Annotated in this window: 199 protein-coding genes, 1 tRNA gene and 2 riboswitches (1 of these 202 only partly in view); of the genes, 97 read left to right on the top strand and 103 right to left on the bottom strand. The window is 30.5% G+C overall.

Going from position 1 to position 210,779, the window contains the following annotated elements:
- The 7 genes from BUB65_RS05320 to BUB65_RS05290 form a co-directional block, all read right to left on the bottom strand.
- A partial coding sequence (locus BUB65_RS05320; RefSeq protein ID WP_200773535.1) for a COG1470 family protein occupies positions 1–995 on the bottom strand: 995 nt, incomplete at its 3' end.
- Between the two features lie 160 nt (positions 996–1,155).
- Positions 1,156–2,010 carry a DMT family transporter gene (locus BUB65_RS05315; RefSeq protein ID WP_073072982.1) on the bottom strand — a complete coding sequence of 285 codons (855 nt, stop codon included), beginning with the start codon at positions 2,008–2,010 and terminating at the stop codon, positions 1,156–1,158.
- A gap of 105 nt (positions 2,011–2,115) precedes the next feature.
- Positions 2,116–3,417 carry a mannosylglucosylglycerate synthase gene (gene mggS / locus BUB65_RS05310; protein WP_073072980.1) on the bottom strand — a complete coding sequence of 434 codons (1,302 nt, stop codon included), beginning with the start codon at positions 3,415–3,417 and terminating at the stop codon, positions 2,116–2,118.
- Positions 3,417–4,514 (bottom strand): ABC transporter ATP-binding protein, encoded by a 1,098-nt coding sequence (locus BUB65_RS05305; RefSeq protein WP_073072978.1) that lies wholly within the window; start codon positions 4,512–4,514, stop codon positions 3,417–3,419. Before BUB65_RS05305 ends, mggS begins: the two co-directional genes overlap by 1 nt.
- Positions 4,515–4,547: 33 nt before the next feature.
- Positions 4,548–5,828 (bottom strand): carbohydrate ABC transporter permease, encoded by a 1,281-nt coding sequence (locus BUB65_RS05300; RefSeq protein WP_073072976.1) that lies wholly within the window; start codon positions 5,826–5,828, stop codon positions 4,548–4,550.
- A gap of 1 nt (position 5,829) precedes the next feature.
- Positions 5,830–6,702 (bottom strand): carbohydrate ABC transporter permease, encoded by an 873-nt coding sequence (locus BUB65_RS05295; protein ID WP_073072972.1) that lies wholly within the window; start codon positions 6,700–6,702, stop codon positions 5,830–5,832.
- A gap of 49 nt (positions 6,703–6,751) precedes the next feature.
- Entirely contained in the window at positions 6,752–7,960 is a 1,209-nt protein-coding gene (locus BUB65_RS05290; RefSeq protein WP_073072970.1) for an ABC transporter substrate-binding protein, read from the bottom strand.
- Between the two features lie 155 nt (positions 7,961–8,115).
- On the opposite strand from BUB65_RS05290, the gene BUB65_RS05285 reads away from it, so the two are divergent.
- Positions 8,116–8,799 (top strand): hypothetical protein, encoded by a 684-nt coding sequence (locus BUB65_RS05285; protein WP_073072968.1) that lies wholly within the window; start codon positions 8,116–8,118, stop codon positions 8,797–8,799.
- Here the strand turns inward: BUB65_RS05285 and BUB65_RS05280 are convergent.
- From BUB65_RS05280 to BUB65_RS05270, 3 genes are read right to left on the bottom strand one after another with little or no spacing between them, the layout of a single operon-like run.
- Entirely contained in the window at positions 8,784–9,404 is a 621-nt protein-coding gene (locus tag BUB65_RS05280) for a hypothetical protein (protein WP_073072965.1), read from the bottom strand. The two genes, BUB65_RS05285 and BUB65_RS05280, sit on opposite strands and share 16 nt — an antisense overlap.
- Positions 9,405–9,428: 24 nt before the next feature.
- On the bottom strand, positions 9,429–10,541 hold the full coding sequence (locus tag BUB65_RS05275) for a hypothetical protein (protein ID WP_073072963.1): 1,113 nt from the start codon (positions 10,539–10,541) through the stop codon (positions 9,429–9,431).
- Positions 10,538–13,648 (bottom strand): hypothetical protein, encoded by a 3,111-nt coding sequence (locus BUB65_RS05270; protein ID WP_073072961.1) that lies wholly within the window; start codon positions 13,646–13,648, stop codon positions 10,538–10,540. The genes BUB65_RS05275 and BUB65_RS05270 overlap by 4 nt, the downstream gene beginning before the upstream one ends.
- A 131-nt stretch (positions 13,649–13,779) precedes the next feature.
- Here BUB65_RS05270 and BUB65_RS05265 point away from each other — a divergent pair, with 131 nt between their 5' ends.
- On the top strand, positions 13,780–14,241 hold the full coding sequence (locus BUB65_RS05265) for a hypothetical protein (protein WP_073072959.1): 462 nt from the start codon (positions 13,780–13,782) through the stop codon (positions 14,239–14,241).
- Between the two features lie 24 nt (positions 14,242–14,265).
- Here the strand turns inward: BUB65_RS05265 and BUB65_RS05260 are convergent, their stop codons facing one another.
- Positions 14,266–14,874, bottom strand: a complete 609-nt coding sequence (locus tag BUB65_RS05260) for an HD domain-containing protein (protein ID WP_159429135.1) — start codon at positions 14,872–14,874, stop codon at positions 14,266–14,268.
- 375 nt (positions 14,875–15,249) lie between these two features.
- Here BUB65_RS05260 and BUB65_RS05255 point away from each other — a divergent pair, with 375 nt between their 5' ends.
- The 16 genes from BUB65_RS05255 to BUB65_RS05180 all read left to right on the top strand — a co-directional run bounded on the left by BUB65_RS05255 (position 15,250) and on the right by BUB65_RS05180 (position 34,527).
- Positions 15,250–15,678: a FeoA domain-containing protein gene (locus BUB65_RS05255; protein ID WP_073072958.1), complete on the top strand. Its 429-nt coding sequence runs from the start codon at positions 15,250–15,252 to the stop codon at positions 15,676–15,678.
- Position 15,679: 1 nt separating this feature from the next.
- Positions 15,680–17,623 (top strand): ferrous iron transport protein B, encoded by a 1,944-nt coding sequence (feoB, locus tag BUB65_RS05250; protein WP_073072957.1) that lies wholly within the window; start codon positions 15,680–15,682, stop codon positions 17,621–17,623.
- A 76-nt stretch (positions 17,624–17,699) separates the two neighbouring features.
- On the top strand, positions 17,700–18,068 hold the full coding sequence (gene gcvH / locus BUB65_RS05245; RefSeq protein ID WP_073072956.1) for a glycine cleavage system protein GcvH: 369 nt from the start codon (positions 17,700–17,702) through the stop codon (positions 18,066–18,068).
- A 1-nt stretch (position 18,069) separates the two neighbouring features.
- A complete protein-coding gene (locus BUB65_RS05240; RefSeq protein WP_073072955.1) occupies positions 18,070–18,510 on the top strand; it encodes a hypothetical protein in 441 nt (146 codons plus the stop codon).
- Between the two features lie 64 nt (positions 18,511–18,574).
- On the top strand, positions 18,575–20,224 hold the full coding sequence (gene uvrC, locus BUB65_RS05235; RefSeq protein WP_073072954.1) for an excinuclease ABC subunit UvrC: 1,650 nt from the start codon (positions 18,575–18,577) through the stop codon (positions 20,222–20,224).
- A gap of 123 nt (positions 20,225–20,347) precedes the next feature.
- Complete coding sequence (locus BUB65_RS05230) at positions 20,348–21,385, top strand: ABC transporter permease (RefSeq protein WP_073072953.1); 1,038 nt, start codon at positions 20,348–20,350, stop codon at positions 21,383–21,385.
- 13 nt (positions 21,386–21,398) lie between these two features.
- Positions 21,399–22,313, top strand: coding sequence for an ABC transporter permease (locus BUB65_RS05225; RefSeq protein ID WP_073072952.1), 915 nt, complete (start codon positions 21,399–21,401; stop codon positions 22,311–22,313).
- A gap of 13 nt (positions 22,314–22,326) precedes the next feature.
- On the top strand, positions 22,327–23,343 hold the full coding sequence (locus tag BUB65_RS05220) for an ABC transporter ATP-binding protein (RefSeq protein WP_073072951.1): 1,017 nt from the start codon (positions 22,327–22,329) through the stop codon (positions 23,341–23,343).
- Positions 23,340–24,482, top strand: coding sequence for an ABC transporter ATP-binding protein (locus BUB65_RS05215; RefSeq protein ID WP_073072950.1), 1,143 nt, complete (start codon positions 23,340–23,342; stop codon positions 24,480–24,482). The genes BUB65_RS05220 and BUB65_RS05215 overlap by 4 nt, the downstream gene beginning before the upstream one ends.
- Positions 24,483–24,653: 171 nt before the next feature.
- On the top strand, positions 24,654–26,381 hold the full coding sequence (ade, locus tag BUB65_RS05210) for an adenine deaminase (RefSeq protein WP_073072949.1): 1,728 nt from the start codon (positions 24,654–24,656) through the stop codon (positions 26,379–26,381).
- Positions 26,382–26,393: 12 nt separating this feature from the next.
- Positions 26,394–28,682 (top strand): xanthine dehydrogenase family protein molybdopterin-binding subunit, encoded by a 2,289-nt coding sequence (locus tag BUB65_RS05205; protein WP_073072948.1) that lies wholly within the window; start codon positions 26,394–26,396, stop codon positions 28,680–28,682.
- Complete coding sequence (locus BUB65_RS05200; protein WP_073072947.1) at positions 28,675–30,093, top strand: PLP-dependent cysteine synthase family protein; 1,419 nt, start codon at positions 28,675–28,677, stop codon at positions 30,091–30,093. Before BUB65_RS05205 ends, BUB65_RS05200 begins: the two co-directional genes overlap by 8 nt.
- Before the next feature lie 9 nt (positions 30,094–30,102).
- Positions 30,103–31,461 carry an 8-oxoguanine deaminase gene (locus BUB65_RS05195; RefSeq protein ID WP_073072946.1) on the top strand — a complete coding sequence of 453 codons (1,359 nt, stop codon included), beginning with the start codon at positions 30,103–30,105 and terminating at the stop codon, positions 31,459–31,461.
- 170 nt (positions 31,462–31,631) lie between these two features.
- Complete coding sequence (gene rsmH, locus BUB65_RS05190) at positions 31,632–32,507, top strand: 16S rRNA (cytosine(1402)-N(4))-methyltransferase RsmH (RefSeq protein ID WP_073072945.1); 876 nt, start codon at positions 31,632–31,634, stop codon at positions 32,505–32,507.
- A gap of 17 nt (positions 32,508–32,524) precedes the next feature.
- On the top strand, positions 32,525–32,788 hold the full coding sequence (locus BUB65_RS05185; RefSeq protein ID WP_073072944.1) for a hypothetical protein: 264 nt from the start codon (positions 32,525–32,527) through the stop codon (positions 32,786–32,788).
- Complete coding sequence (locus BUB65_RS05180) at positions 32,785–34,527, top strand: peptidoglycan D,D-transpeptidase FtsI family protein (protein ID WP_234946792.1); 1,743 nt, start codon at positions 32,785–32,787, stop codon at positions 34,525–34,527. The genes BUB65_RS05185 and BUB65_RS05180 overlap by 4 nt, the downstream gene beginning before the upstream one ends.
- Here BUB65_RS05180 and BUB65_RS05175 read toward each other — a convergent pair.
- The 13 genes from BUB65_RS05175 to BUB65_RS05115 all read right to left on the bottom strand — a co-directional run bounded on the left by BUB65_RS05175 (position 34,524) and on the right by BUB65_RS05115 (position 45,596).
- The gene (locus tag BUB65_RS05175; protein WP_073072943.1) at positions 34,524–35,093 is read right to left on the bottom strand and encodes a ComEA family DNA-binding protein; all 570 of its coding nucleotides are present in this window, start codon (positions 35,091–35,093) and stop codon (positions 34,524–34,526) included. The two genes, BUB65_RS05180 and BUB65_RS05175, sit on opposite strands and share 4 nt — an antisense overlap.
- A 6-nt stretch (positions 35,094–35,099) precedes the next feature.
- Positions 35,100–35,903, bottom strand: coding sequence for an AmmeMemoRadiSam system protein B (gene amrB, locus BUB65_RS05170; protein ID WP_073072942.1), 804 nt, complete (start codon positions 35,901–35,903; stop codon positions 35,100–35,102).
- A 3-nt stretch (positions 35,904–35,906) separates the two neighbouring features.
- Positions 35,907–39,953 (bottom strand): type II secretion system protein GspD, encoded by a 4,047-nt coding sequence (locus tag BUB65_RS05165; protein WP_073072941.1) that lies wholly within the window; start codon positions 39,951–39,953, stop codon positions 35,907–35,909.
- Complete coding sequence (locus BUB65_RS05160) at positions 39,950–40,408, bottom strand: MDR/zinc-dependent alcohol dehydrogenase-like family protein (RefSeq protein WP_084728040.1); 459 nt, start codon at positions 40,406–40,408, stop codon at positions 39,950–39,952. Before BUB65_RS05160 ends, BUB65_RS05165 begins: the two co-directional genes overlap by 4 nt.
- Entirely contained in the window at positions 40,401–40,832 is a 432-nt protein-coding gene (locus BUB65_RS05155) for a hypothetical protein (RefSeq protein ID WP_073072940.1), read from the bottom strand. Before BUB65_RS05155 ends, BUB65_RS05160 begins: the two co-directional genes overlap by 8 nt.
- Entirely contained in the window at positions 40,829–41,401 is a 573-nt protein-coding gene (locus BUB65_RS05150) for a hypothetical protein (protein ID WP_073072939.1), read from the bottom strand. Before BUB65_RS05150 ends, BUB65_RS05155 begins: the two co-directional genes overlap by 4 nt.
- Entirely contained in the window at positions 41,376–41,612 is a 237-nt protein-coding gene (locus tag BUB65_RS05145; RefSeq protein ID WP_073072938.1) for a hypothetical protein, read from the bottom strand. Before BUB65_RS05145 ends, BUB65_RS05150 begins: the two co-directional genes overlap by 26 nt.
- Positions 41,613–41,684: 72 nt before the next feature.
- Positions 41,685–42,314, bottom strand: coding sequence for a hypothetical protein (locus BUB65_RS05140; protein ID WP_073072937.1), 630 nt, complete (start codon positions 42,312–42,314; stop codon positions 41,685–41,687).
- A 12-nt stretch (positions 42,315–42,326) separates the two neighbouring features.
- On the bottom strand, positions 42,327–42,674 hold the full coding sequence (locus tag BUB65_RS05135; protein WP_073072936.1) for a hypothetical protein: 348 nt from the start codon (positions 42,672–42,674) through the stop codon (positions 42,327–42,329).
- A 1-nt stretch (position 42,675) separates the two neighbouring features.
- Positions 42,676–43,875 carry a type II secretion system F family protein gene (locus tag BUB65_RS05130; RefSeq protein ID WP_084728039.1) on the bottom strand — a complete coding sequence of 400 codons (1,200 nt, stop codon included), beginning with the start codon at positions 43,873–43,875 and terminating at the stop codon, positions 42,676–42,678.
- Positions 43,865–44,542, bottom strand: a complete 678-nt coding sequence (locus tag BUB65_RS05125; protein ID WP_073072935.1) for an ATP-binding cassette domain-containing protein — start codon at positions 44,540–44,542, stop codon at positions 43,865–43,867. Before BUB65_RS05125 ends, BUB65_RS05130 begins: the two co-directional genes overlap by 11 nt.
- Positions 44,539–45,135 carry a class I SAM-dependent methyltransferase gene (locus tag BUB65_RS05120; RefSeq protein WP_073072933.1) on the bottom strand — a complete coding sequence of 199 codons (597 nt, stop codon included), beginning with the start codon at positions 45,133–45,135 and terminating at the stop codon, positions 44,539–44,541. The genes BUB65_RS05125 and BUB65_RS05120 overlap by 4 nt, the downstream gene beginning before the upstream one ends.
- Positions 45,135–45,596, bottom strand: a complete 462-nt coding sequence (locus BUB65_RS05115; protein WP_073072930.1) for a flavin reductase family protein — start codon at positions 45,594–45,596, stop codon at positions 45,135–45,137. Before BUB65_RS05115 ends, BUB65_RS05120 begins: the two co-directional genes overlap by 1 nt.
- A gap of 148 nt (positions 45,597–45,744) precedes the next feature.
- On the opposite strand from BUB65_RS05115, the gene BUB65_RS05110 reads away from it, so the two are divergent.
- Positions 45,745–47,616 (top strand): transketolase, encoded by a 1,872-nt coding sequence (locus BUB65_RS05110; protein WP_200773534.1) that lies wholly within the window; start codon positions 45,745–45,747, stop codon positions 47,614–47,616.
- A 49-nt stretch (positions 47,617–47,665) separates the two neighbouring features.
- On the opposite strand, the gene BUB65_RS05105 is transcribed toward BUB65_RS05110, so the two are convergent.
- Genes BUB65_RS05105 through BUB65_RS05085 form a run of 5 tightly spaced genes read right to left on the bottom strand, consistent with a single transcriptional unit; the run spans position 47,666 to position 51,237 of the window.
- A complete protein-coding gene (locus BUB65_RS05105; RefSeq protein WP_073072926.1) occupies positions 47,666–48,832 on the bottom strand; it encodes an S-layer homology domain-containing protein in 1,167 nt (388 codons plus the stop codon).
- 27 nt (positions 48,833–48,859) lie between these two features.
- On the bottom strand, positions 48,860–49,390 hold the full coding sequence (locus tag BUB65_RS05100) for a diacylglycerol kinase family protein (RefSeq protein ID WP_084728038.1): 531 nt from the start codon (positions 49,388–49,390) through the stop codon (positions 48,860–48,862).
- A complete protein-coding gene (locus BUB65_RS05095) occupies positions 49,314–49,916 on the bottom strand; it encodes a 2-oxoacid:acceptor oxidoreductase family protein (protein WP_073072924.1) in 603 nt (200 codons plus the stop codon). Before BUB65_RS05095 ends, BUB65_RS05100 begins: the two co-directional genes overlap by 77 nt.
- Before the next feature lie 3 nt (positions 49,917–49,919).
- Positions 49,920–50,738, bottom strand: a complete 819-nt coding sequence (locus BUB65_RS05090; RefSeq protein ID WP_073072922.1) for a 2-oxoacid:ferredoxin oxidoreductase subunit beta — start codon at positions 50,736–50,738, stop codon at positions 49,920–49,922.
- Positions 50,725–51,237 carry a deoxycytidylate deaminase gene (locus BUB65_RS05085; RefSeq protein WP_073072920.1) on the bottom strand — a complete coding sequence of 171 codons (513 nt, stop codon included), beginning with the start codon at positions 51,235–51,237 and terminating at the stop codon, positions 50,725–50,727. The genes BUB65_RS05090 and BUB65_RS05085 overlap by 14 nt, the downstream gene beginning before the upstream one ends.
- A 399-nt stretch (positions 51,238–51,636) precedes the next feature.
- On the opposite strand from BUB65_RS05085, the gene BUB65_RS05080 reads away from it, so the two are divergent.
- Genes BUB65_RS05080 through BUB65_RS05030 form a run of 11 tightly spaced genes read left to right on the top strand, consistent with a single transcriptional unit; the run spans position 51,637 to position 60,732 of the window.
- Positions 51,637–53,037, top strand: coding sequence for an Rne/Rng family ribonuclease (locus BUB65_RS05080; RefSeq protein WP_084728037.1), 1,401 nt, complete (start codon positions 51,637–51,639; stop codon positions 53,035–53,037).
- Between the two features lie 14 nt (positions 53,038–53,051).
- A complete protein-coding gene (locus BUB65_RS05075; RefSeq protein ID WP_073072918.1) occupies positions 53,052–54,728 on the top strand; it encodes a nucleoside kinase in 1,677 nt (558 codons plus the stop codon).
- Positions 54,725–55,618, top strand: a complete 894-nt coding sequence (locus tag BUB65_RS05070) for a DUF4941 domain-containing protein (protein ID WP_073072917.1) — start codon at positions 54,725–54,727, stop codon at positions 55,616–55,618. The genes BUB65_RS05075 and BUB65_RS05070 overlap by 4 nt, the downstream gene beginning before the upstream one ends.
- Positions 55,615–56,037: a GerMN domain-containing protein gene (locus BUB65_RS05065; RefSeq protein ID WP_073072916.1), complete on the top strand. Its 423-nt coding sequence runs from the start codon at positions 55,615–55,617 to the stop codon at positions 56,035–56,037. The genes BUB65_RS05070 and BUB65_RS05065 overlap by 4 nt, the downstream gene beginning before the upstream one ends.
- A 13-nt stretch (positions 56,038–56,050) precedes the next feature.
- Entirely contained in the window at positions 56,051–56,329 is a 279-nt protein-coding gene (gene hfq, locus BUB65_RS05060; protein ID WP_073072915.1) for an RNA chaperone Hfq, read from the top strand.
- Positions 56,322–57,554 carry a GTPase HflX gene (gene hflX, locus BUB65_RS05055; protein ID WP_073073009.1) on the top strand — a complete coding sequence of 411 codons (1,233 nt, stop codon included), beginning with the start codon at positions 56,322–56,324 and terminating at the stop codon, positions 57,552–57,554. Before hfq ends, hflX begins: the two co-directional genes overlap by 8 nt.
- Positions 57,551–58,519, top strand: coding sequence for a M23 family metallopeptidase (locus tag BUB65_RS05050; protein ID WP_073072914.1), 969 nt, complete (start codon positions 57,551–57,553; stop codon positions 58,517–58,519). Before hflX ends, BUB65_RS05050 begins: the two co-directional genes overlap by 4 nt.
- Before the next feature lies 1 nt (position 58,520).
- Positions 58,521–58,838, top strand: a complete 318-nt coding sequence (locus tag BUB65_RS05045; RefSeq protein WP_073072913.1) for a hypothetical protein — start codon at positions 58,521–58,523, stop codon at positions 58,836–58,838.
- Positions 58,835–60,022, top strand: a complete 1,188-nt coding sequence (gene metK / locus BUB65_RS05040; RefSeq protein ID WP_073072912.1) for a methionine adenosyltransferase — start codon at positions 58,835–58,837, stop codon at positions 60,020–60,022. Before BUB65_RS05045 ends, metK begins: the two co-directional genes overlap by 4 nt.
- A gap of 15 nt (positions 60,023–60,037) precedes the next feature.
- Positions 60,038–60,331: a 30S ribosomal protein S20 gene (gene rpsT / locus BUB65_RS05035; protein WP_073072911.1), complete on the top strand. Its 294-nt coding sequence runs from the start codon at positions 60,038–60,040 to the stop codon at positions 60,329–60,331.
- Positions 60,331–60,732 carry a hypothetical protein gene (locus BUB65_RS05030; protein ID WP_073072910.1) on the top strand — a complete coding sequence of 134 codons (402 nt, stop codon included), beginning with the start codon at positions 60,331–60,333 and terminating at the stop codon, positions 60,730–60,732. Before rpsT ends, BUB65_RS05030 begins: the two co-directional genes overlap by 1 nt.
- Positions 60,733–60,779: 47 nt before the next feature.
- Here the strand turns inward: BUB65_RS05030 and hutH are convergent, their stop codons facing one another.
- The 17 genes from hutH to BUB65_RS04945 form a co-directional block, all read right to left on the bottom strand.
- Positions 60,780–62,261 carry a histidine ammonia-lyase gene (gene hutH / locus BUB65_RS05025; RefSeq protein ID WP_073072908.1) on the bottom strand — a complete coding sequence of 494 codons (1,482 nt, stop codon included), beginning with the start codon at positions 62,259–62,261 and terminating at the stop codon, positions 60,780–60,782.
- 15 nt (positions 62,262–62,276) lie between these two features.
- Complete coding sequence (locus BUB65_RS05020; RefSeq protein WP_073072906.1) at positions 62,277–62,783, bottom strand: cob(I)yrinic acid a,c-diamide adenosyltransferase; 507 nt, start codon at positions 62,781–62,783, stop codon at positions 62,277–62,279.
- The gene (locus BUB65_RS05015) at positions 62,761–63,408 is read right to left on the bottom strand and encodes a hypothetical protein (protein WP_073072904.1); all 648 of its coding nucleotides are present in this window, start codon (positions 63,406–63,408) and stop codon (positions 62,761–62,763) included. The genes BUB65_RS05020 and BUB65_RS05015 overlap by 23 nt, the downstream gene beginning before the upstream one ends.
- A gap of 23 nt (positions 63,409–63,431) precedes the next feature.
- Positions 63,432–64,277 carry a metallophosphoesterase family protein gene (locus tag BUB65_RS05010; RefSeq protein WP_073072901.1) on the bottom strand — a complete coding sequence of 282 codons (846 nt, stop codon included), beginning with the start codon at positions 64,275–64,277 and terminating at the stop codon, positions 63,432–63,434.
- Positions 64,277–64,507 carry a DUF4911 domain-containing protein gene (locus BUB65_RS05005; protein WP_073072899.1) on the bottom strand — a complete coding sequence of 77 codons (231 nt, stop codon included), beginning with the start codon at positions 64,505–64,507 and terminating at the stop codon, positions 64,277–64,279. Before BUB65_RS05005 ends, BUB65_RS05010 begins: the two co-directional genes overlap by 1 nt.
- A gap of 1 nt (position 64,508) precedes the next feature.
- Positions 64,509–64,991 (bottom strand): metal-dependent transcriptional regulator, encoded by a 483-nt coding sequence (locus BUB65_RS05000; RefSeq protein WP_073072897.1) that lies wholly within the window; start codon positions 64,989–64,991, stop codon positions 64,509–64,511.
- Between the two features lie 72 nt (positions 64,992–65,063).
- The gene (locus BUB65_RS04995) at positions 65,064–66,095 is read right to left on the bottom strand and encodes a M42 family metallopeptidase (RefSeq protein ID WP_073072895.1); all 1,032 of its coding nucleotides are present in this window, start codon (positions 66,093–66,095) and stop codon (positions 65,064–65,066) included.
- A gap of 1 nt (position 66,096) precedes the next feature.
- Positions 66,097–66,759: a hydrogenase subunit MbhD domain-containing protein gene (locus BUB65_RS04990; RefSeq protein ID WP_234946790.1), complete on the bottom strand. Its 663-nt coding sequence runs from the start codon at positions 66,757–66,759 to the stop codon at positions 66,097–66,099.
- The gene (locus BUB65_RS04985; protein WP_073072893.1) at positions 66,746–67,027 is read right to left on the bottom strand and encodes a monovalent cation/H(+) antiporter subunit G; all 282 of its coding nucleotides are present in this window, start codon (positions 67,025–67,027) and stop codon (positions 66,746–66,748) included. Before BUB65_RS04985 ends, BUB65_RS04990 begins: the two co-directional genes overlap by 14 nt.
- Positions 67,024–67,272, bottom strand: coding sequence for a hypothetical protein (locus BUB65_RS08455; protein ID WP_073072891.1), 249 nt, complete (start codon positions 67,270–67,272; stop codon positions 67,024–67,026). Before BUB65_RS08455 ends, BUB65_RS04985 begins: the two co-directional genes overlap by 4 nt.
- Positions 67,273–67,276: 4 nt before the next feature.
- Positions 67,277–67,627: a hypothetical protein gene (locus BUB65_RS04975; RefSeq protein WP_073072889.1), complete on the bottom strand. Its 351-nt coding sequence runs from the start codon at positions 67,625–67,627 to the stop codon at positions 67,277–67,279.
- Positions 67,624–68,598 carry an NAD(P)H-dependent glycerol-3-phosphate dehydrogenase gene (locus tag BUB65_RS04970; protein ID WP_073072887.1) on the bottom strand — a complete coding sequence of 325 codons (975 nt, stop codon included), beginning with the start codon at positions 68,596–68,598 and terminating at the stop codon, positions 67,624–67,626. The genes BUB65_RS04975 and BUB65_RS04970 overlap by 4 nt, the downstream gene beginning before the upstream one ends.
- Positions 68,595–69,524 (bottom strand): tRNA (guanosine(46)-N7)-methyltransferase TrmB, encoded by a 930-nt coding sequence (gene trmB / locus BUB65_RS04965; protein WP_073072885.1) that lies wholly within the window; start codon positions 69,522–69,524, stop codon positions 68,595–68,597. The genes BUB65_RS04970 and trmB overlap by 4 nt, the downstream gene beginning before the upstream one ends.
- Positions 69,502–71,046: a bifunctional ADP-dependent NAD(P)H-hydrate dehydratase/NAD(P)H-hydrate epimerase gene (locus BUB65_RS04960; protein ID WP_073072883.1), complete on the bottom strand. Its 1,545-nt coding sequence runs from the start codon at positions 71,044–71,046 to the stop codon at positions 69,502–69,504. Before BUB65_RS04960 ends, trmB begins: the two co-directional genes overlap by 23 nt.
- On the bottom strand, positions 71,043–71,498 hold the full coding sequence (locus tag BUB65_RS04955; RefSeq protein WP_073073003.1) for a lytic transglycosylase domain-containing protein: 456 nt from the start codon (positions 71,496–71,498) through the stop codon (positions 71,043–71,045). Before BUB65_RS04955 ends, BUB65_RS04960 begins: the two co-directional genes overlap by 4 nt.
- Before the next feature lie 27 nt (positions 71,499–71,525).
- Positions 71,526–72,227 (bottom strand): prepilin peptidase, encoded by a 702-nt coding sequence (locus tag BUB65_RS04950; RefSeq protein ID WP_073072880.1) that lies wholly within the window; start codon positions 72,225–72,227, stop codon positions 71,526–71,528.
- Positions 72,212–73,276 (bottom strand): tetratricopeptide repeat protein, encoded by a 1,065-nt coding sequence (locus tag BUB65_RS04945; RefSeq protein WP_073072878.1) that lies wholly within the window; start codon positions 73,274–73,276, stop codon positions 72,212–72,214. Before BUB65_RS04945 ends, BUB65_RS04950 begins: the two co-directional genes overlap by 16 nt.
- 160 nt (positions 73,277–73,436) lie before the next feature.
- On the opposite strand from BUB65_RS04945, the gene BUB65_RS04940 reads away from it, so the two are divergent.
- From BUB65_RS04940 to BUB65_RS04930, 3 genes are all read left to right on the top strand, one after another.
- On the top strand, positions 73,437–74,795 hold the full coding sequence (locus BUB65_RS04940; RefSeq protein ID WP_073072877.1) for a Do family serine endopeptidase: 1,359 nt from the start codon (positions 73,437–73,439) through the stop codon (positions 74,793–74,795).
- 56 nt (positions 74,796–74,851) lie between these two features.
- Positions 74,852–75,010 carry a rubredoxin gene (rd, locus tag BUB65_RS04935; protein WP_073072876.1) on the top strand — a complete coding sequence of 53 codons (159 nt, stop codon included), beginning with the start codon at positions 74,852–74,854 and terminating at the stop codon, positions 75,008–75,010.
- Positions 75,011–75,219: 209 nt separating this feature from the next.
- Entirely contained in the window at positions 75,220–77,715 is a 2,496-nt protein-coding gene (locus BUB65_RS04930) for a glycogen/starch/alpha-glucan phosphorylase (protein WP_456119723.1), read from the top strand.
- 23 nt (positions 77,716–77,738) lie between these two features.
- Here the strand turns inward: BUB65_RS04930 and BUB65_RS04925 are convergent, their stop codons facing one another.
- A complete protein-coding gene (locus tag BUB65_RS04925; RefSeq protein ID WP_073072875.1) occupies positions 77,739–79,277 on the bottom strand; it encodes an ABC transporter permease in 1,539 nt (512 codons plus the stop codon).
- Positions 79,250–80,224 carry a thiamine ABC transporter substrate-binding protein gene (locus BUB65_RS04920; protein ID WP_073072874.1) on the bottom strand — a complete coding sequence of 325 codons (975 nt, stop codon included), beginning with the start codon at positions 80,222–80,224 and terminating at the stop codon, positions 79,250–79,252. Before BUB65_RS04920 ends, BUB65_RS04925 begins: the two co-directional genes overlap by 28 nt.
- Before the next feature lie 50 nt (positions 80,225–80,274).
- Positions 80,275–80,386, bottom strand: a riboswitch (TPP riboswitch).
- Between the two features lie 7 nt (positions 80,387–80,393).
- Here BUB65_RS04920 and sfsA point away from each other — a divergent pair.
- The 9 genes from sfsA to lepB all read left to right on the top strand — a co-directional run bounded on the left by sfsA (position 80,394) and on the right by lepB (position 86,229).
- Positions 80,394–81,158 carry a DNA/RNA nuclease SfsA gene (sfsA, locus tag BUB65_RS04915; RefSeq protein ID WP_143606684.1) on the top strand — a complete coding sequence of 255 codons (765 nt, stop codon included), beginning with the start codon at positions 80,394–80,396 and terminating at the stop codon, positions 81,156–81,158.
- A gap of 162 nt (positions 81,159–81,320) precedes the next feature.
- The gene (gene ffh / locus BUB65_RS04910; RefSeq protein ID WP_073072873.1) at positions 81,321–82,628 is read left to right on the top strand and encodes a signal recognition particle protein; all 1,308 of its coding nucleotides are present in this window, start codon (positions 81,321–81,323) and stop codon (positions 82,626–82,628) included.
- A 32-nt stretch (positions 82,629–82,660) separates the two neighbouring features.
- Positions 82,661–82,945 carry a 30S ribosomal protein S16 gene (gene rpsP, locus BUB65_RS04905; RefSeq protein ID WP_073072872.1) on the top strand — a complete coding sequence of 95 codons (285 nt, stop codon included), beginning with the start codon at positions 82,661–82,663 and terminating at the stop codon, positions 82,943–82,945.
- Positions 82,942–83,166: a KH domain-containing protein gene (locus BUB65_RS04900; protein ID WP_073072871.1), complete on the top strand. Its 225-nt coding sequence runs from the start codon at positions 82,942–82,944 to the stop codon at positions 83,164–83,166. The genes rpsP and BUB65_RS04900 overlap by 4 nt, the downstream gene beginning before the upstream one ends.
- Positions 83,163–83,699 carry a ribosome maturation factor RimM gene (gene rimM / locus BUB65_RS04895; protein ID WP_073072869.1) on the top strand — a complete coding sequence of 179 codons (537 nt, stop codon included), beginning with the start codon at positions 83,163–83,165 and terminating at the stop codon, positions 83,697–83,699. Before BUB65_RS04900 ends, rimM begins: the two co-directional genes overlap by 4 nt.
- A complete protein-coding gene (gene trmD / locus BUB65_RS04890) occupies positions 83,696–84,433 on the top strand; it encodes a tRNA (guanosine(37)-N1)-methyltransferase TrmD (protein WP_073072867.1) in 738 nt (245 codons plus the stop codon). Before rimM ends, trmD begins: the two co-directional genes overlap by 4 nt.
- Entirely contained in the window at positions 84,426–84,992 is a 567-nt protein-coding gene (locus BUB65_RS04885) for an RNA methyltransferase (RefSeq protein WP_073072865.1), read from the top strand. Before trmD ends, BUB65_RS04885 begins: the two co-directional genes overlap by 8 nt.
- Positions 84,993–85,006: 14 nt before the next feature.
- Complete coding sequence (gene rplS / locus BUB65_RS04880; RefSeq protein WP_073072864.1) at positions 85,007–85,354, top strand: 50S ribosomal protein L19; 348 nt, start codon at positions 85,007–85,009, stop codon at positions 85,352–85,354.
- Between the two features lie 5 nt (positions 85,355–85,359).
- On the top strand, positions 85,360–86,229 hold the full coding sequence (gene lepB, locus BUB65_RS04875) for a signal peptidase I (protein ID WP_073072863.1): 870 nt from the start codon (positions 85,360–85,362) through the stop codon (positions 86,227–86,229).
- Between the two features lie 16 nt (positions 86,230–86,245).
- Here the strand turns inward: lepB and BUB65_RS04870 are convergent, their stop codons facing one another.
- Genes BUB65_RS04870 through BUB65_RS04840 form a run of 7 tightly spaced genes read right to left on the bottom strand, consistent with a single transcriptional unit; the run spans position 86,246 to position 93,245 of the window.
- Positions 86,246–87,025, bottom strand: a complete 780-nt coding sequence (locus tag BUB65_RS04870; RefSeq protein WP_073072862.1) for a Rossmann-like domain-containing protein — start codon at positions 87,023–87,025, stop codon at positions 86,246–86,248.
- Between the two features lie 17 nt (positions 87,026–87,042).
- Positions 87,043–87,675, bottom strand: coding sequence for an N-glycosylase/DNA lyase (locus BUB65_RS04865; protein WP_073072999.1), 633 nt, complete (start codon positions 87,673–87,675; stop codon positions 87,043–87,045).
- 39 nt (positions 87,676–87,714) lie between these two features.
- Positions 87,715–88,362 carry a thioredoxin-dependent thiol peroxidase gene (gene bcp / locus BUB65_RS04860; RefSeq protein ID WP_073072861.1) on the bottom strand — a complete coding sequence of 216 codons (648 nt, stop codon included), beginning with the start codon at positions 88,360–88,362 and terminating at the stop codon, positions 87,715–87,717.
- A complete protein-coding gene (locus BUB65_RS04855; RefSeq protein ID WP_073072860.1) occupies positions 88,355–88,819 on the bottom strand; it encodes a hypothetical protein in 465 nt (154 codons plus the stop codon). Before BUB65_RS04855 ends, bcp begins: the two co-directional genes overlap by 8 nt.
- 12 nt (positions 88,820–88,831) lie before the next feature.
- Positions 88,832–89,890, bottom strand: coding sequence for an NADH:ubiquinone reductase (Na(+)-transporting) subunit F (locus BUB65_RS04850; RefSeq protein ID WP_234946782.1), 1,059 nt, complete (start codon positions 89,888–89,890; stop codon positions 88,832–88,834).
- A gap of 19 nt (positions 89,891–89,909) precedes the next feature.
- The gene (locus BUB65_RS04845) at positions 89,910–92,375 is read right to left on the bottom strand and encodes an alpha-amylase family glycosyl hydrolase (RefSeq protein ID WP_073072858.1); all 2,466 of its coding nucleotides are present in this window, start codon (positions 92,373–92,375) and stop codon (positions 89,910–89,912) included.
- 54 nt (positions 92,376–92,429) lie between these two features.
- Positions 92,430–93,245 (bottom strand): GAF domain-containing protein, encoded by an 816-nt coding sequence (locus BUB65_RS04840; protein ID WP_073072856.1) that lies wholly within the window; start codon positions 93,243–93,245, stop codon positions 92,430–92,432.
- A 111-nt stretch (positions 93,246–93,356) separates the two neighbouring features.
- On the opposite strand from BUB65_RS04840, the gene BUB65_RS04835 reads away from it, so the two are divergent.
- Together BUB65_RS04835 and BUB65_RS04830 are read left to right on the top strand one after the other, a co-directional pair.
- Complete coding sequence (locus tag BUB65_RS04835; protein ID WP_073072854.1) at positions 93,357–93,917, top strand: nitroreductase family protein; 561 nt, start codon at positions 93,357–93,359, stop codon at positions 93,915–93,917.
- Between the two features lie 14 nt (positions 93,918–93,931).
- Positions 93,932–94,552 carry an HAD family hydrolase gene (locus tag BUB65_RS04830; RefSeq protein WP_073072851.1) on the top strand — a complete coding sequence of 207 codons (621 nt, stop codon included), beginning with the start codon at positions 93,932–93,934 and terminating at the stop codon, positions 94,550–94,552.
- A 74-nt stretch (positions 94,553–94,626) separates the two neighbouring features.
- Here the strand turns inward: BUB65_RS04830 and argF are convergent, their stop codons facing one another.
- The 5 genes from argF to rgy all read right to left on the bottom strand — a co-directional run bounded on the left by argF (position 94,627) and on the right by rgy (position 101,380).
- Positions 94,627–95,565, bottom strand: a complete 939-nt coding sequence (gene argF / locus BUB65_RS04825) for an ornithine carbamoyltransferase (RefSeq protein WP_073072849.1) — start codon at positions 95,563–95,565, stop codon at positions 94,627–94,629.
- A gap of 52 nt (positions 95,566–95,617) precedes the next feature.
- Positions 95,618–96,952: a cyclic 2,3-diphosphoglycerate synthase gene (locus tag BUB65_RS04820; RefSeq protein ID WP_073072848.1), complete on the bottom strand. Its 1,335-nt coding sequence runs from the start codon at positions 96,950–96,952 to the stop codon at positions 95,618–95,620.
- Between the two features lie 189 nt (positions 96,953–97,141).
- Positions 97,142–97,570, bottom strand: coding sequence for a transcriptional regulator (locus BUB65_RS04815; RefSeq protein WP_073072847.1), 429 nt, complete (start codon positions 97,568–97,570; stop codon positions 97,142–97,144).
- Entirely contained in the window at positions 97,567–98,289 is a 723-nt protein-coding gene (locus tag BUB65_RS04810) for a KaiC domain-containing protein (RefSeq protein WP_073072846.1), read from the bottom strand. The genes BUB65_RS04815 and BUB65_RS04810 overlap by 4 nt, the downstream gene beginning before the upstream one ends.
- Entirely contained in the window at positions 98,282–101,380 is a 3,099-nt protein-coding gene (rgy, locus tag BUB65_RS04805) for a reverse gyrase (protein WP_073072845.1), read from the bottom strand. Before rgy ends, BUB65_RS04810 begins: the two co-directional genes overlap by 8 nt.
- Positions 101,381–101,652: 272 nt before the next feature.
- Between rgy and BUB65_RS04800 the strand changes: the two genes are divergently transcribed.
- The gene (locus tag BUB65_RS04800; RefSeq protein WP_073072844.1) at positions 101,653–102,993 is read left to right on the top strand and encodes an FAD-dependent oxidoreductase; all 1,341 of its coding nucleotides are present in this window, start codon (positions 101,653–101,655) and stop codon (positions 102,991–102,993) included.
- A gap of 355 nt (positions 102,994–103,348) precedes the next feature.
- Here BUB65_RS04800 and BUB65_RS04795 read toward each other — a convergent pair whose 3' ends face one another.
- The 4 genes from BUB65_RS04795 to BUB65_RS04780 form a co-directional block, all read right to left on the bottom strand.
- Positions 103,349–103,537: a hypothetical protein gene (locus tag BUB65_RS04795; RefSeq protein ID WP_073072843.1), complete on the bottom strand. Its 189-nt coding sequence runs from the start codon at positions 103,535–103,537 to the stop codon at positions 103,349–103,351.
- A 398-nt stretch (positions 103,538–103,935) separates the two neighbouring features.
- Positions 103,936–104,616: a hypothetical protein gene (locus BUB65_RS04790; protein WP_073072841.1), complete on the bottom strand. Its 681-nt coding sequence runs from the start codon at positions 104,614–104,616 to the stop codon at positions 103,936–103,938.
- Positions 104,613–105,434, bottom strand: coding sequence for a patatin-like phospholipase family protein (locus BUB65_RS04785; protein ID WP_073072839.1), 822 nt, complete (start codon positions 105,432–105,434; stop codon positions 104,613–104,615). The genes BUB65_RS04790 and BUB65_RS04785 overlap by 4 nt, the downstream gene beginning before the upstream one ends.
- A gap of 1 nt (position 105,435) precedes the next feature.
- Positions 105,436–106,245 (bottom strand): MBL fold metallo-hydrolase, encoded by an 810-nt coding sequence (locus tag BUB65_RS04780; protein WP_073072837.1) that lies wholly within the window; start codon positions 106,243–106,245, stop codon positions 105,436–105,438.
- Positions 106,246–106,357: 112 nt separating this feature from the next.
- Between BUB65_RS04780 and BUB65_RS04775 the strand changes: the two genes are divergently transcribed.
- On the top strand, positions 106,358–107,500 hold the full coding sequence (locus BUB65_RS04775) for an MFS transporter (protein WP_073072834.1): 1,143 nt from the start codon (positions 106,358–106,360) through the stop codon (positions 107,498–107,500).
- A 161-nt stretch (positions 107,501–107,661) separates the two neighbouring features.
- Complete coding sequence (locus BUB65_RS04770) at positions 107,662–108,279, top strand: 4Fe-4S binding protein (protein WP_073072832.1); 618 nt, start codon at positions 107,662–107,664, stop codon at positions 108,277–108,279.
- A gap of 106 nt (positions 108,280–108,385) precedes the next feature.
- Here the strand turns inward: BUB65_RS04770 and BUB65_RS04765 are convergent, their stop codons facing one another.
- From BUB65_RS04765 to BUB65_RS04750, 4 genes are read right to left on the bottom strand one after another with little or no spacing between them, the layout of a single operon-like run.
- The gene (locus BUB65_RS04765) at positions 108,386–109,765 is read right to left on the bottom strand and encodes an amidase family protein (protein ID WP_073072829.1); all 1,380 of its coding nucleotides are present in this window, start codon (positions 109,763–109,765) and stop codon (positions 108,386–108,388) included.
- Positions 109,766–109,769: 4 nt separating this feature from the next.
- Positions 109,770–110,609 (bottom strand): carbohydrate ABC transporter permease, encoded by an 840-nt coding sequence (locus tag BUB65_RS04760; RefSeq protein WP_073072827.1) that lies wholly within the window; start codon positions 110,607–110,609, stop codon positions 109,770–109,772.
- A 14-nt stretch (positions 110,610–110,623) separates the two neighbouring features.
- Positions 110,624–111,508: a carbohydrate ABC transporter permease gene (locus tag BUB65_RS04755; RefSeq protein ID WP_073072824.1), complete on the bottom strand. Its 885-nt coding sequence runs from the start codon at positions 111,506–111,508 to the stop codon at positions 110,624–110,626.
- 54 nt (positions 111,509–111,562) lie between these two features.
- Positions 111,563–112,807 (bottom strand): ABC transporter substrate-binding protein, encoded by a 1,245-nt coding sequence (locus tag BUB65_RS04750; RefSeq protein WP_073072822.1) that lies wholly within the window; start codon positions 112,805–112,807, stop codon positions 111,563–111,565.
- Between the two features lie 351 nt (positions 112,808–113,158).
- On the opposite strand from BUB65_RS04750, the gene BUB65_RS04745 reads away from it, so the two are divergent.
- Positions 113,159–114,373, top strand: a complete 1,215-nt coding sequence (locus tag BUB65_RS04745) for a glycosyltransferase (protein ID WP_073072819.1) — start codon at positions 113,159–113,161, stop codon at positions 114,371–114,373.
- The gene (locus BUB65_RS04740) at positions 114,370–115,491 is read left to right on the top strand and encodes an ROK family protein (protein ID WP_073072817.1); all 1,122 of its coding nucleotides are present in this window, start codon (positions 114,370–114,372) and stop codon (positions 115,489–115,491) included. The genes BUB65_RS04745 and BUB65_RS04740 overlap by 4 nt, the downstream gene beginning before the upstream one ends.
- Positions 115,492–115,529: 38 nt before the next feature.
- Here BUB65_RS04740 and fabG read toward each other — a convergent pair whose 3' ends face one another.
- The 4 genes from fabG to BUB65_RS04720 form a co-directional block, all read right to left on the bottom strand.
- A complete protein-coding gene (fabG, locus tag BUB65_RS04735; RefSeq protein ID WP_073072814.1) occupies positions 115,530–116,273 on the bottom strand; it encodes a 3-oxoacyl-[acyl-carrier-protein] reductase in 744 nt (247 codons plus the stop codon).
- A gap of 107 nt (positions 116,274–116,380) precedes the next feature.
- Complete coding sequence (locus tag BUB65_RS04730; RefSeq protein ID WP_073072812.1) at positions 116,381–117,319, bottom strand: 1-phosphofructokinase family hexose kinase; 939 nt, start codon at positions 117,317–117,319, stop codon at positions 116,381–116,383.
- Between the two features lie 4 nt (positions 117,320–117,323).
- A complete protein-coding gene (locus BUB65_RS04725) occupies positions 117,324–118,058 on the bottom strand; it encodes an energy-coupling factor transporter transmembrane component T family protein (protein WP_073072811.1) in 735 nt (244 codons plus the stop codon).
- A 17-nt stretch (positions 118,059–118,075) separates the two neighbouring features.
- Positions 118,076–120,217 (bottom strand): sodium-translocating pyrophosphatase, encoded by a 2,142-nt coding sequence (locus BUB65_RS04720; protein WP_073072810.1) that lies wholly within the window; start codon positions 120,215–120,217, stop codon positions 118,076–118,078.
- Positions 120,218–120,378: 161 nt separating this feature from the next.
- Here BUB65_RS04720 and BUB65_RS04715 point away from each other — a divergent pair, with 161 nt between their 5' ends.
- The 8 genes from BUB65_RS04715 to coaE are packed head-to-tail and all read left to right on the top strand — an operon-like array spanning position 120,379 to position 127,943.
- Positions 120,379–121,098 carry a response regulator transcription factor gene (locus BUB65_RS04715; RefSeq protein ID WP_073072809.1) on the top strand — a complete coding sequence of 240 codons (720 nt, stop codon included), beginning with the start codon at positions 120,379–120,381 and terminating at the stop codon, positions 121,096–121,098.
- 3 nt (positions 121,099–121,101) lie between these two features.
- Positions 121,102–122,373 carry a sensor histidine kinase gene (locus tag BUB65_RS04710; protein ID WP_073072808.1) on the top strand — a complete coding sequence of 424 codons (1,272 nt, stop codon included), beginning with the start codon at positions 121,102–121,104 and terminating at the stop codon, positions 122,371–122,373.
- Positions 122,360–123,664 (top strand): thymidine phosphorylase, encoded by a 1,305-nt coding sequence (locus BUB65_RS04705; protein WP_073072807.1) that lies wholly within the window; start codon positions 122,360–122,362, stop codon positions 123,662–123,664. The genes BUB65_RS04710 and BUB65_RS04705 overlap by 14 nt, the downstream gene beginning before the upstream one ends.
- A gap of 9 nt (positions 123,665–123,673) precedes the next feature.
- Positions 123,674–125,284, top strand: a complete 1,611-nt coding sequence (locus tag BUB65_RS04700; RefSeq protein ID WP_073072806.1) for a phosphodiester glycosidase family protein — start codon at positions 123,674–123,676, stop codon at positions 125,282–125,284.
- A 17-nt stretch (positions 125,285–125,301) separates the two neighbouring features.
- Positions 125,302–125,814, top strand: coding sequence for an adenine phosphoribosyltransferase (locus BUB65_RS04695; RefSeq protein ID WP_073072805.1), 513 nt, complete (start codon positions 125,302–125,304; stop codon positions 125,812–125,814).
- 13 nt (positions 125,815–125,827) lie between these two features.
- On the top strand, positions 125,828–127,180 hold the full coding sequence (locus BUB65_RS04690; RefSeq protein ID WP_073072803.1) for a glucose-6-phosphate isomerase: 1,353 nt from the start codon (positions 125,828–125,830) through the stop codon (positions 127,178–127,180).
- A complete protein-coding gene (locus BUB65_RS04685) occupies positions 127,180–127,407 on the top strand; it encodes a hypothetical protein (protein WP_073072801.1) in 228 nt (75 codons plus the stop codon). Before BUB65_RS04690 ends, BUB65_RS04685 begins: the two co-directional genes overlap by 1 nt.
- Positions 127,404–127,943 carry a dephospho-CoA kinase gene (gene coaE / locus BUB65_RS04680; protein ID WP_073072798.1) on the top strand — a complete coding sequence of 180 codons (540 nt, stop codon included), beginning with the start codon at positions 127,404–127,406 and terminating at the stop codon, positions 127,941–127,943. The genes BUB65_RS04685 and coaE overlap by 4 nt, the downstream gene beginning before the upstream one ends.
- A 28-nt stretch (positions 127,944–127,971) precedes the next feature.
- On the opposite strand, the gene uvrB is transcribed toward coaE, so the two are convergent.
- The 4 genes from uvrB to BUB65_RS04660 all read right to left on the bottom strand — a co-directional run bounded on the left by uvrB (position 127,972) and on the right by BUB65_RS04660 (position 134,878).
- On the bottom strand, positions 127,972–129,960 hold the full coding sequence (gene uvrB / locus BUB65_RS04675) for an excinuclease ABC subunit UvrB (RefSeq protein WP_073072796.1): 1,989 nt from the start codon (positions 129,958–129,960) through the stop codon (positions 127,972–127,974).
- Positions 129,953–131,614, bottom strand: coding sequence for an Rqc2 family fibronectin-binding protein (locus tag BUB65_RS04670; RefSeq protein ID WP_073072793.1), 1,662 nt, complete (start codon positions 131,612–131,614; stop codon positions 129,953–129,955). The genes uvrB and BUB65_RS04670 overlap by 8 nt, the downstream gene beginning before the upstream one ends.
- Positions 131,615–131,697: 83 nt before the next feature.
- The gene (locus BUB65_RS04665; RefSeq protein WP_073072791.1) at positions 131,698–133,542 is read right to left on the bottom strand and encodes an ABC transporter substrate-binding protein; all 1,845 of its coding nucleotides are present in this window, start codon (positions 133,540–133,542) and stop codon (positions 131,698–131,700) included.
- Positions 133,543–133,663: 121 nt separating this feature from the next.
- A complete protein-coding gene (locus BUB65_RS04660) occupies positions 133,664–134,878 on the bottom strand; it encodes a hypothetical protein (RefSeq protein ID WP_073072789.1) in 1,215 nt (404 codons plus the stop codon).
- 92 nt (positions 134,879–134,970) lie between these two features.
- Here BUB65_RS04660 and BUB65_RS04655 point away from each other — a divergent pair.
- The 4 genes from BUB65_RS04655 to mfd all read left to right on the top strand — a co-directional run bounded on the left by BUB65_RS04655 (position 134,971) and on the right by mfd (position 139,601).
- Positions 134,971–135,045, top strand: a tRNA-Val gene (locus BUB65_RS04655).
- A gap of 78 nt (positions 135,046–135,123) precedes the next feature.
- Complete coding sequence (locus BUB65_RS04650; protein ID WP_073072787.1) at positions 135,124–135,579, top strand: hypothetical protein; 456 nt, start codon at positions 135,124–135,126, stop codon at positions 135,577–135,579.
- A gap of 7 nt (positions 135,580–135,586) precedes the next feature.
- The gene (locus BUB65_RS04645) at positions 135,587–136,855 is read left to right on the top strand and encodes a nucleotidyltransferase (RefSeq protein ID WP_073072785.1); all 1,269 of its coding nucleotides are present in this window, start codon (positions 135,587–135,589) and stop codon (positions 136,853–136,855) included.
- A gap of 4 nt (positions 136,856–136,859) precedes the next feature.
- Positions 136,860–139,601 (top strand): transcription-repair coupling factor, encoded by a 2,742-nt coding sequence (gene mfd / locus BUB65_RS04640; RefSeq protein ID WP_073072782.1) that lies wholly within the window; start codon positions 136,860–136,862, stop codon positions 139,599–139,601.
- 80 nt (positions 139,602–139,681) lie between these two features.
- Here mfd and BUB65_RS04635 read toward each other — a convergent pair whose 3' ends face one another.
- The 10 genes from BUB65_RS04635 to BUB65_RS04590 all read right to left on the bottom strand — a co-directional run bounded on the left by BUB65_RS04635 (position 139,682) and on the right by BUB65_RS04590 (position 149,819).
- Positions 139,682–140,167 (bottom strand): ferritin, encoded by a 486-nt coding sequence (locus BUB65_RS04635; protein ID WP_073072780.1) that lies wholly within the window; start codon positions 140,165–140,167, stop codon positions 139,682–139,684.
- A gap of 22 nt (positions 140,168–140,189) precedes the next feature.
- Positions 140,190–141,263 (bottom strand): DNA integrity scanning diadenylate cyclase DisA, encoded by a 1,074-nt coding sequence (disA, locus tag BUB65_RS04630; RefSeq protein ID WP_073072997.1) that lies wholly within the window; start codon positions 141,261–141,263, stop codon positions 140,190–140,192.
- Positions 141,264–141,451: 188 nt separating this feature from the next.
- A complete protein-coding gene (pdxT, locus tag BUB65_RS04625) occupies positions 141,452–142,015 on the bottom strand; it encodes a pyridoxal 5'-phosphate synthase glutaminase subunit PdxT (RefSeq protein ID WP_073072777.1) in 564 nt (187 codons plus the stop codon).
- Position 142,016: 1 nt separating this feature from the next.
- Positions 142,017–142,895: a pyridoxal 5'-phosphate synthase lyase subunit PdxS gene (gene pdxS, locus BUB65_RS04620; RefSeq protein WP_073072775.1), complete on the bottom strand. Its 879-nt coding sequence runs from the start codon at positions 142,893–142,895 to the stop codon at positions 142,017–142,019.
- Positions 142,896–142,908: 13 nt separating this feature from the next.
- The gene (locus BUB65_RS04615; protein WP_073072773.1) at positions 142,909–144,588 is read right to left on the bottom strand and encodes an acyl-CoA mutase large subunit family protein; all 1,680 of its coding nucleotides are present in this window, start codon (positions 144,586–144,588) and stop codon (positions 142,909–142,911) included.
- Positions 144,589–144,619: 31 nt separating this feature from the next.
- Positions 144,620–145,258 (bottom strand): class II aldolase/adducin family protein, encoded by a 639-nt coding sequence (locus BUB65_RS04610; RefSeq protein WP_073072994.1) that lies wholly within the window; start codon positions 145,256–145,258, stop codon positions 144,620–144,622.
- Positions 145,259–145,273: 15 nt separating this feature from the next.
- Entirely contained in the window at positions 145,274–146,092 is an 819-nt protein-coding gene (gene folK / locus BUB65_RS04605) for a 2-amino-4-hydroxy-6-hydroxymethyldihydropteridine diphosphokinase (RefSeq protein WP_073072771.1), read from the bottom strand.
- A complete protein-coding gene (locus BUB65_RS04600; RefSeq protein WP_073072768.1) occupies positions 146,089–147,465 on the bottom strand; it encodes a pyruvate carboxylase subunit B in 1,377 nt (458 codons plus the stop codon). Before BUB65_RS04600 ends, folK begins: the two co-directional genes overlap by 4 nt.
- A 15-nt stretch (positions 147,466–147,480) precedes the next feature.
- Positions 147,481–149,571, bottom strand: coding sequence for a translation initiation factor IF-2 (gene infB / locus BUB65_RS04595; RefSeq protein WP_073072766.1), 2,091 nt, complete (start codon positions 149,569–149,571; stop codon positions 147,481–147,483).
- Positions 149,572–149,609: 38 nt separating this feature from the next.
- Entirely contained in the window at positions 149,610–149,819 is a 210-nt protein-coding gene (locus BUB65_RS04590; RefSeq protein WP_073072764.1) for a DUF3783 domain-containing protein, read from the bottom strand.
- 225 nt (positions 149,820–150,044) lie between these two features.
- On the opposite strand from BUB65_RS04590, the gene BUB65_RS04585 reads away from it, so the two are divergent.
- The 22 genes from BUB65_RS04585 to hutU all read left to right on the top strand — a co-directional run bounded on the left by BUB65_RS04585 (position 150,045) and on the right by hutU (position 175,295).
- Positions 150,045–150,674, top strand: coding sequence for a queuosine precursor transporter (locus BUB65_RS04585; RefSeq protein WP_073072762.1), 630 nt, complete (start codon positions 150,045–150,047; stop codon positions 150,672–150,674).
- A 39-nt stretch (positions 150,675–150,713) separates the two neighbouring features.
- Positions 150,714–151,859, top strand: a complete 1,146-nt coding sequence (locus tag BUB65_RS04580) for an aspartate-alanine antiporter-like transporter (protein ID WP_073072759.1) — start codon at positions 150,714–150,716, stop codon at positions 151,857–151,859.
- Positions 151,860–151,969: 110 nt separating this feature from the next.
- A riboswitch (Lysine riboswitch) is annotated at positions 151,970–152,146 on the top strand.
- 71 nt (positions 152,147–152,217) lie between these two features.
- A complete protein-coding gene (locus BUB65_RS04575) occupies positions 152,218–153,186 on the top strand; it encodes an aspartate-semialdehyde dehydrogenase (RefSeq protein ID WP_073072757.1) in 969 nt (322 codons plus the stop codon).
- Positions 153,183–153,896: a diaminopimelate epimerase gene (gene dapF / locus BUB65_RS04570; RefSeq protein ID WP_073072755.1), complete on the top strand. Its 714-nt coding sequence runs from the start codon at positions 153,183–153,185 to the stop codon at positions 153,894–153,896. The genes BUB65_RS04575 and dapF overlap by 4 nt, the downstream gene beginning before the upstream one ends.
- Entirely contained in the window at positions 153,889–154,770 is an 882-nt protein-coding gene (gene dapA / locus BUB65_RS04565; RefSeq protein ID WP_073072753.1) for a 4-hydroxy-tetrahydrodipicolinate synthase, read from the top strand. Before dapF ends, dapA begins: the two co-directional genes overlap by 8 nt.
- Complete coding sequence (locus BUB65_RS04560) at positions 154,767–155,417, top strand: 4-hydroxy-tetrahydrodipicolinate reductase (RefSeq protein WP_073072751.1); 651 nt, start codon at positions 154,767–154,769, stop codon at positions 155,415–155,417. The genes dapA and BUB65_RS04560 overlap by 4 nt, the downstream gene beginning before the upstream one ends.
- Complete coding sequence (gene dapD, locus BUB65_RS04555; protein ID WP_073072749.1) at positions 155,417–156,118, top strand: 2,3,4,5-tetrahydropyridine-2,6-dicarboxylate N-acetyltransferase; 702 nt, start codon at positions 155,417–155,419, stop codon at positions 156,116–156,118. Before BUB65_RS04560 ends, dapD begins: the two co-directional genes overlap by 1 nt.
- Before the next feature lie 4 nt (positions 156,119–156,122).
- Positions 156,123–157,322 carry an aspartate kinase gene (locus BUB65_RS04550; RefSeq protein ID WP_073072747.1) on the top strand — a complete coding sequence of 400 codons (1,200 nt, stop codon included), beginning with the start codon at positions 156,123–156,125 and terminating at the stop codon, positions 157,320–157,322.
- Between the two features lie 5 nt (positions 157,323–157,327).
- Positions 157,328–158,476, top strand: a complete 1,149-nt coding sequence (locus BUB65_RS04545) for an aspartate aminotransferase family protein (protein WP_073072745.1) — start codon at positions 157,328–157,330, stop codon at positions 158,474–158,476.
- 508 nt (positions 158,477–158,984) lie between these two features.
- Positions 158,985–159,677, top strand: coding sequence for a bifunctional demethylmenaquinone methyltransferase/2-methoxy-6-polyprenyl-1,4-benzoquinol methylase UbiE (gene ubiE / locus BUB65_RS04540; RefSeq protein WP_073072743.1), 693 nt, complete (start codon positions 158,985–158,987; stop codon positions 159,675–159,677).
- A gap of 68 nt (positions 159,678–159,745) precedes the next feature.
- Positions 159,746–160,879 (top strand): DegT/DnrJ/EryC1/StrS family aminotransferase, encoded by a 1,134-nt coding sequence (locus BUB65_RS04535; protein ID WP_073072740.1) that lies wholly within the window; start codon positions 159,746–159,748, stop codon positions 160,877–160,879.
- Between the two features lie 15 nt (positions 160,880–160,894).
- Complete coding sequence (gene lnt, locus BUB65_RS04530; RefSeq protein WP_073072737.1) at positions 160,895–162,373, top strand: apolipoprotein N-acyltransferase; 1,479 nt, start codon at positions 160,895–160,897, stop codon at positions 162,371–162,373.
- A gap of 26 nt (positions 162,374–162,399) precedes the next feature.
- The gene (locus tag BUB65_RS04525; RefSeq protein ID WP_073072734.1) at positions 162,400–163,695 is read left to right on the top strand and encodes a nicotinate phosphoribosyltransferase; all 1,296 of its coding nucleotides are present in this window, start codon (positions 162,400–162,402) and stop codon (positions 163,693–163,695) included.
- Positions 163,696–163,807: 112 nt separating this feature from the next.
- Positions 163,808–165,121 (top strand): glycine cleavage system aminomethyltransferase GcvT, encoded by a 1,314-nt coding sequence (gcvT, locus tag BUB65_RS04520; RefSeq protein ID WP_073072731.1) that lies wholly within the window; start codon positions 163,808–163,810, stop codon positions 165,119–165,121.
- Positions 165,122–165,139: 18 nt separating this feature from the next.
- On the top strand, positions 165,140–166,459 hold the full coding sequence (gene gcvPA / locus BUB65_RS04515; protein ID WP_073072729.1) for an aminomethyl-transferring glycine dehydrogenase subunit GcvPA: 1,320 nt from the start codon (positions 165,140–165,142) through the stop codon (positions 166,457–166,459).
- 12 nt (positions 166,460–166,471) lie between these two features.
- Positions 166,472–167,914, top strand: a complete 1,443-nt coding sequence (gcvPB, locus tag BUB65_RS04510; RefSeq protein WP_073072727.1) for an aminomethyl-transferring glycine dehydrogenase subunit GcvPB — start codon at positions 166,472–166,474, stop codon at positions 167,912–167,914.
- Positions 167,915–167,919: 5 nt separating this feature from the next.
- Entirely contained in the window at positions 167,920–168,993 is a 1,074-nt protein-coding gene (locus tag BUB65_RS04505) for an iron-containing alcohol dehydrogenase family protein (protein ID WP_073072725.1), read from the top strand.
- A 1-nt stretch (position 168,994) separates the two neighbouring features.
- Entirely contained in the window at positions 168,995–170,158 is a 1,164-nt protein-coding gene (locus tag BUB65_RS04500) for a class I SAM-dependent rRNA methyltransferase (RefSeq protein ID WP_073072722.1), read from the top strand.
- Between the two features lie 12 nt (positions 170,159–170,170).
- A complete protein-coding gene (locus tag BUB65_RS04495; RefSeq protein ID WP_073072720.1) occupies positions 170,171–171,826 on the top strand; it encodes an outer membrane protein assembly factor BamB family protein in 1,656 nt (551 codons plus the stop codon).
- 8 nt (positions 171,827–171,834) lie between these two features.
- Positions 171,835–172,401: an NUDIX hydrolase gene (locus BUB65_RS04490; protein WP_073072718.1), complete on the top strand. Its 567-nt coding sequence runs from the start codon at positions 171,835–171,837 to the stop codon at positions 172,399–172,401.
- Positions 172,402–172,403: 2 nt separating this feature from the next.
- Entirely contained in the window at positions 172,404–173,633 is a 1,230-nt protein-coding gene (locus tag BUB65_RS04485) for a M20 family metallo-hydrolase (RefSeq protein WP_073072715.1), read from the top strand.
- Positions 173,634–173,645: 12 nt separating this feature from the next.
- Complete coding sequence (hutU, locus tag BUB65_RS04480; protein WP_073072713.1) at positions 173,646–175,295, top strand: urocanate hydratase; 1,650 nt, start codon at positions 173,646–173,648, stop codon at positions 175,293–175,295.
- A gap of 261 nt (positions 175,296–175,556) precedes the next feature.
- On the opposite strand, the gene BUB65_RS04475 is transcribed toward hutU, so the two are convergent.
- The 15 genes from BUB65_RS04475 to BUB65_RS04405 form a co-directional block, all read right to left on the bottom strand.
- Complete coding sequence (locus BUB65_RS04475) at positions 175,557–176,279, bottom strand: N-acetyltransferase (protein ID WP_073072711.1); 723 nt, start codon at positions 176,277–176,279, stop codon at positions 175,557–175,559.
- 42 nt (positions 176,280–176,321) lie between these two features.
- Positions 176,322–177,113 carry a cyclase family protein gene (locus BUB65_RS04470; RefSeq protein WP_073072709.1) on the bottom strand — a complete coding sequence of 264 codons (792 nt, stop codon included), beginning with the start codon at positions 177,111–177,113 and terminating at the stop codon, positions 176,322–176,324.
- An 18-nt stretch (positions 177,114–177,131) separates the two neighbouring features.
- A complete protein-coding gene (locus BUB65_RS04465; protein ID WP_073072707.1) occupies positions 177,132–178,532 on the bottom strand; it encodes a YlbE family protein in 1,401 nt (466 codons plus the stop codon).
- The gene (fdrA, locus tag BUB65_RS04460; RefSeq protein WP_073072705.1) at positions 178,529–180,067 is read right to left on the bottom strand and encodes an acyl-CoA synthetase FdrA; all 1,539 of its coding nucleotides are present in this window, start codon (positions 180,065–180,067) and stop codon (positions 178,529–178,531) included. The genes BUB65_RS04465 and fdrA overlap by 4 nt, the downstream gene beginning before the upstream one ends.
- A gap of 1 nt (position 180,068) precedes the next feature.
- Positions 180,069–180,743 carry an oxamate carbamoyltransferase subunit AllH family protein gene (locus tag BUB65_RS04455; protein ID WP_073072703.1) on the bottom strand — a complete coding sequence of 225 codons (675 nt, stop codon included), beginning with the start codon at positions 180,741–180,743 and terminating at the stop codon, positions 180,069–180,071.
- Positions 180,736–182,037 carry a uracil-xanthine permease family protein gene (locus BUB65_RS04450; protein WP_073072701.1) on the bottom strand — a complete coding sequence of 434 codons (1,302 nt, stop codon included), beginning with the start codon at positions 182,035–182,037 and terminating at the stop codon, positions 180,736–180,738. The genes BUB65_RS04455 and BUB65_RS04450 overlap by 8 nt, the downstream gene beginning before the upstream one ends.
- A 33-nt stretch (positions 182,038–182,070) precedes the next feature.
- Positions 182,071–184,422: a xanthine dehydrogenase family protein molybdopterin-binding subunit gene (locus BUB65_RS04445; RefSeq protein ID WP_073072699.1), complete on the bottom strand. Its 2,352-nt coding sequence runs from the start codon at positions 184,420–184,422 to the stop codon at positions 182,071–182,073.
- Entirely contained in the window at positions 184,422–184,892 is a 471-nt protein-coding gene (locus tag BUB65_RS04440) for a (2Fe-2S)-binding protein (RefSeq protein WP_073072696.1), read from the bottom strand. Before BUB65_RS04440 ends, BUB65_RS04445 begins: the two co-directional genes overlap by 1 nt.
- Positions 184,892–185,761, bottom strand: a complete 870-nt coding sequence (locus tag BUB65_RS04435) for an FAD binding domain-containing protein (protein ID WP_073072694.1) — start codon at positions 185,759–185,761, stop codon at positions 184,892–184,894. The genes BUB65_RS04440 and BUB65_RS04435 overlap by 1 nt, the downstream gene beginning before the upstream one ends.
- Positions 185,762–186,444: 683 nt before the next feature.
- The gene (locus BUB65_RS04430) at positions 186,445–186,717 is read right to left on the bottom strand and encodes a CPF_0552 family protein (protein ID WP_073072692.1); all 273 of its coding nucleotides are present in this window, start codon (positions 186,715–186,717) and stop codon (positions 186,445–186,447) included.
- Positions 186,718–186,742: 25 nt separating this feature from the next.
- The gene (locus BUB65_RS04425) at positions 186,743–187,702 is read right to left on the bottom strand and encodes an ABC transporter permease (RefSeq protein ID WP_073072689.1); all 960 of its coding nucleotides are present in this window, start codon (positions 187,700–187,702) and stop codon (positions 186,743–186,745) included.
- Positions 187,699–188,733 (bottom strand): ABC transporter permease, encoded by a 1,035-nt coding sequence (locus BUB65_RS04420; RefSeq protein WP_073072687.1) that lies wholly within the window; start codon positions 188,731–188,733, stop codon positions 187,699–187,701. The genes BUB65_RS04425 and BUB65_RS04420 overlap by 4 nt, the downstream gene beginning before the upstream one ends.
- A gap of 2 nt (positions 188,734–188,735) precedes the next feature.
- Positions 188,736–190,244 (bottom strand): ABC transporter ATP-binding protein, encoded by a 1,509-nt coding sequence (locus BUB65_RS04415; protein ID WP_327192017.1) that lies wholly within the window; start codon positions 190,242–190,244, stop codon positions 188,736–188,738.
- A 116-nt stretch (positions 190,245–190,360) separates the two neighbouring features.
- Positions 190,361–191,458 carry a BMP family lipoprotein gene (locus BUB65_RS04410; RefSeq protein ID WP_073072683.1) on the bottom strand — a complete coding sequence of 366 codons (1,098 nt, stop codon included), beginning with the start codon at positions 191,456–191,458 and terminating at the stop codon, positions 190,361–190,363.
- Positions 191,459–191,486: 28 nt separating this feature from the next.
- Positions 191,487–193,301, bottom strand: a complete 1,815-nt coding sequence (locus tag BUB65_RS04405) for a hypothetical protein (RefSeq protein ID WP_073072681.1) — start codon at positions 193,299–193,301, stop codon at positions 191,487–191,489.
- 220 nt (positions 193,302–193,521) lie between these two features.
- Between BUB65_RS04405 and pruA the strand changes: the two genes are divergently transcribed.
- Positions 193,522–195,096, top strand: a complete 1,575-nt coding sequence (pruA, locus tag BUB65_RS04400; RefSeq protein ID WP_073072679.1) for an L-glutamate gamma-semialdehyde dehydrogenase — start codon at positions 193,522–193,524, stop codon at positions 195,094–195,096.
- 53 nt (positions 195,097–195,149) lie between these two features.
- On the opposite strand, the gene BUB65_RS04395 is transcribed toward pruA, so the two are convergent.
- Together BUB65_RS04395 and dnaA are read right to left on the bottom strand one after the other, a co-directional pair.
- The gene (locus BUB65_RS04395; RefSeq protein WP_073072677.1) at positions 195,150–195,332 is read right to left on the bottom strand and encodes a ferredoxin; all 183 of its coding nucleotides are present in this window, start codon (positions 195,330–195,332) and stop codon (positions 195,150–195,152) included.
- Positions 195,333–195,380: 48 nt separating this feature from the next.
- On the bottom strand, positions 195,381–196,703 hold the full coding sequence (gene dnaA / locus BUB65_RS04390; RefSeq protein ID WP_073072675.1) for a chromosomal replication initiator protein DnaA: 1,323 nt from the start codon (positions 196,701–196,703) through the stop codon (positions 195,381–195,383).
- 287 nt (positions 196,704–196,990) lie between these two features.
- Between dnaA and BUB65_RS04385 the strand changes: the two genes are divergently transcribed.
- The 13 genes from BUB65_RS04385 to xseA all read left to right on the top strand — a co-directional run.
- Positions 196,991–197,812 (top strand): M55 family metallopeptidase, encoded by an 822-nt coding sequence (locus tag BUB65_RS04385; RefSeq protein ID WP_073072673.1) that lies wholly within the window; start codon positions 196,991–196,993, stop codon positions 197,810–197,812.
- Between the two features lie 4 nt (positions 197,813–197,816).
- The gene (locus BUB65_RS04380) at positions 197,817–198,701 is read left to right on the top strand and encodes a bifunctional enoyl-CoA hydratase/phosphate acetyltransferase (protein ID WP_073072671.1); all 885 of its coding nucleotides are present in this window, start codon (positions 197,817–197,819) and stop codon (positions 198,699–198,701) included.
- Positions 198,702–198,714: 13 nt separating this feature from the next.
- A complete protein-coding gene (gene arcC, locus BUB65_RS04375) occupies positions 198,715–199,653 on the top strand; it encodes a carbamate kinase (RefSeq protein ID WP_073072669.1) in 939 nt (312 codons plus the stop codon).
- A 4-nt stretch (positions 199,654–199,657) separates the two neighbouring features.
- A complete protein-coding gene (locus BUB65_RS04370; RefSeq protein WP_073072667.1) occupies positions 199,658–200,518 on the top strand; it encodes an AAA-type ATPase lid domain-containing protein in 861 nt (286 codons plus the stop codon).
- Position 200,519: 1 nt separating this feature from the next.
- The gene (ispD, locus tag BUB65_RS04365; protein WP_073072665.1) at positions 200,520–201,221 is read left to right on the top strand and encodes a 2-C-methyl-D-erythritol 4-phosphate cytidylyltransferase; all 702 of its coding nucleotides are present in this window, start codon (positions 200,520–200,522) and stop codon (positions 201,219–201,221) included.
- A complete protein-coding gene (locus BUB65_RS04360; protein ID WP_073072663.1) occupies positions 201,205–202,209 on the top strand; it encodes a lysylphosphatidylglycerol synthase transmembrane domain-containing protein in 1,005 nt (334 codons plus the stop codon). Before ispD ends, BUB65_RS04360 begins: the two co-directional genes overlap by 17 nt.
- A 1-nt stretch (position 202,210) precedes the next feature.
- Complete coding sequence (locus BUB65_RS04355) at positions 202,211–202,444, top strand: hypothetical protein (RefSeq protein WP_234946778.1); 234 nt, start codon at positions 202,211–202,213, stop codon at positions 202,442–202,444.
- Positions 202,445–202,455: 11 nt separating this feature from the next.
- Positions 202,456–203,127 carry a DUF47 domain-containing protein gene (locus BUB65_RS04350; protein ID WP_073072659.1) on the top strand — a complete coding sequence of 224 codons (672 nt, stop codon included), beginning with the start codon at positions 202,456–202,458 and terminating at the stop codon, positions 203,125–203,127.
- A gap of 14 nt (positions 203,128–203,141) precedes the next feature.
- Positions 203,142–204,335, top strand: coding sequence for an inorganic phosphate transporter (locus BUB65_RS04345; RefSeq protein ID WP_073072657.1), 1,194 nt, complete (start codon positions 203,142–203,144; stop codon positions 204,333–204,335).
- A 49-nt stretch (positions 204,336–204,384) separates the two neighbouring features.
- Positions 204,385–206,673 carry an endonuclease MutS2 gene (locus BUB65_RS04340; RefSeq protein ID WP_073072655.1) on the top strand — a complete coding sequence of 763 codons (2,289 nt, stop codon included), beginning with the start codon at positions 204,385–204,387 and terminating at the stop codon, positions 206,671–206,673.
- Positions 206,674–206,753: 80 nt separating this feature from the next.
- On the top strand, positions 206,754–207,119 hold the full coding sequence (locus BUB65_RS04335; RefSeq protein WP_073072653.1) for a carboxymuconolactone decarboxylase family protein: 366 nt from the start codon (positions 206,754–206,756) through the stop codon (positions 207,117–207,119).
- Positions 207,097–209,778: a DNA polymerase I gene (gene polA, locus BUB65_RS04330; protein ID WP_073072647.1), complete on the top strand. Its 2,682-nt coding sequence runs from the start codon at positions 207,097–207,099 to the stop codon at positions 209,776–209,778. The genes BUB65_RS04335 and polA overlap by 23 nt, the downstream gene beginning before the upstream one ends.
- Positions 209,778–210,779: the 5' portion of an exodeoxyribonuclease VII large subunit gene (gene xseA, locus BUB65_RS04325; RefSeq protein WP_073072645.1), read on the top strand. It continues 456 nt past the right edge of the window; 1,002 of the gene's 1,458 nt are visible here — the first part of the coding sequence; its start codon is at positions 209,778–209,780; its stop codon lies beyond the right edge, outside the window. The genes polA and xseA overlap by 1 nt, the downstream gene beginning before the upstream one ends.

The raw sequence follows: 210,779 nt of genomic DNA, 5'->3' as shown, positions 1-210,779 counted from the left end.
ATTCTTAAGTTGTAAGTTCCTGGTGTAACGGATGAATCAACAAAGATAGTTAATGTAAATGGTACAGATTGATTATCAGGTACGTCAATTACAGACGGAGAAATTGATATACCAGTTGGAGCAGTACTGCCTGCTATGGTTTGAAGTTCGAAATTGACTGTACCAGTAAAGCCATTTGCTGGAGTAATGGTCATACCAACTGATTGGGAACCACCTTGTTCAATAGTGAAATTATTTGTGTCACTGATTACTTCGAATGAAGGTGTGGCTTCTTGACTTTCCGTACCAATAACATTTAGTGTAAAATTGTATTTTCTAACTAAATTGTATTTTTTACTTTTAGCACTTAATACTAAATTATATTGTCCTGGGGATAAAGTGTCTGAAACTTTCACCTTAAATATTGTTTCGATTCTTTCCATATTTAACGTAAGAGTTGATGGTTCTAAAGTTATGAAACTAAAATAAGGATTCCCTTGTTCATCTTCTATTTTTAATTCTAAATCATCGCTAAATTTATTTAAGGATTCAATTATAACAGGAAAATCACTTTGAACATTTTGATATACTTCAATGGGGGAATTGTTTGGGTTGACAATTTTGATTTCAAAATCTCTAACATTTATAATTAGTGGAACGTATTTTACCGATGAGTCAGTTTTAATTTTTAAGCTTATGTTATAACTACCTGGAGGGGTATTATCTGGTTTAATTAGTTGCACACTTACGTATCTTTCATTTTGAATGTTTAAGGAAAGGTTGTTAATATTAAACAAGCTAGAATCATTTAAGGAAATTTCCACATTTCCTGTAAACCCATTGATGGGAGTAATTAAAAGTTTGATTTCTTTTTGTGACTCGCCAATGAACTCTAAAGAAGTAGTATCAGTTCTGACCAAAATGTCTGGACTGATTTTTAAACATCCTACCAAAAAGATTGAAATTAAAACAATTAAAGAAAGAAGTAATAAAAAATAGTTTTTATTAGTTTTCATAACCCCCACTCCTTTAATAATAATTGTCATTACAAAAATTATTATATCATAAAAATTATTATGAAAGATAAAAGATGATAAAAACATGAACCTTATTTTAAAAACACCTTATTTCAAAAAAACATCATTGGAGAATAAGGTTATAAACTTTATTAAACATTTATTTAAAGTTTTCTAGAATAGGAGCAGTACTTATGAGAATAAATCCAAGAATTTTAAGTAAATTGAAAGTTTCTCCAAATATTAATAGTGACAAAACACTGGCAAAAACTATTTCTAGAGGCATTATAATTGCAACTGTTTGTGATTTAAGTTTTTTTAATGAGAAAAAACTAAGAGTTAATGGTATGAAAGTGGAAAAAATGGAGAGTAACAGACCATAACTAACGTATTCAAACTTAATAGTTGATAATTCTTTCGTAAACGATGTAATCAACAAATAGTACAAAGTTACTCCAAAAAAAGTGTAAAAGACATTTTCAAAAACATTTGAAGTTAAATTTTTTAATTTTTTTCCAGTTACTGTTATGAAAAGTGCATTTATTATAGCTGCTGCGATTATAATCAAAGTTCCAATTATGATCTCGTCGTCCTTTTCCAAACTTTGTTCGCCGAGATTGGCAAAAAATACTCCTAATATAGAAGTTACTATAGCTATCCAATTAAAAGTACCAATTTTATCCTTATAAAAAATTTTTTGAAACAGTAATACAAAGACAGGATTAGTAAAAAATAAAACAGTTGCATATGCAGGATTTAAAAATTGAAGTCCAAAAAAGAACAAATAAGCGGCAATGCCGTAATTTAATATTCCAAGTATTCCAAAAATAACAAAATTCCTAAAATTAAACTTCTTTTTAATAAATATGAAAACTAAAAATGAGATTAAGAAAGAAATAAAGAAACGTATAAACAAAATTTGGGATACTGATGCTCCGATTGTAAATAGTAATTTACCGAAAATAGAAGTGACTGAAGAGGAGAAAGAAGATAAAACAGCTGCTAAATAATGCATAATAATCTCCTTTATTTTTTTGTATTCTAAATTATATCATACAAAAATTTGATATAAATAAAAAATCCAGGGGAACTCCCTGGAAATTTAACATATTATTTTGATTTAATTCAAAATATGGTTTTCTATGATCTTTCTAAGAGTTTCTAAACTAAAAAATTTCTTTCCAATTTCAAAGTTTTCATTAACTGTTTTTTCATATAGTTCTTTGTTGAATAAAATTTCAAACAATTTTTGTGCAGCTTCTATTTCTATGTTTTCATTTACATTAACTAGTCCATTTTCTAATTTATAAGTGTTTCCTAGACTAATGAATTTTAAGCCAGATTTTTTAATATCTTTTTCAAAAACTTTATATTCGAATATAACAATTGGTTTTTTAACGATTATAGCTTCTAATAATTGGTTTCCCCAACCTTCTAGAATTGAAGGATATGTAATTGCATCTGCAATGCTATATAAATTCCAGAATGACCAAACATTATTTTCAACATTTGGATAAAGATCAACGGTTCTAATCCCATATTTGAAGGCTTTGTCTAGTAATTTGTATTTATAATTTTCACTTTCACACATTCCAGAAAATGCTAAAACAATTTCGCCATCGAAAATTTTCCCATTATACAATTGTTTTCCTTTATATTTTTTTGCTAGTTTTGACATTTGTCTAACAAGTTCAATGGCAAGTTCGATTGCTTTTCTTTCAGTAATTCTTGTTGCTTGTAAAAGAACAATTGAATTTTCGGAGATATTATATACTTCTCTAATTTGTTTGTTTATTTCCTCACTAATGAAAGGTGGTTCATCAAAATCCATTACATTTGGTACAATTATGGAATTAACACCTTTTTTTGAATATAACGCTTCTTTAGCTAATGAGTTAATTACTACATGTTTAATATTCCGATTAACTGGAGGACAATATTTGTCTAGTAGCTCTTTTATTTTTTTGTCTTGATAGTTTAAAAAATACTCTCTTTCCCACCAAAAATCATGATGATGACCAACAAAAAGTTTTTCCGGATGATTTTCAGCGTATTTTGTGAGTGCTATTGCACTTGGAAGGAAAGCTCCTAACGACCATATATTATTTGGTATAATCACGTCGTATTTACTAAGCTTTTCTTCAATATTGGAATAAATGTTCTCGGACTCATTGAATATTGTTTCAGTTAGTTCAGTTATTGAAAAATCTTCTAATTTTTCAAAAGCGTTCTTATTAATAATTCTATATTTTGGATTTTCAAAACCTATAGAAGGAATTAATACGTCCACCCCACTTTTGTTATTACCAGCTACAATATCCACGTCATGTCCCATTCTAAGTAAGACTTTCTTCCATTTTTCCATTTCTAAGGATACACCGTCCATCAAACCAGCTCTGTAATGAACTAGTGCAATTTTCATTAAATACCCTCCAATCTTTCTTCAGTATCAATATCAAAAAGCATTAATCTTTCATGATCAAGTGAAACATTTATAATTTCATCTGCAGAATATTTTGGGAATGCAGGAGCAACTATTTTAACGATTTGTTCGCCAAGTTCAACGGCAATTATTTGATGTGATCCTTGAGGTTCAACTACAAGAATTTTTTCTTTAAAGATAGCTTCATTTTCATTGTTTGTAATCAAAAGGTTTTCAGGTCTTATACCAACAATTATTTCATCTTTGTTATATCTCTCAAGAGCTTTTTTGACTTTTTCAGAAACTTTTATGTCAATGTATTCATTTTTTAAATGAATCTCATCATTGCTTCTTATAACATTCATTTTAAAAAAGTTTGTTGGTGGAGTTCCAATAAATCCAGCGACAAAAGTATTTGCACAGTTGAAATATACTTCATCAGGAGTACCTACTTGTACAATTTTTCCATCTTTCATAATTACGATTCTATCTGCCATGGACATGGCCTCAGATTGGTCATGGGTGACAAAAATTGTTGTAGCACCTGTTCTGTGATGTATAGCTTTTAATTCGGTTCTCATTTTAACTCTTAATTTGGCATCGAGGTTTGATAATGGTTCATCCATTAAAAAGATTTTGGGTTTGACAGCCAAAGCCCTTGCTAATGCTACACGTTGCCTTTGTCCTCCTGAAAGTTGAGAAGGAAATCTTTTTAAAAGTTCTTCAATTTTTACCATTTTTGCGACTTCCATTACAACTTCATCAATTTCCGATTCTTGCATTTTTCTAAGTTTTAAAGGAAATGCAATATTGTCATATACGGTCATATGTGGCCATACAGCATAACTTTGAAAAACCATACTTACTTCTCTTTTTCTTGGTTCTAAGTAAGTTACATCTTTTCCGTCAATTAATATTTTTCCTTCTGTAACTTCTTCAAGCCCTGCAATCATTCTTAAAGTTGTTGTTTTACCACAACCAGAAGGGCCAAGAAAGACTATGAATTCACCATCATTAACTTTTAGATTTACTCCTTTGGCACCCCATACCTTTTTTCCATACCTTTTTGAAAGATTTATAAGTTCTAAAGTTGCCATATATCACCGCTCCTTTTATTATTATTTTATCAATTAAACTTTTATTCCACCCCACATTTGGAGTATATATTTCCTTATTATTAGTGTAAAAACAACGGCAGGAAGTGCTAACGAGACTCCTCCAGCAGCAGTTAGATTAATTAAACCTTTAGCGCCAACAAGAGTTTGATATACTACAACTGGGAATGTAGGATTAAATTGTGTCAAAACAATTGCCTGAGCAGTTTCAGACCAACTACCAATAAAAGCATACATTGCACTTGCAGCAAGACCTGGGAATGCAAGAGGTAAAGTGATTTTAAAGAAGGCTCCCATTCTCGTTGTTCCAAATACCATAGCAGCTTCTTCAAGTTCGGTAGAAATCCCCATAAATATACTTGCTGTGATCCAAATTGTCATTCCAATTTGTCCTACAGAGTATACAAGTGATAAACCGATTGGTCTATCGTAGAATCCCATATTTATAAGTATGATCACCATCGGCATTGCAATTGAAATCCCGGGAAACATTCTTACAAACAGAACACTTAATTTTAAAAGATTTTTACCTTTAAAATTGTACCTAGCAAATGCATAGCCAGCCATTCCACCAATTGTTAGTGAGATCAAAACGGTTAATACTGCAACTTGAATACTCCTAAACAAGGCGGGTAAAGCATTGCTGGTTACTCTAAAAAAGTTTACATAGTTATCAAATAGATGTTTGGGAACTATGAATTTTACGCTTCCAATTTCTTCAAGTCTTGCATTTAAATTAACCAGTTGTGTATTATATTCATTCTTTTCTTTTTCCAGCTTAGTTATATTTTCATTGATAATAGGTATTAGATTTTCCATATTTGCTTCTTTAGCTTTCTTAAGTTGAGATTTTAATTTAACAAGGTTGACCGTTACTCTATTAAGTTTTGCTTCGAAAGTTTTAATTTGTGTTCTAAGTTTATTTATTTCTTCTTCATTTTGTTCAATTAATTTTTTGAGTTTTTTTACTTCATTATCAAAGATTTCTTTTTTAATTGTTGAATTTGTTTTGCTTCTAACAAATTTTTGAAGTTCTTCAAAATTAGAAGTCTGTATTAATGTAGAATACTGTTTTTTTGCATTACTATAAACGCTTATTAAATATTTTCCATCAACAATTTCCAGCTTATATCTATTGAAGAAAGATGGAACGAGTTGAGTTGGCCAATCATATGCTTCTTGGTCTGACATTAAAGAGATAACAATTAGGAAATAAATAGGAGTTAAAATAACTAATATAATTCCAGCAATGACAATATAGAATAATGTTTGTTTAAAAATTTTATTCACTTTCATATTATTGCTCCTCCCTTTCAAAAGCACCAGAGACTTTAAGATATATAACTGAAACAACTGATACAATTGCAGCAACAATTACAGAATAGGCAAGAGCAACTCTATAAAAACCTAATAATTGTTCTTCGTAGAAGACAACCTCTTCCAATAGAACAGGGATTCTTCTATAACCATATATCATTACAATAATTAACCACACTTGAATTGCGGATATTATTCTTAAAATTAACGCAGTTTGGATACTTGGTTTTAGCATAGGCAAAGTGATTTTTCTTAATACGGTAAATTTTGAACCGCCAAAGATATACCCAGCTTCTATAGCTTCTTTTGAAAGACCTTGAAGACCTGCAAGTAAGATCACCATCATAAATGGAATTACTTGCCACGCGTCTATAAGTATTATAAGCATAAGAGATTGAAAATCACTTCCCGCTAGGAAAGCGATTTTTCCGTTTTCAGTAATTAGTCCTAAGTGGTAGAGTAAACTATTTACCCATCCATATGTTGCAAAACCACTTGACCACATAGCGCCAACAGCAACGGCTGGAAGAGCCATTGGTATAAGAGCAATAGATAAAAGAATCTGTGCCCCTTTAAATTTTTTGTTTATAATTAACGCCAAACCTAATGCTACAATAAATTCTAAGGTAACTGAGATAAGAACAAAAATTGCTGTATTGATAACAGCTTGTTTGAAATATTCATCTTTAAAAATTGTAATATAATTATTAAGTGTAAAAATATTATTGTTTTCATCGAAAAAGCTATAATAAATAGCTGAAATTACGGGTCTTAACCAGAAAACTATGTAATAGATCAACGTAGGAGTTATCAAAATGTAAGGAACCCATTTTTTAGATATAGTTTTTGTCAAATTTTATCACCTCGCTACCAAATTAAAGGGGGCAATGAGCCCCCTTAAATTATTTCCTTTGTGCATCAATTTGAAGTTGATACAATTCTAGCATATCAATGTCAAGTTTTCCTTCTTCAAGGATCATCTTTTTGAATATTTCGTCGTAAACAAGTTTTACTTGACCCCAATCTTTCCAAATAGGTGCAATATATGAGAGAACTCCTTCATTCATAACTTTGATCGCATTTTTAATGACTTGGTCTTGTTCGTCATTTCCTAAGAATTTTATTGCTTCATCAACTGGTGGGATAAATCCACCGGTACCTTTGTGTGATTTTACCATGATGTCTGGTCTTGTCATGTATTCGACAAACTTAAGTGCAAGGTCAAAATTCTTTGTACCTTTTACAATTGCAAGACCACTTGTTCCAGCAACTGAACCTATACCAGCTGGACCTTTTGGTGCCGGTGCAATAATAAATTGAGTTGGATTACTTTTGTAAACTTCACCAACACGTGCACAATGTGCTACTGTTATCCATGTTTCTTCCCTTTTCATTGGTGGTCTTGTGTCATCGTATGTTTTAATTGCTGGAGAGAATGCATTTCTCATTTTGTATACTAAGTACCATGCAGCAACCGCTCCAGGATTATCCAAATCAGGCCAATGTGCACCATAGGATAAAGCAATAGCTCCAATTTGATAAATAAGGGATTTCATTGGAACACCGGTAACTGCAAATTTACCTTCACCTTCACCCTGGGCTATAAGGTTTGCCCATTCAGCAAGCTGTTCCCAAGTGAGATTTTGAACATCAACATCTTCAGGTTTATATTGAAGAGCTTTTTTGTTTATAAGGGTGAGATATACATCTGCACCAATAGGTAAGAAGTACCTTTTTCCGTTAAATACTGTCATTGAATCAAAACCTTTAGAAAAATGCCTGTCGGTCCATTGTTTAACATAAGGTGTAAGATCAACTACTAGGTCATTTTTGACCCATTCTGGCATTTTTGTTGCATATGCTATAATAACATCTGTAGTAATTTTTCCGGTTTCTTTTTGAACCTTTACTTGTTTCAACATGGTTTCGTCATCCATTGTTTGGAAAACTACTTTTACTCCATACATTTCTTCGAATGGTTTAATGATTTCATTGATAATGAATTCTTTTTCTGTAGGTGGAGTCCATAGTCTTGAAGTAACAACCAAAGTAGGCACACTAAATGCCATAACAACAGAAATTAATAAAAGAAGAATAAAAACCTTTTTCATAAACCCACCTCCTATTCGAAATGATATAATTGTTGCAGGACAATTTGATAATAGCATATATAAATTCTATATTAAAACTTAGATTAACGCGAAAAAACGGAAATAATATTCATTATAATAGAAAAAATGAAAAAAACTTTCTCAGAGGTGATTTTATGGAATTCAAAAAATATGTAGAGAAACTAAACCAAATCCGTGATGAAACAATAAAAACATTGTTGGACAAATGGAATCCAAAAAACGAGTTGTATTTAAAAGTTGATAAAAATGGAAAATACAAGGATTTTAAAGGTGATACAATTGTGTTTTTTCTAAATGATGCAGATAAGAGGAAAATTACAAAAATTCAAAATGAATTATATAGCAAAATAGGAAAGTATTTAGCTAAACCTTTGAGTGAAAAATATTTTCATTTAACGTTGCACGATCTATGCAATTTTAATATAACAAATGATGTTGAAAAATGTATGAAAAATAATGAAAATAAAGTAATGAAAATATTAAATACATTTAAAAATGAAAAAAATTTAAAAATGAAATCGATAGGATTATATAATGGCGGTTCTGCCATAGGAATAATGTTTAAACCTATTGATGAGGAATCTTTTTTAATTTTAATTAAGGCCAGACAAAAATTTGATCAACTCATTAAACAAGATGACTTTTACATACCGCATGTAACTTTAGGGTACTATCTTCCAATTGATTACAGCGAATCTTTACGAAAAAAAATATTTAATACCTTGATAGATATAGATATTAATTTTGAAATTGAACTCGATTTTCACAATTTAAAATATACGCATTTTACAAATATGGATAATTACATTATAAAATAGGTTAAATCTATACTATTCTGGGCTTTCGAGATAAACGTTATTTCTAAAATTATGTTACCATTATCAGAGATGTCGAAATACAAAGTCATTAAAATATTATCTATATCATAATTTTTAGGTGAATCATCTTCAAATGTATTTTTAATAAGTTCAATTAGAGAGTTATAAATATTTAATGCATCGGTAGATATAACACCGTTTTCATCGAAAGCATGTTCATTAAAAGATTTAGCAATGACCTTTAAGTTATTATCGAACAATAAAATGCAATATAAATAAACATCATCTTGAATTTTAAATTCTTCAATAAAATTTAAAGGTAGAACGTATTCAGAATCAATTTTTTTAAACAAAAAATAATCTAAAAGGGTTAGCACATGTTTTTGAAAATCTTCATGATACGGAGAATATAAATATTCGTAACTTTTTTGATTTAGTCCATAATCTGTAAGTGAAATTTTAGGATTATTTTCTAAAATGAAATTGGATATTTCTTGTATAGTATTAGTTGGAGTTTCAGTTGGTACAATTAATGTGTAGTAAATATTAATTGGAAAGATAATCATAGAAATACTCAATAATAACCAAATAAAAATTTTTATCATACTATTCTCTCCTTTCAAGTTGTTTTAAAATTCTAGTAGATCTACTAAAATTCCTAAACCGTAACCGGCGTTATATTTTATATCTAATATGTATACAGCATATTTTTGTTGACCATTTGTTAATAGAATTTTAATATCTCTTGGAAAAAGCATAATTTTTTTGTCAGCAGTTTTTATAGTAGGAAGATTGTTTTCTATATAAATACCGTGTTTTTCATATTTTTTGATAATTCTTGATGAAATATCAAAAGTATTTAAAATTTTTCCATCTAACCCTATTTCTATTATGTTGATATGTAAAAGGCCATCAGGATTTTGTTTCATTCCGAAAGTAAATAGTGAATTATCTGAATAACCAATTATTTTGTATTCACTTGAAGTATTTGGTATTAAAAAGGGAATTTTTACAATTTTTCTTTTGGATTTTCCATTAGGATTGATTTCATATAATTCAACTTGGTGTGAAATATATCCTGTTAAGGCATAATATTTTCCATTTATATAGACTTGAGGAATAGTAATTATTCCATCGATATCTTTGAATTTAATTTCCTTATTTATTGGATTTAAAGAGTTAGAAAAACTATATTCTTGGCCACTTGCCAAATATTTATGATACTTTTGAGAAAATTCTTGTTTGTATGCTAAAAATTTTAACGAGTTAGATTCTAACCTTGCGCAACAAAAATCTGCAAATGAATTTATTTCATCTTCATATATTATTTCACCATCTTGATTAATTTTGGATATATAAATGAAACTTTCGTTATCAATTGCGACACTTCCTAAAAAAACATAATCCCCATTTAACTTAAAAAGTTTACCATAGTTTAAAGTCACATCCTCATAAGGTAATGACCAAATTTTCTCGCCGTTTTTCTCAGAAGTTATAAAAAAACCATTACCACTTGCTTTTCGATATACTTGAATTGAAATAAGTTTTGAGGAATCAGTTATGGCATCTTCTACATAGTTATAATTATCTCCCTTAAAAATTATCATTGGATAAGTATTCTCTACAAAATTTGCCCTTAATACGGATATTAAGAGTTGATTATCGTCAATTTTTACCCAATCAATACCTGAAAAGGCAAAAATGGAAACAACTAATAGAAAAATTGAAAGTAATTTTTTCATTTTTTATACACCTCCTGAAGATAATTTCTGAGGTTATCGCACGTTTGCGCCCATTTGTCAGCAACTGAAAGATAGTTATAAATATAATTATGAGTGATTATGCCTTTCAAATAGTCTGGTACTTCAATATTTAAAGCCGAAAAAATATCTTTGTTTAATTCATTTTCGATCCTCTTTTTTTCTCTGAGTTTAGTAATTTTACTCATTTTATTTAACTCATCAATTTCCGATTTAATTTTTAAATAAAAAACATCAATTTCATAAATCATGGTAGTGAAAAGATTTTTCATTAAAACATTTAAAGGATTTTGGTAATCTTCAAGGAAGTATTTTTGAATTTTATAGTTTCTTTGGGAAATACTTTTTAAAAATTTTTCTGATGTTACTTTTATCTCTTTAGTGTTTTTACCCGAGTTAATATATAAATGATTGTATAAGGGAATTTTAAAAAATAATTCTGATTCATATTCTTTTACCCATTCAAATATCATTGAATTATATTCTTTGATAGTAGAAAAATGAGCCATTGATATCAACTTTTTGGTTTTTTCTAGCAGTTTTTCACCTTCAGGGTCCTCACCATAGAAATCATCAATATATTTTGTTATTTTTTCTAAATAATAAATCACATTATTCAATTTGTTAGAAAAACCTATACTTTTATAGGTAAATTTTTCGACAAATTGTGAATAATTATAATTAGGAACTTTTAAAATAACAAAATCTTCATTAAGTACCAAATCTTCAGGCTTAATTGTAGTAAGAAAATAATATTTTGAGTAGTATAATAATTGTTCTTTTAATTTTGATAATGAGTTGTTCATTGTTTTTGCTTCTTCATTTAGATTATTCTCTTGTATAACAAAATCAATAACTTTAGAAATGACATCATTCAAATCATCTTTTCTAAAAGAAAATGGAAGCTTTTCTTGGATGCCGTTAATATAATCTTCATAGGTCAAATTTCCATGTCTTAAATAATATAAATTAATGTTGTCAAATGAAACAATTGCTTTTAAAAAGCCTTCAATATCAGGAGGATTATAGCTTTTAACTTTTTCTTCAAGAGAATCTCTTTGTTTAAGAAGTGAGTGCCATTTTCCGAGAAAAATTTTATATATTTCAGCTTTTTCAATAGTGAGTTCTTTTTTAGATTCAAAAAGCTTAACAAGCGTATTAATTTTGTTTTCGTTTTTTTCTAGATTAGCCTCAATTATAAATGTCTTGTTTAACAATTCCTGTATTTTAGATATTAATTTAGAATATGAAGGTACTAGCTTTGTATCAAAAAGTATATCTAATGCTATTTTGTTATTTATCATTTCTCTACTTTGTTCTGCTTCAGATAGAATTGTACTTAATTCATTTTGTAAAGTAGAAACTAATGATTTTCTACTATCAATTTCTGATTGTAGTAATTTTTGTTTTTGTAGTATATATTTATAATATGAGGGAATTACTCCATCATCAATAATAGTTCGTAAGCACATATTTTCTAAATCCTTAAAATAAATTTGTGAATAAAATAATTGATCAATTTTATTCTTCAAATCGTTTACCTTAGATTCGATTTGTTTAAAACTTTTTTCTTCTTCATTTAGTCGTTGATCCTTCCCAATAAGCTGCTGTGGATTTATGAGATTTAGCAATGATGGATCTTCGACAGTAAAAGTTTTAATATCATTATATGCGATATTAATACTCTTTTTCAAAATTTGAGGGGCTTGAGTATCACTAAGATTATTCATAAAATCATTTTTAAGTTTTAGTAGGTAACTTTTACAATCTTTGGCATTTTCAAAATGTGGTTTTTTATTAATTAAAGGTTCATTGAGAGTAACTTTACCATTGGTGGGAATAAAAGAACTATATTGGATTGTTTCAGTTGATGTTTGAGCAATTATTTCTAAAAAGTCATCAAAATACAGAATTAAATTGTCAAACGAGAAAGAAGAAGAAGTTATTACAGTTGAAGTTCCAGCTACAGTTAAAGTAGCTATTTTCGTTTCTTTTGGTAGTTCAACTGTAAGTTTTTGAATAGTGTTTTTTTGATATTTAGGAGTGATAACTATCTTTTTTATATAATGCATAGAATAATCACTAGATAACAATGGATCATAATTTTGTAAGAGCTCTGAAACTTTATATTGTTTTTGAAAAACTATATTTTTTCGTGAATCTAGAAGAATGACAGAGATATAATCTGAAGAGAACTTAATAAGATCAAAATAAGCATGAAGTTCATTGTTTAATGCTCCTTCAAAAGATAACTCTGGAATTTGGACCGAGAACTGCCTCTCATCTTTTTTTTGTTTGTTAATTTTTATATATAATTCAACTGTACTTTGATTTAAGAAACTTTCTATTGATTCTTTTTTTCTTGTTAAAACAATTTCCATACCTTCTTTAAAAACACTTTTTCTCCACATGCTTAACCAAAAATCCTTAACATCTTCATAAGAATAAGCTTTTACATTTAAATTAATGTATAGACTTTTTAATTTTTGATACCAAGGTTTTGATTCAAATTCTTTTTCATTCATAATTTTATTTCCTACATTGTATAAGCCATGTTGCATACTGTCAAAAACGTCAGAAATGAAATCTTGTATTTCAATACTATCGTTTGTTATCCAATTTTTAAAATCTTCCCCGTTAAAAGCAAGGGGATCTTTTTTTAATAATTTTTCAAGCTGTTCAAGTTTTAATTTTCTAAATTCATTAGAATATTTTGAAATTCTTTCATCAAAGACATAGCTAATAACTTTGTTCCAAAAAGGTTGAGCAAAATTTAAAACAGTTACCATTGTATTTACAAATGGTATAAGACCAATAAAATTAGAGACACCAACTTTTGAAAAATATTCAAAAGCTTTGTTATAATTTCCGTCTTTCAAATAGGAAATACCTTCGCTAAAATCGAGAATATCTAAAAAATATGAAGTACCAGTAACAAACTCAGGATAATATTCGGAAGGAACTTCAAGCAAACTTGCAAAATCTTTGGCAGTAGTCAAATTTTTTCGAAAATTATCAAAATTGGATTGAGGGAAAGCAAATATGGAAACTAAAAGTAAAAAAAATAACAAGCTCTTAGAAGAAAGCATGTTCACACCTCAATATTAAAAAAATTGCTAAAAATATTATATCATAAAATAGAAAAAATTCAAGAGTTTAATTGTTTTTTGTTTTGGGATGATATATAATAGTGTTGAACAAACAAAAAAGGAGGGTAAATATGGTTGTCAAATCAAGGTTTGTCATCATTCCAATGCCTGTTCTTCAATTTTCAATGAAAGTTCGACCAGCAAACGCTGGAAGACTTTATATTTATTTGTATAGTATGTCTTTAGCTGCTGGAAGGAAAATTACTCCGTGGGTATCTTTCAGGGAGCTTGCTGATTATTTTCAAGTGAAATATGGAACTATAGAGTTGGCTGCAAAAGCGCTTATGCAAATAAATGCTATTGTTCCTATTGCAAGGAAAAATAGGAAAGGATATGGTCAAAAATACCAGGTTAATGTTCCAAAATATGTTAATGGAGAATTTATTTTTATTGCTCCAGATGAATCCAATATATTTGATGATTTAATTGTTGATGAAAACTCTAAAACATTAGTTTCTGTTATTAAAAGATTAAAATCTAGAAAAGAAAAACTATATAAAGATCAATTAAAATTATTTCACGAAGATGTTTAAATAAAAAATTTAATATATGACTTTCTAAATTATGTCATCCATATTATTAATAAAATTCAATTCATCCTTTAAAAATTGTGCATATTCAACAACTAATTTATGCTTTTCAAATGATAGCTCTTTAGCTGTTTTAGTGTGAAGTTGTGAATACAATTTTAATATCTTATCTTCGAAGTGTTTCAAAATATTTTTAAGATTAGAACCATTATTTACTGCATGAGAAATAACCCTGTATATTCCTATTGCACCTAATGCATCTATTCGATCAGCATCTTGAAGTATTTTCGCTTCAAGGGTTTTTGGGATTAATTTTTTGCGGTATCTGTGATTCTTTATCGCATATACTATACTGTCAATACAAGGATAATCAATACTTTCAAGGAAGTCTTTTGCTATCTTTGCACCTTCCTCGGCATGATCAATTGAAGGATTAACTAATTCTATTGGACGGGCTATATCATGTAAATATGCTGCAGGAATAAGGATAGTTAAGTCAGCGTGCTCTCTAATTCCAATATACCTACAATATTTTACGACTCTTAAAACATGCTCGAAACCATGATCATTGTTATTCCCAAGTGTTTTCATGGCAAATTCTTTAATCATACACCATTTTTCATGTAGATTGCTCATTTTATCTTCCTCCATATATTTGAATGTGTATTTTGTTTTAATTATATCAGTTTTTGAGTGTATGATATACTTACTGTTGAACAAACATCAGAAAAAGATATGTTTTTTTTATGTATTTTTTAATATGCAATATAATAGTTATTATACTGCATAAATTTTCATGCTTCTTCATTTATTATGCTAAGTTATGTTATTAAATTTATTAAATTTACATGTAACTTTTCAATTTTATATTGTTATTTTTAGTTAGATACTTTTGTGTTTTGATTTAGAAAATTTTGATTTTTACAAATATGCCGTTCCGTATTTCATTGACACTACCTTTTTTAATGTTATAATTGTTATTGAGAATGATTTTCAAAAAGGAGGTATAATATGACTCTTGATAAAGTTCCCGTTGGCTCCAAGGTTAAAATAAAAAATATTTTTGAATCTAATATTAAACACAGACTATTAGGAATGGGATTAATTCCTAACACAATAATTGAAGTTGTTCATACTTCGCCAATGGGAGATCCTCGGGCATATAGGGTTTTCAATAAGTTAATTACATTAAGGAATACAGAAGCTTCAAAAATAGAAGTTGAATTTCTTGAAGATTATATTCCGCTTTCTGCAGTTTCTGAAGGTGAGTATATTGTCTCTGGTTTTTTGGGAGGACATAGATTTCTAAGAAAAGTTGCAAATTTAGGTTTGAAAACTGGATTAAAAATCACATTAAAAAATTCTGTTGTTTATATTAATGGTAAAAAAATTGCACTTGGACATGGCATGAAAGAAAAAATATTTCTAAGGAGGCTGTAATATGGTTATAACTGTTGGTCTCATTGGCAATCCAAATGTTGGAAAAACAAGCATATTCAATCGTTTAGTGGGGGCACGACAATATGTAGCTAATTGGCCTGGTGTTACCGTTTCAAAAATTGAAGGTGCTACAACTTGGAAGAATGATACACTTCATGTTATTGATTTACCTGGAACTTATTCATTAACTTCGCAAAGTACTGATGAAAAAATTACAAGAGATTTTTTATTTTTTTCCCCACCAAATGTTACTGTTGTCATCGCCGATTCCATTAATCCTGAACAAAGTTTCTATTTGTTAATCGAAGCCCTTGAACTCAATTCTAATGCAATATTAGCAATGAATTCTATTGATGAGGCAAAAAAATTAGGTATAAAAATAAATAAATTTGAACTTCAAAAACACTTTGGAATTCCTGTTGTTTTCACTTCTGCTAAAACTGGTGAGGGAATCGATGAATTAAAAGATTTAATTGTCGAAGTTGCAAAAGGTAAACATAGCAAAAAAGTTATTTTCAATTATGAAGAATTCGAAAATATTATTCTAGAAATTGAAAAACAAATTCCAAATAATATGTATTCTAATAAACGATTTGCTGCAATAAAATTTCTAGAAAATGATAAAGATATCAGAGAAAAATTACTACCAATAATTAAAATTGAAAAAGATATTCTTGAAAAAGCTCAATCATCCATACCAAGTATCCGTTATTCACACGTTGAAAATATAATTAAAGAGGCGTATTCTGGTAAGTCATTAAATATTCAAAGAAATATTAATGAGAAAATCGATCATATTTTTACCCATAAATATTTAGGTATTCCAATACTTTTATTAATTATGTACCTTGTTTTTAAATTTACTTTTGATACCGTACAACCATTAGCAGACCTATTAGATATAGCGTTTTCTAATCTAAGTACTTTTATAAAATCATTTGGTGAAAACACATTTACCTCTTTAATTGCTGATGGTGTAATCGGAGGAGTTGGTGGAATATTAGTCTTTATCCCAAACATTTTTGCATTATTCTTTGCTTTAGGAATTTTGGAAGAATCTGGTTACTTACCCAGGGCAGCTTTTGTTGTTGATAGAGTAATGTATAAAATGAAATTATCTGGTCGCTCCTTTATGTCACTCTTGCTAGGTTTTGGATGTAATGTCCCTTCAATAATGAGCACAAGGGGACTACCAGATGAAAAAGAAAGATTAGGGACTATTTTAGCCTCACCTTTCATTTCTTGTAGTGCAAGATTGCCTGTTTATATTCTCATTACAAGTATATTCTTTAATAAATACAAAAGTGAAGTTTTGTTTTCAATATACATAATTAGTATTTTAATTACAGCCATTACAGCGTATTTAGTTAACAGATTATTTTTTAAAGGAGAAGATGTTCCATTAGTTATGGAATTACCAAGATATAGAATACCAACTTTTAGAAATATTGTAATTTACATGTGGAACAAAGGTAGTCACTTTATTAAAAAAGCCGGGACAATTATATTTGCTGCAAGTATTGTGGTTTGGTTTCTATCATACTTTCCTTCAAAAGGACAAATTGAAACAAGTTACGCGGCATATTTGGGTAAATTCATTGAGCCAATTTTAAAACCTTTAGGTTTCAACTGGCAAATTGGAACAGCACTGTTTTTTGGAGGAGTTGCCAAGGAAGTAATTGTATCAACATTGTCAATGCTTTATGGATTTGCTGAACAAGATATTATCACTGCAAAGACTGTACTTTCAAATTCATTATCTAGTGTTTCAGCATACGCTTTATTAATTTTCATCCTTTTATACATTCCATGTTTTGCAACTTTAGCTTCCATAAAGTCGGAAACTGGAAGATGGAAATGGGTTATGTTTTCAGTGTTCTATAGTCTAACCATTGCATATGTATTTTCTTTACTTGTCGTAACAGTAGGAAATCTTATCTTTTAAAAATATTACAAAATCTTGAAATAAGGGATTTTTGTGTTAAAATATACTTGATATAAATAATAAGGGAGGGAGCTAAATGAAAAAATATACAAAGTCTCATGAATGGGTAGACACTGAAACTGGACTAGTTGGAATTACCAATCACGCTCAAGAAGAACTGGGGGATATTGTTTATGTAGATTTACCAGAGACAGGCACAGAAGTAAATAAAGGTGATGTTCTTTTATCAATTGAAAGTGTTAAAGCTGCTTCTGATGTTTATGCACCAGTTTCTGGAAAAATAGTTGAAATAAATTCCGAACTTGATTCATCACCAGAATTAGTTAATGAAGATGCCGAAGGAAAAGGTTGGCTTGTCAAAATTGAATTTTCAAATCCTTCAGAATTAGAAGAACTTTTGAGTGAAGAAGAATATAAAAAATTTTTAGAAAGCGAAGGTGAGTAAAATGCTTTCTGTTACGGCATATTCTACTTTGATGTTTATTGTAAATATTGTTTTAGGTGCTGTTCTTGCACTAGGAATCATTCAACAAGGTAAATCTACTTTTGGTATTGCCAGTGTTACTGCGTGGATATTTTTTGTTATTTCACTTTCTTTCTTTATTTCAGGTGGATTTTCACATTTCTTTTCACAACTTGGTATCTCACTTTCACCAATAATTTACGCTCTTATTGGAATTTTTTCAATTATTGAACTTAAACTTTTGGGTAATTTACAAGTTCGCCAGGGTATGAGACTTGCAATATTATTTTCTTTGATTTTTATTGCTTTCTTAATAATCGACTTTTTCGTAGTTAAAAATGCAACACTTATTTCTCTCTTTTCAATTGGTTGGGCTTATATTATAACTTTGATTGTCGGAATTAAAAATAGAAACATTAAATAATTTTTCTAATAAATAGCCTTTGGTGGGGGAAACTCCCCACTTTTTATTTTTTAGGTGATAAATTATGCTTGAAAAAAAATTAATAGAAAAAGTCTCAAATAAACCTGGAGTATATTTATTTAAAAGAAATAAAGAATACATTTATATTGGAAAAGCCAAAAATTTGAAAAAACGTCTGGCTTCTCACTTTAATTTGAAAGAAGAAAAAAGTAAATTAATTATTAATGAGGCAACAAGTTTAGAAACAATCATCGTCACAAATGAAAAGGAAGCACTCTTATTAGAAGCAACATTAATAAATAAATATCAACCAAAATACAATGTAATGTTGAAGGGAAATGAATTTTATCCTTACATTAGAATTTCCAATGATAAATTTCCATATATTGAAGTTGTAAGAAGCAGGAAAAAAGACGGTATTTATTTTGGACCATATACTAACATAAGATTTACAAAAGTTCTTGTAGAAATTCTTCAAAAAATATTAAAATTTAGAACTTGTAAAAAAGAATTATCAAAAATCAAAAAACCATGTATACTCTTTCATTTAAATACATGTACAGCTCCATGTATAGAAAATATTGATAAAAAATCTTATCAAACTAGTATTTCAAAACTTTATTCAATTCTTAAAGGGGACTTCGATTTTGTAAGAAATTTTATAAGAGATAAAATGGAACATCATGCAAAAATGTTAGATTTCGAAAATGCAATTAAATATAGAGACCTACTTTACTCTTTTGAAAAGCTTTTGAATTCTCAGGGGGTTATTTTAAGTGATAAGCGTAATGTTGATTATATTGCTTTTGATCATAATATATTTGTAATTTTGAAAGTTAGAGGTGGTGTTCTAATTTCAAAATTAATTTATGAAGGTGATTTTGATATCGAAGAATTTCTTTATCATTTTTATTATGGAATTTCAAGTGAAAGACCCGATAGAATAGTAATTGACAACAAACTTTCATTTGATTTTGACATTACAATTTCAACACCTATTGATTCAGATGATGAAGGGCTTTTAAAAATTGCTTATGAAAATTTACTTGATAAAATTTACAATAATGCTTTTGATATTGAAACTCTTAAAGAACTAAAAGAATTATTAAAACTAAAAAAAATCCCAAAACTAATTGAAGGAACTGATATTTCACATCGCAGCGGAAAATATACTGTAGCTTCTTTAATAGTCTTTGAAAATGGAAAACCAAGAAAAGATTTATATAGAAAATATAAATTGGGGAATATCTTAGATGATTTTAAAAGTATAAAACTGCTGATCAAAAAAAGATATACCAAACACAAACTACCTGATCTCTTTTTCGTTGATGGTGGACGTGGACAAGTTAACGCTGCTTTAGAAGCCTTCAAAGAATTAGGATTTTCTCCTGTAGTTGTTGGACTTGCAAAAGAAAATGAAATAATTATTACAAAGGAAAAAGAATTTGTTCTACCCTTTGAACATCCGATTTTGAGAATGTTTGTTAAAATCAGAGATGAAACTCACAGAGTCGCAAATGCGTTTAGTAATAATTTATATTTAAAAAATTATCGCACAAAAATTTTAGATGAAATTCCTGGAATAGGACCAAAACGTAAAAAACTCTTATTAAAAAACTACGGTTCTATTGAAAATATTAAAAATGCACCTCTTGAAGAACTGGAAAAATTAATTGGTAAAAAACTTGCCAAACGTTTAAAAGAAGAATTATAGCTAATTAAATTTATTTATTTGTCTTTTGATAAATAATTGATGTAATATACAGTATTGAAACATTTTTTACAACTGTTATAATAGTATTGACATATTGAAAAATATATTTAGGAGGTGTTACAGTTGACGGCTTATATTATTCGTAGACTTCTGTTACTCCCACTAATACTTTTTGGAGTAACACTGATAATTTTTAGCTTTACTGAAGTACTTGGTCCCGAGAAACTTCTGTCAGCATATGTAAATCCAAATGTTTTTGACAAACTTTCAAATGAAGAATTAGACAAATTAATTGAAAAATATGGACTCAATGATCCTATGTGGACAAGATATTTTAAATGGATCAGTGGTGTCTTTAGAGGCGATCTTGGCTGGTCAGTTACTGCAAAAGAACCAGTTGCTAAAGCTATAAAGGAAAGGATACCATATACTATTGAATTGGCGCTTTATGCCATGATTCCTGTTATAGGAGTTGGAATATGGCTCGGAGTAGCTGCCGCAGTTAAAAGAGATAAATTTTTAGATCATTTTATTAGAATTTTTGCTATTGTAGGATGGTCGTTACCTGACTTTGTTTTCGGTTTGATTGTACTAATGATTTTCTACTCAGTTCTTGGTTGGTTTCCACCCGGTACAATGAGTGGTTGGGCAGAAGAAATTGTAAAATCTCCAGAATTCAAACGTATAACTCATATCCTTTCAATTGATGCACTATTAAACGGTAGACTTGATATATTTTGGGATGCTCTCAGACATCTAATCGGACCAATTCTAACAATTTCATGGCTTTGGTGGGCTTATTTGCTTAGAATTACACGTTCAAGCATGTTAGAAGTTTTGGGAAAAGAATATGTTAGAACTGCAAGAGCAAAAGGTGTTCCAGAAAAAGATGTTATAAATAAACATGCAAGGAAAAACGCAATGATCCCAGTAGTTACTGTTGCTGGTGCAATGGTAATTGGACTTCTTTCTGGTACAGTAATTGTTGAAGTTATTTTCAATAGAATTGGTATGGGAAGATTTACTGCACAAGCTGCAACACAATTAGATTATGCTGCTGTTCTTGGAAGTGTTCTTTTCTATTCGACAGTTTTAATATTAGGGAATTTAATTATAGATATTTTATATGCAGCTATAGATCCAAGAATAAGACTCGGTTAAGGAGGTGTAGTGGATGAATACTGAGTTTAAAAGAACATTAAGAAAGTTATTTAAAAACCCATCTGCAATTTTAGGATTTTCGCTATTGTTATTTTTCATTTTAGTCGCAGTATTTGCACCTTTGATTGCTCCACCAATCAACCCTATGTTTCCTGACGAAAATGGTAATCCTATGAAATTGGATAATCCATACATTATGCCTATATTATCTTGGAGTTCTGATCCAGTGCCTCCAAGTAAAGATCATCCGTTTGGAATGATAGCTGGTAGAGATATTTTCTACGGAGTAGTTTGGGGCACTAGGACAGCCTTTAAAATAGGTTTAATTGTTGTTTCTGCGTCAACTTTAATTGGTATAATTATTGGTTCTATTGCTGGATATTTTGGAGGTTGGATCGATGAAGTTTTAATGAGGCTTACTGACGTTTTTCTTTCAATCCCGTTTCTCCTTGCCGCAATGGTTTTAACCACAATTCTTGGAAGTGGACTCGATAAAGTAATGATTGCGATGATTATCTTTGGATGGATGGCTACTGCAAGATTGATCAGAGCAAATATCTTACAAGTTAAAGAAGAACAATTTGTACTTGCAGCTAAAGCACTTGGAATTAGAAACTTTATTATAATTATAAGACACATTTTACCAAACACTATTTTTCCTGTTTTAGTTCAAGCAACTATGAGGCTCGGATCACTTGTTATAACAGCAGCAGCACTATCGTTCCTAGGATTAGGTGCACCTATTGGATATGCCGATTGGGGTTCCATGCTCAACTATACTCGAAATTATATTTTAGGAGCAAGTGGACAGGCACTTGCATATTGGTACACAGTTTTTTATCCAGGTATGGCAATGGTCCTCTTTGTGCTTTCGTGGAATCTTGTCGGCGATGCCCTTAGAGATGTCTTTGATCCGAAATTGAAATAAAGGAGTGATTGAGTTGGAGAAGAAACCATTATTAGAAGTTAAAAATCTAAAGACATATTTTTATACAGAAGATGGAATAGTGAAAGCAGTTGATGGGGTTGATTTTGAAGTTTATCCTGGTGAAACTTTAGGAATCGTTGGTGAATCTGGTAGTGGAAAAAGTGTTACATCACTCTCAATTTTAAGATTATTAGATCCAAATGGTGAAATTTTAAAAGATTCACAAATAATTTTTGAAGGAAAAAATTTATTAGAACTTTCAGAAGATGAAATGAGAAAAATTAGAGGAAATGACATTGCAATGATTTTCCAAGAACCAATGGTGGCACTTAACCCTGTTTTTACAATTGGAGAACAAATAATAGAGGCCATTATGTTACACCAAGATGTTAGTAAAACTGAAGCTAGAAAAATGGCTATTGAAATGCTTAAAAAAGTTGGAATTCCTGAGCCAGAAAAGCGTGTTGATGAATATCCACATGAATTATCCGGTGGTATGCGACAAAGAGCAATGATCGCAATGGCTTTATCATGCCGCCCTAAGCTACTAATCGCCGATGAACCTACAACAGCTTTAGATGTTACAATTCAGGCGCAAATTCTTGAATTGATGAGAGAACTTCAAAAAGAATATGGAATGGCAATTATACTCATCACTCACGATGTAGGTGTAATTGCCGAAAATGCAGATAGAGTTGTTGTTATGTATGGTGGAATGGTAATGGAAACAGCTGATGTTAAAGAATTATTCAAAGAAATGAGACATCCGTATACTTGGGGACTACTAAACTCAATTCCAAGACTTGACATTGAACAAGACAGATTGTATAACATCCCGGGGATTGTACCAGATCCATTACATTTTCCACCAGGTTGTAGATTTAATACAAGATGTGAATTTGCTGACGAAAGATGTAAAAAAGAAATACCACCTTTATACGAGATATCAAAAGGACATTATTCTAGATGTTTCTATTACAAAAAAGTCGAGGAACTCCAGAAACTTAAAAAGGCTGGTGAAAGTGCATGAGCGAAAAAAAAGTACTTGTAAAAGTTGATAATCTTGTTAAACATTTCCCTATTAGAGCCGGAGTCTTTAAGAGAATAGTAGCATGGGTTAGAGCTGTTGACGATATAAGCTTTGAAATTTACGAAGGTGAAACTTTAGGAATGGTTGGAGAATCTGGTTGTGGGAAGACAACCGCAGGTATGACGTTATTAAGACTTTATGAACCAACTTCTGGAAGAATAATTGTTGACAATGAAGATACAACCTTCTACTTTATGCCCCGTTTTAAAGCAAAACAATATCTTAAAAAAACCTATATCAGAAAATTCAAAACTGAAAATCCTGAAACATTCACAGGTATTGATAAAAAATATTACGAAATATATAAAGATTCTGGTGAAAAAGGATTTTATGACGTATTATTATCAAATTTAAATGAAAAAAGATCTGAATTTAGGAAAACAATGCAAATTGTTTTCCAAGATCCTTATAGTTCATTAAATCCAAGAATTAGAATAAAAACAATTGTTTCTGAAGGACCAGTAATGCACAAAGTAATCAAAAAATCAGAAATAATTGAAAAAGTAAAATCTGCTCTTGAAGAAGTTGGAATTCACGGGGATCATATGTACAGATTTCCACATCAATTTTCTGGAGGACAAAGGCAAAGAATCGGAATTGCAAGAGCACTTTTAATGAATCCAAAATTAATAGTTGCAGATGAAGCAGTTGCTGCTTTGGACGTTTCTATCAGATCACAAGTAATAAACTTGATGCTTGATTTGCAAAAGAAACATAATCTAACTTATCTTTTTATATCTCACGACCTTTCAGTTATCAAATATATCTCAGATAGAATTATTGTTATGTATTTGGGAAAAATCGTCGAAGATGCATCTAAGAAAGATTTATTCGATGAACCATTGCATCCATATACTCGCGCATTAATGAGTGCAATACCTGTTCCAAATCCTGAATACAAAAAGAAAAGAATTATACTTAAAGGTGATGTGCCAAGTCCTGTTAATCCACCGTCAGGATGTAGATTCCATCCTAGATGTCCAGTGGCAAAAGAAATCTGTGCAAAAGAAGAACCTCAATTAAGAGAAATTACTCCCGGACATAAGGTGGCTTGTCACTTTCCTGGTTCTCTAAAGTAATTTAAACTCACATTTTAAAGGGCCCATTTGGGCCCTTTATTTTTTTTCTATATCTCCAATTTTCCCGCATTTTGTTCAATATTTTTCCAATAATTGCAAATACATTCAAAAATCTCCTTTTTTTACCAAATGAATTTTCATATATAATCTCTACAAAAGGAGGATGAAAAAATGAAAATTTATGAAATTGTTCCAGTTGCATTGGGGAAGAAATTACCAGACGTATTAATTAAAAATGCAAACTTGGTTAACGTTTTCTCAGGAAAAATTGAAAGAACCAATATTGCACTATTTAAAAAACGAATTGCAGGAATAGGAAATGAATATAACGATGGAAAAGAGGTTATTGATCTGAAAGGTGCATATATCTTACCGGGTTTAATAGACGCTCATGTTCATATTGAAAGTTCAATATTATCACCTGTTGAATTTGCTAAGTCAATTTTACCATTCGGTACAACTACTATAATTGCTGATCCTCACGAAATTGCCAATGTTTTGGGAGTTGAAGGAATAGAATATATGATTAAATCAACTGAAGGAATTCCTTTGAACGTTTATTTTGCTATTCCTTCTGCTGTTCCTGCCACGAAGTTTGAAACATCCGGGTCAACCCTTGGCCCCGAAGATATGGTCAGCCTGGTAGATAAATATCCTTTTCGTATCATTGCACTTGGTGAGGTCATGAATTTTCCAGGTGTCTTAAATTGTGATAGAGAATTAATTGCTAAAATTGAAATTTTAAGGCATAAATATAAAAAGATTGATGGTCATGCTCCTGGACTATCTGGAAAGGAACTTAATGCATACATTGACGCCTTTGTAAGATCAGATCATGAATGTGAAACTGCTAATGAAGCATTAGAAAAACTTTCTAAAGGAATGCAAATTTTTATTCGTGAAGGAACAGCAGCAAGAAATCTAGATTCCTTATTACCTGCGGTCGATATAATTAATCATCATTTCTTTTCTTTCTGTACCGATGACAGAGATCCTTTAGATATTCAAAAAAGAGGTCATATTAATGGTATTGTAAAAACAGCAATAAGTAAAGGAATTGATCCTATTATTGCTATTAGAATGGCGACAATAAATACCGCACGTTACTTTAATTTACGAAGTATGGGAGCAATAGCTCCAGGTTACAAAGCCGACTTTGTTGTAGTTGATGATCTAAAGAATTTTAATGTTTTGTACGTTATAAAAGACTCAAAAATAGTTGCTCAAGATGGTAACCTAGTTGTAAAAATTTCTAGCATTTACAAAAATGTTCCCGAAACAATTGGTGCGATTAATATTGTACCTCCAGAAAAAATCAATTTAAAAGTTAGAGATATGAATAAAAAAATTAGGGTAATCCATTTGAAAAAAGGTACTTTATTAACAGATGAACTTCATATTGAACCAAAAGTAAAAAATGGGTATATTGTATGTGATCCAATAAATGATATTTCTAAAATAGTTGTTATTGATAGACACAAGGCAAGTGGATATAGTATCGGTTTTGTAAAAGGACTAAATATTAAACAAGGCGCAATTGCAACTACAATTGGACATGATTCTCATAATCTTGCAGTTGTTGGAAACAATGATGAAGATATTCTGCTAGCAATTAAAAGAATTCAGGAAATAAAAGGTGGAATAGTTGCTGTGCAAAATGGTAATATTCTTTCTGAAATGCCATTACCAATTGCTGGATTAATGTCTGATAAACCATTAAAAGAAGTAATTAAAGAAGTAAATCATCTTAAAGATGCGATTGAAAAACTTGGAACAAGTGAAGATATTTTAATGCATATCCATTTCTTGCAACTTGCTGTTATTCCAAAGTTGAAAATTACGGATAAAGGTTTGATTGACATTTCACAACAAAAAATTCTTAGCTTATACTTAGAGTAAAGGAGGGACAACGTGAAAGTAATAGGAAAAAAAGTTCAAAGGATAGACGGTCTTCAAAAAGCATACGGAAGTGCAAAATACGCTTCAGATTATTATTTTCACAACATGTTGTATGCAAGTGTAGTATATGCAAATGTTCCTCATGGAATACTGAAAAGCATTGATACATCAAAAGCGTATGAGCTTCCAGGTGTTGTATATGTAGCAACTTACAAAGATGTTCCAGGTTCAAATAAATTTGGACACATCATTAAAGATATGAATTTTTTGGTACCTGTTGGTGACAAAATTCGATTTGAAGGTGATGTAATTGCATTGATTGCGGCAGAATCAAAAGAAATTGCTGAACAAGCTGCAAAACTCGTTGAGTTTGAAATTGAAGAACTTCCACCTGTTTTAACTATTGACGACGCAATTAAAGACCAGGTAATTGTAAATGGAAGCTCTAATATCGGTTTTCATCGAAAAATTAGAAGAGGAGATATCAATGAAGCTTTTAGTAACGCAGATTTAGTTATTGAGATGGAATTTGAAACAGGTTATCAAGAACATGCATACCTTGAACCACAAGGTGCAGTAGCATATTATACTCCAGACAACATTTTAGAAATATATGTCAGTGCTCAATGTCCATTTTATGTTCATGAAGATGTTGCAAATATTTTAAACATTCCATTAAACAAAATAAACGTTATCCAGACAGAAACTGGCGGAGGGTTCGGGGGAAAAGAAGATGTTCCATCATATATTGCATCTAAACCTGCTCTTTTATCCTATCTCACCAGAAGACCTGTAAAATTAATTTATACACGTGAAATGGATATTAAAGAAACAAGTAAAAGACACCCCAGTAAATCGTATTACAAGGTTGCTTTTAAAAAAGATGGAACAATTTTAGGGGTAAAATCTAGTACTTATTTAGACATGGGCGCATATTCAACTCTTTCGCCTATAGTAATGTATCGTACCACAGTACATTCATGCAGTACATACAAAGTTCCCAATGTTCACGTAGATGTATATGGAGTATATACTAATAAAGTACCTTGTGGCGCTTTTCGTGGTTTTGGATCACCCCAAGTCTTATTTGCAATGGAATCAGTAATTGATGAAGCTGCTAAAAAACTGGGAATTGACCCATACGAAATCAGATTAAAAAATACTCTTGACATAGGAGATGAAACAGCAACCGGTCATAAATTAACTCAATCTGTTGGCGCAAAGAAAACTTTACAGAAAGTCTTCACAATGTCAAATTATTCGGAATTAAAGAGAAAAGTTGAAGAATTTAACAAAAACAATAAATATAAAAAGCGTGGACTAGGCTGGTCACATATCTTCTACGGTGTAAGTCTAGGTTCTGGTGGGCAACATTTAGACGGAGCAAGTGCTGAAGTTTTAGTACATCCAGATGGTACAATAAACATTATGATTGGAAATACCGAAATGGGCCAAGGTGCAAAAACTACAATGGCTATCATTGCTTCAGAGATTCTTGGACAACATGTTGATAAAATTACTGTACTACAACCGCAAACCTTAGTAATACAAGATAGTGGTCCAACTGTTGCATCAAGAACAACCTTTTTCAGTGGAAATGCTGTTAAAATCGCAACTGAAAAAATCAGAAATAATATTATTGAATTTTTAACTGACTTTTATGGTGTTGGAAAAACTGAGATAAAATTTGCTGATGGAAAAGTTTACATAAGAGATAAAATAATTTCTTTTGATGAAGTTGCAGAATTATGTAACAAACACAACGTCAAATTATCAGAAGTCGGTTGGTATAAGTCACCAAAATTGCATTTTGATCAAGAAAATGGAGTTGGTGAGGCTTATATTACTTATACTTTCAGTACTCAACTTTCTTTGGTAGAGGTCGATCTTTTAACTGGAAAAATTGACCTTAAAGAAGCGTGGGTATGTCATGACATTGGTAAGGTTATTAACTATGATGGAGCTGTTGGGCAAGTTCACGGCGGAGTCATTCAAGGTATGGGATATGCAATAATGGAAGAAATTAAACAAGAAAACGGAAAAATTTTAACAGATAATTTCAATAATTATATTATTCCTTCAATTAAAGATATTCCAGAAAAAATACATGTTGATTTTGTCGAAGATGAATTTTCTGAAGGTCCATTTGGGGCAAAAGGTCTGGGAGAACCTTCTTTAATGAGTTCTCCACCATCAATTGCAAATGCCGTCTCAAATGCTATAAACAAAAGAATTAATAGAATACCCATTTCTATGGAAGATATAATCAAAATTCAAACGGGAGGGAAAAGTGATGAATAAAAAAGTGCCTGTATTAGGTCCAACTTTTGAGGAAATGCTTCACCCTGAAAAAATTGATCCAAAGATTAGGAAAAGAGCCATTGAAATGAAGAAAAAAGATCCAATGCATCCGGTAAATCTATTTAATATTACTTGGAAGAATGAAAATGATGATTATTACTACTTTGTAATGCCTAAAGAATTAACTGGAGTAAAAGCAAATATAATTGTACTTTATGCAAAAGAATTTCCATCTGGAAGCCACAAAGTTGGAGCAACTTATTCAGTGTTAGCTGAAAAAACTGTTAATGGAGAAGTTGATCCACTTAAGCACACATTAGTCTGGCCGTCAACAGGAAATTACGGAATTGGTGGTGCTTGGGTATCTTCAAGAATGAATTATAAATCAATTGTTTTACTTCCAGAATTAATGAGTAAAGAAAGATTTGAATTAATTAAAAAATATGGTTCTGAAGTAATTGCAACTCCTGGATGTGAGTCAAACGTAAAAGAAATATACGATAAAGCCAAAGAACTATATAGCAAAGATCCTGAACATGTAAGAATTTTGAACCAATTTGAAGAGTTTGGAAACTATAGATTCCATTATTATGTAACTGGAAACACTATGATTGAACTAGTTAAAGAAAAGAAAATTGGAAATCAAAGAATTTCTGCAGTTGTTTTAGGTGTTGGATCTGCTGGTACTATTGCATCCGGAGATAGAGTGAAGCAGGAATTTCCTGAAGCAAAAGTTGTAACTGTTGAACCTTTACAATGTCCAACAATTGCATTAAATGGTTATGGTGGTCATGATATTCAAGGTATTGGTGATAAACACGTAACTTGGATTCATAACGTTATGAACAATGATGCTGTCGTCCTAGTTGATGATATGGATTCAAAGAAAATGTTACAAGTTTTAAGCGATCCTGAAGGTATTAAATTCCTTAAAGAATTTGTTCCAAGTGATGCTGTTGATTTTATTTCAGATAAATTTGGAATTTCCGGTGTTGCAAATTTAATAGGTGCTATTAAAATGGCAAAATTCTATGATTTTGGTAGTGATGATAATATATTCATTGTCGCAACTGACTCAATTGAAAGATATAGATCTGTTATGGAAGAACTAACTAAACAATTTGGAAAGTTAGACAGAAGTGAAGCAAAATCAAGAACTGAAAGAATTCTTTTATATCAAGAACCATCATGGATCTTTGAAGGAGATAAATTTAGCCGAGAAAGATGGCACAACTTAAAATATTATACTTGGGTTGAACAACAAGGAAAAACTGTTGAAGAGTTAAATGCACAAAAGTCTCAAGAATATTGGGAAAAACAACAAGAAAAAGTGAAAGATACAAATCAAAAAATTCTTGATTATCGTAAAAAACATGAAGAAATATTGATGGATATTTACTTCTCTGATTGAGGTGAGAATATGACCAAATTATTCAAAAATATCTCTTTTCTATATACTTTTGATGATGAACTAGGAGATATAGAAAATGGATATATTTTAGTTGAAGACAACGTCATTAAAGAAGTGGGAAAAAATTGGGAAAATATTACTGCAGATGAAGTGTATGATATGGATGGATATATGATAATCCCCGGTTTTGTAAATACCCATCATCATCTTTATCAATCGCTCACTAGAGGATTAGCAGCAAATAAAAAACTTTTTGATTGGCTTGTATATCTTTATGAAATCTGGAAATATATTGATGAAGAAGCTGTATATGTAAGTACAATAATTGCTACATATGAGATGATTAAAACTGGTGTTACAACTACAACTGATCATCTTTATTTATATCCTTTTGGAAATAATAATATATTTTATGCCGAAATCGAAGCCGCAAAAAAAATTGGAATAAGATTTCACCCAACACGCGGAAGTATGTCTCTTAGCAGGAAAGATGGTGGGTTACCACCTGATACCGTAGTTCAAAAGGATGACGAAATTTTGGAAGAAAGCGTAAATGTTATCAAAAAATTTCATGATCCTTCAAAATACTCAATGATTAGAATAGCACTTGCACCATGCTCTCCTTTCTCGGTAACTCCATACTTAATGAAAGAAACCGTTAAAATTGCTGAAAAATATGATGTATTACTCCACACTCATCTTGCCGAAACAAAAGATGAAGAAGAATACTGTTTGGAAAAATTTGGAAAAAGACCAGTTGATTATATGGAAGAACTTGGATGGTTGAATCCTAGAGTATGGTTTGCACATATGGTATGGTTAAATGACAACGATATTGAAAAATTAAAAGAAAATGACGTTGGAATGGCCCATTGTCCTTCATCAAATATGAGATTAGGCTCTGGAATTGCCCCAGTAACAAAATTAAAGGACAAAATAAGAATTGGATTAGCAGTTGATGGAAGTGCTAGTAACGATACCAACAACATGATTTTAGAAGTTAGAAATACTTTGCTTCTTCAAAGAGTAAAATTTGGTTCAGATGCAATTACTGTACGTGAAGCTTTAAACTTTGGTACCATCGGTGGTGCAAAAGTACTAAGAATGGATGATTATATTGGTAAAATTTCACCTAACATGGCTGCAGATTTTATTGGCTTCAAACTTGATAAACCTGAATTTGCTGGAGCATTACATGAGCCAATAAATGCAATAGTATTATGTGATGCAAAACAGGTAGATCTTTCAGTAATTAATGGAAAAATAAAAATATTCGATGGAATATTTACCGACTTTGATATCAAGGAATTTATTCAAAAACATAATGAAATTTCAAAAAGAATAATTAGCAAAGCAATGAACGGATGAAATTGTTTTGTAACAAATTAATATACTTTTGTTTATAATTGCTTAAATGGGATAGAAAGGCTTAAATAAAGGCTTTTCTATCCCTTAATTTTTTATTAGAAAATTTTTTTTGAAATTACCTTATATGATACACTTAGAATGATGAATTTTAAGCGGAGCGGAGAGAAAAAGTGAGAAAATATTCTGATAAGCACATTCCGGTAATGCCTAAGGAAGTTGTTAATTATTTGTTATGGAAAGAAAATGGAATATATGTTGATTGTACAGTGGGTGAGGGTGGTCATGCACGATTATTAGCTGAATCTTCACCTAATGTTTTTGTTATTGGTATTGACATTGATTCAGAAGTACTACAAATAGCCGAGAAAAACTTATCTCATTTTGAGAATATTGCCCTCTTTAAATCCTCTTATACAGACCTTCCTGTTGTTTTAAAATTAATGAATATAAACAAAGTCTCAGGTATATTGATTGATCTAGGAATTTCAACCTTCCAATTAATGGGAGAAGGGAGAGGTTTTACATTTAATAAAGATGAACCTCTTGATATGAGAATGAACCTTGAACAAACTAAAACTGCCCATGAAGTCGTTAATCAATATTCTGAGGAAAAACTTGCAAATATCATCTTTCAATACGGCGAAGAAAGATTCTCAAGAAGAATTGCCAAAAAAATTGTTGAAAATAGACCAATTAATACTACTTTAGAACTTGTAGAAGTTATTAAACGTGCTTTACCATATAATGAAATTAAAAAAAGGAAAAGGCATTTCGCCACAAAAACATTTCAAGCAATAAGGATTGAAGTTAATTCTGAACTTGAAAATATTAAAAAATTTTTGGAAATAGCTCCAGATTTTCTTGAACAAAACGGAAGATTGGCAGTAATAAGTTTTCATTCATTAGAAGATAGATTGGTTAAACACTTTTTTAGGAATGATCCCAGAATAAAGCAAATTGCTGGCCCAATTCGACCAAGCGAAAGTGAGATAAAGTCCAATCCAAGGTCAAGAAGTGCAAAATTGAGAATAGCGGAGCGAATTTAAAAAGGGGGGGAAGTCAAATGGCTGTTAGTGTTCAAGCGAAGCGGAAACGAACATTAAGTTATAAAATAACTCACGTATTAAGTATGACACTCAAACTAACACTACCTGTGGTTTTATTTCTAACAATTTTCTTATTATCTTCTTTCTATTCTCAGCAAAATCTCAAATTATTGAATCAAAAAAAGTTTTTTGAAAATCAAATTATTGAAATTCATCGTAAATTAGTTGATTTAGACAAAAATATTGAAAGTCTAATGATAGGTTCTGAAATTATTAAATGATGAAAAAAAATCCTAGAGTTTATTTTGGAATTTTTATTTTTAGCTTTTTTCTTTTAATTGTAATGCTAAAGTTATTTTCTTTAAATGAATTAAAAAGTGATAAAATTTTTACAAAGGAAATACCTGCATTAAGAGGTAATATTTTTGATTGTAATAATCAAATTTTAGCAACAAGTTATCCTTATTATGTTGCATATCTTGATGTTGAATTCCTAAAAAAATATTTCCAACCTTCTTACGAAATTGATTTAAAAATTCTAGCAAAAAATTTTAATCTAAAAATAAATTTTAAACAAAAATTTATAAAACTTGGTGAAGCATTTGACAAAGAAATATTACAAAATAAAATTCCACCTGATCTTCTTCCGTTTGTTAGTTTTAATATTTTAGAAAAAAGAAATTCGATAAAAAATTTTGGATTTGAAAATATAATAGGTATTTACAGGGACGGAAAGGGTATTTCCGGTGTTGAAAAATATTTTGATAGTTATTTAGATAATAAAAGTAACGGAAAAATCAAAATCAAGTATTCAGGTTTTTTCACATCTAATGCTACTATCTCATCTTACATTCCACCAAAAAATGGAAATTCAATAAAACTCACAATAGATTCTAGATTTCAAACTGCTTTATACGATCTTGCATTGTTTGAAAAAGAGAAATACTCAGCTGACGCTGTTGGAATTATTGTAATGGAAACAAACACAGGAAAAATTAAAAGCTTAATTACAACACGAAATTGGCCAGATTTTATTATGGGTTATATAGAACCTGGTTCAGCAATTAAACCCGTTTTTTACGCAGCTGCATTAGACCTAGGTGTGATCACCGATGACGCTACCTTCATTTGCAATGGTTATATTAAACCTGATCCTTCACTTGATATCAAAATTTCTGATATACATACTCATGGTTTGATTGATTTTTATGATGCAATTGCTAAATCATGCAATGTCGCCGCTGTGAAAACTGCAAAATTATTAGTTGATGATTATGATACAAAAAAACTTTATGAAATATTTAAAACATTTGGGTTTGGTGAAAAAACTGGAATTGAATTACCTGGAGAAATTAAAGGAATCTTAAAAAAAAGCGAAGAGTGGTCTAAAATTGATTGGGCATATCTTCCAATCGGTTATTCCATCGGTGTAACCCCTTTACAATTGATTTCAGCATTTAATTCTGTTGTAAATAATGGAATTTATGTTTCTCCGACAATCATTGAAAATTCTAAACCTAAAACCTATCGTGTTATAACATTAAAAACTTCTCAAATTCTTAAAAAAGCACTTAAAAAAGTTGTAGAAAATGGCACAGGAATTCTTGCAAAAATTCCAAACTTAACAATTTATGGGAAGACTGGAACTGCAGAAAAAAAACCTGGTACCAATGAATACATCATGACCTTTGAAGGTTTTTTTGAATATAAAAAACAAAAATTTACTATTCTAGTATGGGTGGATAATCCAAAAGGATATGAACTCTCAAGCTTTGTTTCTGCACCAATTTTTAAGGATGTTGTAAAAACAATAGTTGATATAATCAACAAAAAGAAAAAAAAGGCTGAAGTTATTACACCTGGTGTTGTTCCTAATTTGTTAGGCTGGAATTTATACCAACTCGGAAAAATTGACAAAGTTTTTGATATAAAAATTAAAGGTGTAGGATTATATGTAATTGATCAAAATCCTACACCTAATACAATTTCAAACGAAATTCAAGTAACGCTAGGATTTTAAAATTCAATTAATAATTTTATTTTTTCTAACGTTTTTGTACCGATACCTTTTACACTTAATAAATCTTCATAAGTATTAAATGGTCCGTGTTGCTCTCTGTATTTTATTATTTCTAGTGCTTTTACTTTTCCTATTCCTGGCAACTCCTCAAGCTGTTCCTTTTCCGCAGTATTAACATTGACTTTTTTAATTTCTTTTGAAGCCTCTTTCTGAAAAGTAGTGTTTTCTACTTTGATTCTTTCCTTTATTTTTTCATAAATTGAATTACCAATTCCTGATACTTTCATAATTTCTTCTTTACTTTTAAATGTTCCATTTTCCTCGCGATAATTAATTATAGCTTTTGCTTTTGCCGGACCAATTCCCGATAACGAAATTAATTCTTCATAACCTGCTTTATTAATATCAATTACTTGGCTTCCATAGTTTCTTTTTACACTAGTATTTTGCTGAATTTCATTTTTAAAAAATTTCTCTTGGAAAATTGTTCCACTTAAAATAATAAAAATTACAATAACCACAACTACTGGTAATTTATCTTTTACTTTCTCTATGAACAGTCTCATATAATCTCACCTTAATAGAAAGCTCGCATAGCCAACAGTATATGAATAATCCCCTGTCGCTTCTGCACTTGTAGTATGTTCAATTAATTGTATCTTTTCGAACATACCAACTAATATCGAAATTGGGCCAATTCCACAAGCAGAAATATTGTGTAATTTCACAATTTCAAAGATCCCTTCTATGTCCCTGTTTAATATTTGTTTAATTAATAATAAGTCCTTTTCTCGAGTAACTTTATCATTTTCAAAATGATTCAAATCTGAAGATGCTACAAATAAAACCTTTTCAACATATATACTCATTAATTTTTCAATAATTTGAATGCTGTTTTCCAGACTTTGAAAATTATAGACCACAGGAACCATTCTAAAATCACCAAAGAAATATTTTAAAATTGGTAAAAGAACTTCTATAGAGTGCTCATAGAAATGTGCTGTATAATCAACCTTAAATAGATTAGAATTATCAACTAATCTACTTGCGAAATCTTCATCTATTTCTATCTCACCCAATGGTGTTTCCCAATATCCATGATCCCATACTGAGCAAATTCCCTCACCATATCCTGTGTGATTTGTCCCAAATATAACTATTGTTTTTGGTTTTCCAATATTTCTTGCCTTTTCAACGGCTTTAATTGCTGTTTTTCCACTAAAAATATATCCAGCATGGGGAAGTATTAATCCCAACCTTTTAAAATATCCTTCACTATATTCAGCATTCCCATTTGTATGTTGTTTTATAAACTTTATCAAATCTTCTTCTTTCTCAGGATAAAATTTCCCCGAAAAAATTGCTTTTCTAACCACTTGCTACTTCACTACCTTTGCCGTTATAAATATTATAAGATTTCTTTTAGTAAATTTCTCCACTTGTCTGCTAAAGAACTTACCAATAATAGGCAAGTCACCCAAAATTGGTAATTTATTTGTTGAAACAATTTTCTCATCTCTTGTAAGTCCGCCTATAATCAAAGTTTGACCATCCTTTAATGTCAAAGTTGAAGTAAATTCCCTTGTTCTTTCAACAGGTAATTTTGAAATTGACGTTGCACCTAATTCCCAATCAAATGTACTAACTTCTATCCTTAACTTTAAATCAATTGTATCGTCAGCATTAATAAACGGTGTGATTTCTAATATAACACCTGACTGTAAATATTGAATTGTTTCATTTCCTTCTGCATCAGTTAAAATTATCGGTAATTTATCACCAATTACTATATTTGCAGTTTCCCCGCTTTTCGCTACAACATTTGGATTAGCCACAACATTTGAATTTGCAAGACTTTTAGAAAGACTACTATTTGTCAAATCTAAAGATGAATTTCCAGAATTCAATATTTTTTCGGCAATTTTTTCAAATGACAAATCACTTAATGCAAGGTTTATATTCAAACCACCACTTGAAATTTCACCTAGACCTGTACTTAATTTACCAAGATCAATTTCTATGTTATCACTCATATCTTCGTCAATTACTCTTACTTCAATCGCTGCTAATTTTACCTCCATTAAGTTATTTATGTAATCTTTTATCTCTGCCGCGTTTTTGGCACTTATTCCCGTGGCAATAACCATGCCACTTTCAGTGTCTACAAATGACTGCCCACCATAAAAACTCACAAGCTCTTTCACCTTTTCTGAACCCCTTGGTACGCTAAAAACAAACATATTAGTATTCTGTGTAGCATCCACTGTAGCTTTTTCAAAGAAATAAATATCTTCTTTTTGATTAACTGAAATATTATAATTGTTCAATATGTTTATAAAGTTATCAAAAGTAATGTTTTTAGCATAAATATTTGATTGGATATCAATATTTTTCGAAATAATTGCTGAATATCCTATTTTTTTCATTACTTCTTTGATTAACTCATCCATTGGCACATCTTCAGCATCAATTGAAAACAATCCATTACTATACTCGACCAACGCTTTGTATTTCGGTGCACCTTCTACCGTTCCTCCTATTACCTTTGGCTTTATAAATACAACCTGGCCTTCTTTAACTATATCAACTTTTTCTTTAATAACATTTTCGAAATCTTCCAATGTGGCATTATCCAACTTCAATGTTAATTTCTCATCAACTCCATCAATAATGATTGAAAACCCTAAATCACTATATACAGTCTTGGCTACATCTGTTAGAGGAGCATCAACAACATCGATAAAAATTTTCCCATCTGAAATATAAATATTTTTAGCATTTTCGTTAGAAACATAGTATATGCCATTTTCTTCCTTTAAAACAATCCCAAATTTTTCTAAAACTTTAACAAATTTTTCAAAAGTAACACCATTTAAATTTAATGAAACTTGTTTATCTAAATATTCTTTAAAAACAATTGCTTTATTTAATTTTTTAAATACCAAATCTATAAGGCTATCAATTTGATAATCTTTAACATCAACATATATCAGGCCATTTTCAACATAGATATCCTTATTTTGTTCCATTTCTGTTTTTTCACTTTCACTTATCATGTTTATTTGATTAATAATATCATCAATATAAATTTTTGGACCTTTAAAATAAACTTTATTTCCTATACTTATTACGCTCACTTCATCTCCATACAAGAAATTAACTAATTCTTTAATTTTTTCAAAATCTAAATTAGTTTCAATTTTCGTCACATATGTTTTTGAAATTAAATTGTCAATTATTTCTTCAGCTTTATTTATTGATTCTTCGGTTCCATAAAGAATCGTCTTATTTTGATAGGTATAAATTTGCAAGTCTGCAACTTCCGATAAAACATTTTTCAACTGTTCAGTTGCACTCAAATTCAAAATTTTTATCTTTGATTTTACCTTCTGTTGTTCAATTGATTGAACAAATTGTATAGCTTTTTCTATTGCCTCACTTTTACCCTTCATATATAAATATCTAATTCCAGGGAAGTAAATTGAATCAATATTATAAATTTCTTTTAAAATCTTAACAATCTCATCTGAATTTTCCAGGGTAATTTCTAATAACTTGGTAACTTCTTTTATTTCATCTTCTCTTCTTGCATAATTTGTAATAAAATTAATTGCTTGGTCAACTTTGATTCCCTTTAATAAATAACCGTTTTGCAAATCAAGTACATCAACATCATATAATTCTTTTACTAAAGTTTTTAATGACTCATCTATCACAAATCCATCAATGAACTGAATTTTCTTACCGAATTCTTGTCTAATGTTATCAACAGCATTTTTAAAACTTTCAAGTTCATCTTTATTTATTTCAAATATCGCGTATTCCTTTGTATAGTAGGTTGGAGTAGCATTTAGTAAAACTTCAAATACTTCTATATTTGGATCAGTCGGCAACAAATTCAATGTATAATTTACTATATTCTCTTTTTCTTTTTGCTTTTGTTCAGCAGAAACTTTTAAATTATATTCTTTAACAAATTTCAGGACTTCATCAATTACTTTTTCCTTTCCTTCTATTAATAATCCATTTTCATCTTCACTTAAAATCTTAATATCAAAATCACTAATCAAATTCCTTTCTACTTTGACCTTTATTGTTTTTGTTGAAGCAATATCAATAAACTGTAAAAATCTGTTATATTTTTCCTCAGTAACAAACAACGTCACAAATACTTTACCGTTATTTTCTGTAACTTTACTGTTTTCGGCAGAAATATTCAAATAATCTAATGCATTTTTTACAGTATCAAAATAAACATCTTCCAAAACCAATCTATACGGGTTTCCAATTACTCTATCTTTATTCATTTCCAGAACTAACGGTGTATACTTTTTAGGAACTTCTACATATTCGCCTATTAAATTATTTTTAATTCCTAAATTATCAAGAATAGTCTTTATCCTCTCAGGATAACCCACTTTTATTTTTTCTAGATTCATTTCATCTACCATTTCTTCAGTTTTTAAAATAGAAATATAGTATCCTACCATATTAGCAACTTCATTATCAGAATAAATAGCAACCTGTTTTAAACTTTTTAAAATTACAAATTTAAATTCGTAAATTTGCATAATATTATTTAAAAATTCTTGAAGTGTATTTTCATCAACTAAATAAGAAAAGTAATGCCAACTTTCGGTTGGAGTAAGAGAAATAGCATCAGCAATCATTCTGTGTTCTCTAACTCCACCATATACAAAAATTTTAGCTTTATCTTTTAGATAATGTATAAAAGTTCCTGAACCTAAGAGAGTTTTTATTTTATCTACATTTACCTTCCCATCATAAACATACCAGTACCTTGCAAAATTTTTACTTATTTCTTCTGGAGTACCTAAAAATAACTTCTTATCAGGTGTAAAAGCATAACTAATATCAGGATTGTTCAAAAGAAACTGTCTAAATGCTTCTTCAATAGTAGCGTTTGATACATCAAGATTCACAGTCATGTTTCTAACACTTTCATAAAGAGAAACATCTACTCCTATTGTACTTGACAGTTCCCTTGCTACAACATCAAGTGGAGCATTAATAAAAGAATAATCAACAGTTTTATCAGAAATGCTAAGAGGCATTTCAATAAAAATTTTATTATTCAAAACATACCAATTAAGTTTTGTAGGTAAAAGCATAAATAAAAATACATTTATTCCTTCAGAAGTATTAATAATTTGTATACCCTCTAATGGTCCTTTCGAAACAGGCAAAAACGAATTTGAAGAAACATAATTTTCTGATAATTCTAAGTAATAAACAGTTTGAGATTCATTCCAACCAAAATTTACTTCTGTAGGTTGCGCTTCATGGTCAAGTTCAACTAAAACAACCAATTTTTCCTCTTCAACGTAATAAGTGATATTTACGACTTTTGAAAAAACAGCCACAACAAATAAAACCAGCATTAAAAAAATTAGGTATTTTTTCATGATTCAAACCCCCCAATAGTGTTTGAAATTATTAACTTTATTGTACCTTCAAACGTATCCAAAACAACTAAATGTGCTTTCGAAATACTTAAAACATAGTAACGTTGAGAAATTAAATCTTTAATATTATATTTGATAATTTTTCCATTCTCAACAATATATACTTCTTTCCTATTATCATAAGAATAAAAACCCAAATATCTAAGCTCATTAACTATTTGATAGTCCCCACTTTTCACATCGTTAAAATTTATATTAAGAAAATACGGTTCAAAAAATGAAACATTTCCCACAGGTTCAAACATATATGTTATATCCTTTATACTAGTTACTCTTACATTTGTTTTCGTACTTGTTATCACTGAATTCGATTTATTTAAAAAAACTAATATTACAAAAATTATTACAAAAATTATTATTACAAAAATCAATATCAGTAATAATTTTTTATTCATTTAAATCACCAACCTTAACAAAAAAGCTTACAAGAACTTTATCAGGCTTTTCAAATACAAAAGGAAATTTTGTCCTAACATTCATCCGAAGGCTATCAATTTTTAATGACCTTGAGTTCAAAATTATCTTGAGTATATTTTCTACCACTGTTTTTTCAAATACACCTTCAATGGTATTTCCATTATTATAATAGTTTTCCAAATCTTTCTTAACTTTTTCATCTTCAATTTCCTGCTTTATAGTTTTTAACTCCTCGTTCAAATAATCACGTTTTAAAATTAAAGCGTTCAGTTCTATAATATCACTTTTTAATTTTTCAATGAAATCTTTTTGAATTATAAATAAATTGTATAATCCAAACAAGATACTTAAGCTAAAAACTAACATAACAATAAAAAAAGCAACTCTCCTATTCAATTTCATAAACTTCCCTCCAAAACGTATTCATATACCTTAAAATCCTTATAAAGATTTTTTGTTGAAACTAGTTCTATTTTAAAATCTTTATATACTGCAGATAATTTCTTTCGAAGATTTTCAAGATCCATATACTGGTTTCTTGAAAATTCATAAAATTTTACAAAAAAACTCTTTGATGTTATTTCAATATTCTCAACGAAAAAGTTAGTTCTATACTTTTTAAAAGTTTCATCAAGCTCATTAAACAAAATTTGCAAAAAATATTTTGATCTCAAAACATCATTAAAATAGTTGCGATATTTATTTATTTCATTTGAAATTTCAAATATTTTGCTATTAAAATTATTCATTTCACTTTTTATAAGTTTCGGAGTATTTTTTAAATCAAAAAATTCAATTACATTCAAAATTTTAGGATATTCCACCGCTATTTTACTAACTTCCCATTGATTCCAGATATATGAATAAAACATCATAGAAATAAATGGTACTAAAGCAATTAACAAATATATTATAAATTTTTTTAAAGATATCACTTGAACCTTATCAGTGTACAAATTTAACTTTTCCAAATTCAATCCCCCCTCTTATAAGCAGCCCTGTACAACCTAAATAAGAAAAATCATCAATGGGGAAGCTTAAAATTGGCCTTAAGTATTTTTTATTCAATATTTCACCCAATGTGTAATTTTCTTCAATTAATTCATTTAATAACACAGAATCAGTTAATATTGTTATTCCATTTAATAAATCTGTTGTAATTTGTCCCTCTGTTGAATTCACTGAAATTAAAATTTCCCTCTCAATCTCAGAAATCAAATCAATTACTAAAGGCTTTAAAAACAGTTTGATTTTTTATTTTAAATTAATATCATCAGATTTTTCTGTTTCATAGATATTAATTCCAAACTCATCTGTAACAACCTTGTTTAAATATTCAAGAGTTAAATACGAAAATCTCATATGTCGTAAATTCTTATCCATTAAAATCAATGTTCCTGAGTAATCATTTGTAACTATGAAATACAAGTTTAAACCCACATACTTTTGCAAAACTAATACTTCTTTCAAAATATCGGGATATGCAACATCTGGTTCGGGAATACCTTGAGATTTAATTTTTTCTAAGTATACTTTTAAATCTGCTTCTTTTACTACAAAAACATTTATTTTGTCAGAAATTGGTTTAACATAATCAAAATATAATTCGGAAGAATCAATACCTAAATTCTGTGATATTTCAATTGATAAATATTCTCTTAATTGTTTTTCATTTACAATTCCAGGAGTTTCTATCGACAAATGAAGAATAAGATCCCAAGGTAAGTTAACAACAATTAAGTCATCTATTTCAAATTTTATATTCGATTTATACTCCCCAAATTTTTTAACCCTAACCCTACCAAATAAGTAATTTCCAATCCCATAATTTATATGATTATTTTTAACATCAAATGATATTATTTTTCTTCCAATAATGCTCAAATTAATCCCCCCTTATTTCGTGTTAACCTCAAATGTTATAGGTTCAATAGTTACCCCACCAAAATTCCCGCCATTTACCCATTTAAAAGGGACAATTCTTAAATCAGTAATTGAAAACAAATTGTTTGTTTCAAGTAGCTTAGATATTGTTAAATCACTTTGAGAATAGTATATAGTAAATCTAAACTTACTATATTTTAAATAATTTCCTTTTGATTTCCAAAGGCCAGAATAAATATAAGTTTCTAGCATTTCCTCTTTAAATAAATTTTTATTCAAAATATTTAAAATTCCAAACATTGAAATAGAAAAAATTAACACTGAAATAATCATGATAATTAAAATCTCTAAATACGTCATATCATACACCAATTGTGGACTGCATTGAGAAAATAGTCGAATACATGGTGTAAGCCAAAAATGCAATAAATAAGCCAACAAAAGCTATCATCAGTGGTTCAATAAGTGATAATAGCTTTTTGGTATCTTGCTGAATTTGATCATCAAAAAAGTCGGCAACTTTTTCCATCACAACATCCAATTGTCCAGTTTCTTCACCAGTACCTACCATTTCATAAATAATCTGAGGAAATACTTTCTCAGATTTTAAAGCATTTTTTAATGTGCTTCCTGACTTAACTTTTTCTTGGACATTTTTTATTTTGTTAATAAATTGTCTATTGTTAGAAGCGTTTGCAGCCATTCCTAGAGATTCAATTATTGATACACCACTACCAACTAAAACACCAAAAGTTCGGCAAAATCTTTCCTGAGTTATTTTCTCTCTTAACTTTCTTACGGGAGGAATTATCTTTCCAATAAATTCCTTAGTAATTACACCATATTTTGTTTTGAGAAAAATAAATATCCCAACAAACGCAGTTATAACAATTAAAATTGCTAAAAGCCAGTTGTTTCTGAGAAATTGATTTAAGTTCATTAAAAAAGCTATCATACCTGTACTTGGAATGTTACTTCCAAATGCACTAAATAATTTGGGTAAAATAAACACACTTATTACCATCACAACAATTACAGCAAAAGTTAAAATAAACGTAGGATATACCATTGCTGATTTTACTTGTTGTTGCATTTTATATACATTTTCATAATACACAGCAAGTTTCTTTAAAGTGACGTCTAATACTCCTCCCTCTTCACCTGCTTTTATCATGTTTATAAAAACTTCATCAAAAACTTCTTGTTTTTCAAATGCTTCGGACAAAGAACTCCCACCATCAATTTCATTTATTACCTTTTTTATTACATTTCTAAATCTTTTCGAAAAAATTTCCTGTTCAGTTAATACCGAAAGTGCATCTCTAATTCTGATTCCCGCACTTATCATCGTTTCAAACTGCCTTGAAAACAAAACAATATCATTCAATGGAATTCCAAATAAATTTTTCAAACTAAAATTAAACACTCTTGCTTCCCTAATTTCTAAAACTGCAAATCCATTAGACCGGAGTCTAAATATTGCTTCTTTTACATTATCAGCCTCAATTGTTCCCGAAACTTTCTTCTTTTCTTTGTTAACAGCCACATATCTATATACCAATGGAATCACTCCTTATTAATTTGCCTTTTTTAAGATAATATACCTTCCCTGGTATTTCTTTAAACTTTTCTATATCATGCGTTACAATTACCAAAGTTTTGTTTTTTATATTACTCCATTCCTTCAAAAACGTTATTATTCTTGCTTCATTAATATAATCCAAACTTACCGTAGGTTCATCAAGAATCAATATTTCTGGATCATGCACAATGGCCGAAGCAATAGCTACTCTTCTTTGTTCACCACCGGATAATTTGAAAGGATTTTTCGTTAACATTTCATCATCAATATCTAAAATTCTTTGAACATACTCTAATCTTTTATCAACATTATCTATGTTAAGATTTTTCAAAGAAAATGTAATTTCATCTTTAACCGTTTCTGAAAAAAACTGCCTTTCAGGAAACTGGAATGCAAATCCTATATTTTTTCTATATTTATCCGGATTATCATATGGACTTTTACCATCAACATATATTATACCAGATGTAGGTTTAATTAAAAAATCAATTAAATACAATAACGTAGTTTTACCAGAGCCTGTCTTTCCGACAATATAAATCACTTCGTTTAAGTTTATTTCTAAATTTACTCTTTTTAATACTTTTTTTTCAATCGGAGTATTTTTGTTGTAAACATATGAGACATTTACTAAACTTATTGTCATAATCTTATAGATTTATATACTCTAATGCCTCCTTTTTTACATAACTCTTCCACATTTCCGAAAATTTCTTTCATAAATTCTTTTATTCTTCTCCCACCCTTATTATGATAAGCAACAAGTTCTAATGAGCCGCTTTTTTTCAGATGTGTATAAGCATTTGTTATCAATTCCATCCACACTTCTTTACCAGCTACTATAGGAGGATTGGAAATTATATGATCAAAAATAAAATTTTCCCAAACGTCATACAAATTTCCTTGTTTTATAATCGCTTCAATATTATTCTCTTTGGCATTGATTTTTGCAAATTCCACAGCTCGTTTATTAATATCACTCATATACAATTCAATCTCGGGATATTCTTTTTTTAATGTAATCCCTATTAATCCATACCCACAACCTATATCTAAAACCTTACCTGTCTTTATTGATGTATACTCAATCAAAATTTTGGAAGCTTTGTCTATTTTCCCAAATGAATATACCCCTGAAGGAGTTTTAAACTTGTATATATGCCCATTTGACAATTTTAGTTCAACTTCTTTTACTCGTAATTGACTTGTAGGATTTTCAGTGTAATAGTGTTCAAACACTAGTCAAGCACCTCCAAAATTTTGTGTTCCCCATATATTAATGGTTTCTCATTGGATAAAACTTTTTCATCAACAACCTCACCGACAAACAAAGTATGATCTCCAACATCAAATTTATCTATAATTTTACATTCCAAGTAAGCGACTGAACCATTTATTATCGGTAATCCCCTTTTTGAAAAAGTATATTCAACATTTTTGAACTTGTCATAATTTCTTCCTGAATATGTTCCAAAAATTTTTGCAATCTCTTTTTGTTTACAGGACAAAACAGAAACACCATAATATTCTACTTTGTTTAATAATTCATGACTATACCTTGTTTTTCCAATAGAAATAACAATCAATTTTGGTTTAATGGAAACACGAACAATCCATGCAACTGTTATTCCATTAATTTTCCCATTTAAATTCATACTTACAACAGCTACTGAAGAATACAATTTACCAAGTGCATCCATACAATCACCTCGCTTAAATTACATTATAGTATTATATCACATTACAAAATTTTTATCCCAAATATAATTATATATTTAACATTTTTCGAATAATAATTTTTAACCAATCGTAATTTTAAGATGATATAATAATTTTGATAAGGAGGTGGTGATTTTGACAATTGAACATCTTAAAGAACTAGCAACAAATTGTAGAGGTGACATTTTAAAAATGACTTCCGTTGCTAACTCCGGACATCCCGGTGGTTCAATGTCATCGATTGATTTACTGGTAACATTATATTCTTTTGCAAATGTCTTTCCAAATGACCCTTGGAATGAAAATCGAGATAGAATTATCATTAGTCATGGACATATCTCGCCTGCAGTTTACAGTACACTAGCAGCTTACGGTTTTGTAGACAGAGAAAAAGTGATTAGTGGTTTTAGGCACCCATCAAGTATATTTGAAGGCCATATTACAAGAGGAATACCTGGTGTAGAGTGGACGACAGGAAATTTAGGTCAGGGCCTATCTGCCGGCGTAGGAATGGCTTTAGCTGCTAAATTTAAAAACAAAGATTATCACGTCTATGTTTTAATGAGCGATGGCGAAAGTGCAAAAGGACAAGTTACTGAAGCAAGACGAACTGCTTCAAAATACAAATTAAATAATCTCACTGTAATTGTCGATTACAATGATATCCAAATAAGTGGAAGGGCAAAAGATATAATGTACGTTGATTTAAAAAAAGAATATGAAGCTGCAGGTTGGAAAACAATAGAAATTGATGGACATGATTACGAACAGATACTTTCAGCATTAAAAATAGCCAAAAAAGACAATTCTCCAACGGTCATAATTGCACATACAATTATTGGAAAAGGTGTTTCATTTATGGAAGATAAACCGGATTACCACGGAAAACCACTTAATAGAGAAGAGCTTGAACATGCTCTTAATGAATTAAATATTGAAAATGATATTGAAAAATTTATTAAAATAAGAGATAGTTTACCAATTGTTGAACACGAAAAGATCAAACTTGAGTATGACGTCAAAATTAACACAGGTAAACCAAGAATTTATACAGAAAAAACAGATAATAGAACAGCATTAGGAAGAGCAATTGCAGATTTGGCAATAAACAACAATAATGTTGTTGCAGTAGACTGCGATTTAAAAGGTTCAGTCAAACTAAATATACTTGATAAAGAAAGACCTGATAGAATCATTGAGATTGGTGTTCAGGAACACAATGCTGCGGCACTTGCTGGTGCTTTGAGCGTTGAAGGTTTTGTAACATTCTTTGCTGATTTCGGCGTTTTTGGTATTGATGAAACTTTTAACCAACATAGACTTAATGCAATTAATCATACCAACTTGAAAGTTGTTGTAACACATTGTGGTATTGATGTGGGTGAAGATGGTAAAACTCATCATGCATTGAATTATATTTCTGCTCCAACTTCATGGTTCGGTTTCAAGGTAATAGTCCCCGTTGATCCTAATCAGACTGATAGAGTTGTAAGATACGTTGCATCAAGGTATGGAAACTTTGTTGTAGCTATGGGAAGAAGCAAGTTAGAACCAATTAAAAAAGAAGATGGAACAATTTTCTTCGATGAAAATTACGAATTCAAATATGGAAAGATTGATGTATTAAGAGAAGGAAACGATGCAGTAATTATTACAATGGGTTCAATAATTCCTCATGCTATTAAGGCCGTAGATGAACTAAAAAGGGAAGGAATTGATGTTGCATTACTTAACGTTTCATGTCCGTTAGATCTTGATGAAGAAACTCTTGCAAGATATTCAAGAACCAAAATACTAGTTCTCGAAGATCATAACGTATTTAATGGTTTAGGAAAAATGATTGAAGCCAAATTATTTGAAATGAGAATTTTACCTGAAAAATTCTTAAAAGTTGGAATTGATAGATTCCCAGTTTCAGGAGATTACAAATACCTGTTTAAATTGTTTGGATTAGATAAAGAAGGAATTATAAAAAATATTAAAATTTTATTTGAAGAATAAAAAAGGGAGCTTTAAAGCTCCCTTTTTTATAAAAATTAAACAAATTCTATTATGGTAAAGAATTAAACAGTACAAAAACAGAAACACCCGTAGCAATTACTGAAAGAATTAATGAAATCATTGATAAACTATCAGGTTTTGATGTTATATCTTCCAAGTTTTGCACCTTGTTATTTATTTCAGTTATACTTGATGCGGTGTTATTTCTAAAAACCTCATAGTCTGATTTAAGTTTTTCAAATTCTGCAATTTTAGTTTCATAAGCGTTCAACTTTGTTTCTAGGTCATTAATTGTTTTTGTCAAACTATTCAACTTATTAGTTGTGTTAACTGAAAATGAATCAAAATCAACCTTCAACTGTGAATAATCGCCTGATATAGTTGCTAATCTCGAATCAATCTTCTTATTATTAGAAGCTACATATTCTTCAAGGGAAGTAATTTTAAGTGTAGTTTTATCCAGAGTTTGTTGAAGAGTTTTTACAGTATCATTCAAATTACCAATTTGAGACTCAAACTTTTTCTCTAAAGAACTAAGATCAGTTTTTAAAACACTAATATCTCCGCTCAAAGCTGCAATCTGATTTGAATTTTTTGTTACTAGATTTTGAATTTCAGTAACCAAAGAGCTATCAGCTTTTAATTGTAATGAAGAATTTAAAGTTTTTATTTCAGTTTTAATGGATTCAATATCCTGATTCATAGCTAAATTATTCATTTTGCCTTCAAGTTCTTTAATTTTCTCTAAATTATCGTTTGATAGTTTTCTTATTTGTGCTATTTCAAACGTCAAATTTTTTAAATCATCCTTAATATTTACCAAGGAAGTTTTCAACTCACTTACATCATTTGAAATAACTTGTACAGAGTTATTTAATGAACTCAAAGCATCAATTTTATTCAATGCAGTGCTTACTAAATCTGAAAGGGTTAAAACTTGCTCTCTGACCTTTTCAACATTTGCTGAACCAGAAATTGCTTTATCAATCCTGTCTTGGATATTCTCCAATAACCTGTACAGTGCAACAGCAACTTGATATCTTGTCATTGCTTGATTACCTTGAAATGTTCCATCTGGCATTCCACTAACTATACCTAGTTTACTTAATTCATTGACCGCATCATATGCCCAATGATTCACAGGTACATCTTTAAATGCTGCAAATATAAAAACCGAAAAAACCAATAATGACAAAATCACCAATAATTTTTTCATGCTTACACCTCCTCAAATTTGTATTTATTATCTTTTATCGTTAATTAAATTTTTCCATTTTTTATAACCCCAAATAATTGTAATAAAAGGAAATATCGAGAGAAAAATAAATCCTAAAATTTTAATAGGTAAAATATTCCATGAAAATAAGTACGTTCCGAATACTGCGACACCTACGATTACAGAAAACATACTTGACCACAAAACAACCCCCGAACTTATATCTTTAATTATTTTCACTATTGGATGATATTCTGGAATAAACAGATCCAAAAAATTTTCAATTAGTGTGTTAATTAATTCAGATAAAATTACAAAGAAAACAGCAAAAAAAATCCAAATAAAATCATTTTTGTCAATTGGCAGAAAGAGTGAAAAGAGTAGTACCAAGAATCCTATTAAAAAGTGGATTCGTAAATTTCTTTCCTGAAGTATTGAAAAAACTATTCCGTCAACAGCATGAGAAAATGATTCTTTTAAATTATTCGAACCCAATTGTTCTTTGATGTTTTCTTTCGATTCTTGGTTTATAGACTTTTTCCGTGAGTGTTGTTCCATACTTCACCGCCTCAATATTGTTTTCTAAATGTTTAAGATTAACATTCTCTTTTAGTGAATTAAATACATAATCCATTTTTACTAATGAAGTTGCCTTAATCATTACACCAAGTAAAATCATATTCGCATAAATCTCAGTGGAAAATTTTTCAAATGAAAACTTTGAGGCTGGTATATGTATAACCCTTTTTGTCATTCGAAACACGTTATATGGTAAATCCTCCAAATAAGAATCATCGATTATAATTATACCATTATTTTTAACGTATTTACATTGCTTAATCATTGAAGGGTGTAAAATCATCAATATATCAAAAATTGTTGCTTTTGGAAAATCAATAGGATTATCCGAAATTAAAAGATCACAATAACTTGGCCCCCCTCTAACTTGTGCAGTATAATTTTGAGTTTGTATAACATATTTACCAGCATTTACTAACGATTTTGCAAGAACTAAACCTGCAATAATATTTCCTTGGCCACCTATACCTGCTATTCTTATGGAAAATGGTCTTGTCAAATTCATTGATTACACCTCCGACGATTTAGGGAAAATATTTTTATAGTTTTGATAAAAATCTGGTTTTTCCTCTTTTTTAAACTCTCCAATTATAATCTTTCCCTTAATTTCATCTTGTTCCATGCTTTCAGCCTTTTCCTTCGATATTGAATTATTTTTAAAAAACTCTAATAACTCCCATGAATTTCTCATCCCATTATATCTTCCATAGTAAGTATGACAATTTGTTAAAACTTCAATTACACTAAACCCTCTGTGTTTAATACCTTCTTTAATGAATTTAATTGTAAGAGGATAATGATATATAGTGGATCTTGCAACATATGTTGCACCCGATGACAAAGCAAGATTGACAATATCAAATGAATTTTCAATATTTCCATACGGCATAGTGCTTGCAATTTTATCATGGGGTGTTGTTGGTGAATGCTGACCACCAGTCATACCATAAATCATATTATTAAACAAAACTACCGTTAAATCTATATTACGTCTTGCAGCATGAATAAAATGATTACCACCAATTGCTGTAAGGTCGCCATCCCCACCTAAAACAATTACCTTAAAATCTGGTCTTGCTAATTTTACCCCAGTCGCAAATGCAATTGCTCTCCCATGCAAAGTGTGCATAGTATTAAAATCTAAATATCCAGTTGCTCTCGATGAACATCCTCTTCCGGATACAACTGCAACTCTGTCTTTTTCCAATTTCAATTGATCGACTGCTTCAATAAATGCTTTCATTATAATCCCATTACCGCATCCTGGACACCAGACAGTTGGCCATCTATCAATTCTCAAATAATTCACTAATTTATCCCTTTTCAATAGATCCACCTCCAAAATATTTAATCTCAACATTTGTAACTTTAAATAAAAAATCGGTTAATGGATCAGGATAATCTTTCAAATATACAACCTTTTTAATTCCGGCATTAATTAAAAGGCGGGCACAAACAGAACATGGTTTGTGAGTTACATATATAGTAGCACCATTTGTAGAAATTCCAAATTTTGCGGCTTGCATCAAAGCATTTTGTTCTGCATGTAAAGCATAACAAATTTCTTGGTTTTTACCAGATTCAATTCCCATATCATCTCTTATACATCCGATAGAGTCACAATGAGGAAAGCCAGATGGAGGTTGATTATATCCAGTCGCTAAAATTCTTTTATCTTTTACAATAACTGCTCCTACTTTTCTATGAAAACATGTTGATCTTGAAGCAATCAATTTTGCGATTTTTGAAAAATATTCATCCCAAGTTTCTCTGTTATCCCTTTTTTGTTGTATTTCTAAATTATCTAAATAATCTTTTATATCCACCTTTTCACCTTCAATTTCCTCTTCCCGTTTTAAGATTTTAATATATAATAAAATAAAAGCAAGTCACTCTACATTTAGTTTACCACAAAAAAAAGGATTATAATTAAAAAAAATCAAAAATACACTTTTATTCTTAATATGTTAAAATTGTTGAAGAAAAAACAATATTTCAACATTAAAAACTAAATTTATAAGTAAAAATGTTATAATTACAGGTTGTAATATTCATATTATATAGAAAAAAACTAAAAAACTGTTGAATTTATTAGAATTAATATTATAATATTACCTACCAGAACAAAAAATTGCTAACTCAAATGATATTAAAATTGATATAATATCAAACTAAATTGAAAGTTATCGTAAAATTAGAAAAATATTTGAAAGGAAAATGATAGTATGGAAAAAACTATTGTTCTAAAAACTTCTGAAAACGATAGTCTCCATTGTGCAATAATCGAAAACAATAAACTTGTAGAAATTTTTTCCGATGAAGATGAAAAACTAACTGGCAACATTTATTTAGGAAGAGTTGATCGAATAGTCAATGCTCTAGATGCAGTGTTTGTGAATATTGGAGAAAGCAAAAATGGATTCCTTAGGAAAAAGGACATTCCAGAAAAATTTATTAAAATGATCAATTATGATATTTTTAAACCCAAATCAAAAATTTTAGTTCAGGTAAAAAAAGACCCTATTGCAAATAAAGGGCCTCAATTAACTGCAAATATAAGTTTAGCAGGGCGATTTCTCGTAATTTTTCCGTTCACTAATATATCTGGTGTTTCTAAAAAAATCGAAAATTTAACTGAAAAACAAAGATTATATGAAATTGCTAATAATATTTCTAAAGAGTATAATATAGGAGTTGTCTTACGAACGGCAGCTGAAGGAATTGACGAAAAATATCTTTATGAAGAAATTGAGAATTTACTAGAAAAATGGAATCAAATTTTTAACAAATTCAAAAGAGGCAAAAAAGCCAAATTGCTTCATTATGAAGAAAGTTCAATTGATTATATATTAAGAGAAAAATTAACAAAAGATGTCACTTTAATTATTACTAATAATACGGAACATGTACATTATATTAGTAAATATTTTAAAAGTTTTCCAAAAAAACCAAAAATAGAAATAATCGATTCTGATCCGTTTGAATATAAAGAGATATACAAACTTTATAAAGAATTATTTAAAAGAAAAATTAATTTACCTTCTGGTGGCGAAATAATCATTGATAAAACCGAAGCCTTAACGGTTATAGACGTTAATTCTAAACACCTTACTTCCACAGAAAACCAACAAGAAACAGCATTAATAACAAATTTAGAAGCTGTTGAAGAAATTTTTAGACAATTAAGACTGAGAAATATTGGCGGAATAATAGTTATTGATTTTATTGACATGAATAATGAATCTGACAAAGCAAAAGTGCTTGAAAAAGTTAACACTGAAATAAAGAAAGATAAAAGTAAAATTGAAATATATGGCTTTACTAAATTAGGGCTATTAGAACTTTCAAGAAAAAGAACTGTTAGATCTTTCTTTGATATATCCACTTCTCGTTGCCCAATTTGCAATGGTACAGGAATTATAACTTCACCTAACACTCTTATAAAAGAAATATACAGTGAATTAAATAATAAACCGGAAGCTGCAAAAGAAGTTATCATTAAAGTTCATCCATATCTCAAGGGAAAAATAAACAAAAATGAAATCAAAAAAACTTTTAAAATAAATGTACACATTCATTACACATATTTTGATCCAAAATCTTACGAAATAACATGGAAAATTTAAAGGGGGTATTAAAATTGGAAAAGATAGAATTAACATTTAAAATTACCAATGAAAAAGTTTATATTGACAAAGGTGCAACTTTATTCCAACTTGTTGAGAAATTTCAAAAGTATTATGATTCACCAATTGTTGCAGCAAAAATAAATAACACGATTGTCGAATTGTTCAGACCAATTTTTAAAGCTGGTACTTTGGAATTTTTAGATATTAACTCTGTTGATGGTTTTAGAATTTTTCAGAGAGGCTTGTTATTTATTTTAAAAATAACATTAAAAAAATTATTCCCAGAATTTACTTTAAAAGTTTCACACAGTGTTGGAAAAGCTATCTATTGTGAATTAAAAAATGAACGTTCCAAGCTGAATCTTTCAGATGAAGATATTAAAAATATCAAAAGTGAAATGGATAAATTGATACTTGAAAATAAGCCATTTAAAAAACATGAACTTTTAAAAACTGAAGCAATGGAACTTTTCAAAAACCTTGGTTACTATGATAAAGTAAAACTTTTAAAATATCGCAAAAAGAAAACTGTAAAAGTATATCAATTAGATGATTTTCATGATTACTTTTATGGGTACATGCCACCAAGTACAGGTATTTTGAAATATTACGATTTAAAAAAATATTCTGAAGGTTTTGTGCTAATATTACCTGAATTCAAAAATAATAACCCTATTTTGGAATTTAAACCTTTACCAAAATTATCAGCTGTTTTTCTTGAATATCAAAAATGGCTAGAAATTATGGATATTGATAGCGTTGGAGATTTAAATGATATAATTGCCAGTGGCGAAAGAAACGTAACTGACTTAATAATCATGTCAGAAGCATTACATGAAAAAAGAATTGCGTTTATAGCTGAGGAAATCAAAAAAAGAAAACATGTAAGATTAATTCTTATAGCTGGGCCATCTTCTAGTGGAAAAACCACTTTTTCAAAACGCTTAATGATACAACTTAGAGCTAGTGGTTTAAGACCTGTTACAATTTCTTTAGATGATTATTTCGTCGACAGAGAAAAAACTCCAAAAAATGAAAAAGGTGAATATGATTTTGAAGCTCTTGAAGCTATTGATATTGAGCTTTTTAATAAAAATTTATTGGAACTTTTTGAAGGGAAAGAAGTAGAAATTCCTAAATTTGATTTTGCAACTGGCAAAAGGAAGTCAACAGGACAACGTTTGAAAATTGAAAAAGATCAACCAATTATTGTGGAAGGAATTCATGGATTAAATCCTAAATTAACAAGTTTAATTCCAGAAGAATTAAAATTTAAGATTTATGCTAGTGCATTAACTCAAATAAATTTGGACAATACAAATAGAATTCATACCACTGACACAAGGTTATTACGAAGAATCGTTAGAGATAGCAAATTTAGAAATCATAATGCTCTTCAGACTTTAAAAATGTGGCCTAATGTAAGAAAAGGAGAAGAAAAAAATATATTCCCATTCCAAGAAAATGCTGATATTATGTTTAACAGTGCATTAGTATATGAAATACCTGTTTTAAAAATTTTTGCTGAACAACTTTTGATCACCGTACCTGATAATCTACCAGAAACTTCTGAAGCAACAAGGCTTTTGAAAATTTTAGATTATTTCTTACCTATAACCAATATCGAAGATATTCCAAGAACATCACTTATAAGAGAATTTATAGGAAGGAGCGTGTTTAAATATTGAAAAAAATAATATTCTTTATTTTGTTTTTGCCATTGATAACTTTTTCAGTTAATATAATTATAGACAACATCACTATTGAGGCGACAGAAATAAATTTTTCTAGCATAAAGCATATTTTAGAAACTTATTCATCATTTTTAAAAGACGAAGAACTAAAATACGGAAATATTGGAACATTTAAATATATTGAATGGAAAGAAAATCTACTTGCATTTTCCAAAGAAGTTATAGTGTTAAACAACGAAGTAAAAAGTAATGTTACATTTGAAGATATCTTTGATTTTTTGGAAATAAAATATTTTAAACAGGATGATAATTACTATTTACCAACTATGATTATAAATAATCTAAAAGATTTTGGAAATTATTTACAAATTGATTTTTTGGGAAAAAATTCAATTTCGCCATTAATTGAAAACAATAAGCTATACATAATTACCACTAATTATGTTGTTTTTGACAGGCTCTATTCTCCAAACGAAGTAATTTTAAGCAAAGAAGTGGATAATACTAAAAATATTGAAGTAAATGAATTGCCCAATAAAATAATTATTCAACTACTTAAAACTTATAAAATTGGAAACATTAAATATTTCACTTTTGATGAAAAAGTCACACAAGACAGCACAAACACATTTATTGTAATCTTTAAAAACTCAAATATGAATTTGATTTTTGTTCAAAATTACTCTCCAGATTTCAATGGAAATGATTGGGAAAGATTTTCAATTTCAAACGATATTGCTCAAAAAGTAGCAAATAAATTGAATCTAAAAATTTACTATATTCCTTTCATACAATTACCACTTGATAGTCCTGGACTTGTAATATTTTCCCCACCAGAAACTTGGAATGAGATTAAAAAAATATTGGAAGGTGAGGTAAAATGAAAAAATTTTTGTTTATAACCTTTATATTTTTAAGTCTATTAAATTTTGGAGAAAAAATTGCATTAATAGAAAATAATGATATAATTTTTAAAGAAGTCGAACTCAAAAATTCATCTGTAGAATATTTATTTGAATTTCTAAGTTCTTTTGAAAATTCTTTAGTTCCAAAAGATGTATTGAATGCTTATTATTTCGTTGACACTTCTTTAATTATAGATCTTAATTCATCATTAATTCAGAATTTTTCTGCCGAAGATGAAGTGTTGTTTTTATTACAAATTCTGTATACTTTATTTGAAAATGTAAAAGGAATAGATAGAATTTATATAATTGTAGATGGAAAACAAACAAATTTATTGGTAAAATACATTAATATTTATTTTTCTTTTCCTAGAGAATTATATAAAATTCCAGATTAAAGGGGGAAACTTTATGGCAGAAAAATTTAACTTACAGGATAGGTTTTTAAATATTTTGAGAACAAATAAAATACCGATTAAAGTCTATCTTGTCAATGGTTTTCAAACAAAAGGGATTATTCGCTCATTTGACAGTTATACAATGCTTCTTGAAAATGGAGATCAACAAAATTTAATCTATAAACATGCAATAAGTACAATTATGCCTGAAAGCTTTGTAAAACTTATCAGAACTCAATCTGACGAAAATCAAGGAAACAACGAGAAGGAAATTGAAAATAACAATGAATAAATGTTTGCTTGTAAGTATTACAGGTTATTTAAATAAATTTTTAGAAACATTCGGTGAGCTAGAGCAATTATGCAAAACTTTAAACTTTTTTGTTGTTGATAAAATTTATCAAAAAAGGACAAAACCAGATTCTGCATATTATATTGGCAAAGGAAAACTCAAAAAAATAAAGGATTTTTGTGATAGAAATAAAATAAATTTTATAGTTATAAATGATAACGTAACAGCCACACAGAGAAAAAATATTGAAAAGTTTCTTAATATTAAACTTTTTGACAGAACTGAGATTATTTTAGAAATTTTTTCTAGACATGCTAAGACACAAGAAGGAAAATTACAAGTAGAAATTGCTAAATTACAATATTTATTACCATATCTTGTGGGAATTGGAAAAGATTTATCGCGTCTTGGTGGAGGAATAGGTACAAGAGGCCCAGGAGAAAAAGAACTTGAATATTCGAAGCGTTATATAAACAACAGGATAAAGTCATTAAAAAATCAATTAGCAGTTATTAAAAAAGAAAGAACACTTAGAAGAAAAAAAAGATTAGAAAGTAAATTAACAAAAATTTCAATAGTTGGATATACTAATGCTGGTAAAAGTAGCTTGTTATCAAAGCTTTCTGGTGAAAGGTTTTTATCAAAAAACGAAATGTTCACTACACTTACTACTTATACAAGAAGAGTAAAATTGCCTTCTAACAGAATTGCAATCTTTAGTGATACGGTTGGATTTATAAAAGATCTGCATCCGAAAATTATTGAAGCTTTTCATTCAACTTTAGAGGAAATCAATTATTCAGACATTGTACTAATCTTAATTGATATCTCTGATCTTGATTACGAAAAAAAATTAAATACTGTTTTTGAAACTCTAGAAAACATTGGAGTTTATAATAAACCATATTTATTAGTTTTTAATAAAATTGATCTTGTTAGTAATGAATATTTAAAAACTGTTCATTCGAAATTTCCAAATGCTTCATATATATCGGTAACAAAAGATTTAAATATTAAAGAATTACTCTTGAAAATCGACAAACTTATTGATAAAATATCAAAAAAGAAAGTTTTATATTTAAAACCTGAAAAATTAAATATTTTATTTAAGTATAAACGTCTGATTCGTTTTTCCATGAAAGAGACTGTAAATAACGACTTCAAAGTTGAAATTTTTGGTCCTGAAGAAATAATATCAAAAATTCTAAAGGAGGCAAATAAATGAAAAAATTAGTTATTGTATTTCTTACCTTCATTTTATCATTGACATTTTTTTCAAATTTTATTCCACCAATTGATAATAGTTATTTAACTTCTGCATTCGCTGAATTTAGAAGTACCGGCGATTCACCACATTTCCATGGTGGAATTGATTTCAGTTCATTCCTTAAAGAAGGGATTCCAATTAAAGCTGTATATGATGGGTATCTTGTCAGAATAGAGATAAACGACAGTATTTACGGAAACGTAGTTGTATTGCAACATCCTAATGGTTACAGATCAGTATATGCTCATTTGAGTTCTTTTTCATACAAAATCCAACCCATTGTTGACGATTTAATAAGTGAATTTGGGACGAATAAAATAATAGTTAATTTTCCAGAAAATGAAATTATCTTCTCGCAAGGTGAAGTCGTAGCATATACCGGTAAAACAGGTGAAGCAATTCAACCACACGTCCACGTAGAAATAAGAAATTCGAAAGAAACTATGATTTTTGATCCTATGGGATTTATTAAACCAAAACCTTTAAATGGTGAGATTGTTCTCAAAGAATTAGTAATTGATGGTCAAAAATATGATTTTGTAGAAGGAAAAACGTATGAATTCAAAGGCAAGTATCCCCGTCTTTCAATTAATGCGTTTCTTCAAGTTAACAAAAATATAATAGGATTGAAAGAAATAAAACTTTATTTTTCAAATAAATTGGTGTATCATATTATGTTCGATGAGATACCAATGGAAGAAATGTACAAGCCATTTACTGTGTACACTAAAGATTCTATAGCCGCTGGGTATATATATAAAGCATATTATAAATTGTATCCAGATACAATTGGTTACTCAGTAAAAGTCAATAATTTTCCAACGTTAAATCAAAATTTGGACTTTTTCCCAGTAACAATTGAATTATATGATCCGTGGGAAAGAAAGAAAACTTTTAATTTTAACCTGAGAAGGAGTAATTAGAATGTTCTTTAGAAAGAAAAAGAAGAATGTTAACCTGAATCCTTTTTACAAAGATGGAAATTGCTTAGTTGTATATTTAAAATGTGAAAAATGTGGAGAAGTTTTCAGAAGCCATTTGAGAAAAGGTTATGATTTTTTAATAAATTATGATAATCCAAATATACCATACAAAATTGAAAAAATATATGTTGGTTCAAAATGTCCAAATAAAATTGAATTAAAAGCTCAATTCACTGGTTCTTACAAACCAGTGAGTATTGAAATAAACGGTGCGAAGTTTATTAGCAAAGAAGACTTCGAAAAGGAGGTTGAGGAATGAAGAGATTATTTACAAGTGAAAGCGTAACAGAAGGACATCCTGACAAGGTGGCAGATCAGATAAGTGATGCCATCTTGGACGCGATTTTAGAACAAGACCCCAAGTCAAGAGTAGCTGTTGAAACCTTAGTTACCACAGGTATAGCTTTTGTTTCTGGTGAGGTAACTACAAGAGCGTATGTTGATATTCAGGATATTGTAAGAAAAACCATACTTGAAATTGGATACACTCGAGCAAAGTATGGATTTGATGGTGAATCCTGTTCCGTAGTTTCATCCATTCACAGCCAATCTCCAGATATTGCGCTTGGCGTTGATAACGCTCTTGAAGCAAAAGAAGGCGAGTTGGAATCCGAAGATGATTTAGAAAAAGTTGGTGCTGGTGACCAAGGTATGATGTTTGGTTATGCTACAAATGAAACAGAAGAATATATGCCTCTTCCAATAATGCTTGCTCATAAGCTGGCATTAAAATTAAGTGAAGTAAGAAAAAATAAAACAGTCCCATTTTTAAGACCAGATGGAAAAACACAAGTAACTATCGAATATGATGAAAATAGAAAACCATTAAGAGTTGACACAGTCTTAATTTCCACTCAACATGAACCTGATGTTACTATTCCAGAAATAAGGGAAGCCTTGGTTAAATACGTAATTGATCCAATAATTCCTGAAAATTTAAGAGATGATAACATGAGAATCTTTGTTAATCCAACTGGAAGATTTGTTTTAGGAGGCCCTTCAGCAGATACAGGTCTTACAGGAAGAAAAATCATTGTGGATACTTACGGTGGAGCAATCCCACATGGTGGTGGAGCTTTCAGTGGAAAAGATCCAACAAAAGTTGATAGATCAGCTCATTATTTTGCACGTTATGTTGCTAAAAATGTTGTTGCCGCAGGACTTGCCGATAAATTTATGGTTCAAGTTGCATATGCAATTGGTGTTGCACATCCAGTTTCAATAATGATTAACACTTTTGGAACTGCAAAAGTTGATGAAGAAAAAATCTTAAAAGCAATAACAGAATTATTTGATTTCAGACCAGGTGCTATTATCAAAAAACTTGATCTTTTAAGACCAATTTACAAAAAAACTGCTGCATATGGTCACTTTGGAAGAAATGAACCTGAATTTACATGGGAAAAATTAGATATGGTTGATGAGCTAAAAAGGATAATATAGGGAGGTTGATGTGATATGCCAAATATAAAATCTGCAAAAAAGCGAGTAAAGGTGTCTGAAAGAAATAGATTAATAAACAAAGCATATAGAACAAGAATGAAAAATTCAATAAAGAAAGTTTTAAAAGCAATTGAAGAAAACAAACCAGTAGATGAAATAAAAGTTCTTTTAAGAGAAGCTCAAAGTTTTATTGACAAAGCTGCCAAAATAGGTGCAATACATAAAAATGAAGCTTCTAGAAGAAAATCAAGATTAATGGACAAAGTTAACAAATATCTTTCAAAGGAGAATAATTCGGAGGTGCAATAATGCCTTTCCACTATACAATCGAAATTTTCGTAAATGAAATAAAAGCAAAAAACATACTACACAACCCTGTTATTAAAGAGCTAGCTAATAAAAATAATACTATTTTAGAATATGAAGACAACAAACTAAGACTTATATGTGCTGAAAATCAAGATTTGGACGAAGAACTAGTAAAGAAAATACTCGCAACTTTAAAAGGTGCTGTTAAAGCCAAAGCATATTTAATTGATGGAAAATCGCGCATCGAAATTTTTAATGGAACTTTAGATCCAAAAAACCCTTTTGGTCGAGCAAAAGATGACATTTCTGAGAGAACAATTGAAAGTTTAGAAGAAGATGAAACTGTCCATATTGATGACGATCTCGAAGATTTTCTGAATTACAATGAAGACGAAGAATAATTGCTCATTATATAAAAAAAATGGCTCCCAACGAAGGGAGCCATTTTTTACTTATTTATCTCTGAATCTAATATTTTCATTATTTTTTCAAAATCATCCCCAAAATATCTATCCCCGGTAAGTTCAACATCAAATTTTGAGAAAAACTCCTCTATTTTTGGTGAACTTCTCAATGGTCTTCTATTTTCCAAAGCTACTTTTGTCAACATTGCTTCAATTGAAACCAACATCAACAAATTTTCATATATTTTCAATAATTTTCTAGCTGAAGTTGCTCCCATACTTACATGATCCTCTTGATATGCCGAGGTTGGTATTGAATCAACCGATGCTGGGTGAGAGAGAACTTTATTTTCGTTACAAAGTGCAGCAGCAGTATACTGCCATATCATGTAACCAGAATTCAATCCTTCTTCTCCAGAAGCTAAAAAAGGAGGAAGTTTTTCGTTTATCATTGGATTAACTAATCTATCAATCCGTCTTTCAATCATATTACCTAAATCTGTTAAAGCAATTGCGACAAAATCAGCAACTAAGGCTACAGGTTCTCCGTGAAAATTTCCACCGCTAATAATATCACTATCAAAAACTAATGGATTATCTGTTGAAGCATTAATCTCATTTAAAGTAACACTTTTTGCATACATTAACGTATCCCACACAGCTCCATAAACCTGTGGAATTGCTCTCAAAGAATATGCATCTTGAACACGATTACAATTTAAATGAGAAGTTCTCACTTTACTTCCTTCAAGATATTTTCTAAGTAAATCAGCTATTATTTTCTGCCCTTTGTGATTTCTTGCAGCTTGTAATCTTGGATCATATGCTTTGGGAGTTCCAAATAAAACATCTACTGAACCTGCAGCTATAATAGTAGCAATTTCTAAAAGTTTAATTGAATCACGTATTACTAATGATAAAATGGACGTTATATACTGTGTCCCATTTAATAAGCTTAATCCCTCTTTTTCTTTCAATATTAAAGGTTTTATTTTCTTTAATTTCAATATTTCGTTTGTTTTTCTCTTTTTTCCATTTTCAAGCACATAGCCTTCACCTATAAGTGCCATAGCGACATGAGCAAGAGGTGTCAAATCACCACTTGCACCCACGCTCCCTTTCTCAGGAACGTAAGGATATACATCTTTATTTAAAAATTCGAGAATTTTCTCTATTACTTCTACTCTTACCCCTGAATAACCTTTAGCTAAAGAATTTGCCCGCAAAAGCATCATAGCACGAACAATATCTTTTCTTAAAGGTTCTCCAACACCCGCTGAATGTGATAAAACAATATTTCTTTGCAGTTTTTCTAATTTATCTTCAGAAATTCTTACTTTTACTAACGCACCAAAACCTGTGTTAATACCATATAAAGGTTTTTCAGATTCTAAAATTTTTTCAATTTCTTTTCTAGAATATTCTATCTTTTTTTTAGCATTTTCATTTAATGAAACTTTTTCACCTTTTCTTGCAACCAGATGTACTTCCTCTAAATTTAAGTTATTGCCATCTATTCTAACCAATTATTACTCACTCCTTTACACATATTTAATATTATCTTTTTCAACGTATCTAGCAATCACAAACAACAAATCGGAAAGTCTATTAATATATGCTAGAATTTCTTTTCTTACATTTTCGTTTTTAGATAAAGATACTATTCTTCTTTCAGCTCTCCTTGCAATTGTTCGACAAATATCTAATATTGCACTTGCAAAATTTGAACCTGGTAATATAAAACCTTTTAAATTTAAAGTTTTTTCATATTTTTCTACTAAAATCGTTAATTTTTCTATTTCATTAATATCAATAAGTTTAACAAATCTTTCACCTTTCGCCAGTTCTGAAGAAAGTCTAAAAATCGTTCTTTGAATGTCTTCTATAACATCTTTTTCCTTCTCATCTAAATATTGCTTTGCTAACCCAAGATAAGAATTTAATTCATCTAATACTCCATAAACTTCCACACGCAAATTATCTTTATCAACTCTTTCTCCATTAGCTAAACTTGTTTTTCCGTTATCACCTGTTTTTGTCGAAATCATTTTTATTCCTCCCTATTTCTTTTTTATCCATTTTGTTAATATATGCAATTTCATACAGTAAAAAAATCCCAAAAGGTATGAAAACAAAATACAAAAGCAAATGGTGAACTGGAACTTTAATATACACAATTGCATTTAACCCGTTTTTATACGAAATTTTTTCGTAATAAATTCTTCTTCCTTTGTAAAAAGTTATATTTTCTTTCACAGATGGGAAAATTTTATATACTGGAATAGAAAAATTATTTTCAGTAATGATCTTTCCATTTAGATCATATATAATGAATTCTGAAGTAATTCTAGGAATTGAAAACAACTTCGAATTACTAACGTAAAATAAATTCGATGCGTCATCCAATTCTAAAATTACATATCCGCCAACTTCTAAACTTTTCTCATAAAGATTTCCCTTGTAATATATCTTATTTCCCTCAATTACATACCCGTCCGGTTCTTTATATTTAATCAATTCCTTAATTAATAAATCATAATTTTTAATTTCGGTATCCAAAATTGACTTCATACTTTTAAATTCATTAATTGTTTGGTATCTATCAATCGAATAAAGAACAAAAGGAAATATAAATAATATAATTGCTATTACAAATAGTAAAATTTTTCTCATTTTCTATCCCTTCCCAAATATATTTAATATGAAATATCAAATCTATCAATTATATTTTTACTTACATCGTAAGCCGTAATTTTCAACACATTTTTTTCAATACTTAAAATTACAAAATTATATCCTTTAAAAAATTCAACTAAAAACTTACTATCGCATTTTTTAGAATATAATGCAGCACCTCCACCACCACTTATTACATAATTAATGCCTTCAACAAAAAATCTTTGATAATTATGTTCATGTGCTGAGAATACTAATTTAATACCTAAACTTTTAAAAACTCCATGTAACGACTCTAGAGATTTCACAAAAGGATTATTACAATAAGCGCCAACAGTAAATATTGGATAATGCATAAATACAATTGTTTTATTTGTTGCATATTCTTTTAAAAAATTAATTGCTGCTTCAAGACCTTGACCTAAATCAATATAAATAAATCTAAAATCATTAAAATCTGAGTAATAATTGTAGACACCAAAATACTGTCTGAAATACTTATCAGGATTCTCATGGTTTCCCTTCACTGGTTGGAAATAAGCTTTTTGTCTTAACGGCTTTGTGATTTTAAAAAAAGAATTCCAATCATCTAGATTATCTCCTTTGTTTACCATATCACCTAAGTGAACCACAACTGCAGGTGAAAATTCCATTATTTTTTTTACAACCTTCTCATGTGTTTTGTTTCCCCATCTACTATCCCCATATATTGCTACTATGAAGTTTTTAGATAATTCAGGAAATGTAAATTCAAAATTCTCAGATATATTCTTAATCATAATAGTTTGACCAATCTTCATATATACTGTACTTGAAAATGATATTAGAGAAAGGAAAATTAAAATTAAAAAAACAACTTTTTTCATTAATCGGCACTCCCTGAATTTTTTCTAATATCATAAATTTCAAATCCAATTTTCTCCTTTAAACTCTCGAGCAATTTTTGAGCATCTTCCTTTAAATCTTCAGGAACAATTATTCTTAAAATTCCATCCTCATATTTTCTTATATTCAGAAAGTTATCCTCTGCTTCCAATATATAACTTAACAAATGCACTTTTTCCTTTTCAATTTTTATCAAAATATCAAATTCCACTTTAATTTCCTCCCTGTCCTTTATTTAAAAATGGACATTCTGTAGAAACATTACCACTGTTAAGAAACTCTTTGAAATGACCAATAAAAACTGGCTTTTCCATAGGGCATTGGTTCATGAATTTGGCAAATAAGACAAACTTTTCCACAACTTCTTCAGCCATTTCAAAATAAATTTTCCACACCGCTTCATCAGCTTTATCCGAAGGTATCAACATTATTTCAGTAAAAAATTTTTTTACAGCCTGAATATTTTCATTTTCTTTAACTGCAATTTTTTTACCTTCCTTTGTTAAGGTAATAGCACCTCTTTTTTCGTAGTAAATAAGACCCTTTTTAGCTAACGAATCAAGTGATTGCTTTGCAGAAGGCATTTTCACTTTGGCATAATCTGATATTTTTTTTAATCTAGTCCATCCCATTTCATTCAATGTTAAAAATACAATTAATAAATATTTCCGCTCTGCGGGAGTTAAATAAAACATTTTAAAAACCTCCTAAAATAAGACTATACTAATTAAATTATACCATATATACTTTAGTCTATAAATTCACTTTTAATCCATCTCAACAAATGTCTGTAATAATTTTAAAGTTGCTTCAATTGCATCAATGTGCGTTCTTTCATATCCATGTGAAGCGTAAACTCCAGGACCAACTAAACCATGTTTTATATCATGGCCTGCAAATAAGCTACTTTCAACATCTGAACCATAAAACGGATAAACATCAACAGTATAACTAACTTGAGATAAGTTTGCCGCTTTTATAAGTTTTGAAACTATTTCATAATCGTAAGGACCTCCTGAATCCTTAGCACAAATAGAAACAGAATACACATTCGAATTCAATCCTTCACCTACGGCGCCCATATCAACAGAAACTATTTCAGTAACTTCTTCAGGAATTGAACTTGCTGCTCCATGACCAACTTCTTCATAGCTAGTAAACATCATATATATTTTTCTTTTTGGTTCAGTAGTATAATCCCTTATTGCTTTTGCTAAACCTAATAATATTCCTACTCCTGCTTTGTCATCTAAATGTCTACTTTTTATAAATCCAGTCTTCGTTAATATAGTTCGTGGATCAAATGAAATATAATCTCCAGGGCTTATTCCTAAATCCTTTACATCTTCCTCACTAAAAACCTTTTGATCTAATACAACTTCAATATTTTCCTCATTTCTTTCTAATTTTCCTACATCTTTGTACACATGTACAGATGGTTTTGTCAAATATATTGTTCCTGTATATTCTTTACCTTCTCTAGTATGAATAATACAATTTTCATTTTCTATAAGATTAAAAGGATATGAACCAATACGTGAGATACTTAATCTTCCATTACTTTTTATTGTTTTTACCATCGCTCCTAGCGTATCGACATGAGCAACTAACATTAAAGCATTTGTTTCACCATGTCCTAAATCAACTAATAAACTATTCTTGTTCGTTACTGTGTAGCTAAATCCCAACTTTTTGAACTCTTCAATTAGGTATTTTAAAGCTTTTTGTGTAAAGCCAGTCGGACTAGGAATTGCACAAAGATCTAAAATTTTTTCAATACTGTATTGGACGTATGACATGCTATAACCTCCCTAAATATTTATTGATTATTTCATCAATTGTTCTTTTCGAATAGAATTGTTCAAATTCCTCATAAATTATTGAATTTTTATCTGAAAAACAAAAGGACAAATTAAAATGTTTTAATTTTTTTAATTCAGAAAGATTATTTTCACTTTTCATTAACTCTAAAACTTCAAAATAATTTTTTTCATCTCCATTATAATCATATACCGGAACTTCTAAAATTTCAAAATCTCCATTATAACAAATACCAATATCTATCCGTGATTCATTCAAATATTCAAGCATTTCATCCATATTTTTCAACTCAATGTATTTTATTTTGTAATTTTGCTGTTTAGCAAAAAGTTCAAGTATTTCAGGAACAATTCCTTTATACATTGATTGGTATTTTTCACAAAAAATTGGTAAGATCAAAATTCCAACTTTCACTTCTGAATGAATTTTAAATGCCAATAGATAAATAAAAGTCGTTAAAAGTGCTCCCAACATTGCTTCAGCCAAAGCAACATCCGGTGCAAGATAAACAACATATAAACCAACAGCCAAAATGCTGAGAATAGTTCTGAATATAAATGAATTAAAAGGTTTACGTGAAAAAATAGCTACCCCAGCTATTAAAACCATTAAAACTAATAAAAAAAATCTAACTATCTCCAATATTTCTACCTCTCTTCGAAAGAGTATTTGCAATGAAATAAGTTATGGAAGGAGAACCTAACAAGAGAATTATTAACGCCAATAAACTTTTTGAAAAATATGTACTAGACATCATTATAGCGATTAATATGAAAATTCCCCCAACCGTATCTCCTGCACTAAGATAGTGAATTTTTTTTAAAATAAATTTTGATTTTAAAGCTATAAAATTTCCTACAATCATAAAGAATACACCTATATATATAAGTATAGTCTGAGATAACGTCATTGAAAATCACTCCGTGAAACAAACGATGTAATTATAAAAGAGCCTCCAATTGATAATAACAAATAGAGTAAACCGACCTCAAAAAAATAAGGTAAATTATAAAAATACGACAATAACATAATCAACAAAGATATTTTAGTTGATATTGATAATAAAGGAATCAACTTTTCATAAATATTTTTACATTTAAACGTCATATAAATTGAAATAATAATAGATAAAATTATTCCAATAACTGCCAACATCTTATCAACCCTTGTCTATTTTATGAATATAAATGTAATCTTCGTCGTGTTCAAAAACTATTGTTTTTGGAGTTAGAGTTATAACAATTATTTTTCTTAACATTTCGAAATCGTCCTTATATTTTTCCATAGATATTTTCTCATTTTTTAAAAATAGGATTGCGACAGCTTCAATAATTACCTTAGGAATATTTTTCAAAATTTCCAGAATTAACAGCAAAAAATTATACTTTCCTGGAAAAATTACTATCCAAGTTAAGAATGAAATTAACAAACTCAATAAAAATTTGTCGTAACCTAATAAAGTACTTAAAAAAAGAGAACCCAACAATAAATTAATAATTTCATTAATCATATATACCACTCATTTTTCAAAGGTCTATTCATCAATTCCAACATTGATAATTTTGGATCTTTACCATTATACAAGATTTCGTATACCTCATTTGAAATTGGCATTTCAATCCCAACTTTTTTCGAGAAATCAACTACAGCTTTGACAGTATACATTCCTTCAGCAACCATTTTTGAATTAGTTAGAATCTTACTTAAATCTTTCTCTTTCACTATTAATTCACCTAATTTTCTATTCCTACTATGTTTACTATTACAAGTAACCATTAAATCACCAACTCCAGCTAAACCAAAAAAAGTTTCCTTTTTAGCTCCAAAATATTGACCAAATTTTATCATTTCATACAAAGCCCTCGTCATTAAAGCAGCTTTTGAATTATCCCATCCCCCTAAACCGTCTAAAATTCCTGCAGCAATTGCCATGACATTTTTAAGGGCTCCAGCTATTTCAACACCTACAACATCGTTAGAAATGTAAACTCTAAAATAATCATTACTAATTATTTTCTGCAAAAACTCGTAGTGTTCTCCCGCAAGAGTAACTGCAGTGGGAATTTTACTTGCAACTTCTTCGGCGTGTGAAGGTCCTGATAAAACAGAATAAGGTACATTAAAAAACTCTGAAACTATTTCTGAAACGCGCTTTTGTGTTTTTATCTCAATCCCTTTTGACAAATTTAAAATCAAAAAAATTTTATGTTCAAATTGTTTTATCTTTTCAAATACTTCCCTAATAAATTGAACAGGAACAGCTATAACTAGAATATCTGTAAAATTTAAAAACTCATTAAGGTCATGAGTAAGAGGTACATTGACTCTTATATTTTTAAGGTAAGGTGTCCTTTTTGTTTGATTCACTTCATTAACATACTCTTTTCTCCTTCCCCATATTAAAACATTTTGAGAATTATCTCTTAACAAATTCCCGAATGCTATCCCCCAACTTCCTGCACCTAATATTCCAAAGTTCAACTCAACACCTCCATAATCTTTTTTACTGACCATTTTACGGCAGGAGTTCTATATGGGTTTGATTCACTATCTAACTTTAATATCCATTCATTATCTTTCCTATATAAACACAAAAAATAATGTTGAACAAAATCCTTATCAGTTGAAATTATTTTGATAACATAACTTTCACTATTTATATCTTTATATATACCTTTTACTATAAAAATTTTATCCGATTCTTTAAATACAGCTTCTTTAAGACTGTTAATTTTAGTTATGTCTATTTTACCCTTCGCATGTGGCATTTCTTGAACACCTCCAATTAATCTTTCAATTCTTCCGCTTTTTATTTTCTTTATTCTTAGTTTAAATATATCCCTACCAAACTTAATCCATTTTTTTTCATATCTAGTATAAAATTCCCTCGGAGGATTCTTTTCAATTTGAAAAACTTCAAAATACCCTGTACTTTGAGCATTTTCTTTTGCTTCTTTTACATACCATTCTTGATCACTAACTAATTCAAAACAACCTCCATTCTTTAATACAACAGACAATATTTCAAAAAATTCTTTCAATATAATTCGTCGATGTGATTGTGAATTTTTATACCACGGAACAGGGAAATTCATAATTACTTTTTCAATAGTTTCCTCATCAAAAAACTCTCTTAATGCAAATTTACCATCAACAAGTATTAATTTAGCGTTTTTTATATTATCTTTTTTTAATTTTTTTTGGGCTTTAATCATGGAGGTTATTGATAGTTCAAAACCGATATAGTTAATTTCAGGATATTGTTTACAGTAATACGCAGCATATTCTCCATTTCCAAAACCTATTTCAACATGAATAGGATTGCTATTTTCGAATATCTTCGACCAATCTATTGGAAAATAGTGGAACTGTTGAGGTTTCAACTCATATTCTGGGAATATTACCATTAATTTCCTCCTTTTCCTTTAAAATTGCTTCGATTACCTTAGGTATTAAATTTACTATTTCAGAAATAAAATTTCTTCCTTCAGGACGATATAATTCTGCTGCCTTTCCTAATACATAAGAAGCAGTTATAGTACTTTCTAATAATGTTAAACCTTGAGCTATAAAACCTGCAATTAAACCAGATAAAATATCCCCACTTCCTCCTTTAGAAAGAGAACTATTACCACAAATATTAAAAAAGATTTTATCTCCATCTGAAATTATAGACGTCGAATCCTTCAAGTTAATTATTACTTTTAATTCTTTAGCAATTTTCTTGACAAGTTCATAATTATATTTAACTTCATCTAGAGGCAATTTAAGAAATTGAGAAAATTCTCCAGGATGAGGTGTGAGTACAATATTTTCCCTACCTTTTATACTTTCTCTGTTTTCCGAAAGAAGAACAATTGCATCTGCATCAACAACAATTGGTTTATCTGTATTATTAACAAAAGTATCAATAAATTCTTTTGTTTCTTTTTTTCTACCGATTCCCGGCCCTAAAACATAAACTGTCTTTTCATCTTCTAACGAAAGTATCTGGAGAACATGTTTTTGAGAAAAATATTCATCATCAATCACACATGGTATTAATCCTGGTTCATAATTTATTGCATTTAAAACTACAGTCTTTGGAGCACAAATTATCGCCTTTCCTACTCCCGATCTTAGTGCTCCAAGAGTGCTTAAAAGAGGGGCTCCAAAAAATTCTTTAGAACCCCCTATTACGATTACCTTCCCATATGTACCTTTATTCGATTCTACTTCTCTTTTAGGAATAGTTATCAAAGATGAAGTTATAACATACTTATTGAAGATATTCTCATTAATTATCTTTTTTGGAATTCCAATTTTTACTACTTCTAATTCTCCACTTAGTTTTTTCCCAGAATTTATGAAATGACCAATTTTTGGAAATTCAAAAGTAACAGTTAAATCTGCTTTTACAGATGTTCCCATTATTTTCCCAGAATTTGATGATAAACCAGAAGCAATATCTACAGCTACAGTGAATTTTGATAATCTATTAATAACTTCAATTACAGTTTTGTAATCTCCAATTACTGGCTTTGTAAGTCCTATTCCAAAAATTGCATCAACTACGATATCGCTTTCCGCAATAACTCTTTCAATTAATTCGATATTATTTTTTTCAAATTTTACATACTTTCCTCCTGAATTTAAATAAACTTTAAAATTTGTTTCGCTCTCTTTGGTTGAAAATTCATCCATTAAGATTACTAGCACATCATTGGTATAATTCATTAATTCTCTTGCAACAACTAGCCCATCACCACCGTTGTTTCCTTTACCACATACTACAACAATCTTCTTTTCTGAAAGATCATCAAAATACTTCTTCAAAATCTGCACCACCATTAATCCTGCACGTTCCATTAAAACCAATGAATCAATCCCTATCTTTTCAATTGTCTTATTATCTAACATTTTCATTTCATTTGATGAAACTATTTTCATAAATCATCACTCCAATATAAAAGTTTATATATAAAGTAACTTTTCATAATCTTATTCAAATACTTGTTTCCCGAAGTTTTTATGGTTTCTTCAGTTGCGTTTGGACCAGTATTGTAAAATATTAAGCTTTTGTCAAAGCTTTTCGTCAATTCATATAAATAATCCAAATATAAAACTCCTAATTTTATATTTTCCACTGGCTTTCTATAATCATATTGAACAAAAAATTTTTTATTTAACCATTCGGCTGTATTAGGCATAAGCTGCATTAAACCGAAAGCGCCTAGGGGAGATTCAGCATTTGGGAAAAAATTACTTTCAACTTTTATAACACTCAAAATCAACAATTTATCAAAGTACTTCGACGATATAATATCAAAATACTTCACAGGATATAACTGTGAAATAAAATATAAAATCATCAAAAATATTATATTAACAATTATCAACATTAACCTCAATTTTTCACCTCAATATATTTATCTCATCAAAAATATTATACTGAACATATACAAAAAGTACCCACTTAATGAAATAAAAGGTCCAAAAGGTATTATTTTTGATTTCTTAAAAATTGCAAATAATATGCCCAAAATTGATGATAAGACCATCATGTAAAATGCAAGTGGTATAGATAAAAGTAACGAAAAAGCTGACATCAAAAAGATATCTCCAGAACCCATTCCATCTTTATATCTAAATTTCAAAATAAGAAGAATTATTAAAACAGTAGAAAAAGCAATAACTCTCAAAAAAAGTTCACCGTGTAAAAAAATATCTAAAATTGCCGCAAATCCTACAATTAGCCAAGCAAAATCAGGAATCATCATGATTTTCAAATCAATATATATAACAGCAATCGTAATAAATAAAAGCGAATTTAATATAAGTGTAACTGGCAATGAAAAAAATAATGAGTGAATTAAAAATCCAAAAGCTGGTACTAATTCAACAATTAGGTATCTCAAAGGTATTTTAGCACCACAATATCTGCACTTCCCGCGCAAAAAGATATAACTTAAAATTGGAATATTATCATACCATTTCAGAGTAGTTTTACAAATCGGGCAAAAAGAACGTGGAGGATTAATTATGCTAATACCCTCCACGCTCCTATAAATTATAACATTAAGAAAACTTCCAAATAACGCTCCAAATACAAAATTTATAATATACCACAAAGCTCTTTCTCCCTTTCTGTTAAAAATTGATCAAATATTTCTTTTTTACTATAAGCGTACCAAAAATCATTTCGTTTAACTTCTTCAAATAACTTTCTGGCTTTCTCGATTTCTCCAAGTTTCATATAAGGAACAATAAGCAAAGTTTTCAAATCAACAGCATTATATTTTGTTTTCAACATCGGCTCAACTACCCTAACTATCTCCTGATATCTACCATATTTCATTTGAATTTTTGCCCAAATTTCTATACCATTAGCATCTATTGGCTCCGAATCTAGAATTTCTTCTTCAACAGTTCTAGCCTCTGCTTCCTTCCCAATTTCTCTATACAATTGAGCCAACTCATACATGGCAATAATATTATTTTTATCAAATTCTAACAATCTATTTAAGATTTCGATTGCACTTTGATAATCTTTCATTCTTGTATATGCATCAGCCAACATAAAATAAGTAAATAAATCATTTGGAGCATATTCAATTTCTTTTTCCCAATACTTTACTGCTAAATTATACTTTCCTAAATTATAATAAACCTCTCCCAAAGTCGAATAACCTTGTACCAACCAAGGATCTATTTCAATAGCCCGTTCGAGATATTTAACAGCTCTTTCTATATCTCCGTTTTCGATTAATAAACTTCCTAAAAATTCGTAAGCTGGGGCATAATTTTTGTCAGCTTTTATTGCAAATTCCAAAATATTTTTCGCATCACCAATTAATGATTTATCAGCATACTCTACGGCTAAATCATATAATCCATCCACCGTTGCATGTTCAAACTTCTCTGGAGTAATAGAGTTTTTGCTCATAAATGAAACCAATTCAGACCAAATAATAGGTTCATAAAAATTTTCATCCAAAATAACAACGTTTTTTTCTAAAAACTCCAAATTTCTTATATGAAACAAAAAATTTTCTTCTTTAAAATCCTTTTTTAATTTTTCCCAGTCACCAGAATAAAATAAATCTCTTAACATTATAAAAAAAGGTGATTCATCTGTAATAACAACAGGTGTATTTTTTACTATCATTTCTACCTTCATAATTATCACCTCCAATACCTTTGTTACTTTTCATTTACATTATAACACATTACGTAAAATTTGAAAACTTTATTTTAGAACTCAATAATTAAATTTATAGTCAAATAATGTGTAGAATCTTGATTTTTATCCACATTTAATATAAAGAGGAGGTGTCTTAATGAAAAAATACGTAGCTTTCACATTAGTTTTTTTAAGCATACTAATTTACGGCTTTGTAAACCCAAATTATGAAAGCCCTGTAGTAAATGTTGTAAAAGAGTGTGCACCAGCAGTAGTAAAAATTGAAGCGGTTGTTTATTCCACAAGTTATGTAGATCCTTTTATTCAAGATTTCTTCAAACGTTGGTTTGGAGACATACCAAAACAATACCAGCAAAAAGCCACAAGCTTAGGTTCAGGATTTATATTTGACAAAAAAGGATATATTCTTACAAATTACCATGTTGTAGAAAAAGCTGAAGAAATAAAAGTTACTCTTCTAGATGGAAGTGAATTTAATGCAGAATATATTGGAGGCGATGAAGAATTAGATATAGCAATAATAAAAATTGATCCTAAAAATAAAGATTTACCAGTTCTTGAATTTGGAGACTCTGATAATTTAAACATAGGAGAATGGGCCATTGCTATTGGCAATCCTCTAGGTTTTCAACATACAGTTACTTTAGGTGTCATTTCCGCCGTTGGAAGAAAAATTCCCAAACCAGATAGAAGCGGCTATTATACAAATCTTATTCAAACAGATGCCGCCATTAATCCTGGAAATAGTGGAGGTCCACTGTTAAATATCCATGGACAAGTAATAGGAATTAACACTGCAATCATTGCACCTTCTGAAGCAATGAATATTGGCTTTGCAATTCCAATTAATACTGCAAAAAGATTTATTGAAAGCATAATCGAAACTGGTAAAGCAGTAAAAGCATTCTTAGGTGTTTACATGCAAACTGTTACACCTGAGCTTCAAAAAGCATTGGGACTTAAGGTTAATAAAGGAGTTTATATTGCTCAGATAATTAAAAACTCTCCTGCTGATAAAGCAGGATTAAAAGAAGGAGATGTAATTTTGGAAGTTGAAGGAATTTCAGTAACTTCTGCAAGTGAACTTGCTTCTGTCATTCATAATTACACCCCCGGTTCAAAAGTTAAAATTAAATTTGATAGAAAAGGAAAAATAAAGGTAATTGAAGTTGTTCTTGGCAAAGCTTCTAAAAGTAATGAAGATAATATTGAAGCAAAAGAATTCATTGGAATTAAAGTTGATGAAATTTCAAACGCTGATCGAGAATCTTACCAAATCCCTGAAAATATAAAAGGAGTCATTGTTACCGAAAGTTCAAATAATTATATTTCAAAAGGATTCGTAATTTTTAGAATAGCTATAAATGGAGAAACATATAATATTGAAAATCTAAAAGATTGGAACGAGATAATTAGCAAGGTTAAAAAAGGAGATTATGTTGCTATTTTCTACTATTATAAAGGTGGTACTGGTATTTTCTCATTTGGCTATTAATAAAAATTTTATGATATAATTGTTGTGGAAATCTATTTTTCGGGGAGGGGACGTTTATGAAGTACAGATGTACAGTCTGCGGATATATTTACGATCCTGAGGAAGGAGAACCAGATAGCGGTATAAAACCTGGAACCCAATTTGAAGATTTACCAGAAGATTGGACTTGTCCAGTTTGTGGAGTAGACAAAAGTATGTTTGAACCAATTGAATAGGATTAAATAAACTGTAAACCCGACCTTGTGTCGGGTTTTTTATTTTTATATCTCTAAATAACAATAACTAAACACAAATAACGAAATTTAACGAGATTTTTCGTTTTATTTTTAGTCCTTTCTTGACATTTTATGTTAAAAAATGTAGAATTAAAAGTGGTTTTTGAAAATACAAAAATGGAAACGCTTCCGAATGGAGGTTATAAAAAATGGATTCAATGCAGTCCAATAATTTGATTAACAATCTTAGAACTTCTCTTGATACTAACGTCATCAAGCAAAACTACCTTGATCATTTAAATTTATCTCTGGGTAAAGATTTTAAAAACTCTACCCCCTGGGATAAATTCTATAGTTTATCTTTAGTAATAAGAGACAGGATTATTAAAAAATGGCATGAAACTCAACAAAAATATTATAAAAATGATAAAACAAAAAGAGTACATTACTTATCTATCGAATTTCTTATTGGAAGATTATTGTATAACAACATATTAAATCTGCAAATTGAAGACGAAATTAAAAATGCGATGAATGAACTCAATATTTCATTAGAAGAATTAGCTGAAATTGAACCAGATGCAGGATTAGGGAATGGTGGACTTGGAAGATTAGCAGCATGTTTTCTAGATTCCATCGCAACTTTAGGAATCCCAGGATATGGATATGGGTTAAGATATGAATATGGCATTTTTAAACAAATCTTTGAGGATGGTTTTCAAAAAGAGCTACCTGATGACTGGCTTAAAAACGGTTATCCCTGGGAAATTGAAAGGAAAGATAGGGCAGTAAAAGTAAAATTCTATGGAAGATCGGAACCATACAAAGATAATAATGGCCATTTAAGATTCAGATGGGTAGATACGTACGACATTTTAGCAGTTCCTTATGACATTCCTATTGTTGGGTATGGTAATAATGTAGTAAATACTTTAAGACTTTGGTCTTCAAAATCCATTAATGATTTTGATTTCGATAATTTCCAAAAAGGGAATTATATAAAAGCATCCGAATCAAAAATAATTTCAGAATCCATTTCAAAAGTGTTGTATCCAAATGATGCATTTTATGCTGGACGTGAATTGAGAATAAAACAAGAATACTTTTTCGTTTCAGCATCCATTCAGGATATTATTCGTCGTTTCAAAGCTCAATTTGGTACCAACTTTAAGCTCTTCCCTGAAAAAAATGTAATTCAGTTAAATGACACCCACCCTGCACTTGCAATTCCCGAACTAATGAGAATATTACTTGATGAAGAGTTATTAAGTTGGGAAGAGGCTTGGGAAATTACAAAAAAGACCTTTGCATATACAAACCACACAGTCATGCCGGAAGCTCTAGAAAAATGGGAAGTACACTTATTTGAAAAACTACTACCCAGACATCTTGAAATTTTATATGAAATAAATTCTAGATTTTTAAACAACGTTTCAAAATTTTATCCCAATGATATAAATAAAATTAGAAATTTATCTATATTCGAAGAAGGAAGTGTAAAGCAAGTAAGAATGGCTAATTTATCTATAATAGGATCATTCTCAGTAAATGGTGTATCTAAATTACATACAGAAATCCTTAAAAACAAAGTTTTCAAAGACTTTTATGATATATGGCCTGAAAAATTTAATAATAAAACTAATGGAATAACCCAAAGAAGATGGCTCCTTCAATGTAATCCCGAACTTTCAAATTTGATTACAAAACACATTGGAAATAAATGGATCATTGATCTTGATGAATTAAAAAAGCTTGAAAAATACGCCGATGATAAGGAATTTTTAAATAATTTTCACAATGTAAAACAAAAAAATAAGATTAGACTTTCAAATTACATTTATAAAACTCTTAATATAAAAGTAGACCCTGAATCAATTTTCGATGTTCAAGTCAAAAGACTTCATGAATACAAAAGACAACTCTTAAACGCAATGCATATTATCTATTTATATTTAAAATTAAAAGATGATCCCAACTATGATATAGTTCCTAGAACATTTATTTTTGGCGCAAAAGCCGCTCCTGGATACAAAATGGCAAAATTGATAATTAAATTAATTAACAGTATTGCTGAAGTAATTAACAATGACACTACAGTTAATAAAAAACTTAAGGTTGTTTTCATTCCTAATTATAATGTATCATTAGCAGAAATAATAATCCCAGCTGCAAATGTAAGCGAACAGATTTCAACCGCTGGAAAAGAAGCATCGGGAACTGGAAATATGAAATTCGCACTTAATGGCGCTTTAACTATAGGTACTTTAGATGGTGCAAACATCGAAATAAAAGAATGTGTTGGTGAAGAAAATATTTTCATATTTGGGTTAACAGCTGAACAAGTTCAAAGATTAAAAGAAAGTAGGTTATACAATCCATATGAAATTTATCTTAAAAATGAAACCATTCGAAAAATTTTAGATTTAATAAATTCTGACTATTTTAGTAAAGGTAATTCTGAACTATTCAGTGATATTTTTCAATCTCTGCTATTTGGTATTAACGGTGGATATCCTGATGAATATATGCTTCTTGCTGATTTCGATAGTTATAAAACAAAGCATAAAGAAATTGATAAATTATATAGACAAACCTTCAAATGGAACAAAAAAGCACTGCTTAATGTTGCAAGAGTTGGAATGTTCTCCAGTGACAGAACTATTAAAGAATACGCTGAAGATATCTGGAAAGTCGAAAAAATTTAAACTTTACGGAGCGTTTGCTCCGTTTATTTTTCTTTATTTCTTAAATATTCAAGCGTTGAAAACAGGATAATAACGATAAATCCATATATTGAATTAAGTGCCCTTGCTTCAGGTATTCTTCTTGAACTTAACAATCTATAAATTGCAATTGAAAATGTTGATATTGGTGGTTCAGAAATAGTTATAGTTGCCGACATTTCTCCCAAAGCAATTGTAAAAGCATAAATAAACGCTGTTAATATATGATACTTTATTAATGGAAATCTAACCTTGGTATTTATTACCCAGCCATTTGCTCCATCTAAAACAGCTGCTTCTTCAATTTCAAAATTTATTGTACGCCATCCACTTTCCATAAAACCAAAAACTATTGGTATTGAAATTAAAGAATAAATCAAAATCAATGAAAATAATGGGGAAAATCGCATTAACACATATGAAAAGGCTATAGTTACAGGTGAAATAGCCGCTGGTATTATAATTAAATAATCTATTTTTCTACCTCTTACAGAATAATATGAAGCTATAGAAGAAATAAATATTGTTATAATACTAGCAATCGCTGGAAGAAATATTGAATAAAATACCAAAGAATAAAAGTTTGTACCAATAAATTGAGATAAATTTAAAGAAAACAATCTTTTAAAATTTTCTACTCCAAAACCTCCAGCATAATTCAAAAAACCTGATAAGAGTGAATATATTAATGGTATAAATATAAAAAACACTGTAACTCCAAAATAAAAGTAACCCCAAATTGGAAATTTTTCTTTTAAAGATACACCGCTTATAAACTCACTTGTCTTCAAATTTAAAAAATAAGCAATAAATGATATTAATAACATTTGAAAAACTGCCAGAGTAAACGCACTTTTAAAATCAAATAAAATTCTAGTATACATATATATCGAAACTTCTATTGTCGAATATTTTATTCCACCAAGAATCAAAACAACGGCAAAACTTGTAAAAGTATACACATAGGTTAAAAGAAAAGATTTTAAAATTGAAGGAATTAAATTAGGAAGCTCAACAAAAACAAAAATTTTAAATTTATTTGCGCCATCGATTTTTCCAGCTTCAATTAATGTTCCATCAATTCTTTCCCAAGTTTCCCCGACAATTCGAATGAACAATGGAAAATTATAAAAAACATGTCCCAATATCACAGCAACAAACGTATATAATATTCTCTCTTTATATCCAAACAAACTCAAAATTTTCGTTATTAAACCATTCTTTCCGAACGCCAATAAAAAACCAATACTCATGGTAACGCCAGGTAAAATAAATGGTACCGAAGACAAAACCCTAAATATTGATTTTAATATTTTTTTCATTTTCGTTCTGGCAACCAAATATGCTCCAGGAAGGCCTAACAACATGGTGAAAATGGAAGAAATTAATGCTTGTTTAATTGTAAAAAATATCACATTTTTATTTTCAGCAATTGCTGAAATTTCAATTCCACCTGAAAAAACAAAAAGAAAAATTAGGGGAACAAAAATTCCCCCAATTATGTAAACAACTGGTATTAACCGCCAATGATTACTTTTGACCATTGCTTTAAAATCTCCTCAAGATTATCATATATTTTAGGATCAATTTGCAAGGTTTTTTCTATTTTTGGTACATATTTAAAAGCTTCTGGAATATCTACATTAGTTACCGGAAGCATCCACTGATTTAATGGTACTTCTTTTTGAAAGTCCTCCATAAGAACATATTCTAAAAATCTCTTTGCAAGTTCCATATTTTTAGCTCCTTTAACTATTGAAGCATATTCAACTTGGACAAAAGCTCCCTCGGACATAATAACTGGAACATACTGTATAGAACCATAATAATAAAAACTATATGCACCATCAGTTGCATAACTTACCATCATATCTGCTTCACCTGATTCCAACATTTCGAAAGCCTCGTCCCAACCTGGAGTAATACTTAGGATATTTTTTCTAAAATTCTTCCAAAATTCTAAATAATCATCCCCGTAAACAGCAATTGTCCATAGTAAAAAACTCAATCCAGTACTCGAAGTTCTCGGATCTTCAACAACAATTTTCCCTTTAAATTTAGAATTCAAAAGATCTTCAAATGACTTTGGAGGATCCTTTATCTTATCTTTATTATACACTATAGCAATAGAACCAAAATCATACGGAACTCCATAATCGTTTAAAAGCTCAGGATATTTTACTAAACCAAGATTAACAGGTTTATATTTCTCCAAAATTCCTTTTTCAATTGCTACTTTTAATAGAGATTGATCTAAGCCAATAATTACATCAGCTCTTGGATTATTCTTTTCGGCTATCAATCGCGCAAGTACTGCGCCCGCATCACCAAACGAGAGTAACTTAACCTTAACACCGTACATTTTTTCAAAAATAGGAATAACTTTTTGTCCAATTCCGGAGACAAAACTATCGTAAGTATATACTACCAATTCAGTTGAAAACATTAATACAGTTAAAGTCATTAAAAAGATAATAGTAAATTTTCTCATAAAATCCCTCCTTTAAAAATTTTAATCCCTCCATATGGAGGGATTAAAATCATTTTTATATTTCCCAATCCCTCCGCCGGTATTACCCGGTTCAGGTTCTAAGGGTCGAAGGCTTCCGCCTTCCTCTCAGCCCCGGATTTAGGAGCTCCCCTCGGGAATCATTATTAATTTGTCCATATTAATTATACAACATATTTCCGATTTTTCAAAATTAATGTATAATAAAAACATGAAAAAACTTTTAAAAATTCCTTTCACAGACAAAGCAATTTTTCTAAAAAGATTAAACAAATATGTTGGGTTAGTAAAATTAAACAATGAAACAACTACAATTCATATTCATGATCCTGGGCGATTAACCGAATTAATTTTCCCCGGAAATGAAGTGTTAATTAACCGGGTAAATAATCCTAAGCGAAAAACACATTTTGATTTAATTGCCGCAAAAAATGATAACGAATGGATTTTAGTCAACTCAATGTACCATAGCAAAATTGCTGAAAAAATTATAAAATATAATTTACTGTTTTCTGATAAAATTGAGTTAATAAAATCCGAAGTTAAATTTAAAAACAGTAGATTTGATTTTTTAGTAAAAACTTGTAAAACAACCACTTTAATCGAAGTTAAAGGATGTACTTTGAGAAAAGAAAATATCGCGTTGTTTCCAGATGCTCCAACAAAACGTGGAAATAAACATTTACTTGAATTAATCGAAGCACAAAAACTAGGTTTTAAAGGAATTTTAGTGATTTTGGTATTTCCTCAATCAAAATGTTTTGCTCCTAATTTTGATACCGACAAAACATTTTCACAGAATTTTATAAAATCCTTAAATCATTATATTAACATATTTCCTATCCAGCTTAAATATTCCCCCCAGTTCTCAAACAATAATTTTCAAAGAAATTCTTCCACTATGTCAAAATATTAACAAAATATTACATTAATACCCTCAGTTAAGTTAACGAATATATTTATTGTAACTTAATTGTAACCGATAATTTCCTACATGTTTTCAATTGTGAGACTAATTTAATTGAAAAACAGTAAAAGTATATTATACTTTTAGTAGTAATGAAGGTGGTGATCTAAGTTGTTTGAAGGTCTTCGTGAAAAACTTACTAAAGCATTTAAAAGTTTATCTGGCAAGGGAAAAATTTCCGAAAAAAATGTTCAAGATGCAATCAAAATCGTAAAGCTTTCTTTATTGGAAGCCGACGTTAATTATAAAGTTGTTAAAAGTTTCATTGACGATGTAAAAAATAAAGCCCTTGGTGAAGATGTTCTTAGTTCTTTAACACCCGATCAAATGTTTATAAAAATTTTGAAAGATGAACTAATAAAACTGATGGGCGAGAAAACACCCATTAACTTGGTTCATTCACCATCATTCATAATGTTAGTTGGTTTACAAGGCAGTGGTAAAACAACCACTGCTGCAAAGCTAGCAAATTTACTGAAAAAGAAAGGAAAAAATCCAATATTAATTGCTGCTGATACTTACAGACCAGCTGCTATTGATCAGCTTGTAACACTTGGAAAACAAATTAACATACCTGTTATTACTGGTGATAGAAAAAATCCCATCAAAATTGTTGAAACGGCATTAAAAGAAATAAAAGATAGTGGATATAATGTAGCTATTTTGGATACTGCTGGAAGACTTCATATTGATGAAGAAATGATGAAGGAACTAGAACAAATAAAATCTTTAGTCAACCCAGATGAAGTTTTAATGGTTGTTGATGCTATGGCAGGTCAAGATGCTGTCAATTCCGCAAAGATTTTTGACGAAAGGCTTAACGTAACTGGTTTCGTAATCACGAAGATGGATGGAGATGCCAGAGGTGGTGTAATTTTATCAATCCGGTATGTCACAAACAAACCAGTAAAATTTATAGGTGTTGGAGAAAAAATTGATGAATTTGAAGAATTTTTCCCGGACAGAATTGCAAATAGAATTCTTGGGCTAGGTGATGTACTAAGCTTAATTGAAAAAGCAGAACAAGAACTTGACAAAGAAAAGATGAAAAAATTAGGAAAAAAGATGTTCACTGCAGAATTCACCTTAGAAGATTTCCAAGAACAACTTAAAGAAATTAAAAAATTGGGACCTATATCCAAAATTGTTGAAATGCTCCCAGGGGCACCTAAAATTGATACTGTTTCAAGCGAAAAAGAAATTAAAGTAGTTGAAGCAATAATCAATTCGATGACCCCTGAAGAAAGAAGAAATCCTAAAATACTTAATGCAAGTAGGAAAAAAAGAATTGCTAAAGGTAGTGGAACTACCGTTCAAGATATAAATAAACTTTTGAAAAACTATGAAGAAATGAAAAAAATTATGAAAATGCTCAAAAAGGGAAAGTTTCCAGCTAGTTTAAGAGGTTTAAAATTCTGATTTTATCAAAAATAAAAGACGGAGGTGTTAGTGTGGTAAGGATAAGACTAACTCGTATGGGAAAGAAAAAACAACCTTTTTACAGAATTGTGGTAGTTGATCAAAGAAAAAGAAGAGATGGTGCTTACATCGAAAGTTTAGGATATTACAATCCTCTAAAAAATCCTTTTATTCTCAACGTTGATGTGGATAAAGCAGTTGAATGGATTTTAAAAGGTGCACAACCAAGTGAAACGGTAAGAAATCTTTTAAGTAAAGCTGGGGTATTTAAGAAAGTAGCTGAAATCAAAAGCCAAAAAAAGGAGGCTAATCAATGAAAGATCTCCTTGAGTACATACTCAAGGGAATCGTGAAGAATCCCGAAGAGGTTATTGTTCTCGAGTTTGAAGAAGAAGGAAAAAAAGTTTTTGAAATCTCTGTAAATCCAGAAGATGTTGGGCAAGTTATTGGAAAAGATGGAAGGACAATTAAATCGATAAAAATTCTCTTATCATCAATTACTGATGAAAATGATTTTATTCTGAAGGTGGTAAGATGATCAAAACTCTCCAAGAGCTCTTAAAAGAGAAAATTGCTGTGGGAATTATAGGAAAAACACATGGGCTTAACGGAGAGTTGAAACTGCATCCTCTTACCAATGTTCCTGAAATTATTGAATCATTAACTGAAATTTTGCTCTATAATGAAAGAAACAAAGTCTTTCATATGGCCAAAATTACAGATATGAGACTAGGAAATGGTGTATATCTAATTAAAATTCAAGGGATCGAAACAGTGGAAGAAGCAAAAAAGCTTTCCGGTAGTAAAATTTACATTGATAAATCTGAATTACCTGAAGTTAAAAATGATGAATATTATTTTTATGAAATTATCAATTCCATTGTTTTAGATGAAAATGGCAACGTCTTGGGAAAAGTTGATGAAATAATTCAAACTGGAAGTAATGACGTTCTAGTACTAAATAAAGACAAAGAAAATGAAATGTTAATTCCAGTGATTAAAGAATATATCAGAAACCTTGATAAAACAAACAAAAAAATTATTGTAAAAGTTCCGGAGTGGTTAGAGTGACAATAAACATAGTAACAATTTTTCCAGAAATGGTCGAAGTAATCAAAAAATATGGAGTACTTGCTCAAGCAATTAAAAATGGGAAGATAAAAATCAATATTTTTAATTTAAGAGACTTTACAACTGATAAACATAAAACCGTTGATGATTATCCATTTGGTGGCGGGCCTGGAATGGTTATGAAACCAGAGCCTTTTTTCCGATTCTTTGAATATTACTTTAAAAATTTTGGAAAACCATATGTAATATTAACATCGCCACAAGGTGAAACTCTGGAAAATAATTTAGTTAAAGAATTAAGTAAAAAAGATGATATAGTTATTATCTGTGGAAGATATGAAGGAATTGATGAAAGAGTAATGAGATTTGTTGACAAAGAAATTTCTATTGGTGATTATGTATTAACTGGTGGAGAATTACCAGCGATGGTTATTACCGATGCTATTTCAAGATTCGTTCCTGGAGTTATAGACGAAGAATCAGTAAAAAACGAATCATTTAACACTGGGCTTTTGGATCATCCTCATTATACAAGGCCAAGAAAATATAGTGGTTTAGAAGTTCCAGAAGTTTTATTTTCAGGAAATCACCAAAAAATAGAAATTTGGAGAAGGAAAATGGCATTAAAAAAAACAATCGAAAGAAGACCAGATCTATTTTTAAAAAAAGAACTTGATGATATTGATAAAAGAGCTCTTATTGAACTTTTCAAGGAGATGAGAAATAATGCTTGATAAAATCTATGTGGCACTGATTCACTATCCTATACTTGGAAGAGATGGAAAAATTATTTCAACAGCTGTTACAAACCTTGATATTCACGACATTGCTAGAACAAGTAGAACTTATAAAATTAAAAAATATTATGTTGTAACAAATTTACCCGCACAACAAGATATTGTCAAAAAAGTTTTACATTATTGGAGAGAAGATTTCGGTAAAGAATACAATCCCAATCGTGCCGAAGCTCTTTCGTTAGTTTCTTTAAAATCATATTATGAAGATGTAATTGACGAAATTAAAACAATCGAAAATGAAGCACCTATTATCATGTTTACGTCAGCGAAGTGGAGAGAAAACACAATAACTTTCAAGGAAGGTCAACAAATAATTTTGGAAACAAAAAAACCTGTCTTAATTTTATTTGGAACTGGTTGGGGAATGCCCGATGAAATATTAAACCAATGCGACTATGCTCTTGAACCTGTTAGAGGAAAAAGTGATTTTAACCATTTATCAGTAAGAGCAGCAGTTGCTATAATTCTTGATAGATTAATAGGAGAAAATATATAAAGGAGGGATTTTTCATGAGTATGGATAATCTTATAAGAATTATTGAAAAGGATCAAATTAAAGAAGTTCCAGATTTTAGACCTGGCGATACTGTAAGAGTATATGTGAAATTTAAAGAAGGAAACAAAGAAAGAACTCAAGCATTTGAAGGCATTGTAATCTCCAAAAGAGGTTCAGGTGTCAATAAAACATTTACCGTGAGAAAAATTGGCGCAAATGGTATTGGCGTAGAAAGAATTTTCCCATTATATGCTCCTGTAATTCAAAAAATTGAAATTGTAAGAAGAGGAAAAGTAAGAAGAGCCAAACTTTATTACCTTAGAAACATTCGCGGAAAGGTGAAAATTAAAGAGAGAAGGTAATTTTTATGAAAAAAACTCCCTCACAAATTTTTAAAGAAATTACAATTACCCTTTTATATGCAATTGTTGCAGCAACTATTATCAGGCTTTTTGTTTTCGAAACTATGATGGTCCCCACAGGTTCAATGATCCCAACTATAAACATTGGGGACCGTCTTTTCATTGAAAAAATTACTTATCAAGCTAGAGAACCAGAAATTGGAGAAATCGTAGTTTTCTGGACACCTTTCCGCGATGAAAGAGCTGAAAAAATGTTAAGAACATTCGATAAAATGATGGACATATTTTCTCCAAGCGAATTCAAGGGACACGTAAAATACGTAAAAAGGCTTGTTGGTAAAGAAGGTGACGTTCTTACATTAAAAAAAGTTAATGGAAAATGGAAACTCTTTGTTAATGGAAATATCCCTGAAAATCTTAAAAATGTAAATTATGAACCTGATGGTGTATTCAAATATCCAAACTTATGGAAATATCTCGATGAAGCTAGTAGATTAAGAGATAATGAACAAAAATACAGAAACTATTTGTATGCAATAGCATTAAAAGAAGGTTCAGAACTTGCAAATATTATATTTAGCATAGTTGGTGGTATGGATCCAGTTCCATATGGTATCCCATATTATGAATACGTAGACAAATATATTAAACCTAACAATATAAAGTTTGATGACTACATATGGGTTGAAAATGGACAAGTTTATGTAAAAATTCCCAAAGGTTTTTATTTCTTTATGGGGGACAACTCTTCAGAGAGCCTGGATAGTCGATACTTTGGATTTGTTCCTAAAGATGCGGTGATTGGAAGACCAATTCTAAGAATTTGGCCTTTAAATAATTTTGGTCCTGTTCAACCATTACCCATAAAAGAATAAAGCCTCGTATGAGGCTTTATTCTTTTATTAATACAACTTTCTCAACAGCTTTTTCTGCAATTATTTTTTTAGTCCCAGCACCTTTAGAAACCAAATCGAATAATTTATCGGGGTCTACAACTTCTACACCTGCGAGAATTTTTACATTAAACACATTGGGAGTTAATGGTGTGGAAGGTCCTATAATTGCTATTCTTTCAGTATTTACATACTTTAATACCCAATCTATCGAACCATTAGTTACTGCTGAACCTGTAATAACCACCACAGTACATTTGGGTAAGAAATCTACAACAGCCCAATCAGGGAAAACTTCTTCATTTTTTCTATTTCTATCAAAAATTAAAATATCCCAAACTAATGGTTTCCATAAATTAATCAAAGGAGTTATTTCACCTATCATTCCCACTATATCTTCAAAACTTACTCCTAAAAATTTACTAATATCTCCTTTTTTATACATTTTTTTAATTTCAGGAACTGAAAAAGTTGCATTCAAAGCTGCATATGCAACTGACCTTAACAATGGATCAGCTGAAAATAAACCTATTTTTAACAATTCTTCAGTTTTCATTCCAATTTTTACTTTACTTTGAGGATTACCAGTATCACCAGTGCATTTATAAAATTCTTCACATCTTCCTAATGTATCACCTTTATTTGTATAACTAACACCTGCTCTCCCGTCACTTAGCTTTACTGCTGTAAGCCCCACGCCAATTACGAAATCTTCTAAAGTAGTTCCATTAACATATTTCAGTGCTTCATTAAACAACTTCTGAGTAATTGTACTCAACTAAATCACCCTCCTGTTTATTTTTCTACAACTCCTTTCAAATAATACCAAAGATACAAATCAAACTTACCTGGACACTCTCCAAATTCTTGTGCCACTTGTTTAAAAATTTTTTCAATACTTAAATACCTATTTTTATTCCAACTTTTTGGTATTTCCTTAATTAAATCATATTTCTTCAGTAAACGCAAAACATGCTTATCAAGAATTGCTACGTCACATTTTCCGACATTCCTTAAAAAATGAGAAGATTCTTTCCAACCAATTCCTTTAATATTATTTACTAAAAATACACGTGCATCATTAGTATCATTAGAAACAATCTCTTTTAATTTTCCTAAAATCCATCTATTTTCATATATGTACTTTGACCTTGCTTTGGGAAACCTGTGCCCAACTTTTCGCAAAGCATTTTCAAGTTCCTCTAAATTTAAAGTTAAAAAACCATCTTTTATTTCTTTCTGAGCTTTTATCCCATCTTTAGCTGTCCAATTAGCTGTCAAAATACAGAAAGATAGTTCAATAAATAACTCTTCTTCTGTACCATTTTTACCCAAATTCTCAAATTCCGCCCATCTTTTTTCAACTTCTTCTTTAGCATTACTGTAAATTCTCTTTATTTCTTCAATTAATTCTCCAACATTTTTAATTGCTACCACCCCTAGAAAAACAACTAACAAAAACAGCTGTTATTTTGCTTTATAATAACAGCGTTTTGGACTTTCAACTTTTCCTTCTTCTTTTAACTTTTTAATTATCTTCGAAACTTCCTTTGAATCAAGTCCAGCTTTTTTAGCAATTTCACCTGGCCTCATTTCTTTACCTTCATTTTTCAACACATCCAAAACAAGTTTTACTTTATCCTCCATAATTATCCCTCCCTTTAATTCTTTTAATTTCTCTAAGACTTGTTTCACATGACCATTAACTTTTACTTTTCTCCAAACATGTCTAATCTTCCCTTCAGGATCAATTAAAAATGTTGTCCTTATTGTCCCATAATATTCTTTACCATAATTTTTCTTCTTCCCCCATGCTCCGTACAACTCATGAACTTTATGCTCTTCATCACTTAGTAAGATGATATTTAACTTATATTTTTCAATAAATTTCTTATGCTTCATTGATGAATCCTTGCTAATTCCAATGATTACCGCATTTTCTTTATCAAAATCTTCTCTATATTGACTAAAATCCAATGCTTCCCTCGTACATCCTGGCGTGTTATCCTTTGGATAAAAATATAAAACAATCCACTGACCCTTAAAATCGTTCAAACAAGTCATATTTCCATCTTTATCCGGCAAACAAAAATTTGGGGCTTTCTTATCAATCAAAAGCCTCACCTCCAAAAAGAATTTCCTTAATCTCCATCGGCTCTAGTCTAAATTTCGACCCTTTTCCTTGTAGAAAATGATGCACTTCCAAAAGATGAACAGACAGTTCACTAAACGTCATAGATTTATTTATTTCAGAATTAGTCACAACTGCTATTACTTTTCTAAAAATCCCATCCTGAAATGGGCATGGTAAAAAACCCCTAGCTTCATATACTATAACTTCAAATTTTCCAAATCTCACAGGTAATTCAAAACCTTTTTTACCATTATTTAGCAATTCTCTCATTTTTTTAGCAACAACCTCAAAATTCAATCCAAGCTTTGTCATCTCACGTTCATCATCTCTTATTATTTCCACAATATTCCTACTATCATTCCCTAAAAACCCTTCAGCTGTTATAACTCCTGGTTTCATATTTTCTTGAATCTTAATTATCTCAGGTGTTAATTCCATATCACCAACCCCTTAAGCAAATTTATCATAATATACTTTATCAATCCCATGCTCTTTAAGCAATTTTTCACATGCATTTATCATCCCCGGACTACCGCATAAGTACGCTTCTTTGGAAGTTCCTTTATCAATTACCCTTTCCAAATATTTTACCATAACATCAGTAACTAAACCAATTTCGCCATTCCAAAGTTCAGGATTTTCTGGTTCAGAAATAACCGGAATAAAATGAAATTTTTCCCATTTTTTCTCAATATCTCTAAATAAGTCAACGTAAAACAGATCTTTTTCAGTACGAGCTCCAAAAAAGTACCACACATGTCTATGTGTCAGCCCTTTTTCCAACATATCCAATATAATAGACTTTATAGGTGCCATCCCCGATCCACCGGCAACACAAATTACATCTACATTAGTATCTCTTAAATAAAAATCACCTAATGGACCTATGATTTCCAATTTATCTCCCTCTTTTAAGTAGTTGTGTATATAAGTTGTAGCAATTCCATCAGGAACTAAACGTATCAACAGTTCTATTTCATGTTTTTTGCTTGGCAAAGAAGCTATAGAATATGCTCTTTGGGTAGATTGTTTAATTTGACCATATGGTGGAATTACTATCTGAACATACTGACCAGCCTTAAAATTAAATTCTTCAGAAAACTGTATCTTCAATTCTTTGATATCATGGGTAACATCTCTTATTGAAACTACCCTACCAAAATATTTATTTACACTAAATAATTTTTCAGGAAGAATTATTTCTATATCTCTCTCTACAGTTACCTGACATGCAAGCCTTACGTTGTCTTCAATTTCATCTTTTGACATATGTGAAAGTTCCTTAGGAAGATAATCTCCAACATCAGTGTTCACTTTGACTTTGCAAGCTCCACAAATTCCTCTACCTCCACACACTGATGGAACAAAGATTCCTTGTGAAGCCAAAGTAAATAGTAGGGAGTTTCCAGGGCTAACTATTAATTTCTTTTTCCCATTATTAATATTTATGATCACTTTATTATGAGTATCCATTTTTGAATTTGTTGATTCTTTGTCAAAAAATTCCATTCTATCACTCCCGTATAGTTTATTCATCTTTTAGAATTAAGGTTATATCATCCATTATATAAGGATCAGTCTCTTTACCACCGCCTATAACATAAGCTTTTGGTTCTTTATAAATTGGTCTAAATCTTGCTTCAACCCCATCATAGTCCCATGAAGTTATGTAAATTTTCCAATTATTAAAACTTTCAGGATTATCAAAAGCATATCCCTTAATTATTATTTTTACCCATCCATTGTCCACAGAGACATCTGGAGATAAAATTTGATTTCCAAATTTTTTTGCACTTGCGCCTTCTGCTGAATACATGGCTGAAGACCATCCTGTAACAAATATTTCATAATCCCAGTCTTCTATTTCATAATTTTGGAATGGGAGGACCCTTGCACCTTTTTTCGTGGGAACATCGATAAAAATTTGGTATGTCACATGATCAAAACCATTAGGTGGATTCCAACTTGTCGTTAGATTCCTTGGCTTTATGTACAATATTAAAGTAGAACCAATCTTTTCAACTTTAGCGCCAACAATATCCATTTGCCTTTTAAAAGAAGGATCCGTTGGATATAGATATCTTCCAAATGGGCCTTTATCATCATTAACTGGATCAAGTGCAAAAGTTAATTCTTTCTTTTGAATATCAATGTAAAAATTCATTTCTTCAAGATACTTAATTTCTTTTATACTTTTTCCTCTCAATTTAAAAAGAATTTTATGTTCTCCAGGATCAAATTTGTATGGATCAATTAAAAAGGAAAACTTTCCATCCTCAACTTCTATTTTCTTTTTGGAATTATATTTTCCATCAATATAAATATAAACGATTTTTGCATTTGTTTTACCTTCTACTACAAACTCATCTTTTATAACCATATTGTTCTCAAGATTTACAGTAAAATCAAAATTAACATCTTTAACTTCCGCTTTTTCATTCGAAATTTCATATACAACTAGACTCCTTTCAGGTACTATTATTGATAGCTGTCCTCCATTTTTTATGGTAATGTTATACGACTGACCTCTAAAGTTGTAAATAGGTTTTAAAATTGTACCTTCTTCTAAATCGGTCTTCACATTTGCAATCTTTTTTTCATTTGCAGTATTCATAACAACCAATAATTTTTGTTCTTCACTTTCCAACAAATATATCAAAATACCCGAAGTTTTCTCTGAATAAATAGGTTTAACCTTTCCATATCTTGTTGCAGGATTTTGTTTTCTAAAAGCAATAGCTTTCTTTAAGAACTTATAAATATCACTTTCTTGATTAAAATGATCTATATTTTTCGAACCCCATCCATTTTTAAACATTGAAGCTCTTGTCTCAGTAAAATACTGCTCGGTACCGTAATAAATAACGGGCATACCTGGAATTGTCATCAAAAATAACAAGGCTTGTTCTAAAACGACCGGTTGTGTTCCATTTAAAAATCTTTCCATATCATGGTTATCAATAAATGTAACTAAAAGACCCTTGTTTAAAAGTTCGTTTCTCTTTTCTAACCTGTATGCTAGATATTTTGTAGGTTGCCCACCTTTGATTACACGTTTTATTTCTTCATTCAATGGAAAGTCAAGCATAGCATTAAAACCATTATCGAAATATGAACTTATTTCTTTTTCAGCATCATTGTTAAGAGGCTTGGAAGTAAGCCATACTTCTCCAAATGATATGAAATTGTCTTTCACAGAATATATTCCATTCTCACTTAAAAAGAAATCCCTCCAAAAATCTTTAGGCACATACATTGCAGTATCAACTCTAAAACCGTCCACTCCAACTTCTTTTATCCAATATTTATATGAATCTTTTAACGCTTTTCGAACAATTGGATTTTCAGTATTTAAATCATCTAAACCTGAAAGTTGATTGTTTAATCTTTGTTTTGGATCTTTATAATCTTTAATATCTTCGGTCCAATGATATATATTCATATTTTTTTGCTCTGGATCATCAAAATTATTTAAATTGAACGGGTACTGAGTAGGTGCACTTGTTGGAATACTATTTCTATTTAATTCAAATTTACCATTTCTAAACCTAAAGTAATTTCCAACATGATTGACAACAATATCTTGGATTAACGCCATTCCATTCTCATGTAAAACTTTTGCTAACATTTTATAATCTTCTAAAGTTCCAAAATGTTCATCAACTTGTTTAAAATTTCTTGCCCAATATCCATGGTATCCCCCATAATTAACCCATGGATCCCACCATTGATTTGCAACTGGCGGAGTTATCCATATTCCATCAACTCCTAAACCTTTTATATAATCAATTTTTTGGATTATTCCCTCTAAATCTCCGCCACTGAATTTTGCCCCATCTTTAGGATTATATTCCTTATATCCCTGATCATTGTTCGTAGGATTACCATCGTTAAAGCGATCTATCATTATGAAATAAATAACTTTGTCTTGCCAATTGGAAAATACTAAAAGAAAAAATGTTAATAGTAATAATACAACAAAAAATTTCTTCATAAATTTCCCTCCCGTTAACATCCCAAACATCTTAATATTTTAATATATTATTATTTAAACAAAACTTTTTTCATATATATCGGTTTTTTGAAAAACATCCGACAAAATATTTGAAACTATACCTGCAATAAATTCAAAAACTTTTCTATCAAATGCATCTTCTCTTTCCCAACTATCTGCTACTAAAAATCCTATACATTCATTATCAACAAATATTGGAATTGATATTAGTGATTTTATCCTTGTTAAATTACCAAATTTCGTAAGTTTTTCAGCAATTTTTTCCCTTCTTTTAGTAGAAAAATGAAATTCTTCAACAATTTCGTCAAGTTTTATTACAGTTACTTTTTCAAATCTTTCTGGAACAAAATCTTCCTTTCTTAATTTCAAAGCTTTCAATCCTCTCATATCATGATTATAAGCGGCTATGTATCTAAAATACCCATCTTTATCCTTTAATATTAAACTGGCAGAATCAACATTTGGGAAACTTTTTACAAAATTTTTTAATAAAAATTTCCAATCTTTTCTAGTAAATTTTCCGGAAAATAACTTTTCCAAATATCCTTCTTGCACCACTTTTATAAATTCCAAAACATTTCTGTAAAATTCAAATTCTTTAAATTTAGATATTTCCTGAAATGAAAACATCATATTTCCATTCTTTAATTTTACATAAACAACCTTAAAAACTCTCCCGTTATAATCAAATTCAAATTGTCCTTCATCATTTTCACGCAATGCTTTCTTATTTTCAACAAAAAATAATTTAAATATTTTTTCTGATTCTATTTTTGCATATTTACTATAAACAATTTCGACACCTTTTTCATTTTTCACTACAACAATATCAGTAAGTTTATACAGCAATTTTTCTAAGATATTATCACCCCTTTCCTAAAATATTATACTATATATTTAATAAAATTTAATCTTCTATGATATAATCATTAATGAATTTTTATTAGGGAGGTAACAACAATGATTTTTGAATTTGCTAAAAGGCGAAGAACTATAAGAAAATTCAATAACAATATTCCACCGTTAAATGATATTTTATATGCAATATCAACTGCAAAAGAAGCTCCGTCAGGAATGAATTCCCAACCATGGCATTTTCTACTAATTACCAATCAAAAGATAAAAGATAAAATTAGAGAAATTGCTGAAAAAGCTGAAAAAACATTTTATGAAAACTCAAAGGGGAAATTAAAAAATTTTTTATTAAATCATAATATTAACTGGAAAAAAGAATTTTTATCTAATGCCCCATATCTCATTTTGGTTTTTTCAGATAAACGATTCCCATTTTCAAAAGAATCGACATGGTTATCAATAGGATACATGTTACTTGCACTTGAAGAAAAAAATCTTTCGACAGTAACTTATACTCCACCCAACCCCAAAGAAATTTCAAAAATTGTTAATGCTCCAACTCTTTACAATCTTGAAGTTATACTTCCCATTGGTTATCCAAATGAAAACAAAAAAAAGTTAAGTAGAAAAAAGTTAGAAAAAATTTTAAATTATGATAAATTTTGAGGGGAGGAATTATCATGTATATATTTCTTGATTACGACGGAACAATCGTCGAAACACCTGAGCAAGATTTTATGAAATTATACTTTCTAGAATTGAGTAAAAAATCTCAATTACCTATTGAATATATTTATAAAATGGTAATGAGTTCTATCGAAGAAATTCTAAAAAATCAAAATCCTGAAAAGTTTTTATTCGATAGTTTCCTAGAAGTTATTGTTTCAAAAGACAAATACGACAGGGAGTTTTGGTATAACCTTTTCTTTGATTTTTACGAAAACGAATTCGATAAAGTAGGAAAAGTAATGAAACCCAATAAAAAACTTGTTGAAAAGATTAAAACAACAAATAAAAAATTAATATTTGCTTCCAACCCTTTATTCCCTGAAATTGCCACATTAAAAAGGATAAGATTTGTTGGTCTTAAACCTGAAAACTTTACCTACATAGCTCACATGGAAAATTCACATTTTGCTAAACCAAATCCATTATTTTTCAAAGAAATCATGGAAGAATTGAATATCTCTCCTAATGAATGTGTAATGATTGGAGATACAGAATATGATAAATCATGCGAAAAAGTAGGAATAAAATTTTTCCACATAAGTGAAGAAGATAAATGGGAAAAGATATTTTAATTTATTTGAAGATAATAAAGGCCCTCTTTTGTAGAGGGCCTTTATTATACTTTTCTATAATTCAAGAATTCTAGTTATATTGTTGCAAGCATTAAAGCTTTAATAGTATGTTTCCTATTTTCAGCTTCGTCCCAAACTTTACTTTGATTTCCTTCAATTACATCAAATGTAACCTCTTCACCTTTTACCGCTGGCAAACAATGCATAAAAATCGTTTCTGATTTTCCAGTTTTTTCCATTACCTTTTCATTGACTTGATAAGGCATCAACAATTTTCTTCTCTCTTCTGCTTTGCTTTCTTCACCCATTGAAGCCCAAACATCTGTATATATAACATCTGCACCTTTTACTGCTTCATCAACATTATCTGTAAACTCGATTTTTGCACCTGTATCTTTTGCTATTTCTAAACATTTTTTTACCAGCTCTTCATTTGGCCTTAATTCCTCAGGGGAACAAATTACGTAATGAAGTCCCATCTTTGCTGAACCAATCATCAATGAATTTGCCATATTATTTCTTCCATCACCCATAAATACCATTTTTATTCCTCGTAATTTTCCGAAATTTTCTTCAATAGTCATAAGGTCAGCTAAAACCTGCGTTGGGTGATACAAATCAGTTAATGCATTATAAACAGGCACACCTGAATACTTGGCCAATATTTCGACAGTTTCTTGTTTAAAACCTCTAAACATAATTGCATCAACCATTCTACCTAAAACTCTAGCTGTATCTTCTATTGATTCTTTTGCACCAAGTTGAATATCTTGGGTAGATAAGAAGAGTGGATGGCCTCCTTCTTCGCCAAAAGCAGTTTCAAATGCAACTCTTGTTCTTGTAGATCTTTTCTCAAAAATCATCGCAAGAGTTTTTCCTTTAAACCTTTGATGCACAATACCAGCTCTACTATCAGCTTTACATGTCTTTGCTAATCCAAGCAAATAATTAATTTCATCGGGAGTGTAATCTAATAATGTAAGTAGAGACCTTCCCTTTAAATTCATTCCCATTTTTACCCCTCCTGCTTAAAAGTTAGCGGGGAACAATCCCCGCTAATTTATTTTAAAGCAAACCTTTTTTACTCAAAAATTCCTTTATTATATCTTCAAGATTTGGTTTTCCTATTTCTTGAAGTTCATACGTAATTCTTACTGCTGGTTTATTTAATTTAGCTACTCTTCTTAAATCTATTGGTGTACCAATAATTACTAGATCAGCATCTGATCTGTTAATTGTTTCTTCCAATTCTTTCATTTGTTTTTCGCCATATCCCATTGCTGGGAGGATACTATCCAAGTGAGAATATTTCTTATATGTCTCAATAATAGAACCTACAGCAAATGGCCTTGGATCAATAATTTCTGCAGCTCCAAATTTCTTTGCTGCAACATATCCGGCACCGTATCTCATTTCTCCATGGGTTAGAGTTGGACCATCTTCAACTACTAACACTCTTTTTCCCTTAATCGCTTCTGGATCTTCAACAAATATTGGTGAAGCTGCATCAACCACTAAAGCATTTGGATTCCACTTTTCAATATTTTTTCTTACAAGCTCAATACCTTCGATATTTGCAGTTTCTTCTTTGTTGATAACAATAACGTCAGCCATGAGAAGATTTGCCATACCAGGATAATATGAAATTTCATGGCCTGCCCTGTGAGGATCTACAACTGTAATCAAGAGATCGGTTTTGTAGAACGGAAAGTCGTTATTTCCACCATCCCAAAGAATAATATCGGGATCTTCAGCTTCAGCTGCTCTTAAAATTGCTTCGTAATCAACACCAGCATAAATTACACTATTTCTATCGATATGTGGTTCATATTCTTCTCTTTCTTCAATTGTACATTTATGTTTATCAAGATCTGAATAATCTGCAAATCTCTGAACTTTTTGAGCTACAAGGTCACCATATGGCATTGGATGTCTAATAGAAATAACTTTTTTTCCTAATCCTCTTAATATATCCAAAACCCTTCTTGTAGTTTGACTCTTTCCACAGCCTGTTCTAATTGCACAAATAGAAATAACTGGTTTTGTTGATTCTATCATCGTATTGTTTGGACCCATCAATTTAAAATCTGCTCCAGCAGCAAGAACCGTTTCTGCTTTTTCCATAACATATTGATGTGGAAGGTCACTGTATGCTAAGATAACTTCATCAACGTTATGTTTTTTAATAAGCTCAACAAGCTTTTCTTCAGGTTCAATTGGTATACCATTTGGATATAATTTTCCAGCAAGTTCTGCTGGGTAAACCCTTCCTTCAATATCTGGGATTTGTGTAGCAGTAAATGCTACAACCTCATAATCAGGATTATCTCTAAAATATGTGTTGAAATTATGAAAATCGCGTCCTGCTGCTCCCATAATAATTACTCTTTTTTTGGCCATGAACACACCTCCTAATTCTTTAATATATTGTTTGCCATAAAAAGTATAACCAAAAAATTTAAAAATATCAACCAATTTTTTTAGAAATTAAGTAATTTTATGCATCTTATACTTATTTATGCTTTTTTATGCATAAGTATGCATAAGTATGCGTATAAAAATAACTGCGGGGTTTCAACCCCCGCAGTTTCAGTCCAATATCTCATCAATTTTATTATAAATTTCTTTAAGTAAATTCTTTAATCTAATATTTTCTTCTTTAAGTTTGTTGTTTTCCTCTATAAGCATGCTAAAGTCAACTTGAATATCATTAATCTTTCCACTTTTAATTAAATCATACGTTTCTTTTACAAGCTGTCCTGCTTTGCTTTCTCCCTTTAAATGCTTTCGTATTGTTTGCTCAGTTCTCCCAAGCTCTTCAGCAATTTCCGTAATTCTCATTCCAGCTTTTTCTCTTGCAATAGCTCCTGAAGCAACAGCAAGGCTATCCACCCATGTGAGCCTCTCCGAAGGATCCTTAATTAATGCTAAAACTTCCTTTCGAAAAAGTGTAGTAAATAAAAGAATACTTTCCAATTTATGAATTTCTTGTCTACCAATGGGATTTAGTGGTATCATCCTACCACCTCCCTACCATTAGTTATTAATATTCCATTCTCTGTAATTTCAAATGAGTGTCTTTTCAATGAATGCTTCGTCCCTCTCATTTTCCAAATTATTAAAGTCCTTTTTAATTCACCTTGAATTTCATCTAAATCTAATCTAATAATTCCATCAACTCCATGTTCAACACCAGGCCCCCCAAATCCTCGCTCATCAACGCTTATTTGACTAACTAATAAGGAAGTACAACCCAACCCCGCCAGAACTCTTTTAAGTTGTAATATAATATTCCTAGCAAAAGCTGGTTTATTTAAATACAATGTGGTTACTGAATCTATAACCACTCGCTTGGCATCAATATCTTTAATTGCTTGTCTCAAAACATCTATAAAATCCCTTAAATCTGTTAAATCCATGACTATATACTTTTCAAATTCTTTTGATTTTCCAACTCCAGCTGTAAAAGCATCAACCATAGCAAATAATCCTTGCTCCTCAAAAGGCTTAATATCCCATCCAAACTGTTTCATATTTTGTCTTACTTGTATGGGATGCTCTTCTAAGGCAACGTAAATTCCTGATTCACCATTTTGCAACCCATACCACAAAAACTGTTGTGAAAATATCGATTTCCCAGTTCCTGGCCCTCCACTTAACAAGACAACATTTTTTTCCGGAATTCCCCCATATAAAATCTCATCTAATCCCTCAATCCCTGTTTTTATCTTATTCATAACCACCCCCCCTTATCTCTTCGTACATTTCTTTCAGAACCATTTGGTATTCTCTTTCTCCTCTTTCTACCTCATCCATTATTAATTCCAAATTTCTTGTTGTCTCTTCTGTTATAAACTTTTGATAATTTTTACTAAGATATTCGAATACCATTTTTCCCAAGTTTGTTGGTAAAATTCTATTAAATTTATCTTCAATTATGTATTTTCTCTCAAACAGTACAGAAATTATCTTCGCATATGTTGAAGGCCTTCCTATATTTCTTGACTTCATCTCTTCTATTAAAGTTGATTGTGTAAATAACGAAACTGTATGCTTTTTGAAAGTTCGTTTTTCAACAACTTTTGCTTCTTCCATTTTTGATATGACCTTAATTGGTTGAAAAATGTTCCAACCACTTTCTAAAATTTCAGTTACAATTTCTTCTTCTTTTTTTACAGTTTCAGTTTCAATAAGCAATTTTGCTTTTTTTACTTTAACTTCCCTAGATTGACTTGCTAAAAATCTATTAAAAATCTCTTTATAAATCAAAAGATGTTTTTTGCTAATCGTTATCAACCTCTCTTCCATCATTTCCTTTAACTCTTCAGGATCAATAGGTTTTACAGGCCTTATAGCTTCATGAGCACCCTCATCACTCCAACTTCGAGCTTTAAAAATATTTTCCATTTTCTTTGATTTGAGATATTTTTCTGCAATTTTTTGACCATTTAAAGAAACTCTAATAGAGTCCGTCCTATGGTAAGTAATAAACCCTTTCTCAAAAAGTTCTTGCAGAATTTCCATAATATAATTAACAGATAATCTATATTTTTTTGAAATTTCTGAAAGAATTGTTGACGTATTGAAAGGTGGTAAAGGATTAATAGTATCTTCAAATGTTTCAATAATACTTATTTTTACATCTTTTTGTTTACCTTCAAGTTCAATTTTTAATCCATTATTAAATGAGAAAAGTGTAAACGTTTTTACATTCTTTTTGTAATCTTCTTCTCTTTTTATGATCCAACCTAATACTGTACTTTGAACTCTCCCTGCCGAAAGCAACTTTTTAAAATGTTTTTGTAATTTTTGACTTAGTTCAAAACCGATCCATCTATCTCCAACTCTTCTCACTACCTGGGATTTAACCAAATCTTCTCTCAATTTTCTTGGTTCTTCCAAGCCATTTCTAAAACCTGTCCTTGTTATTTCATGCATTTCCATTCTTTTAATATTCCTATTTACCGGATAAAGAAACTGGACTACATCGTACGCAATCTTTTCACCTTCTACATCCGGATCTGAAGCAATTAGTATTTCATCAACCTCCATTGCAAGTTCCCTCAAACTTTTTATTATTTCTACTTTATTATCTATCTCTCTTGAATCACATTTTGGACATGTCTCAGTATCATCGACAAATTGATATCCACAATTTTTACATCGTTTTAAAGTATTATAGACTGGAACAAATTTTTCATTCTTTATTTCAATACCATGGTAACCATTTCTCGTTACAAGATCAAAAGTATGCCCACGAGTTGCAGTCAAAATTACAAGTCCATCCTTTGTAACAGTTTCAAAGGCAAATAAACCGTTCATTTGCCTTACCGATGATATCCCAAAAAACTTTGCAATTGTTTCAGCTTTTGTAGGGGATTCTACCACTATTAATCTTGATTTACTTTCTGGTATTGTATCTAAAACAAGCATTCTTGATTCTTCTACTTCTTTTATTAATTTATCTAGATCAATTTCATTAAAATCAAAAAATTCCTCATCGGAGAACCAAACTAATCTTGATAATAACTTTTCATACAGATCATCATTTTCTTCAAAAACTATACTTAAACCTTTTACCAAATTACCTTTTAAAAGCCTTGATGTTCTTCCAGTAGCTTGCACATATGTATAAAAATCAGGTATTATTAAATCTTCATCTTTCAATTTAAACTTTGGGAGCCCCCAAAAGATTGAGAATTTTATCCTTTCAGGTAAATCAATTCCTCGAACTAATTTACCATAATATGAAGAAATACCAATCAATATATTCAAATCTTTATTTCTGAACCTCTCAAAATTTTCATCAAATTTCTCCCAACTTGTCCCAATTTTAAAACCCTTTTCTTTAAGTTTACCTTCTAAGTATTTTCCTTCTTCTTCGTTTGAAACATAGATTACAATTCCATCTTTTAAAATCTTTAATATATCAATCAACTGTTTTAAATTCTTTTCCTTAATCCTTACATGTGTTATGTTTCTTGAAAGATAAGTTGCTCTTCCCAAATTAAAATTAAAAATATATCTAAATAAAAGTGGTTTTAACCCTTTAGGTTTTGCAGTAGCTGAAGAAATAACTAAAATTCCATGCGGAGTATTACCAAAAACGGGTTTTTCACCCTTTTTAATTTTTTCAATAGTTTCTTTTAATATTTCTTCAGAAACACCGGTAAGAGAAATTATAGTTTCAATATTTTTTGATGATTTCAACACGGAATCTACATCATCAACAAATACAAAATCAAAATATTTATCTTTCAAACTTTCACGTCTTTTCGAAATAAATTGAGTTGATACTACCAGAATATCATAATCATCTTCTTCGAAACATTTTTCAAACATTTTTTTGTCATCTTTTTTCATATTTGACAAATAAAATAACAATCTTACATTACTTTCAAACCTTTTCAATTTATCAACAACCTGTTTGACCAAAGAAATTGTAGGAAGTATAAGTATAGACTTCTTTTTTTGTTTTGATAGCCAGAGAGAAATTGTAATTCCAAAAGTTGTTTTCCCAACCCCTGTAGGAGCAACCATTGTAAAGCTTTTTAAATTAATTACTCTTCTTGCCCATATTCTTTGATAACCATTCAAGGTACTACCCACTTTTTCTCCAAAAAATTTTTTAAAATCTTCAAAACTCTTTTGAAATTTAATATAAGTACTTAATTTTTGAAGTTTACCATTCAATTTCAAAGTTTTTTCAAAATCTTTTGGCACTTTTGGCAAACATTTTTCGCAAGGTAACCCTTTTAAATTTCTATTGTCTGTATTAACACCCTCACAATTTATACATGTATGATAATATTTCAAACCTAATGGCATATAATACCCCCTTCAAATATTACCCTACTTGACATTAGTTTATCATATTTAAATCTTAAATTTGATAAAAAGTATAATATCAAACAACAAAATAGTGAATAATTTAACTTATTCATTTTAAGCTTTCATTAAATTATTCGGACATTAATATTTAATAAAAGCACTTATATTATATGCTATTTACATATATAGACTATTGTGATATAATTTGATTGGTTATTACTCGATAAACTTAAAGTGAATTTTTTAACTTACAATGTGGAGGTGAAAACATGAAGTACGATATTATTGTGATTGGTGGAAGTGCTGCTGGTTTAATAGCCGCAATGACTTCAAGAAAACTATATAAAGACAAAAAAATTTTGGTTATAAAAAAATTAGACAAAGAATTGGTCCCATGTGGTATTCCTTACATATTTAACACACTAGGTAGTGTTGAAAACGATTTTATGGGAATTGAAGAAAAGTTTAAGGCCAACAACATTGATTTATTAATTGATGAAGTGATCGATGGAAATACTGAAAAAAAGAAAATTTTCACAAAAAATGGTGAAGAATTTGAGTATGACAAATTAGTTATAGCTACAGGTTCAACACCACGTGTTATACCAATACCAGGGCATGACCTAGAAAATGTAATGACCATTCCAAAAAATTATAAATATTTGAAAAAAGTTCACGAAAAAATTAAAGATGCGAAAGATGTTGTAATAATAGGTGGAGGATTTATTGGTGTGGAAGTAGCAGATGAAATTAAAAAATCAGGAAAAAATGTTACTTTAATTGAACTGGAAGATCATCTATTACCAGCCTCTTTTGATAAAGAATTTGGGGAAATCGCAAAGAAAGAAATTGAAAGTGACAACGTTAAAGTTCTTCTCTGTAGTAAAGTAAAAGAAATTTTTGGAAATGGAAAAGTTGAAAAAGTTATTTTAGAAAATGGCGAAGAGTTACCAGCCGATGTGGTAATAATAGCTACTGGTTACAAACCAAATACAGAATTAGCTAAAAAGATGGGAATAAAAATCACTGAGTTAGGATTTATAGAAACTGACGACTATATGAGAACTTCCGTAGAAGATGTATATGCAGCAGGCGATTGCGTCCAACACAAAGATTATTTCACAGGAAAACCCTCAAGATTAATGTTAGCTTCAGCAGCCGTTTTTGATGCTAGAATCGCTGCTTCAAATTTATATAAATTAAAACTATTGAGAACAAATAAAGGTTCATTAAATGCATATTCTACTATGATTGGTGGAAAGGCATTTGCAGCAGCAGGAATAACAGAAAAAGTTGCTAAAAACGAAGGATTTGACATCGTTGTTGGAAGAGCTGAAGTTGTTGATAGACACCCTGGAAAGTTTGAGGATGCATCAAAAATAATCTTAAAATTAATTTTTTCTAAAGAATGTGGTTTGCTGTTAGGCGCACAAATCGTAGGTGGCAAAAGTGTCGGTGAAATTATAAATATTATAAGCTTGGCTATACAAAAGGAAGTAACAGCAAAAGATTTATTCACAATGCAAATAGGTACTCATCCATTATTAACAGCTGCTCCAACAATTTATCCTCTAACTTTGGCTGCAGAACAAGCATTAGCTCAGATGTAAAATAGAAAAAATCAATTAAAAAGCTGCCAACTTCTCTGGCAGCTTTTTTTTAATGATAAAAAGTCTATTTTATATAATGTGTTTTTCCTACCTATTCTCAACCTTATTCTATTCATTTCAAGTAGGTAATTCAAACATTCATGTTCTGGCAGAACTAAATAATATCCTTTATTAGAGTTTAATCTATAACTTGATTGTTAAAAAAGTAACATTATCTAATTTTAGTCTCCAAACCGTATTTCATTTTTTATAAGTACAGTGAAAACTCTTAATTAGTCCTTAACCATCTTTGTCCAATCACCAGATTCTATATTTCCTTTACTAAATTTATGCTCTATTAACACAATTTTTGAATCTAAATTATTTTTTTGGCGAATTCTTTAACACTTTGTATTGGAATGTGAGACGCAAAATAAATAATAAATGAACTATTTTCTTCTTCTCCTTCAACAGAATATCTTAAATACTTATAATCTTCACTAATTGTTTTTACCTTTCTAACATTATCAGTTAAATCCAAAACAGATAATAATCTACCTATCAATGATAAAATACCAATTTGCTGTGTATACCCAATACTATCCTAATGCCATTGCCATAGCTACAGGTCCAATTATCGCTATATATGGTATTCCACCACTTGATATAATATTAGTTAATATTTTCCTCGCACCTTCCAATACATCCAACCACTAATCGTTTCTTATTTCATCGGTAACAAAATGTTCTTTGTATTTCAAATCTAATTTATTTCTTAATTATTTTCACTAGGGAAATTCTATTCTTAAAATTAAACATTTCTCAAAAATAAAATATACTTTGATTTTCATTCCTTTATTAATATTATAAATTCCCCAAACTATAAGATAATATTAAAAAAATTCTAAGATTCTTCGTCATACAGATTCAGTATGACAAAAAGTGCTAACATTTGTTAATCTATTATATTTCTATCTTTTCCACATTTTTAGACTTTAACACTCTTTTCGCAAATTCAATCATCCTACATTCCATTGCCTGAAGAAGAATTTCGCTGGCACTTTCAAATTTAATTTGAGGTAAATCTCGAAAGTTCAATACTACTATATCGCCATCTTCTATAAATGAAACAGGTATCTGTGAAAGATATGTCGTATTAACATATTTTCCTTTAAAAGGTGGAAAAACTCCTGGAAAAGCAAGGCAGGCTTTTGCAACATTGTAAGAAGAGCCCTCATAAAGTTCTACTGTTTGTTTTTCAAGATTTATTACCTCTGCTTTAACACAAGTATTTATATTTAAATCACCCAAAAACTCTTCAATTTCCTTCCGTTCATGGATCGCTATAGAAGTACTCCAAAGAACACAGTATTTTATTTTCTTTTTTCTAGCTTTCCTTTTATCAATCTCCTCTCCTTTTTGTACTCTATTTATAACCCGAAAAGTACTTTCAAATTTTTTTACAAAACTATTTATTTTCTCTCTTGCTTTTTCACTTCCAAAATTTTCAAATAAAATTGCATAAAAGCCAGCAAGACCATTTGCAATTATCTCTAAATTTTTATCTTTTTTGGATAAAAATTTCTCAATAACTGGTATTGCTGCTAAACCTTGTAGACCATATCCCCCAACATGAATTCTCACATCAACATCTCCTTTGGAAGATCAATCTTTTTAGTATATTCATATGCTTTTTCCATTATTTCCAAACTACGTTTAAACTCAAATGTTCCAATATTATTAACAGGTGGTCTAATAATAAAATCAGCTTCCTTTCTTAAAAATGAAAGAATTTTATCTTCACACATATGATTAATTACATTAAGTATATCATTTGAAGTCTCAGGCATTTTCATTTCCCCATTATTTTCAGACAAATCAACCGCAACTACATAATCAGCTCCAAGTTTTCTTGCAATATCTGTTGGTAAATTGTTAAGTGTCCCACCGTCTACTAAAACTTTATCTTCAAATTCTACTGGAGGAAAAATACCTGGAATCGCCATTGAAGCTTTAAGTGGTTCAATAATCTTTCCAGAAGAATGAATAATTATTTTTCCACTTTTCAAATCATTTGATATAGCATAAAATTTTATCTTTAAATCTTCAAAAGAAAGTTTTCCAAAAGCTTTTTCAAAAATTTTAAAATATAATTTTGAAGACAAAATAGAAACCTTATTCGCCATATAATAACAACTTATCTTTGCAAAAGGGCGATTAAATTTTTTATTTAATGAAAAACTAATTGGAAAAAATTTAAATGCTTTCTTATAAATTTTTTCAGAATAATCCCAAAGTTTTTTTGAATCTTTTAAAACAGCATATCCTGCACCAACAACTGCTCCAATACTTACTCCAACTATTGCATCTGGAACAAATCCTCTTTCTTCAAGAGCACGTATAACTCCAACATGAGCGGCACCCCTTGCACCACCACCACTTAATACAAGAAATTTTTTCATATTAATTTCCTCCATCAAATTCTAAAAAACTTCCCGTAAGACATTCCTCTACTTTAGCTTTAAGGTTTTTCTTTAAAATATTAATTGCCTTACTTCCTGTACAATGACATGGATAAATACTTTCAACGTGAAAAGTATTTAACGATTTTGATATTTTATAAAGTTCATTATCCGTTTTATTTAAAAGATGAAATCCTCCAATAACTGCTTTTATTTTACCGTTTTTAGATAAATGCGATACTATGTTTACTATTCCTCTGTGAGAACAACCTGTAATAACTACAATACCATCTGATGTTCCAATTGAAAGATACAATTCATCTTCAAAAAGATCTTGCTTTAACTTTTTGAATTCATCTTCAATTCTAAATCTTTTTTCAGGTTGTTCAAAAGTTATCATCGGTGCAGCTGTAACGATCTTTATGCCTTTAAATAATTCAAAATCTTTTTCAACAACTCTAAATTCTCCTCCAAGTTTTTCATAATATTCTCTATTATGTCTAAGTCCTACATACCTTTTTTCACTGTATCTGTGATTAAAAAAACCTCTTCCTACAAAAACTTGTTTGGGCCCAGTTTCTTTTAATAAATATTCCAATCCATTTCCATGATCATAGTGTCCATGGCTTATAACAACTGCATCTAATTTTCTAAGATTTAACCCCAATTTTTTTGCATTTTCAAAAAATAAATTACTTTGACCTGTATCAAAAAGGATTTTTTTATCACCGTATTTGACAAATACACTAAAACCATGTTCTGAACCATATTTAGCTTCTGACTTGTCGTTTACTAAAACCCAAACTTTCATTTTTACACCTTCTTTATCACTTATAAACTTTCCTAACTTTATTATAACCTATAACTAAAAAGAAATATGATGTTAAAATATAAAAAAGATAAAACATTTGAGAGGTGAAAAAGTGAAAAAATCAGAATTAATATTTGGATTCAGTAGTTTTTTCATTTTTGGTTTTTCGTTAATAATCATAAGCACCTTGATCCCTGTTATCGAAAAAACATACAATATCGATCATTCATTGATAGGGTTAGCTTTTTCAATTGGTTCTATTGCATTCTTATTATCATCATTGTTATACGGTTTCTTATTGGAAAAAACCGATGCATTTAAAGTAATCTTAATTGCAATATTGATTCTTTTAATTGGTAACATCTTAATGTATGTTATGAATTCCTATATTTTAATGGTTTTTGGAATCTTTTTCATAAACTTCGGAGGTGGTGGACTGGAAATTTCAATACCATTTCTCATCGGTGTATCAGGTAACAGAAAAAAGGGGAAAGCACTAAATTTACTACATTCAGCCTTTGCCATCGGAGCTCTAAGTAGCCCCATTTTTTCATCCTTAATATTAAAATATACTAGTTATTGGAAATTATCTTATTTAATTGGAATATTTTTTAATATAATTCCCTTAATTTTTCTATTTCAAATAAAAAATTTTATTAGCTCAATCCATAAAAATTATTTAAATGAAGTGAAAGTTTCAAAAAAGGGTATAATTAATTTCACCTTAATAATTTTAACTCTTTCACTTTCTTTTTATGTCAGTTATGAAATGAACTTCTCTTCTTGGATTTCGACGTTTCTATTTGAAATAAGAAGACTCAATATTTCTACTGCTGCATTGTATCCTTCCTTTTTGTGGCTTGGGTTATTCTTAGGAAGAACAATATTATCACATATGCCAGAAAAATATGGTTATAAAAAGTGGCTAATTATTATTGTAACCTTGTCACTAATTTTCTCAATTTTTACAATATTTGTTGGAAAAAATATTTTTCTTTCTTCAATTGGAACCATATTAACTGGAACAGCTTTTGCAACTACCTATCCTACTATTCAAGCATTAATTGTGGAAAAATACAAAAAGAATAAAGGAATAGCTTTAAGCATTGCTTCTGGTAGTACATCAATAATTTCTGGATTCTTCTCATATTTAGTAGGGTTCATTGGGAAATCACACGGATTATTATTCGGATTTTTGGTTATCATCTCACTCAACTTGATTGAAATATTTTTAGTATCTTTAATTAAAGAATAAAAATCTATCATCGTCTTATTTCATTATTTCATTTTTGCAAACTTCCGTAACATATATTACGTAAATTCACCAAAAAAATTATTATAATATTATTTGAAAACTTCAACCCAGAACTAAGGAGAGGTTATGTGATTTAAAAAAGCAATTTTACTAATATTCTGATGACTATTTCTCAAATAGCCTTTCTTGTTATTTTTTTCATTTTATTAAAAAATCAAACACTTTTTAAGTGGCTTTTTATTTTTGCGGGTGGTTTACTTCTTTCACCATTTTTAGGAAGATTTTACTGCAGCTGGATATGTCCAATGGATACTTTATTTAAACCTATAGATTTCGTGTATAAAAAGTTGAAAATAAAAAGATTTAAAGTAACTTCATCCACAAAATTAAAAATTTTAAGGTATATATTGCTCTTTTCATTTATAAGTATATTTATAATTACAAGAATTGTTAAAATACGCTTAAACCTTTTATTGTACATTGTTGGTTTTTCTGTGCTAATTACACTATTTTTTGAAGAAGAAGAAGAAGAAGAACTTTGGCATAAATATTTATGTCCATATGGAACACTTTTAAGCTTATTTAGCATGAAACCACTTACAAAATTAAGAATAAATGAAGAAAAATGTACAGGGTGTGGTTTATGCCAAAAGGATTGTCCTACAAATACAATAATTATTCTTGATAATAATAAACGTAGGATCATAAACAAAGAATGCTTGTTATGTCTAAATTGTAAAAATGTATGTTCAGTAAATGCAATTTCTTTTAAAAAGTAAACAAAAGAGTCCCTCACGAAAGTGAGGGACTCAAATTATAATTCTCACTTTGGATACGACTTCTTTTAAAAGGTAAATATAAATTAAAGTTGACTTTATTTCTTATTCAATTTAACGGAAGCTTACGTACCGGAAATTTTTTCTCAAATACACATGCTAAAGATAATAGTTTCTCTTCTTCAAACTCTCTTGCTGAAAAGGTTAAACCAAAAGGTCCAGAATTTGTATAACCTGCTGGCACTGTTATAGAAGGATATTTTGCTTTTGCCGTTATATGTGCTCCATAATTTGCTGGGAATAAAAGTGCTGTCAGGTTATATTTTTCAAACAACTTATCTAGTTCTTCTTTTGCATATCTTCTATCGTTTAATAATGACTCAATATACTCTTTTTCATTAATATCTGTTGCATCAGCTCTTAGTAAAATACTCTGTCCATATGGTATTGCATCTTTATCTTCAAAATTAAATCTAATAATATCTGTTAATGTTTTTACTTTCAAATCCTTGTCTTTTAAATAATTATTTATTCCATGCTTAAATTCATAAAATAAAACATTTATATTATTTATTTTATCAAGATTTTCAAATTTTACCTCAACAATTTTTCCATTCAAACTTTCAATCTTTTTCAAAGTATCTTTAAATAGCAAAATCTGTTCTTCAGCTAACCATTTAAAGAATTGCTCACTATATCCAAATATCATTCCAGAATAATCTGGAATTTCTTTTAGTTTTGCTGGAAATTCCCTATTTTTCACTATATAAGTTGCAGGATCTTCTAAATCAAAACCATGTATAACCTTAAATACTTCAAAAGCATCTTCAACTGTTCGAGTGATAGGACCTGCTGTATCTTGAGTATATGAAATTGGTATAATCCCAGATCTACTAACTGTTCCAACTGTTGGTTTTAAACCAACACAGGAATTACTACTCGCAGGCGATAATATCGAACCTGATGTTTCAGTGCCTATAGAAACAAGTGCAAAGTCAGCAGCCACTGCTACTGCAGAACCTGAACTTGAACCTCCTGTGTCAAATTCCCCATACGGATTTTTTGTTTGTCCTCCTAACCTGCTAAAACCATTTGGCATTTTAAAAGAAACGAAATTTGCAAATTCTGTTAGATTTGCCTTTCCTATAATTACAGCTCCAGCTTCCCTTAATTTTCGGACTAAAAATGCATCCTTTTTTGCATAATTTCCTGAAAGTACTTTTGCACCAGCAGTCGTTTGCATTTTATCATTTGTATCTATATTTCCCTTGATTATTACCGGAACACCATGCAAATTACTTCGCTTTTTCCCTATTTTTCTTTCCTCATCCATTGCTCTTGCAATAAACAAAGCATCTGGATTGATTTCTAAAATAGCATTTAAAGAAACATTTGCAATACGTTCTAAGTAAAATTCAACCAATTTCTCAGAAGTTATTTTTCCTTCATCATATAATTCATTAAACTTTCTAATAGTTAAATTTCTCAATATCTCACCCCTTTACCGAACCAGCTGATAAACCTGCAATAATTTTTTTCTGGAATATTAATACAAGAATAACCAATGGTGCTGTAACTATTACAGCTGCAGCCATAATTTGCCCCCATGGAATTTCATATTGTGACGCACCTTTAAAAAGTGCTATTGCAACTGGCACGGTATACTTTTCAGGCCTTTGCATAAAAGTAAGAGCAAATAAGAACTCATTCCAAGCAGAAATAAATGTCAATAATCCTGTTGCAACAAGTCCTGGGGCTGCCATTGGTAGTACAATAGACCAAAGTGTTCTAAGCCTTGAACAACCATCAATGGCTGCCGATTCTTCCACCTCTTTTGGTAACTCTTTAAAGAAATTCTGTAAAATCCACGTAGTTAATGGGAGAGTGATAGATACATAAGGTAAAATCAAACCTGGATAAGTATTTATCAACTTCATACTTCTAAGTAATACAAATAAAGAACCTAATATGGAAACTTGAGGAAACATACTAACTGCTAAAATCAATGACATAACAATAACTTTACCTTTAAATCTTAGTCTTGCAATTGCATAAGCTGCTAGAGAACCAATTATTAAAGAAACAATCGTAGTAGTACCAGCAACAACAATACTATTCCAAATATTCACATGAAATGGCCTTTCGGTGAATACTTTTATATAATTTTCAAACGTAATTCTTTTTGGAAAAAGTGATGGATTTATTTCAAACAAATCTTGATCCGGCTTTAAAGATGACACAACCGCCCAATAAAAAGGAAAAATACACCATATTAAAATAATAGCAACTAACAGATATAAAATTACCTTATATATAATTTTTCTTGTTTGCATTCTTTTCACACTCCTCATTCAAATTGGAGTTTTAAAGATTTTATATAAACTATTGCAAATATTGATATCAAAATAAATATTACCACTGACAAAGCTGAACCATATCCAAACGAAGCACTGGTGAAAGCTCTATCCATCAAAAGTACTCTGTTATATACGGATAAAGTTTCAGTTCCTACGCTTCCACGTGTCATTACATATACAACATCAAAAACTCTTAAAGCATCCAAAGTTCTAAATATCAATGCCACTGCTATGGTTGGTGTTAACTGTGGGAGTGTTATTCTAAAAAATCTTTGAAGCATATTAGCACCATCAATTTTTGCTGCTTCGTACAACTGTTCAGGTATAAGTTGTAAACCGGCAAGGATCAGTAAAGCCATAAACGGTGTTGTCTTCCACACGTCAACTTGAATTATAGCAAATAATGCAAGACCAGGTCTTCCAAGAATTGGCGTACCAGGTTCAATAATATGTAATTTTTCAAAAAATCTTGACATTATACCAAATTGGTCGTTAAACATCCATCTCCACATTTGAGATGAAATTGCAGTAGGTATAGCCCATGGAATTAACATTGCAGCTCTTACTGCTCCACGAAATTTAAATTCTTGATGTACAACAAGTGCAATCATCAGTCCTAAAATAGTTTCTAATGTCACAGAAACAACTGTGAAAATAATCGTTGTTTTTAACGCATCCCAAAATCTTGGATCACGAAAAAGTCTTACATAATTACCAAAACCAATGAATTCCCTAGGAAATCTGGGATTCAAACTGAAAGAGAAGAAACTATCATAAAAGGTTTTAAACAAAGGGAAAAATGCAATTACGGAAATTACAAGAATGGCAGGTAATATCATAAAAAAAGCAATTCTGGGTTCTTTTTTTTGCACCATATCACCTCACAATGAAAATATTAGAATTATGGGGGACAAAGTCCCCCATAATTTTTATTTTCCAAGAAGTAATTTTAATTCTTTTTCAAGTTTTGAAAGTGCTTCTTCAGGCGTTAACTCTCTTGTCAATGCTGCATGAACATATCTTTGAATTGCGTCAGAAACTTCTGCGTAATTTGCAGTTCTTGGTCTTGGTAAAGCATTAATAAATACATCGAACAATTCTACCATAAATGGATTGGCTTCTTTTAATTCAGGTTCGTTATACACTTCTTTTCTTGTTGGATTTTGTCCAGCATTTACTGCTTTATAAAGCTGTTGATTAGCACTTGTTAGGAACTTTATAAGCTTCTTAGCAGCTTCTTTTTCTTCTTTTGATGAGAAAATGTTTATACCTAAATTCCATCCACCTAAGGTAGCTGCATGTCTACCATCTTCACCTGGTCCTTTTGGAAGTGGCACAACACCAACTTTTCCTTTTATTGGAGAATCATCGCTATTTGCAAGTGACCAAGCATATGGCCAGTTTCTCATGAATACTGCATTACCTGATTGGAATATTCTTCTTGCATCTTCTTCCATGTAGGTTGTTACACCTTCTGGTGTAATTTTATATTTGTAAATAAGATCAACCATAAATTGCAACGCTTCAACTGCTTTTGGATTGTTAATAATAACATTTCCGTTATCATCTAAAACATCTGTGCCAAAGGACCATACATATTCCATGAAATCACATACAAGACCTTCATATCTTGCACCTTGCCATACAAAACCTTCAATTCCTTCCGCTTTAGAAATTTTCTGAGCCATTTCTACTAATTCATCCCATGTTTGTGGTGGATGATCATAACCATATTTCTCAAGTAAATCTTTTCTGTAGTATAAAAGACCTGCATCAGTAAACCATGGTATTGCAACAATTCTGCCATCAACTGTAACAGATTTTACAGTTCCTGGTAAAAATTTGTCAAGTTCAAAATAATCGTAATCTTTTGTCAAATCCTCTAAAAATGGTGCAAATTCTGGTGGCCATATAACATCAAGCATAAGCACATCTGGATCACTTTCACCAGCAGCTAAATAAGTTACATATAAATCGTGTCTTTCAGTGGATGAATCTGGCATTGGTATAACAGTAACAACTATATCTGGATTCTGTTTCATGAACTCTTTTAACTGCGCATATAAAACCTCAAGTTCTTTTCCGACACCCCCAGATGTCATGGTTATAGTAGTTAGTGAAAAAGAAACGACAAATAACGCTAATAAAGATACCAAAGCTAACAACTTTTTCATACTTACACCTCCTCCTTAAAAATAGTTTTTTCAATTTTCGAATTAATACTAACATATTTACCGATAATTTGAAAACTAAGTTTAAGTTTAAATTTGAACAATAATCACATTTACAAAGTACTAATCAGGAATAATTACAATTTTTTCAAAATTATTTCATTACAAAAAAAATATCTTTTTATTTAACAAAAAATTGGAATTGTTGCTAATTAAATTTGTTAACATCTTATTATTATTAAATAATATAATAAATCTTCGCAATTCATATTATTCTACAATATAACTTGTTTTTGCTTTAAAATAAAATGTGTTATAATTTTTTCGAAATTCGAATTTATGGAGGTGAACATTTTGAGAGTAGAATTACCTATTAAAAGAATCTCCAACTATAAAAATATTGTAAGTGATGAAGTTGATGAACTTATTAACTTAGCAAAGGAACTAAAAGGTTTGAGAGTTGTTCATGTTAATGCAACTTCATATGGCGGTGGCGTTGCCGAACTATTATATACTCTAGTACCTTTAATGAGAGATTTGGGTTTAGACGCATATTGGGAAGTACTTGAAGCTCCTAATGAATTTTTTAATGTAACTAAAAAACTTCATAACGCATTCCAAGGTGCATATGTGGATATCACAGATTCTGAATTAGAACTTTTTGAAAAAGTCAACAAAGAAAATGCAGAAAAACTTAATTTAGATGCTGACATTGTAATTATTCATGATCCTCAACCATACTTTATTCCTTTATTTAAAGAAGGGAAGTTCATTTGGAGATGTCATATAGACACTTCCAGCCCTAATAAAATAATTTGGGAAAAAATCACAAAAAAAGCAGCAAAAAAATATTCAAAAGCTCTGTTTCACTTAACCGAATACGTGCAAGAACCTTTTAAAGATATTGCAGTTGAATTTCCACCAAGTATAGATCCTTTAAGTGACAAAAATAAACAACTTCCTGAAGAAACTATCAAAGAAATAATTTTAAAATATAATATCGATATCACCAGGCCAATAATTACCGTTGTAGCACGGTTCGATCCTTGGAAAGATTTAAAAAGTGCTATAGACGTTTACAGAATATTAAAAGAAAAAGTTGATCTACAACTTCTAATCGTATCAGCAATGGCAAAAGATGATCCAGAAGGTTGGATACTATTTGAAGAAATTTTAAGATATGCCGGAACAGATCCGGATATACATTTTCTAACAGATTTAAAAGGGGTTGGACATTTAGAAGTTAATGTATTTCAAACAATATCTACTGTAGGATTACATACAGCAACTAAAGAAGGATTTGGCTTAGTAATCTCAGAAATGCTTTGGAAAGGAAATCCTGTTGTTGCAAGACCTACTGGAGGAGTAAAAGTACAAATTCTTGACGGCTTCAACGGTTTTTTACGTAACGACGTTAAAGAACTAGCAGATGCATTATATGATATAATTAATGATAGTTCTCTCAAAGAGGAATTTGGAAGAAATGCTAAAAAGCTTGTTAAAGAAAAGTTCTTAACTACCGCCCATTTAAAAAGGTACTTAAAAGTAATTAAGGAGGTAATTTATTGAAATTAACTAATTACAAAAAGATACTTTTAAACCTACTTTTTAAAGAAAAAGTCTACAGAAATGAACTTATAAATACTTTGAAAATTACTCCTTCAAGTTTAACTTACATACTGAATAATCTTAAAAAAAATAAATATATATCAATTTTTCAGGAAAACCAACGAATTGCTGGTAGACCAAAACATTTTGTAAAATTATACAAAGATAATTGGAAAAGTATCGGTGTAAGGGTTGGTAGAGAAAGCTTAGGATTAACGGTTTTCAATGGATATTTTGAAGAGTTAGAGAAAATTTCAATAAAACTCACCAAAAGTGATATAGGAAACGAAAATTTACCGAAAGTTATCAAAAAAATTATAAATAAAATATCTTCAAAAGAAGATATTGTTGCTGTTGGTATCGCTTTTTCAGGAAAAATTATAAAAAACAAAGTTTATTCAAACATATTAAATTTAAAAGATTTTGAACCAAAAAACATTATCAAAACTTTAATTCCAAATGCTACCATTACAATAATCAACGATGTTGAAGCTATTGCAACGGAAGAATTTGTTAAACATGGTGGAAAAAAAATATTGGTAATTAATTATGGAACTGGAATCGGTGCATGTTTTTATGAATCGCACGGAATCTATGAAAAAAGCGAAAGAAAGGTTATTGAACTTGGTCATTTCCACGCTGGTGGAAGCGAAAGATGCTACTGTGGCCTAGTAGGATGTCTTGAAACTGTTGCTTCTGACTATGCAAATTTAAAAAAATACAAATACAAAAATTTAAACATTAAAGAATTTATATCTAACCAAGAAAATTACGAAAATGATTTAAACGAAATGCGAAATCTTTATAAATCATATAGAAAAAAAGCAGAAGAATTATACAAAGATACATTCGACTATCTAGCAATTTTCATTTCAAATATGATTAAGTTATTAACACCAGAAAAAATTATTCTTTCTGGAGAAGGAGTTTCAAAATGGTTTGTACAAAATTTAGAAAAGAAAATATCTTCAATTTCACTTAATCCAATTTCTATAACATTTAGTGGTCTTAGAAATAACATTGAATATGGCGCTTCAATTGACGCTTTAAGAGAACATATTTTAAAATTAAAATTTTAAAACAAAAATGGGGGTTATACAACCCCCATTTTTAAACTTTAAATAACCAATCCACCATCTATCCCAATAACTTGTCCAGTAATGTATGAAGATTCATCAGAGGCAAGGAACAAATATAAGTTTGCCACTTCTTCAGGTTCGCCCATTCTTTTTAATGGTATCTTCTCATTCAAAGCTGTTAATATTCTCTCCGAAACTTTTTCAGTCATAGGTGTTTTTATAAACCCAGGTGCAACTGCATTTACTCTTATTTGAGCACCTTTTCTTGATAATTCTTTTGCCCAAGTCTTAGTCATTCCAATAACTCCAGCTTTGGTTGCAGAATAATTTGTTTGGCCTATATTTCCAAATACTCCTACTATTGAAGAAGTATTTATTATACTCCCTTTTCCTTGTTTCAACATTATTGGTGCTACTGCTTGCGTCATATTAAAAACACCTTTTAAATTGACATTTATCACTGCATCCCAATCTTCTTCCTTCATTCTTAAAAGTAAAGCATCTCTCGTAATTCCAGCGTTATTAACTAATACATCAATTTTCCCATATTTTTCAACAACATCATTGACCATTTTAGATATAGCCTCTCTATCAGTCACATTTAAAATATAATAATCTATAATTCCAGGACCAGGATTTTCTTTTACCAATAATTCTAAATTTTCTTTTGATAAATCACACGCTATAACCGTTGCACCTTCTTTTGAAAATAACAAAGAAGCTGCTTTTCCAATTCCACTTGCAGCCCCCGTTATTATACACACTTTCCCACTTAATCTCATATTTTTACCCCCTTTAAAAAAATTAAATCAAACTAACTTTTCAAAAATTATTATACACTCTTTTTGAATGTTTTTCAACAAAACATTAATATGCCAAGTATTCAATTTTATGATTTAACTTTCTCTATTCTAATCTTTTCTAGCAAATTTAAAACATCCTCTATACGACACAATTCCGTTCCAGGCGTCATAACTGCTGCACTTCCTGCAGCATTTGCCCATCTGAAAGCTTCAATTTCGGTATTACCTTCATTCTTTTTCAATACATAAGCTGCTAAAAATGAATCACCTGCCCCAACTGCACTCTTTATGGGAACTTCTACATGGTGGGCATACAATGCCTTTTCATTGGTTATTAACAACGAACCTTTTCCACCCAAAGTAAGAAGGATTTCTTTTAATTCAAACTCCGCTATTAATCTTCTACCTTCACTTATCAACTCAGAAAGATTTTCAGAGCTTATTTTTTTTTCAATTAATCTTTCAAATTCGTGAATATTTGGCTTTATAGCATCTGGTTTTGCATGAATGCCTATTTTTAAAGCTTCACCATCAGTATCATAATACACATAACTCCCTCTATCTTTTAACAATTTTATAATTTTAAAATAAATTTCAGGTTTAACTCCCTGTGGTAAACTACCAGAAATAACAACTATATCATCTTCTCTAACAAGAGCTTCCAAAACTTCAAAAACCACTTCTAACTTTCTCTTACTAATCTTTGCACCTGGCATGCTTATTCTATATTGTCCTCCTTTTGATTCCAATATAATATTCATCCGTGTTTCAGATTCAACTCTTATTGAACTATATATTACCCCTTCTTTATCTAACATGTTCTCTATTTTCCGACCATTATCTCCCCCCAAAAAAGTAATAGCTATTGAAATCCCTCCTAACTCCTTTATAACTCTTGAAACGTCTATTCCTTTACCTGCGGGATAATCAACAATTTTTCTCGCCCTTATAGTATCATCATAGACTAATTTATCGATATATATATATCTATCCAAACATGGGTTCATTGTTAAAGTGAAAATCATTCTTTCACCCCCAAATAATAATAGTAAACAATGAAAATAACGTTAATGACAAAAACAATGAATCTTTTTTAGTCCATTCCAATACATAATAGCTTGTTCTCGGACCAATCCCATATTTTCTAGCTTGCAACGCAATAGAAATTTCTTCGGCTTTCCTAATAGCTGATATCAACAAAGGAATAATTATAATAACCAAACCTTTAATCTTATACCTCAAACCAGGTTGATCAAATTTTGCTCCCCTGGCAATTTGAGCTTTTATTATCCTATCTATTTCATCAAATAAAATCGGTATAAATCTCATTGATATAGTCATTATCATGCTGAAATCTTCTCTATAGCTTTCTTTTATTCCAAACCATTTCATGATTGATGACAACCCTCGGGCAATCAGCAGCGGAGGTGTAGTGAAAGTTAAAAACGATGCGAAAACAACTACAAAAAACAATCGCAGAGCTATAAATAATGACATTTCCAAACCACTTACAAAAAATTGAATAACACTTGCAAACAAAATTAAAAACCACATACTTTTTACTGAACTCAAATACACTAAAAAATTTATTTTAGATAAATGAACAAGTATAATAAAGATAAAAAAGGGGATAATATATCCCCATAAATTGTTTATTAACAAAATAGAAGTGATAATGATAAATGTACCTAAAATTTTCGATCTTGGATCTAGTGAATGTAAAAATGATTCACAAGGAATATACTTACCTATTAATAAACGCATTTATACCTCCTAAAACTTTAGAATAAATGGTACACCATAAATAACGGGGCTAAAATTAATGATATCACAGACATTATTTTTATTAAAATATCTAAACTAGGACCTACAGTATCTTTTAAAGGATCACCAACAGTATCACCAATCACAAGTGCACTATGCTCAGGTGTACCTTTTGAAAGTCCCTCCAATTTTCCCTGCTCTAAATGTTTTTTCGCATTATCCCAAGCTCCACCTGCATTTGCCGTATATAATGCCAACATTATACCACTTAATGTTGTTCCAACTAAAACGCCACCAACAAATTCAGTTCCAAACAAAAATCCCGAAATAATTGGTGTTGCAACAGCAATAAATATAGGTTTGCTCATTTCCTTTATTGCTCCAGCCGCACTAATTTTAACACATCTTTCATAATCAGGTTTAACTGTTCCATCCAAAATTCCAGGACTTTCTGTTACTTGTCTTCTGATTTCATCAACCATTAAAGCCGCAGATTTTACAACTGATTCTATAAGGACTCCACTAAACATGAATGGCAAAGCTGCACCAATTATAGCACCCGAAAGTGTTCGTGCATTTACAATATTCAAGTTTAAAATGTCAAAAACATTTTTGACAAATTGACCTGGTGAAGTTTGAGAGAATATATATGACGCAAAAAGTGATAATGCTGCTAATGCTGCTGAACCAATCGCAAAACCTTTACCAATTGCTGCCGTAGTATTACCAACCATATCCAATCTATCAGTTATTTCCCTAACTTCTGACTCAAGTTCAGACATTTCACTTATTCCACCCGCATTATCAGCAATTGGGCCATATGAGTCAACTGAAACTGAAGTCGCAACAAATGACAACATACCTATAGAAGCCATGGCAACTCCATATAATCCAGAAAAATAATCTGCTAAGACTATTGCAAAGAATAAGAATAATGATGGTAAAAAGACACTTTTCATACCTAAAGCCATCCCACTACTGATTACAATAGCTGTTCCTTGTCTGGATTTTTCACTTAAAAGTCTTGTTGGACTATATTCATCTGAAGTATAATATTCAGCTAAAAGACCTATTATAATTCCTACAAAGACTCCTAAAACTGATGAGAAAAATGGTGAGAAAGCTCCAAATTTAAAACCAAAATTTTGCAAATTTGGTGTACCACTTAAATAAAAATATGTAAATATAAAATTCCCAATTATACTTAAAGTTGCAGAAGTAATAAGTGCGGCGTTTAAATCTTTATGAGGTTTTCCAGCACCTTTTTTTAAGATTATATAATAAATTCCAATTATACTTGATAAAAGTCCAATCATTGTATAAGAAAGTGGGTAAAATATTAGTTTTTTTGCTGTTTCATAAAATTGATTTCCAGTAAGCGCAAATATATATGAAGCCAAAACAATTGCAGAAAGGATTGAACCTACATAACTTTCCAAAAGATCTGCTCCTAATCCTGCAACATCTCCTACATTATCTCCTACATTGTCTGCAATTGTTGCGGGGTTTCTTGGATCATCTTCAGGAAGGTTTAACTCAGTTTTTCCAACAAGGTCTGCTGCCATATCTGCTGCTTTCGTATATACTCCTCCACCTACTCTGTCAAACATTGCAATAATCGAGCATCCCAATGAATAACCTGAAACAGTCATTGCAAAAGGAATAAAATTAATTCCAAGAAAATTCTTTACAATCACCAAATTTTCAGGTTTAAGCTGATAACTAAAGATAGTAAAAATTATCACAAGTCCTAACAATGCAAAGCCACCAACTGAAAGCCCCATAACAGAACCACCTTGAAAAGCTATCTTCAAGGTTTTATCAATATCCTTTGTTTCACGTGCAGCATTTGCAACTCTTACATTAGCCCGTGTTGCTATCTTCATACCCACAAATCCAGCTAATGAACTCATTACAGCACCAATTAAAAAAGAAACTCCAACATACCATGCAGTAAGAAAACCTAAAATTATAGAAATCGGAATTGCAAGTTTAAAAACTACAGAGTACTCATGTGAAATAAAAGCATCAGCTCCTTCGCGAATTGCTAGTGAAATTCCCCGCATTTTTTCAGTACCTTCAGATTTTTTTAATACTAAATAAAAATTTAAAAACGCGAAAAAAATTGCTAATACTGGTGGTATGTAATATACAAGCATAGTAACCCTCCTTTTTTGAATATGTGAAATTTCTAATTTTATTTTACAAAAAAATTGTTCCAATTCTATGTACAACTATTTCCATTTTGTTAAAAAATATGATATAATGTTTCAAGAAGATATCATTTAACAATTTAATTATTTTGAGAGGAGGCCTTTTTATGGCGAAAAGGAGAATTATGGTTATTGATGATCAGCCTGAGATTCTTGAGCTCATTAGTTTTACTCTCGAAAAGGAAGGCTACGAAGTAATCCCGGTTGAAGATGCAGAAAAAGCTTTAGAAGAAATTAAAGACAAAGATGTAGATATGTTTTTAGTTGATATTATGTTACCTGGTATGGATGGTTTTGATTTTGTAAGGAACATTAGAAGTCAAGAAAAGTACAAATTTACTCCCGTGATTTTTTTAAGTGCTAAAGGAGAAGAATTCGATAAAGTTTTGGGTCTAGAGCTTGGTGCAGATGATTATATTACGAAACCTTTCAGTATTAGAGAACTTCTTGCTAGAATAAAAGCAGTATTTAGACGCATACAAATGTCTGCACAAGTAAAAGAAGAAAAACCCAAAAAAATTACTGCAAAAGATTTAGAAATTGACGTTGATAAGTATGAAGTAAAAATTAAAGGGAAAAAAGTCAATCTCACTCCACTTGAGTTTGATCTTTTGAGATTCTTAGCTGAAAATGAAGGTAAAGTATTTTCCAGAAACGTCTTGCTTGACAAACTATGGGGTTATGATTATTTTGGAGATACAAGAACAGTGGATGTTCATATTAGAAGATTGAGAACAAAAATCGAAGAAGATCCTTCAAATCCAAAATACATTGTAACTGTTAGAGGAAAAGGTTACAAATTTAGAGATCCCGGAAAGGAAGAATAATTGATGAATTTTGTCCCTGTTATTATTCTACTTTTAGTTATAGTTGCACTCATTTACTTTTTAAAAAAATTTTTTAATGAAAATTCGGCATTGAAAAAATCAATTTTTAGAATAGCTGAAATTATAGAGGAGGATCCTGATGCGCCTCCTCTATACATTTCTGAAAAGGTTCGGAAAAAAATTAACGAACTCTTAGAGAAAAACTATGAGCTTGAACATTCCATGCGTAATCAACTTACAATATTGAACAATATAATCGAACCTATAATTATTGCAAAAAATGATGGAACTATCACTTTTGCAAATATTGCTGCTCGAGAAATCACTCGTCCTGGTGTTGAAGGTAGAAAAATCTACGAAGTCTTTGAAGAGTATTTTGTAAATCAAATGTTTGAAGAAGCTACAAAAACTAAAAAAATACAATCTGGAGAAATTACTATATTTATTGAAGGAGAAAAAAGATACTATGAAGTTAAAATAGTTCCGGTAACTTTGGAAGAAAATAACGAAAGGTATATTGTAATTCTCCATGACATAACCAACGAAAGAATGCTTGAAAATGTACGTAAAGAATTTATTTCAAATGTTTCACATGAACTAAGGACCCCTCTAACATCTATTCATGGATATGCTGAAGCTCTATTGGAAGATGATTTATCAAATAGAGAAATTGTTAGAAAATTCTTGAAAATTATTGAATCTGAATCAGCAAGAATGACTAGACTAATTAATGATCTCTTAGATCTTGAAAAACTTGAATCGGGGAACTCGCAATTCATATTTGAAGAAATAAATTTCACCGAAGTATTAGAACATGTAAGACATATAATTGAACCTTTAGCAGAAGATTACGGAGTAGAAGTTGAATTTACTTATCCTGACAAATTACTTTTAATTGGAGATAAAGATAGACTAATTCAAATGGTTTTGAATCTTGTGGATAATGCAATAAAGTATACTTCTTTAAAAGAAAAAGGTGAAAAAATTGTAAAAGTAGATGCTTATAAAGAAGGAAATAATATTGTTGTACAAGTGAAAGATACCGGAGTTGGAATACCTGAGGAAGCTCAGAAAAGGTTATTTGAAAGGTTTTACAGAGTTGATAAAGCCAGAAGTAGAAAATTAGGTGGTACCGGTTTGGGGCTTTCTATTGTAAAAACAATAGTAGAGCATCATAAAGGAACAATTGAATTTTTCAGTAAAGAAGGGGTAGGAACAACATTTAAAATAACATTACCTATAAACAAGGAGGAAAAATTAAATGAGACCATATGACATAATATTGAAAAAAAGAAACGGTGGAAAACTTTCAAAAGAAGAAATTGAATATATGATAATGGGTTATGTAAACGGCGAAATTCCTGATTATCAAATGGCTGCCCTTCTCATGGCTATTTATTTCAAACATATGGACGATTCAGAAAGAGCAATTTTAACTGAAATCATGGCACATTCTGGTGATGTGATTGATTTATCTCCTATAAAAGGAAAAAAAGTAGATAAGCATTCTACTGGAGGTGTAGGCGACAAAACTACACTTGTCGTTGCTCCACTAGTGGCATCTCTGGGAATTCCTGTTGCAAAAATGTCCGGAAGAGCCCTTGGACATACTGGAGGGACTATTGATAAATTAGAATCAATACCAGGTTTTAAAACTAGTCTATCGCTTAAAAAGTTTTTCGAAAATGTAAATAAATATGGAATAGCTATTGCCGGACAAACTGCTAATTTAGCGCCAGCTGACAAAAAAATTTATGCTCTGCGTGATGCTACAGCCACAGTTGATGAAATATCTTTAATTGCTGCAAGTATAATGAGTAAAAAACTTGCGGGTGGTGCTGATGCTTTTGTTTTAGATGTAAAAGTTGGAAGTGGAGCATTTATGAAAACACTAGAAGATGCTAAAACTCTAGCTCAAGCCATGGTTGGAATTGCCAAAGCACATAGTAAAGAAGCAGTTGCAGTTTTAACAAATATGGATGAACCTTTGGGAATTTTTGTAGGAAATTCTTTAGAAGTATTAGAAGCAATTAATACTCTTAAAGGCAATGGTGAACAGAAATTTGTTGAGTTATGCATCACTCTTGCATCTTGGATGTGTTATTTAGCAGGATTAGGTGATATTGACAAGTGTAAAAACATGGTAGAAGATTCATTATATTCTGGAAAGGCCTTAGAAAAATTCAAAGATTTAGTTGTAGCACAAGGTGGTAACCCTGAAGTGGTTGATAATCCTGAGAACATTTTGCCTATATCTAATCAGATCATTCACTTCAAATCCAATAAAGATGGTTATATCTCAAAAATTGATACTGAAAAAGTTGGAATTGCATGCAATTATCTAGGTGCAGGACGTACAAAAAAGGAGGACAAAATCGATCATTCTGTTGGATTCAAAATTCTCAAAAAATTAGGCGATAGAGTCAACAAAGATGAGCCCATTGTTGAAATGTACGTAAATGAAAAAAGTAATATCGAATATGCGTTAAAATTATTAAATGAAGCTTATCAAATTTCAGATGATATACCAAAAAATACTCAAATAATAATTGACATTGTTAAGTGAGGTGTGCTGTTGAAAAAATCAGTTATAATTTTTTCACTTTTGATAATTTCAATTTGTTTATTTTCAAACACTATCGTCTACGATTTCAAAGCTTATTATTTCAACGACGAATGGGTCAATGAAAAAATTTTGAAAGACCTTTCTTTTAGTTTTGTCAAAAATGATAAAGTATTTATGGCAAGAGGTAATGATTTATTAATTGGAAAAAATGGAAACATAACTTTAAATTTTGAAAAAACATTTTATAATGCATATAAAGTTGAAAATAATGAGCTTTTCATCAATGTCAGTTTCTTAGTACAATACTTTAATTTAAATGAATTTACTTTAGAAGATGGGAGAAAAATTTATTACGACAAACTTCCGGAATTAATTAGAGTAGAACATCAAAACGATACAATTAATTTCTATTTCACTAGTGAAATTTCAAAAGATTTTATAAACATCCAAATAATGGATAATGATCTTATCATAACTTTATCACCATTAAAGGGAATGCCTATGCTTATCGGAAAAATCGACTACGAGATAAACAATGATGGTTTTATTTTTTACATATTGAGTAATAAGTTAAAACCTGTTCCAATATTAACAATTCAAAACAAAGTTGCAACACTAAAAATAAAATATACTGAAGTTGAAACTAAAAAAATCAGGGATGGAATTATTTGGGAAAGGAAAGTAGAAACTTACAATGGTCAAAAATTCCTAGTTAATTATTTACATGTCGATCCTAAAAAAGCTGAAATCAGTCCAATCATTTCTTCAAAAGGTATCGGAACAAGAGAGGATCTTAGAGAAATGATTAAAAATTCTCGCTGTATTGCAGGTATAAACGCAAATTATTTTGATCCTTCTACAAACATTCCTATAGATCTAGTTATAAAAGACGGGAAATTATTATCCGATAAATTTGGATTAAGACCTGTTTTTATTATTACATACGATAACGAAGTCTTTATAAAAAGAATCTTGGTTGAACTTAATGTTTACATTAATGATTTACTCTTTCTAGTAAAAGGAGTAAATACAAACGCAAAAGGAGAAGTTCTTCTTTATACTGAAGAGTATAAATTACCAATACCATATGATTCGGAAAAAAACTATTTTTTGATACAAGAAGGTAGAATCGTCGACACTGAATATTATAAATATGTTCCTGATGCTTCAATGATTCTCACAATAAGCAAAAAGTATGATAAATATTTAACAGACGTAGATGTTGGAACAAACGTAAAATTTGTTTTAAATACAGATTTTCCTTTTCCAATAAAACATGCAATAGGTGCTGGGCCTCTATTACTACAAAACGGAAATTTACTCCCCGATCCTTCAACTGAAAAAGTCAGTTATGGAAATGGAATAGCTTTTTCAAAAACAAATCGAACAATAATAGCTATAACTAAGGATAATAAGGTTGATTTCATAATAATAGAAGGATACAATAATGGTCCGGGAATGAATTACGACATGGCTGCTGATTTTCTTCTAAAAAAAGGCTACTTTTCCGCAATGATGTTAGACGGTGGCGGCTCAAGTGCTATGGTTATAAATGAAAAAGTCGTCAATCAAGATGGTGAAATTCAAAGAGGAATACCTGTTGGGATAGGAATTAAATAGTTTTGGAGGTGTTTGAAGTGGACTTAAGAAAATATATACGAGATATTCCAGACTTTCCAGAAAAAGGGATAATTTTTAGAGATATTACTCCACTTTTAAGAAATCCTGAAGCTTTTAAGCTTGCAATTGATGAGCTAAGCAGAAAAGTTGAAAATTTAGACTTTGACTTAATTGTTGCTCCTGAAGCTAGAGGATTCATTTTTGGTGGCGCTTTATCTTACAAATTAAACAAGGGATTTATTCCTGTTAGAAAACCTGGAAAACTTCCTTTTACGGTAATTTCAGAAAAATATTTATTAGAATATGGTACCGCTGAACTTCAAATGCATGTTGATGCAATTGAAAAAGGTCAAAAAGTAATTATATTTGATGATGTTCTCGCAACTGGTGGAACTGCTAAAGCTTTAAAATCATTAGTTGAAAAATCTGGTGGAGAAGTTGTAGCTATGGTATTTTTAATTGAACTCACTTATTTAAATCCGAGAAATATTTTAGCTAATGAAAATATTATATCTTTGATTGAACTTTAAAGGAGGTTCATAAATGCTGAAATTTGATTTTACAAATGTTTTTAATGAAAAAATTCCCAATGGTATCTCAGAAAATGATATAGAAAATCAAAAAGATGTCATTTACAATTCCATTAACCAGTTAAAAAATAATATACCGGGATTTGTTGAAGTAGTTTTTAATAGAAAGTGGATAAATTCCGTACTAAATATTAAAAATTTTGTAAAATCATACGAAAATTTAGTTGTTGTCGGTATTGGAGGTTCAGCTCTTGGAAACATTGCTTTACAAAATTCTTTAAGACCAATCAATTGGAATTTTCTCAATAAAAAAGAAAGAAATGGAAATTTAAGAATATTTGTTATTGACAATGTTGATCCTGATTACGTCTCTTCAATTCTTGATTTAATAGATATTAAAGAGACATTGTTTAATGTTATCTCTAAGTCTGGAAGTACTGCTGAAGCTATGGCAAATTATTTAATAGTAAGAGGATTGCTCGAAACACATGGATTAAATCCAAAAAACCACCTAGTTTTCACTACCGATCCCAAAAAAGGAGTTTTAAGAAAAATTGCAGAAACAGAAAAAATTACCACTCTTGAAATACCAGAAAATGTTGGTGGTAGGTTTAGTGTTCTAACGCCAGTTGGTCTACTCTCTGCAATGGCCGCTGGAATAGATATTGAAGCAATATATGAAGGCGCAAAAAGTGCATATAATAAAACCATAAATGAAGATATTTGGAATAATCCTTCTGCACTAATTGCTCTTGTTCACTATCTTTATTACTTAAAAGGAAGAAATATTTCTGTAATGATGGCATATTCAAATAAACTATATTACTTAGCCGATTGGTATAGACAGTTGTGGGCTGAAAGTCTTGGAAAAGCCTACTCAAAAGACAATAAAAAAATTAATGTCGGTCAAACACCGGTTAAAGCTTTAGGTGCTGTTGACCAACATTCGCAAATTCAGCTTTATAACGAAGGACCAGATGACAAAATTATAACATTTTTAAAAACTGAAACTTTTGAAAGAAATATTAAAATACCCCATTCTCATATTGAAAAAGAATTAAGTTATTTACAAGGACAGACCTTATCAAAACTTCTCAATAACGAATTGTATGGAACTGAAGCAGCATTAGCTCTCAATGGTAAACCTTCATTAAGAATAACATTTCCAAAAATTGATGAATTCAATGTTGGGCAGTTTATAATGTACTACGAACTCGCTACAGCTATTGCAGGTGATTTATTCAACGTAAATCCTTATGATCAACCAGGAGTTGAATTAGGCAAAAAAATTACTTATGCTTTAATGGGAAGGAAAGGGTTTGAAGAATACAATGTAACCCCTTCAAATGAAAGGAAGGAAATATAATGGAAAAACTAATCGAAATTTTAAAAGAAATTTTTAATCCTTTAAAAATTTTTAAATCAAATGAAATAATAACGGTTGTAATCAATAACGATCAAAATATGGAAGAAAAATTAAAACATTTCTCTAAGCAAGTTTCATCCATTGAAGAGGAATTTAGCTTCAGATTTCTTACAACCGAAGAGCTCAAAAAACTTGAAGCTAAAGAATTAGGAGTGAGAATTTATTGAGATTTATTCTTTGTATTACTGGAAAAATTGGTACTGGTAAAACCACCGTCGCACATTTTTTCAAAAATAAAGGATTTTCATACATTAATATGGACGAAATTGGACATGAAGCTTTTGATAAAAAAAAGCATGAAATTCGTGATATTTTTGGTACTATTGATAGAAAAGAAATTTCAAAAATAGTTTTCACTAATACCGAAAAACTCAGAGTTTTGGAAAGTATTTTACACCCAGAAATGAAAAAGATTCTCTCGGAAAAATTAACTAGAAATCTCAATTATGTTATAGAAGCAGCTATTAAAAGAAGATTAGGAATTTATTGTGATTTTACCATTACTGTAACTGCTGAAAAAAAAGTAATCTTTAATAGATTAAAAAATAGGGGTTTAAGTAATATTGAAATTGAAAATATTTTAAATTCCCAATTTGATGTTATTCCAGAAGGAATTGTTATAGATAACAGTTTTTCATTAGAATTTCTTAACAAAAAACTTAATTTCATATATTCTTTCTTAAAAAAATCTTTTGAGATATAATTGTAGTAGCGCTGCTTCTTTAGCAGCGTTACTTTTTTGAAATACTTTTTAATTTTTCCTTTGCTTCGAAAAGTTCATCTCTTAATTTTGCAGCATCCTCATATCGCAATTCTGCAGCCGCTTTATACATTTCCTCTTCAAGTATTGCTATGTACTCTTCTAAAGATAACGATTCTTTAAGTGATAGTACATTTTGAATTTCTTCTTTGTAAGTTTCTTCTTCTTCCATGAAAGGCTTAAATATTTCAACATTTAAAGGTTTTATAATAGTCTGTGGCTTTATATTATATTTTTTATTATATTCTAACTGTAGTCTTCTTCTTCTGTTAGTTTCTTCAATTGCTCTTTTCATAGCAGGAGTAATCCTATCAGCAAACATTAATACCTTACCATTTTCGTTTCTAGCAACTCTTCCAATTATTTGTATTAAAGTTGTTTCACTTCTCAAAAATCCCTCTGTATCCGAATCCAAAATTGCGACAAGTGAAACTTCAGGTAAATCCAAACCCTCTCTTAAAAGATTTACACCAACAACTACATCTACATCTCCACGTCTAAGTTTCTTTAATACCTCCACTCTTTCAATTGTATCTAACTCTGAATGTATATAAAGTGCGTTTATTCCTATTTCTACCAGATGTTCCGCAAGTCTTTCTGCCATTTTTTTGGTTAATACTGTAATTATTGCTCTTTCACCACGTTGTTTTACTTTAATAATTTCATCTACTAATACATCGATCTGATTCTTTGTCGGTTTTACTTCAACTTCAGGATCAACTAACCCAGTAGGTCTAATTATTTGTTCCACAATTTTTTGTGAATTTCTTATTTCAAACTCTCCAGGAGTTGCCGATACGAAAATTACTTGTGGAATTTTTCTCCAAAATTCTTCAAACTTCAATGGTCTGTTATCAAAGGCACACGGTAATCTGAACCCATATTCCACTAAATTTTTCTTTCTCGAATAGTCTCCATTGTACATTGCTCTTAACTGTGGAACAGTAATATGCGATTCATCAATAAATAATAAATAATCATCTCTAAAATAATCTAAAAGTGTATATGGAGGCTCTCCAGGTTTTCTTCCATCAAAATATCTCGAATAATTTTCTATTCCAGTGCAATATCCCAATGCAGTTAATAACTCTATATCATTTAACGTTCTTTGTTTGATCCTTTCAGCTTCTAGAATCTTACCTTTCCTTTTGAAGTATTTTATCTGTTCTTCTAATTCTTTTAATATCCCATTAATAGCTCTTCTAATTTTCTCTTCTGTAGTGACAAACTCCTTCGAAGGGTATATTATCACTCTATCAAGTTTTTCCATAACTTCTCTATTAATCGGATCAATATGGTATATTGCCTCAACTTCATCACCAAATAACTCTATTCGGATACCCTCATCTTGGTACGTCGGATAAATCTCAATTACATCTCCTCTAATTCTAAAACTTCCAGTTAAAGATACATCTTCCTTTCTCTCATATCCTATTTTTGCTAAATGTTTTGTTAATTTACTTATTTTTATTACATCTCCGACAGTTACCGTAAAATTTAATTCATCAAAATCTCTAGGATCACCACAATTGTATATTGCAGATACACTAGCAACTACTATTACATCCTTTCTTGTCATAATTGCTTTTATTGCGCTCATTCTCATTCGTGCAATAACATCGTTGATATCTGCATTTTTTTCAATATATAAATCTTTGGTTGGAATATATGCTTCGGGTTGATAATAATCATAATAACTAATAAAGAATTCTACCTTATTTTCTGGGAAAAATGATTTAAATTCTGCATATAATTGTGCAGCAAGGGTTTTATTTGGAGAAATAATTAAAGTAGGTTTTTGTATTTCTTCAATAACTTTTGCCATGGTAAAAGTTTTACCACTACCTGTTACACCCAATAACGTTTGTACTCTATAATTTTTCCTTATTCCCTCAACTAATTCTTTTATAGCTTTGGGTTGATCACCAGAGGGTTCAAAATCCGAAAATACTTTAAACATTTTCTAACCTCCTGGGATCCACATATAAAGTTTTGTAATTACTGTATAAAACCATACCTGGTTTTAAATTTTTTGTCTTTCTTACATATTTAATTTTAGTATAATCAACAGGAACATTCGAAGAGTTTTTTCCTTTGCTGTAACCTGCAGCCAACTGAGCAGCAAATAATAACGTATCTTCATTAACAACATTTCCCCCTGTTTTTATTACCACATGAGCTCCAGGCATTCCATGGGCGTGCAACCATATATCTTCGTCGGATGATTTTTTTACCAATTCATCATTTTGTTTATTATTCCTCCCAATTAAAATTGTATAACCATTATATATAATTTTTCGTGGTTCTGATTTTTTTATTTTCCTTTTTTGTTTTTTTTCTTTAATTAATCCTGTTTCTACCATTTCGTTTTTAATTTCTTCTATCTCCTTGATGTCCTGAGCATCATCCAAAGAATACCATAACTGGTAAAGATAATTTAATTCATTTTCTATTTCCTTTTTCCTTTTTTTCAAACCTTTTAGTTTGTTTTTCATCCTATTGTACAATTTAAAATACTTATTTGAATTTTCAATTGGTGTAAGATTTTCGTCGAGAGGTATCGTTATTCTTTCACCAGTTTCCCAATCTTCTAATTCTACTTCCTTTCGAGAATCATCTATTATATAAAAATATGCTTTTAAAAGTTCACCCCATTTTCTAAATTCTTCATACCTCATATTTTTTTCTATTTCATAGTTTAATTTTGATAATATAGTTTCATTTTTTTCTATATTTTTCTCCACAATACTTTCCAAAAAATGTTTTTGTTGAAAAACATAACTTTTTTGTTCATGCCATTCAAAAAATTTTGATATAGCACTATCAGGTTCATCAAACGTTTCATAATCCAATTCCAAATGATTTAATAAAAATGCAGAAATTTCATATGGTTTGTTATTTTCATAATATAAATAAATTTTACCTTTTTGAAACTCATACATTAAATTTTCAATAGTATCTATAATTTTTTTGAGATATTTTACACTAAACTGGTCATCTTCTAAACCACATCTATGTAATACTTCTTTAGCAGTAACTTTTGAAAAACCTTGAATATTTTTAAATATAAATTCAGAAACTCTTCCATTAAAATTTTCGGAGATATTGTACAAATCAACCAAATTTTTAAGAGGATTAACTTTACTCCCAGTATATAAAATAAATGTTTCGCCAGGAATAATATCCCTAAACCTCGTTTTTATTCTTTTATATGCATCTAAAATTTTATTATTTTCAACTATTATTACATTTGAATGTTTTCCCATTATATCAATGTAAACCTCATATACATGCTTTTCACCTATTTCATCATTTTTTTCCAATACTAGTTTTGCCGTCCGTTCAAATTCAATCTGCTCAAATTTTATTATTCTTGAATTTCTTACCCTACTTCTCAAAAAATCAACAAAATAATGTTTTTTAGTATCTTGAGGTATATCCCTTCTTTCAAAGGTTAAATATGAATAGTTTGGATTCAATGATACTTTCAAATCATTTTTAGAAAAACTAAAATACAATACATTTTTTTTAAAATAAATGTTTTTTAAAAAGTTACCTACAATAAATTGTGAATTATTAATAAAAGAATTCATAACAAAACCATCGTAAGGCACAAATTGACCTCCTTTCGCTTAAGTTTAAGTATAACATAAATAAAGCGGCCCATAAAGGGCCGCCATAGAAAAAATCTTAACTATTATTCTTTTCCTTCAAAGTAATATGCGTAGTAATCATCACCTGGTCTCATTGGATTTGGATACCAACCTTTTAACCATTTTCTTTGTACACGTACTCCTATTGGTTGATAAAGTGGTACACTAATTGCGTATTTGACTACAAATTCCTGAACTTTCTTGTAGAGTTCAGCACGTACTTGTGGATCAGTTTCAGCTGCAGCTTGTTCAATAAGATCATCCAAGCTCTTACCACCAAGTTCATCCATTGGTGTACTTACAAATTCTCTAAATTTAGCTCCTTGTCTTGAACTGTAGTCACCTTTTGAATCGTAGTAAGTGAATATAAAGTTATCTGGGTCTGGGAAGTCTGCAAGCCATCCAAGAATAAATATTGGAAGTTCACCACGTTTTGTCGCATCAAGGAATGTTGGCCATTGTAACCCAACTACATCAACCTTAATCTTTGGATTAAGCATTTCAAGATACATTTTTACCATTTCAGCAGTTCTTTGTCTTGCTTCGTTACCTAAGTTATATGCAACACTAAATTTAAATCCTTTTTTCCATGCTTCACCATTCCATGCTTGCATAAGTTCTTGTCTCGCTTTGAACAAATTGAAATCATAAAGTGGAAGTGAAGGATCGAAACCTAGCAATGAATCTGGCAATGCTGTTGGAATTCTCTTACCAAAACCTTTTAATACATCATTGATAAGAGCATCATAATTAATAACGTGTGCTATTGCCTTTCTTGCATGTACATCACTAAAGAAGTCAGGTGGAATACCATTTCCATCAAGTTTTCCACTACCTATATATTTGCTATCTTCTCTAATTGACCAGTTGAAACCAAGAACTGTAACAACTAATGATGGAAGTCCTTCAATTATTTCAATGTCAGGATTTCCTCTTACTTGATCAAGATATTGTGTTGGAATGTATGCAATATCTGCATCACCTTTCTCTAGCATTGCTTTTCTTGTTGAAAATTCATCGACACCCCAGATAATTACCTTTTTGATCTTTGCTGGTTCTCTCCAATAATTTTCATTTGCTTCAAGTATAACTTTTTGTTGTGCCCTATCCCATTCAACAAATTTGTATGGACCAGTACCCATTGCATTTTGGTAAAGTGGAGATTCTTCCTTTTGTTGATCATGCCATTTCCACCATGTAGTTGGTTGCCCATCCCACAATCCTTGTTCAATACACCATTCTTTGTCAAGTATTGCACCCCAACTTGAACCTTGTGCAATAACATTTAAGAATGGTGAATATGGTCTTTTAAGGTGGAATACCACATTATCGCCATCAACTTCAATAGCTGCATCAACTATATCATATACTTTTTTAAATACTTCTTCTGCTCCTGGAAGTGGATTACCATTTTCATCAAACAATTCATCATATGGTTTTCCGGCAACTTCCTCAACCAATTGTGTTACATCCCAAATACCAAATATTGCATACCAGAGCATCCACACAGGGCCACCAGCTGGGTTATAAAGGAGTCCTCTTTCAAAACTGTATTCTACATCTTCAGGTGTTAATTCATCACCATTGTGGAACTTTACCCCTTTCCTTATTGGGAAAATGTATGTTTTTCCGCCATCTTTAATCAAACCGTTTTCAACAGAAGGTACTTCTGTTGCCAATCTTGGTTCAAATTCAGAAACACTTGAACCTTTGTATTGGATAAGATTCTCATATACTTGGTAAATAACCTCACCACTTGCCGTATCATAGGCCAAATGTGGATCAAGAGTATCTGGTTCACCAATTGTTACGTCAACTAAAACGTTTGGATCGGCTGCATATAATACTACAGCTAGCAATACTGCCATCAACACTAACAGTTTTTTCACAAAAATCCCCCCTTTTCTGGAGTAATATAGAAGTACGTTTAATATTATACCACAAGTTTTACAATTTTAGCAAGCATATTAACAAAATTCTACTGAGATTATTCAAATGTTACAAAATCAGTTAAAAATTTGTCATAATGTAATTTAAATAATCTCCTGGTATTTTTATATCCGGTTCAACATAATCCTTAATGTAATTTTCAAAATACCATGTGGGAATTAAAACTTTAAGACCCGTCCATTGCGTTGTAAATTCTTTCATAACCCCATAAAAGTTTACTGGATGTGCTGGTTCTTTTCCAACAATTATACCGAGTTTCCATTTTTTTACAAACGCTAAAACCATTGCTGGTAAAGGATGTGCAATTGACTTATCTGAAATAAAAAATAGTCTCTTATTGGAAAAATTGATCTCATTTGGATAAACATAACCATATTTTTCATATTTTATCAAATTATCACCAAATGCATAGTAAATTTTGTCTGATATATAGTGAGGTTTGTCAGTTATAAACGATAGTAGCATATATACACCACTAAAGTCCCTTACTAAACCTATACTACCTCTCATATCAATTAATAAAGTTTTGACTTCATCTTTTGAAATGTTTTCAAGCAATTCAAGCATTGTGAAAAAATCTTTACCCGCAACATTAAAATGATTAACTTTTAAGATACCAATATCTTTATTAATTTTACGATACTCAAAGGCTTTTAATTTTAACTTTCCTAAATATTCTTGATAGGTAATTGATTCTACAGTTTCTTTGTAAACCATACCTTTAAACTCATATTCAACTTCAAACTTGTTCTTTTTATAAAAATCTGGAATTATAGGGAAAATAAAAACAGCAAAATTATGTTTTTTTATATACATATTTTCCCCTGGCAAACTGGCAGCAAAATCTAAGTATATATCTTCAATATTTTGACCGTTAATTTTTCTAATTATTGCATCATTAGGAATATTACAGGAAGTATTTATCACAACAAAAGAATTATTGAAAAATCTTATATCAAATGGAAGTAACTTAGTAGTTTTATATTGATAAGGAATTTCTAAATAAACATCTGGAAAATAATTTAACTTTTCGCTTAAAAATCGATAAAATTCATATCTGTTCATCATTTTTGAAATTTCCGGAATTTCAATTTTGAAAGAACTGTTAAAAAATCTTCCAATATGATAATTTTCGACTTTAGTTATTACATATTCAATTTCTTTTTGGAGTGTTCTTTTAAAGTATCTATGATACTTAAAAACATACGGTGAAATTAAAAAAATAATAAAAACTATAATTATAAAAATGAATGTGAAATTTAAATATCTTTTCATAAAACACCCCCATATCATTTACATTATATCCAAAAATTGTATAAAAAACAACTTGATTTTAACGCATTTTTGTGCTAATATCTTGATTGTATGGGTGCGTAGCTCAGTGGGAGAGCGCTTCCTTCACACGGAAGAGGTCGCAGGTTCAATCCCTGCCGCACCCACCAAATAGTTTTTAAACAGGGGGCCGGATGGCCCTTTTTGTATGTTAAAATAATATTGAAAATAATATATGAGGTGATAAAATGAAAAACTTTTATTTGTTTTTAACATACGTTTTTGGCACTATTATAGCCTTTCTTGGTCTTCTTATAATAACTTTTTACTTTTCTTTCTCTTACATTTCCCCGTTGATAGAAAGTATTTTTTCTATAAAAATTAATTTAACATATGCTTTATTTTACATTGCTTTATCATTTTTACTCTCAGGTTTTTTTATGGGAATTTACTCAATAACAAAATCTAGCTCTGAAAAATCGAAATTCTGGATTTTCTTTTCTTCGATGTTTGCATTAGGTTCCTTTGGATTTCAACTTTACAAACTTGCAATTCTTGGCCCAACATGGATTGGTATAGAATTTTTCGGAACTAACGGCAACAAACTTGAAGCAATGTATATCTCTGGTATTCTTTTTCTGATAAATTTTTTATCTTTGGTTGTCTCGTTTTCAGTTTTCTGGGCTGAAACAAAGAAGGAGTAAAAAATATATGAAAGTTTTAGGATTAATAGTTGAATATAACCCCATGCATAATGGACATCTGTATCATTTAAATGAAGCAAAAAAATTGATTAATCCAGATTTTACAGTTGCAATAATGAGTGGTAATTTTTGTCAAAGAGGCGAACCTGCAATTGTAAACAAGTACGCAAGAACTGAGATGGCACTTAGAAACGGTATAGATATTGTTTTTGAATTACCAACTGTATTTGCTATCCAAGATGCAGGAAATTTTGCTTTTGGTGCAATTGCTACTTTAGATAAACTAAAATTTGTAACTGATTTTGTTTTTGGAAGTGAAAGTAACGATGTAAATTTCTTGAACCAAATTGCAGAAATTCTATATAAACAACCCCAAAAATTCGATACAATTATTAAAAGAGAATTAAAAAAAGGTCTCTCCTATCCAAATGCTAGGAAATATGCTTTACAAAAATTTCTAAAATTTGAAAATTCCAAAATAGAAAAATTAGAAAAATCGAATGATATTTTAGGGATTGAATATATTCATTCACTTCTTAAACTTAAAAGTAAAATTAAATACCATACTATAAAAAGAATTGGTAGTAACTACAATGAAACAGAATTAAAAGGAAAAATATCTTCAGCAACAGCTATAAGAAATGCAATAAAAAACAACTTGAATTTCTCTGCTACATTACCAACTATTAATTTGAAAATTCTCACAAATGAGTTTGAAAATGGCAGAGGACCTGTTTTTCTAGAATCATTAGAATCTTTCGTTATACCATATTTAAGAACGTTAACACGTGAAAAAATAGAAAAAATATATGGTTTCAAAGAAGGTCTAGATATAAGATTTTTAAAAGCAGCTAGTAATGCTGGAAGCATTCAAGAGTTTTTAGACCTAGTCAAAACAAAAAGATTTACTTACTCAAGGATAAGAAGGTTAATTCTTTATACCTTATTTAACATGAAAAAAGAGTTTGTTGAACTTTCAAACACCTATGGCCCACAATACCTAAGGATATTAGGATTTACAAAAAAAGGACAAAAATTCCTCTCTAACATCAAAAAACATGTTGAAATACCTATAATTAGCACTGCATCTTTATACAAGAAAATATTAAACAAAATAATGAATGACACAGAAAAAGAATGGAAAGTAATTCCAGAACTCTATCTCTGGCAATTTGAAATAGATATTTTAGCAAGTAATATTTACGCTTTCTTTTATCCTAACAAATCTCAAAGAAAATCTGGAATGGACTTTAGAAACCCTATTATAATTGAGTGATAATATGAAGAATACGATTATAATTGTTCCAAGTGAAAAAGATTGTAAACATACTCAATATTTTCGCATTCCTTCATACGATATTTTCCCATTTGAAAATATTCAAAATTCTTGGTTCGTAAAATCTCATAGAATTTATTCTTTATATCTTGCACTTAATAATAAATTAAAAGGTATTGCTACTTTGCATGCCCTTACTCGGTATGTTATGCCTCCCAATGAATTTAAAAAATACATATTCGAATTTAAAGTTGGAGATAAATTTAAATCTCCCGAAAAATTATTTACTGAACTTGGATATGAAAGAGTTTTCAATGTAAGAGAGGGAGGACAATTTGCAATTAGAGGAGAAATTATCGACTTTATTGGAGCCAATGAAGTACCTACAAGAATAGAATTATTCGATAACGAAATTGAAGAAATAAGAGAATTTGATCCATCCACTCAAAAATCTATCAAAAAATTAGATCTTGCTCTAATACTTCCTGCCAAAGAATATATAGGAAATATAACTCATGAAACAATGATAGGAGAAAAATATCAGGGAACTATTTTAGACTACAATGTAAAACTATTAATAACCGATAAAGATAAAGTTATAGACGAGTACATAAAAAAAGAAAGGGAAATAAGAGATTTAATAATTGATCGCAAATTGAGACACAAATACGTAATGTTCTCAGGATTTGATTATCAAAAAATTATCAAAAACATTTCAGGAACTTTTAAACTAAAAAAAGAAGGAGAGAAAAGTAAAAAAACTCAAAAAATTCAAAAAGAACATAATGTACCAACAATTCCAGTGATTTCAGAAGAAGAAATTAAAATTGGTGATATAGTTGTTCACAAGCAATATGGTATTGCAAAATTTTCAGGTATTCGGAAAATCAAAAACAATAATTTTGAAAGAGAATATTTAATACTGGAATACAAAGACTCAAAGTTGTACGTGCCAATTGACAGACTTGACTTGGTTCAAAAATATATAGGTGTAAAAGAAGCAGTTCAAATAGATAAATTAAAAAAGAACTCTTGGCATCGTAGAGTCAAAAAAGCAAGAAAAGAAATTGAAAAAACTGTCAAAGAATTACTTAGGATTAATGCAATCAGAAAAAATACAAAAGGTTTAGTTATTGAAGGAGATCCAGAGCTAGAAAAAGAATTTTCTGATACATTTCCACACATTGAAACTGAAGATCAGTTAAAAGCTATAAACGATGTTATGAAAGATTTATCTTCAGATAAAAACATGGATAGACTAGTAGCTGGAGACGCCGGATATGGTAAAACAGAAGTAGCAATGAGAGCAGCTTTTAAAGTTGCAGTTTCTGGAAAGCAAGTTGCAGTCTTGACACCTACGACAGTTCTTGCCCGACAACACTATGAAAATTTTAAAAAACGGTTTGAAAAATTTGGGTTAAAAGTTGAGTTATACGATAGCTCTTTAACTCCAAAACAAAAACAAAAAGTAATTACTGATGTAAGGAAAGGCATAACCGATATAGTTATTGGCACACATGGTATTTTTAAATCACTAAAATTTTCAGATTTAGGTTTACTTATTATAGATGAAGAACAAAAATTTGGTGTTGAACAAAAGGAAGCATTAAAAAAACTGAGAGTTAATGTAAATATATTGTCAATGAGTGCTACTCCTATTCCTAGAACGCTACATATGGCTTTAAGTGGTTTAAAAGATATGTCTGTCATCAAAACTCCTCCATTCGGCAGAAAACAAATACAAGTTATTGTCAGTAAATATGATCCTAAAATAATAAGACAAGCAATATTAAGAGAAATCAATAGAGGTGGTCAAGTATTATATGTCCATAATAGAGTTAATGACATTGATGAAATTGCAGCTAAATTAAACGAAATTGTTCCCGAAGTTTCCATTGGAATTGCCCATGGTCAAATGTCTAAACGTACTATGGAAAAAACCGTGCATGAGTTTTATAACGGAAATATCGATGTTCTTGTTGCAACAACAATTATCGAAAATGGCATTGATATTCCAAACGCAAACACATTGATTGTAGATGATGCACATAGGTATGGAATTTCTCAGCTTTATCAATTAAGAGGTAGAGTTGGAAGAAGCGATAAGAGAGCTTTTGCATACTTTTTATATTCCGGAAAGCTGAACAAAATAGCTAACGAGAGATTAAAAGCCATAAAAGAAATAGTGGGGCCAGGAAGTGGTTTTCAGATTGCTTTAAGAGATATGGAAATCAGAGGAATAGGAAATATTTTAGGATTAGAACAACATGGCTTTATTAACGATATTGGGTTACATTATTATTTTGAAATTTTAGATGAGATTTTAGATGAACTCCAAGGAAAAGAAGTTTTTAAAATTGAAACAGAAATATCTGGAATGCAAGGTTCAGTTGTCATACCAGAAAATTACATTTATGATCCAGCTGAAAGAATTAGATTATATAGAAGGATTGCATCACTCACTTCAACCGATGAAATAAAAGAAATTAAAGAAGAATTAAAAGATAGGTTCGGAGACATTCCTCAAAGTGTGGAAAATCTTTTAAAATACACAAAATTAAGAATTCTTGCTTCGAAATGTGGAATCAAAAAAATAATTATTGAAGACTCTGGTTTGATTTTATATACCGAAAACACCCTAAACATTAATTTACCTTACATATACAACGAGAAAGAAAAAGCTTATATTATCTATTCAGATGAAGAAAGCTTAATAAAAGAATTGAGTAAAGTTGAACAAGAATAAAACATGGCCTTCTAAAACAGAAGGCCATGTTTATATTTTATATTTCTATTTAAAAAATCACATGTTTAAATATTTAACACTTATCTTTGCCCAAGTTCTTTATCAAGTAAATACATACCATTAGGCGTAGATAAGAGAGCTTTAATCTTAGAAACAATTTCTTCCGTTTGTGCTTCTTCTTCCACTTGTTCATCAATAAACCACTCTAACATACTCATTGTAGCATAATCTTTTTCTTCCATAGCTAATTCAAAAAGCTTATGAATTGAATCAGTAATAAATTTTTCGTGGTTTTTTGCATCTTCAAAAGCTGCAAGTGGCGAATCCCATTTACATTTTGGTTTCTCAATTGCCTGTAATTCTACTTCTCCCCCTCTTTCATATACATAATCATATAATTTCATTGCATGGCCCAATTCTTCATTTGCCTGTTTCTTCATCCAATTGGCAAATCCCTTAAGACCTTCCGAATCAAAATAAGTAGCCATCGATAAATAAAGATAAGCAGAATTAATCTCCTTCTTTATTTGTTCATTCAAAGCTTTTTCTAGCTTTTCGCTTAACATTGTCTCACCTCCATGTTATTTGTTATTTTTGAGAAATTCTATTTCTCATAGAATTAATACTATCAATAATTGCAGCCGCTCTCTTCTCGCCTATCCCTTCAACCTCTTTCAAAGCAGAAAAATCTGCGTTACTCAGTGAAAATACATTTCCAAATGCTTTTACAACGTTATGAGTAATTGTCATAGGTATTTTTGCAATATTTCTTAATAACCTATAACCTCTTGACTGAACATGATAATCATTTAATTGATTTATATTGGCTACATCATCGTAACCCAATAACCGTGCCGTAGATATTGGCCTTCTCTCTTTATAACTTTTCAATGTTTCAATAATTTGTACAGCTTTTTCTTCTATTTCTAAATCTACACTATAATAATCTAACACCAAATTATACAATATATCTTCAACATCAACGACAATTTCTGTCAATTGCATAGAGGCTAATTTGCCTTCTACACCAAGTTCGATAACGTAAGGATCAATTTCATCTTTGATTTTTAGTATCTCTACCCCTTTATTTATTATTTCTACCACATCAATTAAGGTAACTCTATTTTCAATTTCCAGTATATCTATATTCAAAAGCATTTTATCAAAATTTTGCCTATACTTTTCCAATGTATTTAATGCTTGATTAACCCTCGTAATTAAAAAGTTAATATCGTTAATAATATACTTATAATTATTGTAATATAACGAAATTACATTTCTTCGTTTTGATACAGCTATTACTAGCTGCCCCGTTTGTTTAGCCACCCTCTCAGCCGTTCTATGTCTTGTGCCAGTTTCACTAGTAGGGATACTTGCATCAGGTACAAGATGAACATTTGCAGCCAGTATTTTTGTTACATTTTCATCGACAATTATTGCACCATCCATTTTTGCAAGTTCGTAAAGTCTCTCTGGTGAAAAAGGTATATCTAATCTAAAACCTGCCTGCATTATTTCGGCATAATCTTCCATTTTTTCTTCTGAAATAAATACTATTAAAGCTCCAAAATTAGCTAAAACTATATCGTCTAACGCTTTTCTTAATTTCGTTCCAGGTGCTAATAATTTTATCTTTGTTAACAACCCTTGTGGAATTAACATCTCCATCCCCCAATTATATTTTTTCAATATAATTATATCACAACATATTTCGTAAAATAAAATACTTTCTAAAATTTTTAAAGTTTCATCTTGCACTTTTGAACGACACATTTAATATTTAAAAAAATACCCCCTCAAGTCTTATTTTACTGCTTTCGGGGGTATCTTAACTAACTATTTTTTTAATTTTACTTTATCATCTCTACAAAATATTCATGAATTCTTGTATCTACAGTTAATTCCGGATGAAATGAAGCAACTAATATATTTCCTTGTCTTAATAAGATTGGCGAACTATCATATTCAGATAACACTTCTACATCTTTTCCATATTCTATGACCTTAGGTGCTCTAATAAATATTGCTCTAAATGGTTTATCAAAATCTTTAATATAAACATCAGTTTCAAAACTATCCACTTGTCTTCCATACGCATTTCTCTCAACCTTTATATCAATGGCTTTTAAAGAATCTTGTTTAAAATTCACAACTTCTTTAGATAAAACAATCATTCCTGCACAAGTACCAAAAACTGGAAAATTATTTTCTATTTTATTCTTCAATACCTCATAAAAACCTATCATTTTCATAATGCGAATCATTGTTGTAGATTCTCCACCGGGAATAATAAGACCATCAACCAAATCTAATTCTTCGGGCTTTTTCACTACTAAAGCTTCTATCCCCATTCTCTCAAGCACTGCTTTATGCTCTCTAAAATCTCCTTGTATTCCCGAAACACCTATTTTCAACTTACCAACCCCTTTCTTGAAGGTGTACATCTAAGTTTTCTATCTCTAATCCTTCCATTGGTTGTCCAATATCTTCGGATATCTTCAACAACATTTCAGGATCATTCCAATATGTTACTGCCATAACTATTGCCTTTGCCATTTTTGCTGGATCTTTTGATTTAAAAATACCACTTCCAACAAAAACCCCATCTGCTCCGAGTATCATCATTAGTGCTGCATCAGCGGGAGTTGCAACTCCACCTGCCGCAAAATTAACAACAGGAAGCCGACCCAATTTTTTAACTTCCGCTACTAAATTTACCGGAGCCCCAATTTCTTTAGCATAACTTACCAATTCCTCATCAGGCATATTTTGAACTTTTCTAATTTCATCCATAACGGTTCTCATATGTTTCACGGCCTCTACAACATTTCCAGTGCCTGCTTCACCTTTTGTTCTAATCATTGCTGCTCCTTCAGCAATTCTTCTCAATGCTTCTCCAAGATTTCTTGCTCCACAAACAAATGGTACTTTAAAATCCCATTTGTTTATATGATATTTATCATCTGCAGGTGTAAGAACTTCTGATTCATCAATAAAATCAATTCCAAGGGCCTCCAAGATTCTTGCTTCTGCTATATGACCAATTCTAACTTTTGCCATCACAGGAATTGAAACAGCTTCCATAATTTCTTTTATTTTACTTATACTCGCCATTCGTGCAACGCCACCAGCTTTTCTTATATCAGCAGGAACTCTTTCAAGTGCCATAACTGCAACTGCTCCTGCCTCTTCTGCTATCTTAGCTTGTTCAGCAGTGGTAACGTCCATTATAACTCCACCTTTAAACATTTCAGCAAAACCTTCTTTTACCATCCATGTGCCTTTATCAGTCATAATTACACCTCCCTTAAATTATAATCGTTTCGTTATATTCCCCGTATACTTTTCGTAAAACATTACTAATTTCTCCAACTGTCGCATATACTTTTACAGCCTCTATTATATATGGCATTAAATTGTCATTATTAATGGCTGCATTTTCTAAATTTTTCAAAGCTTTTTTCACTTTTTCATTATCTCTATTTTTCTTCAATCTTTTTAACTCTTGTTTCTGTTTTTCCTCAAGTTGAGGATCAACTTTCAAAATTTTTCTCTGTTGTGCTTCTTCATTTACTTTGAATTTATTTACTCCAACAATTATTTCTTCACCATTTTCAACTGCAAGCTGCATTTTGTACGCACTTTCATGAATTTCCTTTTGAACATATCCCATTTCAATTGCTCTAACCATTCCACCCATTGAATCGATTTTATTTATATACTCTTCTGCTCCTTTTTCAATTTCATTTGTCATAGATTCAATAACATAAGAGCCAGCCAAAGGATCAATTGTATCTGCCACACCTGATTCATATGCAATTATTTGTTGCGTTCTCAAAGCAATCATTGCAGATTCTTCAGTAGGAAGGCCTAATGCTTCATCAAAACTGTTTGTATGTAAGGATTGTGTTCCACCAAGTACTGCAGCTAACGCTTGTAAAGTCACTCTAATTATATTGTTAAGAGGTTGTTGAGCTGTTAAAGTTGAACCACCTGTCTGGGTATGAAATCTCAATCTCATTGCCTTTTCATTTGTAACACCAAACCTATATTTCATAATCTTAGCCCACAATCTTCTAGCAGCCCTAAATTTAGCTATTTCTTCCAAGAAATTGTTATGCGCCGCGAAGAAGAAGGAAAGTCTTTGACCAAAGATATTTGGATCAAGACCAGCCTTAATTGCTGTTTCAACATATGCAATTGCATCAGCTAATGTAAAAGCAACTTCTTGAACAGCAGTTGAACCAGCTTCTCTAATATGATAACCACTAATGCTAATAGGATTCCATCTAGGCATATTTTTTGAACAATACTCGAAAATATCAGTGATAATTTTCATTGATGGTTGCGGTGGAAATATATATGTTCCTCTTGCAATATATTCCTTTAAAATATCATTTTGGATAGTTCCCGATAATTTTTCCAGAGGCACTCCTTGTTTTTCGGCAACAACAATATACATTGCAAGTAAAATCGCTGCTGTACTATTAATGGTCATTGAAGTGCTAACTTTATCTAAGGGAATTCCATCAAACAAAACTTCCATGTCTTTAAGCGAATCAATTGCAACCCCAACTTTTCCAACTTCCCCTTCTGCCATTGGATCATCCGAATCATATCCTATTTGTGTCGGTAAATCAAAAGCAACCGACAGTCCTGTTTGACCTTGGGATAATAAATATTTGTACCTTTTGTTTGATTCTTCAGCAGTTCCAAATCCCGCGTATTGTCTCATTGTCCAAAATCTGCCTCTATACATCGTAGGTTGTACACCACGAGTAAACGGAAACTGCCCAGGAAATCCTAAATCCTTTTCATAATCTAAATCTGATACATCTATTGGGGTATACAATCTCTTTATTTCATATCCAGACGTTGAAACAAATTTTTCTTTTCTTTCTGGAAATTTTTGTTTTACTTTTTCAACTTGTGATTCATAGTTTTCCATACCTTTTTCTATTCTTTCTAATTCTTCCTTTTCGAACATTTTAATACCCCCTCTTAATATCTCAATTCAATTATCTAACATCTTTTCTAATCTGTCTATAGCTATTTAAATACTTATTCCTTAGTATACTTGCATCTTTATCATTAATAACGTTAAAATTGCCAATATTCAAAGCATACAAAAATATTTCAGCCGTTTTTTCACACACGAGGCTAGCAGTTAAAGCTTCATTCAAATCTGAACCAACAGTAATCAAACCATGATTTTTTAAAATTACTGCATGATTATTTCCAAGAGCCCTAACTACATTTTGAGCTAATTTGTTTGTTCCAGGCAAAGCATATTCAGCAACATTTATTTTAGGTCCAAGAATCATTACTGCATCCTCAACCAATGGAGGAATATAACTTGTAATAAGTGAAACAGTAGTAGAAAAAACTGGGTGGGTATGGACTATCGCATTTACATCTTCTCGTGAATTATAAATTTCCAAATGTGTTGGTAATTCTGAAGATGGTTTTAAACCAGATACGTGTGTACCATCAATCTTTACAACTGAAACATCTTCTTCTTTTAAAACGTTATATGGAACACCGGAAGGTGTAATATAAATTAACTCTCCATATTTTAAAGAAACATTCCCCCAAGTTCCTTTAACCAAATTATTTTTAACGATAAAATTTACAGCCTCTAAAATTTTTCTTTTCATCACAACTATTCCTCCTCAAATGTTTTTTAGATTCCATTCCAGTTTTCTCCAATTGATACTCAAATTTGAAAAATATTCAAACATTTTTTTAGAACTAATAGGATGAACAAAATCTTTAGATATTTCATACATAGGTGCAATAAAAAAATCCCTATTTTCAAAATCATAATGAGGAATCTTTAAATTCGGTAAATCAACTACCAAATTACCATAAAATAAAATATCAATGTCTATATTTCTAGGTCCCCATTTTATTTCTCTTCTTCTTCCCATTTTCTTTTCAATGTACAACAAAGTGTTTAACAAATTTGTTGGTGATAGATCTGTATCTATTTCAATTACAATATTATAAAAATCGTCTTGTTCTTTATATCCATATGGTTTTGTTATATACAAACTTGAAATACTGATTATCTCAATATTATTTTTTTGAATCTCTTCTAAAGCATTTTTTAAATTTTCTTCCCTTTGACCTAAATTACTACCCAAACCAAGAAAAATTTTCCCTTTTACCCTTTCCAAAAGGACAGTTGAAAAGACATAATCATCATGTGAAAGTGATACATGACAAAAGTTGAATCCCTTAAAATCTTTATGAAAAACCGCATATGGCTTTCCAAACTTGTTATTTACAAAGGAAACATCTTTAAAAGAATTTTCACCTAAACCTGTACCTATAGCTTTAAAAAAAGATTCTTTAAGTGAAAAACGCCCAGCTAAATATTGGGCGCTTAATTTTCCATTATCTTTTTCTAAATCTGTTAATATCCTTCTTTCAATTTTTAAGTTAATTCTTTTGATATTTAATATGTCATTACCAATCCCAACAATCAAATAGGGTAACCTCCTCCAAATTCTTCAGCAAGGTTCAAATCAACCAATATTCTTTCTTCATATTTTTCTTTTAAGTATTTTCTTCCAACTTCACCTAAGATAATATAAATTAACAATTCTTCATCATTTGAAGCAAGTATTCCTATATTCTTTCTTGCTGCTTCAACTTCAGGTTCTAATAAATCTGCAGGTCTACATTCAATTGGTTTTTCATTACCTAATATTTTGCGTATTAACTCTTTATCAATCGGCGCTGGAGGCCTTCCATACATACCCTTTAAATAATTTTTTACCTCATTCGTTACTTTCGAATATCTCTCACCAGTAATTACATTTAACACCGCCTGGACTCCTACTATTTGACTAGTAGGTGTAACAAGAGGGGGATAACCTAGTTCTTTTCTTACTCTCGGAATCTCCTCTAAAACTTCAGATAATTTATGTAACATTTTTTGTTCAGAAAGTTGCTTTACCAAATTAGAATACATGCCTCCTGGAACCTGAGATACTAAAATTCTATAATCAATACTTGTCATCCCTACATCGTATTCTCGATATTTTTCCCTAACTTTCTTAAAATGCCCAACCAAAAATTCTATGTTTTTCCAATCAATTTCGGGCAGCTTCCTATACTCCTTAACAGAATAATACAAAGATTCAAATGGCGGTTGTGAAGTTCCAAGGGCAAATGGTGAAAGTGCTGTATCTAGAAAATCTACTCCAGCTTCAACGGCTGCAATATAATTCATGCTTCCAAGTCCAGAAGTACAGTGGGTATGAATTTCAATAGGAATTGAAAATTCTTTTTTCAATTGCCGAATAAGTTCATAACTCATCTTAGGTGTTAATAGTCCAGCCATATCTTTAATACACAATGAATGAACTCCTCTTTCAACAAGTTGCCTTGCAAAATTTAAATAATATTCAATCGTATGTACTGGACTAATAGTATACGAAATTGCTCCTTGCACATGCACTCCTGTTTCCAAAGCCACTTCGATACTTTTTTCTAAGTTTCTAATATCATTTAACGCATCGAAAATTCTTATTTTTTCTACACCATTTTCAACTGCTTTTTTTACAAATAGTTCCACAACATCATCAGCATAATGCCTATAACCAACAAGATTCTGACCTCTTAATAACATTTGTGTTTTTGTATTCTTTAAGTTCTTTTTTATAATCTTAATCCTTTCCCAAGGATTTTCCTTAAGAAAACGAACACAAACATCAAAAGTTGCACCGCCCCACACTTCCATAGCATCAAAATTTAATTGGTCCATACTTGAAAGTGCAGGGAGCATATCTAAAGTTCTCATTCTAGTCGCAATTAATGATTGATGTCCATCTCGCAATGTTGTATCTACAAACATTTTAGATTCCCCTTTTTATTCTTTTTCTTCATCAAAAGTTAGTTTTCTATTCACTTTTTTTGTAATAGCAAATTCTAACTCATCTCCCTCTTTAATATCATCGAAATTCTCCAATTTTATTCCACACTCTTGAGGAGCATCAACCCTTTTAACATCTTGTTGATAATGTTTTAAAGATTCTATTTTTCCTTCAAAAATTAATTTCCCACCTCTATACAACCGTGCAAGTCCAGTTTTTTCAACATAACCTTCATACATTTGCACTCCAGCAATAGTTCCGACTTTTTTAATTTTAAATATTTTCTTAACTTCTCCTCTACCTGTAATTTCTTCGACCTCTTCAGGTTCAAGCATTCCTTCAAGAGCTGCTTTTAAATCATCGATTAATTTATATATAATTGTATATGTCTTTATTTGAATACCTTCCGTTTCAGCCATTTTCCTTGCTTGACTATCAGCTTTAACTCTAAAACCTAAAATTATAGCATCGGAAGCAGAAGCAAGCATTACATCACTTGAAGTAATGGCACCTACACCAGAGTGAATAATATTAACTCTGATCTCTTCACTTTGCAATTTATTTATCGCATTATTTAATGCCATAACTGAACCTAATGTATCAGCTTTTACAATTAATTTTAGCTCCTTTTGTTCTGTTTGTTCCATCATTTTCAAAATTTCTTCTAGTTTTAAATGTCTTTTTCTTTTAAGTTCTTTCTGTTCTATCTCTCTAATTTTTTCTGTTATTTCTCTAGCTTTTTCTAAACTTTCAACCGAGTATATAACACTATGGGCATCTGGTAATTCTTCAAAACCCACAATCATAACTGGAGTAGATGGTCCAGCTTCTTTAATCCTTTTTCCTTGATCATTTACCAAAGCTTTTACTTTACCTTTAACTTTTCCGGCAATTATATAATCTCCAACTTTTATTTTTCCATCTTTTATTATCGCATTAGCAACTGGCCCAAACCCTTTATCAAGCTTTGTTTCAATTGTAACTGCTCTTACAGGACCTTCAGGTATTGCTTTTATTTCCTGCATTTCAGCTACCAACAATATCATTTCAAGTAAAGTATCTACATTTTCTCCCTTTTTAGCTGATATAGGAACCATTATTGTATCTCCACCCCATTCTTCAGGGATCAGTGAAAGTTTGTTTACAAGTTCTTGTTTAGTTAATTCTACATTTGCATTTGGTTTGTCTATTTTATTAATAGCCACAATTATTGGAACATTTGCAGATTTTGCATGGTCATATGCTTCAACTGTTTGAGGCATGACACCATCATCAGCAGCAACAACTAAAACAACTATATCTGTTGCTTGTGCCCCACGAGCTCTCATCTCAGTAAAAACTTCATGACCCGGTGTATCAATAAAAGTAATTTTTTTACCATCTATTTCTACTTGATAAGCCCCTATACTTTGTGTAATACCACCTTCTTCTCTTTCAGCTACTCGCGTTCGTCTTATATAATCCAATAAAGTTGTTTTTCCATGGTCTACATGTCCCATTACAGTAACTATTGGAGGCCTTTCAACAAGCTTATCTTTATTTTTATAATTTTCTTCGAAATATTTTTCAATCTCTTCTAATGGATTTTCTCTCGTTTCAGCTTTTACTTCTTCCACATCAAATCCTATTCTTACATCGTACATTTTTGCAATTTTCTTTGCAAGTTGTAAATTCAATTTTTGACCAGGTTTTAAAACTTCACCTTTCATAAAAAAGTCTTGTATTATTCTATTTTGAGGTATATTAATTTTTTTGGAAAATTTATCCAACTTTAAATCATCTTCTGTTATCGTTATCAAAGGTTTCTTCTTATCTGGTTTTATTTTTGAACCTTCAGATTTTCTTCCAGTCTTCTCCTTTATTTCCAATTCCTCTTCAAGTTCTATAAATTCCTCATATTTGCTTATATCATCAACCTCTTCTTCATCTGACTTACTGTACATTTCCAGCAAAATGTTTACAGTTTCTTCATCAATATAACTCATATGGCTCTTTATTTCTATGCCTAGTTCTGCTAACTCTTTCATTAATTCTCTTGTGTCCATTTCCAATTGCCTTGCAAGTTCATATACTCTTAAACGTCCCAAAAAACTCACCTCCTATGTTACGTTTCCATTATAACACATCACTTTTCTTTCCTTAATTTTTTCATTTCTTCATATTCTTTTTCCAATTCTCTTAACAGAACTTCCAATGACCATTTCATGTTTGTCGGTGTAGAAGTAGCAAAAATTAACTCTTTATCGGGGAAATTTTCTTTCAAAACTTTTATAGCTTTTTTAATTTCAACGTCCTTAAAACCATGTAATATGATGAAAGATTTTTCTTTCTTCATTTTTCCAACTCCTTTATATATTCTATATTTATTTTAACATCTTTTCACGATTATATGTTCTTTTTTTACTTAATAATCTTTTACAAAAGTTAACAAAAATTAACAATAAAAATTCGATGCAGAATTAAACAAGAATATAACTTTTTAAACATATTTGTTACTTGAAAATCCTTTAAAATCTTTTAAAATTAAAACTCGGATATAAAATAAAAAGGAGGAACATAAATGGAAAAAACAACTGAAAAACTTTTAGTCTTAACAGGTCTTTTCACCTCAATAATTATTATCTCCAACATTATAGCAGGTAAATTAGTAAATATAGGTCCATTTGTAATCACTCTTTCTGTATTAATCTATCCTTTGAGTTTCTCACTTTCAGCTATTATACTTGAGATTTTCGGCGAACAAATTGCCAAAAAAGTTATATATACAGGTTTTCTTTCATCATTTCTTCTAGTAATTTTTTCTTTTATAACTATCATATACCCTCCTTCTTCAATATTCAAAAACAACGAAGCTTATTTAATTGTTTTCAATTCAACCCCTCGAATCATTTTTGCGAGCTTTCTTGCCTACTTTTTTGCACAAAATATAAACCTTTGGGCATTCAATTTTTCGAAAACACTTTTTAAAAACGAAAATGTATATTTTAGGAATTTTTTCTCAATGTTTTTAACACAATTCGTAGATTCCTTTATTTTTGTTTCCATATCATTCTTTGGTACATACGAAGCTAATCAATTAATCAACATGATCTTTTCACAATATATAATTAAATTAACATTCTCAATATTGAATAGTCCAATTATCTCATTCACAATTAAAAAACTTAAAAAAGATTTAGTATTCGAATAACAAATGATATAATAATAAAAAATATCTCAGAGGTGCTTCATGTTAAACAATCCAATTTTTCTCATTTTCTTATCAATTTTCTTGGGTTTAACAATCGGAAAAATCAAAATATTTAAATTTAAACTCGGAGTATCTGGAACTCTTTTCACAGGTTTAATTTTAAGTTGGCTTTCAAGCAGACATTTAACTTCTGTACCAACTTCTTTAATAAATGGATTAAATAGTTATTTTAAATTTTCACTAATATTGTTTGTATCGTCTATTGGATTAATTGCAGGAAAAGACATTAAAAAAACGTTTAAAATTTACGGTTTAAAGTTTATTCTTCTAGGTTTCATTATTACATCCACAGGATTCCTATTAATCTTTTTAACTTCCTTTATAACAAATTTTGATAATTTTCATCTGTTAGGTCTTTTTTCAGGAGCATTAACCAGTTCACCTGGCCTTGCCACAGCTTTAGAAAATTTTCCAAATAATTCAAAAATAATCTTTGGATACTCAATTGGATATGTTCCTGGTGTTCTTGCAGTTATTTTCTCTACTTACATTATTCCAGTAATTTTCAAGAATAACTCGAAAAAAGAATTTGAAAATTTTTCTAGAAAAGATTTTAAAATATCAGAACAAAATCCGTATTATTTTGACTTTTTAGGATACTCATTAATTGTTATTTTAGGTCTCATAATTGGAAATATAAAAATAAACGTAAAAATTTTTGACTTTTCACTAGGAATAACTGGAGGGATTTTAATTTCCTCCCTCTTTTTTGGTTCCATCGAGAAAATTTGGATTTTTAACTTCAAGTTTAATAAACAAATTTTAAAAATAATACAAAATTTTGGTTTATTGCTCTTTTTATCAACAGTTGGACTTAAATCAGGTTATTATGTAATTAATGCCTTAAGTTTTGATGCATTTTTATTAATGATTCTTTCTTTTGTAATTGCAATGATATCAATAACTGTAGGATTATTATTTGGTAAATTTATTTTCAAAATAAACACACTAATCTTAACTGGTTCAATCACTGGAGGTATGACAAGCACTCCTGGTTTAGCAGCTGCAATTGATTCAACAAACTCTGAGGAAGTAATACTAGGATATGGCGCTACTTATCCATTTGCACTAATAGGAATGGTAATTTTCAACAAAATTCTTTCTTATCTTTTTTTGAGTTATTAGCATTTTACAAAATTTACAATTTGATTCATTATATGCTAATAAAACATAATTTTGTTTACATAAATGTAACACAAAAAACAAAAAAAATATGTAAAATATAGTAAATAGTTTTAGCGATCGGAGGCGCGTCCGAGATGAGTAGGATTTCCCATCAATGGGAGATATTGGGGAAATCCGAAAGGCGAGGACGCCGAAGGGTGTGAGGTTTCTCCCACCTCACATACCTGGGGGTACAGGGAATACCTGTACCACTGTCACGGCTAACTCCGTGGAGAGCCGATCGCTGCGAAATTTGAATTAATATTTTTCGCAGCGTTCGCCTCTCCATGAGGCGAATTTTATTTTTGGAGGTGTTCAAATGAAAATTGGAATTGTTGGTGCAACAGGTGAAGTTGGAAGAATGATGATTAAGGTACTTGAAGAGTACAAAATCCCCATTGATACTTTAAAACTATTTGCTTCAAAAAAATCCACAAAAAGAACTCTTACTTTTAAAGGAAAGGAAGTACAAGTGGAAGAGCTCACTGAAGATTCCGTGAAAGAAAAATATGATTTTTTACTATTTTCGGTAGCAGCACAAATTTCAAAAATTTTTGCTCCAATTGCTGCTAAAAGTGGAAACGTTGTTATTGATAATTCTTCAGCATTTAGAATGGATAAGGATATACCATTGGTTGTCCCTCAAATTAATGGCAATCTAGTAAAAAACTACAAAGGAATTATTGCAAATCCAAACTGTTCAACAATTCAAATGGTACTTTCGCTATACAAGGTTCACGAAAAATTTGGAATTGAAGAAATATTTATTTCAACCTATCAAGCAGTTTCAGGAGCAGGACACAAAGCAGTTATTGAATTACAAAATCAATTAGATGGAAACAACGAAACTAAAGTATTTCCAAAACAAATTGCACATAATGTAATTCCTTTGATTGGGGATTTAAAAAATGATAATTTTTCAGAAGAGGAATATAAAATCATTAATGAAACCAAAAAAATTTTAAATGACGTTACCATTAAAATCTATCCAACAGCAGTGAGAGTACCAGTATTTTATGGACACTCTGAAGCAATTGTAGTAAAAACTTCTCGGCCATTTATTGATATTTCAAAAATTAAAAAAGCCATGGAAGAATCGCAAGATGTAATTGTCACAGAGGACATTTTAACTCCTATTGATGCAGCAGGAACAGATTTTGTTTTTGTATCACGCTTGAGAAAAATAGATAACAATAGATTTTCTTTTTGGAATGTTGCTGATAATATAAGGGTCGGTGCAGCTACAAATGCTGTAAAAATTTTGATGTACATGGTGGGATTATCATGAAAGTTGAAAAATTTACAGCCACTGGAAACACTTTCTTAGTTTGTGACATTGTCAATAAAGGATTATCTGATGAACAGAAAAGTGAATTCGTTCTTAAAAACTCCCAAAATCGCGATGGAGTTTTGTTCGTAGAAAAGAAAGGTAACTCCTATTTTATGGATTATTTCAACAAAGATGGTAAAAGAGCACCTTTCTGTGGGAATGGGGCAAGAACATTTTTGCTTTATTTAAAAAAGACTGGTTATGTAAAAAGCGAAAAAGTAAAATTTAACACATATGCTGGTGAAGTATCCGGTATATTGACCGAAAACGGTGTAATGATTAAAATGCCTGAACCTACCCGTCCAAAACAAATTACTGTTAACGATTTTAATGGATATCTTTTGTCTGTTGGAGTTCCTCATTTCGTTACTTTTGTAAAAAATGTAGATGAGATTGATGTTCTTAACATCGGGAAAATGATTAGAATAAAATTAGATGCTAATGTAAATTTCGTACAAATAATCAACAAAAGTACTTTAAAAATTCGTACTTTTGAACGTGGAGTTGAAAATGAGACACTCGCCTGTGGTAGTGGAGCAACTGCTAGTGCGTATGTATTTAACACTAATAATATTAAAAAAATAACAACCTTAGAAAAAGGTGGAAAACTATTTGTTCATTTTCAAGAAGACGGGATTTATTTAGAAGGAGGTGTTGAAAATGTTTGAAGGAATTGGAACAGCAATAGTTACGCCGTTTAAAGATGGAAAATTAGATATAGAAGCATTTGAAAAACTTTTGAAATTCCAAATTGATAATCATATTCAAGCTATAGTTGTACTAGGGACAACGGGAGAAGCACCAAACATTAATTTAAAAGAAAGGGAAGTTCTAATCAGCAAAGCAAAAGAAATTTGCGATGGAAAAGCAAAGATTATAGTTGGAGCAGGTTCAAATGGGATCAATCACACCATGGAATTGGTTAAAAACGCTGAACAATATGATGTAGATGGTCTATTAATTGTTACTCCATACTACAATAAACCAACTCAAAATGGACTATACGAATATTACAAATACATTTCAGAACATACAGATTTAGAAATAATTATCTATAACGTTCCTGGAAGAACAGGTATTAACATACTTCCAGAAACAGTGTATAAAATTGCAAATGATTGTAAAAATGTAAAAGCTTTAAAAGAAGCTAATTCTTCATTTGAGCAAATTAACAAAGATCTTCTACTTTTAAAGCAAATTGATAACTTTAAAATCTTCTCTGGAAACGACGACACAGCATTTCAACTACTTGCAAGTGGAGGTCATGGAATAATTTCTGTTGCTTCAAATATCATTCCTTGGCAAATGGTACAAATGTTTAACGCTATTAAAGAAGGAAATATTGAAAAAGCTCGAGAAATTCATTTTACATATTATCAACTATTTAAAAGCCTCTTTGTTGAAACAAATCCCATACCAGTTAAAGCTGCTTTATTTTTAATGGGATTTATTAATAATGAACTTAGATTACCACTCGTTCCAGCCTCAGAATTAACCTTAAAGACAATAAATGAAACATTAAGAGGATGTGGAATAATATGAATTTTGGAGTTATAGGTTACAAAGGAAGAATGGGAAAATTAATCTTGGAACTTTTTCAAGAACATAATCACACTCCAGTTTTATTGGTAGACAAAAACGAAATAATTGAAAAAGAAAAACCAGATGTTATAATCGATTTTTCTAATAAAGATGCTTTGGAAACAACAATATATTTTTGTAAAAAATATTCAAGTAATCTTGTAATTGGAACAACTGCTTTAAAAGAAGAACATTTCAAACTTTTGAAAGAATTATCAGAAAATGTTGCTGTTGTTCAATCTTATAATTTTTCAATTGGAATAAATATTTTACTTGATATTCTAGAAAAATATTCTAAAATTTTCGAAAAATGGGATTGTGAAATTGTAGAAACACATCATTCAAAGAAAAAAGATAAACCATCAGGAACAGCTATTTTATTAAAAAATACAATTAATAGAAATTTAGAGATTCATTCATTGAGGCTTGGAGGAATACCCGGAGATCATGCTATCTTTTTTTCCAATGAAGGTGAACTTATTCAATTTAGCCATAGAGCTCTATCAAGAAAAGTTTTTGCACTTGGAGCTTTAAAAGCCGCAGAGTTTGTTATGAAAAAAACTAGAGGCTTTTTTACCTTCAAAGATATTTTAAAGGAGGAGATTTGATGGATACTCAAGAAATAATAAATTTAATAACAAACTCTAAAAAAAAGACAATAACCACCGCATATATACAAGGAAATTTAGAAAATCTTGATTTTGGTGATCTCGAATTTTTTGGCAATGAATCTTTTGGCATTTTATTTGGTGAGTATGAAAATATACTTAAAATAATCCAGTCAAATAAAGAAAAAATTGCAAAATACAAACTGGACGTAAAAGCAAGAAATTCCGCGATTCCATTAGCAGATATCACAAAATTTAATGCTCGTATAGAACCTGGAGCAATTATCAGAGAAAAGGTTAAAATAGGGGATGGAGCTGTAATCATGATGGGAGCTGTTATTAACATCGGAGCAGAAATTGGGAAAAAAACAATGGTCGATATGAATGCAGTAATTGGTGGAAGAGCTATTATTGGAGAAAACTGCCATATCGGTGCTGGAGCAGTAATAGCTGGAGTAATTGAACCACCAAGTGCTAAACCAGTGATCATTGAAAATAATGTAATGATAGGTGCAAATGCAGTGATTTTAGAAGGCGTAAAAGTAGGTGAAAACAGTGTAATCGCTGCTGGTGCAGTAGTTATTGAAGATGTCCCACCAAATTCTGTAGTTGCAGGAGTTCCAGCAAAAATCATTAAAAATGTTGATAAACAAACAAAGCAAAAAACTCAAATAGTTGACGGATTAAGACAACTGAGGTGATTAAATGATCGTTGTTCAAAAATACGGTGGCTCATCGATCGCTGACAAAGAAAAAATCTTAAATGTTGCAAAAAGAATTAAAAAAAGGGTTGAAAATGGAGAAAAAGTTATTGTTATTGTTTCAGCCATGGGAAAGACAACTGACAAATTAATAGATTTGGCAAAATCGATAAGTAATAAACCTCATCCAAGAGAAATGGATATGCTACTTTCTACTGGTGAACAAGTTTCAATTGCTCTTCTATCAATCGCTTTGAATGAACTTGGCATCAAGGCAAAATCTTTTAATGCTTTTCAATTGAATATTCAAACAACTCACGATTATACAAAAGCAAGAATAAAAGATATAGATTCTGATAAAATTTTACGAGAACTTAACGAAAATTCAGTAATCATAGTTGCAGGATTTCAAGGTGTTACTAAACATGGGGATTTAACTACTCTTGGAAGAGGAGGTTCAGATACAACAGCTGTCGCAATCGCCGCAAAATTGAATACATCCTGCGAAATTTATAGTGATGTCGAAGGAATTTATACATGTGATCCTAGAATTGTTCCAAATGCAAAAAAATTAACTTATATTACATATGATGATGTCCTAGAATTGTCTTCATTAGGTGCAAAAGTTCTTCATTCAAGAGCAGCTGAACTTGCTAAAAAATATAACGTTAAGTTATACTGCGCATCGTCATTTTCAGAAGAGGAGGGAACATGGGTGGTAGATAAATTGCCAGAATGGCTTGAACAACCTGTTGTAACTGGTGCAACAATTGAAAGAAACCAAATAAAAATTACAATAAATAACCTTCCTAAAGATGATGTAATTTTGAAAAAAATATTTAAAGAACTGAGTGAAAAGAACATAAACATTGACATGATTTCAATGTTTTCAGATGCAGATAATTTTCATCTTTCATTTTCAGTTCTAAATGATCTAAAAGATATTATTGAAAATTCTATTAAGCAAATCGACTCATCAATAAACATTTCGTATCAAGGACTTTTTGATAAAGTATCCATAGTGGGGGTTGGAATGAAATCAAGCCCAGGTGTTGCAGCAAGATTTTTTAAAGTTTTGGCTGACAACAGTATAATGCCTGAATTAGTTACAACTTCTGAGATAAAAATTTCTGTTTTAGTTTCAAAGGAAAAATCAGAACAATTGTTAAGAAAACTGGTGAAAGAATTTTCATTGGGGAGTTGAAAAAAATGTATATTGCCAACACCTATAGAAGAATTCCCATAATCATCGAAAGAGGAGAAGGAATATGGATCTATGATACATTAGGAAACAAATATCTTGACACTTTTTCTGGAATAGGCGTACTATCTTTTGGACATTGTGACGAAATAATTAATAACGCTATAAGGGAAAAAATTAGTAAATTTACTCACATTTCTAACTTTTTTGTTGATAACGATGCGCTATTTGTAGCCGAAAAATTAGTTAAAGAAACTAAAAAAGATGGAAGTGTATTTTTCGCAAATTCAGGTGCCGAAGCAAATGAAGCAGCATTAAAAGCTGTTAAAAAAAATAAAAAAGGATTAATTATATCTTTCGAAGGAAATTTTCATGGAAGGACATTAGGTGCACTATCCATCACTGGTTTTCCCGCTATAAGAAAACAATTTGAGCCATTATTAGATAATATAGTATTTCTGCCCTTTAATGATCCAACTACATTAAAAACATTTTTGGAAAAAAATGGTCACAAAGTGTCTGCTATATTTGTCGAAAGCATTCATGGAAGTGGAGGCCTTGATGTAGTAAATAAAGAAGTTATAAATGTTATAAATCACTACAAAAATATATACAATTATATAATTGTGGCAGATGAAGTACAAGCAGGACTAGGAAGAACTGGAAAATTTTATTCTTACCAACATTTCAATTTGGAAGCAGATATAATTACCGTTGCAAAATCATTAGGTGGAGGGCTTCCTCTTGCAGCCACAATATTTACTGGCAAATATAAAACAATTTTTTTGCCCGGGGAACATGGCTCAACTTTTGCTCCAAATCCCGTTGCATTAGCAGCAGGTAAAACTGTTCTTCAAAGAATTACAAAGGATTTTCTAAAAGAAGTGGAACAAAAAGGAGTTTACCTAAAAAAACAGTTATTAAAACTCAAGGAAAATTTTGGCGTAATAAAAGAAATCAAAGGTCTCGGATTAATGATTGGTATAGTTATCGAGTCAAAAAAGATTGATAACATTATTGAAATTGGACTTAGAGAAAAAATATTGTTAAACATTGTAAAGGGAAATACTATTAGGTTATTACCACCACTAGATATCACAATATTTGAAATTGATGAACTTCTTTCTAGACTAAAAAAGGTATTGAGTCAGTTATAAATTTGGATTTAAATTAAGGTATTTTCTAGTATACTATCTTTCCAAAAAAATTGTTAGATTATTTGTAATTATTCTCGTCAATATAATCAAGTATTGAAACAAGAATTCTAATTTCAAAAAAACCTAAAAGCTATCTAATTAAGCCTAAGTATTGCTAATATTTTAATAGCAACACCAAATTCTGCCCTGTTTGAAATAATGGTTATTACCTCAAGTCCTTTCCATTTATACCTTGGAAATTAATCAGTGTTATTATTTTCCATGTTGTTTATTCACTTCCTTTATGATAAAGGCATTTTATTTTTGTATACCCTTCAAGGAAGAGAAATGCTAAATTGCTCTTCTTTGAACTTGTAAAGTAGAAAAAGTTATAAATTAAGCACCTTTCAAAAATCAAAAGTCTAAAAAAAGATTGTATAATCGTTTATAATAAAAAATGTTGTATAATCTTTAAACATAATTCAGTATTAATTATTAAACACAAAAAATTTTCTTATAGGAGAATACCATGAATAACAAAAAAAGATTGGTTCATGAACTTTTTCAAAATATTTCATCTAAATACGATAAAGTGAATTCAATAATGTCATTTGGAATGGATAATTTATGGAGAAAAAAAGCTATAAAATTAGTAAAAATTAGTAAAAATGATGTCTGCCTGGATCTTTGTTGCGGAACAGGAAAATTTACAGAGCTAATCTCTGAAATACTGGGAGATAAAGGTTTTATATATGCACTTGACATATCAGAAAACATGCTCGAAATTGCAAAGAATAGAATTAATAAACAAAATATTAAATTTATTCTTGGAGATGCTACGGAAACTCCATTTGAAAATAACTTTTTCGATGTAGTTACCATGGGATGGGGGTTAAGAAATATCCCCGACATCCACATGGTTTTGACTGAAATATATAGAATTCTCAAGGTTGGTGGACGATTTGTTTTGTTAGACATGGGAAAACCAAATACCTTTTTAATAAAAAATTTTTATTGGTTCTATCTAAAAAAAATAGTACCGTTGATAGGAAAAATAGTAACCGGTAATAAAGACCCTTATATATATTTCTACAAATCTATCGAAAATTTCCCTTCTTCAACTGAAATAAAAGATTTATTATCGAAAATAGGATTCAAAAATACTAAATCTGTAAATCTAGCTCTAGGTGCCGTAAGTATCATTTATGGTGAAAAATACTGATCATACCTTTTATATATATATGATATACTTATATTAAAAGAAAATATCTTAAATTTGGGGGTTTTAAAATGAAAATACCTCTTTCTAATTCTTACTTAGATGATGAAGACATTACAGAAGTTTTAAAAGTTTTAAAAAGTGGTAGACTAGCTCTTGGGCCGTATTTAGAAAAATTTGAAAAGATAGTAGCGGACTTTATTGGTGTAAAATACGCAATTGCTGTGAATAGTGGAACTTCAGCTTTGCATTTAGTACTTAAATCATTGTCATTTTCTTCACAGGACATTCTTCTTGTTCCTTCATTTACATTCATTGCTTCTGCTAACGTGGCTTTATTTGAAAACGGATTACCAGTTTTCATTGATGTCGAAAAAGATACTGGAAACATTGATCCTGAATATTTAGAAAATTTTCTTGAAAAAGCATTTTCCGGAAAAACAAAATATAATCCTAAAAAAATTAAATTTCTCATGGCAGTAGATATCTTCGGCCATCCATTGGATTGGGAAAAAATTGAAAAAATTGCAGAAAAATACAATTTAACTATAATTGAAGATTCATGTGAAGCATTAGGTAGTGAGTACAAAGGAAAAAAATGTGGAACTTTTGGAAAAGCAGGAACCTTCGCTTTTTATCCCAATAAACAAATCACAACCGGTGAAGGTGGAATTATAGTAACAAATGACGAAAAAATAGCAACCCTATCAAAGGCTATGAGAAATCAGGGAAGAATGGGAAACGGTTGGTTGGATCACCATGTTGTTGGGTTTAACTATCGTTTAGACGAAATGTCAGCCGCATTGGGTTATTCACAGATGAGAAAAATTAAAAAAATAATTCAAAAAAGAAAAGCAGTAGCAGAATATTACAATAAAATTTTAACATTTGTAGAAAATCCTGTCGTAAAAAATTATGTAACTAACATGTCATGGTTTATTTATGTTATAAAACTTCCAGAAAATTCTAACAGAAAAAAAATTATCGAATATCTTGATAAACATGGAATTCAAACTAGAAACTATTTCGCACCTGTTCATTTGCAACCTTTGTACCAAAAACTAGGTTGGAAAGAAGGAATGTTACCAGCTACCGAAGAATTGTCAAAAAAAACTTTGGCATTGCCTTTTTATACAAGTTTAACTAGAGAACAACAAGACTTTGTTGCATACCATTTGAAAAAAGCTCTAGAATTATTTAGTTAGAAAAGGGGCGATTATATGATTTTTGTTTTTCTTTCATCTATATTAACAGCATTATCTATGCCCGGTTTTTTTTGGGGTGGATTAGTTTGGTTTTCACTAATACCTCTGTTCAGTGGGCTCGAAAAAAAATCATACTGGTTGAAAGTTCTCTATATTTTCCTATTTTTCTATACATTCTTTTTCATTTCCCTTTATTGGGTGATTCCCGTTTTAACAAAAAATCTTCCAGAATTTTTTGGAAGATTCAATAGTATAGTGGGTTTTGGTGCATTCTTACTTTTGTGTCTACTTGAGACACTCCCTTTTCTTTTATTTGCAGTTTTATATGCATACTTCATTCCTAGAATCAAAAATAATATTCCAAAAGCTTTATTTGTTGCTTCAATATATTCAATTTCAGATTTCATTAGAGGAATTGGTGACTTAGGTTTTACTGGTGGGAGATTATCTGACGCACTATTTAAAGACATCGGAATTATACAATCTGTAGCTTTTATTGGAACAATTGGTTTAACTTTTTTAATTGTACTTGTTAATTATCTTCTTTATCTCAATTTTAAAAATTTAAATAAATTTGTTCCTATAATGTTTCTCACAATTTCTTCAATATACCTTATTAACAACTTTATTTTAAATGTACTACCAACCAACAAAGCTAACATTCCTATAGTTGCGGTTCAAACAAACTATGATCAGCATGTAAAATATTCCATAACTAACCAAAAAATTCTAGAGGATATTGAGCAAATATTAAAATCAACCCCAAATTATCTTCATGTATTCCCAGAGGCGACTTTCCCAACAAGTGATATTCGAAACACAAACATTAATGAATTTTTCAAAAACATAAGTTACAAAAAACCAATTATTATTGGATTTCCAACCTACGATGACGATGGAAAAATATATAATAGTGCAGTTGTATACTCAAACGGAAAATATATAGGGAAATATGATAAAATAAGATTATTTCCATTTGTTGAATTCCTCCCATATGAAAAGATTTTCAAAACATTTTCATTCCTAAAAGGAGTTTCATATTTTAACGAAGGAAAAAGTTTCAAAATTTTTGAAATTAACAATTTTCCACATACAGGTATTCAAATTTGTTTTGAATCTTATTTTGGTGAAATTTCAAGAAATCTTACAAATCAAGGAGCTGAAATTTTATTTGTTATAACTAACGATGGATGGTACAAATATAACACCGCACTCTGGCAGCATTTTTCAAAAAGTATTTTTAGAGCTGTAGAAAACCGTAGATATGTTGTCCAAGTTTCAAATAAAGGAATTACAGGAGTTGTCGATTATTTTGGAAGAATAAACCAAATCATACCACTTCGCTCCGAAAACTATGCAATATTCAATATAAAAGCTGAAAATAAAACTACTATTTACTCAAAATATGGGGATTGGTTTATTTATATTGCCCTAATTTGTTCATTCATTATTCCCATAGTATACAGAAATAAACCTTCCAAAAAATTCTTTTAAAAGTGCAAACATAAGGAGGGTAAAATATGAAAAGACTTCATCCAAAAGTATTTAAATTACCTATAGACAAAATCAGAATGGGATATTACTCTGATAAGTATTTCACTCGCTATATTGAAATTCTAAAAAAAGATAATCATCATCCAAGAGTATATTACCAATTTTTCCCAAGACAAGATAGCATCATATGCGGACTTGATGAAGCACTAGCTATTCTAAAATATGGAACAGGATATTATAAAGATGAAGAAAAAGCAAATGAAATTTTTTCTGAAATTTTAAAAATTGATAAACAAATGCAAGGTTATTCGGTGGAAGGGAATGTGAAAGAAATAATAAACTTAACCAAGAAAAAATGGGATTTGAGACTAAAACTCAATAGTATTTGGGTAGACAAATGGGAAGAAATAGAAGTCAAAGCAGCCTTTGATGGTGAAAAGATTAACGAGGGAGATCCTATTCTAACAATAGAAGGTGATCCAACATATTTTGGTTATCTTGAAACTGTTTTGTTAGGAGTAATTGCAAGAGCAAGTAGCACAGCAACAGCTGTTTACAAAGTAGTCAAAGCAGCTAATGGAAAACCTGTATTATTTTTTAGCGCAAGATTTGATCATTTTTGGCTTCAAGCAACAGATGGATATGCCGCATTGAAAGCAGGAGCGTTTGGTGTATCAACTGATGCTAACGCTGATTATTGGGGAATTGAATCTATGGGTACAATTCCGCATGCATTAATTGCAGCTTATTTTGGAAAAACTGAAGATGCATCGATTGCATTTGATAAATACATGCCAGAACATGTAAATAGAATTTTTCTTGTTGACTGGGATAATGATGTGATAAATACCACCATCAGAGTAGTCAAAAAATTTTATGAACACATTATCGGAAAAGAATTTATTGTTGGTAAAACTGATCCTTCACCAATTATAGGATCAGGAAAAAACAAAATTTGGGGAGTACGATTTGATACTTCAGGTAACTTAAGAGATAAATCTGTCGTTCCTAAAGATGAAAGTTCTTTTGGTGTTTGTCCCGAACTTGTCTGGCGAGCAAGACAAGAATTTGATAAATTGGGACTAAATGATTTAAAAATCGTTGTTTCCGGCGGTTTTGACGAAAAAAAGATTGAATTATTCGAAAAACTCCAAGTACCTGTTGACGTATATGGAGTTGGTTCTAAACTTTTAAGGAAAAAAGTTGATATAACTGCCGATATTGTAGAAGTAAATGGAAAACATTGTGCTAAAGTAGGACGATATAAAAAAGATGCATCACACTTGACAAAAGTACCACACAAATACTGGGACAATGAATAAATTTGTAATTTTCAGTTTTATTGCTCAAATTGTTTCTAATCCTTTTTAGTTACATTAAAAAGAATTTTATCAACTCAAATTTAAATGTTAAAATAAAACAGGAGATGATATTATGTGGAAAAAATTAAAGGAAATCGAAGGTGAAACTCAGGCTAAAATGCTTGAGGATTTTTTGAATAGTAATGGTATTCCAGCTGTTACTAAAATTATAGATGGTCCTTTTCCAAAAGCATATTTTGGATCTTCTTCATTTTTTGCAGTCTATGTTATGGACTCAGATCTTGAAAAAGCTCAAGAACTATTAAATTCACTAAAAAAGGAGGAATTTGAGGTGAAATACACTGTTTTACATGATGAACACTTAAAATTAGGTGCAAAAATGGTAGAGTTTGCTGGATTTCATATGCCAGTGCAGTACAAAGGTATAAAAGAAGAGGTTTTATCTGTTCGAAATAACGTTGGAATGTTTGATGTTTCCCACATGGGAGAAATTTCTATAAAAGGAAAAGATTCAACAAATTTTGTTAATTTTTTAATTACAAACGACTTTGAAAATTTGAAACCTGGTGAAATTGTTTACACTGCTATGTGTAACGAAAATGGTGGTTTTATTGACGATTTACTCGCATATAAAATTTCTGAACAAGAAGCAATGTTAGTTGTCAATGCTTCGAATATTGAAAAGGATTTTCAATGGATGCAGTCAATTGCCGAAAAATTTGACGTTGTTTTACAAAATAAATCTGATGACTATAATCTTATAGCAGTTCAAGGGCCAAAAGCACAAGAAGTACTTCAAAGTCTAACAAATATAGAACTTGAAAAAATTGAATATTACACCTTCGAATTTGGTGTTATAAATGGAATTGAAGCTATTATATCAAGAACTGGTTACACTGGTGAAGATGGTTTTGAAATTTACACAACTGACAAAGAAGGAATAATAGCTTTATGGAAAAAACTCCTTGAACTTGGAGTTGAACCGGCTGGTTTAGGAGCACGTGATACCCTACGATTAGAAGCTTCATTACTCTTGTATGGTAACGACATGGATGAAACAGTTACTCCGTTAGAAGCAGGTATTAAATGGGCAGTAAAATTTAATAAAGAATTTATGGGAAAAGTTGCACTTGAAAAACAATTAGAAGAAGGATTAAAAAGGAGATTAAAAGGTTTCAAATTAATAGATAAAGGAATTGCAAGACATGGTTATAAAATTTTTAAAGAAGATGAAGAAATTGGTTATGTAACAAGTGGGACATATTCACCAACCTTAAATAAAGCAATTGGAATGGCCATGTTAAAAAAAGGAATAAAAGTTGGTGATATTGTGGAAATTGAAATTAGGAATAAACGAGTCAAGGCAGAAATTGTTAAAATGCCCTTCTACCGTGGAAGCGTTAAAAGCAAAAAGAAAAAACAATAAAATGAAAGGATGGTGAATATGCACAAATATATTCCCCATACTGAAAAAGAAATCGAAGAAATGTTAAAGGAAATTGGCGTTAGTACTATTGAAGATTTGTATGTAAATGTTCCAAAAACCATTGAAAATTACAAATTAGAAAATGGAAAAGATGAATTCACTGTAAAAAAAGAAATTGTAAAATTAAGTAAACAAAATAAAGTATTTGAACTAGAAAACATTTTTATTGGCGCAGGAATATATTACCATTATATTCCAACAATTGTTGAAACTTTATCTAACAAACAAAACTTTGTGACAGCATATACACCATACCAAGCAGAAGTCTCACAAGGTACACTTCAAGCTCTCTTTGAATATCAAACAATGATGTGCGAACTCACCGGAATGGAAGTAGCTAATTCATCAATGTATGATGGTGCTACAGCACTTGCTGAAGCTATTTTAATGGCTGTAAGAATAAATGGTAAAAGAAAGATTCTGATCTCTTCTGCTATAAACCCTGAATATTTATCCGTAAGTGAAACATACTGTAAACCTCAAAATGTACACTTAGAAAAAATAAAATGGAGTGAAACTGGAACAATCGATCTAGAAGAATTGAAAAATAAAATTGACGATGAAACTTCGGCAGTAGTTGTTGGATATCCTAACTTTTTTGGAATAATCGAAGATTTAAAAATGATTAAAGAGTTATTACCTGAAAAAATATTGTTTATAGTTGTTTCCGAACCTATTTCATTATCAATTCTTGAAGCTCCGGGCAAATTTGGTGCTGATATTGTCGTTGGTGAAGGACAAGCACTTGGTGTTACACCAAACTTTGGTGGCCCTGGAATAGGCTTTTTCACTACGAGGGAAAAATATGTAAGAAAGATGCCAGGCAGAATTATAGGTGAAACAAAGGATGTTGAAGGGAAAAAAGGATATATAATGATACTTCAAACAAGAGAGCAACACATAAGGAGAGGAAAAGCAACTTCAAATATCTGCTCTAACCATGCTTTAATGGCTTTAGTAAATGCTATTTACATATCTACTATGGGACCAGAAGGTTTGAAAAAAGTAGCAAAAATGTCATATAATGCCTCGCATTATTTAGCAAGAAAACTTGAAGAGAAAGGATACAAAAAAGTTTTTGATGGACCTTTCTTTAATGAATTTCTTTTTGATGCAGGTGAAGATTACATAAGCAAATGGCATAAACTAACAGAAGAAGGTATTTTAGGTCCTCTTCCATTGGAAATAGTATTACCTCAATTTAAAAATAACGCTCTTGCATGTTGTACTGAAGTTAATACAAAAGAAAGTATAGAAAACCTACTAAAATATTTTTAAGGAGGGGACTATATGACCATATTCGAAATTTCTAAGAGTGGTAGAATTGGTTTTCAATTACCTGATAATAATATAGATGATTTTGAATTAGAAATTCCTGAACATTTGATTAGGAAAGATAAACCAAGACTTCCTGAGGTCAGTGAAGTCGATGTTGTAAGGCACTATACTAACTTAGCTTTGAAAAATTATTCGGTTGATGTCGGATTCTACCCACTTGGTTCATGTACGATGAAATACAATCCAAAAATAAACGAAAAAATGGCAACACTTGACGGATTTACAATGATCCATCCTTATCAACCTATCGAAACTGTACAAGGCGCCCTCAAACTCATGTACGAACTCAAAAATATGCTCTGTGAAATAACAGGGATGGATGATCTTAGTCTTCAGCCAGCCGCAGGGGCTCACGGAGAATTAACGGGGATCCTTATAGCCAGGGCGTACCATTTAAGTAGGGGAGATATCAAAAGAACAAAAGCTATTGTACCAGATAGCGCGCACGGAACAAATCCTGCTTCTGCAAGAATGGCTGGATTTGATGTTATTGAAATAAAATCTGGCCCTGATGGCAGAATTGATCTTAATGAACTTGAAAAAGCATTAAATGAAGAAGTAGCAGTTTTAATGCTTACCAACCCAAATACACTTGGACTTTTTGAAAAAGATATTTATAAAATTTCTAAAATGGTTCATGATGCAGGAGCACTTTTATATTACGATGGTGCAAATTTAAATGCTCTCTTAGGGAGAACTAGACCAGGCGATATGGGATTTGACATTGTTCACTTAAACCTTCATAAAACTTTTAGCACCCCACATGGTATGGGAGGACCAGGCAGTGGACCCGTGGGGGTTAAAAAACATCTTGTTAAATTTTTACCTATTCCAGAAATTATTTTTGAAAATGGTAATTATAAATTAAACTATGACAAACCTGAATCCATTGGTATGATTAGAAGCTTTTATGGTAATTTTTCTATAATGGTAAGGGCATACACTTATATTAAAACAATGGGAAATGACGGTTTGAAGCACATAGGTAATATGGCGGTTTTAAATGCAAATTACTTAAGAAAGAAAATTGAAAAAATCATGCCCATCGCCTATCCTGGAGTATGTATGCACGAATTTGTTTCAACCTGTGAAAAACTTACAAAAGAGACAGGTGTGAAAGCTCTTGACATTGCAAAAAGACTTCTTGATTATGGAGTTCATGCGCCAACAATGTATTTCCCATTAATTGTGCATGAAGATTTTATGATAGAACCAACAGAAACTGAAAGTAAAGATACTTTAGACAATTTTGCTAAAATATTGGAAAAGATATTTAATGAAGCGAGAGAAAACCCAGAATTAGTTAAAAACGCTCCATATAACACCCCAGTTAAACGCTTAGATGATGTCACAGCATCGAGAAAACCTATATTTAAATTTAAATTTGAGGGGTGATTAAATTGGCTTTCTATTTGCCTACAAAAATAATGTACGAAAATGAAATTCTCAAAAATGAAATAGATAAACTTGGTAAGAGATTCCTTATTATTACCGGAAAAAGTTCAAAAAGAAATGGTAGTTTAGAAGATTTAATCAACTTACTTGAAAGTCTAGATAAAGAATATGAAATTTTCGACGAATCTAAAGAAAATCCTCCAAAAGAGCTTATAGAAAACATAACACAAAAGTATGGCAAGAATTGGGATGTTGTTGTTGGTCTTGGTGGTGGCAGTCCAATGGACACTGCTAAAGCAGTTGCTGTTTTATGTAAAAACAATATTTCGGTTGAAGATTTATACGATCAATCTAAATACGATACAGCTGCAAATATTCTTTGTATTCCAACAACTGCTGGCACTGGAAGTGAAGTTACACAATATTCCGTTTTAACTATTAATGGTCGAAAACGTGGATTTAAACATGAAAAAATTTTTCCAAAAATTGCCATTTTAAATCCAAAATATACTATTTCATTACCAAAAGATCTTACCATTTCTACAGGACTTGACGCTTTTTCTCATGCAGTTGAATCCGCATTATCTTTGAGATCTAACGAATTTTCGGAAATTTTTGCATTCAAAGCTATTAAAATAATTAAAAATACTCTTCCGAAACTCGTAAACGATCTTGAAAATTATGAATATAGAAAAGAAATGTTACTAGCATCAACCTATGCTGGCATTGCTATAAGCATTACTGGAACAACAATTGCACACTCTCTAGGTTATTCTTTAACTACAGATAAAAATTTAAGACACGGAATTGCAACTGCTGTTTTTTTACCTTTTGAAATGAAAATTGCAGGAACCAAAAAATCTAAAATTATTCACGAACTTGTTGGAGATATTGAAGATTTTATTAAAACTTTAGGTGTTGAAATTTATTTCGAAACTAATGAATCTGAAATTGAAAAATGGGTTAATGCTGTTTCAAATTCTTCTCACGTGAAAGTTACTCCAGGCAATTTTAATAAGGAGAAAATTAAAGAAGCATATTATTGGTTAATTGAAAAATCAAAGTTTTTCAGGAGGTAATATGAAAGTATACTTGAAAAAAAACATAAAAAACCGAATAAAGAACGGACATCCCTGGATTTATTACAATGAAATTGAAAAGATAGACGGTGAAATTGAAAATGGAAGCATTGTAGAAGTTTTTAATCATGAAAATTACTTTATTGGAAAAGGGTATATCAATTTTAATTCAAAAATTAGGATCAGACTTTTAACAAGAAAAAATGAAAAAATTGATAAAAACTTTTTAAAAAAAAGGATTGTTCAAGCATTAAGACGAAGAAACACAAAGGAAGAAAGTTTTCGGGTAATTTTTTCTGAAGCTGATAATTTACCTGGGTTAATAGTAGACAAATTTGGTAATTACTTGGTAATTGAAATTAACACCCTCGGAATTGAAAAAATAAAAAATTTTATCATAGATGTATTAATAGAAATTTTCAATCCAGTTGGTATTTTTGAGAAATCTGATAGTACATCTAGAAAAAAAGAAGGCTTAACAACTTTCACAGGTTGGATTTATGGAAACGGTCCAGAGCTTATTCCCTACACTATAAATGGAATAATACTTTTTGCTGATACAAAAGGACAAAAAACTGGAGCATTTCTCGATCAAAGATTTAACGCATTATCATTAAGGAATTATACTAACAATAAGTCTTGTCTTGATTGCTTCTGTTATACTGGTAACTTTGGACTTCACATGCTCAAATTTGGTGCAAAACACGTAACCTTTGTAGATTATTCTAAAAGAGCTATTGAAGTAGCTGAATTGGCATTAAAGAAAAATGACTTTCAAAACTACGAACTTATAGTGGGAAATGCGTTTGATATACTTAAATCTTTTTATAACTCTTCAAAATTTTTTGATGTTATATCAATTGATCCCCCTTCATTTGCAAAAAGTGCCTCTACCAAACAATCTGCATTAAAGGGATATAAAGAAATAAATCTTAGAGCTATGAAAATTTTAAAAGAACGAGGTATACTTGCCACTTCATCATGTACTCAAGTTATTTCCGAACAAGAATTCATAAACACTATCTTCTCTGCAGCAATTGATACCGGAAAAATCAGTAGAATATTACACAAAGGTGGTCAACCTTATGATCATCCACAAGTTTTAAATATTTTAGAAACTCAGTATCTTAAATTTTTGCTCTTAGAAATAGAAAATTTAAAGTAAGTAGGTGAATATATGAAAAAAATTACATTGATTTTTCTACTATTTGCTATTGTTATAAATTCACAAGTTTACTTTCTAAGTAATGACGGTGTGTACAAATCTTTTGAAAAGATTGAGACAGGAATTTTTGATGGAATTGTAAGTATAAACAATAACATATATATTTTAAAACATGATGCAATAATTAACTTAAAAACCAAACAGGAAATAAAAATCGATTCTCCTGTTTATATTGGTGATTCTTACTTTCTATCTAACGGTTCAATTTATAAACTTGAAAATGACAAATTGCTTTTTTACAAAATTCTTCCTAACAATTTGAAAAATGTTTATGTCTATAAAAATTTTTTAATAGGCATTCAATCAGGAAAAATTGTTGGAATAAATAATGGAAAACTTATTTGGACAATCGATCCCAATAATGAAAAAATCCTAAAAATTAAAATAAGTAACGGACACCTTGCGGTATTCACAAATAACGGGCTAACTATATTTGACATTGCCAATCCTATGTATCCAAGATATATCGAACACTTTACTAATGCTGACGACTACGAATTTAACGGTTACCATGTTTTACTTATTAACAATGAAGTAAATATATATGACGAGAATAAAAAATTGTTATTCTCAAGAAAAGTTAATGGAAACACTTTAATTTCTGACGGCGAAAATATTTACATTGGAAATTATATTATTACCAGTGATTTAAATATTACAACCTTTCCATACAAAATCAAAGGGGTAGCAGTATTAAAAGGAGAGAATTTACCTCAAGGTGAAATAAAATTACTATGGTCAACTAATTTAAACTTTGAAATTAAATCAAGGCCTGTTGCAATTAACAACACACTTTTTGTTGCTTCAACTAATGGAAAAATTCTTGCCTTAAAAAACGGAAAGATAATCTGGGAATACAGATTACCATTTATTATAACTGGACATCTTACTTTGACAAATAAAGAACTATTAGCAACTAGTTGGGATAACAACGTATACGCTTTTGATTTCAGCGGTAAACTCCTTTGGAAAGTTCAACTTGATTCCGATGTTGCACTTGGAGTTGCATGGGATGGAATAATGATTTATGCTCTCTCTGATGAAGGTTACTTATACGAAATTAAAGACGGCGAAATTATAAATCAATACAAAGCTGGTAAATGGCCCATTACTGGCCCATTTATTTCACTATCCGGAAATATTTATTCTGTCGACGCTATGGGATATCTATGGAAAAATAACAAAAAAGACAAATTTATTGGAAAGGTTAGAAATCTTGCATTTTTCTCTGAAACTCCTGTAATTCCATCCGAAAACTCCTTCGTTTTACTTGATGATTTTGGTAATGAATTTTTGTTTGAAAAATATTCTATAATTAAAAACGGAAAAACTGTATTTAAGTCTAATGATGAAATTATAGACGCTATATTGGGGAAAAACAATATTTTTATCCTATCTTCGAACGGTAATCTGTATGTTATCGATCGAAAAAAATATAAAATCATCTATTCTAACACTTTTAAAAATTCAAAATTTCTTGTTTTTGATAATGGAATTTTATACATTATTGGTGAAAAAGCATATGCTATTTCAACAAATGATATTAATCCCAATTCTTGGTTTAGTGTATACAAAGACAATATGAATAGCTCTTCAATAAACTACTAGGTGATAAAATGAAATTTTTTGAAGAAGGATTTTTAAGTCCAACTACAGAATATTCCGTTATTATCCCCATAATAAACAAAGAATACTTTCTTTTTGAACTGCGTTCAAAAAACTTGAAAATACAACCTCAAGAAATTTCATTTCCAGGAGGAAAAGTTGAAACAAATGAAAGTCCACTAGAAGCAGGTATTAGAGAACTTTATGAAGAAATTGGAATTAAACCAATCGAAATAATAGGTAAAATGAAATCGTTAATTACTCCTTTTAACATAGTAATTCATCCATTTATAGCAACTATTGATCCTACAAATATGAATTTAAATCCTGAAGAAGTTGAAAAAGTTTTTTATGTTCCAATTAACTTTTTTGAAAAACCTACATTTACTTGCTTTGCCAAACTAAAAGTTTCTCCTACTTCCAACTTTCCTTATCATTTAATTCCTGGTGGGCAAAAATATGTTTGGAGAGAAGGAAAATATAAAATAATGTTCTTTTTATACGAAGAACTTGTAATTTGGGGGATCACAGCTCGTTTGGCTTTTGAAGCATATAAAAAATTAAAAGGAGGTTTTTAAAAATGGAATTAAAAGAAAAGATAATACGTAAAATCGAACAATTAAAACCTCAAATTATTGAATCAATGAAAAAATTCATATCTATTAATTCTGTCAATCCTAGAACAGGAGGTCCTGGAGAAAAAGAAATTGCTATTTGGTTAGAGAATCTAATCAAAAATTGGAATTTCGACAAAATTCAAAGATACGATGCGCCTGATGAGGCTGTTCCTTATGGATACAGACCAAATATAATTGCTGAATATAAAGGTATAGAAGGGAAAAGAACTATTTGGATTATAACCCATATGGATAAAGTTCCAGCTGGTGATTTAAAACTTTGGAAAAACGACCCTTTCACTCCAGTTGAAAAGGATGGAAAAATATTTGGGAGAGGAGCTGAAGATAATGGTTCTTCATTGATTGCTTCACTGTATGGTGTAAAAGCAGTAATGGAACTGGGAATAAGGCCCAAAGACAATATAGGAATAATTTTGGTTTCTGATGAAGAAACTGGATCAGAGTATGGAATAAAATATCTTGTAAAACAAAAAATCTTTTCAAAAAATGATCTTTTTATCGTTCCAGATTCTGGTGAACCTGATGGAAGTTTCATAGAAATTGCTGAAAAATCAATAATGTGGTTGAAAATAACCACCGAAGGGAAACAAGCTCATGCTTCAAGACCAGATATTGCAAAAAACGCTCATAGATATGGCATGAAATTTGCAATTTACTTAGATAATTATTTACATAAAAAATACAATGCTGAAAATGATATTTTTGACTTTCCAAAAAGTTCTTTCGAACCCACCAAAAAATTACCTAATGTTGAAAATATCAACACTATTCCAGGTACAGATATAACCTATTTTGATTGTAGAGTTTTGCCCGATTACAACATTGAAGACATTTTTAACGAGATTGTTGAAATCGCAAAGCATTTTTCAAAAGAAAATAATGTGAAAGTTCATATAGAAAAGGTTCAATTTGAACAAGCTGCTCCTCCTACTGATAAAAATTCCGAAATAGTTTTAAAATTAGTTGAAGCAATAAAAAATACAAGAAATATTGAACCAAAAATTGGGGGAATCGGCGGAGGAACATGTGCAGCAATTTTAAGAAAAGAGAATTTTCCAGCCGTTGTTTGGGCTACAATTGATGGCACTGCACATCAGCCTAATGAGTATGTGAAAATTGACAACTTAATAAGTGATACAATTGTTTATGCATATTTAATTTCGAAATCATAAGGGAGGGATATTATGAACAGAATAATTAAAGCACCAAGGGGGACAAACTTAACTTGCAAAACTTGGCAAACAGAAGCTCCTATGCGAATGTTAATGAACAATCTTGATCCAGAAGTTGCAAGAGATCCTGCTAATCTGATAGTATACGGCGGTACTGGTAAAGCTGCAAGAAATTGGGAAGCATTTGATAAAATAATCGAAACTTTAAAAACTCTGGAAATGGACGAAACTTTACTTATCCAAAGTGGAAAACCTGTAGCAGTATTTAAAACAAGTGAATGGGCTCCTAGAGTATTAATTGCTAATTCAAACCTTGTACCAAAATGGGCAAATTGGGAATATTTTAGACAATTAGAAGAAAGAGGATTAATAATGTTCGGACAAATGACTGCAGGAAGTTGGATATATATAGGTACTCAAGGTATATTACAGGGAACATATGAAACTTTTTTTGCCGTTGCAAAAAAATATTTCAATGGTTCATTAAAAGGAAAATGGGTATTAACTGCTGGCCTTGGAGAAATGGGAGGTGCCCAACCTCTCGCTGTAACACTGAATGATGGTGTTATACTTGCTGTAGAAATTGATAAACGAATGATTGAAAGAAGGTTAAAAACAGGATATCTTGATACATGGACTGATAATTTGGATGAAGCTTTAACATTAGTACAAAAAGCTGTAAAAGAAGGTAAATCTCTATCAATAGGATTATTAGGAAACGCCGCTGACATACATCCCGAATTAGTTAAAAGAAATATAATTCCAGATATCGTTACAGATCAAACTGCGGCTCATGATCCATTAAATGGTTATGTACCACGTGGAATGAGTTTTGATGAAGCAATAAAATTACGAAAAAATGATCCAAAAAAATATTTAGAACTTGTATATGAAAGTGTTGCAAAACACATTGAAGCAATTCTTGAAATGCAAAAACAAGGTTCTAAAGTATTTGAATACGGAAATAACATAAGAAGATTAGCATATGATCACGGTGTAAAAGATGCATTCAATATTCCAGGATATGTTCCTGAATACATCAGAGATCTTTTCTCAGAAGGAAAAGGGCCTTTTAGATGGGTAGCGTTATCTGGAAATCCCGAAGACATTTTCAAAACGGATAAAAAAGTACTTGAACTTTTCCCATACGATGAACACTTAAAAAGGTGGATAGAACTAGCACAAAAGAAAGTAAAATGGCAAGGATTACCTGCAAGAATTTGTTGGTTAGGTCAAGGCGAAAGAGCTGAATTTGGTTTAGCAATTAATGAAATGGTTAAAAAAGGTAAATTAGATGCTCCAATTGTTATTGGAAGAGACCATCATGATACAGGTTCAGTTGCAAGCCCATACAGAGAAACTGAAGCAATGAAGGATGGAAGTGATGCAATTGCTGATTGGCCAATACTTAATGCTATGCTAAATGTAGCAAGTGGAGCCACTTGGGTATCTTTCCATCACGGTGGAGGAGTTGGAATTGGATATTCACTTCATGCTGGAATGGTAGTAGTCGCAGACGGAACCGATCTTGCTCATAAAAAGCTTGAAAGAGTATTAACAAATGATGTAGGTTTAGGAGTCGCACGTCATGCAGATGCTGGATATGAAATTGCAATCCAAACCGCCAAAAAACATGGTCTTAGAATTCCAATGCTCGACTAATTTATATCTTTAATAAAAAGCTCTTTGTATTTTACACTCTTTTCAAAGTAATAAAATAATAAAAACACCCCCAAAATTGTAAAACAAAGCCAACCTGGGGGTATTTTTTTTGGAAAAGAAAGGGAAGAATTTTAAGAAATATTTTTCAAGGTTTCAAAAAATAAAAAACATGGCTCCGGTGGAGTACCGAAGCCATGTTGTTTGAAAATTTGTTTTTTTATTATTTATTCCACATACAGAAAATTTTTATACGCTCTTTTATTAAACCACTGGATTTTCAGGAATAATTAATTCTTTATTAGCTTCAATCACTTCTGGGGTAGGTTCTTCCAGCTCTGTTTTAACCAATTGTTTAAGATACTCTTTCACAGACAAGTCCCAATATTGTCTGGTTATATAATACACTTTAGCTCCACCTAATTCATGCTGAACATCTGGCCATGGATAAGAAGGTTGAGCCATACCTAATCCCCATCTTTTAAAACCATTATAACTCTCATATGTAGCCCACCATTCCTTTGCACCTAAAACTTCAAAAGCATATTTTGTCTTTGCATAATACATTATTGCTCCTACTCTTAAACCTCTTACAAATGCCATTGAATGTAAACTGATATGAATATCTTCATTCATCACTCTAGCATTTGCAAATCCAGCTAATTTCCCATTAATTGTTCCTATCATAAAATAAGGATCTTTTAGCCTGTTTCTATACCATCCCAGTAATTCCGCATACACTCTTGCTCCAACTATATCATAAAAATCATGATCAACATCTAATAATTTTTTCACGAATGGCAACAAGAGAGGAACTTCTTCTTTCTTTAAAGGTCTTATATATAAATAACTACCATCTTTTAATTTTGCCATTTCTGGTTTATATGGTTCTAGTTTTAATGAAGGACCGGATAATATTGGTTCTAACTCCCTTACATCAAATGTGATTTTTTCTTGGGATACCTTTTCAGGGACTTCTTTCCACATAATTTCACCTCTCCTCAGAATTTTATATATCAGATAATGTTATTAAATAATTTCAAACGCAGCGACTCGCGCAATACTTGATTCACCATCAACCAATTTCCACGGGAATATTCCTATATACATTCTTCTATTTAAAACTTTATCAATTTCTCCTCCAAGGTTTTCTGCATGAAGTATCATTTCTGGGAATAAATAATTATGCATCAATTGATAAGTTTCATCAGTGAAATATTCGTCCAATGATTTTCCATATTTTTCAATGAAATGCTTATTAGCAAGTTTAGCTATATCTGGCCTAAATTCCTTTAAAATCGTATTCATTGGATGATCAGCCGAACCACAATCAACACCTATCCATTTGATTTCAAGTTCTTTTACCCAATCTGCGAACTCTTTATCTGGGCCTGGATGATAATAAAAATATTTTTCTTCATTTGCTTCTGGTTGATCCCACGCATATTTATGATATCCTGTGTTTATTATAAGAATGTCACCTTTTTTATATTCAAAACCATTTTCTTTTGCAACTTTTAAAAAATGTTCAGGTTTGTAAATATCAAAATCGCCTACTTCCTTTGAAATATCTACTATAACTCCTTCACCAAATAAATAACCCTCCAAAGGCAGTGAAGCGATATCTCTTCCACCAGTCATAAAATGTCGTTGTCCATCTAAATGTGTACCGTTATGCATACTGGTTCGGACAATTTGGCCATTAACCTTTTGAAGCATTTTCCTTTTGAAATACCATAACTTCATTGGTTCATAACTTGGCCATGGTGGAGTTGAAATTCCTATGTTTTGAGTTAAATCATACACTTTAATACCTGCCATACTTTTACCTCCTTATTTTTAAAGATATTCTTTTATAAATGCTTCTAAAGCATCAATAAAAATATTCATAGGTGGATAGGTCAAACCTGCACCTACCTGACCTATTCCAGGCTTTTTATGGGCAATACCTGTGTTAATTCGAGGTAATATACCTTTTTCTACTACCTTCTTAATATTTAAACCTGTTGGAGTACCTCTAAAATTTAAAAATGGAATTTTATACGTATTATTCTCAGTTTCAGTAATTTCATACATTTTTAAAGTTGTTTCAATTGCCTCTTGCACAGTTCCACCAACAAATTTCACAATTGCTGGTGCAGCTGCCATAGCAAAAGCACCAAACCCTCCAGTTTCCGTAATTGTACTATCTCCAATATCAAGATTTGCATCTTCTTTAGTAAATCCTGGAAAATATAACCCTTCTACTTCTTGAGCTGGACCTACAAACCATTTGTTTGGAAGGCCCGCAATCCTTATTCCAAAGTCCGTTCCATTTCTTGCCATTACAGTAACTACAGTACTTCCTTTTATACCTTCTGCAGCTAATGTCGCAGATTTTGCTGCTGGCATAGATAAATTAAGAAAAAAATGATCGTTTGAATTAATAAATTCCAATACTTTTTTCTTTTCTTTATTAGAAAAACTTGTATCCAAGATTGCTGGAGCAATTTCTCTAATAAACAATGAAGTGGCTGCTCTATTTCTATTGTGACATTCATCACCCATTTGGACAGCTTGAGCAATTAAATTCTTGAGATTAATTTCACCTTTCAATTCCAAAGCCTCTTTTAATACAGGATATAAAACCTCTTCCATCCATTTTAATCTATCAATGACTTCTGGCCCATTCGCTCCATATCTAAGAACTTTCCCTAACCCTTCATTCATAGTACAATAAGCTTTTATCCCATAGGTTTTATTTTCAATTATAAACACGGGCATTGAAGGTGTTGCAACACCAGCCATTGGGCCAACCCCATCATGATGATGCCATGGATCAAATTCTATTTCGCCAGATTCAATTAATTCAATGGCTTCTCGTTCATCTTTCACCTTTCCTTCGTATATTAATCCACCAATTATTGCTCCTCTTAATGGTCCACACATTCTATCCCAAGTTATAGGTGGACCAGCATGTAAAATCATATTTTCCTTCATTCCAGGCACTACTTCTCTTGCAATACCCATTCCAACTAAAGTGGGCTGTGAGTTCATTATCCTCTCTACTGCTTCGGCATTTGCTTTTTCAACATCAATGTTAATCTTCGAAAAATCGTCTAATATTTTCAAAGATCTATACCCACCCAAAGGGGGCTTCCAATCAACATGGACCACCTTAGCTCCTTGTTTTTTAAGATCCTCATAAAATGATTTCAACCCAATGTTAACAATTTTCAATTCTTTATTGAATAAACTCATCTTCCCAGCTCCTTCCATACATTAACAGCAAATTTAACAGCACTAGCGTTACTTGGGAAGACTAAAACCCCCACATCTTCCAACTTTTTCTTTTGTTCAAAGTAATTTTGAGGATCGTCATAAGTTCCACAAATATTTGCAATTACACATTTATATACTCCTGATTTTTCTCTTGCAGTTTTTATAGCTTCAGCTATTTCACCCCCTGGATCCATATGTGAACCCCATCCTAGAACTATGTCTAAAATAATTATTGCCGTATCTTTATCAAGGTATTCTTTTATTAACCTTGATTTTCTCATAGTAAAATCAATCATTGGGTGTGGTCTTCCAACGGTAAATTCATCCTCACCCATGTCCACAATGGTGTGCTCTTTACTTTCATTTATATCATCAAGTTTATATTCAGGATTTATTGGTGTAGGAGAATAAACTGGTCCGATATCCTTTTGTAATAAAATCATTGCTTCATCAGCAAGGGTCCCTCCTGAATATAAACCTCTAATATATCTTCCCTCATCTATTTTTTTTGCTTCTTCTTTAGCTTTTAAACTAAAATCAATATTTTCAAAATAATCTAAATATGAATAAACTTTATCCTCCACTTTTTCTCCTTTACTTATTAATGATGCTTTTATAGCTGTATCTTCTAATGTGTGTCCGACTAAAATATCTTTATCATTTACTTTTCCATTAATAAAATGAACAACATGCTTTTTATTCGATTTTTTTAACAATTCAATTGCTTTTCTTACTACATCTTCATGAGGAGGTTTAGAAACAAGTACAATTACTTCCGTTTTATCATCCTCAATTAATCTCCTAATTCCTTCAAGGAACATCAGCCCTCCAACATCTTTTTTTACATCTCTTCCACCTGTCCCAATTAATTGTGATATTCCACTACCTAAATTAGAAATTATTGACGAAACTTCCTGGGCACCTGTTCCTGAAGCAGCAACCATGCCTATATTTCCTTTTCTTACAACATTTGCAAAAGCTAGTGCTATCCCATTAATTATTGCTGTCCCACAATCTGGTCCCATTACCAAAAGACCTTTTTCTAAAGCATATTTTTTTAATTCAATTTCAGTTTCTAATGGAACATTGTCACTAAAAAGCATTACATTTAATCCCAAATCTAATGCTTTTTTTGCTTCATAACCAGCATATTCTCCAGCTATAGAGATTAAAGCTATATTTGCATCTTTTTCTTTTTTTACCGCACTTTCTAAAGTAGGGTAGAACTTTTCGCTCTCTTCTTCAGCCTCAACTTTCAAAAGATCCTCAATATCTTTCTCAATTTCATTAATATCAATATTTTCACCTTTAACAACGATTAATAAATCATTTGGAGTTGTTTTCTCTAATTCTTCATCTAACATACCTAATTCCTTTAAAAATCCTTTATTTGTTTCTGTTCCCATACCAATTAATGCTTCCTCAACATTTTCTTTTTTCTTAATTTCTTCCGTGATTAACATTAGAGTAACTGAATCATAATAAGAATTTGGTTTAATCAACTTGTAAATCATTCTATCCCTCCAATTCAAAGAAAAATGATATCCCTAACATCCAACCTAAACCTGAAGTGTCACCCATATTTAACAAAAATTCTTTAATTCCATTCTCTAAATACATTTTTACTGGTTTGGGTGCATAACCATTTGAAGCATAATATAACTGATAAAAAGAAATGTCATTGGTCCTTTCTTTTGCTATTTTTAAAATTGATTCTTTGTCAAAATTTTGAGAATAAAAACTTTTCAAAAGTAAGATACCTGATAAAATATCGTCAAATAATGGTGTCAACCCTGGACCGAAACCAATTAACTTTATATATTCTGTTTGATTCAAATCATTCATAATTTTTGAAAAGATTCGATTATCTATTTTTTCTTCTAAAATTTTTGCAATCTTTTCAAAATTTTCATAAAAATTTACCCTTTGAAGTTTTGGGTTATAAATTTTAAAGTCATCAATTACATTTTTATAATCAAAAATTAATTTATTACCTTCAATTATAATTTCATTAAATTTCAGAAAATAGGGTTGGGCAACCATACCCAACGCTCCAACCCTATTATTGTAAATCGTTAGAGTCAAAATATCATCATCTTCAAAAGTATAATATTTTGTATGTTTTGTTCTAAAAAAACTTTTAGCTTTATTTTTGTTTTTCTTTAGAATCAGACTTGAAACCTCAATCATCTGATGCCCCCGTTAAAACAAAAATTCCATTAACAACTATCCCAACTATAGCGGCTAAACCTAACCCTTGTAATGCAAAATTACCAGCTTTAAAAATAGCACCTCCTAATCCTGTAACCAACATAAGTGACATAGTCACCAAATTTTTTCCATCTACTTTTACTTTATTACTTACTAATGTTCTTACACCAATACTTGCAATCATTCCGAATAACAATATCTCTATTCCACCCATAACAGGGACAGGAATCGATCTTACAATTGCACCAACTTTCGGTACTAACGACAAAATAATTGCAAAGAACGCTGCAACCCTCATGATCCAAGGATTAAATGCTTTTGTAAAAGCCAATACACCAGTATTTTCACTATATGTGGTATTTGCAGGGCCACCAAAAACACCTGCAATTGATGTTGCAAGCCCGTCGCCCATCAATGTTCTATGCATTCCAGGATCTTCATAGAATTTTTTACCTACTACTGCTGAAATAGCAAATACATCGCCAAAGTGTTCAACTGATGGAGCAATTGCTACTGGAACAATTGCTGCTAAAGCATACCAAGAAAATTTAGGTAAATAAAATTCTGGCAATCCTGCCCAACTTGCCGTGCTTACTTCTGTAAAACTCACATTGCCAGTTAAAGCTGCAACAATATACCCAACAACTATACCCCAAATCACTGGAACTAATCTACTGAATCCTTTACTATACAATCTAACAATAACTGCTGTTGCTAATGAAATCAATGCAATCCACCAATTTGCACTTGCCATTTGGATTGCTACTGGGCTTAAAATGAGCCCAATAAGTATAATCATTGTTCCAGAAATTACTGGTGGAAATAATCTTTCAAATCTTCGTATACCAATTAATTTAATTAAAAAACCAAAACCAAACTTCACAAGACCAGCTATTGCAATACCGCCTGCTGCATAGGCTAAATAAGGCCTTAAATCTACTCCAGCTGCAACTGCTTCATTAATTGAACCAAAAGAAAGACCAGCTTGTTTCATATAGTACGTTGTAACAGCAATGATTGGAGCAATATAAGCAAAACTAGAACCAAGGAATACGGGAACTTTCCATTTCGTAATCCAATGGAATAATAGTGTACCTATACCTGCAGTAAAAAGAGCTACATTCACAGGTATACCAGTTAAGTAAGGAACTAAAACAGTTGCCCCAAACATTGTAAAAGTGTGTTGAAGTCCTAATAATATTAATCCCCAAATACTCATACCTGCACTACGATCTTCTTGTGGAACAACATTTGTATATTCACTTTCTCTCATAAAATTCCCCCCTCCCCTCTTATGGTTTTAAAATCAAAAATTATTATTTTTTCTTTCAATTGCTTCTAAAATCTTTTCAGGCGTTAAAGGTAACTCCCTTAAATTTATTCCCAAAGCATCATAAATAGCCGATGCAATAGCAGGAGGAACTGAAATCATTGGATGTTCTCCTACACCTTTTGCGCCAAATGGTGATGATTCTTCAAAAGTTTCTACAAAATCATATTTTATGTTTTCCGGAATGTCAGCAATTGTAGGAATTTTATAATCTGTGAAGGAAACAGTTAAAGGATATCCTTTTTCATTATATTTAATAACTTCAAATAAAGCTGGACCCATTCCCTGGATCATTCCACCAATAACCTGACCACCAGCAGTTATAGGATTTATAATAGTTCCTGCATCAAATACGCCAACCAATTGTATTATAGTTATTTCTCCAGTATCAAGATCAATTTCAACTTCAGCTGCTTCTGCACCAAATGTCCATTCAGCTGCTGCATTTCCTTGGCCAGTTTCTAAATCAAGATTTGTCAACATTTCCGGTACGAAACTTCCTCTCCCTATAACCGGCCCACCAATCGCATGACCATCTGGGTAAGTATATCCCATTACTACATCTTTCAATAACAAATAGACTTCAGGTCTATATTTTACGAATACTCTATCATCTTCAACTTCCAAATTATGGGGTGCAACTCCCAAAACCTGTGATGCAATGTTTTTAATTTGATTCAATGCATCTTCCGCTGCTCTATATAGGGCATTACCAACTGTCCACAATGCTCTACTTGCCACTGTTTGCCACTCATAAGGATTAAAATCTGTATCATTTGGAGTTACAAAATGAATTTTATCCGGTGACATATGTAATGCATCTGCTGCCATTTGAATTATTGCTGTATTAAATCCTTGACCTATTTCTTGAATGCTTGCCTGTAATGTTACAGTAGCATCTTCGGTAAATTTTATTATTACTGATGAACCAGCATTAGTAGGCATAGCAGGAGCTTTAACTAATCCAGCAATTCCTTTTCCCCTTACTTTTCTTGGCCCTGAAGGAGTAGATTTTTTCCCATACTCTATCAATTCAGCTGCTTTTTTTAAACAAGCTTCCATATTACCAGTATCGTGATGAATCTTTTGTCCCATAGAGTTAGTTAATCCTGGTTTTAAAACGTTTTTTAAACGAAGTTCTAAGGGGTCCATTCCCAATTTTTGAGCAACTTCATCTAAATTTCTTTCCGTAGCCCAATGAAGTTCACTATGCCCAAACCCTCTAAAAGCTCCTCCAAGAAAATGATTAGTATATACTCCATAAGAATCAGTCTTCAAATTTGGTACATAATATCCCCCAGGTAAAGTATATCCTGCAGCTCTTACAACATTTGTTCCATATTCTGCATAAGCTCCTCCATCAAATATTAACGTAGCCTCCATAGCAACTATAGTTCCATCTTTTTTTACCCCTGTTTTAATATGAGCATACATTCCTTGTCTTACTACCGCTGATATATCTTCCTCACGAGTATATACGAGTTTAATATGTCTATTTTTTATCTTTTCTGCTAAAGCAATAACAATTCCTTCCATGTTTATTCCTGCTTTTCCACCAAATCCTCCACCCACATATGGTGCAATTACCCTAACTTTGTGTCTTGGAATTTTAAAAGCATGTGCAATTAAATTACGTAATGTAAACGGTGATTGTGCACTTGACCACACAGTTAACCTTCCACCTAAATCCCAATAGGCAATTGCAGCATGAGGTTCAAGCGGGGCATGATAAATTTGCGGTAGAGAATAATCACCTTCTACAATTAAGTCAGCTTCTTTAAAACCCTTCTCAACATCTCCTTTCCTGGTCTTGTGATGATGAAAAACATTCTTTTCAGGTTCGATATTATATATTGGTAATCTTTCATAATTTGCTAAATCTGGATGAATTAATATTTCACCTTTCATAGATTCTCTTGGATCTTGCACAACAGGCAATTCTTCATATTCAACTTCGATTAATTCAACTGCTTGTCTAGCAATCTCTAATGTGTCAGCTGCAACCGCTGCAACTGGTTCTCCAACATACCTTACTCTATCCATCGTAATAATCGGCCTGTCAACCAAATAAATACCTTGCCTATATGGAACATCCTTACCCGTTACAATTGCACGTACTCCTGGTAATGTTTTTGCTTTAGAAACATCTATCCTCTTTATTATCCCATGTGGTATTGGACTTCTTTTTACCGCTGCATACAACATGTTTGGAAAAAACATATCGGTTACAAACTTTGCACTGCCTGTTACTTTTTCCATTGCATCAACCCTTTTCATTGGTTTTCCAACATATTTAAATTTTATTGGCGACTGATATTTGTAATTCATTATTTTCCCCCCCTAATTTTCTGGGCTGCCAATTTCACAGCATCAACTATAACTGTGTATCCTGTACACCTGCACAAATTTCCAGATAACCTTTCAATGATTACTTCTTTAGATGGGTTGGGTATTTTTTCAAGCATTGCTTTTGTTGACATAATAAAACCTGGTGTACAAAAACCACATTGAAAAGCCGTTGCTTCAATGAATGCTTCTTGAATTGAATGAAGTTTACCACCTTCCGATAACCCTTCAACAGTTTCTATCACAGCTCCATCTGCCTCAGGTGCTAGTACCAAACATGAATTTACAGGTTTGCCATTAAATATAACAGTGCAGGCACCACATTCGCCATTTCCGCATCCTTCTTTGGCTCCCGTTAAAAATAATTTTTCCCTTAATACATCAAGGAGGGTTTCATTTGGTTTTACCTCAATTTCTACATTCTCGTTATTTACTACAAATTTAATTTTCATTAAAACTCCCCCTTACATAAATTCATTTCACGTAATAATTTAATTGGTAATACTTTTGCCATTTTTCTTCTGTATTCCGCTGTTCCTCTAGCATCCGTTATAGGTGTTACACTATTTTGAACTATTTGAGCAAACCTCTCTACATTTTCTTTAGTTAATTCTTTACCTTTTATAAATTCTTCGGCCTCATATACTCTTAACGGTGTTGGAGCGACTGAAGCTAATGCAACTCTAATTTCTCTTTTTCCATTTGGCTCTATAACTGTAAGAGCTACACCAATAGTCGCTAAATCTATAGCTTTTGTTCTTGAAATTTTATAATATTTTCCAATATTATCGCTTTCATAAGGTACTGTTATTGATCTTACAATCTCTCCCTTTTGTAAAACCGTTTTGCCCGGTCCCAAAAAGAACTCATTAATATCTACTGTTCTTTCACCTTTTAGTGAAACAATATTCACTTTTGCGTTATAGGTTAACAAAGCTGGTGCTGTGTCTGAGGCTGGAGAAGCATTACATATATTTCCCACTATTGTTCCCCTATTTCTCGTTTGATACCCCCCTACAACTTTCACACCTTCATACAAAGTTGGAAAATACTCTTTAATATAATCAAAATCTTCAACCAGTGAATTCAATGTTATACCTGCTCCAATGGTTAAACCTTTATCCCTTGAAAATTCTATCTTAAATAACTCATCGATTCCTTTTAAATCAACAACAATTTTTGGTTTTAATCTACCAGCTCTCATTTTAACTATCAAATCCGTCCCACCTAAAATCGGGTAAACCTCATCTTCACTATTTAATATTTCCAATGCTTCAACAATGGTCTTTGGCTTTACATACTCATAACTAAAAGCAATCATTTTATCCCCCCTTTTAAAAAAATTTCTCACTATCACCTATTAAATTCTTATTTTTTTTGAAGTATAAAATTGATGTGTATATTATACATTGTTTACTAAAAAATTAACAAATTTAAAATTTAATAAAAAATGTTAATTTTTGATTGTAATTGATAATAATTATACTTTTTCACTAATACTCAAAAAATATAAAGAAAAAATGACTTCTAAGTTTACGCTGATTCCAAGTAATGAAACAATAAAAAACACCCCCGAAATGGTAAAACAACACCAATCTGGGGGTGTTTTTCTTCGGTAAAGAAAGGATAAAATTTGAAGAAGCTTTTTTCCAACCTAAAAGAAGGAATCATTAGGCCTTTACTTTGAGGAAGAACTAAAAAAAAAAAGGACTATTGTTCCTTTTTTGGGCGTTATTCCAAAAAGTAGACTAAAAACTCAAAAATTCACATTTGAAACTTTTAATGGGAAAATATAGAAAAAGAAATTAAAAAACAAAGGCATTTATGGATATTGCTGTATAACATACTAAAAAAGATACATGTAGAAAAAATAAAAAAAGAATATAACAAGTTGATATCAGACTACATTAGATTTTACAATAAATAAAGTTTCAAAAAAGTAAAAAACATGGCTTCGGTAGAATACCGAAGCCATGTCGTTTGAGATATTAATAATTTGTTTTTTTATTCAAATTTCAATCTCATAAAGTCTGCCTTTACACCTTTTAATTCATTTAACTTTTTACATAATTCTTCATGCTTTGCTTCATCATCAACAAGTTCTAAAATAATCAAACCTGAATGTGAACAGAATTGTGGAACTCCTTCATGTAAACCCAACCTTGTTTTAATATAACATCCAAATTCAGTTAATATTTTTTGCACCTCAGGAGCTACTTGTTCCCTATTATCAATTAGTATAGCCATTACAGTACGTACAGTTATATCTTCACTCATAGAACCCCCCCTATCTGTTTTTTATTTATGCTCCCTTCTCATACGGTATTCCATCGGCTTTTGGTGGACGAGATTTTCCAACAAAACCTGCTACAACAATTATTGTTAGAATAAAAGGAATCATATCAAACAATGGTTTTACAGTAGCTGAAACATGTATTAACGAACTACTTTGCATCTGATTAGCAAACGCACTCGAAGCACCAAACAATAAACTAGCTAACATTGCACCCACTGGATTATACTTTCCTAAAATCATAGCAGCTAATGCTATGAAACCTCTTCCTCCAGTCATCAATTCTCTAAAATGACCAACCTCACCTATACTTAAATATGCACCTGCAAGTCCAGCCCATACACCACTCATAAGAACTCCAAAATATCTAATTCCATAAACATTTACCCCTAGGGTATCAGCTGCTTCTGGATTTTCACCAACTGACCTCATCCTTAATCCTAATTTTGTCTTATAAATTAACCACCACGAAAATATAACCGCGGCAAAAGCCATATACACAAATGGACTTATTTCACCTATTACCTTTCCAACGAAAGGAATTTCAGAAACTCCTGGTATCTTAATTTCTTCAACTTTTCCTACAAAATCTGTTTGTCCCGGTTTACCAAATATAGGTTCCATCAAAAATCCTGTAACACCTTGAGCTATCAAAATTAAAGCTGTACCCAAAACAACTTGGTCACCAGCCCATTTTATACTACCCCAAGCATGCAACCAAGCCAAAGCTACTCCAGAGATAATTGCCATTAAAACTCCTATCCATACATTTCCAGTTAACCATGTGAAAACCACAGATGTAAATGCGCCAATAAGCATTATACCTTCTAAAGCAATATTAACAACACCTGTAATTTCACTATATACCCCTCCTAAAGAGGCAAAAATTAATGGTGTTGCTGCAGTTAACGTAATTTTATAAAAAAGAGGATTAATAAAGATCAAGAAAATTGCTTCTAAAACTCTCATTTCTCCACCCTCTTTCTGATCATAATAGTACGAACAATTCTATCGGCAGCTACAAGGAAAATAACAATACCTTGTATAATCATAACCATATGTTTTGGAACACCAATAAACTGCATTTCATTACTTCCTGTACGTAAAGCCCCAATTAAAAATGCAGCAAAAATAATTCCAATTGGATTGTTTTGTCCAATTAACGCAATACTTATTCCATCAAATCCTTTACCACCAGAAAGTTCACCTAAAAATCTATGATGAACCCCCATTAATTCTGTCGCGCCTGCAAGTCCAGCTAAAGCCCCACTTATAGCCATAGCAAGAATTACATTCTTACTAACAGAAATCCCACCGTATTCGGCAGCATAAGGATTAAAACCTACCGCTTTGATCTCATATCCTGTTACTGATTTATTTAAAAGAATATACATAAAAATCGCTGCAATTATTGCAATTATTATTCCTGCGCTCATCTCAATTGCACCAACTTTCATTAAAACGGGAAGCTGTGCTGAATCAGAAATCTCTGGACTTTTCGGAGTACCGGAACCTACAGCTAATGGACCTGTTACCATGTATGAAGCAAAATATGTCGCAATCCAATTAAGCATTATGGTAGTAACAACTTCATGTGCTCCCGTCTTTGCCTTCAAATATCCAGCTATAGCTGCATATCCTGCACCTACAACCATCGCTATTAAAATAGTAAAAGGAATCGCTAAAAGTGGTGGTAACGAACCAAAATTACTTGCAAACGTAGCTGCGAAAAGTGCTCCCATAACCATTTGACCTTCAGCACCAATGTTAAATACACCTGCTCTAAATCCAAAACCAACGGCTAGTCCCGTAAGAATCAAGGGGGTAGTTTTAATTACTGTATCAGCTATTGCTTGTTTTGATCCAAATGATCCTCTTATCAGTGCACTATATGCTTCTATTGGACTTTTTCCAATTAATAAAATTACAATTGTAGAAATAGCAAGAGCAATTAAAACAGAAATTACTGGAACTAAGATTGCCAACACCTTTTTATTCATTCTTATCCCCTCCGTGCTTCTTCTAGTCTATGTCCTGTCATCATTAACCCTACTTCTTCGACAGTAGTTTCATCGGGTTTTACTTCACCCATTATTTCTCCTTCATACATTACAAGAATTCTATCACTTAAAGAAAATATTTCCTCCAATTCCATTGAAATCAGCAAAATACCAACATCCATTTCTCTCATTTTTAATATTTGCTTGTGTATGAATTCAATCGCACCTACATCCAAACCTCGTGTGGGTTGTGCAATAACCAAAAACTTCGGATTGGTTCTTATTTCCCTACCAACAACTAATTTTTGTTGATTTCCACCTGAAAAATTTCCACCTAGATGTTCTATCCTTCTGGGTCTTACATCAAATTCTTCCATGATTTCTTTAGAGTATTTAAAAATATAATCGTGATTCAAAAATGGTCCATTAGCAAACGGAGATTTATAATGTTGTCCTAGAATAACATTATAAAATGCTTCAAATTCCTTTATTAACCCGTGTTTAAACCTATCTTCTGGAATATGAGCCATTCCTAATTCTCTAAGTTGTTTTGGAGTATTACCTGTAACATCTTGTCCATCAAAATATATTTTTCCACTTTCTATTCTTCTTAATCCCGTAATAGCTTCGACCAATTCTGTTTGACCATTGCCAGCAACTCCGGCAATGCCCACAATTTCACCTTTTCTTACGTTAAAAGAAACATCTTTAACAGCAACTAATCCTCTATTATCTTTAACAACTAAATTCTCAATTTCAAGTACAACTTCTTTAGGTTCATGATACTCTTTTGAAACTCTTAAAACCACTTCTCTTCCAACCATATATCTTGCAATTTCTTTCGGATTAGTTTTTGAAGTTTCAAGTTCACCTGTAACTTTTCCTAAACGCATAACAGTAATTCTATCACTAATTTCCATAACTTCATGAAGTTTATGAGAAATAAACAATATTGTTTTTCCATTATCTTTTAATTTTCTCATTATTTCAAATAACTCTTCTACTTCCTGAGGTGTCAAAACTGCTGTAGGTTCATCAAGAATAATTATATTTGCACCTCTATATAATGTCTTAATTATTTCAACTCTTTGTTGCATCCCTACTGGTATGTCTTCTATTTTCGCATCTACATCAACTATCAGCCCATACTTTTCGGAAAGTTCTTTTACTTCTTTTCTCGCTCTGTTCAAATCAAAATTTAATCCCTTCAATGGTTCAGAACCTAGCACCACATTTTCAGCAACCGTAAGAGTATCAACAAGCATAAAATGTTGGTGAACCATTCCAATACCTACTTTAATAGCATCTCTAGGATTTTTAATATCAACTTTTTTACCATCAATAAAAATTTCACCTTCGTCAGGATGGTACAAACCATACAATTGATTCATCAAAGTTGACTTGCCAGCTCCGTTTTCCCCAACAATAGCATGAATCTCACCTTTTTTTACTTTCAAAGTCACATGATCATTTGCTAAAACACCTGGAAATCTTTTAACAATGTTTACCATTTCTACAGCATACACAATAGAACTCCTCCTTTCAGGCTTTTGTCACTTTACTAAAGTTTAAACCTTAGTAAAATGACAAAAGATGGGGGCTAAAAAGCCCCCTCAAAAATATTCAATTAAAATGGAAATTCAATTTTTGGTGTTCTAAATGACTTCAATGCTTCCTCAGTGTCAGGAATAACCAATGTTCCTTTCTTAATCATTGTTACTAAGTATTCCAATTCTGCTAATGTTCTGTTTGAAACTAAACCTTTTGTGTACTTCATTGGGCTTATTCTAACACCATTTTCTGCCAAGCCAAGGACATGAACTCCTGGCACCCATTCTCCGTTGTATGCCCACATAACTCCCATATAAGAAGCTGTATCTACACCTTTCATTGCGCTGGCAAGAACAACTCCAGGGGCCATATAATCTTGATCTACATCAACGCCCATCGCAAAGAATCCGCCTTTATCAAAAGCATATTCCAAAATCTTTGATAAGTCTTCACTACCAACTAATGAAACCATTTTTTCTTTTGCAGCTTCAATAACACCATTACCTACTGCACCACTAGCGTGGAATATAATGTCTACTCCTCCTGCAAATTGTGCAAGAGCAAGGTCTTTACCTTTCTTTGGATCACTAAAACTATTAGCGTATCCTTTAAGAATTGTTACATTAGTACCATGTAAGTCATTGTATACTTTAACACCTGTTTCAAATCCATATCTGAATCTTTCTACTGGAGGAATTGGGATTCCACCAATAAATCCTACTTTACCTACCCTTGTTGTAGCTGCTGCAATGTAACCAACTAAAAATGCAGATTCTTGTTCCTTAAATAAGAATGTTATAACATTTGGTGGTACAGCATCAGTTGGAGGTGCAATGTCAATTCCAGCAAAATAAACATCTGGGAATTGCTGAGCAACTTGGAATAATGCATCGGTCATCATAAAACCAACTGCGTAAACAATACCTCCATCAGGTTCTTTTTGAATTTCTTCAGCAGCTTTTGAAAGGTTTGAAATATAATCTGCTTGTTCATATGATTGAATAACTTTTGCTTTAATACCAAGTTCGTCTGCTGCCCTCTTAATTCCAGCCCATGTACCATCATTAAAAGACTTATCACCTAAACCTCCCGTATCTGTAACCATGATAGCTTTAAATGAAAATGCTGAAACTACAAATAACATAGCCAATAAAACAACAAGTACTTTTTTCATAAGACTTCCCTCCTTTTTAAAAGTATAATCATCCCTTGTGGGGAATTATTCTTTTTAAAAACATCACTATTCCTGGTACAACAATTATAGGTATAGTCATTGAATAATTTACTAGTAAAGTTGGCACCCCATATTGAACTATAAATTCAATTGGATTTATTAGCATAAAAATAGTTGAAATAATCGCAGCAATATACCAAACATAATCATACTTGTATTTTATTGATGTTAGAAACATTCCAATTGATAAAAACATAAAAGCTAAAAGTCCATATTTAGTTCTATAAAACTTTATTGGTGCACTTTTCATATCTTCCACTTTTTCCAAAGTATCATTTATCTTAGTAACTGTTGGCTCTACTTCTTCAAAATTCAATTTTTTAGTTATTTCTTGCAAAAAGTTATCTTCGAATTTCTTCGATGAAATTTCTGCAATTTTTTTTGTAAATTTTAAAACATCTTTCTCAAAAGAAGCGTACTTTCGTTTTCTAATATTTTCTTCTATCTGGTAATTTTCAAATTCTTTTGCTATCGTTTTAAAGTCTTCAATTCTTTGTTCGAAATTATTAACACTTAAATATTTAGGATCTTGAATTTTTTCCTGAAAATTCTTAGTATTAATAGCCAACCTTCGAACTATATCTTCAGTTTCAATTATACTTGAATTTGATTGAGTAAGTAAACCTTTAATAATATTTGAAAATCTCGAATAATTATCTTTCAATACGTCACCAACTAATTCTTCAAAAAAGATTGAATTCTCAAAATCAACATTATTTTTCATTAATAAATCTTTCGAATAAAATGTTGGAACAAAAAAGGAAAGAATAACTAGTAAACTCATTACTAAAGCCAAAATTTCTTTCTGTCTCATAAAAATTAAAATAGCTGATATAAATCCAAAAACTGAAATTAATCCATATATCGTAGATGAGGAATTTGACAGAACATCAAATCCAAAAAACAAGTAAACTATTTCTATAATCGAAATTATAAAAATAGTAAGACTCCACTTTTTTAAAACAAAAAATGTTACAAGAATTAACAACGCATATACAATCCATCTAATCCACCAATAACTTACATGTGAAGGTGCAATTGTAGAAAATATTTCAGAATAATTATTTTTCAATCCAGCAATTACTTTAATTATACTTCTTTGTAAAAGTCCGCCATATCTACCTATTTGTTTTTCAATTGTCTCAGGATTTTCTGAAAGAATTTGAAGGTATTTATTAAAAGTTTTAACAAATTCAGGATCACTAGCTAAATATTGCAATTCATAATCATACCCTTTCTCTTTATACCTAGGAAAATAGTTAAAATCAAAATTATAAACAGGAGCATCAATTTCAATAGGAAGATCAATTTTAGCCCCCAAATGTTTTGCAAGAAGATCAGTAAAATAATTCCTAGCCGCAAAAACCACTTTATTCTGATAAGTATTAAAAAAATGATTGAAATTTGGAGAAGCTTTTATAAAACTTGATTCAAAACTTTTTCTTTCAAGTTTCGCCTCAAGATAAGACATAAATGTAGCTCTGGCTAATCTTTCCTCATCTGTAGTTCCTTGATATTGTTTATAAATTACGTTTAAATAATCTCCAACCTTTTTTGTTACATCCGTTTTTTCTACACTTCCAACAAGCCAAATTTTATAAAAACGGTACAGAGGTAATTCTTTTGAAATAAGTAACTTAACATCATTTAAAAATTGGTCATTGGTCTGTTTATCATAATTGTTTATATAGTAGAGAAAAAGTTCTTGAGCTTTTTCAATGTTAACTGAAAATACGAAAATTACCGAAAAAAATAGAAGAACGATTAAAAGAAATCGTTTCATTAACTCAGCACCTCCGTCGATTAGTTTGAATATGTATTTTTATTATACCATCATTTATTATATCATAACAGCAAATTTTTAACATCTTCAAATATCGTTAAAAAACCCCAATTTTAGCAATATCTTTTGTTATTTCATTATTTTTCTTTATTTTTGACTTTTCATGATTTTTTGTATAATGTGAATGTTATCTTTATTCTAAAAAAAAGGGGGGCTTTTAATGGAAGCAACGGATCTATTAATTCTAAAACCGTTTAAAAACCTACCAATTTCTGATTTTTCAGATTCTGAAACTGAGATAAAAATGAAAGAAGCGTTAAAAAAAGTTGAAAAAACTTTTGGAAAAGAATATGACATCGTTATTGCTGGAAAAAGATACAAAACCGAAAGAAAAATAAAATCGATTAATCCAAGCAAAATTGAAGAAATAGTAGGTTTTACAAACTCAGCTACAGAAGAACTTGCAGAACTAGCTATTCAAGAAGCATTAAAAGCTTTTAAAACTTGGAGCAAAACTCCTGCATGGAAAAGAGCTGAATATTTGTTAAAAACTGCAGAAATTCTTCGCAATAAACGTTATGAATTCGTTGCCACAATGGTATACGAAGTTGGGAAAAATTGGATAGAAGCAGACGCAGATTTTGCTGAGGCAGTTGATTTCCTAGAATTTTATGCAAGAGAAATGCTAAGGTATGCTTCAGAACAACCACTGGTAAGAATCCCTACTGAAAAAAATGAGTTAAAATACATCCCTTTAGGTGTTGGTGCTATAATTCCTCCTTGGAATTTTCCACTCGCTATATTGGTGGGAATGACAAGTGCAGCTATTGTTACCGGCAATACGGTGGTTCTAAAACCAGCTAGTGATAGTACTGTCATCGCCGCTAAATTTTATGAAGCTTTGGAAGAAGCTGGACTTCCAGAAGGTGTAGTTAATTTCTTGCCAGGAAGTGGTGCTCTAGCTGGGGAGTATCTTGTAAAACATCCAAAAATTAGATTTATAAGTTTTACCGGTTCCAAAGAAGTAGGATCAAGAATTCACGAATTAGCTGCTAAACCTCAACCAGGTCAGATTTGGATCAAAAGAACCATATTAGAAATGGGAGGGAAAGATGCAATTGTTGTAGATGAAACTGCGGATTTAGATTCTGCAGCTGAAGGAATAGTAACAAGTGCATTTGGTTTTCAAGGGCAAAAATGTAGTGCTGGCAGTAGAGCAATAATAGTTGAGGAAGTATATGACGAATTAGTTGAAAAAATATTAGAAAGAACATCAAAAATAAAAATGGGAGATGTCAGATTTAAAGAAAATTGGCTTGGTCCAGTAATTAACAGAGGTGCATTTGAAAAAATAAAAGGCTACATTGAAATTGGAAAAAAAGAGGGAAAACTTATCCACGGAGGTAACACGAAAGAAAACCTAGGAGGTTACTTCATTGAACCTACAATTTTTAAAGATGTAGCTTGGAATGCTAGAATAGCTCAGGAAGAAATTTTTGGACCAGTTCTTGCAATAATAAAAGCTAAAGATTTCGATGATGCATTGCGGATTGCTAATTCTACTGAATATGGTTTAACAGGCTCTTTATATTCAAGTTCCAGAAAAAGAATTGAAAAAGCTAAAGAAGAATTTCACGTTGGAAATCTTTATTTTAATAGGAAATGCACTGGAGCACTTGTAGGTGTCCATCCATTTGGCGGTTTCAACATGTCAGGTACTGATAGTAAAGCTGGAGGAAGAGATTATCTTGGACTATTTTTACAAGCAAAAGTAAATTCAGAGAAAATCCTATAAAAATATAAATAAAAAGGTCGGCTTTTGCCGACCTTTAAAAATTAAAAATTAAATTATTCTTCAATAATAATCGCACTTGTTGGACAACTGTCTGCAGCATCTTTCGCACAATCAAGATCAGTTTCTGGTTGGAGTACTTTTGCTTTCATATCATCTCCAAGCTTAAAAACATCTGGACATAAATTTTCACATACTCCACAACCGATACAGGATGGTTCATCAATTCTAACTTTCACTTTTGACACCTCCTATTATAGTATGATTATCAATACAATTTCATTATATCACACACTCTTACCTTCTGCAAATCTTTTGATTCTTTTATCTAATTCTCTTAAGTAATTTTTTATAATTAAATTTCCATCTTTTAAGGAATTTTCAATCTGTTTTAAATTTTGGACTACTGATGAATGACTTTTATTAAAAATTTTCCCTATTTCACGGGTAGACAGATTCAAGTATTTATTTGCAAAATACATGCCTATCTTTCTTGCAAACGATATATTTTTTGTTCTTTTTGAAGAAAGAATTTCTTCAGAAGAACAGTCAAACATCTTTGCTAATTCTGTAATTAATTGTTCTTCAAATGATTTGGTCTCTTTTTTGTAATTTGAAATGAGTGTTTGTGCAATTGATAAACTCATTTCTCCAAACAAATTTTTATAAGCTATTAGCTTTAAAATTGCACCGTGTAAAACGCGAGGAGTATCATAAATCTGTACCAAATATTCAAGTATTTCCTCACTTATTTCAGTTTCTTTCAATTCTAATATTTTTTTCCCAATTCTAATTAAATCATACTTAGAAGGTTTACTAATTTTTACTATAAGTCCCATTTGAAATCTTGAAATCATCCTCGAATGAAAATCCTTTAATTCTTGTGGTGTTCTATCGGAACAAATTATAATTTGCTTACCAGCTTCATGAATAGCATTAAAAGTATGGAATAATTCAATTTGTGCAGCTTTCTTACCAATCAAAAACTGAATATCGTCAATTATTAAGATATCTGCCTTTTTTCGATATTTTTCTCTAAATTCTTCTGTAGTTCCCTTTTTTATTGAAATAATCATTTCATTCATAAATTCTTCACTAGTTAAATATGCTACTTTCATATCGGGATCAGTTTCTAAAATATAGTTTCCCAATGCTTGAGCTAAATGGGTTTTTCCAAGCCCTACTCCACTATACAAAAATATTGGATTATAATATCCTGGATTCTTACTAGCTTCTAAAAACACGTTATAAGCGAATCTATTAAATTCCCCGACAATTAAATTTTGAAAAGTATATTTGGGATTTAAAGGAGTAATTAAAAGTGGCTTTTTCTTAATCAGCGGTCCATCAGTTTTTGTTGAACCTAAATTATCATTCTTAATCTCTTTATACGTTATTTCAAATGAAGAATCCTTACCTAAAAAATCACGAACAACTTTGGAAATAATTTTCCCAAATTTCTGTTCAAGTCTATCTTTAATAAATATGTTCCCAACTTCAAAAACAACATGTTTGTTTTCAATTTTCTTAACTGAAAAATCCAGAAACCAACTTTCCCAGTTCTGCCTGCTTATTCGTTCTTTAAGGGCGTTTAATATCTTTTTTTCCATTGGGTACACCTCGTGATAGGTTTTAAAATTTGGAGGGAGCAGAAAATATTATCTCATAACCCAATGTAAAAAATCAAGAAACTTTTGTATCAAACTTCTAAATAAGTTCCCAATAATTTGAAACAAAATCCCATAATTGCTTAATCCTTTCTTTAAAAGTAATGAAAATTAAGTAAATCAAGCTATTTCAAAAATTCTAACTTTTTCTTTGGTATGCTCGTTTTAGAAAAATTGCGCCTTTAGGTTAAAATAAATTTGTAACATTTAGTTATTGTAGGAGGGAAAATATGAAAATATATGTTTCTGTTGATTTTGAAGGTCTTGGTGGGATTGTTCAGTGGTCAGATGTATCTAAAGGCAACAATTACAAACAAAACTATTTAATGGAACAACTTCGAGCGTTTTTAAAAGGCGTGGGGGACAACTATGTTTTAATTGTTGATTCACATGCCTCTGGTGATAATGTCCTATGGGACATCACAAATGAATTTCATAACGTCGAAATCATAAGTGGAGGATTAAGGAAAAATTATATGATGTCTGGAATTGACGAAACATTTGACAGAGTTGTATTCTTTGGATATCATGCTTCAATAGGAAGCAAATATTCAACAATGGATCATACATATTCATCTTCTTCTATCCACAATATATGGATAAACGGTCAATTGGTTAACGAAGCCATCATTAACGCTGCATTTGCAGGATTGTACAACGTTCCAATTAGTATGGTAATTGGCGATGATAAATTAAAAGATGAATTAACATTTTTTAAAAATCTCTATTATGTTGAAACAAAAGTTTCATTAGGACGATTCTCAGCAAAATTTAAGCCTATGAAACTATTACTCAAAGAAATAGAAGCAAAAACTCGTGAAATGATATCAAAACCTCGTAATTTTTTTGAAAGTTTTAAATTTAAATCTCCAATAGAACTAATTATAGAACTATCAGATACTAGTAGAGCAGATTTGGTTGAAATGTTACCTTTAACTGAGAGATTGGATGGAAGAAAAATTAAGGTTGTACACTCTGATTATCAAGTGATTTTTGATACAATATTATCAGTAGCTTTTATTTGTCAAGTTGCTAAAACAATTGGGAGGTGAGTCAATGTTAAAATCTCTCACTGAATTAGCCGCTATTGCTAAAGGAAAAAATGCTACAATTGTTCTTGCTGGAGCAGAAGATTTTGAGTCACTAAAGGCTATTAAAGATGCTATTGATTTGGGAATTAAAGCTATTTTGGTAGGAAATAAAGAGATAATTAAACAACATTTAAATAACTTAGGAATTGATTTTCCAATTGAACATGCGGAAAATGAAGTTGACGCATCAGAAAAAGCTGTAAAGATTGTTTCAACTGGTAAGGGAAATATTCTAATGAAGGGATTGGTGAAAACATCAACCCTTTTAAAAGCTGTACTTAACAAAGAATGGGGTCTAAGAACTGGTAATCTTTTATCCCATGTTGCATTAATAGAAACATCCGCTCTGGAAAAAATTATTTTCGTAACTGATGGTGGAATGATAATCAAACCTGACTTAAATCAAAAAATTGGTATAATTAAAAATGCCGTTAATTTAGCACACAATCTCGGATATGAAGAACCCAAAGTTGCATTAATAACCGCCATCGAAGTCGTTAACCCTGATATGCCTGAAACTATGGATGCTGCAATAATATCAAAAATGGCTGAAAGAGGTCAAATAAAAGGATGTAAAATAGATGGGCCACTAGGAATTGACAATGCCTTAAGTTTAGTTGCAGCTAAAATCAAAAAAGTTGAAAGTGAAGTAGCTGGCAAAGCAGATATTCTTGTAGTACCAGATATACACAGTGGTAATTTTCTTGGAAAATCGGCTGTGTATTTAACAAATGGAAAAATTGCAGGAATAGTTTTAGGTGCTAAAGTACCAATTATTATCGTTTCTAGAGCTGATTCTAGTGAATCTAAGCGTAATTCAATTGCTTTAGCTGCAGCAATATGCAAATAAAAGGAGGGGAAATATGAAAAAACTAGCAGTTGTTGCTATTGGTGGTAATGCTGTAAACAGGCCTGGTGAGAAGGCAACAGCAGAAAATATGTTTAAAAATCTTAGTGAAACTGCAAAATTTATCTCAAAAATGCTTGATGAGTATGACATTGCAATCACTCATGGTAATGGACCTCAAGTTGGCAATTTGCTTGTTCAACAAGAAATAGCTAAAGAAAAAATTCCTCCATTTCCAATTGATGTCAACGATGCTCAAACTCAAGGAAGTTTGGGATATATGATCGCTCAAACTTTACACAACGAGTTGAAAGAAAAAGGCAAAAACATGCAAATTGCATCCATTATTACACAAATTGTGGTAGACAAAAATGATCCCGCATTTCAAAATCCAACCAAACCAGTTGGTCCATTCTATACGGAAGAAGAAGCAAAGAAATTAGCAAATGAAAAAGGGTGGATTATTAAGGAAGATGCCGGCAGAGGTTGGAGAAGAGTTGTACCTTCACCAAAACCATTGGAAATAATTGAAAAAGATGTGATAAAATTACTAATGAAAAATGATGTGATAGTTATAGCAGCAGGTGGTGGAGGAATACCAGTTATTCTAGAAGATGGTAAAATAAAAGGTGTTGAAGCTGTTATAGACAAAGATAGAGCAAGTGCTCTTCTAGCTAAAGAAATTAACGCTGATATACTCGTTATTCTCACTGGAGTTGAAAAAGTATACCTTAACTACGGTAAAGAAAATCAAAAACCATTAGATATATTAACAACCACCGAAGCAAAAAAATTTCTTGCTGAAGGGCATTTCCCAAAAGGAAGCATGGGGCCTAAAATTGAATCAGCTATTAATTTTGTTGAACAGACAGGTAAAGAATGTATAATTACAGATATGAAAGTACTTGATAAAGCTCTGAGGGGGGAAACTGGGACAAAAATTATCAAGGGGTGAAATTTTGATTAAAGTTTTAATCCCTCAGGCTCTATTAGAGAACCTGAGGGAATTTTTATACAATCATCAGAATGTTGCTTTTGACTTTTATAACTCTAACTTTGTTGAAAAATTAAAAGAAGAAAACTGGGACATAATTTTCTTTGAAAACCCAGAAGTTTCGTTTCCTGGAAAAATTGTAGTAAATACAATTAAAGAATTGGAACTAGCCGTTACTATGTTTGAAGAACGCTTAAAATATGAAGCCATTAAAAAGAAATATGATATGTTGTTTTCTTTCCCAGAATTACAAGGACCGGAAATCAGAAAATTTTTGGAATTAGTAATTGAAAAAAATAAATTTGCAAAAGAAATTGTCTTACAATATGAAAATGGAATTATTATTGAAGAATATTATAAATTTTTTTCACATACATTACCTTTCACAAAAATAAAATTTTCTAAAAAACATGGAATAAAAATACCACCGTTAAGAAAAAGAAAAAATGATATACCATATATTTTAGATAAAATTCTTTCTTCAATTTACGCTAAACATAGAAATTTAATAAAGAGAATTCCTGATGAAAATGAAATTGATTTACTAAAGGAATACAACTGGCCAGGAAATACTAAAGAACTCATTACTATTGCTTATAATTACGCATCTACAGGTTTAATAAAAATCCCAAATAAAAATAATACCAATTTTAATGGTATTGACCTTCCGAAACTAATAAGTCACTTAACCAAACAAGTTGAAAAAAGATATATAAAACTTGCATTAAAAAACTCCAAATCAAGAAAAGAAGCTTGTAAATTATTAAATATGAACTACAAAACTCTATCTCACAAAATAAAATTGTATAGATTGGATGAAAAATGATATGGTAGTTGCTGTTTTACTCTTTGGTGGTAAAGGTGAAAGATTTGATAAAAATACTCCTAAACAATTTTTCAACTTATCTGGAAAATTAATTATTGAACATACAATTGAAAAATTTTTAATCCCAGATATTGATTTTATTGTTGTAGTTACTAATTCAAATTATCTTGAAAAAACCAAAGATATTGTTAAAAAATACACATCAAAAAAAGAAATATACATTATAGAAGGTGGAAAGTGTAGAGAAGAATCAACTTTCAAAGCTTTAAAATTTTTGAAAAATAAAATGAAAAAAAATGATATTGTTTTAGTCCACGATGGTGCAAGGCCGTTTGTAACAACTGAGATAATAATTAATAATATTAAAAAAGCTGAATACTTTGGTGCTGCTGTTACTGCCATCCCTTCTGAAAACACAATTGGAATTGTTGAAGAGAATTTACTCATGGATTTTCCAAATCGTAATAGCGTCTATATTATTCAAACACCACAAAGCTTTAAATTCGAAATCATTTTTGATTCATTTTTAAAAAAACAACCATTTTTATGTACTTTTACCGATGATTCTTCAATTGTAAAAAAATCAGGATACAAAGTATATATTACAAATGGTAATAAATTAAATGTAAAGATCACTACGAAAGAAGATATCAAATTAGCAAAATTTTTAATATGGAGTGAGTCTATTGAAAGGGATTTATAAGAAAGTTTTTTTGTCGCTAATAATAAGCTTTTCAATAATTATAATATTACAGCTAATTTTTTCAAAAAACTATAACATTTTCTTAATTTTTAAATTTCCATTAGACATCCTCATATTCGACTTTTTTCTTCTATGTTTAATTTATTTGGTAAATGCATTTAGATTACAAATAATGTTAATCTTTTTCAATTATAAAATCCCATTTTCGGAGTCTTTTAAAAATATTTTTTTTGGTGCATTTTTTACATTTATTACTCCTATGTCTATAGGTGGACAACCATACCAGATCTATCATCTTATTAAAAACAAAGTAAAAGGAGAAGATGCTACTAATATTATCATTTCTAAAACCCTCGAAATATCTTTCGTGATATTATTCTTAGACTTGATTTTTATAAAAAAAGTACTAAAAATTATGCCAAAAAGTTTTGGATTATCGGTAATCCTTATTGGGTTCTTCATAGGTCTTGCAATTTCTACATCAATAATCTTGAGTTTTTTCAATCGAAAATTATTGAAAAAATTTTTGCTTTTTTTAATCAAAATTTTCAAACTACAATATACAGAAACAGAAGTAGATAACTGGATTGATAACCTACAAAATAGTATTAAAACACTTTGGCTAAAAAATCCTTGGCTTTTATTTGTAGATATGTCACTTTATTTCATTACCACACTTCTTTACAATTCTATCCTATATTCAATTATCAAATATTACTATCAAACTAACATTTCATTTTTCACATTGCTTGGAATCCTCGTTATGATGAATACAGTTGCATATTACGTGCCAACACCCGGCTCAAGCGGTGGAATTGAAAGCACTTACCAAATAGTATTTTCAGAACTATTTGGTAATGCAAATGCTATAAATATAATTACTATTTACAGACTCGTAACTTTTTATATTCCACTTATTTTAGGAACAATTTTCTTTACAATTACAGGAAAGAAAGATAAGATAGTAAAGGAAAATGGAGGTGAATAGCATGTATATAACTAAAGATACGGATTTCGAAACTATTGCAACAAATTATCCATATCTTATAGCCCCTCTGTTAGAAATTGGCATTAAAGTAATTGAATGTGGAGACGTGAAATGGGGAACTTTAGGCGAAGAAATTAAAAAACTTAATTTAAATTTAGAAGAAATCTTAGAAAAATTAAATAAGATAGTTGAAGAAAAAGGTGGACCAGAAAAAAGTTTTAATCTCAAACTCTAAGGAGGGAAATTATGAAAAGATTTATCGATCGGTTGTTCCCTGAAATTTCACCTACAAAGTTATTAAGTAAGCACGCAGATTATTGTTTTCAAGCTAGCAAATTAATTCCAGAAATAATATCTTCTTATTTCCAAGGCAAAGATATTTTAAGTTTCTCTGAAAAAATTGATGAGTACGAATCCGAAGCAGACACAATTAAAGTTAAGTTACGAGAGATATATACAAAACTTAGGTGGAGCTATTTTGATAGAATTGATGCTCTTGAGATAATTCATAACCAAGATGCAATTATTGATGCAGTAGATGATTTCGTAAAAGTACTTACTATGAATAAAGTTGAAAATTGTCCTGAAAAGATTCAGGAAAAAATAAAAAAACTTGGAAATTTTGTCCTTGAATCAATTAAATTAATGAAATCTTCCGTAGACGAATTGAAATTCGTCGTTGAATCAGATTTTGCACCAGAAGAAATCTCAAAAGAGGATGACATTACATATAGTGTCGAAGCTGATGAAAGTTCAACTGATTCTTTAGGTATTGAGATTGGAAAAGCTCTTTTTGAATTAAAAAGTGAAATGAATCCGGTTGATATTATTTTTTTAAACAACATTGTAATTTTACTAATGAAAATCTCCGACAAAGCTGAAAATGTAGTTGAAAGAATAAGAATGATAATTAGATAAAGGAGGTACTCGAAATGTTCTTACTTATCCTCGCATTTGTAGTTGGATTTGGAATGGCTTTTTCAATTGGAGCAAATGATGTGGCAAACAGTATGTCAACTGCTGTTGGTGCAAAAGCCATTACCCCCAAACAAGCTGTTTTAATCGCCTCGATTTTAGAATTTCTTGGAGCAGTTTTATTCGGCGCTCATGTTACAAAAACAATTGCTAAAGGTATAGTAAATTTAGATAAAATTGCTGATACCAATCTAATATTGATTGGCGCATTTTCTGCTTTGATTGCTTCTACAATTTGGATCTTAATAGCTACTTATTGGGGAATGCCAGTTTCAACAACTCATTCTATTGTCGGCGGAATGATAGGTTTTGGACTTGCTGCAGGTGGATTTAATGTTATTAACTGGTTCACAATGTTAAAAATTGTTTTTACTTGGATTAGTTCCCCACTCATTGGTGGCGCTTTTGCTTTTGTAATATTCAAATTTATTTCTTGGTCAATTCTACATAGAAAGCATCCGGCGAAAGCTGCTAAATACGTTGCACCAATCCTTTTAGGACTTGCATTTTATACAATTGCCGTTTTGTTTGTTGTAAAAACAATGAAGAAAAATTTCGTATTTGGTAACTATATTGGTACTATAATAGGCTTTACAGTATTTGTAATTTCATTACTCATCCTCAAAAAAATTAAATCTAACGGAAATGAATATACTATTGTAGAAAAAGTATTTAAAAACGCTCAAATAGTTACTTCTTGCTATGTTAGTTTTTCACATGGTGCAAATGATGTTGCAAATGCTGTGGGACCACTTGCACTTATATATATCATTCTAACAACTCAATCTTTTGGAGGAGAAATATCAATACCAAAGTATATTCTTGCTCTAGGAGGGTTAGGAATATCTTTAGGTGTAGCTACTTTAGGACATAAAGTAATGAAAACAGTTGGTGAGGATATAACTGAATTAAATAATTCTAGAGGTTTTTCAATTGACTTTGCTACTGCAACAACTGTTTTAGTTGCTTCTACATTTGGCATGCCAATTTCCACAACCCACACTGTTGTTGGAGCTGTATCCGGTGTCGGATTTGCAAGAGGATTAGAAGTTGTCAATGTTGGAATACTTAAAAACATCATAATTTCTTGGTTTGTTACTGTTCCTTTCGCTGCTTTTGTAAGTGGAATGTTATTTTTAATCATTTCTTGAGTTGTGATATAATGAAATTACCTTAATATTCTAGCTTAAGGGGCCAAAAATGGAAATCGTAAAGTATATTGATTGGGAGTTAATATTTGAGGAATTCAAAAAACTCACTTTTTCAAATTACGGTAAAGAACATTTAGAAACATTAGTAAATGTCAAGCCAAATGATTTAGAATACGATTACTTACAAGAAATTCTAGAAATTCTTGTATCTTTTGGTTTGCCGTCTTTTCCAAAAATTTTCGATATAAGACCTATTTTGGAAAAAATAAAAAACAATTCTATTCTCAATGTCGACGAAATTTACCAGTTAAGAAACTTCTTCCTAACTGTTGAAGATATTAAAAAGAACTTCAAAAGTACAAGGTACAAGTTCTCTTTTTATATATCCAACTTATCTAATTATTCGCTATTATTAAACGAAATTGACAGAATATTTGATGAAAACGGTAAAATAAAAGATAGTGCATCAACTACTCTTTTAAATATAAGAAAAAACATAAAAAATTTACACTTAGAAATTAGAAAAAAAATTGACTCGTTTGCGACAAAAAATAGCAATTACCTGCAGGATCAAATCTACACAATAAGAAATGACAGATATGTTTTTCTTCTGAAATCAAACGCAAGATCTAAATTTCAAGGAGTAGTTCATGGTTCATCTTCTTCTGGAGCAACTTTATTTTTTGAACCACAAGAATTTATTTACTTAAATGATAGAATTCAAATATTGAAAAGCGAGGAAAAAATCGAAATTGACAAAATTCTAAGAGGATTAACAACAAAAATATATGAAAAATACAATAACATAATGAAAGATATAAAAATAGTTGGTCACTTTGACTCGTTGCTTGCTAGAGCAAAATATGCGAAAAACAACAAAGGAATTGTTGTAAAACCTGACGGGAATTATTTAAAATTAGTTAATGCAAGACATCCACTAATTGAGAAAGAAAAAGTTGTTCCAATAACAATAGACTTACCACAAGATAAAAAAGGATTAATAATTACAGGGCCTAATACTGGTGGAAAAACTGTGACATTAAAAACTATTTCCTTGTTTGTATTTATGGCACAAAAAGCTTTTCCAATTTTGGCGGAAACTGGCACTAGAATCCCAAATCTCAAATTATTTTTAGACATCGGTGATGCTCAGAATGTAGTCGAAAATCTCAGCACTTTCTCCTCCCACATTTTAAGAATTGTCCATGCTTTAAAAAATGCTGATGAAAACTCATTAGTTATCATTGATGAACTCGGTTCAGGTACGGATCCTTTTGAAGGAAGCGCATTAGCTCTAAGTATTATTGAAGAATTACTTGAAAAAAACACTAAATTTATAATTACAACTCACTTAACCAGCGTCAAACTCTATGCGATGGAACACAATGAAATTTTAACAGCTTCAATGGAATTTGATATTGATACCCTTAAACCAACATATAAAGTGCTTCTAAACACTCCAGGAGCTTCACACGCATTTGAAATTTCAAAAAAATTAGGATTATCTGATAAAATTATAAATCGCGCTGAAAGATTTCTTTCTCAAGATCACCTGAAAATTGAAAATTTAATTAAAAGTTTAAATTCCAAAGTCAGTGAACTTGAAAAGAAAAAAGAAGCTCTAGAAAAATTATTAAAAGAATACGAAATACTAAAAGAAAATTATGAAAAAAAGTATAATATTTTGAAAGTTAAAAAAATCGAAGAACTAGATGATGAAATCAAAAGTCTTTACAAAGAAATTAGAAGTGCAAAGAAACATCTTCAATTAGCAATGCATAGTATTAAAACAAAAAGTGAAAATTTATTAAAAAAACGTCTTAAAATTTTAGAAAAAACTCAAAATAATTTCAAAAAGCTTGAAGATGTGATCGATGAATTAAAAAATCCGTCTCCACCTGAAGAACTTCACGTAGGTATGTATGTAAAATTAAAAGACGGTACTGCTATAGGTAAAATAATAGAGCAACGTTCCGAAAATAAATTTTTAGTTGATTTTAACGGTTTAAAAGTTGAAATCAAAAAAAATAAACTTGTACCAACCACCCCACCAACTGAAGATATATTCCAACCTACGATTATACCTTCAAAAATATTAGATAAAAACGAAATAGATTTGCGTGGAAAAACTGTCGAAGAAGCTTTAGAACTACTGGACAAATTTATTGATGATTTGATTCTTTCTGATTTCAAATACGGATATATCATTCATGGAAAAGGAACTGGTAGCTTAGCCTCAAATGTTTGGAACTATCTCCGTAAAGATGATAGAGTAAAAAATTATAGATTTGGAAGACCAAGCGAAGGTGGTATTGGAGTAACTTATATTGAAGTATAATTTTTCTTTTGTTGATTCTCCTTCCATTATATATCCATCAATTTGGTTAAATGTTATAATATTACAAGGAGGTACTGAAAATGAAATTAAATGAATTTAAAAAATTCAGAGAAAGAATGAATAATGTTATTTTGCAAAAAGGAACTTTAAATACAAAACGCTTTTTTAATCTAGATGGAAATGTATATAAAAAAGGAGTTTTAGATGAAAAAACAAAAGAACTAATGGGACTAGTTGCTTCAATGGTTTTAAGATGCGATGATTGTATTACTTACCACATTATTAGATGCATCCAATTAGGAGTAACAGACGAGGAGTTTTTTGAAGCATTTGACATAGCATTAATAGTTGGCGGTTCGATTGTTATTCCACATTTACGAAGAGCAGTTAATTTACTTGAGGAAATCAGGGAGATGCAAACCAATGGCAAAGATGTTTCTATTTGATGGAACTGGGTTAGTCTACAGAGCTTTTTATGCATTAGACCGTTCTTTAAAAACATCTACAGGATTACACACAAATGCAGTATACGGTTTGACAAAAATGATAATAAAGTTTTTAAAAAAACACATTAATACTGGAAAGGATGCTTGTGCGTTTGTTCTTGATTCTAAAGGTGGAAGTACCTTTAGAAAACAAATAATGGAAACTTACAAAGCAAATAGACCTGAAACCCCTGATTTACTTTTGGAACAAATCCCATACATAGTGGAGATGATCGAGGCGCTTGGAATAAAAGTGTTAAAAATTCCTGGATATGAAGCCGATGATATAATTGCTACAATGACCATGAAATTTTCTAAAGAATTTGAAGAAATCAATATAGTTACTGGAGATAAAGATTTACTACAACTTGTTAAAGACAACGTTTTTGTTTGGAGAGTAGAAAAAGGAATTACTGATATCGTTCTCTACACCAAAGAAAAAGTTTATGAAAAATATGGCATTTACCCCAACCAATTTGTAGATTATCTTGCACTCGTTGGTGATCCTATAGACAATATTCCTGGTGTAAAAGGAATTGGCAAAAAAACAGCTGTTTCCCTATTAAAAAAATTTGGAAATATTGAAAATATTGTTAAAAATATCAACAAACTAACACCAAAATTAAAAGATACTCTTGAAAAAAATCGAAATGATCTCGAAAAAAGTCTGGAAGTTGCTAAACTTTTGGTTGACGCTCCTATAAATTTAAAAAAAGAGGAATTCATCTATAATGGCTATAACCCCAGCAAATTACTTGAAACACTTAAAAAATTTGAATTTTCAAGTGTTATTAGGGAATTAAATCTTTACAGTAATGAAAGTGTTTTAAATTATTCAGTCGTAAACGACGAAACGAAACTTCGTAAATTAAAAAAAGAATTAGATACGATACGTACTTTTTCGATTGACAGTGAAACTACTTCTCTGGATCCATTTGACTCAAAAATGGTCGGTATCTCTATTGCAACTTCTGAAGGAAAAGCCTATTACATACCTGTCAGTCACAAATCAGGCCAAAACGTAGAGTATAACAAAGTTATTGAATTTTTAAAAACTCTACTTGAATCGGAAAATTACAATATTGTAGGTCAAAATCTCAAATATGATTACAAAATTTTTAAAGTTCATGGTATTGAACCAAAAGTTCCACATTTTGATACAATGATAGCGGCATACTTGTTAAACCCAAATGAAAAAAAATTCAATCTTGAGGAACTTGCTTTAAAATTCTTAGGATATAAAATGACTTCTTTCGATGAAGTTGTTAATGCTACAACACCTTTGTTTTCCAACGATTTTTCTTATGTTCCTATTGAGAAAGCGGCAAAATACTCATGTGAAGACGCGGATATTACTTATAGATTATTTAGAAAATTAAGCAGAACAATTTTTGAAAAAAAACTTGACAAACTTTTCCATGAAATTGAGTTGCCTTTAATAAACGTATTGGCAGAAATGGAGATTAATGGTGTTTATTTTGATAAAAATTATCTAGAAAACCTCTCAAATGAATATGGTGAAAAGATTAGAAACCTTCAAGAACAAATCTATGAAATTGCAGGTGAACAATTTAACTTAAACTCTTCCAAGCAGGTTGCACACATTCTTTTTGAAAAATTAAATATACCAACAGTTAAGAAGACTAACAAAGGAAGTTTCTCAACTGATGCCGAAGTACTTGAGATTCTCTCTGGTGAATACGAAATTGCAAAATTAATTTTAGAATATAGGAAACTTCAAAAGCTTAAAAGTACTTACCTGGATACTTTGCCAAAGGAAATTAATCCTAAAACAGGACGAATACATTCAAGTTTCCACCAAACAGGAACAGCAACAGGAAGATTAAGTAGCTCAGAACCAAACTTACAAAATCTTCCAACTAGAAGTGAAGAAGGAAAAGAAATCAGAAAAGCAATTAGACCTCAATTTGACGATTGGTGGATAGTTGGCGCTGATTATTCACAAATTGAGTTGAGGATTCTCGCACATGTAAGTGAGGATAAAAATTTAATTGAAGCATTTAATCAAAATTTAGATATTCATAGTATAACTGCAGCAAAAATTTTCGGTATCTCGGAAAGCTTTGTCACTGAACAAATGAGAAGAATAGGGAAAATGGTCAATTTTGCTATCGTTTATGGCATTTCACCATATGGTCTTTCTAAAAGAATCGGTTTAAGTGTTTCCGAGACTAAAAAAATAATTGATAATTATTTTAAATTTTATTCTGGGGTTTTCAAATATATTAAAAATATAAAAGAATTTGCTAAACAACACGGATATGTTGAAACTTTGTTTGGCAGAAAAAGGGAAGTTCCACAATTAAGATCATCTAACGGAAACATAAGAAATGAAGGGGAAAGAATAGCAATTAACACACCAATTCAAGGCACTGCTGCAGATATTATAAAAATAGCTATGATAAGAATTTACGAACAAATTAAAAGAAATAAATTAAAAAGCAAAATGATTTTGCAAGTTCACGATGAATTAGTATTTGAAGTACCAGATAACGAATTAGAAATTATGAAAAAAATTATAAAAAATGAAATGGAAAATGCTGTAAAATTAAAAGTTCCACTTTCAATAGAATTATACCAAGGAAAAGAGTGGGAATGATGGATAAAATAATCGAATTTAAAGACTTAATTGAATTACATGAATATGTAAGCAAAAAAATTGAACTTTCTGGACTTACAAATGAACATTTTAGGTTCTTCGCTGATGTCGTAAGAGCCAAAAATCACAAAACAGGAATATATATAAATGTTTCTCAACCTTACTCAACAAAATACGGTTCTAGGAATATCGAAATTACTGTATATGTTCCTGCTAGACTTGGTAGTATAATCCTTTCACGCTTAAATCTCAAGAGTGCAAATGAATTAGTTGGAAAAAAATGGATTTTTCAAGGCCGATTATCATTTTATAAAGACAGAATGAGTTTTACTTTCTATGCTGACACGATTGCTCCTGTTGGAGACTCCGAAATCGAAAAAAGAAGAAAAGAAATTTTAGAAGAATTAAAAATTAAAAATCTTTTAATGACAAAAACACACGAACTCTCAGAACTAGAACCAATCAAAAAAATTGCAATTATTTCTTCAAAAACTGCAGCTGGATATGAAGACTTTTTGAAAAACCTGACTGTACCAGTAATATACAAACCTATAGTTCACTTATATGAATCACCAATGCAGGGTGCCGAAACCGCTTCTGGAATCATTTTAGCTTTAAATAGAATAAAAGAATCAAAAATTAATTACGATGTTGTTGTTATTGTTCGTGGCGGCGGTGCCAGTAGCGATTTAATGTATTTTGATGATTTAAACCTTGGAATTGAAATAGCAAAATTCAATGAATATTGCCCTGTTTTATCTGGAATAGGTCACGAAAGAGATTTTACTATCCCAGACTATGTAGCATGGAAAAGATTTGCTACACCTACAGAAGTAGCTAGAGCAATCTCAAAACAAATTGAAGATAATATTAAAAAATTAGATAACAACTGGCGAGAGTTCGAAATTTTGATGATGAACTTTTTTGATAAATTCGAAAGAAAAACCGATGAATCTATTTTGCAAATAATTAGTAACTCAATCAATTCAAACTTAAAAATA

Source organism: Thermosipho atlanticus DSM 15807, assembly GCF_900129985.1.
Lineage (GTDB): Bacteria > Thermotogota > Thermotogae > Thermotogales > Fervidobacteriaceae > Thermosipho_A > Thermosipho_A atlanticus.
The sequence above is the reverse complement of the archived record's forward strand: the minus strand, read 5'-3'. Positions and strand labels throughout refer to the sequence as shown.

Excerpts from the sequence above, each read along its gene's own strand:
- BUB65_RS05315 (WP_073072982.1), bottom strand. The coding sequence starts at position 2,010 with ATGCATTATTTAGCAGCTGTTTTATCTTCTTTCTCCTCTTCAGTCACT.
- mggS (WP_073072980.1), bottom strand. The coding sequence starts at position 3,417 with ATGAAAATTGCACTAGTTCATTACAGAGCTGGTTTGATGGACGGTGTA.
- BUB65_RS05305 (WP_073072978.1), bottom strand. The coding sequence starts at position 4,514 with ATGGCAACTTTAGAACTTATAAATCTTTCAAAAAGGTATGGAAAAAAG.
- BUB65_RS05300 (WP_073072976.1), bottom strand. The coding sequence starts at position 5,828 with ATGAAAGTGAATAAAATTTTTAAACAAACATTATTCTATATTGTCATT.
- BUB65_RS05290 (WP_073072970.1), bottom strand. The coding sequence starts at position 7,960 with ATGAAAAAGGTTTTTATTCTTCTTTTATTAATTTCTGTTGTTATGGCA.
- BUB65_RS05285 (WP_073072968.1), top strand. The coding sequence starts at position 8,116 with ATGGAATTCAAAAAATATGTAGAGAAACTAAACCAAATCCGTGATGAA.
- BUB65_RS05280 (WP_073072965.1), bottom strand. The coding sequence starts at position 9,404 with ATGATAAAAATTTTTATTTGGTTATTATTGAGTATTTCTATGATTATC.
- BUB65_RS05275 (WP_073072963.1), bottom strand. The coding sequence starts at position 10,541 with ATGAAAAAATTACTTTCAATTTTTCTATTAGTTGTTTCCATTTTTGCC.
- BUB65_RS05270 (WP_073072961.1), bottom strand. The coding sequence starts at position 13,648 with ATGCTTTCTTCTAAGAGCTTGTTATTTTTTTTACTTTTAGTTTCCATA.
- BUB65_RS05265 (WP_073072959.1), top strand. The coding sequence starts at position 13,780 with ATGGTTGTCAAATCAAGGTTTGTCATCATTCCAATGCCTGTTCTTCAA.
- BUB65_RS05260 (WP_159429135.1), bottom strand. The coding sequence starts at position 14,874 with ATGAGCAATCTACATGAAAAATGGTGTATGATTAAAGAATTTGCCATG.
- BUB65_RS05255 (WP_073072958.1), top strand. The coding sequence starts at position 15,250 with ATGACTCTTGATAAAGTTCCCGTTGGCTCCAAGGTTAAAATAAAAAAT.
- feoB (WP_073072957.1), top strand. The coding sequence starts at position 15,680 with ATGGTTATAACTGTTGGTCTCATTGGCAATCCAAATGTTGGAAAAACA.
- gcvH (WP_073072956.1), top strand. The coding sequence starts at position 17,700 with ATGAAAAAATATACAAAGTCTCATGAATGGGTAGACACTGAAACTGGA.
- BUB65_RS05240 (WP_073072955.1), top strand. The coding sequence starts at position 18,070 with ATGCTTTCTGTTACGGCATATTCTACTTTGATGTTTATTGTAAATATT.
- uvrC (WP_073072954.1), top strand. The coding sequence starts at position 18,575 with ATGCTTGAAAAAAAATTAATAGAAAAAGTCTCAAATAAACCTGGAGTA.
- BUB65_RS05225 (WP_073072952.1), top strand. The coding sequence starts at position 21,399 with ATGAATACTGAGTTTAAAAGAACATTAAGAAAGTTATTTAAAAACCCA.
- BUB65_RS05215 (WP_073072950.1), top strand. The coding sequence starts at position 23,340 with ATGAGCGAAAAAAAAGTACTTGTAAAAGTTGATAATCTTGTTAAACAT.
- ade (WP_073072949.1), top strand. The coding sequence starts at position 24,654 with ATGAAAATTTATGAAATTGTTCCAGTTGCATTGGGGAAGAAATTACCA.
- BUB65_RS05200 (WP_073072947.1), top strand. The coding sequence starts at position 28,675 with ATGAATAAAAAAGTGCCTGTATTAGGTCCAACTTTTGAGGAAATGCTT.
- BUB65_RS05195 (WP_073072946.1), top strand. The coding sequence starts at position 30,103 with ATGACCAAATTATTCAAAAATATCTCTTTTCTATATACTTTTGATGAT.
- BUB65_RS05185 (WP_073072944.1), top strand. The coding sequence starts at position 32,525 with ATGGCTGTTAGTGTTCAAGCGAAGCGGAAACGAACATTAAGTTATAAA.
- BUB65_RS05180 (WP_234946792.1), top strand. The coding sequence starts at position 32,785 with ATGATGAAAAAAAATCCTAGAGTTTATTTTGGAATTTTTATTTTTAGC.
- BUB65_RS05175 (WP_073072943.1), bottom strand. The coding sequence starts at position 35,093 with ATGAGACTGTTCATAGAGAAAGTAAAAGATAAATTACCAGTAGTTGTG.
- BUB65_RS05165 (WP_073072941.1), bottom strand. The coding sequence starts at position 39,953 with ATGAAAAAATACCTAATTTTTTTAATGCTGGTTTTATTTGTTGTGGCT.
- BUB65_RS05160 (WP_084728040.1), bottom strand. The coding sequence starts at position 40,408 with ATGAATAAAAAATTATTACTGATATTGATTTTTGTAATAATAATTTTT.
- BUB65_RS05155 (WP_073072940.1), bottom strand. The coding sequence starts at position 40,832 with ATGAAATTGAATAGGAGAGTTGCTTTTTTTATTGTTATGTTAGTTTTT.
- BUB65_RS05135 (WP_073072936.1), bottom strand. The coding sequence starts at position 42,674 with ATGACGTATTTAGAGATTTTAATTATCATGATTATTTCAGTGTTAATT.
- BUB65_RS05125 (WP_073072935.1), bottom strand. The coding sequence starts at position 44,542 with ATGACAATAAGTTTAGTAAATGTCTCATATGTTTACAACAAAAATACT.
- BUB65_RS05115 (WP_073072930.1), bottom strand. The coding sequence starts at position 45,596 with ATGGATGCACTTGGTAAATTGTATTCTTCAGTAGCTGTTGTAAGTATG.
- BUB65_RS05105 (WP_073072926.1), bottom strand. The coding sequence starts at position 48,832 with ATGAAAAAATTATTGGTGATTTTGTCATTATTGGTTTTTTCGGTTTTT.
- BUB65_RS05100 (WP_084728038.1), bottom strand. The coding sequence starts at position 49,390 with ATGGAACAACACTCACGGAAAAAGTCTATAAACCAAGAATCGAAAGAA.
- BUB65_RS05095 (WP_073072924.1), bottom strand. The coding sequence starts at position 49,916 with ATGAATTTGACAAGACCATTTTCCATAAGAATAGCAGGTATAGGTGGC.
- BUB65_RS05080 (WP_084728037.1), top strand. The coding sequence starts at position 51,637 with ATGGAAAAAACTATTGTTCTAAAAACTTCTGAAAACGATAGTCTCCAT.
- BUB65_RS05065 (WP_073072916.1), top strand. The coding sequence starts at position 55,615 with ATGAAAAAATTTTTGTTTATAACCTTTATATTTTTAAGTCTATTAAAT.
- hfq (WP_073072915.1), top strand. The coding sequence starts at position 56,051 with ATGGCAGAAAAATTTAACTTACAGGATAGGTTTTTAAATATTTTGAGA.
- hflX (WP_073073009.1), top strand. The coding sequence starts at position 56,322 with ATGAATAAATGTTTGCTTGTAAGTATTACAGGTTATTTAAATAAATTT.
- BUB65_RS05050 (WP_073072914.1), top strand. The coding sequence starts at position 57,551 with ATGAAAAAATTAGTTATTGTATTTCTTACCTTCATTTTATCATTGACA.
- BUB65_RS05045 (WP_073072913.1), top strand. The coding sequence starts at position 58,521 with ATGTTCTTTAGAAAGAAAAAGAAGAATGTTAACCTGAATCCTTTTTAC.
- metK (WP_073072912.1), top strand. The coding sequence starts at position 58,835 with ATGAAGAGATTATTTACAAGTGAAAGCGTAACAGAAGGACATCCTGAC.
- rpsT (WP_073072911.1), top strand. The coding sequence starts at position 60,038 with ATGCCAAATATAAAATCTGCAAAAAAGCGAGTAAAGGTGTCTGAAAGA.
- BUB65_RS05030 (WP_073072910.1), top strand. The coding sequence starts at position 60,331 with ATGCCTTTCCACTATACAATCGAAATTTTCGTAAATGAAATAAAAGCA.
- BUB65_RS05020 (WP_073072906.1), bottom strand. The coding sequence starts at position 62,783 with ATGATTTCGACAAAAACAGGTGATAACGGAAAAACAAGTTTAGCTAAT.
- BUB65_RS05015 (WP_073072904.1), bottom strand. The coding sequence starts at position 63,408 with ATGAGAAAAATTTTACTATTTGTAATAGCAATTATATTATTTATATTT.
- BUB65_RS05010 (WP_073072901.1), bottom strand. The coding sequence starts at position 64,277 with ATGAAAAAAGTTGTTTTTTTAATTTTAATTTTCCTTTCTCTAATATCA.
- BUB65_RS05000 (WP_073072897.1), bottom strand. The coding sequence starts at position 64,991 with ATGTTTTATTTAACTCCCGCAGAGCGGAAATATTTATTAATTGTATTT.
- BUB65_RS04995 (WP_073072895.1), bottom strand. The coding sequence starts at position 66,095 with ATGTCATACGTCCAATACAGTATTGAAAAAATTTTAGATCTTTGTGCA.
- BUB65_RS04985 (WP_073072893.1), bottom strand. The coding sequence starts at position 67,027 with ATGACGTTATCTCAGACTATACTTATATATATAGGTGTATTCTTTATG.
- BUB65_RS08455 (WP_073072891.1), bottom strand. The coding sequence starts at position 67,272 with ATGTTGGCAGTTATTGGAATAATTTTATCTATTATTATTTCAATTTAT.
- BUB65_RS04975 (WP_073072889.1), bottom strand. The coding sequence starts at position 67,627 with ATGATTAATGAAATTATTAATTTATTGTTGGGTTCTCTTTTTTTAAGT.
- trmB (WP_073072885.1), bottom strand. The coding sequence starts at position 69,524 with ATGGTAATATTCCCAGAATATGAGTTGAAACCTCAACAGTTCCACTAT.
- BUB65_RS04960 (WP_073072883.1), bottom strand. The coding sequence starts at position 71,046 with ATGAAAATAGTTTCATCAAATGAAATGAAAATGTTAGATAATAAGACA.
- BUB65_RS04955 (WP_073073003.1), bottom strand. The coding sequence starts at position 71,498 with ATGTTGATAATTGTTAATATAATATTTTTGATGATTTTATATTTTATT.
- BUB65_RS04945 (WP_073072878.1), bottom strand. The coding sequence starts at position 73,276 with ATGAAGGTAGAAATGATAGTAAAAAATACACCTGTTGTTATTACAGAT.
- BUB65_RS04940 (WP_073072877.1), top strand. The coding sequence starts at position 73,437 with ATGAAAAAATACGTAGCTTTCACATTAGTTTTTTTAAGCATACTAATT.
- rd (WP_073072876.1), top strand. The coding sequence starts at position 74,852 with ATGAAGTACAGATGTACAGTCTGCGGATATATTTACGATCCTGAGGAA.
- BUB65_RS04930 (WP_456119723.1), top strand. The coding sequence starts at position 75,220 with ATGGATTCAATGCAGTCCAATAATTTGATTAACAATCTTAGAACTTCT.
- BUB65_RS04925 (WP_073072875.1), bottom strand. The coding sequence starts at position 79,277 with ATGGTCAAAAGTAATCATTGGCGGTTAATACCAGTTGTTTACATAATT.
- BUB65_RS04920 (WP_073072874.1), bottom strand. The coding sequence starts at position 80,224 with ATGAGAAAATTTACTATTATCTTTTTAATGACTTTAACTGTATTAATG.
- BUB65_RS04900 (WP_073072871.1), top strand. The coding sequence starts at position 82,942 with ATGAAAGATCTCCTTGAGTACATACTCAAGGGAATCGTGAAGAATCCC.
- rimM (WP_073072869.1), top strand. The coding sequence starts at position 83,163 with ATGATCAAAACTCTCCAAGAGCTCTTAAAAGAGAAAATTGCTGTGGGA.
- BUB65_RS04885 (WP_073072865.1), top strand. The coding sequence starts at position 84,426 with ATGCTTGATAAAATCTATGTGGCACTGATTCACTATCCTATACTTGGA.
- rplS (WP_073072864.1), top strand. The coding sequence starts at position 85,007 with ATGAGTATGGATAATCTTATAAGAATTATTGAAAAGGATCAAATTAAA.
- lepB (WP_073072863.1), top strand. The coding sequence starts at position 85,360 with ATGAAAAAAACTCCCTCACAAATTTTTAAAGAAATTACAATTACCCTT.
- BUB65_RS04855 (WP_073072860.1), bottom strand. The coding sequence starts at position 88,819 with ATGGAATTAACACCTGAGATAATTAAGATTCAAGAAAATATGAAACCA.
- BUB65_RS04850 (WP_234946782.1), bottom strand. The coding sequence starts at position 89,890 with ATGGAATTTTTTGACAAAGAATCAACAAATTCAAAAATGGATACTCAT.
- BUB65_RS04845 (WP_073072858.1), bottom strand. The coding sequence starts at position 92,375 with ATGAAGAAATTTTTTGTTGTATTATTACTATTAACATTTTTTCTTTTA.
- BUB65_RS04835 (WP_073072854.1), top strand. The coding sequence starts at position 93,357 with ATGATTTTTGAATTTGCTAAAAGGCGAAGAACTATAAGAAAATTCAAT.
- BUB65_RS04830 (WP_073072851.1), top strand. The coding sequence starts at position 93,932 with ATGTATATATTTCTTGATTACGACGGAACAATCGTCGAAACACCTGAG.
- argF (WP_073072849.1), bottom strand. The coding sequence starts at position 95,565 with ATGGGAATGAATTTAAAGGGAAGGTCTCTACTTACATTATTAGATTAC.
- BUB65_RS04820 (WP_073072848.1), bottom strand. The coding sequence starts at position 96,952 with ATGGCCAAAAAAAGAGTAATTATTATGGGAGCAGCAGGACGCGATTTT.
- BUB65_RS04815 (WP_073072847.1), bottom strand. The coding sequence starts at position 97,570 with ATGATACCACTAAATCCCATTGGTAGACAAGAAATTCATAAATTGGAA.
- BUB65_RS04810 (WP_073072846.1), bottom strand. The coding sequence starts at position 98,289 with ATGAATAAGATAAAAACAGGGATTGAGGGATTAGATGAGATTTTATAT.
- rgy (WP_073072845.1), bottom strand. The coding sequence starts at position 101,380 with ATGCCATTAGGTTTGAAATATTATCATACATGTATAAATTGTGAGGGT.
- BUB65_RS04800 (WP_073072844.1), top strand. The coding sequence starts at position 101,653 with ATGAAGTACGATATTATTGTGATTGGTGGAAGTGCTGCTGGTTTAATA.
- BUB65_RS04785 (WP_073072839.1), bottom strand. The coding sequence starts at position 105,434 with ATGAAAAAATTTCTTGTATTAAGTGGTGGTGGTGCAAGGGGTGCCGCT.
- BUB65_RS04780 (WP_073072837.1), bottom strand. The coding sequence starts at position 106,245 with ATGAAAGTTTGGGTTTTAGTAAACGACAAGTCAGAAGCTAAATATGGT.
- BUB65_RS04770 (WP_073072832.1), top strand. The coding sequence starts at position 107,662 with ATGACTATTTCTCAAATAGCCTTTCTTGTTATTTTTTTCATTTTATTA.
- BUB65_RS04760 (WP_073072827.1), bottom strand. The coding sequence starts at position 110,609 with ATGCAAACAAGAAAAATTATATATAAGGTAATTTTATATCTGTTAGTT.
- BUB65_RS04755 (WP_073072824.1), bottom strand. The coding sequence starts at position 111,508 with ATGGTGCAAAAAAAAGAACCCAGAATTGCTTTTTTTATGATATTACCT.
- BUB65_RS04750 (WP_073072822.1), bottom strand. The coding sequence starts at position 112,807 with ATGAAAAAGTTGTTAGCTTTGGTATCTTTATTAGCGTTATTTGTCGTT.
- fabG (WP_073072814.1), bottom strand. The coding sequence starts at position 116,273 with ATGAGATTAAGTGGGAAAGTGTGTATAATAACGGGGGCTGCAAGTGGA.
- BUB65_RS04730 (WP_073072812.1), bottom strand. The coding sequence starts at position 117,319 with ATGATTTTCACTTTAACAATGAACCCATGTTTGGATAGATATATATAT.
- BUB65_RS04725 (WP_073072811.1), bottom strand. The coding sequence starts at position 118,058 with ATGCGTTTATTAATAGGTAAGTATATTCCTTGTGAATCATTTTTACAT.
- BUB65_RS04720 (WP_073072810.1), bottom strand. The coding sequence starts at position 120,217 with ATGCTTGTATATTACATACCACCAGTATTAGCAATTTTTTTCGCGTTT.
- BUB65_RS04715 (WP_073072809.1), top strand. The coding sequence starts at position 120,379 with ATGGCGAAAAGGAGAATTATGGTTATTGATGATCAGCCTGAGATTCTT.
- BUB65_RS04710 (WP_073072808.1), top strand. The coding sequence starts at position 121,102 with ATGAATTTTGTCCCTGTTATTATTCTACTTTTAGTTATAGTTGCACTC.
- BUB65_RS04705 (WP_073072807.1), top strand. The coding sequence starts at position 122,360 with ATGAGACCATATGACATAATATTGAAAAAAAGAAACGGTGGAAAACTT.
- BUB65_RS04690 (WP_073072803.1), top strand. The coding sequence starts at position 125,828 with ATGCTGAAATTTGATTTTACAAATGTTTTTAATGAAAAAATTCCCAAT.
- BUB65_RS04685 (WP_073072801.1), top strand. The coding sequence starts at position 127,180 with ATGGAAAAACTAATCGAAATTTTAAAAGAAATTTTTAATCCTTTAAAA.
- uvrB (WP_073072796.1), bottom strand. The coding sequence starts at position 129,960 with ATGTTTAAAGTATTTTCGGATTTTGAACCCTCTGGTGATCAACCCAAA.
- BUB65_RS04660 (WP_073072789.1), bottom strand. The coding sequence starts at position 134,878 with ATGAAAAGATATTTAAATTTCACATTCATTTTTATAATTATAGTTTTT.
- BUB65_RS04650 (WP_073072787.1), top strand. The coding sequence starts at position 135,124 with ATGAAAAACTTTTATTTGTTTTTAACATACGTTTTTGGCACTATTATA.
- BUB65_RS04645 (WP_073072785.1), top strand. The coding sequence starts at position 135,587 with ATGAAAGTTTTAGGATTAATAGTTGAATATAACCCCATGCATAATGGA.
- mfd (WP_073072782.1), top strand. The coding sequence starts at position 136,860 with ATGAAGAATACGATTATAATTGTTCCAAGTGAAAAAGATTGTAAACAT.
- BUB65_RS04635 (WP_073072780.1), bottom strand. The coding sequence starts at position 140,167 with ATGTTAAGCGAAAAGCTAGAAAAAGCTTTGAATGAACAAATAAAGAAG.
- disA (WP_073072997.1), bottom strand. The coding sequence starts at position 141,263 with ATGTTAATTCCACAAGGGTTGTTAACAAAGATAAAATTATTAGCACCT.
- pdxS (WP_073072775.1), bottom strand. The coding sequence starts at position 142,895 with ATGACTGATAAAGGCACATGGATGGTAAAAGAAGGTTTTGCTGAAATG.
- BUB65_RS04615 (WP_073072773.1), bottom strand. The coding sequence starts at position 144,588 with ATGTTCGAAAAGGAAGAATTAGAAAGAATAGAAAAAGGTATGGAAAAC.
- BUB65_RS04610 (WP_073072994.1), bottom strand. The coding sequence starts at position 145,258 with ATGAAAAGAAAAATTTTAGAGGCTGTAAATTTTATCGTTAAAAATAAT.
- BUB65_RS04600 (WP_073072768.1), bottom strand. The coding sequence starts at position 147,465 with ATGTTTGTAGATACAACATTGCGAGATGGACATCAATCATTAATTGCG.
- BUB65_RS04590 (WP_073072764.1), bottom strand. The coding sequence starts at position 149,819 with ATGAAGAAAGAAAAATCTTTCATCATATTACATGGTTTTAAGGACGTT.
- BUB65_RS04585 (WP_073072762.1), top strand. The coding sequence starts at position 150,045 with ATGGAAAAAACAACTGAAAAACTTTTAGTCTTAACAGGTCTTTTCACC.
- BUB65_RS04580 (WP_073072759.1), top strand. The coding sequence starts at position 150,714 with ATGTTAAACAATCCAATTTTTCTCATTTTCTTATCAATTTTCTTGGGT.
- BUB65_RS04575 (WP_073072757.1), top strand. The coding sequence starts at position 152,218 with ATGAAAATTGGAATTGTTGGTGCAACAGGTGAAGTTGGAAGAATGATG.
- dapF (WP_073072755.1), top strand. The coding sequence starts at position 153,183 with ATGAAAGTTGAAAAATTTACAGCCACTGGAAACACTTTCTTAGTTTGT.
- dapA (WP_073072753.1), top strand. The coding sequence starts at position 153,889 with ATGTTTGAAGGAATTGGAACAGCAATAGTTACGCCGTTTAAAGATGGA.
- BUB65_RS04560 (WP_073072751.1), top strand. The coding sequence starts at position 154,767 with ATGAATTTTGGAGTTATAGGTTACAAAGGAAGAATGGGAAAATTAATC.
- dapD (WP_073072749.1), top strand. The coding sequence starts at position 155,417 with ATGGATACTCAAGAAATAATAAATTTAATAACAAACTCTAAAAAAAAG.
- BUB65_RS04550 (WP_073072747.1), top strand. The coding sequence starts at position 156,123 with ATGATCGTTGTTCAAAAATACGGTGGCTCATCGATCGCTGACAAAGAA.
- BUB65_RS04545 (WP_073072745.1), top strand. The coding sequence starts at position 157,328 with ATGTATATTGCCAACACCTATAGAAGAATTCCCATAATCATCGAAAGA.
- ubiE (WP_073072743.1), top strand. The coding sequence starts at position 158,985 with ATGAATAACAAAAAAAGATTGGTTCATGAACTTTTTCAAAATATTTCA.
- BUB65_RS04535 (WP_073072740.1), top strand. The coding sequence starts at position 159,746 with ATGAAAATACCTCTTTCTAATTCTTACTTAGATGATGAAGACATTACA.
- lnt (WP_073072737.1), top strand. The coding sequence starts at position 160,895 with ATGATTTTTGTTTTTCTTTCATCTATATTAACAGCATTATCTATGCCC.
- BUB65_RS04525 (WP_073072734.1), top strand. The coding sequence starts at position 162,400 with ATGAAAAGACTTCATCCAAAAGTATTTAAATTACCTATAGACAAAATC.
- gcvT (WP_073072731.1), top strand. The coding sequence starts at position 163,808 with ATGTGGAAAAAATTAAAGGAAATCGAAGGTGAAACTCAGGCTAAAATG.
- gcvPA (WP_073072729.1), top strand. The coding sequence starts at position 165,140 with ATGCACAAATATATTCCCCATACTGAAAAAGAAATCGAAGAAATGTTA.
- gcvPB (WP_073072727.1), top strand. The coding sequence starts at position 166,472 with ATGACCATATTCGAAATTTCTAAGAGTGGTAGAATTGGTTTTCAATTA.
- BUB65_RS04500 (WP_073072722.1), top strand. The coding sequence starts at position 168,995 with ATGAAAGTATACTTGAAAAAAAACATAAAAAACCGAATAAAGAACGGA.
- BUB65_RS04495 (WP_073072720.1), top strand. The coding sequence starts at position 170,171 with ATGAAAAAAATTACATTGATTTTTCTACTATTTGCTATTGTTATAAAT.
- BUB65_RS04490 (WP_073072718.1), top strand. The coding sequence starts at position 171,835 with ATGAAATTTTTTGAAGAAGGATTTTTAAGTCCAACTACAGAATATTCC.
- BUB65_RS04485 (WP_073072715.1), top strand. The coding sequence starts at position 172,404 with ATGGAATTAAAAGAAAAGATAATACGTAAAATCGAACAATTAAAACCT.
- hutU (WP_073072713.1), top strand. The coding sequence starts at position 173,646 with ATGAACAGAATAATTAAAGCACCAAGGGGGACAAACTTAACTTGCAAA.
- BUB65_RS04475 (WP_073072711.1), bottom strand. The coding sequence starts at position 176,279 with ATGTGGAAAGAAGTCCCTGAAAAGGTATCCCAAGAAAAAATCACATTT.
- BUB65_RS04470 (WP_073072709.1), bottom strand. The coding sequence starts at position 177,113 with ATGGCAGGTATTAAAGTGTATGATTTAACTCAAAACATAGGAATTTCA.
- BUB65_RS04465 (WP_073072707.1), bottom strand. The coding sequence starts at position 178,532 with ATGAGTTTATTCAATAAAGAATTGAAAATTGTTAACATTGGGTTGAAA.
- fdrA (WP_073072705.1), bottom strand. The coding sequence starts at position 180,067 with ATGATTTACAAGTTGATTAAACCAAATTCTTATTATGATTCAGTTACT.
- BUB65_RS04455 (WP_073072703.1), bottom strand. The coding sequence starts at position 180,743 with ATGATTGAGGTTTCAAGTCTGATTCTAAAGAAAAACAAAAATAAAGCT.
- BUB65_RS04450 (WP_073072701.1), bottom strand. The coding sequence starts at position 182,037 with ATGAGAGAAAGTGAATATACAAATGTTGTTCCACAAGAAGATCGTAGT.
- BUB65_RS04445 (WP_073072699.1), bottom strand. The coding sequence starts at position 184,422 with ATGAATTACAAATATCAGTCGCCAATAAAATTTAAATATGTTGGAAAA.
- BUB65_RS04440 (WP_073072696.1), bottom strand. The coding sequence starts at position 184,892 with ATGAAAATTAAATTTGTAGTAAATAACGAGAATGTAGAAATTGAGGTA.
- BUB65_RS04435 (WP_073072694.1), bottom strand. The coding sequence starts at position 185,761 with ATGATTGCTTTTAGTTATGAGTATGTAAAGCCAAAGACCATTGTTGAA.
- BUB65_RS04430 (WP_073072692.1), bottom strand. The coding sequence starts at position 186,717 with ATGAGTGAAGATATAACTGTACGTACTGTAATGGCTATACTAATTGAT.
- BUB65_RS04425 (WP_073072689.1), bottom strand. The coding sequence starts at position 187,702 with ATGAGAGTTTTAGAAGCAATTTTCTTGATCTTTATTAATCCTCTTTTT.
- BUB65_RS04420 (WP_073072687.1), bottom strand. The coding sequence starts at position 188,733 with ATGAATAAAAAGGTGTTGGCAATCTTAGTTCCAGTAATTTCTGTTTTA.
- BUB65_RS04415 (WP_327192017.1), bottom strand. The coding sequence starts at position 190,244 with ATGGTAAACATTGTTAAAAGATTTCCAGGTGTTTTAGCAAATGATCAT.
- BUB65_RS04410 (WP_073072683.1), bottom strand. The coding sequence starts at position 191,458 with ATGAAAAAAGTACTTGTTGTTTTATTGGCTATGTTATTTGTAGTTTCA.
- BUB65_RS04405 (WP_073072681.1), bottom strand. The coding sequence starts at position 193,301 with ATGAAACGATTTCTTTTAATCGTTCTTCTATTTTTTTCGGTAATTTTC.
- pruA (WP_073072679.1), top strand. The coding sequence starts at position 193,522 with ATGGAAGCAACGGATCTATTAATTCTAAAACCGTTTAAAAACCTACCA.
- dnaA (WP_073072675.1), bottom strand. The coding sequence starts at position 196,703 with ATGGAAAAAAAGATATTAAACGCCCTTAAAGAACGAATAAGCAGGCAG.
- BUB65_RS04385 (WP_073072673.1), top strand. The coding sequence starts at position 196,991 with ATGAAAATATATGTTTCTGTTGATTTTGAAGGTCTTGGTGGGATTGTT.
- BUB65_RS04380 (WP_073072671.1), top strand. The coding sequence starts at position 197,817 with ATGTTAAAATCTCTCACTGAATTAGCCGCTATTGCTAAAGGAAAAAAT.
- arcC (WP_073072669.1), top strand. The coding sequence starts at position 198,715 with ATGAAAAAACTAGCAGTTGTTGCTATTGGTGGTAATGCTGTAAACAGG.
- ispD (WP_073072665.1), top strand. The coding sequence starts at position 200,520 with ATGGTAGTTGCTGTTTTACTCTTTGGTGGTAAAGGTGAAAGATTTGAT.
- BUB65_RS04355 (WP_234946778.1), top strand. The coding sequence starts at position 202,211 with ATGTATATAACTAAAGATACGGATTTCGAAACTATTGCAACAAATTAT.
- BUB65_RS04350 (WP_073072659.1), top strand. The coding sequence starts at position 202,456 with ATGAAAAGATTTATCGATCGGTTGTTCCCTGAAATTTCACCTACAAAG.
- BUB65_RS04345 (WP_073072657.1), top strand. The coding sequence starts at position 203,142 with ATGTTCTTACTTATCCTCGCATTTGTAGTTGGATTTGGAATGGCTTTT.
- BUB65_RS04340 (WP_073072655.1), top strand. The coding sequence starts at position 204,385 with ATGGAAATCGTAAAGTATATTGATTGGGAGTTAATATTTGAGGAATTC.
- BUB65_RS04335 (WP_073072653.1), top strand. The coding sequence starts at position 206,754 with ATGAAATTAAATGAATTTAAAAAATTCAGAGAAAGAATGAATAATGTT.
- polA (WP_073072647.1), top strand. The coding sequence starts at position 207,097 with ATGGCAAAGATGTTTCTATTTGATGGAACTGGGTTAGTCTACAGAGCT.